This is a genomic window from Rhodococcus erythropolis NBRC 15567 (genome assembly GCF_001552595.1).
GTDB lineage: Bacteria > Actinomycetota > Actinomycetes > Mycobacteriales > Mycobacteriaceae > Rhodococcus_F > Rhodococcus_F erythropolis.
In genome coordinates, this window is sequence record NZ_BCRM01000003.1 from 115344 (window position 1) to 305789 (window position 190446).

178 protein-coding genes and 1 pseudogene (1 of these 179 cut by a window edge) are annotated in these 190446 nt (G+C 61.8%); 90 read left to right on the top strand and 89 right to left on the bottom strand.

The window, feature by feature from the left end; translation table 11 throughout:
• The 4 genes from RE4_RS08190 to RE4_RS31270 form a co-directional block, all read left to right on the top strand.
• Positions 1 to 1025, top strand: partial view of a dipeptide/oligopeptide/nickel ABC transporter permease/ATP-binding protein gene (locus RE4_RS08190; RefSeq protein WP_051636449.1) — the 3' portion only. 1054 nt of this gene lie to the left of the window's left edge; the window shows 1025 of its 2079 coding nt (coding positions 1055–2079); its start codon lies off the left edge, out of view; its stop codon occupies positions 1023 to 1025.
• A complete protein-coding gene (locus RE4_RS08195; protein ID WP_060938397.1) occupies positions 1022 to 1840 on the top strand; it encodes an ABC transporter ATP-binding protein in 819 nt (272 codons plus the stop codon). The genes RE4_RS08190 and RE4_RS08195 overlap by 4 nt, the downstream gene beginning before the upstream one ends.
• Before the next feature lie 60 nt (positions 1841 to 1900).
• A complete protein-coding gene (locus tag RE4_RS08200) occupies positions 1901 to 2638 on the top strand; it encodes a FadR/GntR family transcriptional regulator (RefSeq protein WP_024487763.1) in 738 nt (245 codons plus the stop codon).
• Between the two features lie 67 nt (positions 2639 to 2705).
• A complete protein-coding gene (locus tag RE4_RS31270) occupies positions 2706 to 2861 on the top strand; it encodes a hypothetical protein (RefSeq protein ID WP_019746984.1) in 156 nt (51 codons plus the stop codon).
• Between the two features lie 55 nt (positions 2862 to 2916).
• Here the strand turns inward: RE4_RS31270 and RE4_RS08205 are convergent, their stop codons facing one another.
• Positions 2917 to 4032: an NAD(P)H-dependent flavin oxidoreductase gene (locus RE4_RS08205; RefSeq protein WP_003945863.1), complete on the bottom strand. Its 1116-nt coding sequence runs from the start codon at positions 4030 to 4032 to the stop codon at positions 2917 to 2919.
• On the bottom strand, positions 4032 to 5705 hold the full coding sequence (locus RE4_RS08210; protein WP_060938398.1) for an acyl-CoA synthetase: 1674 nt from the start codon (positions 5703 to 5705) through the stop codon (positions 4032 to 4034). Before RE4_RS08210 ends, RE4_RS08205 begins: the two co-directional genes overlap by 1 nt.
• Positions 5706 to 5784: 79 nt before the next feature.
• On the opposite strand from RE4_RS08210, the gene RE4_RS08215 reads away from it, so the two are divergent.
• A complete protein-coding gene (locus RE4_RS08215) occupies positions 5785 to 6609 on the top strand; it encodes a crotonase/enoyl-CoA hydratase family protein (protein ID WP_007734275.1) in 825 nt (274 codons plus the stop codon).
• 164 nt (positions 6610 to 6773) lie between these two features.
• On the opposite strand, the gene RE4_RS08220 is transcribed toward RE4_RS08215, so the two are convergent.
• Together RE4_RS08220 and RE4_RS08225 are read right to left on the bottom strand one after the other, a co-directional pair.
• On the bottom strand, positions 6774 to 7733 hold the full coding sequence (locus tag RE4_RS08220) for a hypothetical protein (protein ID WP_019746981.1): 960 nt from the start codon (positions 7731 to 7733) through the stop codon (positions 6774 to 6776).
• Between the two features lie 216 nt (positions 7734 to 7949).
• On the bottom strand, positions 7950 to 8987 hold the full coding sequence (locus RE4_RS08225; protein ID WP_019746980.1) for an LLM class F420-dependent oxidoreductase: 1038 nt from the start codon (positions 8985 to 8987) through the stop codon (positions 7950 to 7952).
• Positions 8988 to 9060: 73 nt separating this feature from the next.
• Between RE4_RS08225 and RE4_RS08230 the strand changes: the two genes are divergently transcribed.
• The 6 genes from RE4_RS08230 (at position 9061) to RE4_RS08255 (ending at position 14173) form a co-directional block, all read left to right on the top strand.
• The gene (locus tag RE4_RS08230) at positions 9061 to 10038 is read left to right on the top strand and encodes a Zn-ribbon domain-containing OB-fold protein (protein WP_021342921.1); all 978 of its coding nucleotides are present in this window, start codon (positions 9061 to 9063) and stop codon (positions 10036 to 10038) included.
• Between the two features lie 10 nt (positions 10039 to 10048).
• Positions 10049 to 11119, top strand: a complete 1071-nt coding sequence (locus RE4_RS08235) for a thiolase family protein (RefSeq protein WP_047889541.1) — start codon at positions 10049 to 10051, stop codon at positions 11117 to 11119.
• Complete coding sequence (locus RE4_RS08240; protein ID WP_003945946.1) at positions 11119 to 12300, top strand: thiolase family protein; 1182 nt, start codon at positions 11119 to 11121, stop codon at positions 12298 to 12300. The genes RE4_RS08235 and RE4_RS08240 overlap by 1 nt, the downstream gene beginning before the upstream one ends.
• 35 nt (positions 12301 to 12335) lie before the next feature.
• Positions 12336 to 13199 (top strand): TIGR03619 family F420-dependent LLM class oxidoreductase, encoded by an 864-nt coding sequence (locus RE4_RS08245; RefSeq protein ID WP_019746978.1) that lies wholly within the window; start codon positions 12336 to 12338, stop codon positions 13197 to 13199.
• Positions 13200 to 13208: 9 nt separating this feature from the next.
• The gene (locus RE4_RS08250; RefSeq protein ID WP_019746977.1) at positions 13209 to 13619 is read left to right on the top strand and encodes a nuclear transport factor 2 family protein; all 411 of its coding nucleotides are present in this window, start codon (positions 13209 to 13211) and stop codon (positions 13617 to 13619) included.
• A gap of 173 nt (positions 13620 to 13792) precedes the next feature.
• On the top strand, positions 13793 to 14173 hold the full coding sequence (locus tag RE4_RS08255) for a VOC family protein (RefSeq protein ID WP_020906296.1): 381 nt from the start codon (positions 13793 to 13795) through the stop codon (positions 14171 to 14173).
• A 194-nt stretch (positions 14174 to 14367) separates the two neighbouring features.
• Here RE4_RS08255 and RE4_RS08260 read toward each other — a convergent pair whose 3' ends face one another.
• Positions 14368 to 15618 carry a cytochrome P450 gene (locus RE4_RS08260; RefSeq protein ID WP_003945573.1) on the bottom strand — a complete coding sequence of 417 codons (1251 nt, stop codon included), beginning with the start codon at positions 15616 to 15618 and terminating at the stop codon, positions 14368 to 14370.
• A 174-nt stretch (positions 15619 to 15792) separates the two neighbouring features.
• On the opposite strand from RE4_RS08260, the gene RE4_RS08265 reads away from it, so the two are divergent.
• The 4 genes from RE4_RS08265 (at position 15793) to RE4_RS08280 (ending at position 18683) form a co-directional block, all read left to right on the top strand.
• On the top strand, positions 15793 to 16956 hold the full coding sequence (locus RE4_RS08265; protein ID WP_060938399.1) for a steroid 3-ketoacyl-CoA thiolase: 1164 nt from the start codon (positions 15793 to 15795) through the stop codon (positions 16954 to 16956).
• Position 16957: 1 nt separating this feature from the next.
• Complete coding sequence (locus tag RE4_RS08270) at positions 16958 to 17446, top strand: nitroreductase family deazaflavin-dependent oxidoreductase (RefSeq protein ID WP_030534715.1); 489 nt, start codon at positions 16958 to 16960, stop codon at positions 17444 to 17446.
• A gap of 57 nt (positions 17447 to 17503) precedes the next feature.
• A complete protein-coding gene (locus tag RE4_RS08275; RefSeq protein WP_021342917.1) occupies positions 17504 to 17917 on the top strand; it encodes a hypothetical protein in 414 nt (137 codons plus the stop codon).
• Positions 17918 to 18011: 94 nt separating this feature from the next.
• On the top strand, positions 18012 to 18683 hold the full coding sequence (locus tag RE4_RS08280) for a GNAT family N-acetyltransferase (RefSeq protein ID WP_060938400.1): 672 nt from the start codon (positions 18012 to 18014) through the stop codon (positions 18681 to 18683).
• Positions 18684 to 18750: 67 nt separating this feature from the next.
• Here the strand turns inward: RE4_RS08280 and RE4_RS08285 are convergent, their stop codons facing one another.
• Positions 18751 to 19665 (bottom strand): SDR family oxidoreductase, encoded by a 915-nt coding sequence (locus RE4_RS08285; protein WP_020906294.1) that lies wholly within the window; start codon positions 19663 to 19665, stop codon positions 18751 to 18753.
• Positions 19666 to 19767: 102 nt separating this feature from the next.
• Here RE4_RS08285 and echA20 point away from each other — a divergent pair, with 102 nt between their 5' ends.
• From echA20 to RE4_RS08305, 4 genes are read left to right on the top strand one after another with little or no spacing between them, the layout of a single operon-like run.
• The gene (gene echA20 / locus RE4_RS08290; RefSeq protein WP_003945611.1) at positions 19768 to 20544 is read left to right on the top strand and encodes a (7aS)-7a-methyl-1,5-dioxo-2,3,5,6,7,7a-hexahydro-1H-indene-carboxyl-CoA hydrolase; all 777 of its coding nucleotides are present in this window, start codon (positions 19768 to 19770) and stop codon (positions 20542 to 20544) included.
• Between the two features lie 7 nt (positions 20545 to 20551).
• Complete coding sequence (gene ipdA, locus RE4_RS08295) at positions 20552 to 21460, top strand: cholesterol ring-cleaving hydrolase subunit IpdA (protein WP_019746969.1); 909 nt, start codon at positions 20552 to 20554, stop codon at positions 21458 to 21460.
• The gene (locus tag RE4_RS08300) at positions 21457 to 22212 is read left to right on the top strand and encodes a CoA-transferase subunit beta (RefSeq protein WP_019746968.1); all 756 of its coding nucleotides are present in this window, start codon (positions 21457 to 21459) and stop codon (positions 22210 to 22212) included. The genes ipdA and RE4_RS08300 overlap by 4 nt, the downstream gene beginning before the upstream one ends.
• Complete coding sequence (locus RE4_RS08305; RefSeq protein ID WP_019746967.1) at positions 22209 to 23270, top strand: NAD(P)H-dependent flavin oxidoreductase; 1062 nt, start codon at positions 22209 to 22211, stop codon at positions 23268 to 23270. Before RE4_RS08300 ends, RE4_RS08305 begins: the two co-directional genes overlap by 4 nt.
• Positions 23271 to 23347: 77 nt before the next feature.
• On the opposite strand, the gene RE4_RS08310 is transcribed toward RE4_RS08305, so the two are convergent.
• Complete coding sequence (locus tag RE4_RS08310; protein WP_223257971.1) at positions 23348 to 24028, bottom strand: IclR family transcriptional regulator; 681 nt, start codon at positions 24026 to 24028, stop codon at positions 23348 to 23350.
• A 323-nt stretch (positions 24029 to 24351) separates the two neighbouring features.
• On the opposite strand from RE4_RS08310, the gene RE4_RS08315 reads away from it, so the two are divergent.
• Positions 24352 to 25461 (top strand): 3-ketosteroid-9-alpha-monooxygenase, oxygenase component, encoded by a 1110-nt coding sequence (locus RE4_RS08315; RefSeq protein WP_060938457.1) that lies wholly within the window; start codon positions 24352 to 24354, stop codon positions 25459 to 25461.
• A 222-nt stretch (positions 25462 to 25683) separates the two neighbouring features.
• Here the strand turns inward: RE4_RS08315 and RE4_RS08320 are convergent, their stop codons facing one another.
• Both RE4_RS08320 and RE4_RS08325 read right to left on the bottom strand, forming a co-directional pair.
• Positions 25684 to 26919 carry a winged helix-turn-helix domain-containing protein gene (locus tag RE4_RS08320; RefSeq protein ID WP_060938401.1) on the bottom strand — a complete coding sequence of 412 codons (1236 nt, stop codon included), beginning with the start codon at positions 26917 to 26919 and terminating at the stop codon, positions 25684 to 25686.
• A gap of 68 nt (positions 26920 to 26987) precedes the next feature.
• Entirely contained in the window at positions 26988 to 28262 is a 1275-nt protein-coding gene (locus RE4_RS08325) for a TetR/AcrR family transcriptional regulator (protein WP_060938402.1), read from the bottom strand.
• Between the two features lie 543 nt (positions 28263 to 28805).
• Between RE4_RS08325 and RE4_RS08330 the strand changes: the two genes are divergently transcribed.
• From RE4_RS08330 to RE4_RS08380, 11 genes and pseudogenes are all read left to right on the top strand, one after another.
• On the top strand, positions 28806 to 29615 hold the full coding sequence (locus tag RE4_RS08330; protein ID WP_046377962.1) for an MlaE family ABC transporter permease: 810 nt from the start codon (positions 28806 to 28808) through the stop codon (positions 29613 to 29615).
• On the top strand, positions 29615 to 30472 hold the full coding sequence (locus RE4_RS08335; RefSeq protein ID WP_003945491.1) for an MlaE family ABC transporter permease: 858 nt from the start codon (positions 29615 to 29617) through the stop codon (positions 30470 to 30472). Before RE4_RS08330 ends, RE4_RS08335 begins: the two co-directional genes overlap by 1 nt.
• Before the next feature lie 33 nt (positions 30473 to 30505).
• Positions 30506 to 31699: an MCE family protein gene (locus RE4_RS08340; protein ID WP_238076902.1), complete on the top strand. Its 1194-nt coding sequence runs from the start codon at positions 30506 to 30508 to the stop codon at positions 31697 to 31699.
• On the top strand, positions 31696 to 32727 hold the full coding sequence (locus RE4_RS08345; protein ID WP_020968483.1) for an MCE family protein: 1032 nt from the start codon (positions 31696 to 31698) through the stop codon (positions 32725 to 32727). Before RE4_RS08340 ends, RE4_RS08345 begins: the two co-directional genes overlap by 4 nt.
• Positions 32727 to 33782 (top strand): MCE family protein, encoded by a 1056-nt coding sequence (locus RE4_RS08350; RefSeq protein ID WP_060938458.1) that lies wholly within the window; start codon positions 32727 to 32729, stop codon positions 33780 to 33782. The genes RE4_RS08345 and RE4_RS08350 overlap by 1 nt, the downstream gene beginning before the upstream one ends.
• Positions 33779 to 34876 (top strand): MCE family protein, encoded by a 1098-nt coding sequence (locus tag RE4_RS08355; protein WP_081098329.1) that lies wholly within the window; start codon positions 33779 to 33781, stop codon positions 34874 to 34876. The genes RE4_RS08350 and RE4_RS08355 overlap by 4 nt, the downstream gene beginning before the upstream one ends.
• The gene (locus tag RE4_RS08360) at positions 34873 to 35937 is read left to right on the top strand and encodes an MCE family protein (RefSeq protein WP_060938404.1); all 1065 of its coding nucleotides are present in this window, start codon (positions 34873 to 34875) and stop codon (positions 35935 to 35937) included. The genes RE4_RS08355 and RE4_RS08360 overlap by 4 nt, the downstream gene beginning before the upstream one ends.
• A complete protein-coding gene (locus RE4_RS08365; RefSeq protein ID WP_060938405.1) occupies positions 35934 to 37154 on the top strand; it encodes an MlaD family protein in 1221 nt (406 codons plus the stop codon). The genes RE4_RS08360 and RE4_RS08365 overlap by 4 nt, the downstream gene beginning before the upstream one ends.
• Entirely contained in the window at positions 37141 to 37698 is a 558-nt protein-coding gene (locus RE4_RS08370) for an Rv1363c family protein (protein WP_019746957.1), read from the top strand. The genes RE4_RS08365 and RE4_RS08370 overlap by 14 nt, the downstream gene beginning before the upstream one ends.
• 24 nt (positions 37699 to 37722) lie before the next feature.
• Positions 37723 to 38628 carry an oxygenase MpaB family protein gene (locus RE4_RS08375; RefSeq protein WP_060938406.1) on the top strand — a complete coding sequence of 302 codons (906 nt, stop codon included), beginning with the start codon at positions 37723 to 37725 and terminating at the stop codon, positions 38626 to 38628.
• A gap of 475 nt (positions 38629 to 39103) precedes the next feature.
• Positions 39104 to 39430: pseudogene (locus RE4_RS08380) on the top strand (transglycosylase family protein); the annotation flags it as partial.
• A gap of 367 nt (positions 39431 to 39797) precedes the next feature.
• Here RE4_RS08380 and RE4_RS08385 read toward each other — a convergent pair.
• The 3 genes from RE4_RS08385 to RE4_RS08395 are packed head-to-tail and all read right to left on the bottom strand — an operon-like array spanning position 39798 to position 42012.
• Positions 39798 to 40289 carry an NUDIX domain-containing protein gene (locus tag RE4_RS08385; RefSeq protein WP_081098334.1) on the bottom strand — a complete coding sequence of 164 codons (492 nt, stop codon included), beginning with the start codon at positions 40287 to 40289 and terminating at the stop codon, positions 39798 to 39800.
• A 23-nt stretch (positions 40290 to 40312) separates the two neighbouring features.
• A complete protein-coding gene (locus RE4_RS08390) occupies positions 40313 to 41734 on the bottom strand; it encodes an alpha/beta hydrolase (RefSeq protein WP_029254493.1) in 1422 nt (473 codons plus the stop codon).
• Positions 41735 to 41739: 5 nt separating this feature from the next.
• Entirely contained in the window at positions 41740 to 42012 is a 273-nt protein-coding gene (locus RE4_RS08395) for a DUF2277 domain-containing protein (RefSeq protein WP_003945457.1), read from the bottom strand.
• Between the two features lie 132 nt (positions 42013 to 42144).
• Here RE4_RS08395 and RE4_RS08400 point away from each other — a divergent pair, with 132 nt between their 5' ends.
• Together RE4_RS08400 and RE4_RS08405 are read left to right on the top strand one after the other, a co-directional pair.
• Complete coding sequence (locus RE4_RS08400) at positions 42145 to 43023, top strand: bile acid:sodium symporter family protein (RefSeq protein ID WP_029254492.1); 879 nt, start codon at positions 42145 to 42147, stop codon at positions 43021 to 43023.
• An 81-nt stretch (positions 43024 to 43104) separates the two neighbouring features.
• Positions 43105 to 44115: an ABC transporter substrate-binding protein gene (locus tag RE4_RS08405; RefSeq protein WP_060938407.1), complete on the top strand. Its 1011-nt coding sequence runs from the start codon at positions 43105 to 43107 to the stop codon at positions 44113 to 44115.
• 47 nt (positions 44116 to 44162) lie between these two features.
• On the opposite strand, the gene RE4_RS08410 is transcribed toward RE4_RS08405, so the two are convergent.
• Positions 44163 to 44750, bottom strand: coding sequence for a TetR/AcrR family transcriptional regulator (locus RE4_RS08410; RefSeq protein ID WP_020906279.1), 588 nt, complete (start codon positions 44748 to 44750; stop codon positions 44163 to 44165).
• A gap of 95 nt (positions 44751 to 44845) precedes the next feature.
• Here RE4_RS08410 and RE4_RS08415 point away from each other — a divergent pair, with 95 nt between their 5' ends.
• Entirely contained in the window at positions 44846 to 46246 is a 1401-nt protein-coding gene (locus RE4_RS08415; RefSeq protein ID WP_060938408.1) for a cytochrome P450, read from the top strand.
• A 98-nt stretch (positions 46247 to 46344) separates the two neighbouring features.
• Positions 46345 to 46662 carry a DUF4333 domain-containing protein gene (locus RE4_RS08420; RefSeq protein ID WP_020906277.1) on the top strand — a complete coding sequence of 106 codons (318 nt, stop codon included), beginning with the start codon at positions 46345 to 46347 and terminating at the stop codon, positions 46660 to 46662.
• A gap of 54 nt (positions 46663 to 46716) precedes the next feature.
• Here RE4_RS08420 and RE4_RS08425 read toward each other — a convergent pair whose 3' ends face one another.
• From RE4_RS08425 to RE4_RS08440, 4 genes are all read right to left on the bottom strand, one after another.
• On the bottom strand, positions 46717 to 47865 hold the full coding sequence (locus tag RE4_RS08425; protein WP_003945727.1) for an acetyl-CoA C-acetyltransferase: 1149 nt from the start codon (positions 47863 to 47865) through the stop codon (positions 46717 to 46719).
• A gap of 11 nt (positions 47866 to 47876) precedes the next feature.
• Entirely contained in the window at positions 47877 to 48548 is a 672-nt protein-coding gene (locus RE4_RS08430) for a TetR/AcrR family transcriptional regulator (RefSeq protein WP_060938409.1), read from the bottom strand.
• A gap of 76 nt (positions 48549 to 48624) precedes the next feature.
• The gene (locus tag RE4_RS08435; protein ID WP_003945582.1) at positions 48625 to 49437 is read right to left on the bottom strand and encodes an SDR family oxidoreductase; all 813 of its coding nucleotides are present in this window, start codon (positions 49435 to 49437) and stop codon (positions 48625 to 48627) included.
• Positions 49437 to 50666, bottom strand: coding sequence for an acyl-CoA dehydrogenase family protein (locus RE4_RS08440; protein WP_060938410.1), 1230 nt, complete (start codon positions 50664 to 50666; stop codon positions 49437 to 49439). The genes RE4_RS08435 and RE4_RS08440 overlap by 1 nt, the downstream gene beginning before the upstream one ends.
• Before the next feature lie 55 nt (positions 50667 to 50721).
• Between RE4_RS08440 and RE4_RS08445 the strand changes: the two genes are divergently transcribed.
• The 8 genes from RE4_RS08445 (at position 50722) to RE4_RS08480 (ending at position 59114) form a co-directional block, all read left to right on the top strand.
• A complete protein-coding gene (locus RE4_RS08445; protein WP_019746946.1) occupies positions 50722 to 52263 on the top strand; it encodes a FadD3 family acyl-CoA ligase in 1542 nt (513 codons plus the stop codon).
• Positions 52260 to 53132, top strand: a complete 873-nt coding sequence (locus tag RE4_RS08450) for an enoyl-CoA hydratase (protein WP_019746945.1) — start codon at positions 52260 to 52262, stop codon at positions 53130 to 53132. Before RE4_RS08445 ends, RE4_RS08450 begins: the two co-directional genes overlap by 4 nt.
• A complete protein-coding gene (locus RE4_RS08455; protein WP_007734181.1) occupies positions 53132 to 54292 on the top strand; it encodes an acyl-CoA dehydrogenase family protein in 1161 nt (386 codons plus the stop codon). Before RE4_RS08450 ends, RE4_RS08455 begins: the two co-directional genes overlap by 1 nt.
• Positions 54289 to 55254 carry an acyl-CoA dehydrogenase family protein gene (locus RE4_RS08460; protein WP_060938411.1) on the top strand — a complete coding sequence of 322 codons (966 nt, stop codon included), beginning with the start codon at positions 54289 to 54291 and terminating at the stop codon, positions 55252 to 55254. Before RE4_RS08455 ends, RE4_RS08460 begins: the two co-directional genes overlap by 4 nt.
• Positions 55251 to 56303, top strand: a complete 1053-nt coding sequence (locus RE4_RS08465) for an acyl-CoA dehydrogenase family protein (protein WP_003945931.1) — start codon at positions 55251 to 55253, stop codon at positions 56301 to 56303. Before RE4_RS08460 ends, RE4_RS08465 begins: the two co-directional genes overlap by 4 nt.
• A 146-nt stretch (positions 56304 to 56449) precedes the next feature.
• On the top strand, positions 56450 to 57214 hold the full coding sequence (locus RE4_RS08470) for an SDR family NAD(P)-dependent oxidoreductase (RefSeq protein WP_003945543.1): 765 nt from the start codon (positions 56450 to 56452) through the stop codon (positions 57212 to 57214).
• Positions 57215 to 57335: 121 nt separating this feature from the next.
• Positions 57336 to 58001 carry a hypothetical protein gene (locus RE4_RS08475; RefSeq protein WP_060938412.1) on the top strand — a complete coding sequence of 222 codons (666 nt, stop codon included), beginning with the start codon at positions 57336 to 57338 and terminating at the stop codon, positions 57999 to 58001.
• Positions 58002 to 58226: 225 nt separating this feature from the next.
• Positions 58227 to 59114 (top strand): alpha/beta fold hydrolase, encoded by an 888-nt coding sequence (locus RE4_RS08480; RefSeq protein WP_003945464.1) that lies wholly within the window; start codon positions 58227 to 58229, stop codon positions 59112 to 59114.
• A gap of 1 nt (position 59115) precedes the next feature.
• Here the strand turns inward: RE4_RS08480 and RE4_RS08485 are convergent, their stop codons facing one another.
• Positions 59116 to 59934: an HAD family hydrolase gene (locus RE4_RS08485; protein WP_060938413.1), complete on the bottom strand. Its 819-nt coding sequence runs from the start codon at positions 59932 to 59934 to the stop codon at positions 59116 to 59118.
• 62 nt (positions 59935 to 59996) lie between these two features.
• The gene (locus RE4_RS08490) at positions 59997 to 60467 is read right to left on the bottom strand and encodes a MarR family winged helix-turn-helix transcriptional regulator (RefSeq protein ID WP_021332410.1); all 471 of its coding nucleotides are present in this window, start codon (positions 60465 to 60467) and stop codon (positions 59997 to 59999) included.
• A gap of 110 nt (positions 60468 to 60577) precedes the next feature.
• On the opposite strand from RE4_RS08490, the gene RE4_RS08495 reads away from it, so the two are divergent.
• The 3 genes from RE4_RS08495 to RE4_RS08505 are packed head-to-tail and all read left to right on the top strand — an operon-like array spanning position 60578 to position 63004.
• On the top strand, positions 60578 to 61111 hold the full coding sequence (locus RE4_RS08495; protein ID WP_042950830.1) for a VOC family protein: 534 nt from the start codon (positions 60578 to 60580) through the stop codon (positions 61109 to 61111).
• 38 nt (positions 61112 to 61149) lie between these two features.
• Complete coding sequence (locus RE4_RS08500) at positions 61150 to 61938, top strand: pirin family protein (protein ID WP_020906267.1); 789 nt, start codon at positions 61150 to 61152, stop codon at positions 61936 to 61938.
• 1 nt (position 61939) lies between these two features.
• Positions 61940 to 63004 (top strand): maleylacetate reductase, encoded by a 1065-nt coding sequence (locus RE4_RS08505; protein WP_060938414.1) that lies wholly within the window; start codon positions 61940 to 61942, stop codon positions 63002 to 63004.
• A 7-nt stretch (positions 63005 to 63011) separates the two neighbouring features.
• Here the strand turns inward: RE4_RS08505 and RE4_RS08510 are convergent, their stop codons facing one another.
• Positions 63012 to 63533, bottom strand: coding sequence for an Lrp/AsnC family transcriptional regulator (locus RE4_RS08510; protein ID WP_060938415.1), 522 nt, complete (start codon positions 63531 to 63533; stop codon positions 63012 to 63014).
• Positions 63534 to 63642: 109 nt separating this feature from the next.
• On the opposite strand from RE4_RS08510, the gene ald reads away from it, so the two are divergent.
• Both ald and RE4_RS08520 read left to right on the top strand, forming a co-directional pair.
• The gene (gene ald / locus RE4_RS08515) at positions 63643 to 64743 is read left to right on the top strand and encodes an alanine dehydrogenase (RefSeq protein WP_020968460.1); all 1101 of its coding nucleotides are present in this window, start codon (positions 63643 to 63645) and stop codon (positions 64741 to 64743) included.
• A gap of 53 nt (positions 64744 to 64796) precedes the next feature.
• Positions 64797 to 65672, top strand: coding sequence for an aldo/keto reductase (locus RE4_RS08520; protein WP_019746934.1), 876 nt, complete (start codon positions 64797 to 64799; stop codon positions 65670 to 65672).
• Here the strand turns inward: RE4_RS08520 and RE4_RS08525 are convergent, their stop codons facing one another.
• The 3 genes from RE4_RS08525 to RE4_RS08535 all read right to left on the bottom strand — a co-directional run bounded on the left by RE4_RS08525 (position 65673) and on the right by RE4_RS08535 (position 68103).
• A complete protein-coding gene (locus RE4_RS08525; RefSeq protein ID WP_060938416.1) occupies positions 65673 to 66923 on the bottom strand; it encodes an NADH:flavin oxidoreductase/NADH oxidase family protein in 1251 nt (416 codons plus the stop codon).
• Between the two features lie 28 nt (positions 66924 to 66951).
• Positions 66952 to 67455: an SRPBCC family protein gene (locus RE4_RS08530; RefSeq protein WP_007734158.1), complete on the bottom strand. Its 504-nt coding sequence runs from the start codon at positions 67453 to 67455 to the stop codon at positions 66952 to 66954.
• Between the two features lie 72 nt (positions 67456 to 67527).
• Positions 67528 to 68103 carry a TetR/AcrR family transcriptional regulator gene (locus RE4_RS08535; protein WP_007734151.1) on the bottom strand — a complete coding sequence of 192 codons (576 nt, stop codon included), beginning with the start codon at positions 68101 to 68103 and terminating at the stop codon, positions 67528 to 67530.
• An 85-nt stretch (positions 68104 to 68188) separates the two neighbouring features.
• Between RE4_RS08535 and RE4_RS08540 the strand changes: the two genes are divergently transcribed.
• The 4 genes from RE4_RS08540 (at position 68189) to RE4_RS31000 (ending at position 72348) form a co-directional block, all read left to right on the top strand.
• On the top strand, positions 68189 to 68647 hold the full coding sequence (locus tag RE4_RS08540) for a PaaI family thioesterase (RefSeq protein WP_003945940.1): 459 nt from the start codon (positions 68189 to 68191) through the stop codon (positions 68645 to 68647).
• A 258-nt stretch (positions 68648 to 68905) separates the two neighbouring features.
• Positions 68906 to 70207, top strand: coding sequence for a TrpB-like pyridoxal phosphate-dependent enzyme (locus RE4_RS08545; RefSeq protein ID WP_003945451.1), 1302 nt, complete (start codon positions 68906 to 68908; stop codon positions 70205 to 70207).
• Positions 70208 to 70349: 142 nt separating this feature from the next.
• Positions 70350 to 71774, top strand: coding sequence for an outer membrane protein assembly factor BamB family protein (locus RE4_RS08550; RefSeq protein WP_060938461.1), 1425 nt, complete (start codon positions 70350 to 70352; stop codon positions 71772 to 71774).
• A 256-nt stretch (positions 71775 to 72030) separates the two neighbouring features.
• Entirely contained in the window at positions 72031 to 72348 is a 318-nt protein-coding gene (locus tag RE4_RS31000) for a hypothetical protein (protein WP_127159966.1), read from the top strand.
• Positions 72349 to 72414: 66 nt separating this feature from the next.
• On the opposite strand, the gene RE4_RS08555 is transcribed toward RE4_RS31000, so the two are convergent.
• Entirely contained in the window at positions 72415 to 73734 is a 1320-nt protein-coding gene (locus tag RE4_RS08555; RefSeq protein WP_238076906.1) for a PucR family transcriptional regulator, read from the bottom strand.
• 315 nt (positions 73735 to 74049) lie between these two features.
• Between RE4_RS08555 and RE4_RS08565 the strand changes: the two genes are divergently transcribed.
• Both RE4_RS08565 and RE4_RS08570 read left to right on the top strand, forming a co-directional pair.
• A complete protein-coding gene (locus RE4_RS08565) occupies positions 74050 to 75390 on the top strand; it encodes an MFS transporter (RefSeq protein WP_060938418.1) in 1341 nt (446 codons plus the stop codon).
• A 256-nt stretch (positions 75391 to 75646) separates the two neighbouring features.
• Positions 75647 to 76957: an NAD(P)/FAD-dependent oxidoreductase gene (locus tag RE4_RS08570; protein WP_060938419.1), complete on the top strand. Its 1311-nt coding sequence runs from the start codon at positions 75647 to 75649 to the stop codon at positions 76955 to 76957.
• A 163-nt stretch (positions 76958 to 77120) separates the two neighbouring features.
• On the opposite strand, the gene RE4_RS08575 is transcribed toward RE4_RS08570, so the two are convergent.
• Entirely contained in the window at positions 77121 to 77993 is an 873-nt protein-coding gene (locus tag RE4_RS08575) for an alpha/beta hydrolase (RefSeq protein WP_020968453.1), read from the bottom strand.
• Positions 77990 to 79216 carry a metal-dependent hydrolase family protein gene (locus RE4_RS08580; protein WP_238076908.1) on the bottom strand — a complete coding sequence of 409 codons (1227 nt, stop codon included), beginning with the start codon at positions 79214 to 79216 and terminating at the stop codon, positions 77990 to 77992. The genes RE4_RS08575 and RE4_RS08580 overlap by 4 nt, the downstream gene beginning before the upstream one ends.
• 99 nt (positions 79217 to 79315) lie before the next feature.
• Here RE4_RS08580 and RE4_RS08585 point away from each other — a divergent pair, with 99 nt between their 5' ends.
• Entirely contained in the window at positions 79316 to 79879 is a 564-nt protein-coding gene (locus RE4_RS08585; RefSeq protein ID WP_060938463.1) for a TetR/AcrR family transcriptional regulator, read from the top strand.
• Positions 79880 to 80124: 245 nt separating this feature from the next.
• The gene (locus RE4_RS08590) at positions 80125 to 80493 is read left to right on the top strand and encodes a cupin domain-containing protein (RefSeq protein ID WP_060938421.1); all 369 of its coding nucleotides are present in this window, start codon (positions 80125 to 80127) and stop codon (positions 80491 to 80493) included.
• Between the two features lie 26 nt (positions 80494 to 80519).
• On the opposite strand, the gene recD is transcribed toward RE4_RS08590, so the two are convergent.
• From recD to recC, 3 genes are read right to left on the bottom strand one after another with little or no spacing between them, the layout of a single operon-like run.
• The gene (recD, locus tag RE4_RS08595; protein WP_060938422.1) at positions 80520 to 82388 is read right to left on the bottom strand and encodes an exodeoxyribonuclease V subunit alpha; all 1869 of its coding nucleotides are present in this window, start codon (positions 82386 to 82388) and stop codon (positions 80520 to 80522) included.
• Complete coding sequence (locus RE4_RS08600; RefSeq protein ID WP_060938423.1) at positions 82385 to 85702, bottom strand: UvrD-helicase domain-containing protein; 3318 nt, start codon at positions 85700 to 85702, stop codon at positions 82385 to 82387. The genes recD and RE4_RS08600 overlap by 4 nt, the downstream gene beginning before the upstream one ends.
• A 3-nt stretch (positions 85703 to 85705) precedes the next feature.
• Positions 85706 to 88987: an exodeoxyribonuclease V subunit gamma gene (recC, locus tag RE4_RS08605; protein ID WP_060938424.1), complete on the bottom strand. Its 3282-nt coding sequence runs from the start codon at positions 88985 to 88987 to the stop codon at positions 85706 to 85708.
• A 97-nt stretch (positions 88988 to 89084) separates the two neighbouring features.
• On the opposite strand from recC, the gene RE4_RS08610 reads away from it, so the two are divergent.
• The 4 genes from RE4_RS08610 (at position 89085) to RE4_RS08625 (ending at position 92700) form a co-directional block, all read left to right on the top strand.
• Entirely contained in the window at positions 89085 to 89918 is an 834-nt protein-coding gene (locus tag RE4_RS08610; RefSeq protein WP_020906250.1) for an ABC transporter ATP-binding protein, read from the top strand.
• Positions 89915 to 90745: an ABC transporter permease gene (locus RE4_RS08615; RefSeq protein ID WP_060938425.1), complete on the top strand. Its 831-nt coding sequence runs from the start codon at positions 89915 to 89917 to the stop codon at positions 90743 to 90745. Before RE4_RS08610 ends, RE4_RS08615 begins: the two co-directional genes overlap by 4 nt.
• Positions 90742 to 91539: an ABC transporter permease gene (locus tag RE4_RS08620; protein WP_042950824.1), complete on the top strand. Its 798-nt coding sequence runs from the start codon at positions 90742 to 90744 to the stop codon at positions 91537 to 91539. The genes RE4_RS08615 and RE4_RS08620 overlap by 4 nt, the downstream gene beginning before the upstream one ends.
• A gap of 78 nt (positions 91540 to 91617) precedes the next feature.
• Positions 91618 to 92700: an ABC transporter substrate-binding protein gene (locus RE4_RS08625; protein ID WP_020968444.1), complete on the top strand. Its 1083-nt coding sequence runs from the start codon at positions 91618 to 91620 to the stop codon at positions 92698 to 92700.
• Between the two features lie 198 nt (positions 92701 to 92898).
• On the opposite strand, the gene RE4_RS08630 is transcribed toward RE4_RS08625, so the two are convergent.
• The 3 genes from RE4_RS08630 to RE4_RS08640 all read right to left on the bottom strand — a co-directional run bounded on the left by RE4_RS08630 (position 92899) and on the right by RE4_RS08640 (position 94915).
• Positions 92899 to 93480, bottom strand: coding sequence for a flavodoxin (locus RE4_RS08630; RefSeq protein ID WP_050768647.1), 582 nt, complete (start codon positions 93478 to 93480; stop codon positions 92899 to 92901).
• A 227-nt stretch (positions 93481 to 93707) separates the two neighbouring features.
• Entirely contained in the window at positions 93708 to 94520 is an 813-nt protein-coding gene (locus tag RE4_RS08635; protein WP_020906247.1) for an acyl-CoA thioesterase domain-containing protein, read from the bottom strand.
• On the bottom strand, positions 94517 to 94915 hold the full coding sequence (locus RE4_RS08640; RefSeq protein WP_020906246.1) for a (R)-mandelonitrile lyase: 399 nt from the start codon (positions 94913 to 94915) through the stop codon (positions 94517 to 94519). Before RE4_RS08640 ends, RE4_RS08635 begins: the two co-directional genes overlap by 4 nt.
• A 166-nt stretch (positions 94916 to 95081) precedes the next feature.
• Between RE4_RS08640 and RE4_RS08645 the strand changes: the two genes are divergently transcribed.
• The gene (locus tag RE4_RS08645) at positions 95082 to 95810 is read left to right on the top strand and encodes an SDR family oxidoreductase (RefSeq protein WP_020906245.1); all 729 of its coding nucleotides are present in this window, start codon (positions 95082 to 95084) and stop codon (positions 95808 to 95810) included.
• Positions 95811 to 95819: 9 nt separating this feature from the next.
• Here the strand turns inward: RE4_RS08645 and RE4_RS08650 are convergent, their stop codons facing one another.
• From RE4_RS08650 to RE4_RS08660, 3 genes are read right to left on the bottom strand one after another with little or no spacing between them, the layout of a single operon-like run.
• Positions 95820 to 96992: an iron-containing alcohol dehydrogenase family protein gene (locus RE4_RS08650; protein WP_020906244.1), complete on the bottom strand. Its 1173-nt coding sequence runs from the start codon at positions 96990 to 96992 to the stop codon at positions 95820 to 95822.
• A 51-nt stretch (positions 96993 to 97043) separates the two neighbouring features.
• On the bottom strand, positions 97044 to 98069 hold the full coding sequence (locus RE4_RS08655; protein ID WP_020906243.1) for a zinc-dependent alcohol dehydrogenase family protein: 1026 nt from the start codon (positions 98067 to 98069) through the stop codon (positions 97044 to 97046).
• Between the two features lie 35 nt (positions 98070 to 98104).
• Entirely contained in the window at positions 98105 to 99292 is a 1188-nt protein-coding gene (locus RE4_RS08660) for a CaiB/BaiF CoA transferase family protein (protein ID WP_020906242.1), read from the bottom strand.
• A gap of 324 nt (positions 99293 to 99616) precedes the next feature.
• Between RE4_RS08660 and RE4_RS08665 the strand changes: the two genes are divergently transcribed.
• The 5 genes from RE4_RS08665 (at position 99617) to RE4_RS08685 (ending at position 105547) form a co-directional block, all read left to right on the top strand.
• Positions 99617 to 101110, top strand: a complete 1494-nt coding sequence (locus RE4_RS08665) for an aldehyde dehydrogenase family protein (RefSeq protein ID WP_020906241.1) — start codon at positions 99617 to 99619, stop codon at positions 101108 to 101110.
• A gap of 76 nt (positions 101111 to 101186) precedes the next feature.
• On the top strand, positions 101187 to 102359 hold the full coding sequence (locus RE4_RS08670; protein ID WP_020906240.1) for an FAS1-like dehydratase domain-containing protein: 1173 nt from the start codon (positions 101187 to 101189) through the stop codon (positions 102357 to 102359).
• A complete protein-coding gene (locus tag RE4_RS08675; RefSeq protein WP_020906239.1) occupies positions 102356 to 103960 on the top strand; it encodes a class I adenylate-forming enzyme family protein in 1605 nt (534 codons plus the stop codon). Before RE4_RS08670 ends, RE4_RS08675 begins: the two co-directional genes overlap by 4 nt.
• On the top strand, positions 103957 to 104730 hold the full coding sequence (locus RE4_RS08680; protein WP_020906238.1) for an enoyl-CoA hydratase/isomerase family protein: 774 nt from the start codon (positions 103957 to 103959) through the stop codon (positions 104728 to 104730). Before RE4_RS08675 ends, RE4_RS08680 begins: the two co-directional genes overlap by 4 nt.
• Positions 104731 to 104776: 46 nt before the next feature.
• Positions 104777 to 105547 carry an IclR family transcriptional regulator gene (locus tag RE4_RS08685; RefSeq protein ID WP_020906237.1) on the top strand — a complete coding sequence of 257 codons (771 nt, stop codon included), beginning with the start codon at positions 104777 to 104779 and terminating at the stop codon, positions 105545 to 105547.
• A 25-nt stretch (positions 105548 to 105572) separates the two neighbouring features.
• Here RE4_RS08685 and RE4_RS08690 read toward each other — a convergent pair whose 3' ends face one another.
• From RE4_RS08690 to RE4_RS08715, 6 genes are all read right to left on the bottom strand, one after another.
• Complete coding sequence (locus tag RE4_RS08690; protein WP_020906236.1) at positions 105573 to 106247, bottom strand: 2,3-bisphosphoglycerate-dependent phosphoglycerate mutase; 675 nt, start codon at positions 106245 to 106247, stop codon at positions 105573 to 105575.
• A 79-nt stretch (positions 106248 to 106326) separates the two neighbouring features.
• Complete coding sequence (locus tag RE4_RS08695) at positions 106327 to 107697, bottom strand: MFS transporter (protein WP_020906235.1); 1371 nt, start codon at positions 107695 to 107697, stop codon at positions 106327 to 106329.
• 30 nt (positions 107698 to 107727) lie between these two features.
• Positions 107728 to 108108, bottom strand: coding sequence for a carboxymuconolactone decarboxylase family protein (locus RE4_RS08700; protein WP_020906234.1), 381 nt, complete (start codon positions 108106 to 108108; stop codon positions 107728 to 107730).
• Positions 108109 to 108143: 35 nt separating this feature from the next.
• Positions 108144 to 109070: an NAD(P)-dependent oxidoreductase gene (locus RE4_RS08705; RefSeq protein WP_020906233.1), complete on the bottom strand. Its 927-nt coding sequence runs from the start codon at positions 109068 to 109070 to the stop codon at positions 108144 to 108146.
• Between the two features lie 345 nt (positions 109071 to 109415).
• On the bottom strand, positions 109416 to 110468 hold the full coding sequence (locus tag RE4_RS08710) for an NAD(P)-dependent alcohol dehydrogenase (RefSeq protein WP_020906232.1): 1053 nt from the start codon (positions 110466 to 110468) through the stop codon (positions 109416 to 109418).
• A 31-nt stretch (positions 110469 to 110499) separates the two neighbouring features.
• Entirely contained in the window at positions 110500 to 111963 is a 1464-nt protein-coding gene (locus RE4_RS08715; RefSeq protein WP_169801338.1) for an aldehyde dehydrogenase family protein, read from the bottom strand.
• A 288-nt stretch (positions 111964 to 112251) separates the two neighbouring features.
• Between RE4_RS08715 and RE4_RS08720 the strand changes: the two genes are divergently transcribed.
• Positions 112252 to 113511 (top strand): MFS transporter, encoded by a 1260-nt coding sequence (locus RE4_RS08720; protein WP_020906230.1) that lies wholly within the window; start codon positions 112252 to 112254, stop codon positions 113509 to 113511.
• On the opposite strand, the gene RE4_RS08725 is transcribed toward RE4_RS08720, so the two are convergent.
• The 20 genes from RE4_RS08725 to RE4_RS08820 form a co-directional block, all read right to left on the bottom strand.
• Entirely contained in the window at positions 113464 to 114876 is a 1413-nt protein-coding gene (locus RE4_RS08725) for an MFS transporter (RefSeq protein ID WP_024488181.1), read from the bottom strand. The two genes, RE4_RS08720 and RE4_RS08725, sit on opposite strands and share 48 nt — an antisense overlap.
• 347 nt (positions 114877 to 115223) lie before the next feature.
• A complete protein-coding gene (locus RE4_RS08730; protein ID WP_020906228.1) occupies positions 115224 to 116642 on the bottom strand; it encodes an aldehyde dehydrogenase family protein in 1419 nt (472 codons plus the stop codon).
• A complete protein-coding gene (locus RE4_RS08735; RefSeq protein ID WP_020906227.1) occupies positions 116639 to 117787 on the bottom strand; it encodes a zinc-binding dehydrogenase in 1149 nt (382 codons plus the stop codon). Before RE4_RS08735 ends, RE4_RS08730 begins: the two co-directional genes overlap by 4 nt.
• Positions 117788 to 117851: 64 nt before the next feature.
• Positions 117852 to 118604 carry an N-acyl homoserine lactonase family protein gene (locus RE4_RS08740; protein ID WP_041814668.1) on the bottom strand — a complete coding sequence of 251 codons (753 nt, stop codon included), beginning with the start codon at positions 118602 to 118604 and terminating at the stop codon, positions 117852 to 117854.
• Between the two features lie 29 nt (positions 118605 to 118633).
• A complete protein-coding gene (locus RE4_RS08745) occupies positions 118634 to 119383 on the bottom strand; it encodes an N-acyl homoserine lactonase family protein (protein ID WP_020906225.1) in 750 nt (249 codons plus the stop codon).
• Between the two features lie 73 nt (positions 119384 to 119456).
• A complete protein-coding gene (locus RE4_RS08750; RefSeq protein WP_020906224.1) occupies positions 119457 to 120842 on the bottom strand; it encodes an MFS transporter in 1386 nt (461 codons plus the stop codon).
• A 232-nt stretch (positions 120843 to 121074) separates the two neighbouring features.
• Positions 121075 to 122427, bottom strand: a complete 1353-nt coding sequence (locus RE4_RS08755) for an MmgE/PrpD family protein (RefSeq protein ID WP_060938427.1) — start codon at positions 122425 to 122427, stop codon at positions 121075 to 121077.
• Positions 122428 to 122459: 32 nt separating this feature from the next.
• Positions 122460 to 123224, bottom strand: coding sequence for an alpha/beta fold hydrolase (locus tag RE4_RS08760; protein ID WP_060938428.1), 765 nt, complete (start codon positions 123222 to 123224; stop codon positions 122460 to 122462).
• Between the two features lie 115 nt (positions 123225 to 123339).
• Complete coding sequence (locus RE4_RS08765; protein WP_060938429.1) at positions 123340 to 124197, bottom strand: ABC transporter permease; 858 nt, start codon at positions 124195 to 124197, stop codon at positions 123340 to 123342.
• A complete protein-coding gene (locus RE4_RS08770) occupies positions 124194 to 125015 on the bottom strand; it encodes an ABC transporter ATP-binding protein (RefSeq protein WP_020906220.1) in 822 nt (273 codons plus the stop codon). The genes RE4_RS08765 and RE4_RS08770 overlap by 4 nt, the downstream gene beginning before the upstream one ends.
• Positions 124996 to 126078 (bottom strand): ABC transporter substrate-binding protein, encoded by a 1083-nt coding sequence (locus tag RE4_RS08775; RefSeq protein WP_020906219.1) that lies wholly within the window; start codon positions 126076 to 126078, stop codon positions 124996 to 124998. Before RE4_RS08775 ends, RE4_RS08770 begins: the two co-directional genes overlap by 20 nt.
• On the bottom strand, positions 126059 to 127096 hold the full coding sequence (locus tag RE4_RS08780) for an ABC transporter substrate-binding protein (RefSeq protein WP_020906218.1): 1038 nt from the start codon (positions 127094 to 127096) through the stop codon (positions 126059 to 126061). Before RE4_RS08780 ends, RE4_RS08775 begins: the two co-directional genes overlap by 20 nt.
• A 747-nt stretch (positions 127097 to 127843) precedes the next feature.
• Complete coding sequence (locus RE4_RS08785) at positions 127844 to 128512, bottom strand: DUF998 domain-containing protein (protein WP_020906217.1); 669 nt, start codon at positions 128510 to 128512, stop codon at positions 127844 to 127846.
• Between the two features lie 95 nt (positions 128513 to 128607).
• Positions 128608 to 129795 (bottom strand): aldo/keto reductase, encoded by a 1188-nt coding sequence (locus RE4_RS08790; protein ID WP_060938430.1) that lies wholly within the window; start codon positions 129793 to 129795, stop codon positions 128608 to 128610.
• A 218-nt stretch (positions 129796 to 130013) separates the two neighbouring features.
• A complete protein-coding gene (locus RE4_RS08795; protein WP_020906215.1) occupies positions 130014 to 130802 on the bottom strand; it encodes an SDR family oxidoreductase in 789 nt (262 codons plus the stop codon).
• A gap of 72 nt (positions 130803 to 130874) precedes the next feature.
• Positions 130875 to 131324, bottom strand: a complete 450-nt coding sequence (locus RE4_RS08800; protein ID WP_020906177.1) for an FMN-binding protein — start codon at positions 131322 to 131324, stop codon at positions 130875 to 130877.
• Positions 131325 to 131374: 50 nt separating this feature from the next.
• Complete coding sequence (locus RE4_RS08805) at positions 131375 to 132241, bottom strand: FAD:protein FMN transferase (protein ID WP_060938431.1); 867 nt, start codon at positions 132239 to 132241, stop codon at positions 131375 to 131377.
• 63 nt (positions 132242 to 132304) lie between these two features.
• On the bottom strand, positions 132305 to 133186 hold the full coding sequence (locus RE4_RS08810; RefSeq protein WP_020906175.1) for an aldo/keto reductase: 882 nt from the start codon (positions 133184 to 133186) through the stop codon (positions 132305 to 132307).
• Positions 133183 to 134052: a helix-turn-helix domain-containing protein gene (locus RE4_RS08815; protein WP_020906174.1), complete on the bottom strand. Its 870-nt coding sequence runs from the start codon at positions 134050 to 134052 to the stop codon at positions 133183 to 133185. The genes RE4_RS08810 and RE4_RS08815 overlap by 4 nt, the downstream gene beginning before the upstream one ends.
• A gap of 144 nt (positions 134053 to 134196) precedes the next feature.
• Complete coding sequence (locus tag RE4_RS08820) at positions 134197 to 134499, bottom strand: hypothetical protein (RefSeq protein ID WP_060938432.1); 303 nt, start codon at positions 134497 to 134499, stop codon at positions 134197 to 134199.
• A gap of 175 nt (positions 134500 to 134674) precedes the next feature.
• Between RE4_RS08820 and RE4_RS08825 the strand changes: the two genes are divergently transcribed.
• Positions 134675 to 135109 carry a cupin domain-containing protein gene (locus RE4_RS08825; protein ID WP_003945598.1) on the top strand — a complete coding sequence of 145 codons (435 nt, stop codon included), beginning with the start codon at positions 134675 to 134677 and terminating at the stop codon, positions 135107 to 135109.
• Here RE4_RS08825 and RE4_RS08830 read toward each other — a convergent pair.
• Positions 135098 to 136303 (bottom strand): cytochrome P450, encoded by a 1206-nt coding sequence (locus RE4_RS08830; protein WP_060938433.1) that lies wholly within the window; start codon positions 136301 to 136303, stop codon positions 135098 to 135100. The two genes, RE4_RS08825 and RE4_RS08830, sit on opposite strands and share 12 nt — an antisense overlap.
• Before the next feature lie 139 nt (positions 136304 to 136442).
• Between RE4_RS08830 and RE4_RS08835 the strand changes: the two genes are divergently transcribed.
• The 3 genes from RE4_RS08835 to RE4_RS08845 all read left to right on the top strand — a co-directional run bounded on the left by RE4_RS08835 (position 136443) and on the right by RE4_RS08845 (position 140178).
• Positions 136443 to 137303 (top strand): SDR family oxidoreductase, encoded by an 861-nt coding sequence (locus RE4_RS08835; RefSeq protein ID WP_042950821.1) that lies wholly within the window; start codon positions 136443 to 136445, stop codon positions 137301 to 137303.
• Positions 137300 to 138028, top strand: a complete 729-nt coding sequence (locus RE4_RS08840) for an acetoacetate decarboxylase family protein (protein ID WP_007734116.1) — start codon at positions 137300 to 137302, stop codon at positions 138026 to 138028. The genes RE4_RS08835 and RE4_RS08840 overlap by 4 nt, the downstream gene beginning before the upstream one ends.
• A 95-nt stretch (positions 138029 to 138123) precedes the next feature.
• A complete protein-coding gene (locus RE4_RS08845; protein ID WP_060938434.1) occupies positions 138124 to 140178 on the top strand; it encodes a neutral/alkaline ceramidase in 2055 nt (684 codons plus the stop codon).
• A gap of 81 nt (positions 140179 to 140259) precedes the next feature.
• On the opposite strand, the gene RE4_RS08850 is transcribed toward RE4_RS08845, so the two are convergent.
• Positions 140260 to 141456, bottom strand: coding sequence for an MFS transporter (locus RE4_RS08850; protein ID WP_019746910.1), 1197 nt, complete (start codon positions 141454 to 141456; stop codon positions 140260 to 140262).
• Positions 141457 to 141599: 143 nt separating this feature from the next.
• Here RE4_RS08850 and RE4_RS08855 point away from each other — a divergent pair, with 143 nt between their 5' ends.
• The gene (locus RE4_RS08855) at positions 141600 to 142046 is read left to right on the top strand and encodes a MarR family winged helix-turn-helix transcriptional regulator (protein ID WP_003945852.1); all 447 of its coding nucleotides are present in this window, start codon (positions 141600 to 141602) and stop codon (positions 142044 to 142046) included.
• Here the strand turns inward: RE4_RS08855 and thrS are convergent.
• Positions 142043 to 143263, bottom strand: coding sequence for a threonine--tRNA ligase (gene thrS, locus RE4_RS08860; RefSeq protein ID WP_060938435.1), 1221 nt, complete (start codon positions 143261 to 143263; stop codon positions 142043 to 142045). The genes RE4_RS08855 and thrS overlap by 4 nt on opposite strands.
• Before the next feature lie 330 nt (positions 143264 to 143593).
• Between thrS and RE4_RS08865 the strand changes: the two genes are divergently transcribed.
• Together RE4_RS08865 and RE4_RS31560 are read left to right on the top strand one after the other, a co-directional pair.
• Entirely contained in the window at positions 143594 to 144868 is a 1275-nt protein-coding gene (locus tag RE4_RS08865) for a DUF445 domain-containing protein (protein ID WP_019746908.1), read from the top strand.
• A 14-nt stretch (positions 144869 to 144882) separates the two neighbouring features.
• The gene (locus tag RE4_RS31560; RefSeq protein WP_019746907.1) at positions 144883 to 145707 is read left to right on the top strand and encodes an Abi-alpha family protein; all 825 of its coding nucleotides are present in this window, start codon (positions 144883 to 144885) and stop codon (positions 145705 to 145707) included.
• Between the two features lie 64 nt (positions 145708 to 145771).
• Here the strand turns inward: RE4_RS31560 and hsaB are convergent, their stop codons facing one another.
• From hsaB to hsaA, 4 genes are read right to left on the bottom strand one after another with little or no spacing between them, the layout of a single operon-like run.
• Positions 145772 to 146356 carry a 3-hydroxy-9,10-secoandrosta-1,3,5(10)-triene-9,17-dione monooxygenase reductase subunit gene (gene hsaB, locus RE4_RS08875; protein WP_003945677.1) on the bottom strand — a complete coding sequence of 195 codons (585 nt, stop codon included), beginning with the start codon at positions 146354 to 146356 and terminating at the stop codon, positions 145772 to 145774.
• On the bottom strand, positions 146353 to 147255 hold the full coding sequence (gene hsaC / locus RE4_RS08880; protein ID WP_060938436.1) for an iron-dependent extradiol dioxygenase HsaC: 903 nt from the start codon (positions 147253 to 147255) through the stop codon (positions 146353 to 146355). The genes hsaB and hsaC overlap by 4 nt, the downstream gene beginning before the upstream one ends.
• Complete coding sequence (hsaD, locus tag RE4_RS08885) at positions 147255 to 148133, bottom strand: 4,5:9,10-diseco-3-hydroxy-5,9,17-trioxoandrosta-1(10),2-diene-4-oate hydrolase (protein WP_019746906.1); 879 nt, start codon at positions 148131 to 148133, stop codon at positions 147255 to 147257. Before hsaD ends, hsaC begins: the two co-directional genes overlap by 1 nt.
• Positions 148134 to 148143: 10 nt before the next feature.
• Positions 148144 to 149319: a 3-hydroxy-9,10-secoandrosta-1,3,5(10)-triene-9,17-dione monooxygenase oxygenase subunit gene (gene hsaA, locus RE4_RS08890; protein WP_020968432.1), complete on the bottom strand. Its 1176-nt coding sequence runs from the start codon at positions 149317 to 149319 to the stop codon at positions 148144 to 148146.
• 195 nt (positions 149320 to 149514) lie between these two features.
• Here hsaA and RE4_RS08895 point away from each other — a divergent pair, with 195 nt between their 5' ends.
• Positions 149515 to 150675 (top strand): 3-ketosteroid-9-alpha-monooxygenase, oxygenase component, encoded by a 1161-nt coding sequence (locus RE4_RS08895; RefSeq protein WP_003945847.1) that lies wholly within the window; start codon positions 149515 to 149517, stop codon positions 150673 to 150675.
• A gap of 2 nt (positions 150676 to 150677) precedes the next feature.
• Positions 150678 to 151049 (top strand): hypothetical protein, encoded by a 372-nt coding sequence (locus RE4_RS08900; RefSeq protein WP_007734099.1) that lies wholly within the window; start codon positions 150678 to 150680, stop codon positions 151047 to 151049.
• Positions 151050 to 151122: 73 nt separating this feature from the next.
• Here the strand turns inward: RE4_RS08900 and RE4_RS08905 are convergent, their stop codons facing one another.
• The 6 genes from RE4_RS08905 to RE4_RS08925 form a co-directional block, all read right to left on the bottom strand.
• Positions 151123 to 151956 (bottom strand): hypothetical protein, encoded by an 834-nt coding sequence (locus RE4_RS08905; protein WP_020906154.1) that lies wholly within the window; start codon positions 151954 to 151956, stop codon positions 151123 to 151125.
• Positions 151957 to 152150: 194 nt separating this feature from the next.
• Positions 152151 to 152777, bottom strand: coding sequence for a TetR/AcrR family transcriptional regulator (locus RE4_RS08910; RefSeq protein ID WP_007734097.1), 627 nt, complete (start codon positions 152775 to 152777; stop codon positions 152151 to 152153).
• Positions 152778 to 152851: 74 nt separating this feature from the next.
• Entirely contained in the window at positions 152852 to 154108 is a 1257-nt protein-coding gene (locus tag RE4_RS08915) for an NAD(P)/FAD-dependent oxidoreductase (RefSeq protein ID WP_060938437.1), read from the bottom strand.
• Positions 154108 to 154299 carry a rubredoxin gene (locus RE4_RS08920; protein WP_060938438.1) on the bottom strand — a complete coding sequence of 64 codons (192 nt, stop codon included), beginning with the start codon at positions 154297 to 154299 and terminating at the stop codon, positions 154108 to 154110. The genes RE4_RS08915 and RE4_RS08920 overlap by 1 nt, the downstream gene beginning before the upstream one ends.
• Positions 154300 to 154329: 30 nt before the next feature.
• Positions 154330 to 154500 carry a rubredoxin gene (locus RE4_RS30645; RefSeq protein WP_081098331.1) on the bottom strand — a complete coding sequence of 57 codons (171 nt, stop codon included), beginning with the start codon at positions 154498 to 154500 and terminating at the stop codon, positions 154330 to 154332.
• Entirely contained in the window at positions 154497 to 155672 is a 1176-nt protein-coding gene (locus RE4_RS08925; RefSeq protein WP_003945652.1) for an alkane 1-monooxygenase, read from the bottom strand. The genes RE4_RS30645 and RE4_RS08925 overlap by 4 nt, the downstream gene beginning before the upstream one ends.
• A gap of 318 nt (positions 155673 to 155990) precedes the next feature.
• Between RE4_RS08925 and RE4_RS08930 the strand changes: the two genes are divergently transcribed.
• The gene (locus RE4_RS08930) at positions 155991 to 157424 is read left to right on the top strand and encodes a DUF1254 domain-containing protein (protein ID WP_020968429.1); all 1434 of its coding nucleotides are present in this window, start codon (positions 155991 to 155993) and stop codon (positions 157422 to 157424) included.
• A gap of 82 nt (positions 157425 to 157506) precedes the next feature.
• Here the strand turns inward: RE4_RS08930 and RE4_RS08935 are convergent, their stop codons facing one another.
• Positions 157507 to 157983, bottom strand: a complete 477-nt coding sequence (locus RE4_RS08935) for an HIT family protein (protein WP_060938464.1) — start codon at positions 157981 to 157983, stop codon at positions 157507 to 157509.
• Positions 157984 to 158124: 141 nt separating this feature from the next.
• On the opposite strand from RE4_RS08935, the gene RE4_RS08940 reads away from it, so the two are divergent.
• Entirely contained in the window at positions 158125 to 159732 is a 1608-nt protein-coding gene (locus RE4_RS08940; RefSeq protein WP_060938439.1) for an FAD-dependent monooxygenase, read from the top strand.
• Here the strand turns inward: RE4_RS08940 and RE4_RS08945 are convergent.
• The 6 genes from RE4_RS08945 to RE4_RS08970 are packed head-to-tail and all read right to left on the bottom strand — an operon-like array spanning position 159719 to position 165298.
• Positions 159719 to 160207 (bottom strand): VOC family protein, encoded by a 489-nt coding sequence (locus RE4_RS08945; RefSeq protein WP_020906146.1) that lies wholly within the window; start codon positions 160205 to 160207, stop codon positions 159719 to 159721. The genes RE4_RS08940 and RE4_RS08945 overlap by 14 nt on opposite strands.
• On the bottom strand, positions 160204 to 160956 hold the full coding sequence (locus RE4_RS08950) for an SDR family NAD(P)-dependent oxidoreductase (protein ID WP_060938440.1): 753 nt from the start codon (positions 160954 to 160956) through the stop codon (positions 160204 to 160206). Before RE4_RS08950 ends, RE4_RS08945 begins: the two co-directional genes overlap by 4 nt.
• A 3-nt stretch (positions 160957 to 160959) precedes the next feature.
• Positions 160960 to 162003, bottom strand: coding sequence for a 4-hydroxy-2-oxovalerate aldolase (gene dmpG, locus RE4_RS08955; protein ID WP_020906144.1), 1044 nt, complete (start codon positions 162001 to 162003; stop codon positions 160960 to 160962).
• The gene (locus tag RE4_RS08960; protein WP_060938441.1) at positions 162000 to 162902 is read right to left on the bottom strand and encodes an acetaldehyde dehydrogenase (acetylating); all 903 of its coding nucleotides are present in this window, start codon (positions 162900 to 162902) and stop codon (positions 162000 to 162002) included. Before RE4_RS08960 ends, dmpG begins: the two co-directional genes overlap by 4 nt.
• A gap of 8 nt (positions 162903 to 162910) precedes the next feature.
• The gene (locus tag RE4_RS08965) at positions 162911 to 163696 is read right to left on the bottom strand and encodes a 2-keto-4-pentenoate hydratase (protein WP_003945480.1); all 786 of its coding nucleotides are present in this window, start codon (positions 163694 to 163696) and stop codon (positions 162911 to 162913) included.
• Positions 163697 to 163699: 3 nt separating this feature from the next.
• On the bottom strand, positions 163700 to 165298 hold the full coding sequence (locus tag RE4_RS08970; RefSeq protein WP_020906142.1) for an FAD-binding protein: 1599 nt from the start codon (positions 165296 to 165298) through the stop codon (positions 163700 to 163702).
• A 115-nt stretch (positions 165299 to 165413) separates the two neighbouring features.
• Between RE4_RS08970 and kstD the strand changes: the two genes are divergently transcribed.
• From kstD to RE4_RS08985, 3 genes are all read left to right on the top strand, one after another.
• The gene (gene kstD / locus RE4_RS08975) at positions 165414 to 167138 is read left to right on the top strand and encodes a 3-oxosteroid 1-dehydrogenase (protein ID WP_172932259.1); all 1725 of its coding nucleotides are present in this window, start codon (positions 165414 to 165416) and stop codon (positions 167136 to 167138) included.
• Positions 167128 to 167985 carry an enoyl-CoA hydratase ChsH3 gene (chsH3, locus tag RE4_RS08980; RefSeq protein ID WP_003945880.1) on the top strand — a complete coding sequence of 286 codons (858 nt, stop codon included), beginning with the start codon at positions 167128 to 167130 and terminating at the stop codon, positions 167983 to 167985. The genes kstD and chsH3 overlap by 11 nt, the downstream gene beginning before the upstream one ends.
• Positions 167986 to 168054: 69 nt before the next feature.
• A complete protein-coding gene (locus tag RE4_RS08985; RefSeq protein WP_060938442.1) occupies positions 168055 to 169818 on the top strand; it encodes a cholesterol oxidase substrate-binding domain-containing protein in 1764 nt (587 codons plus the stop codon).
• A gap of 133 nt (positions 169819 to 169951) precedes the next feature.
• On the opposite strand, the gene RE4_RS31005 is transcribed toward RE4_RS08985, so the two are convergent.
• Positions 169952 to 170188 (bottom strand): hypothetical protein, encoded by a 237-nt coding sequence (locus RE4_RS31005; protein WP_127159965.1) that lies wholly within the window; start codon positions 170186 to 170188, stop codon positions 169952 to 169954.
• Positions 170189 to 170672: 484 nt separating this feature from the next.
• On the opposite strand from RE4_RS31005, the gene RE4_RS08990 reads away from it, so the two are divergent.
• From RE4_RS08990 to RE4_RS09000, 3 genes are all read left to right on the top strand, one after another.
• Positions 170673 to 170960 carry a MerR family transcriptional regulator gene (locus RE4_RS08990; protein WP_020906139.1) on the top strand — a complete coding sequence of 96 codons (288 nt, stop codon included), beginning with the start codon at positions 170673 to 170675 and terminating at the stop codon, positions 170958 to 170960.
• A gap of 144 nt (positions 170961 to 171104) precedes the next feature.
• A complete protein-coding gene (locus RE4_RS08995; protein ID WP_060938443.1) occupies positions 171105 to 172292 on the top strand; it encodes a serine hydrolase domain-containing protein in 1188 nt (395 codons plus the stop codon).
• Between the two features lie 188 nt (positions 172293 to 172480).
• Positions 172481 to 173290 (top strand): PE-PPE domain-containing protein, encoded by an 810-nt coding sequence (locus tag RE4_RS09000; protein WP_020968420.1) that lies wholly within the window; start codon positions 172481 to 172483, stop codon positions 173288 to 173290.
• A 230-nt stretch (positions 173291 to 173520) separates the two neighbouring features.
• Here the strand turns inward: RE4_RS09000 and RE4_RS09005 are convergent, their stop codons facing one another.
• The 5 genes from RE4_RS09005 to RE4_RS09025 all read right to left on the bottom strand — a co-directional run bounded on the left by RE4_RS09005 (position 173521) and on the right by RE4_RS09025 (position 180535).
• On the bottom strand, positions 173521 to 175155 hold the full coding sequence (locus RE4_RS09005) for an MFS transporter (protein ID WP_080572269.1): 1635 nt from the start codon (positions 175153 to 175155) through the stop codon (positions 173521 to 173523).
• Between the two features lie 117 nt (positions 175156 to 175272).
• A complete protein-coding gene (locus RE4_RS09010) occupies positions 175273 to 176262 on the bottom strand; it encodes a linear amide C-N hydrolase (RefSeq protein WP_021332382.1) in 990 nt (329 codons plus the stop codon).
• Positions 176263 to 176421: 159 nt separating this feature from the next.
• On the bottom strand, positions 176422 to 178188 hold the full coding sequence (locus RE4_RS09015; RefSeq protein ID WP_060938444.1) for an oleate hydratase: 1767 nt from the start codon (positions 178186 to 178188) through the stop codon (positions 176422 to 176424).
• A 440-nt stretch (positions 178189 to 178628) separates the two neighbouring features.
• On the bottom strand, positions 178629 to 178781 hold the full coding sequence (locus RE4_RS31010; RefSeq protein WP_225989417.1) for a DUF1049 domain-containing protein: 153 nt from the start codon (positions 178779 to 178781) through the stop codon (positions 178629 to 178631).
• 1112 nt (positions 178782 to 179893) lie between these two features.
• Positions 179894 to 180535: a hypothetical protein gene (locus RE4_RS09025; RefSeq protein WP_024488179.1), complete on the bottom strand. Its 642-nt coding sequence runs from the start codon at positions 180533 to 180535 to the stop codon at positions 179894 to 179896.
• Between the two features lie 170 nt (positions 180536 to 180705).
• On the opposite strand from RE4_RS09025, the gene RE4_RS09030 reads away from it, so the two are divergent.
• From RE4_RS09030 to RE4_RS09050, 5 genes are all read left to right on the top strand, one after another.
• Positions 180706 to 181986: a metal-dependent hydrolase family protein gene (locus RE4_RS09030; RefSeq protein ID WP_060938446.1), complete on the top strand. Its 1281-nt coding sequence runs from the start codon at positions 180706 to 180708 to the stop codon at positions 181984 to 181986.
• Between the two features lie 204 nt (positions 181987 to 182190).
• A complete protein-coding gene (locus RE4_RS09035; RefSeq protein ID WP_024488313.1) occupies positions 182191 to 182826 on the top strand; it encodes a P-loop NTPase family protein in 636 nt (211 codons plus the stop codon).
• 3 nt (positions 182827 to 182829) lie between these two features.
• Complete coding sequence (locus RE4_RS09040) at positions 182830 to 184815, top strand: YhgE/Pip domain-containing protein (protein ID WP_060938447.1); 1986 nt, start codon at positions 182830 to 182832, stop codon at positions 184813 to 184815.
• 90 nt (positions 184816 to 184905) lie between these two features.
• Positions 184906 to 186285: a glutamate decarboxylase gene (gad, locus tag RE4_RS09045; RefSeq protein ID WP_019746876.1), complete on the top strand. Its 1380-nt coding sequence runs from the start codon at positions 184906 to 184908 to the stop codon at positions 186283 to 186285.
• Between the two features lie 292 nt (positions 186286 to 186577).
• On the top strand, positions 186578 to 187426 hold the full coding sequence (locus tag RE4_RS09050) for a sterol desaturase family protein (RefSeq protein ID WP_060938448.1): 849 nt from the start codon (positions 186578 to 186580) through the stop codon (positions 187424 to 187426).
• An 18-nt stretch (positions 187427 to 187444) separates the two neighbouring features.
• Here RE4_RS09050 and RE4_RS09055 read toward each other — a convergent pair whose 3' ends face one another.
• Positions 187445 to 188752: an FtsX-like permease family protein gene (locus RE4_RS09055; RefSeq protein WP_020906135.1), complete on the bottom strand. Its 1308-nt coding sequence runs from the start codon at positions 188750 to 188752 to the stop codon at positions 187445 to 187447.
• Positions 188749 to 189594, bottom strand: a complete 846-nt coding sequence (locus tag RE4_RS09060) for an ABC transporter ATP-binding protein (protein ID WP_060938449.1) — start codon at positions 189592 to 189594, stop codon at positions 188749 to 188751. Before RE4_RS09060 ends, RE4_RS09055 begins: the two co-directional genes overlap by 4 nt.
• On the opposite strand from RE4_RS09060, the gene RE4_RS09065 reads away from it, so the two are divergent.
• Positions 189569 to 190318 (top strand): helix-turn-helix domain-containing protein, encoded by a 750-nt coding sequence (locus tag RE4_RS09065; RefSeq protein WP_060938465.1) that lies wholly within the window; start codon positions 189569 to 189571, stop codon positions 190316 to 190318. The two genes, RE4_RS09060 and RE4_RS09065, sit on opposite strands and share 26 nt — an antisense overlap.
• Positions 190319 to 190446 lie beyond the last annotated feature (128 nt).

Consider the following 190446-nt stretch of genomic DNA (forward strand, 5'->3'; position numbering starts at 1 on the left):
TCCTGGCGGAAACCGAGCGGTCTCGGTCCGATCGTCTTGTGTACGAGGGCGATGCAGCGCCCCTCCTCGAGGTCCGCAATCTCACGATCCGGTTCCCCGAACGCTACGGAGACACGGCGATCGTCGACAACGTGAGCTTCACCGTCCGCCCGAACGAGACGATGGCACTGGTCGGCGAGTCCGGTTGCGGAAAGTCGCTCACTTCGCTGGCGATCATGGGTCTACTGCCCAAGACGGCGGTGGTGACCGGCGAGATCCTGTTCGACGGCGTCAACGTCCTCGAGCTGAACAACCGGGAGCGAAACAAGCTGCGCGGGCACGACATGGCGATGATCTACCAGGATGCGCTGAGTTCTCTGAATCCGGCGATGCTGATCCGCGCGCAGTTCAAGCAGCTCACCAAGCGCGGCGGTACCCGCACAGCCGAGGAACTGCTCGAACTCGTCGGACTCGATCCGGTGCGCACTCTCTCCAGCTACCCACACGAGCTTTCCGGTGGTCAGCGTCAGCGCGTTCTGATCGCCATGTCGCTCACCCGCAGTCCGCGGTTGATCGTCGCGGACGAGCCCACCACCGCTCTCGACGTCACCGTCCAGGCCCAGGTCGTGGACTTGCTCAACGATCTTCGGGAAAAGCTCGGCTTTGCCATGGTTTTCGTGAGCCACGATCTTGCACTCGTTGCTTCACTCGCTCACAAGATCACGGTGATGTACGCCGGTCAGGTCGTCGAGTCTGCGCCCACCAGCGATCTACTCGTCGATCCGCGTCACGAATACACTCAGGGCCTCCTCGGCGCCGTTCTCTCCATCGAGGACGAGGCTCCGCGACTCCACCAGATCCAGGGAACCGTACCGTCGCCAGGCAGCTTCGCCGCCGGTGACCGTTTTGCCGAACGTTCCCTGCGTCCGGATTCCGATCCAAACCGAAAGCCCGAGATGGTTCGGATCGGCGAGACCGAGCATTTCTTCGCGAACCAGTCCGCGACTCCCGCACACGCAGAATCGGAATTGGAGAGCGTGCGATGACTACAGCTGAAGCACCCATCCTGGAACTGAAGAACATTCACGTCGTCCACAAGACCCGTTCGGGATCACTGTTCAAACCCGGCACGGTTCACGCGGTCAACGATGTCAGTATCGCCGTACGACGAGGGGCGACGATCGGCATCGTGGGCGAGTCGGGTTGCGGCAAGTCCACTCTGGCCAAAGTCATGGTCGGATTGCAGAAACCGACGTCGGGCGACGTGGTATTTCGCGGCCGAAGCGCTCTGACCCGGTCGGCGGGCGTGCGCAAGGAGTTCGGGCGGGCGATCTCGATCGTCTTCCAGGACCCGGCTACCGCGCTCAATCCGCGAATGACGGTGGCCGACATCCTCACCGATCCGCTCGACGTCCACGGCATCGGCAACCGCGCGGGCCGAACCGCCCGAGTTCGCGAGCTGGTCGGTTTGGTCGGACTCCCCCAATCTGCGCTCGAAGTCATCCCGAGCCAGATCTCCGGCGGTCAGCGTCAACGTGTCGCGATCGCGCGTGCGCTCGCGCTCGAGCCTGACGTCATCGTGGCCGACGAACCGACGTCGGCTCTCGATGTCTCGGTGCGAGCGCAGATCCTGAACCTGCTCAGCGACATCAAGGCTCGGTTGGGGCTCGGCATGGTGTTCATCTCGCACGACATCCAGACGGTGCGGTATGTCTCCGACACGATCGTCGTCATGAACGCCGGGCGGATCGTCGAGCAGGGGACGGCCCAGGAAGTATTCGACAACCCGTCGGATGCGTACACGGCCAAACTGCTGGGCGCGGCGCCCAGTCTCCTGCAACGCACCGTTGACGTGGGTTGACCAATGGAGCGGATGACCGGACATAGGATGAAGGACGTTCGTATCAGAAAAGGGGAATCGATGTCTGTCCGGAGTGGCACACAGGGCGCTCGTTTCAGCGCGCAAAACCGCATGCGCGCACTTCAGACGGACATCATGAACTTGATCCTCGAACGCAGACTCTCCCCCGGCGACCCGATGCCCACCGAGGCCGAACTGTCCGAAGAGTTGGGAATCGGCCGGAACACGCTCCGCGAGGCACTCAAGGTTCTGCAGGCCTTGGGCGTCGTCGAGATCCGTCACGGTTTCGGAATGTTCGTCGCCCCGAGCAACTTCGACGCTCTCGCCGACGGCCTGACCTTCCGTGGCCGGTTGTCGTTGCAGGGCACCGGGCACGAGGCGATGGAACTGGTCGACATTCGTCAGGCACTCGAGACCGGACTGATCGGTGCGGCGATGGCCGAGATGACGTCGGCCGACCACGCCGACCTCGACGAACTCGTCACCGGCATGGAGGTCCGTGCCGCCGCCGGGAAGAACTTCTCCGACATCGACGCGACCTTCCATTCCCGCCTGTACTCCCCGCTCGACAACCAGGTCCTCGCTCAGTTGATGGACGTCTTCTGGCAGGTGTACAGCGAGATCCAGCAGGCTATCGGGCATTCGGATACACCACTGATCGACATCGCGTCGAAGCATCGTGCGATTCTCGACGCGATCCGTACGGGTGATGCCGTCGAGGCGGCGCACACTCTCGATGTGCACTTCGGTGGCCTGCGCGAGCGGATCGCCGGCCTTCATGCTTCCGAAGCGCAGTAGTTTCGAAACGCGTGATTTTGCTCCGCTGTCTCACCATCGCGCCCGTTCTTCCGGCAAAATTACGGGTATGAAGAACCCGAACCTGACGCCTTCGCGCGTTCTCGCAGTTGTCCTCGCTGCCGCCCTGGTCATTTTCGTGATCGCACGTCGCCGCGACGACGGCGCCCTCAGCCGCGGAGAATGGTTGTCGGACAGCGTCGGACCGGACGACCTCGCCGGCTGAAACGACGTATGCCCTCGGCCGAAACTCGGCCGAGGGCATACGTACGTGTCATCTACTACTTCATCGAATCCAGTCGGGTTCGCGCGTCCTCGAACCCCGACACCAGCTCTGCCATGACCTCGGCGACCGGTCGGATCTCGTTCATCCGTCCCACGATCTGACCGACGGGCATTGCCACAACTTCCGGGTTCTCCGATGCAGCGATTCTCTGATGAGCGTCGCTGACCAGCAGGTTCTGCAGCGGCATCGGCAAGGGCGCCGGTGCTCCCGGGTTCGACCAGGCTTCCGTCCACTTGGTCTTGAGCAACCGAGCGGGCTTACCCGAGTAGATGCGCGAACGTACGGTGTCGGCCGACGTCGCGCCCAACAGTGCACGCTGAATAGCGGACGGGCCTTCGCCCGACGCACTGCCGAGTTTGTATTCGGATGTGGTGAGCCAGTACGAGCCCATCCACACTCCGGACGCACCGAGTGCAAGTGCAGCAGCTACCTGACGGCCGCTGCCGATACCGCCGGCAGCCAGTACAGCAGCTGAATCGCCCAGTGCATCAACGATTTCCGGAACGAGAACCATCGAGGCAATTTCGCCGGTGTGACCGCCGGCCTCGTAGCCCTGCGCGATCACGATGTCGACACCGTTCTCGACGTGACGACGTGCGTGCTCGACGGCGCCGGCCAGTGCTGCTACCGGAACGCCTTTCTCGTGTGCCTGATCGATGACGTCCTTCGGCGGCGATCCCAGTGCATTCGCAATCAACGCGATCCGGTGTCCCAGAGCAACATCGACGTGAGACCGCGCCACCGAGTGAAGCCATCCCAGTACGCCGGTCGCATGCTCGACGTCGTCGGAAAGCGGCGGCACACCGAGCTCGTCGAGCGTGCGGTTGACGAAGGCGCGGTGCTCCTCCGGAATCAGCTTGTCGAGATCGACGGCGCCGCCCTCTGTCGGCACCTTGGCCGGCATGACGATGTCGACGCCGTACGGCTTACCGTCTGTGTTCTCGTCCATCCACGTCAGTGCGGCTTCGAGTTCTTCCGGGTCGTTGAACCGGACACAACCGAGCACACCGAGACCACCCGCGCGACTGATGGCGGCCGCGACGTGCTCGGAAGGAGTGAATCCGAAGATCGGGTATTCGATGCCGAACTTGTCGGCGAGATCCGAACGCATCAGGCTTCCACGCTTTCGTTTGCGGACGACACAGGAGCGCCGTTTCCGTTGTGATCATCGGCCTCGCGCGATTCCGTTTCGGCCTTCGCCCAGCGGTAGTCGGGCTTGCCGGCCGGATTGCGCTTGATCTGGTCGACGAACCACACACTGCGCGGAACCTTGTATCCGGCAATCTCTTTGCGCGCTGCGGTGGCGATGTCGTGCAACGTCGGCGACGTGCCTTCACGTACCTGAACCACTGCGGCAACCCGCTGACCGAAGCGCTCGTCGGGGATACCGACCACCAGCACGTCGAAGATGTCCGGGTGCGCCTTCAAAGCGCCTTCGACCTCTTCCGGGTAAACCTTCTCACCGCCGCTGTTGATGGACACCGAACCGCGGCCGAGCATCGTGACCGTGCCGTCGGCTTCGACCTGCGCATAGTCGCCGGGGATCGAGTAGCGAACGCCATTGATGGTGCGGAAGGTTTCGGCCGTCTTGACCTCGTCCTTGTAGTAGCCGAGCGGGATGTTGCCCTTGCGCGCGAGCATGCCGCGCTTGCCCGATCCTGGTTCGACCTCGTTGCCGTCGTCGTCGAGAACCGTTGTGGAGGCGTCGATCTTGACCGTCGGACCGCCAGTGTGCTTCTGACCCTTGCTCAGCACGGCGAGTCCGCCGAAGCCGGTCTCGGATGCTCCGATGGAGTCGGTCAGCAGGCGGTTGGGCAACAGTTCGAGGAACTGCTCCTGGATGCTCGGCGAGAAGAGTGCAGCACTGCTGGCCATCACGTAGAGCGTCGAAAGATCGTACGGCTCACCCGTCTTTGGATTGCCGGCGATCAGTGCGTCGAGCATCGGACGGCCCATCGCGTCACCCGTGATGAAGATCAGGTTGACCTTGTGCTTGTCGATGTTCTGCCACACCTCGTGGGCGTCGAATTCCGGGTGCATCAAACAGGTTCCGCCTCCGAAGAGGCTGTGGAACACCGCAGACTGCGAACCACCGTGAATCATCGGGGGAATCGGGTAGCGGATCATGCTCGGGTTGGCTGCGCCGACCTTCGCCATCTCGTACTCGTCCTCGACCGGAACTCCGGTCACGAAGTTGATGCCGCCGCCGAGAACACGCCACCAGTCCTCGTGGCGCCACATGACGCCCTTGGGACTTCCGGTGGTGCCGCCGGTGTAGAGCATGAAGATGTCGTCGTTGCTGCGCTCTTCGAAATCACGCTCACCCGAACTCTGCGCGAGTGCGTCCTCGTAGCCGATGCCGAAAGCACTGAAGTCCAGATCGGTGCCGTCCTCGACCACGATGACGGACTTGACCTTGGGAGTATTCGGCAGGACGTTCGCGACCTTGTCCGAGTAGCGGCGCTCATGAATGAGCGCAACCATGTCGGAGTTGTCGAAGATGTACTGCAACTCGTTCTCGACGTACCGGTAGTTGATGTTGACCATCACGGCCCGGATTTTGAAAACGGCGACCATGGCCTCGATCGCCTCGATGACGTTCCGGCAGTAGATGCCGACCTTGTCACCCGGCTGAACGCCATGTTCACGCAGGTAGTGACCGAGGCGGTTTGCTCGGTCCTCCAACTGCGCATAAGTCATCTCGCGGTTGTCCGAGACCAGCGCAACGCGGTCCGGAACGAGGTCGATTGCGTGCTCTACGAAGTCTGCGATGTTAAGGGCCACGAGTTCAAAGTAGAACGTGTTACCGTTTCTGGCAAGACCCAATTTGAGAGCCAGCTCACAGACCCGCCAGGAGCCATCAGTGTCCACTTCGACGACCGAAAAATCAGACATTTCGGAAACCGCGCCGCATTGCCTCGTGGAGAAGCGTGGCCACGTTCTCATCGTGACCATGAATCGCCCCGAACGTAAGAACGCCATCACCGGCGAAATGATGGCGATCATGGTCGACGCCTGGGATCAGGTCGACAACGACCCCGAAATCCGCGTCGCGATCCTCACCGGAGCTGGCGGCGACTTCTGCGCCGGCGCCGACCTCAAGAACATGTCCGCCAAGCCTCCGGGAGATTCCTTCGCGGGCGGCGGCGTCGACATGTCCAAGATCGAAGGTCTACTCAAGGGTCGCCGGTTGACCAAGCCGCTGATCGCTGCGGTCGAGGGTGCAGCCATCGCCGGCGGAACCGAAATCCTGCAGGGCACCGACATCCGCGTCGCGGGCGAGAGCGCCAAGTTCGGCGTCTCCGAAGCCAAGTGGGGGCTCTTCCCGCTCGGCGGTTCCGCGGTGCGTCTCGTTCGACAGATTCCGTACACGATCGCAGCCGACATCCTGCTCACCGGTCGTCACATCAAGGCTCCGGAGGCCAAGGAGATCGGGCTCATCGGCCACGTCGTCCCGGACGGTCAGGCCCTCGACAAGGCGCTGGAGCTCGCGGACCTGATCAGTGCAAACGGCCCCCTCGCCGTGCAGGCGATTCTCAAGACCATCCGCGACACCGAGGGTATGCACGAGGAAGAGGCCTTCCAGATCGACGCGCAGCTGGGCATGAAGGTGTTCATGAGCGCGGACGCCAAGGAGGGCCCGCGAGCCTTCGGTGAGAAGCGGGCGCCCCAGTTCAAGGGTGTCTGAGTCAGGGTTGTCCGACCCACCCCCCTTTCCCCCTCTCGGTGCACCGGTGCCCTATCCCGTCCCACTCTGCACAGCACCGCTCCCCACACCACCGCTCTGCGCACCACCGCTCCCCGATCGCGTGAACGTATCGCTCCCCTTGTCTGACAAGGGGAGCGATACGTTCACCCTCCGGGTCTGGCACTGATTGACACCCTCGGACGCGGCCGTGACGCGGCCAGCGCAAAATGCGCACGCAGGTCGCTTATCACGCGCTCGGGCTCTGCGCGCAACGCGCTCGGCACAGTCGGAAGCACGATGATGCCCGCGTTCTGCATACGAGTCCGACGCTCGACCGTCGCCCGGTAGTCCCCAGGTGACAGATGCCAGTCCAGTGAATCGATGTCCCACGCAAAAGCCACAGAATCGATCCACCCGTCGGGCATTGCAATGAATTTCCCATTTGCGTCGCAGATCTCACGGTTGAATACCATTTCGGGCAGCCCGGTTCTCCTCCAGAGCTCGCGGGCCTCTGCCTCCGGCACCGAATGCACGTTGGCATCCACCTCCCGCAAAACTTTGCGGGGCAACGCGCTACCGCGAATACTTCCGGCTTCCAACTCTTTGGACAGATCACGAACCACAACGTCACCTCGTTGAACGACGTCTGCAATCAACGCGCGAGCACTATCCAAAGTCTTGCATCGCCGTGCAGCATCGAGTACCGCCCGAACCAGTGGCGCGCAATCAATTCCGCTACGTGTCAGTGGCGTCGGCAGCCTTACAGTCCTTTCGACCACGACGAATCCGGTCGATTGCACCCTGCGATGCATGGGCATCAAGATTTGAACCTCGCCGGAGTGCGGACGATAGCCATGCTGCGCCATAGCGGCTTTTCCAGTGACCATCGATCCGCGGCCGCAGAACATCAATGCAGCGATCGTGCGCTGTCGCGGCGTCGGATAACCGTTCCCCAGCAGAACTATGCCGGGAAGCATTCGCTGCCAAGTACCGCCCGTGCGGCATCGCCCGGCAATCGCTGTGTCCGACACACCCAATCTGGTCAGCTCTGCCACGCGAATTACGCCATCCGTGCTCGCAACGATCAGCACACTCGGATCGTCTCCCCATTCGCCCCTTCTCATGGAGACATCATGGGCTTTCCCGGCCGCGCAGGCCCTTGCCAATCAGGCATTTACACCGACCTGTGGATAACCCTCCGCCCTGTGAACGTATCGCTCCCCTTGTCAGAGAAGGGCAGCGATACGTTCACGCGATGTGGCAGGAGGCTGGCGGCGGCACTGAGGTTGGGAAATTAGTGCTCGAGCATTCCGTTCGCTCGAAAAAAGGGGGTGCCCCGCTCAACCACCGACCGCGGCCGCGAGCTCTCGCACATGGTCGGCGTCGCGGCAGGTCACCAGCAGCATCGTGACTCCGGCTTCCTCCCAACGCTTCACGTCTGCGCGCACCTCGTCGACGTTGCCGATGATCATGGTCTCGGTGACCATCTCGTCGGGGACGACGGCAGCAGCTTCGTCCTTGCGACCCGACATGAAGAGGCGACCGATCTCGTCGACCTCCTTCTCGTAGCCCATCCGCTTGTAGACCTGTGCGTGAAAGTTCAACTCCGGGGCGCCCATTCCGCCGACGTAGAGGGCGGTCATCGGCTTGAGAGCGGCGATGGCGGCGGCACGATCGTCGGTCACGATGACCTGGCACGTGGCGGCCACCTCGAAGTCTTCGCGACTACGACGGGCCCCGGCGCGAGCGAAGCCTTCGTCGAGCCACTTGTTGTACATCGGGGCCAGGCGCGGGGTGTAGTAGATCGCCAGCCACCCGTCGGCGATTTCACCGGCGAGCGCGACGTTCTTCGGCCCTTCGGCGCCGAGCCAGATCGGGATGTCCGCACGCAGCGGGTGCGTAATGGGCTTGAGCGGCTTGCCAAGTCCCGAACTGCCCGGCCCCGCATACGGCAGAGGGTAGTGGGGGCCGGGGCTGGTGACGGGCGCTTCACGGGCGAGGACCTGGCGCACGATCGAGACGTATTCGCGGGTGCGCGCGAGCGGCTTCTCGAATGGCTGGCCGTACCAACCTTCGACGACCTGCGGGCCGGATACGCCGAGCCCGAGGATCGTTCGCCCACCGTTGAGGTGATCGAGAGTGAGCGCGTGCATGGCACAGCTGGTCGGTGTTCGTGCCGAAATCTGTACGACGGACGTGCCGAGACGGACGTTCTCGGTCCGAGATCCCCACCAGGCAAGCGGGGTGAAGGCGTCCGAGCCCCACGACTCCGCCGCGAAGACCGCGTCGAATCCCGCGCCTTCCGCGGCCTCGATCAGTTCCGGGGCGTTTGCCGGCGGCTGTGCGCCCCAGTATCCGAGTTGCAACCCAAGCTTCATCGCAGGCCTCCACATTGCCGGTGATCAGAAGTGACTCTTGCCACAATCTCTAGAACCTGTTCTACTCGATCTTGTGACCATCGGAAAGAGCGGGGTGGCCGACAAGCCCCTGAGCGCACCATTGAATCTCCATTTCGACTACACCAGATCGACGGGACCGACCATCGGCGCGTTCGTGACTGCCCTGCGTGATCGCAAGGTGATCGGCGCACGTGGGTCGAACGGTCGTGTCTTCGTGCCGCCACCGGAATTCGATCCGGATACGGCCGAACCACTGACCGACTTCGTCGGAGTCTCCGACGGCGGAACGGTCGTGAGTTGGACGTGGATGCCCGAACCCATCGAGGGTCAACCCCTGACGAAGCCTTTCGCGTGGGCCCTGATCAAGCTCGACGGCGCGGACACGTCCATGCTCCACGCGGTCGACGTCGACTCCCCCGACGACATCAGCACCGGCCTGCGGGTTCGTGCTCGCTGGGCGTCGGAGCGGATCGGGCAGATCAAGGACATCGAGTGCTTCGAACCAGGTGAGAGCGAAAATGGAATCGCGACAGTCGATTCCACCGCCGATCCTGTCACCATGATCACGACGCCTGTCGACCTGCACTTCATGCATTCCGCTTCGGCCGAGGAGAGCTTCTACCTCCGTGGTCTCGCAGAAGGCAAGCTGATCGGTGGTCGCAGCGGACCCGAAGACAAGATCTACATCCCACCGCGCGGCGCGAATCCCACCAACGGGAAGCCGACGAGCGAGCAGATCGAACTGCCCGACAAGGGAATTGTCACCACCTTCTGCATCGTCAACGTCCCGTTCCTCGGGCAGCGAATCAAACCGCCCTACGTGGCCGCCTACGTGCTTCTCGACGGGGCTGACATTCCGTTCCTGCACTTGATCCTCGAATGTGATGCCGCGGACGTACGCATGGGCATGCGCGTCGAAGCCAAGTGGAAGCCTCGCGAAGAGTGGGGTTACACCCTCGAGAACATCGAATACTTCCGGCCGACAGGTGAACCCGACGCCGAGTACTCCACCTTCCAACACCACCTGTGAGGCTCCTGAAATGACTTCTGCAGACATCGCAGTCGTGGGCTTTGCTCAGGCACCCCACGTCCGCGAAACCAACGGCACCACCAACGGCGTCGAGATGCTCGTCCCGTGCTTCCAGCAGCTCTACAGCGATCTGGGAATCACCAAGTCCGACATCGGCTTCTGGTGCTCCGGATCTTCCGATTACCTGGCCGGTCGAGCGTTCTCCTTCATCTCGGCCATCGACTCCATCGGAGCGGTCCCGCCGATCAACGAATCTCACGTCGAGATGGATGCTGCGTGGGCCTTCTACGAAGCGTGGATCAAGATCTTGACCGGCGAGGTCGAGACCGCGCTGGTGTACGGCTTCGGCAAATCCTCCGCCGGGCACCTGCGCAAGATCCTGTCCATGCAGCTCGATCCGTACCTCGTCACTCCGCTGTGGCCGGACTCCGTCTCGATCGCCGGACTTCAAGCCCGACTCGGACTCGACGCGGGTAAGTGGACGCAAGAGGACATGGCGGAGGTTGCCGCTCGCAGCCGTCGTCACGCGCTGAGTAATCCGAAGGCTCAGCTCGCGGGCGAGGTCGACATCGAGGCACTACTCGCCAGCCCGTTCCTCGCAGATCCGTTGCGCGCACACGATTGTGCGCCCATCACCGATGGTGCGGCAGCAATCGTCCTGGCCTCGGGCAATCGCGCCCGCGATCTCTGCGATCGGCCGGCGTGGATCACCGGACTCGAGCATCGCATCGACTCCCCCAACCTGGGTGCACGTGACCTGACCACCTCACCGTCCACTACGTCGGCAGCCAAGGCGGCAACGGGCGGCGAGGTCGGCAACATCGACGTCGCCGAACTGCACGCACCGTTCACTCACCAGGAATTGATCTTGAAGGAAGCGATCGGCCTGACCGACGCCACCACGATCAATCCGTCCGGCGGTCCGCTCAGCGGCAACCCACTGTTCGCCGGTGGTCTGGAACGAATCGGCCACGCCGCCAAGGCAATCTTCGACGGCCAGGCGAATCGCGCTCTGGCCCATGCAACAAGCGGCCCTGTGCTGCAGCAGAACCTGGTAGCAGTCTTGGAGGGACGGAACTGATGGCCGGAACGCCTCAACTCGCGGCCGTGCTCGGCACCGGCCAAACTCACTACGTCGCAAAGCGTCATGATGTCTCGATGGCGGGCTTGGTTCGTGAAGCCATCGACGCCGCGATGCTCGACGCCAACGTCGGCTGGGACGACATCGACGCCGTCGTCATCGGAAAGGCCCCCGACCTGTTCGAGGGTTCGATGATGCCCGAACTCGCCATGTCGGATGCCCTTGGCGCCAACGGAAAGCCGTTGCTGCGTGTTCACACTGCCGGCTCGGTGGGTGGTTCGACGGCTATCGTCGCCTCCAGCCTGGTCAAATCCGGTGTCCACAAGCGCGTTCTGACGGTTTCCTGGGAGAAGCAGTCCGAGTCGAACGCCATGTGGGCGCTGTCCACACCGGTACCGTTCAACATGCCTGTTGGCGCCGGCGCCGGTGGATACTTCGCCCCGCACGTCCGTTCGTACATTCGTCGATCGGGCGCACCGGAGCACATCGGCTACCTCGTCGCGGTGAAAGATCGGCTCAACGGCAGCCTCAATCCGTATGCGCACCTGCGGCAGCCGGACATCACCTTCGAATCGGTGCAGGCATCTCAGATGCTCTGGGATCCGATCCGCTACGACGAGACCTGCCCGTCCTCGGACGGCGCGTGCGCTCTGGTGATCGGCAACGAGGAAGCGGCCGCACAGGTCGAGGCCGAGGGTCGTTCGGTCGCGTGGATCCACGCGACGGCGATGCGCACCGAGCCGACCTTCTATGCCGGACGCGATCAGGTCAATCCGCAGGCCGGCCGTGACGCCGCGGCCGCGCTGTGGAAGTCCGCGGGAATCACCGATCCGCTCAACGAAATCGACTGCGCCGAAATCTATGTCCCGTTCTCGTGGTTCGAGCCGATGTGGCTCGAGAACCTCGGTTTCGCGGAGGAAGGCCAGGGATGGAAGCTGACCGAGGCCGGCGAAACCGCGATCGGCGGCAAGCTCCCGGTCAATGCCTCGGGCGGTGTTCTCTCTTCCAACCCGATCGGCGCCTCGGGCATGATCCGTTTTGCCGAGTCGGCGATGCAGGTCATGCACCGCGCCGGCGATCACCAGGTGGCCGACGCGCGCAAGGCTCTCGGCCATGCCTACGGCGGTGGCTCGCAGTACTTCTCGATGTGGGTCGTCGGCTCCGAACGTCCCACCACGTAACAGCAGCACACACGCCGATCAGGAAGAGGCCGAAGATGAAGTACACCGTCGGGGTTGCCATGAACCCCTTGGACCAGTTAGCCGGTATCGCCAAAACGGCCGAAGAATGCGGCTTTTCGTCGATCGCTCTCCCCGATTCACTGTTCTTCATGGAAACGCAGGCGGCGGATTACCCATACACCCCGGACGGGTCTCGGATGTGGAATGCCGAGACCCCCTGGGTCGATCCGCTGATCGCCGCAGCTGCAATGGGCGCGGTGACCGAGAAGATCGAGTTCTACACCCAGGTGCTCAAGCTGGGTAGCCGCAATCCGGTCCTGCTCGCGCGGCAGGTCGGATCTGTAGCGGCATTGACGAACAACCGTTTCGGCTTCGGCGTCGGAATCGGTTGGGCTCCCGAAGAGTTCGAGTGGTGCGGCGCTCCGTACAAGCGTCGCGGCGCCCGAGTGGACGAGATGATCGACGTTCTCAAACTTATTCTCGGCGGCGGGATGGTCGAGTATCACGGCGAGTTCTTCGATTTCGATCGCCTGCAGATGAGTCCAGCTCCCACCAAGCCGGTTCCGTTCTACGTCGGCGGCCACACCGAGGTGGCACTCAAGCGTGCTGCGCGAGTCGGCGACGGTTGGACCTCGGCGATGATCAAGTTCGACGACCTGGTGGGTGTGATCGCACGACTACGCGAACTGCGCGCCGAGTACGGCCGCGAGAACGAGCCGTTCGAAATCCAGACGGTGTGCATCGACCGTTTCGGCAAGGACGGTTACGCAGAACTCGAAGATGCCGGCGTCACGGACATCATCACCGTACCTTGGGTTTTCGACGGAATCGGCTTCGATGCCCCGCTGGAGGCAAAGCAGGATTCGATGCGTAAGTTCGCCGAGCAGTACATCAACTGAGGAGTCGCGATGACTGACGAACACCCCGCCCGCGTCGCGGGTAACGCTTCGCGCGCCGCAGCGAGTGGCAAGAACAAGGAAGCCTGGCTGGACCTCTTCGCCGAGGACGGTTGGGTGGAGGATCCGGTCGGGCCGTCGGGATTCGATCCCGAAGGCAAAGGCCATCACGGACGCGAAGCGATCTCCAAGTTCTACGACATGACGATCGCGACCGCGGACAAGCTCGAGTTTCTGATCGACGATTCACTGGTGTGCGGCAACGAGAACGTCAACATCGGCAAGATCCGGACCACCATCGGCGGCTCGATCATCGACGCCGAGGGCGTGTTCGTCTATCGCGTGAACGACGCAGGCAAGATCGCGTCGCTTCGAGCATTCTGGGAAGTGGACCGTGCGATGAAGACGGCACGCAAAGCCTGAGAACCCACAGTACGAGAGCGGCCCCGGTCATCGACCGGGGCCGCTCTCGTCGTATTCGAATCAGCCTGTCGTACTTGCACCGAGAACCCTGAAATGGTTTCCTGGTTGCCAACGTCGCGTGTCGATGACGGACTGCGTCAGGCATGGAGGCGTCGTACTGCAAGGGGTCACTCATGACCATTTCGTTCAATCACACCATCATCGCCGCAAAAGACCGCCAAGAGTCTGCGTGGTTCTTCACTCACATGTTCGGTCTGCCAGGCCCGGTCGAAGCCGGTTACTTTCTCGGCGTCGAACTCGAGCACGGGGTGACACTGGACTTCGCACAGGTGGAAGAGGGCGCCGAGGTTGCGTCTCAGCACTACGCTTTCCTCGTCTCCGAAGATGACTTCGACGGCATCTACCAGCGGATACAGGCGTTGAAACTTGATCACTGGGCCGATCCGCGCCAGTCGAGTACCGGCTTCAACACCAACGACGGTGGGCGTGGGGTCTACTTCCTCGACCCGTCGGGGCATTTCCTGGAAGCGATCACCAAGCCATACGGCGGCTGAATTAGAGATTGAACTACAAACGGCGGCGCCTACGGGAGATGAGGGATCCCGCAGACGCCGCCGCAGTTCCAGGTTGCCAACTAGTGGCCCCCCGGAACGTCTACTGTAGTTCTGCGTGTTCGAGAGTGCAGAGGCAACTCCCGAAAACCTACACAGAACCTACTCGCCGGTTACCAGGTCAGTATATGTCCGGATCAGTGTTTGACCGGGCAGCCCGATGTCTTGTAATCAACCTGAAACTCTTTGATGCCGTTGAGCCAGCCCGAGCGCAGGCGACGGGGATCGCCGAGCCTGGTGATATCGGGTAGGTGATCGGCGATCGCATTGAAGATCAGATCGATTTCGAGACGAGCCAAGTTGGCGCCGATGCAGAAGTGCGCACCCGTGCCGCCGAATCCGAGGTGCGGATTGGGGTCACGCATGATGTCGAACTTCGTGGGGTTCTCGAAGACGTCTTCGTCGAAGTTGGCCGACGCGTACATCATCACGACGCGATCGCCCTTCTTGATCTTCTGTCCCCCGAGTTCGGTGTCTTCGAGCGCGGTCCGCTGGAAAGAGGTCACCGGGGTGGCCCAACGAACGATCTCGTCGGCCGCAGTCTTCGGGCGTTCCTTCTTGTACAGCTCCCACTGGTCGGGATTGTCGAGGAAGGCAACCATGCCGTGTGTGATGGCATTGCGAGTGGTCTCGTTACCCGCGACCGCAAGCAGAATCACGAAGAAGCCGAATTCCTCTGGGGAGAGCTCATTTCCGTCGATGTCAGCTTCGATGAGCTTGGTGACGATGTCATCGGCGGGACACTTCTTGCGCTGATCCGCCATCTGGTACGCGTATCCCAGAATCTCCATCGACGCTGCCTGCGGGTCGATGTCGAACTCGGGGTCGTCGTAGGACGTCATCTGGTTGGACCAGTCGAAGAGCTTCATTCGATCTTCCTGCGGCACACCGAGAAGCTCGGCGATTGCCTGCAGCGGAAGTTCGGACGCGACCTGAACCACGAAGTCTCCGGCACCACCGGCAGCCGCAGTCTTGACGATCTTTTCGGCGCGCTCGGTCAGTTCTTCGCGCAGGCTGTTGATGGCTCGCGGGGTGAATCCACGCGAAACCAGCTTGCGAAGCTTGGTGTGCTCCGGAGCGTCCTTGTTGATGAGGATGAATCGCTGCATCTCGACGTTCTCGCGCGGGATGTCGTCGGCGAAGCGAGGAATCGCAGTGTTCTCGTGGGTCGAGAAGATGTCGCTTCGCTGCGAGACCTCCTTGACCTCTTCATGACGGGTGACCACCCAGAAGCCCTCGTCCTGGAATCCACCGATTTCCGGGGGCTGCGGATTCCACCACACGGGGGCCGTCTTCCGGAGTTCGGCGAACTCCTCGAACGGCATGCGTTCCGCGTAGATGTCGGGGTCCGTGAAGTCGATTCCCTCGGGGAATGCGGGCTGTGCCACTGATGTCTCCTGCCCTAAGCCTTTTCATCACAGGGGTGATGGGGATCCGTGATGTGTAACACGTTCTACTCTCATTGAAACACAAGCCTGCTTACTAGGAAAGGAAACGTCGACAGGTCTTGCTTCCCGCAGAGAACCTGTTCTACTTTTTCATTACAAGGAAAGGAGCCCGCTGTGGGCACACCAGTAATCGTCGAGGCTGTCCGTACACCGATCGGCAAGCGCGGAGGTTGGCTCGCCGGTCTGCACGCCGCCGAGATCCTCGGAGCGGCACAAAAGGGCGTTCTCGACCGGTCGGGAATCGACCCGTTGCTGATCGAGCAGGTGATCGGCGGCTGCGTCACCCAGGCCGGCGCTCAGTCCAACAACATCACGCGCACGGCCTGGCTGCACGCCGGACTTCCGTGGCAGACCGGCGCAACCACCGTGGACTGCCAGTGTGGTTCGGCCCAGCAGGCGAACCATCTGATCGCCGGACTGATTGCCACCGGCGCCATCGACGCCGGCGTCGCCTGCGGCATCGAAGCCATGAGCCAGGTTCCCCTCGGCGCCAACGTCGGCGATCAGGCCGGACCGCGTCGGCCGGCGACGTGGGACATCGACATGCCCAACCAGTTCGAAGCTGCGGAACGCATCGCGCGTCGACGCGGACTGACCCGCGACGACATCGAAGCCCTCGGCGTCCGCTCGCAGGCGCTGGCCAAGCAGGCCTGGGAGGAAGGGCGTTTCGACCGCGAGGTTCTCGAACTTTCGGCGCCCCAGGTCGACAAGGAAGGAAACCTCACGGGCGAGACGAAGCTCGTCAATCGCGATCAGGGCCTGCGCGATACGACGGCCGAGTCCCTAGCCCGACTGAAGCCCGTCCTCGAAGGCGGGATTCACACGGCCGGAACGTCTTCCCAGATCTCCGACGGCGCGGCCGCAGTCCTGCTCATGGACGAGGACAAGGCCCGCGCACTCGGGTTGAAGCCGCGAGCCCGCATCATCGCCCAGGCGCTGGTCGGCTCGGAACCGGAATTCCACCTCGACGGACCGGTGCAGGCAACCAGCCGTGTCCTGGAGAAGAGCGGAATGAAGATCGGCGACCTCGATCTGTTCGAGATCAACGAAGCATTCGCGTCCGTCGCACTGTCCTGGGCTCAGGTACACGAACCTGACTTCGACAACGTCAATGTCAACGGCGGCGCGCTCGCTCTCGGCCATCCGGTTGGCAGCACGGGCTCTCGACTGATCACCACCGCACTGCACGAACTCGAGCGTCGCAACGGCTCGACGGCTCTGATCACGATGTGCGCCGGCGGCGCGCTGGCCACCGGAACCATCATCGAGCGTATCTGAGATGACTACTCCCCCAGCTAAACCCAAGGGACTCGACGCTCCGGCGACGGTCAAGATCATCAAGTGGATGTCGAAGGCAAACGTCGCCATGTATCGCGCCACCGACGGGCGGCTGGGTAGCAAGTGGCGGGTCGGCAGCGCGTTCCCACGCGGGCTGCCGATCTGCCTGCTCACCACCACCGGTCGCAAATCCGGCGAGGAGCGGATCAGTCCGTTGCTGTTCCTCGAGGACGGCGAGAACGTGATTCTGGTGGCGTCGCAAGGAGGTCTTCCGAAGAACCCGATGTGGTACCTCAACATCAAGGCGGACCCGGTGGTGACGGTGCAGATCAAGTCTCGGATCCGATCGATGAAAGCCCGCGTCTCCACCGAGGACGAGCGCGCTCGGCTTTGGCCGATGTTGACGGCGATGTATCCGGATTTCGACAACTATCAGGCCTGGACCGACCGGGTCATTCCCGTCATCGTGTGCGAGCCGCTGAAGAAATAAACGGACTGTTTACAACAAAACGTTTACATCGGCCCGGGTTCGTGCCAGCCTGGGTTCATGACCGATGACCAGTTCAGACCGATCGATTCCGGCCGCGAACGCGCACATCGCGAGTACGCCGGACTCTTTCGGATCAGCGAGCGCCACGGCGCGACCCAAAGCCAGCGCGCGCGGCAATCTCATCCGGAGATGCTCGAGCCCTACGGCGCGGTGCGCGTCGTGGCTCGTCTTGCCGGCGGCACCGACACACCGCAGCCGAACGAACCCGAGGTCGACGACGCCGATGTCATGGCTGCGTTGACTCTGATTCCCAAGGCCCGAGCCGAAATGGAACAGCTGGAAGCGCTGTTCCTCGGAATTGCCCGCGAACGGGGCATGACCTGGCAAGATATTGCCTTCGGACTCGGGCTCGGCAGCACTCAAGCTGCCCGCCAGCGCTACGAACGGCTCGTTCGCCGCACCGGAGGCTGAACACGTGCCATAACGAGCGAGTTGGAGCACTATTGACTCGTACGGTCCGCACGGCGTTTCGACAGAGCCTCGAACACAGCAAGGAGTCGCATATATGACGACGCATATTCAAGATCAAATCCTGGACCGACGCGAGATCACCTCAGCCCTCGTGCGTGCGCTGGAGCGTCGCCACGAGGTGCTGGACGCAGTGGTCGACAGCAAGGACCACCAGGAGGCACTAACCACCGTCGCGGAACTCCTCGGCACGTCGGAAGCAAATGCCGAAGCAGTTCTGAGCCTCAAGTTCAGTGCGCTCACCAAGGCTGCGCGCGATCGCATCCAGGGCGAGCTGGAGAATCTCGACGCCACTCTCGAATGGACGACGCTCGATCGTCCCGCGAGCAGCGGGCAGAACTTCACCCTGCGTCCGTTCAGCGACAGCGCAGAAGACAAGGCGCTGTTCACGATTCGTTCGGGCGAGCAGCTCGGCGAAGACGGCAAGCCGTGGAGCGAGGATCGGATCGAAGCTGAGCGCGTCGGTGGCCTCGGCCGGATCGACGACGAGACCGCTGCCTGGTTCGTCGCCGAGGACGTCTCCGGTGACGGCTCGAAGAGCGTCGGCCTGGTCTTCGGCGAACTCGACGGCCAAGAGGTCAACGTGGCGATCTGGATCGCGCCGGAATCTCGCAAGAAGGGCTACGGCACAGCCTGCGTGAAGCATTCGCGGCGCGAGCTCGCCGCAGAGTTCCCCGGCACCGTGTTGGTGGTTCGGGCGCCTGCGTAGGCGGCACACCACCTGTGAGTGGTTAAGGAGTCCCTGCACTCCTTAACCACTCACGGGGCCGGAGGCCCTACGCTCCGTACACCGGCGTCGGAATCTCCGCCTTCTCCAACAGCGTTGCCACGACGGGCCCGATCTCCTTCGGGTCCCAACGGTCACCCTTGTCCTCGCTCGGGCCGTGACGCCAGCCCTCCGCGACGGTGATCTTTCCGCCCTCGACCTCGAACACCCGCCCCGTGACGTCCTTGGACTCGGCGCTACCGAGCCAGACGACCAGCGGCGAGATGTTCTCGGGCGCCATGGCATCGAAGCCCTCTTCGGGAGCTGCCATCGACTCGGCCATCGCCCCACCCGCGCCGACGGTCATGCGCGTGCGCGCAGCAGGCGCGATCGCGTTGACACTGACGCCGTAATTCTTGAGCTCGGCTGCGGCCTGGATGGTCATCTCGGCGATACCGGCCTTCGCCGCAGCGTAGTTACCCTGGCCGATCGAACCTTGCAGTCCTGCACCCGAACTGGTGTTGATGATGCGTGCGTCGACGGTCTTGCCTGCCTTGGCCTCAGCGCGCCAGTAGGCAGCAGCGTGACGCAGCGGCGCGAAGTGCCCCTTGAGGTGCACGCGAATCACCGCGTCCCACTCGCCTTCGCTCATGCCGACCAGCATGCGGTCCCGCAGGAAGCCCGCGTTGTTCACGAGTACGTCCAGGCCACCGAAGGTGTCGATCGCGGTCTTGATCAGATTCTCGGCGCCCGCCCAGTCGGCGACGTCGTCTCCGTTGACCACTGCTTGGCCACCGGCGGCGATGATCTCCGCGACAACCTGCTCGGCCGGACTCTCACCGGTCTCGGAACCGTCGGCACCCGCACCGATGTCGTTGACGACGACCTTGGCGCCCTCGGCAGCAAACGCCAAGGCATGCGCACGTCCGATCCCGCGACCAGCCCCGGTGATGATGACTACGCGTCCGTCGACCAATCCACTCATATTTGTCTCCTAATGCACTCTGCTCGGGCTTGTCGGCTCCGCTTGTGTGCTAACTTACCAAGCAATCGCTTGGTTTGGTACACAGACGTAAGGAATCCCGATATGGGCATCAGCACCTCCTCCGACGGAACCGGCATCACCACGGTCACCATCGACTACGCGCCGGTCAATGCAATCCCGTCCAAGGGATGGTTCGAGCTTGCCGACGCCATCCTCGACGCGGGCAAGGATCTCAACACTCACGTGGTGATCCTGCGAGCCGAGGGACGCGGATTCAACGCCGGCGTCGACATCAAGGAGATGCAGGCGACCGAGGGATTCGACGCACTGGTCGCCGCCAACCGCGGTTGCGCCGCGGCCTTCGCAGCCGTCTACGACTGCGCTGTACCCGTCGTCGTGGCCGTCAACGGATTCTGTGTCGGCGGTGGCATCGGACTGGTCGGCAACGCGGACGTGATCGTCGCTTCCGACGACGCGATCTTCTCCCTCCCCGAGGTCGACCGCGGCGCACTCGGCGCTGCCACACACCTCTCACGGCTGGTGCCGCAGCACATGATGCGCACGCTCTACTACACCGCACAGAGCGTCGACGCCCACACACTCAAACAGTTCGGCAGCGTCTACGACGTGGTCCCGCGCGAGAAGCTCGACGAGTGCGCTCGCGAGATCGCCGCAAAGATCGCCGCGAAGGACACCCGCATCATCCGGTGCGCCAAGGAAGCCATCAACGGCATCGACCCGGTCGACGTCAAGGGCAGCTACCGCCTCGAGCAGGGCTACACCTTCGAACTCAACCTCCTCGGTGTGTCCGACGAACACCGCGACGAATTCGTCGCCACCGGCAAGCCGCGCGAGAACGCAACCCAGAAGGAAGGCTGAGACAAACATGGCTAGCAAGCGTGACAAGACGAAGTCGCTCGACGAGGTAGTCGGCGAGCTCCGCAGCGGAATGACGATCGGCTTGGGCGGCTGGGGATCTCGCCGCAAGCCGATGGCCTTCGTGCGTGCGATTCTGCGTTCGGACATCAAGGACCTGACCGTGGTCACTTACGGCGGACCGGATCTCGGGCTGCTGTGCTCGGCCGGCAAGGTCAAGAAGGCGTACTACGGTTTCGTGTCCCTGGACTCCGCTCCGTTCTACGATCCGTGGTTTGCCAAGGCACGCACCGCCGGTGAGATCGAAGTCCGCGAGATGGACGAGGGAATGGTCAAGTGCGGCCTCGAAGCCGCTGCCGCTCGCCTCCCTTTCCTCCCGATCCGCGCGGGCCTGGGTTCGGACGTTCGCAACTTCTGGGGCGACGAACTCAAGACCGTCACCTCCCCGTACCCAGAGGCCGACGGCCGTTCCGAGACCTTGATCGCGATGCCTGCACTCAACCTCGATGCGTCGTTCGTTCACCTCAATCTCGGTGACAAGCACGGCAATGCCGCGTACAACGGTGTCGACCCGTACTTCGACGACCTGTACTGCATGGCCGCCGAAAAGCGTTACGTCTCCGTCGAACGCATTGTCGAGACCGAGGAACTGGTCAAATCCGTTCCACTGCAGAATCTTCTGCTCAACCGCATGATGGTCGACGCCGTCGTCGAGGCCCCGAACGGTGCCCACTTCACGTTGGCCGGCGAAAGCTACGGCCGCGACGAGAAGTTCCAGCGTCACTACGCCGAGGCCGCCAAGACCCCCGAGTCGTGGCAGACGTTCGTCGACACCTTCCTCTCCGGCAGCGAAGAGGACTACCAAGCCGCAGTAAAGAAGTTTGCCGATTCATCAAAGGCAGGGGAGCAGGCAAAATGAGCGAATCCACCGTCACCCGCGCAGAGTACGTTGTTCTCGCGTGCGCTGAAATCTTCTCCGGTGCAGGCGAAATCATGGCCAGCCCGATGTCGACGTCGTCCACCATCGGCGCTCGCCTGGCTCGGCTCACCACCGAACCCGACCTGCTGATCACCGATGGTGAAGCCCTCATTCTCGAGGACACCCCGGCAGTCGGAACGAAGGGCCCCATCGAAGGATGGATGCCTTTCCGCAAGGTGTTCGACGTCGTCGCTTCGGGCCGTCGCCACGTAGTCATGGGCGCCAATCAGCTCGATCGCCACGGCAACCAGAACCTCTCCGCCTTCGGCCCGCTTCAGCAGCCGACGCGTCAGATGTTCGGTGTGCGCGGCGCCCCGGGCAACACCATCAACCACGCGACGAGCTACTTCGTCCCCAAGCACTCCAAGCGAGTGTTCGTCGACAAGGTCGACGTGGTGTGCGGTGTCGGCTACGACCAGATCGATCCCGAGAACCCGGCATACAAGTACCTGAACATCCCCCGCGTTGTCACCAACCTCGGTGTCTTCGACTTCGGTGGACCGGGAAACACCTTCCGCGCGCTGAGCCTCCATCCCGGCGTCACCGCCGAAGAGGTAGCCGAGAACACCTCGTTCGAGGTAGCCGGACTCGCCGAGGCCGGTATCACCCGTGACCCCACCGCCGAAGAGCTCCACCTCATTCGCGAGACCCTCGATCCGCGCAACCTTCGGGACCGTGAGGTCTCGGCATGACCCCTACTCTGAAGACAGCACTGACCGAACTGGTCGGTGTCGAGTACCCGATCGTGCAGACGGGCATGGGCTGGGTTTCCGGGCCAGCGCTGACGTCGGCGACGGCCAACGCGGGCGGTCTCGGCATCCTGGCTTCGGCCACGATGACCTACGACGAGCTCGAGCACGCGATCAAGAAGACGAAGCAGCTCACGGACAAGCCGTTCGGTGTCAACATGCGTGCCGACGCCACCGACGCGCCGCAGCGCGCGGACCTGCTGATCCGTGAGGGCGTCAAGGTCGCGTCGTTTGCCTTGGCTCCCAAGAAGGAACTGATCGCCAAGCTCAAGGACCACGGCATCGTCGTCGTACCGTCGATCGGTGCCGCGAAGCATGCGGTCAAGGTTGCATCTTGGGGCGCGGACGCCGTCATCGTCCAGGGCGGCGAAGGTGGTGGTCACACCGGCGGTGTGGCAACGACATTGCTTCTTCCCTCGGTTCTCGACGCGGTCGATATTCCGGTCATCGCCGGTGGCGGATTCTTCGACGGCCGCGGGCTGGCCGCAGCGTTGGCGTACGGCGCTGCCGGTGTCGCCATGGGGACGCGTTTCTTGCTCACCAGTGACTCTTCGGTGCCGGACTCCGTCAAGCAGGAATACCTCAAGCGAGGACTGACGGATACGACGGTCTCGCGCAAGGTCGACGGCATGCCTCATCGTGTGCTCAACACCGACCTGGTCAACAGCCTCGAAGGTTCCAGCTATGCAACCGGTTTGATCGCTGCTGCCAAGAACGCCACCAAGTTCAAGGCAATGACAGGTATGAAGTGGTCGACGCTCGCCAAGGACGGCCTCGCGATGAAGCGCTCGGGTGACCGCACGCTGATGCAAATCATCATGGCGGCGAATACCCCGATGTTGCTCAAGGCCGGTCTGGTCGAGGGCAATACGGAAGCCGGTGTGCTTGCCTCGGGTCAGGTTGTCGGAATGATCAACGATCTGCCCAGCTGCAAGGAACTGATCGAGAACATCATGGAGGACGCGGCCAAGCGTATCGACGCGCTTGCGGCTCTTCGCTGACGCAGATTCATCCGAGTGCGTCTCCCCCACTGCGCTTTACGCGGAGTCGGAGGAGGCGCACTCTGCGCATTGCCGAGCTAACCGGTCTGCTGGTGACGACCACCCGGCACCTCGAAATACTGGGAGATTGCCACCGCGGCCATCTGTACCGGTGCAACGTGTCGATCGTCGATCTTGCCTCGAACGAGTGGGCCGCTGATCGACAGACCGACTTCCGCTTCGCCCAGCGCACCCACCCTCACACCGATGCAGCCGAGACCCGAAGTACACGTACCGAATACGACGCCGTACCGATGGTTGGCTATTGCGGAATGTTGCGCGACCGTCGAACGGCGGCCCGCTGCCAAGAGTGCCTTGCCGATTGCCGAGGATCGCGCCGGGATGCGAGAGCCAACGCCTGTCTGGAGGTCAGGTATCGCCTGGCTGCCGATCTTCTGAAGGTATCGCACGTTGCTTCCCTCGAGGACCCCGAGATGTACGGCCTGATTGGTGACGAGGTGCAGGTTGTACAACAACGGCACCACCACCCTCTCGAACTTGTTTCGATACAACGAGATTGCCCCAAGATCGCCGAGTTTGTCGCCGATTTCGTACTCGAGTCCTTCTCTGCGAAGCCAATCCATCCTCACGAGCTTCAGAAGCATCCTGTGCACGGACGATCGCGGAATCCCGGTTCGACGGGCCACCTCGCCCAGCGTCAACCGCGGCGTGTCACGAAAGCAATCCACCACCATCGCCAACCTGTCGAGTGTTGACATAGGGATGGGCTCTTCTGTGATCGGTCCGACCGACATGGCGTCTCCGTTTCGGTGATCCGCCCGTCGAGAGGACAGCGCTGGGCGTGCTCTGCTGACTGCAAATCTGGGCCTTCACCGGACGAACCGCCAGGGCGTTTCCCACCGTGCGGGAGACAAACCTGCCTGGCCACTCCACCTGCAGCTATACCGATCACCGGTTACCCCCGTTGAACCTGGACCAACTCCTCACCACAGTGGCCAACACAGATCACTGAACAAAGGACGACGTGTTGACCACAGACGTGACGACCACAACGGACCTCGGCGAAGTCGACGAGATCCGCATGATCGACGAGGGCGCTGCGCCCGAACGTTTTGCCCGCGGATGGCACTGCCTCGGACTTGCAACGGATTTCCACGACGGGAACCCACATCCGATCGAGGCCTTCGGCACCAAGCTTGTCGTATTTGCCGACAGCCAGAGCGAATTGAAGGTCCTCGATGCCTACTGCCGTCACATGGGCGGCGACCTCAGTCAGGGCACGGTCAAGGGCGATTCAGTCGCCTGCCCCTTCCACGACTGGCGTTGGGGCGGCAACGGCAAATGCACCGCGATCCCCTATGCACGCCGCGTTCCACCGCTTGCCAAAACCCGCGCCTGGACCACCCTCGAACAAGACGGACTGCTTTTCGTCTGGCATGACCCCGAAGGCAATCCGCCTCCGGCCGAAGTCGCCATACCGGTAATCAAAACTCCGGACCACGAATGGACCGATTGGGTATGGAAGTCAATCGTCATCGACACCAACTGTCGAGAAATCGTCGACAACGTCGTGGACATGGCGCACTTCTTCTACGTGCACTTTTCGTTTCCCACTTACTTCAAGAACGTCTTCGAGGGGCATGTCGCCATCCAGGAGCAGAGCGGTATCAACCGCGACGACATCGTGACCTGGACGGATCCCGACGTGCCGCAGTTGGTCTCGAACTTCTCGGTGGCCGCCTATCACGGACCGTCGTTCATGATCGATGATCTGGTGTACCAGTACGAAACGTTCAAGGTGGATTCGGTTTTGATCAACTGCCACTATCCGGTCAGCCCGAACAAGTTTGTCCTGATGTACGGCATCACCGTCAAGAAGACCGAGGAACTTCCCGCCGGGATAGCGGACCAAACCGTTGACGCGATGATCGGTTACATCGGCGTCGGATTCGAGCAGGACATCGAGATCTGGAAGAACAAGACCCGCATCGACAACCCACTACTCTGCACCGAGGACGGTCCGGTCTACCAACTGAGGCGGTGGTACGAACAGTTCTACGTCGACGTCGCCGACGTCACGCCCGAGATGATCGATCGCTTCGAATTCGAGATGGATACAAGCAAACCCATCGAGGTGTGGAAACAGGAGGTTGCAGACAACCTCGCACGCCGTGCAGGAGCAGCGCAGTGACCATGGAACCAGTGGACTGCGAGCGGTGTGGAACATATGTCCTCGTCGAGAAGAACAGCTGGCAACATACCTCGACTCAATGGCGATCGGATCCGCACAACGTGTGTTCGGAGTATCGCGAAGACAAGGCGTCGCCGAAAATTCGCACCGGAACTTGTTCGGCATTAAGAGATTCCATCAACCGAGCTGCAGTCGACGGGAGACTCACCGTTCCAGATTGACCTAGCGCGCGCCCACCGCATCCACCTCGTCGCCGGCCATCAGAGCGGCCAGCTCTGATGCCAATGTTCCATTGTTCTCCACGACTACGGTGTCGCAGCCTTGCCACATTGCGGTTCTACGAAGGAGCTCAGCCAGACGCGGTGCAGTGTCGGCATCGGCGGTGGGCTCGGCCCAAGCAGCGCGCACGAGTAGCCGACGGCTCTGTCGGTCGTTCTTGAGATCGACTCGCGCGCAGATATTGTCGTCGATCAACACGGGGAGCACATAGTAGCCGTGAACCCGCTTGTGTGCGGGAGTATAGATCTCGATCCGGTAGTGAAAGTCGAAGAGCCGCAACGCTCGATCGCGCGCCCACACTACCGGATCGAAGGGCGACAACAGAGCCTCGGTTCGGATCGACCTTGGACGCTTTGCCTGTGGATCAATCCATACCTCGCGAGGCTTGCCACGACGCTCCCAGCCCTCGACGGAAATACTGCGTACATTGCCGGCGTCTTCGAGCTCACGCAAGGCAATTCGTGCCTCAGCGCTCGGCAGCCGAAAGTAGTCGGCGATATCGTCGAGCGTACCGAGTCCGTGCGCCTTCACACCACGCAGCACCAGCTCACGGATCGCGTCCGATCGATCGATCCTCGCATCGAGGATCTCGGGCGCGAGCATGTGTTCGGCAAGGCCGTATCGACGTTCGAATCCTGCGCGACCCGCCGATACCACTTCGCCCCAACGGAACAGAGTCTCCAGCCCGACTTTCACGTCCGACCACCCCCACCACGGGCCGCGGCGTGTATTCGCTTCATGCTCGACTTCGCTCGCCGCCATCGGACCGTTTTCATGCAGTTCGTTGCGCAACCAGTCGAGGAAGTCGCGCCGATCAGACGCCCATCCGTTCTTGTCGCTCAACGCTTTGTCACGAAACTGGTCCATGCGCCAACGAAAGAGCGGCCACATGTCCACCGGCAGGAACGTCGCTTCGTGTCCCCAGTATTCGAGGTACCCCGACTCCGGGGAGAAGGTCAGCTGATCAAGCCTGGACTTGTCGTACGCGCCCAGTCGCGCATAAACGGGCAGGTAGTGACTGCGTTCGAAAACGTTGACCGAGTCGATCTGCAAGACCTGCAGCCGGTCCATCACGCTGACCAGATTGCGCCGCGTCACCGTTGCCGGGTGTGATTTGCCGAACCCTTGAGCGGCGAGCGCTGTTCGGCGGGCAGCTGCCAGAGACAGGACTTCGCTCATAGCCGACCACACTACGCACGCCGTCCGACAAGTTTCAGGGCGGCGAGAAGTTCAGGGCGGCGCGAAGTTCAGGGCGGCGGAGCCGGGCGGCCGAAGAGAACTGCTGACATGAACGTCTGAAGTGTGGAGGCGTTTTCTGCTGCAACATCGAACTTGATCAAGCGTCCGATGTCGGGGACCAGGTTCAAAGCAGCGTGAACCAGGAACTTCGCCTCTATCGCCGAAAGGTCCGGACGAATTTCGCGAAGTATCCGCGCCCACTCGACCACGTACAGCTTCTGCCGATTCTTCAGATCGCTTCGATGTCCCGGCAGAAGGTTGTTCATCTCGGAAAAATAGACCGACATCAATTCATGTTGTGCAAACGACAACTCCACGTACATCGCCGACAGTGTGCGCAGCGCTTCCTCCGGCGACGTCGCAGACTCGAATACTGCTGCCGTCGCAAGGTCCAGACGGTCTGCCGCTCGATAGAACACCGCCCCGAGAAGTTCCGCTTTGCTCGGAAAGTAGCGGTACATCCCGGAAGCGTTCAAACCCGCAGCGGCTGCGATCTCTTCGATACTGACGTCGTGGTAACCGCGAGAATCGAAGAGCCGCACGGCTTCCTGTAGCAGACGTTCACGCTTGTTCGTCGTCACCGGTCGCGTCGACACAGTTTGCTCCGACCGCCGCGATGTAATTGCACTCCCTCCATGTTCGATCGACAGACAAGCGTCGAGAAGAACTTGCTCCATCCGACGTTGGGGCAGTATCAGATTGTGAGCGGTGATGCTGCCGATCACGCTGAACATCGCTGAGGTGAGGATGGTTTCGGCACGAGTACTCGCCGGCGGTTCGGAGCGTGAAAGATGCAGTGCAACTCGGCGATTGACAGCAGCTGCCTGAGCTCGGACCGATTTCCGATCGGCAGCGTCGAGAAACCGACTCTCCCACCGGTAGATCCCGGCTGTGCGCCGATTACGCACCGTCGTTCGGATCACAGCGAGCAAATCCTCGCGTAGGCGCTCCCGGTCAGTTGCATCGGCGGCGACGGAGACCGCATCGAGTGCACTCTCGAGCGCGTCGGTCAATTCCAGTGCCGCGTGGCGGAACATCGCATACTTGTTCGGAAAATGCCGATAGAGTGCCGAACCTGAAATACCAACGGACGACGCGATGTCCTCGACGCCTACGGCAGGATATCCCCGTTCACTGAACGCAATTGCAGCCGCAGCGGCGATCTTCGCCTTGCGGTCCTTCGGACGTCGCTTGACCGACTCCGATCCCGCCGCTCGAAGGATTACACGCGAGGTCTGTTCGTCAACTGTCTGCGCATCGACAGACTGCTGTCTCGGGCTCACTCGTGCACCCCTCTCTCTCAGCCTCGCTCAGCCCTACCGGTCACCAAACCGGTCCTTTTGCGAATGAGCATAATCATAATCTGTGCACGCCATCGGAAACTTTCGAGATTTCCACTGTATCAATGTTCCATATACGCTGCTAGCTGCCCTAACTCCAGGTTGCCATCAACTGCATCGCCCCGATCATCGATGCTGAAACTCGAGAGAATTCTCGTTAACAAAGCCTTGCCCTGTGGTCGAAACTAGGGGTAGGGTCACCGCTCGAAGCGGCCCCTCCCTCCCCGATCGGGACATCGGACGACGGCTTCCGGAATTTCGATGAACTTAAGCCGAGGACGCCACCCGACAGAACTCATATTGGCACGTCAACGCACTCACCGTCGCTGTTACACCAAAAATTCCCCCGAGAATTTTCGTTCACATAATGCTTGCCACGTCACATATATGTGTGAGATGCTTCACAAGCAGTTCGCTCGACCGCCAGCGTCCGAACAGTTCGACTTTCGTGCTGAACCATGTTGATCTGCAAAGGAATTCAATTAGATGACGTACGAGCTACCAGCCCCGAAAGGCCCGGTACGAGACGTAGCGTTGCAGGGGGGCTATCTGATCGGATTCTCGGTGCAGGCACTGTTCGGCCTGTTCACGGCAATCCTCCGCAGGCGACTCTCGTTGCACGAGACGATCACTCAGACGCTCTTCATCGGTCGCGTCAGCACTGGTCCGTCGCTGCTCCTCATGATTCCGATCGGCGTCTTCATCGCGGTGTCGGTCGGCGAACTGGCCGGCCGCATCGGTGCCGGTGGCTACTCGGGCGCCGTCGTGGCATTCATCATCGTCGGACAGGCCGCAGCACTGGTGTGCGCGTTGATGATGGCCGGTGTTGCCGGGTCGGCGATCTGCACCGATCTTGGTTCGCGAAAGATTCGCGAAGAGATCGATGCCATGGAAGTGATGGGCATCGATGTGATCGAACGCTTGGTAGCTCCGAGATTGGTTGCGGCAGTGATCGTCTCCCTCGCACTGTGCTCGATGGTGACCTTCGGCGGAGTGATCGCGTGCTATCTGTACCACATCTACGTGCAGCATCTTCCGGCCGGAACGTTCATGGCAACGTTCAGCCAATACGGTCGATCGTCCGACTTCGTCATGGCTTTGGTGAAAGCCGCGATCTTCGGCCTCGCTTCGACTTTGGTGGCCACTTTCAAAGGTCTCCATGCAAAAGGCGGCCCCCGCGGCGTTGCCGACGCAGTCAACGAGGCCGTCGTCATTGCGTTCGCGCTCGTCTTCATCGTGAACACAGTGTTGTCCGCGTTGTACACCGTAATCGTCCCGGCGGTCGGTGAATTCTGATGTCGCTCGTCGATCTCCGTGTTCGAGCCCGTCAAGCGAGCAGACCCCTGCGAACCGCCGGCGACGGCCTCGTCTCCCTCGGTCAGCACGTCACTTTCTACGTCCGCACCATCGCATCGATCCCTTTTGCGCTCACCAAGTACCGCAAGCACGTACTCGGTCAGATCAGCGAGGTCAGCTTCGGCACGAACTCCTTGCTGTCCGGCGGCGGCACCATCGGGATCGTCTTCGCGATGTCGCTCGCCGCGGCAATGATGTTGGGCGTCGAGACTCACCGGGGCCTCGAACTCGTCGGGATGACCTCGCTCTCGGGCATGCTGTCTGCGGTCGCGAACACCCGTGAGCTTGCCCCTGTTGTCGTCGCTATCGCGTTGGCCGCCAAGGTCGGAACGGGTTTCACTGCCCAGATCGGGGCTATGCGCATCTCGGACGAGATCGACGCCCTCGACTCGATGGCGATCAGATCCATCCCCTTCCTCGCGGGTACGCGGGTGATCGCTGCCATGATCTGCGTCATCCCGATCTACATGATCGGACTGCTCGCCAGCTACCTGTCGACCCGACTGGTCGTCGTGTTCTTCAACGGTGCATCGGCAGGTACTTACGACTACTTCTTCCATCTGGCGATCTCGCCGCAGGATCTCCTGTACTCGGGCCTCAAGGCCGTGGTGTTCGCCGCTGTTGTCGCGCTGGTTCACTGCGCGTACGGCTACTATGCCTCCGGTGGTCCGGCCGGCGTCGGGCAGGCTGCCGGGCGCGCTCTTCGGACTGCGATCCTCGCGATCGGAATCCTCGACGTACTGATGACTTTCGCGCTGTGGGGCCTCGTGCCCCAGATCCCGGGAATGGGGGTCTGAGCCGTGGACAGACTCACTACACACACAAAGATCGTGTACGCCCTTCGCGGCGCGATCGCCGTAGTGGTAGCCGTCGCCGCCGCTGTCACAATGGTTCTACGCGGTTCGGGAAACCTCGAGCAGAGCACCGATATCTTCGTCGCTGTTCCAGCCACAGCCGGTCTCATCAGCGGTGAAGCTCCGGTTCGGTACCACGGCGTCAACGTCGGCCGAATCGGCGAAATCGAATCAGGCACCGCCGAATCCGTTGTGCAGTTGCAGATTCAGACCGATGACGCGTCGAAGATTCCCGCCGACGTGGTGGCCCGCGTCGTTCCGCGCACGTTCTTCGGCGACATCTACATGCAGCTCGTGGACAGTCCGAATGAGCAGGGCCAGACGACTCTGTCGGACGGAGACGAGATCCACATGGACGACGGTCCCGAAGCCGTTGCGCTCTACGACGTGTACACCAAATTGGTGGGAGTCCTCACGGCGATGCAGCCCGAGAAGTTGCAGACAGCCCTGACTGCGCTGGGCCAGGCACTCGACGGAAACGGAGCCGAGATCGGTACCACGATAGACAATCTCAGTGCCGCGTCCGGCGTACTGACACCCGCCGCACACCAATTCCTCGAATCGACACCCGAATTCAAGTCGGTCGTCGACGCGTTGGACCGCGCGACCCCCGACATTCTCGATACCTTGGCAGCCGCCACAACCGTCTCGAACAACATGGTCGCCAACAGAGCGAATCTCGAGTCCTCGATCGGCGCGGCCGCAGTCTTCGCCGCTACCGTCGACGATTTTGTCGTGGAGAACAACCGAAACATCATCACTGTGATCGATTCCGCCGGAAAGATACTCGCAACCACCGCGGCCAATCCCGGAGGACTGCGTTCCACCCTCGCCAATGCCAGTACGTTCGGCGCCGCGGGCGCGCGGGTCTTCGCCACCGGTAAGTTCGACATCACAGCAGTTGCCACGTTCGCCGAACCGCTCCCATACACGGGCGATGATTGCCCGCAGTACGGGGACTCGCGCGGCGCGCAGTGTTCAGGCTCCAACCTGACGCCTGCACAACCCGTCAGTGCCCCGGTCGTGGGCGGCGAAGCCGAAGCGGCCACGCTGCGCTACCTCGAAGATCAGCTACTGGGCGGATCGCCGGAACGCTCGGACACCCCCAACCCGGCAACAACACTGATGTTGGGGCCGATGGTCAGAGGCAATGAGGTGACCGTCCCGTGAAGGTCCGTCCTGGCCAGGTAATTCGGTTGTCACTCTTCTGTCTCACCGGCGTCGCTTGTGCGTCGTTCGTGGCGAACACGTTGTCGGTCCCGGTTCGCGGAAGCACCGATTCGTATTCGTTCGAGTTCACCGATGTCGAAGGCCTCAACCCGGGTAACCCGGTCACGATGTCCGGTGTGCGTATCGGCCGCGTGGACTCGGTTGCGTTTGCCGACAACGGCGGCGGCACGAGCAAGGCGATCGTCGACGTCGAAATCGAGTCGCAATATTCCCTCGAGTCGGATGTCCGTGCCGCCGTGCGCTACGGCGACATGCTCGGTGCTCGATATCTGGCACTGACGCAGGACGACAGCGCGACAACGGTATCCGCAAGACAGCTCGAACCAGGTGACACGATACCGCTGGCGCAGACAACACCGCCGATCAACTTGACGGCACTGATGAACGGGTTCAAACCGTTGTTCGCCGCGCTGCAACCCGAGCAGGTGAACACGCTCACGCGAAGTTTTGTCGAAACCTTCAACGGCCAGGGCCAGGCGATGACCACCCTCCTCGACCAGATCGCGACCATGAGCTCCGGCCTTGTCGACCGTCAGGACGTCTTCGCACAACTACTCACGAACATGAACACTCTTCTCACCTCCGTCGACGAACGCCAACCCGAATTGGTCGGTCTGCTGGACGGTTTGAACGATCTGAGTACTTCCGTCGTCGGGCAGAACGATCAACTGGTCTCGCTCTTGGATCAGGGAAACCGAACTGTCTCGTCGTTGGCTCAGATCATGGCCGGGTCGAACGGCGCATTCGGTCAGACCGTGCAACAACTCGAAAGTGTCACCGGGAGTTGGATTGCGAGCACCGACGAGTTCAACAGACTTCTCGCCAACCTTCCCCAGTTCGCCGACGCCGCCAACCGGATCGGAAGTTACGGAAGTTTCATCAGCCTGTATCTGTGCAATTTCACTCTGAAGGCAGGCGACATGGAAGCCAACATCTTCGGTCCGACACATTCGCCGGTGTGCTCATGATGTTCCTGGTCAAGCTGATCGACGTGTTCGTCGGCATCATGCTCTTCCTGTTCAAAGGGGATCGCCGTCGCAGCGGTAGCGGCACCGCTCTCGCCCTGGGTAGTCTCGGAATCTTCGTTCTGGTGGTGGGACTCGGCGCCGCCTTGGGCATTCCGAAGCTCTGGTACAACGTACGCACGTCGGCATACACAGCGGAGTTGGCCAATGCCAGCGGGCTTTCCGACACCGATCCGGTTTACGTGGCCGGGGTTCCCGCGGGCCGAGTGGATTCGATCGACCTTGCCGGCGACCACGTCGTCGTCAACTTCCGCTTGGACAAGGACCAGCCTTTGGGAAACCAGAGCACGGCGACTGTCAGGCTCAAGACGGTCCTTGGCAAGCGCTACCTGGAGATCGTGCCGGCCGGAGTGGTCGACGACTCCGATGCGCGGGTCATCCCGCTCTCCCGCACAACCGTGCCGTACAGCCTCGACGACGTCAGCAGTGATGCCACCACTGCGGCCACCGGGATCGACCTACAGGCGATGGAGTCCATGATGAACACCCTTTCGCAGGTGATTCCAACTGATTCCGATCAGGTGGGCCGGGCTCTGGCCGGAATCAGCGGCGCCTCGGCGGCTTTCGCGCAGAACAGTGAACAGATCGACCAGATTCTCATCATGTCCCGCGAGCTGTCGGACATGGCTGCGGCACAAACCGATTCGATAGTCGGTACTGCGGCCAATGCTCAGACGATCGTTCGTACTCTTGCGATGCGCAAGGACGCACTGACTCAGTTGGTCGACAACCTGACAATCATCATCTCGAAGCTCTCCACCACTTTCGTCGATCGTCAGGACGAGTTCGGAGCCATGACCGACAACCTCGTCGAGGTCACCACCACGCTGAAGAACAACGCAGATCAGATCGACCTGCTGTTGACTCGTCTTCCTTCCGCGCTGCGTTCGGTCACCGATTCCACCGGCACCGGCAATTGGACCGACGTCAACGCGCCGGCCGCCGTGATCCCGGACAATCTGCTCTGCGCGCTCGGCATCATGGAGGGCTGCAAGTGAATACACGAAAAGCCGTCACGGCCATGCTGGTCGTGACCCTGGCGATTGCACTCCCCGGTTGGTACATCTTCGGACGAACGGATCAGTCCAAGACCGTCTACGCCGATTTCAGCTACGTCGGCGGAATCTACGAGGGAAGCAAGGTCACCGTCCTCGGAGTCGGCGTCGGGACGGTCACGTCGGTGGAACCTCGCGGAACTTCTGTTCGAGTAGCGATGTCGATGCCCAACTCCGTGGACCTGCCCGCCGACGCCTCGGCCTATGTCCTTAATCCATCGGTGATCAGCGATCGCCACATCGAACTCGGCCCGGCTTACACCGGCGGAGAGACGCTGAAAGACGGCGACCAGATTCCGATCGAACGTGCCCACTCCCCCATAGATTTCGACGGCTTGATGGGAAGCGTCAGCACTTTGGCCGACGCATTTGCCGGGGATGGGGGCAATCTCGGCGATCTCGTGAGCCGCGGCGCTGCCGGATGGCAGGGTCAGGGCGATCAATTCAACACCGCAATTCGCAACCTCAGCACGGCAACCGGAGTTGTCGGCGCTCGGTCGGAAGACATCGGTGCCCTTGTCGACAATCTCAACACCTTGATGAATGCTCTGGACGCACGGCAGGTCAGCCTCGACGAACTTGTCGGTGACCTCGGCACATTGGGCGATCAGTGGGCGAACCAGAGCATGGACATCTCACAGCCTCTGCAGGATCTGCAGGTGGTCTTCGACCAGTTGAACAGTTTCATGACAACTCACGGCGATGATGTCGGTGCCATAGCCGACAACGTGCGAGTTCTCGGTGACACTCTGGCTGCCAAAGAACCCGGCCTCGCCGAGTTCATGGACCTGGTGCCGTTGATGATGCAGAACCTCTCCCAGACAATCGGTCCTGATCAGCGCGGGCGCATTCGGCTCAACGTCTCGACTGCATTGACTCAGTTCGCGGTTGCGAAACCGCTGTGCGACACCTACAAGTTGCCGATCTGTACCGGAGCCGGGTTCACGAATCCGATTTCCTTCCCCCTCAGCACTTCTGATCCGCTCGGAATCGCCTCCGCGATTTCCGGCGGAGCCGTCCCCGGAGGTGGCAATTGACGCGGCAATCGGTTCGAATAGTCGCCGGTATCGTGATCATCGGTGTGGGTTCTGCGGCCGTGTTCGCCTTCGGCGGCTGTAGCGCAGGCATTCAAGACCTACCCCTGGGTCGTTCGGCCGACGGTGATGCGTACAACGTGGCGCTGCAGCTGGCCGGCGCCGACGGCCTGGTGTTGGGGGCAGACGTCCGCAGCGGCCAGAAAGTCATCGGTCGAGTATCCGCGCTGTCCGCCGACGTCGTCGGAGCCGATGTGACACTGAGTCTGGACGCCGCGACGCCGTTGCCGGACAACGTCGAAGCATCCGTCGAACTCCCGTCCGCACTGGGCAACCCGTTCATCAGACTATTGGTGCCGGAGGTTCCGTCCGGCTCGATGCTCAGCGACGGCGACACAATTCCGGAGTCTCGCACCGAGATCGGTCCGCAAGTCGAAAGTGCGCTTGCCACGCTCGGTACGGTTCTGACCGGAAGCGGCATCGATCAACTCGATACCGTGGTGCGCGAGCTGAACACCGCGTTTTCCGGGCGCTCCGGTGAAGTTCGTTCTCTGACCGACACCCTGACCTCGCTCATGGCAGAGGCAAGCAGTCACCGCAGCGAGTTCGACGAGGCCGTCGACCTCGCTGCCCGGGTCTCCTCCCAACTGGCCGGCCAACGCGACGTCGTCGACAACTACCTCGATTCCGTTCCACAGGTGGTGTCGATTCTCGTGGGACAGAAGGATCAGATTGCAGGCCTGTTGAACTCGACCGTTCAGCTCGCCACCAACGCAAACACCATCCTCGACTCGTCACCCGACGGCCTCGACGCGATGCTGCACGATGCGTCGACCGTTGTCGGGACTCTGGATTCGTTCAATTCGGAGATCGGTCAGACACTGGCGAATATGAACGGACTGCTCGAGAACTTCACCAGTGCAGTCCAAGGTGACTACCTCGTTTTCGACGGCGCCCTGGATATTCCGGGAACGATCGACAAGCTCTGGAGCGGCGGGATGGCCGGTCAATCGATCGCACCGGCGGGAACTCTCACCGATCTACTTCAGGGAGGTCTGCGTTGAGTCGCCTTGCGCTTGTTCAACTTGTCCTGTTCGCTCTGATCGCTGCTGTGGTAATCCCTTTCGGAATCGTCTACGTGGTCGGCCCTCAGGGTTTCGGTGGCCAAATCCGGCTGCACGCCAACATGTCCGACGCCTTCGGGCTGACCAAGGGCACGGTCGTCACGTATCGCGGCGTACAGGTGGGGAAAGTGAGTGAAGTCGAACTCGACGCAGGCACCCGCTCGGCTCGGGTGGAACTCTCACTCAACGACAACGCCGAGATACCTACCGACAGCGTCGCCAAGGTGACGATGGGGACCGCAGCCGGAATTCAGAATGTCGACATCTATCCCAACACAGACCACGGCCCGTATCTTCGGGACGGCGACGAAATCGCCATGCCCGCGGATCAGCAACCGGTCCAGATGAGCCAGTTGATGCTTCAGGCGTCCGGTGTCCTGGAAGGGATTGATCCGCAAGCGATCAGCGACATCGGGACCGAACTGGGAAATTCGTTCAACGGGCTCGGCCCGAGCTTGGCGACGATGATCGACAACGGTGGGACCATGTCCGCGCAGTTGAACGACCAGTCGACCGAACTCGCCGCGCTGCTGTCGCGAACCTCCACGTTGGTGGACTCCATGGCGACACAATCGGATTCGTTAGTCCGAGGAATGGCAGCTGCCAAGAACTTCACCGAACAACTCGAATCCAACGCTCCGGTGCTGATCTACCTCACCGATCATTCGCCCGCCGCCCTGAACAGCGCTCAACAGTTGTTCGACAAGTACCACAACACTTTCGGAGCGGTCCTGGCCAATCTCGTCACTGTCGCACCGATCATCTCCGACCGCACAGACGCCCTCGAAACCGGACTTGTCACGATTCCTGAAGGTCTCGCCAAACTGGCATCCATCGTCAAAGGCGATCGCGCCGACTTTGCCTTGGTTGCCACACAGGGGCCGGTCTGTAACTACGACACCCCTAGGCGTGAGGTCGGCGATCTGTCTCCCACCAGTCCAAGTCTGGCGATGTACTGTCCCCCCTCCGACGACCTCGTCCAACGCGGAGCACAGAATGCTCCCCGCCCGAACGACCTCGGATTGCAGAACTCGACGGTCCCCGGTACGCCGATCGGACCGCCCGTCGTCGCAGATCCGATTCTCGTCCCGACCGGAGTCGAAGCCCTGAACTACTGGAGATTGATGTTGGAAGGACTGGGAAATGGCACACGGTGACAACGCACTACTCGACGAGGCTGAAGCCGAGGTGGCCGAACATCCGACTTCTCCGTCGCTACTTCGCCGCCTCAAGGAGCCACGCAACGCACTGATCTCACTCATAGCGGTAGCGCTGGTCGCAGCATTGGTGGTGCTCGGATTCCAGATGTACTCGGCGAATCAGGAAGACACGCTGCGGCAGGAGGCTTTGGACACCGCGCGGGATTACTCGACCATCATGTCCTCCTTCGACTATCAGAACCTCGATGCCAACAAAGACAGCATCGCCTCGATGTCGACCGACGAGTTTGCCGGCACCTACCGAACGATGGTCGATTCACTGCGCGAAGTCGTCGCCGGGGGGCAAGGCCAGGCGAGCGCAACGGCGACAGACGTCGGCATCGAATCGCTGGACAATTCGTCGGCCAAGGTGCTCGTGTTCGTCGACCAACAAGCCAAGAATGTCGCAGCGCCAGAGGGAAACACACAGAAGTACCGCATGGTCGTGTCCCTGGTCCGCTCGGACGACCGGTGGCTCGTGAGCAACGTCGAGACCAAGTAACTCACCACGAGCGGAGGAAGATCCATGCCCACTCACTACCTGGATTCGGAAAAGTCCGAGTCGTCTCTTCGGACCGATCAGACACGCATCACCATCACGGCGGAGCGTAGGCGGTGGGCACGTAAACCCGCACACATCACCGACGCACTCGATTTCTGGTCGTTCGCCGGAGCCGCTGCCAACGTCATCCTGCAACTCGGTTGGCCCGAGGTGGCGTACGGCGTCATGGAGAGCAAGGTCGAATCTGGTGCTCTGACAGCGCATCCGTGGAAGCGCGCACGAACCACAACGCAGTACCTGACGGTCGCGATCCTGGGCAACGAGGAAGAGCGAAAGGCCTACCGCGAGGCTGTGAATTCGGTACACCGACATGTGAAGTCGGATGCGAACAGCCCGGTCAAGTACAACGCCTTCAATCGCGAACTCCAATTATGGGTTGCTGCTTGCCTGTTCATCGGTTTCGAAGACAGTCATCAGTTGTTGCACGGCAAGATGTCGGAAGAACAGGCGGAGTCGTTCTATCAGTCCGCATCAACTTTGGGAACGACACTGCAGGTCACCGAAGAGATGTGGCCGGCCACACGCGCAGACTTCGAGCGCTACTGGAACCTCGGTTGCGAACGCGTCGTCATCGACGAACGCACCAAGCAGTATCTGATCGACCTGGTCAATCTACAGATGATCGCTTGGCCGATACGCTTGGTGTTCCGAAACTTGTTGCGGTTCCTGACGGTCGGATTCCTTCCACCGGTCTACCGCGACCAACTCGACCTCGAGTGGACCGAAGACGACCGCCGCCGGTTCGAACACCTCTTCATTTTCGTGTCGTTCGTCAACAGGTTCATTCCACGCTCCGTTCGTCAGGCCGGCAACACCATTCAGATGCGCGACATCCGTCGTCGGATCAAGGCGAGCAAGAATCTCGTCTGAGCCAGCAGCGCGTAATTCGTTTTCAATTCTGCTGCCCCACAGGTAAATCGGGGCGGTCGGTCGACAACAAATCGCGGTTCGACACAGCTTCCTGTGTGACCAGAACTGGGGCCGGAAAATCGACAAAACCGGCCGATCGAGCGCCACATACCGACGCCATCAAGACGCTTTTTCAGTGACTTGCATCACACTTTATCTCGATTATGTAACGCCGAGCGAGGTGGCATATCGCCACGCGACCTGGGAAAACACTCTTTGATGCATTTCTGTTGCACAAACATGCGTCGACACGCCGACCCGTGACCAATCCGTAATCATCTCTTATGGTTGGTGACAGCCCGATCAACCGGGCATTACCGAATCGCCACCGCCCGTCCCACCCCGCGGTTCGGACTCGACAACATTCCTAGTGGTGGGAGCGGAGCTGAGACGGTCACCGTCCTCCGTCGGCGGGACTCGAGAGGATTTACCAAAAATGACCAAGACCACCGTTACCCGTGCCCTTGCCTCTGTCGCCGCAGCCGGAGCCCTCGCAGCCGGAGCCCTCGGACTGAGCGCCGGCACCGCATCCGCAGCCACCCACGACTGGTCGGGTGTCGCAGAATGCGAATCTTCGGGCAACTGGGCCGCGAACACCGGAAACGGCTACTACGGCGGGCTCCAGTTCAGCCAGAGCACGTGGGAAGCCTACGGCGGAGCCGGCAGTGCCGCCAACGCCAGCCAGGCAGAACAGGTCCGCGTCGCGGAAAACGTCCTTGCCGGTCAGGGCGCCGGCGCGTGGCCGGTTTGCGGACAGTACCTCCGCTGAGCCCAGCCCAAGTAGTGCGTCACTGCCCGGTGTTCGTCGAGAATTCGACGGCCGCCGGGCAGTGTTGTACACCGATACCTATTTCCCACCACCACTACTGTTGAAAGATGTTACAGCGGTGCGTGATCCGTCGGGATGACGCGGTGCGAGCGAGGTATATCGACTCGCCTTCCGATCCCCCATCATCCCGCGAAGAATTATCGACAACCTTTGGAGCATCCTTCTGAACCGGTTGCGAGAACTGACCGGCGCAGCCGTAGACGCGTACGGGATGGGCTCCTTGCGCACGTAGTGCTCCATAACCCCAGTTTAGCCGTCCATCGATGCCGAAATGCTCGAATACGGCGATGCCTCGCGGCCCTCATGGTGCCCGAACAAACTGTTCCAGCGAACTCGGTGATCCATCCTTGACCAGGCGTGCAAACCGGTCGGGTAAATCGCGTGGCCCGAACACTTCTCGACCATTGTGTGACAGAAGGCGGTCAACGCTCCACCACTCGAAGTGCTCGACCAGCTCGGCGGCCAGCGCTTCGCGCCCCAACGACCCACAGGGCTCGAATGCGGCCGCCACCGGCACGAGGAAGTAGTCGTTGATCGCACCGTCCCAACCCGGCAATATCGTCGGATCATGGATCTCCTCATGCCACACATGGGTGGCGGCGCCGCAGTCACGCAAGCCGATCTCCTCGTCCAATTCGCGCGCGAGCGCCTCGGGCGGGGTTTCGTCTCCTTCCAAGCCTCCGCCCGGAGGACACCAGACCGTCAGCCCGCCCCCGGGTGCGATGTATCGGTAGAGCAGAAGACGAGACTGGTCGTCAACGACCAACCCCCTGGCCGAATGCCTCAGACGCATGAGTGCCACTGTAAGTCAGCAGGTCAGGCCACAACGGCCAACTCCGGCAGTCCGGCAACCACAACCGCGAGGTTGTAACCCGACATCCGCAGTTCTCCGTTGTCCCCGGTTCTCGCGTACTCCGCATGACCGAAAGCCCGCTCGTGCTTGACACCGTCCGGGGTGATCCCCTCGGCCGTGGACAATCGGTGGAACTCGGTGCGCGTCGGATCGCCACCGAAACGGCCGAACCCCGCGATACTGTCGCCTTCCGCTTTCATGACGTAGACGTGGCGGTCGGCGATACCGAGGTCCGACTCCACCTTGGCCCGCACGCCGGGTGAACCGTAGAACACCACGTCGTCGACCGCTGCGCTTGCCCCGCGTTGCAGCGCAAGAGAAGTCGCAAGCGATCCGTAGGAGTGACCCAACGCGGTGATATGGACTCGGTCGTTGACCGACGCAGCACGAAGACCGTGAAAGAAGCTACCCAATGCGTCGGCGGCTATGCCTGCCTTGGACGATCGACTTACGTCGAAGCTGGCCCGACCGATGTCGAACTTTCCCGGCCCGATCACCTGTGGCGCGTCGTATCCGATCCAGGCGATGGTGGCCACGCTTTCCTTTCGGCCGGCCAGTTCGAGTTGGCGCATCGCCTCGGCTCGTAATCGTGTTGCCTCGCCGACCATTCCGCGCATCGAGTCCTTGACGTTGGTGTTCAATCCGGGAATCGTCACGGAGATGTGATCCGCTGTGTCCGGATCACCGATCGCGATTGCCGCGAAGCCGCGTTCACCCGAGCGCATGTCCATGAGCAGTAACCGTCGACAAGGTTCGGCGCGAAACAACTCGTCGAGCGCGTCCAGATCCTCGAGTTTGCGTTCGGCGTACCACTGGCCCGCCCCTGTGTTACTCAGTCTGCCGCCGAAGAACTCACGGTGGAGTTCTTGCGAGATTCGGACTGAATCATCTTGCAGCCGTGCTCGTTCCGATTGAATTCGATCGAGATTGGCAGGACTGCGAACCGCAGAAGGAATTCCATCGAGGTTGGCGATCAGGCCGGGTGCATGACGCAACATCTGACGCTGCCGATCAGGGCTGAACGCTCGCCACTCCTCCCCCACACGCACAGCTTTGTCACGGAGGTCGGTGCCGACCTGAGACCGCAGAGACAACGCATGATGAAGATCCGCGCTGACCAGCAGTGCCTCACCGATCAGTTCTCGCACCGCGACCTCGAGCAACTGGGCATGCACGTGGAGCGGGTGACCGTCGGCGATGGGCGCAACGGCAGAAACGGTTCCGTCCTGACGAATATGCAAGTCGTCGGCGACGGCCTCTTTGCGCAGCGTATCCAGCCGTCGCCGGATGTCGCGGACACGATGAGCGACCAGAACGCCCTCCAGCCCAGCTGACAGCTGATCCAACGGTTCGACGTCCCATACGTCGATATCTGTGAGATCCACTCGGGTCAGGACGAACGAGCAGCGATCCGCGCCTGTACTTCCGGACGACGCAACGGCGGGACGGTCTGAGGTGGCTGTCTGCGAGGCGGCAATGCGCTGAGCAGGCGCGTCGTCGTTTCGGTCACCTCACGCACCGCCTGTTCGAAGGCGTCTCGGTTCGCGTCGGACACCTTGGCTATTCCACTCACCTTACGTACGTATTGGCGAGAGGCGGCCTCGATCTCCTCGGGCGTAGCAGCGGGCTCGAGTCCACGAAGTTCAGTGATGTTTCGGCACATAATTCGACGATAACCCTGCTCACCGACGCCGTCACGGTTCGATACACCAATGTATCCAAACTGCCACGCAGATCCGGGCATCACGGTAGTTTCAGTGAAATTCCCCCAGTGACTGGAAGTAGCCACTAACTCATGGACTCTGCACTCACCTCCGTCGGCCTACCCGCCGCACTCGCCATCATCATGTTCGGCCTCGGGCTTTCCCTGACGGTCGGAGATTTCGCCCGCGTGGCAAAAGCGCCGAAGGCCGTTTCGATCGCCCTGATCTGTCAGTTGTTGTTGCTCCCGGCCGCGGCCTTCGGATTGGTCACGTTGTTCGACCTCGACCCACTGCTCGCGGTCGGCATGATGCTCCTCGCCGCATCACCGGGCGGCACGACGGCAAACCTGTTCAGCCATCTGTTCCGCGGCGATGTTGCTCTCAATGTGACACTGACTGCGGTCAATTCGGTGATAGCGGTGGTCACTCTCCCCCTGATCACCAACTTCGCGTTGGGTTACTTCGAACCCGAGGACGCGGACGGCACTCTCGGGCTTCAGTTCACGAAGGTGCTCCAGGTCTTTGCCGTCGTATTGATTCCTGTCGCCCTCGGAATGTGGGTTCGGTTGCGCTCGAGCGCCTTTGCCGAGCGGATGGACAAGCCCGTCCGCATCGGATCCGCGGTGGTTCTGGCACTGGTGATCGTCGGAACGGTTGTTTCCGAGCGCGAGAACATCGCGGACTATCTCGTCGACATCGGCGTCGTCGCTGCCTTGTTCTGCCTACTGAGCCTATCGATCGGTTACGTCGTTCCCCGGATATTCGGCATCGAGGATCGTCAGGCAATCGCCAGTTCCATGGAAATCGGCATCCACAACAGCACGTTGGCGATCACCATCGCCGTCAGTCTCCTCGGCAACGTGCAATTGGCAGTGCCGGCTGCGGTGTACGGCGTTCTCATGTTCCCGCTCGCCGCTGCCTTCGGCGCAACGATCACCCGCAAGTCACGGACAATGGCCGAAATCGACTAATATCAGGCGGTTTTCGATATAGGTGATCTGGTATCGCCGACCCTACGATCGATACGGACTCAGACCGAAGGGTATCGAAAAATGCTGACCACCACACCTACCGTGCTGGACGAACGCGCCTGGCAAGAGCTAGTCGACGCACTGACCCGTCGCCAATTCGGCATCGGAGCCGGGATGGCAGCAGTAGCAACAATTCTGTCGTCCTGCAGTTCCAGTGACGGTTCGGGTACATCTGACGACACTCAAATGCGCACCGTCACCACACCGTTGGGAACTTACGACATACCGACCAACCCCAAGCGGGTCTTGGCCGTCGACGCACGCACCGACCTCGAGCTCGCTATTGCCCTGGAGCTACAGGTCTTCGGATACAACATCTCGCCCGCCACCGAGTGGGTTCCCGTCGACAGCTCGGCCGAATACCTCAGCGACAAGCCCAATCTGGAGCAGATCCTCGGACTCGCACCCGATCTCATCATCTGCGTCAACGCCGACAACGAGTACTGGCCCGCTGCAAAACTCCAAGCCATCGCTCCTGTCCTGACAACCGAATCAAAGCAGACGTGGCGAGAAAATCTCACGCGACTCTCCGATTGGTTGGGCCGAACACCCACCATGGATCGCCTGATCACCGACTATGACGCTCTGATCACCGACATCCGCTCTCGACACGCTTCGGCGATCGCGGGAAAGACCGTCGCGAGTTTGTCCTACAGTCCGGACAAGGCCACGATCTACATCGACAGCCTGCCTGTGTCGGAGGAAACCGGTAAGAAGAATCGCCAACCCACCGACATGACGCTCGCTGACATCGGTGGAAGAACATTGAACACAACCGGTTTCGACAATCAGGGGCGGCTGAGCATCGAGGAGATGGATCGCCTTCGCGATTGCGACGCGTTCATGGTTTCCGTCACCGACAGCAGCGACACCACCTTCGATCAGCTCTCGGACAACAAGTTGTGGCAACGACTTCCGGCTGTGCAGGCCGGGAACGTCACCGTTCTGCGCGGCAGTACGTACTACGGATCCATCTACACCACCATGTACGTAGCCAAGGGCTGGGACGATCTCTATTCGACGCTCGACTGATCAGACTTGTCCGTGGAAATGCCGGCCGCTCCCACGCGGTCGGCATTTCACGTTTCGAGGTCGATGCCCAACGCTCCGGAGAGGGTCCGCAGACAAATCACTCTCAACTCTTCCTGCGGTATGGAAGGTTGATCGAGCCAGTCGAGGCAGACAGCCCGGACGAATGCGATCCATCCCCGAACTGCGACGGCAGCGATCTGTCTTCTTTCGCCCTCGAATTCCAGTGCGTCGAGGATTCGAATCTGCTGCTGTTCGAGTTCCCGTTCGACGATCGCTCGGATACCGGCCTCGGCGGAGAGCGTCCCCACGTTGATGGCGCGTACTCCCCTGCTGTGCGACTTCACGTACGCGAAGTAGGCGTCCAACCCGGCTGCCACCTGTTCGCGCACCGGTAGCGTCGCGTCCGGTGCGGTCACCTCGAGCAGGTGCTGCGATTCGCGCTCGACGATTGCGGCGAAGAAGTCTCGCTTGGTCGGGAAGTAGTGGTACATCAACCCGCGCGAGACGCCCGCAATCTCGGCGACCTCTTCGATCCAGACGTCCTCGTACGAACGATCGGCAAAAAGTTGCGCGCCGATGTCGAGCAACTGCGTGCGCCGCTGCTCTCGGTCCAGGCGTTTTCGTGGTGCGACCATAGACAAGTCAGATTACTACTTGACACCGATTCAGTAAGGCGTACTTTGCGTACTAGACACCAATTCAGTAAGCGATCTCACCCGGGGGACACACCATGAGCGTCGACACCACTCCAGAGGCGACGACCGATGCTCGGATTCCGCATCCGGCATGGCGCCTGCCAGTCCTCGGGGACGTCCTCGGGATCAATATCCGTACGCCGCTGCAGAACTCCGTGAGCATCGGGCGCGAACTCGGCCCGATCTTCGAGAGAAATGTCCTGGGAAATCGCTTCGTCTTCGCCTCGGGCGCGGACATGGTGGCAGAACTGTCCGACGAGTCCCGGTTCGCGAAGCACCTTGCGCCTGGAGTCAAAGCACTCCGCGGAATCGGCGGCGACGGACTGTTCACTGCGTACAACCACGAACCCAACTGGGGCAAGGCGCACAATCTCCTGGCCCCGGCGTTCAGCCAGACTGCGATGCGCTCGTACCACCGCACCATGCTCGACGTGGCCGGCGAGCTGGTCGATCATTGGGACAGTCGTGACAGCGACTCCCCCGTCGACATCTCCGCAGACATGACCAAGCTGACGTTGGAGACCATCGGACGCACTGGATTCAGCTACTCGTTCGACTCTTTCGAACGTGAAGAGCAGCACCCGTTCGTCAAGGCGATGGTCGGCGCTCTCTCCCATTCACAACGCACGACGTTCTTGAAGTCGACGGCCCTGGGGCGAGTCCTCGCACGTCGGGCCGATCAACGTGACGAGGTCCGCAAGGCGTACATGGCCGAGGTTGTGGACGAGGTGATCCGTGCCCGGCGGACAAGTACCGAACCGGGGCCCGAAGATCTTCTCGAACTGATGCTACGGGCGGCACGCGAAAACGATCCCAACCGTATCGACGAACTGAACATCCGCCATCAGGTCGTGACCTTCCTCGTCGCGGGACACGAAACCACCTCCGGCGCATTGTCGTTCGCGCTGTACTACCTGTCACGATACCCTGACGTGCTGGCCAAGGCGCAAGCCGAGGTCGACAAGGTCTGGGAGGGCGAAGAGCCCGCCTTCGAGAAGATCGCGAAACTTCGATACGTACGACGCGTCCTCGACGAATCGCTGCGTCTGTGGCCGACCGCTCCCGCCTACGGCCGTGCGGCGCTCGAAGACACCACGCTCGTCGGCAAGTATCCGATGAAAAAGGGCGATTGGATGCTCGTGCTCATCCCGTCACTTCATCGCGATCCCGTGTGGGGCAACGATCCCGAGGCTTTTGATCCGGATCGCTTCCTACCTGCCAACATCAAGGCCAGGCCGGCGCACGTGTACAAGCCATTCGGAACAGGTGAACGCGCCTGCATCGGAAGACAATTCGCCATTCACGAAGCGGTCCTCGTGTTGGGCACCATCTTGCAGAAGTATACGATCGAAGCCGATCCGGACTACGAGTTGAAGGTGGCCGAACGGCTCACCCTGATGCCCGAAGGCTTCAACTTGACGGTCCGCCGACGCTGAGCTCGGCAAACGGCGTCGAGTAAGTCGGGTTGAACAGTCCCGAATGCGGTAATCCCTGAGGTGGCAGCAGCGAGCACCGGCGCACCCTGGGAGTTCACATGACAAAGAGGCCTGCAGTTGGAATCGTCTTGCTCTCGGCGGCATTGGCCACGGGAGCTTGCTCGGCAAGCGTCGGGACGCCGCAAGTGGACAAGTCCGAAGTCGCAAGTCAGATCTCCACTCAACTCGCCGAGAAGATCGGCGAGCCACCTGACGACGTGACGTGTCCGGAGAACCTCGACGCAGAAGTCGGCGCATCGATCACGTGCATCCTGACCGAGCAGGGCACCGAATACGACGTCACAGCTACCGTGACCAGCGTTGACGGTGAAAGTGCGAACTTCGACATCAAGGTTGCGGATGTGCCGAACAACTAACTGCTGTGCGCCTTTATTAACCGTCGGCGGTTAATAAAGGCGCACAGCAAGGCGTCAGAGCCGCTCGATAATCGTCGCGTTTGCGGTGCCGCCACCTTCACAGATGGTCAGCAGGCCGTAACGACCGCCGGTGCGCTCGAGTTCGTTGAGCAGGGTCGCCATCAGCTTGGTGCCAGTCGCGCCGAGCGGGTGACCGAGTGCGATCGCGCCGCCGTTGACGTTGACCTTGGCCGGATCTGCGCCGATCTCCTTGATCCAGGCCAGGACGACCGGGGCAAAAGCTTCGTTGATCTCGACGATGTCGATGTCCTCGATGCTCAGACCGGCCTTCGCGAGAGCATGCTTCGTGGCCGGGATCGGCGCACTGAGCATGAAGATCGGGTCGTCGCCGCGAGCGCTGAGGTGATGAATCCGGGCGCGGGGCTTGAGGTTGTACTTCTCCACCGCTTCCGCCGACGCCAGCAGCAGCGCACTCGCACCGTCGGAGATCTGGCTGGCCACCGCTGCGGTCATGCGGCCGTCTTCGACGAGAACCTTGAGCGTCGCCATCTTTTCGAGGCTGGTCTCGCGGGGTCCTTCGTCGACGGTCGCGTCACCCATGGCGACGATCTCGTTGTCGAAGCGACCCGCGGCGATTGCAGCCTTGGCGCGCTCATGGCTCTGCAGGGCCCACTTCTCGAGCTCTTCGCGGCTGATGTCCCACTTCTCGGCGATCATTTCGGCGCCCTTGAACTGCGACACTTCCTGGTCACCGTAACGCTCGGTCCAACCGACCGAACCCGAAGTCGGCGTGTCGAATCCGTACTGCTGACCGACGATCATCGCTGCCGAGATCGGAATCTGGCTCATGTTCTGAACGCCGCCGGCAACGATCAGATCCGCGGTGCCCGACAGGATGGCCTGAGCGCCGAAGTGCACTGCCTGCTGGCTCGAACCACACTGACGGTCGACCGTCACACCGGGAACGTGCTCCGGGAATCCCGCTGCGAGCCAGGACATACGGGCGATGTTGCCGGCCTGGCCGCCGATGGCGTCGACGCAACCGAAGATCACGTCGTCGACGTCACTGGGGTCGATACCGGTGCGCTCGACCAGTGCCTTGACGACGTGCGCACCGAGATCGATGGGGTGCACGCCGGACAGCGCGCCACCCCTCTTGCCGATCGGTGTGCGAATGGCGTCGACGATGTAAACCTCGGACATAGCGTTAGCTCCTAGTTTCGTTGTGCAGCAATAGTTCTTGAAGTTGAGTCAGCAATAGCGTCTGAAGTTGTAGCCGGATCGGAGAGCCCGTCGAGCACGATCGCGAGATATTGAGCCGCGACGGCGTGAGCCGACAGGGATCCACCCGGGCGGTACCAGCGAACCGCGACCCACACGGTGTCTCGCATGAATCGGAAGACCAACTCGACGTCGATGTCGGAACGGAAGGTCCCGTCCGCGACGCCGGCTTCGAGGACGCCGACCCACAGGTCCCGGAATTCGGTGTTGCGCTCGGCCAGGTAAGCGAAGCGCTCGTTCCCGACGAGGTGCTTGACCTCGTCCTGGTAGATCGCCACAGCCGAATGTGAGGCGTCGATGGCCTCGTAGGAGGTCACCACCAGCGCTTCGAGCGTCGCGCGACTGTCCAACCCCGCCGCGACGATCTCGCGGTATTTTCCGAAGAGTTCGTCGAGGAACTGGTGCAGGATCTCGTCGACCATCGACTCTTTGGAATCGAAATGGTGATACAAGCTGCCGGACAGTATCCCGGCGGCGTCGGCGATGTCGCGGACGGTCGTCGCGCGCACTCCGCGATCGGCGAACAGCCCCGCCGCGATCTCGAGCAGCTCGTCGCGGCGCCCGGACTTGCCGTTTGATTCGTCGGAATTTCGAGGTGGCGTCATGTATTCAATCCTATCCAGGGCCTTCCCCTGTGCGCGGTCAGCGAGTCCGGGGACTCCTTAACCGCGCACGGGGACGCTAGGCCCTCTGCGAAGAAACGGAGACGATCTCGCCGGTCATGTAGGTGGAGTAATCGCTGGCGAGCATCGCGATGACCGTTGCGATCTCCCAGACCTCCGCGGCGCGGCCGTAGGCCTCACCGGAAGCCAACTGGTCGAGCAGTTCCTCACTGGTGACCTTCGCCAAAAACGCATGTCGCGCAATGGAGGGCGAGACCGCATTGATACGGACTCCGTACTCCGCGGCTTCGATAGCGCTGCACCGAGTCAGTGCCATGACGCCCGCCTTGGCTGCGGCGTAGTGAGCCTGGGAATGCTGCGCCCGCCAACCGAGAACGGACGCGTTGTTCACCAGAACACCGCCGTGCGGAACGCTCTTGAAGTACCGCAGCGCGGCACGCGTCGAACGGAAGGTGCTGTTGAGGGTGATGTCGAGAACGCGATCCCACTGATCGTCCGTCATGTCGACGACGGGTGTCTCGCCGCCCAGGCCCGCGTTGTTGACGACGATGTCGATGCGTCCCAACTTCTCGGCCGCGCCGACGAACAACGCGTCGACCTGCTCGGTGCTGGAGACGTCGCAGATGATGGACTCGACCTGCTGGCCGGGAAACTCGGCCTTCAGCTTCTCCACCGTCTCGCCGAGCCGACGCTCGTGGAAGTCGGAGACGAGAACGTCGCCGCCCTCGAGAAGCACCCGGCGCGCGGTAGAGAAGCCGATGCCGGTTCCGGCTGCGGCGGTGATGATCGCCTTCTTGCCCGCGAGCAGTCCGTGGCCCGGGGTTTCCTCGGGCGCAACGGAAAGCGGGGACGCGGCTTTGGTGTCAGACATTAACGAGCCTCTCGGGGAAGACCGAGCACGCGCTCGGAAATGATGTTGCGCTGAATTTCGTTGGAGCCGCCGTAAATCGTGTCGGCGCGGGTGAAGAGGAAGAGGCGCTGCCACTCGTCGAGTTCGAGATGCTCGGGGTCGGTGATGTCCGAGGCATTGTCTTCGGAATCCGCCCACGGTGCAACCAACGACGACGCACCCTGCACGTCCATCGCCAGCTGTCCCAGGTCACGATGCCAGTTGGCCCACAACAGTTTTGCGACGGACGCTTCGCCGCCACCGGTTCCGGCGTCGACCGCGTCGAGAGTACGCATCGCGTGGGCGCGCATCACGCGCAGTCCGACCCAGGCGCGAGCGATCTTTTCGCGAATGTGCGGATCCTGGTCACTGCCATTGGCCTTCGCCAGGTCGACGACGCCCTGGAGCTCGCGAGCGAATCCGATCTGCTGTCCGAGCGTCGATACCCCGCGCTCGAAGGTGAGCAGCCCCATCGCGATCTTCCAGCCCTCGCCAGGTTCCCCGACCACCAGATCGGCGTCGGTGACGGCGTCGTCGAAGAAGACCTCGTTGAACTCCGACGTACCGGTGAGCTGCTGGATGGGCCGAACTGTCACACCAGGCTGATCCAACGGGACCAGCAGGAAGCTCAAGCCCTGATGACGCTTGGAGCCCACCTCGGTGCGGCAGACCACGAAGCACCACTGCGCGACGTGAGCCAGTGAGGTCCACACCTTCTGGCCGTTGATGATCCACTTGCCGCCTTCGAGGCGTGCGGTGGTGGAGACGTTCGCGAGGTCTGAACCGGCGCCAGGCTCGGAGTAGCCCTGCGACCACAGTTCGCTGACCGTGTTGATGCCAGGAAGGAATCGGCGTTTCTGCTCGTCGGTTCCGTACGCGATCAGCGTCGGGCCGAGCAGCTCTTCACCGATGTGGCTGACGCGAGCGGGCGCACCGGCCTTCGCGTACTCCTGATGGAAGATGACCTGCTGAGAGATGCTTGCTCCCCGCCCGCCGAACTCCTTCGGCCACCCGAGGCACGTCCATCCTGCGGCTGCGAGGTGCTTGTCCCACTCGAGTCGTTGCTCGAAGAACTCGTGCTCACTGCCGGGGCCGCCCTTACCCTTGAGCTGGGCAAATTTGCCCGTCAAGTTCTCGGCCAACCACTGCGCGACCGTGGCCGCAAACTCGTCGTCCGTCATCTGCCCGTCCGGGCTCTCGCTCTGGTCCACATATGTAAGATAACCTACCAAGCACTTGCTAGGTAGCGTGTCAGGTAGGAGTCCAGTGACCGAACAACCAAGAACCATCCCATCAGCCCTCATCCGGGCCGCCGAGGAGTTCGGTGAGCGCGCGGCTATCGCCGATGGCGACACCCGACTGACCTTCGCACAGCTACATCAACGTGTCCGCGATTTCGCCGGCGCGCTGATCAACCGTGGGGTGAAGGCAGGCGATCGCGTCGTCATCTGGTCGCCCAACACGTACCACTGGGTGATCGCCCTGCTCGGCGCTCAATATGCCGGCGCGGCCATCATCCCGATCAACACTCGATACACCGGCACCGAAGCTCTCGACATCATCGAGCGCGTCGACGCCGCGGCCTTGGTGGTCGTCGGCACGTTCCTCAAGGCCGATCGCTATCAGCAGTTGCTCGACGCCAACCCGGACCTGTCGATCCCGACCGTCATCCAGGTACCGATCGACGGGGACGACGACCGTGACGGCGTCATCGAGTTCGAGGACTTCCTCGCGCTCGCCACCGACGCCGCCCGCACCGAAGCCGATGCGCGTGCTGCGAAGGTGCAGCCAGACGACGTCAGCGACATCCTCTTCACCTCCGGCACCACAGGACGCAGCAAGGGTGCGATCACCGCGCATCGTCAGTCCATCGCTGTCGCGAAGTCGTGGGGTGAATGCGCCGAGGTCACCGCCGACGACAACTTCCTCATCATCAGCCCGTTCTTCCACACTTTCGGGTACAAGGCCGGAATCCTGGTCTGCCTGCTGAATGGTGCGACGATCGTGCCGGTGTCCGTCTTCAACATCGACGACACTCTTGCCCTGGTCAACAGCGAAAAGATCAGCATCCTGCCTGGCGCCCCGACGATCTACCAGACCATCCTCGATCACCCCCGCCGCAGCGAATACGATCTGTCCTCGCTCCGCATCGCGATCACCGGCGCAGCACCCGTGCCGGTTGCTCTCGTCGAGCGCATGCAGGCAGAGCTTTTCGACGCCGTCCTCACGGCATACGGTCTGACCGAGGCAGTGGTCGCGACCATGTGCCGCACCGACGACGACCCGGTCACCGTCTCCACCAGTTCCGGCCGCGCGACAGCCGATTTCGAGGTCAAGATCGGTGACCAGGGTGAGATCCTGCTTCGTGGACCGAACGTCATGCTCGGATACCTCGACGACCCCGAATCCACCGCCAAGGCAATCGACGCCGACGGCTGGTTGCACACCGGAGACGTCGGAACCCTCGACGAGCGTGGCTATCTCGACATCACCGACCGTCTGAAAGACATGTACGTCAGCGGCGGATTCAACGTCTACCCCGCCGAGATCGAGGGCATGTTGGCTCGCCTGCCCGGCGTCCACGAGTCTGCTGCCATCGGCATCCCCGATCACCGGATGGGAGAGGTGGGCCGCGTCTACATCGCCCAACTCGACGGTGCCGGCCTCACCGAAGAGTCGGTGATCGCTTTCCTCAAGGAGAAGATCGCAGGCTTCAAGGTGCCCCGCGAGGTGCGCTTCGTAGATCACCTGCCCCGTAACCCTTCGGGCAAGGTCCTCAAAACGGTTCTGCGCGAGGAACAATCATGACCGTTCCCTTCGAAGCCGACGTCGTGACCTACGAGGTTCGTGACTCGGTCGCCGTCGTGACCTTGAATCGACCCGACTACCGCAACGCCCAGAACTCGGTCGTGACGTACGCCCTCGACGCGGCATTCCAGCGCGCCGTCGAGGACGACGACGTGAAGGTGATCGTCCTGGCAGGCAACGGACCTCACTTCAGCGCCGGACACGACCTGGGAACTCCGGGACGCGACCATCACGTCGAGTACGAGAACAAGGCCACCATGTGGTGGGATCACGTCGACAAGCCAGGCGGTGACCAGCGTTTCGCCCGCGAGATGGAGGTCTACCTGGGCATGTGCCGCCGCTGGCGGGAGATCCCCAAGCCCACCATCGCGATGGTCCAAGGCGCCTGCATTGCCGGTGGGCTCATGCTCGCCTGGGTCTGCGACATGATCGTCGCGGCCGACGACGCCTTCTTCTCCGATCCCGTTGTCCGCATGGGCATCCCCGGCGTCGAATACTTCGCGCACCCGTGGATGGTCGGTTCACGTTTCGCGAAGGAAATGCTCTTTACCGGCGATCGGTTCACCGCGCAACGCGCCTACGAAATCGGCATGGTCAATCGCGTCGTCGCCCGCAAGGATCTCGAGAAGGAGACGTTCGAGCTCGCCGGACGTATCGCCGAGATGCCGCGCTTCGGACTGGCTTTGACCAAGAAGGCCGTCAACCAGTGCGAGGATCAGATGGGGATGCGCAACGGCATCGATTCCGTCTTCGGTCTGCATCACTTCGCTCACGCTCACAACGCCGAGGTCGGCAAAGACTCGCTTGGTGGTCTCGACGCCAAAGCCATGGCTGCCAGTGCTCGCGCACCGCAGGAAGGAACAAACTAGTGGATCTCGTATTCGACGACGCCACAACCGCATTCCGTGACGAGGTCCGCTCGTTCCTGGAGGCGAATGTGCCCGCCACTCCCCTGAAGTCGATGGATACCGCCGAAGGCTTCGAAGAGCACCGTCAGTGGGAGCACACTCTCGCCGACGCCGGCTACGCCGTCGTCTCCTGGCCCAAGGAACTCGGCGGACGTGATGCGTCCCTGCTCGAATGGGTCATCTTCGAGGAGGAGTACTACCGCTCGGGCGCACCCGGGCGCGTAAGCCAGAACGGCATCTTCTTGTTGGCTCCCACACTGTTCGAGCATGCAAATGCCGAGCAGTTGGCTCGCATCATGCCGCGCATGGCTCGTGCCGACGACATCTGGGCCCAGGCCTGGTCCGAGCCCGAGTCCGGTTCCGACCTCGCAAGCCTGCGTTCGAGCGCCAAGAAGGTCGACGGCGGCTGGCTGCTCAACGGTCAGAAGACGTGGAGCTCACGCGCGAGCTACGCCGACTGGGGCTTCGGCTTGTTCCGCTCCGATCCGGATGCGCAGCGCCACAAGGGCATCACGTATTTCATGTTCGACCTCCGGTCGAAGGGTGTCACCGTTCGCCCGATCGATCAGCTCGACGGTGAGCCCGGCTTCGCCGAGATCTTCCTCGAAGACGTCTTCGTTCCGGACGACCCGGCCAACCCAGGTGAGTCGGGTGTGATCGGAAACGTCAACGAAGGTTGGCGGGTCGCGATGAGCACCGCGAGCAACGAGCGTGGTCTCTCGCTGCGCAGCCCCGGCCGCTTTCTCGCCACCGTCGACCGCCTGCTCGAGCTGTACAAGTCCAGCGGACGCACCGACGACAGCGCTCTGCGCAACCAGGTCGCCGACGCCTGGATCGGTGCTCGCGCCTACCAGCTCAACACATTCGGTACCGTCACCCGTCTCGCCGACGGTGGACAACTCGGCGCCGAGTCCTCGATCAACAAGGTCTTCTGGTCCGAGTGGGATATCGCCACCCACGAGACTGCTCTCGAACTGCAGGGCCCTGAAGCCGAGCTGGCCGACAACTGGATGGACGGATACCTGTTCTCCCTGTCCGGCCCGATCTACGCAGGCACCAACGAGATTCAGAAAAACGTCATCGCTGAGCGTCTGCTCGGCCTACCGAAGGCGGACCGATGAGATTCGCGCTCGACTCCTCCCACCAGGACTTCGCTGCAAGCATCGATGCACTGCTGACCAAGTCCGACATGCCCTCCGTCATCCGTTCGTGGAACGACGGTGACACCGAGCCGGGCAAGAAGCTCTGGCAGCGCCTTGCCGAGACCGGCGTCAACGGCCTCGTCATATCCGAAGAACACGACGGACTCGGCGCCGACGCCGTGGACCTGGTCGTTGCACTCGAACAGCTCGGTCGGCACGCAGTACCCGGACCGGTCGTCGAGACCATCGCAGTAGCACCGACGCTCCTGGCTTCCGTTGCACCGGAACGTCTCTCTGCTCTCGCCGAGGGTTCGCTGGCAACCGTCGCCGCTCCCCCGCGCACACCGTTCGCGCTCGACGCCAATGCGGTCGATCTGGTTCTACTCGCGCAGAACGGCACCGTCTCACTCGGCGTCCCTGGCGAAGCCAAGGCATCGGTGGATCTCTCCCGCAAGCTCTACGAGGTTTCCGCCGGCGAATCGCTGGGCTCCGCCGACTTCTCCGCAGCCTTCGACATGGGCGCTCTTGCCACTGCCGCGCAGTTGCAAGGTCTCGGCCAGACACTGCTCGAGGTCACCACCGAATACGCGAAGCAGCGCAAGCAGTTCGGCAAGGTCATCGGACAGTTCCAGGCAATGAAGCACCACCTGGCAGAAGTTGCCGTTTCGCTCGAAATGGCTCGCCCCCTGCTCCACGGTGCCGCTCTGTCGGTTCGCGATCAGTCGGCCGACGCCTCGCGTGACGTTTCTGCCGCCAAGGTCGCGTGCGGGGATGCTGCTTACAAGGCCGCCCGCGTCGGACTCCAGGTTCACGGCGCCATCGGCTACACGATGGAACACGATCTCTCACTGTGGCTCACCAAGGTACGAGCATTGCTCACCGCCTGGGGCACACCGTCCGAGCATCGTGCGCGCGTCGTCGAAGCGCTGGTTGCATCATGAGCATCGACACCGAAGACCAGGCAGCACTACGTGCGTCGGTACGCGATCTGCTGAGCAAGCATTCCGACTCCGCGGCCGTCCGCGCTGCCATCACCACCGAGATCGGCTACGACGCCGCGTTGTGGAGCAAGCTGTGCGAGCAGATCGGCGTCGCCGCGCTGGCGATTCCGGAGGAGTTCGACGGCGTCGGAGCAGGTTTGGGCGAGGTACATGTGGTCCAGGAGGAACTGGGCCGCACGCTGACCCCCTCACCGATGCTGGGTTCGGCGATTCTTGCCGCACAGGCACTGCTGCTTTCCGGTGACAACGACGCATGCTCGCGACTGCTGCCCGGTGTCGCGTCCGGCGAGAGCACGCTCGCCCTGTGCTGGGCAGGGGCTGCGGGTTGGAGCACCTTCGGCGTCGAGGCAACCGAGGATGCGTTGACCGGCACGGCGTCGTACGTCCTCGACGGACACGTCGCTGACACCCTGCTCGTTCTCACGGCCGACGGCTTCTACGAAGTAGATCCCGCGGCCGAGGGCGTCTCCCGCCGACGCGTCCCCACCATGGATCCGACGCGAACGCTGGCGGAGGTCACGTTCTCCGGTGTTCGTGGTCGGCCACTGGAGTGGTCCGAAGATCTGGTCGATCGCATCCGAACCGTCGTTCTGATCGCGTTGTCCGCTGAACAGGTCGGAGCGGCCGCAGCGATCGTCGAACAGACCGTGGAATACACCAAGTCGCGCAAGCAGTTCGGTCGCGCGATCGGTTCTTTCCAAGCCCTCAAGCACCGGATGGCCGACATGTACACGTTGGTCGAGACGGCGCGGTCGATGACGTACGCCGCCGTGGCGACGCAGTCGGCGGACGACGCGGCAGTGGCGAAGGTCTACTGCTCGGAAGCCTTGCAGCAGATCACCTCCGAAGCAGTTCAGTTGCACGGCGGAATCGCAATCACCTGGGAGCACGACGCTCAGCTGTACTTCAAGCGTGCACACGGCAGCGCTCAGCTCTTCGGACAGCCGAGCACCTACCTGCCGAGCCTCGCTCAGGCCGCGGGTCTCTAAGACACATCGGTGCTTGTTCGCTCGCAATCCCGGGCGAACAAGCACCGATGCTGCCCAGTCAGTGGAATGAACCGCAGATTTATGCGGCTGGATCACGCAGAATCGGTCACCAGACAGCTGTCCATCTCACAGACCGGAGTTTTCTCGTGAATCGATTCGACGACAAGCGCGTCCTCATCAGCGGCGCAGGGTCCGGAATCGGCCAGGCCACCGTTGCCCGCATCCTGGCAGAAGGAGGCACCGTCGTCGCCGCCGACATTTCCGAGACCGGCCTCGAACAGACGCTGAACGCCGCGAAGGACGCCGGCCACTCCGATCGCCTCACCACGGTGAAGGTCGACATCTCCAGCGAAGAGTCTGTTCGCGAACAGGTCGGCGCTGCGATCAAGGCTCTGGGCGGGCTCGACGTGCTGGTCAATGCGGCGGGCATTCTGCGCTCCGCGCACACCCACGAGATGACACTCGATTTCTGGAACACCGTCATCGGGGTCAACCTCACCGGAACATTCCTCATGACGAGGGAATCCCTCCCGGCACTGCTCGAAAGCGGAGCAGGTGTCGTGGTCAACTTCAGTTCCACTTCGGCGACCTTCGCCCACCCGTACATGACGGCATATGCGGCATCGAAGGGTGGAATCCAATCCTTTACGCACGCACTTGCACTCGAGTACAGCAAGCAGGGTCTTCGCGCCGTGGCCGTCGCACCCGGCAGCATCGCGTCGGGCATGACGTCCGATCCCGGTTTCCCGGCCGACATCGACTTCACGCTGCTCGGCAAGCTGGCCCCGGCAATCGGTGAGGGTTTCGCGCCCCCGTCCGCGGTCGCCGGTGTGATCGCGATGCTCGCTTCCGAGGACGGCTCGTTTGTCACCGGAACGGAAATCCGCATCGACGGCGGCACGCATATGTGATCCCTGCTGTGCGCCTTTATTAACCCCCGGCGGTTAATAAAGGCGCACAGCAGCGAGGCGGCATACTTGTCTAGCCGCCCGGAACCCGTCCGACGGTACGACGTGCGGTGGGGAGCCAGCGGTGAGCGAATCAACAGGCAGTACGAACCTCGAGCCTGTGTTGATCAGTCCTGTCGTCAGCGGAATGATTCGCACCTGGTCCGAGGACGAGACCCGCTTGTGGAGCGTCGACGATCCCGCCGCGCTCGGCGCACTGCTTGGACGCGGCCTCGTAGCTCGTACTTCTCTGCCGGACAACAAGTTCCGAGAAGTTGCGTTTCTGGATACCCAGACCCAGGCCCTCACTGTGCAGCCGCGCTTCGCCACCCCGGACAGCACTGCCCTCGCCGCACCGTTCAAGCTCACCGAGGCGTCGGCCCCGACCGGCGACGCTTGGGAAGATCTCGAATCGGTACTCGCGTCCATCGCGATCTCCGCTGCTGGACGCGGCGAATTCTGGCTCGCGGAACTCGGCGGGTGGGATTCTCCGCACGAGCCGAACTGCCTCTTCACGACCGTCGACGAATCGGGCCTGGCCAACGCAGTCATGGAGGCAAACCCCGCACCCGTGGGCACAGGCGTCTGGCCGGAGGTTCCGAGCGACCAAACCGGCGTTTCGGTGTCGGCACCAGCCTCACAGGACACCATCGAGGCTGCCGGAATCTTCGCGGTTTCAGCGATCGAGACGTGGGGCGTCACACCGTGGGACATCAACCTCACCTTCGGCAAACTGGTCGATTTCACCTGATCAACGGCACCGACACGCGGCGGTGAGTTGTACGTCTCCCCTCAGCCGACGGCTCACGGTTCGTCACAACACGCCCGATGGCCACGACATCGACCCCCTCGATGGGCATACTGAGGGAACTGGGGTTACTCCCGGTCACAAATACCCGTGGATCCGCGTCGGGGCGGGTGCGGTCCGACAACACGCGAGCAGCCACAGACACTGGCGGCTCCGAAAGGTTCAATCATGGCAACCGACCAATTACAGACGGTTGTATTGCACGGCGACCAGCTCAAATACGTCGACCAAGGCAGTGGCCCCGTCGTGGTGCTCATTCACGGCCTGCTGGGCGCGCACTCCAACTGGGAACCGCAGATCGAGACGCTCTCGCGTCATTACCGCGTGATCGCCCCTGATCTCTTCGGACACGGTGCGTCGGACAAGCCTGCCGGCGACTATTCACTCAGTGCTCACGCCGCCACTGTGCGTGACCTCCTCGAAGCCCTCGACATTCCGTCGGCCACCCTGGTCGGCCACTCCCTCGGTGGTGGGATCGCGATGCAGACGCTGTATCTGTTCCCCGACCGGGTGGAGCGGCTGTGCCTGGTAGCCAGCGGTGGACTCGGCCCCGAGGTGAGCCCACTCCTACGCGCGGCGACACTGCCCGGCAGCGAACTGGTACTTCCCGTCCTCGCGTCGAGGACGCTGACCGACGTGACCGACAAAGCGCTCGGACTTTTCAACAAGATCGGCCTGTTCAAGCTCGGTGCCAGCGCGAGCGAGGCTCGTAAGAGCTTCGCTTCGGTATCGGACGCGTCGACACGTCAGGCATTTCTGGCGACGGCACGATCGGTCATCAATTACAACGGTCAAACCGTCAATGCCACTCCGCATTTCGCCAACTTCAAGAATCTGCAGGCACTACTGGTGTGGGGTGAGGAGGACACCATCATCCCCAACGCCCACACCGAGAACGCTCGCGCCGAACTACCGCTGGGGCGGGTGGAGATCTTCAAGCGCGCCGGACATTTCCCGCACCTTGACTACCCGGATCGCTTCGACCGCGTCTTCTCCGAATTCATGACGGACTGCGGAGTCGGTATCGGCACCGGACCCAAGGCCGTCAGCAGCTGAACTAGCGCCCCGCAACCAACTCTTCGAGGTAGCTCGCCACGCCGTCCTCGTCGTTCGTGGGCAAAATTCGGTCGGCGAGCTCGATGACCTCGGTTCTGGCGTTGGCTGGCACCAGAGCCGTTCCAGCCCAGGTCAGCATGGCAACATCGTTGAAGGCGTCACCGGCTGCGGCGACTTCCAACGCGTCGATGCCGTCGATCGCGCACAACTGCGCGAGAGCGCTGGCCTTCGAGACGCCCGCCGCGGCCATTTCCATGTACGGGGCGCCGGAGTGGGTCAACTCCACGCCCTCGATGCCCGCAGCGACCGCTGTTCGGTACAGGTCGGCGCTGGGAACTTCCGCATGCCGGGCCACGATCTTGACCATCGGCTCCACGTCCAGCGGCAGGGTATCGGCGAGCACCATCTCGTGCAGGTGCCGGTGATGGTCCGCGAATTCGCACAGAGCGGCGTACTCCGGCTCGGCAAAGAATTGCGTGGGTCCGACATTCGCGAACACGACGCCCGGAACCAGCGCCCGAACTTGCTCCATAGCCGTTGCAGCCAAGGACATTTCGATCGAGACGGTGTCGACGATCTCCGGAGTCCCGTCGGCGAGGTCGAGAATCACAGCTCCGTTGGCACACACAGCTTTACCGCGAAATCCGCACGAGTTCGCCAAAGTGTGTACCGAATGCCGGGCGCGGGCCGTCGCCCACACAACTTCGATACCCGCCAGCCGCGCGTTCTCCATGGCCTGCGCGGTGCGCGCCGAAATCGTTCGGTCGGAGCGCAGCAGGGTGCCGTCGAGGTCGGTTGCGAACATACGAATGCGGGTCACCAGACCATGATGGCAGTCCGTTCGCAGCCCTCACCAACTACATGACATGGACAGTTGCTCTGTCAATTACCTGACTGGGCATCGAGAAGGTGCCGACGCATCTCGCCGAAGACCACACTCAGCCGCTCGACATCTCGCGGGCTCAGCAGATCGAACATGCTCTCCCGTACTGCGGCTACATGCGCCGGGCTTGCCGACGCCAATTTCTCGGCACCCTGGTCGGTCAGCTCCGCATTAGCGCCCCTCTTGTCGTCGACACACTCGACCCTGCGCACCCAACCGGCACCGACCAGCCGATTGACGGCCCTGGTCACACCACTTCGGGTCGCCATCACAGCATCGGCGAGCTCACTCATGCGCAGTTGCCGCCCAGGCGCTTCGGATAGAGCAACCAACAGTTCGAAGTCCGTGAACGAAATGTCGGAGTCTCGCACCAACTGCTGATCGAGAACACGCTGGAGCAGTCGGGTCGAGTCCAGGTAAGCCCGCCAGGCCGTTTGCTCCGTGTCGCTCAACCACCGCGTCGATTCCATGACACCACCATATCCGAAGTAGTTGACAACGAAATCAAATGATCTATTCTCAATGTAGTTGATCAGTCAACTACCTGTTCGAAGAGAAGGTTCAACCGAGAGGCGGCGCCATGAGCGACAACAACGCAGTGCAGTTCGACGACGCAGTGCAGTTCGACAACGCAGTGCAGTTCGAGGAACGCCGGACCGAGATCAGGGATCGACATCTGATCCCCGCCGACAAACGACCCGCATCGACCGCACGCGGCCTGCACCATACGGCCCTGATCAGCAGTGACGTCGAACGAACCGTGAAGTTCTATCAGGATCTCCTCGGATTCCCACTCACCGAGTTGATCGAGAACCGTGACTATCCCGGGTCGTCGCACTTCTTCTTCGACATCGGCAATGGCAACCTTCTGGCCTTCTTCGACTTCCCGGGTCTCGACGTGGGCCCGTACCAAGAAGTACTCGGCGGCCTCCACCACATCGCGATCAGCGTCGAACCTGCCAAGTGGGCGAAGCTGCGCACCCAACTGACCGAGGCCGGCGTCGAACTGATCGAGCACAGCGAGGTCTCGTTGTACTTCCGCGATCCCGACGGCGCTCGACTCGAGCTGATCGCCGACCCCCTCGGCGAGATGTACGGCAATCACGTCCTCTGAAAACTTGCTCTCCCCCCACACCATTCGGAAGGCACACCATGACCTCCACTCTGTCGCAGCCGAACCTCGATATCCGTCGATCCGGGGATCGCTTCAAGTCCAATGCCGGCTGGCTGGACTCGAAGCACTCGTTCTCGTTCAGCAATCACTACGACCCGAAGAACACTCACCACGGTCTTCTCCTGGTCAACAACGACGACATCGTCACGCCCGGAATGGGATTCGACACCCACCCGCACCAGGACATGGAGATCGTCACCTGGGTACTGAGAGGTTCTCTCGTACATCAGGATTCGATGGGGCATTCGGGCGTCATCTACCCCGGTCTCGCCCAGCGGATGAGCGCTGGAACGGGAATCCTGCATTCGGAGAAGAACGATTCGTGGCGACTCGGTGACGTGGCGGGTGCGCATTCCGACAAGCACAGCGACCCGGTTCACTTCATCCAGATGTGGGTCGTCCCCGACGAGGCCGGAATCACGCCCGGATACGAGCAGTTGGAGATCGACGCCGAATTGCTTGCCGGTGGACTGGTTCCCGTCGCGTCGGGCATGGACGCGTACGCCGATCACTCGGCAATCCGGATCAAGAACAAGTACGCCGCGATGCACGTTGCGCGTCTGCAACCCGGACAACCTGTGACCCTGCCGGACGCACCGTTCCTGCATGTTTTTGTCGCCGACGGTCAGGCCGCCATGGAAGGCGTCGGAGTGCTCGAACAAGGTGACGCGGTGCGAGTATCCGGCGGTGGAGGTCAGCAGCTCAGCTCCGATACCGGGGCAGAGGTCATCGTCTGGGAAATGCACGCCACCGTTTCGCAGGGATGACATGAAGCCCTTCTCGTACGACGCTTCACCGGCTCGAATTGTCTTCGGCCAAGGGATGATCGATACGATCGCCGAAGAAGTGCAGCGGCTCGGCCGTAGTCGAGTGATGGTGCTGGCAAGTCGTCGACTCGACGCGGTTGCCGCCGCCGTGACCGAATCTCTCGGCGACATGGCGGTGGTCCGCTTCGACGGCGCTGTGATGCATACTCCGATCGAAGTCACGACAGCCGCGCTGAGACTTGCCGAGAACCATCACGTCGACACGGTCGTCGCGATCGGCGGCGGTTCGGCAACCGGGTTGTCCAAGGCACTGGCACTACGAGCGGGGTTCGATCAGATCGTCGTTCCGACAACGTACGCGGGATCAGAAGTCACTCCGGTGTTGGGTGAAACAGAGAACGGACGCAAGACAACTCGCTCCTCTCCCCACATCAGACCGGAAACCGTCATCTACGACGTCGACCTCACTCTCGATCTGCGGCTGGATACCACCGTCACCAGCGCCGTCAACGCGATGGCGCATGCGGTTGAAGCGTTGTACTCCACCGAGTCCAACCCGATCACGGACTTGATGGCGATCGAGGCGATCGCCGGGATCGCCCGTGCGCTGCCGAGCATTGTCGATGATCCGAAAAATCTGGAAGGTAGGGCCGAACTACTGCAAGCGGCCTGGTTGGCCGGAACTTGCTTGGGCACAGCCGGTATGGGGCTTCATCACAAGTTGTGCCACACCCTCGGTGGCAGCTTCGGTTTGCCGCATGCCCCCACCCACACCGTTGTCCTCCCCCACGCAATGGCATTCAACGCGCCTGCTGTCCCGGATGTGATGTCGCGAATAGCGACTGCTCTGGGCGCATCCGATGCCGCTACCGGCGTTTTCGACCTCGTCACCGCGTGCGGCGGACCGACCACTCTGCAAGAACTGGGAATGAGTCACGATCAAATCGAAAATGCAGTCGAACTCGCCACCTCCGCCGCGTATCCGAACCCGCGTGAGATCACCCCGCCGGGCCTGAGCGAACTCCTCGAGAACGCCTGGTCCGGGCGTCGACCCGCCATCAGGTGAGAACTAATCAGGCAGTACCGCCTCGAGGCCTGACGTGTTCGAAGATCAGAATCGTCTCGGTCGCAGCAACCGCTGGATGTGCCGAGAGATTGTTGACGACGAAGTCACGCAACTGCGCCGAATCCGTCGTTGCGACGTGCAGCATGTAGTCGTCGACACCGGCAACGAAGTACACGTTGAGCACCGAGTCCAGCTTGGCGAAATCGTCGCCGAGCCGGTTGAGGTGCGACCGTGCGTTGGCCTGCAGTCGAACTGCGATCATCGCCTGCAGATCCATTCCGAGAGCGGCGGGGTCGATGTCCGCGTGAAATCCCCTGATCACGCCGTTGTCCACCAAGGCGCGCACACGGCCGAGGCATGTCGACGGCGCAATTCCCGCGATCGCGGCCAGCGCATTGTTCGGAATCCTCGCGTCTTTCGCCAGCTCTTCGAGCAGAACCCGGTCGACCTCGTCCAACTTCACGGCAGCCCGAACATGCTTCGGCGAGGCGGCCGTCTGAATACCGATTCTTGAACTTTCGCGCACCATGAATACAGCCTAGAGAATTATCTTCACTTCTCTTCACTATCTGACGACGAAACTTCATGCTTGGCACCTGCCATTCGAAGAAACAACAGACTCAGTTCGGAGCCGTGTCATGAAGGTCGGAATCCCCCGCGAAATCAAAAACCACGAGTACCGCGTGGCTATCAGCCCAGCAGGCGTCCACGAACTGGTCGGCCGAGGGCACGAGGTCGTCATCGAAACGGGCGCAGGCGTCGGCTCCTCGTTCAGTGACGAGGATTTCAAGGCCGCGGGCGCGCAGATCCTCGGGTCCGCCGATCAGGTCTGGACAGACGCAGATCTGCTCCTGAAGGTCAAAGAACCTATTGCAGAAGAGTATTCGCGACTCCGTCAGGATCAGGTGCTCTTCACCTACCTGCACCTGGCGGCGTCGAAGGAATGCACCGACGCACTCCTGGCCTCGAAGACCACTTCCATCGCCTACGAAACCGTTGTCGGTTCCGACGGTTCACTGCCCCTTCTCGCACCGATGAGCGAAGTAGCCGGACGCCTTGCGCCGCAGGCCGGCGCCTACCACTTGATGCGTCACGGCGGCGGACGCGGAGTGCTGATGGGCGGCGTCCCCGGAGTGCGCCCCGCCAAGGTCGTGGTGATCGGTGCTGGCGTCTCCGGCAAGAACGCCATCGCCGTGGCCTACGGCATGCAGGCCGACGTCACCGTTCTCGATCTGTCGATCGCGCGCCTGCGGGAAATCGACGAGCTGTACCACGGCCAGGTCAAGACCATCACGTCCAACAGCCTCGAACTGGAACAGGCAGTACTCGACGCCGACCTCGTCATCGGCGCAGTGCTGGTCCCCGGGGCGAAGGCGCCGACTCTCGTCTCCAACAGCCTGGTGGCGCGCATGAAGCCGGGTTCTGTCCTGGTCGACATCGCCATCGACCAGGGCGGCTGCTTCGAGGATTCACACGCGACCACGCACGCCGATCCGACGTACCAGGTTCACGGTTCCGTCTTCTACTGCGTTGCGAACATGCCCGGAGCCGTCCCCCGTACGTCGACGTACGCGCTCACCAACGCGACGCTTCCGTACGTCGTCGCATTGGCAGACAAGGGGTGGAAGGACGCGGTCGCGACAGTTCCCGGCCTGGGGTCAGGACTGAGCACACACGACGGCCTGCTCCTGTCCGACAGTGTTGCAGCGGCACACGGGTACTCGGCTACGACTCTCTGACCCAGGCGGCTCTGACCCCGGCAAGGAAAGCTCGAGATCGCTAGCCTTGATCCATGAGCAATCCTGACATCACGCTGAATTCCGGAACCACGATCCCGCAACTCGGCCTCGGAGTCTGGCAGGCCACCAACGACGAAACCGAGCATGCAGTGCGGTTCGCTCTCGACGACGCCGGCTACCGGCACATCGACACCGCTGCCGCATATGGGAACGAAGAGGGCGTCGGACGAGGTATCGCCAACTCGTCCGTCGCGCGAGAGGACATATTCCTCACCACGAAGCTGTGGAATGCAGATCAGGGCTACGAGCCGGCGTTGAAGGCTTTCGACAGCAGCATCGACAAGCTGGGCGTCGATTACGTCGATCTGTATCTGATCCACTGGCCACTGCAGGACAACGACCGACTCCTCCGCACTTGGGACGCGCTCGAAAAGATCGCGGAATCGGGCCGCGCCAAGGCAATCGGGGTGTGCAACTTCGAGCCGCATCATCTGCAGCTTCTCGTCGATCGCGGCGGATTGTTGCCGGCAGTCGATCAAGTGGAACTGCATCCGCACCTCACGCAGCACGCGATCCGCGACAAGGCCGCCGAGCACGGAATCAAGGTCGAATCGTGGAGCCCACTCGGCGGTACCAGCAACGCGGGTTGGGGTAAGGCATCGAAGCCCAACACGCTGCTCACCGATCCGATCATCACCCGAATCGGCGACCGCCACAGCAAGACTGCCGCGCAGGTCCTGATCCGTTGGCACCTGCAGAACGGCCTGATCGTCATCCCGAAATCAGTGCATGACGCCCGGATCGCTCAGAACATCGACGTATTCGACTTCGAACTCACTGATCTCGATCTGAGCGAAATCGACACTCTCGACGACGGTACCCGCGTCGGCGCGCATCCCGATGAACTCAACATCGGTGCACCGAACTGATCAAGCCGCTCGTTTGGTGGGGCGAAGCGCATCGATTCCGTTTCGCCTCACCATCGTTCCGAGGGTCTTCCACCACGGCCGAGCCGGATCCGGCTCGCTTCCGTCGCCCATTCGGTGCAATTGATCGGTGTGCCACTGCAGGTCGAGTGCACCGTCGAGCATCGAGATGTCGGCAACCTTCCCCAACAACTTCCGCGCTCCGAACTCCACAGTCGGGACGATCAATCGTTCCCGATTCGATTCCAGGAGAACGGTTGCCGCGTCGGGAATCGTGATCGTCGGCCGGCCGAGGCCGATCACGTCGCACGCGCCGGAAGCGAGTGCCTCGACCATCGCCGATCGCGAGCGGAAGCCGCCGGTGACCGCCAAGGGAATGTCGCCGGCAATCGCTCGAACCGTCTCGGCATACTCGAGGAAATATGCCTCTCGATCGCGAGTGCTCTGCTTCTGCGCTTTACCCATCATGGCCGGCGATTCATAACTGCCACCGCTGATCTCGATGAGGTCGACCGACTCTTCGGTCAGCGCGCGTACTACTTCTCGCGACTCGTCTTCCGAGAATCCGCCGCGCTGGAAATCAGCCGAGTTGAGTTTGACCGACACCGCAAATCCCGGAGCAACGGTCGAGCGTATGCGCCGAACGATTTCAATCAGAAAGCGTCGTCGACGCTCGGGATCTCCACCCCACTCGTCCGTCCGCTGATTGGACAACGGCGAAAGGAACTGCGCAACAAGATAACCGTGCGCGGCATGTATCTGCACGCCTCCGAATCCGGAGGACTCGGCGACGCGAGCGGTTTCCGCGAACTTGTCGATGATCTCTTCGATCTCAGCAGTCGAGAGTTCTCGCGGCGTCGCCATTCCCGGAATCTTCAGCGCAATCGCGCTCGGTGCGACCGGTCGACCTCTGCTGGCGATCGGGTTGGATTGCCGCCCTGGGTGGTTCAGCTGCATCCAGATCTCGGCGCCGCCGTTCTTGGCAGTCTTGGCCCAGGCAGTCAGCGCTTCGGCATCACGATCGTCGTCGACGACGACGTTGCCCGGTTCGGCGATCTGCGATCGATCGACCATGACATTGCCGGTGACGAGCAATCCGAACCCGCCACTGCCCCAACGGCCGTACAGCGTTTCCAAGCGGGTGGACGGTGCATGAGTCCGGTCCCCCAGAGCCTCACTGAGCGCAGCTTTCATCGTGCGATTCCGCAGTATCTGCCCACAGGGCAAAGTCAACGATTCTCCGAGTGTGGTCATGGATACCTCTCGTATGAAGGGAAGAAAGTCAATGGCGTGGCGCAGAACCGAAGTGCCGCTTGGTATCGCGCACGAAGCTCGAGAAGATCAGTGAGTTGACCGGTAGCCCGCCGCGCACCGCGAGCGACAGCTTCGGACGCGGCGAGAATGCAAAATTCCACTGCAGTCTCGAACCCACTGCGAGCTCGTCGACGCGGTAGTCCTCCGCGAAGGATTGGAACAGCGGGACATTGGACTGTTCGACGTAAAACGAGTGCCGACGCGTTTCGTCGTCCCAGGTGATGAACTTTTCGCGCATCTGCATCGCACCACCGCCCACCTCCGCGATTCGGCGCGTGCCGACGCCGTAGGGGCGCGGCGAGGTGTAGTGCACTTTTGTGAGCAGTCGGCACCACGACAAAGGCTCGTCGGCGGTCAGACCGGCCCAGACGACATCAGGTTCGGCGGCGAGGTCGATCGAGTACGTGAAGATATGCGGCGCCGTGTCGAAGAAATCCACACCGACCGGTTCGAGGTCGAACCAATGTGTCATCGCCTACTCCTGCCCAATTAGCCGTTACATGAAGTTACGGATACTTGGCGACCGAAGTCAACCCCCGAAGGCTCAGCGGGACCAAGCCTCAGAACGAGAGAGCCCCTGCAGTGAAGCGATGACCTGTTCGAGCGGCTCGATACTTCGAGTCGTCTGGCACACCGCCACTGCACCTTCGACCGACGTGATCGTCAGGTTTGCCATCGACTTTGCTTGCACTGCAGGATAACCCGCAGTTTCGAGTTGCGATTCGATCAACTTCTGCCATCCCAGCATGACCTCAGCCGATACTTCCGCGACTTCTGGCTCACTGGCGCGTGCCAACCCGCCGGCAATCACCGGGCAGCCGATCGCGAAGTCCGAGCGCGTGAGATTGAGTCGCCAGATGTCTCCGACCGCTTCGATCACGTCGGCAGTGGAACCGGTGGCCGCAGCCGAGCTGATTCGTCTGGTGATGATCGCACCGGCCGCGCGCACGGCTTCGACCATCAGCTCGGTCTTGCCGCCGGGGAAGTGATGGTAAATCGACCCACGGGGCGCGCCGCTGTGCTTGATGACGTCGCTGAAGGACGTCGCATCGACACCGTTGCGGCTGATCAGTTCGACCGCACTACGAATCATGCGATCACGTGAGCTCAGCTCTGCCATGTCACAGATCCTTCGGCCGTCGGTACACCTGTCGACTCATACGCTACGTTATGTATGACGACCTACATAGTGATGGGATGAAACAATGAGTGACGAGACAACCGCAACCGTCGATCCGGCGCAGATGACAGGCCTCGAACTTCTCCGCTGGATGGGAACGCAGGTCAACGACCGACCCAGCATCGGACGCCTCCTCGGCATGGAGATGCGCGAGGTCAACGAGGGATCGGTGAGCTTCGCCCTGACCCCGCGTGCCGATTTCAGCAACCCGCTCGGCACCGTGCACGGCGGCATCTGCGCAACGCTGCTCGACTCGGTCATGGGCTGCGCGGTACACACGATGCTTCCGGCCGGCGTCGGCTACACGACCCTCGAACTCAAGCTCAACTACATCCGCACGGTGCCTCTCGACGGTGACGAACTGACAGCCCACGGCAGTGTCATTCACGTGGGCGGGCGTACCGCGACCGCAGAGGGCAAGGTCTTGGACAAGAACGGCAAGTTGGTGGCGCACGGAACTACGACGTGCATGATTTTTCGCTGAGCCGACGGAGGATGGCGAAAATGTAGCCGCGCCCGACGTGAGCAGGGTGCGAGTACCGATGTACGATCGGCTCGTGACCCTGCTCACTGCGCACCTCTGGTGGCCCGACCGCTGACGGTCAGCCGCAACTGCGTGCTGCCCGGACCGACATCGGGTGGTCCAGCAGGCTCCTCTCCAGGATCCCCGATCCGGCAAATGCCGTACGCGTCGTCGCTACGACCGCCAAGATCAGGTACCGAATCCACGAAGGAGAGTTAGTTGACCACCACCCCACTCAACCGTTCGCTCGAGCCTTTGGGCGTCTCCATCCCGTCGAAAGTGCCGACGCACTGGTACAACCTGGCGGCTGACCTCCCCGAGCCTGTTCCCCCGCACCTGCATCCGGGCACTCGTGAGCCGCTCGGCCCTGAGGACTTGGCGCCGCTGTTCCCGATGAACCTCATCGCGCAGGAAGTCGCAACCGAGCGCTACATCGAGATCCCGGAGACGGTTCGCGAGATCTACGGCATGTGGAGGCCATCTCCCCTGTTCCGTGCGCATCGACTCGAGCGCGCTCTGGGCACGCCTGCCCGCATCTACTACAAGTACGAAGGCGTGAGCCCGGTCGGTTCACACAAGCCGAATACTGCTGTCGCGCAGGCGTACTACAACGCGATCGAAGGAACCACCAAGCTCACCACCGAAACCGGCGCAGGCCAGTGGGGTGCGTCGCTGTCGTTCGCGGGCGCACTGCTCGGACTCGACGTCGAGGTGTGGCAGGTTCGCTCCTCCTTCGATTCGAAGCCGTACCGACGCATCCAGATGGAGGCGTACGGCGGAATCTGTCACCCGTCGCCTTCCGACCTGACGGAAGCCGGACGCGCACTGTTGAAGTCGCATCCCGACACCACCGGCTCGCTTGGTATGGCGATCAGTGAGGCCGTCGAGGTCGCTGCGCAGGATCCGAACACGCACTACTCACTCGGTAGCGTGCTGAACCACGTCATGCTTCACCAGACCGTGATCGGTCAGGAAGCAATGGTCCAGCTCGAAGAGGCCGGCGACGCCGTCCCCGACACCGTGTTCGGTTGCGCCGGTGGCGGTTCCAACCTCGCCGGACTCACCTTCCCGTTCCTGGGACGAAACCTTCGCGAAGGCACCAAGACTCGTCTGGTCGCCTGCGAGCCTTCGGCATGCCCGTCCCTCACCCAGGGCGAGTACCGCTACGACTTCGGTGACGTCGCCGGGTTGACGCCGCTGCTCAAGATGCACACTCTGGGTAAGGACTTCGTTCCCCCGGCGATCCATGCGGGTGGCCTTCGCTACCACGGCATGTCGCCGATGGTCTCGCATGCGGTCAACCTCGGACTCATGGATGCGATTGCCGTCGATCAGGACGACGCGCTCCAGGCCGGTCTGATTTTCGCCCGCGCCGAAGGGATCATCCCGGCTCCGGAATCAACCCACGCGGTTGCCGGCGCCATCGCTCACGCTCGCGCCGTCACCGAACCCGAGGTGATTGTGATCGGACTGTCGGGCAACGGTCAGTTGGATCTCCCGGCGTACTCGCCTTACGTCTGACGCCGTCGGTGTGGTGGTCTCGTGTGTACGAGGCCACCACACTTCGTCACACCGAGCACGTGGGATCGATTTCGAGGTCGGCATCGAGCCGGCCGTCCGCGAAACGAACCGATCAGTTTGCTCGATCGGTTACGGTCTTTCGATGCAGCTTCGGTTGAAGGAACACTGGAAACTGGTCGCCCTCGGACTGGCGTTGATCGTGGCGATCGCGTTCATCGTCGTATCGGCACTCTCCGACTCCAGTGAGGCGGCCTCGCCGAAGCAGAAGATAGGCGGTCCGATCGTCGAGCAGGGGGTTGTCGACGTGGACCTCTCCGATCCTCCGCAACAAGCCTGGGAACTCGATGTTCGAACGCTCACGGACAACTCCGGCGACGTGCTGCTGTCGATGCCTTCCGGCCTCGATAGCTACTACGGCTACGGCAACACGTACCAAGTCGGTGACGTGCTGGTGGCCGCGACTGCTTATCCCCTTCCCAAGACCGACGAGTCTTCGTCGAGTCAGGGAGTCGGTGCCGTCACACTGGTCGGTGTGAATCCCGACGACGGAAGTCCGCTGTGGAAAACGCGAATCGGCGGAGTCATCGGCCAGTGCAGTCAGCAGAACGAATCCACGATCATCGCGTGCTGGGGCGATCGACGGATGATCTTTGTCGATACCGCGACCGGAACTCTTATGTCCGACCTCGGAACCGACTTCGATCTCAATGGCGCCGTCATCACCGGAGACACCGTGTACACGTCCGGCGAAAGGATGGACGGAACGATTCGAACACGAATTCTCGCCAGCGGCAACACAACCAACTTAACGGCCAACTTCGTTCGCACCTTCGAACCAAGTGAGAAGTTCGGGGCCGTCTACACGGTCCCTCACACCGACACTGTCATTGCGATGGAACAGGGCGATGGCGGGGACCCACAGTACCGCTATCGAATCTACGATCTGGATTCCGGCGCCGAACGATTCAGATTCGAGGGCGATTCGCTTGTCCCGGCCGGGAATGGATTGTTCCTGACTAGTGTCGGCGGCAGGTCAGGTTATGCAGGAACCCAAAACCTCTTGGCTTCCGATGGATCCACGATTCGTGCGATACCGATTCCCTCGTACTCATCGTCGTCCTACCCAAGTAAGTCCTCGACGGGCCTGCCGATGTTTCTCGGCGACGGCGCCTACGACCCGGATTCCGGTGACGAACTTTGGCGCAGTTCACAAATCGTCAATACCGAGATGGCCGGGACGGGAAGCGCCATCGCCGCAGTGGTAGGTAAAACAATCCTGGTCACGTCGCCGGAGACGCGCACAATCTCGGGTCTCGACATCGAGAGTGGCCGACAGCTGTGGCAAACACCCTGGCAAGACGCGTACTGGGTTCGCAACGGCGCGACCGACGGCGACTACTTCGTCTTCAGCGACTACACCGGAATGCATTCGATCAGGGCTCGCGACGGAAAGATGATGTGGTCGGTTCCCCTTCCCCCAGAAGTCGATCCGCGCGGAGTCGTCGTCTCGAATGCCGGCAAAAACGTGTCGTTCTCCTGGCAGAATCATTTCACCGTTTGGCGATAGGCCGGCAACATCACCGATACTGTGTCGCACTGACCAGCCAGTTCAGCAGCAAGCAAAGGGCTAGACGTGCAGCATGAATGGCCACAATCCAGTCTGGCGCGTTTGTTCAATTTCGGGGGAACGATCTCGAACAACTGCATATATCTCCGCGACTCCAATTTCGGAAAGATCAGACCAGACCTGCAGTGAAGGGGTGCGTAAAAATCGCACCGACTCAGGTATCTGATCCAATCCAACCGTAAAGGGAGCCAACGGGATGGACGCGAAATCCCCTATTTGCAGTCGGCAACAAATTGTCCAGTTTGCGCGCAAACATCTGCGTACCGGGGGACCGAACTCAGACCAAATTCGTCGTCATTTCGGTTTGCAAAAACGCGCGTTCTTCACGCAGCTCGACACCCATCTGGACGATTCTGCACTTTCAATGCCCGAAAAAGTTGCACTCCGCCGCATCTGCCGACAGGAGGATAGAAGGTGCCCGATCAAACGTATGAACGTCTCAGCAGGTCAAGCCAACCCACCCCGGCCGATGTACGACGCGCTTCCTTTCCCACCCCAGAACCATCATGCTTGACGATCGAAAGCCCCGAACTACGTTGAGCCGCTGGATTCTTCCGCAGTCCCCTCTTCTCGGTTGGGATCATCGGAGATCTAACAACCGCGCGACTTTCAGACTTAAATGCAATGCCAACCGGTCGTCGCCGTTTGCCAAGTCTGCGCGTGTTATCTCCTGAATTCGCCGCAAACGATAGTACAAGCTCCCTCGATGCACACAGAGCGCCTCGGACGTTCGCTTTACGTCACCGGCATTGTCCAAAAAGCTCTCCAGCGTCGCGAGAAGAGCCTCACTTTTTGAGTCCTCATGGCTGAGCAAGGACTGCAAACCTGAGTGAATACTGTTCTCGAGTCGATCCTCCGACAGTTCGGCCAGAAGTCCGTAGACGCCGAGATCCCGATAACGCACAACATTTCCGAGCACCTTGACGACCTGGGCCACATCTGCGGAACGTCTGGACTCTTCGTAGGATTCGCGCACGTCTGCAACCGAGGTTCGCGGTTCACCGATACCAACCCAACATTCGATGTTCTGGCGTCCACTTTCAGACAAGACTCGCTCCCGGGCTGCCACGATCAGCGAGTCCAGATGGGTTTGAGTCGAACGTTCGGCCACCGATACGATCAACAGACTGTGGTCGGGGCGGTCGAGTTGGATTGCACTGTTCCGCGGGAGCCTCCGCCGAAGCTGATCGACGCCGACGGCAACACTCAGACGATCTCTTTCGGTCAATGTCGACCGGTCCACGGGACGAAGCAACATAGTGACCGCGACTGCTGGACCCGCAGCCATCAAGCCCTCATCAGCCAATCTGCTTGCCGCGTCCTCGCGCAGCGACCGCTCGCCAGACAGTACGTCTCGAGTAAGTTCCCGCTCCCGACTTCGGGACAACTCGTCCAGCAACTGTTCGCGATGAAGGATCATCGCCGCCGCATCAGCCGTGCGCCTCAAGACCTCGGCTTGATCCTCGTCAACTTCGCCCTCTGAAGTCAACAGCCAGACGAAGCCCAGCAGCGCATTGCGGTACCGGATCGGCATCCCGACCCGGCCAAGGGTCAGCCCTAGTCCTTCGTTGACGGGAACAGTGAAGAGATCGAGGGCTTCACGGCCTCCACTCGCGTAGATGAAGTCTACAATCTCGCGTGAAACATTCCGCTGTAGAACGGAATTCATTCTGACTGAATCGACGGCACTGTCATGCGAGTTGTACGCGAGGAGACGGATCTGTGCATCATCGATCGCAACGGAACGGTCCAGTCGGCGCCCGGTAGTATCCACCAAATGCTGTAGTTCTCCGGCCATGGTCGAACTGTACGAGCCACGCTCGCCGTTTTGCAACATATGACTAAATTCGTCCGCGACAATTTGAACGAATGACAGTGATGCAACTAACTTTCGCGCCATAGGCTCGCTACATGCCGAAGCACATGAGACCCGGAACGTGTTCACTCGGCCAGCGACCAGGCATACCCAGCACCGACAGGTTGCACGACAGCGACGAGATTCGTTGCAGCCGTGAGATTTGCGTTGAGGGCCGAAGCCAGCCGACGCGCTCTCGCGCGAGAAAGCGTCGTCCCTGATCCGGAATCGATCGCAACCTCCGTTCGCCAGATCAACGTGGGTCCGGTCGGCCTCTTCAATTTCGCATGCCCCGAACGGCATCGGCCACCGTGACGTCGCAAAACCGTTGCCATTCAGCATATCCCGAGAGGAATCATCATGACCGGCACAGCAAATGCTCCTGTAGCGCATCAAATCGAGACTTCACCTGGACGTCGATCGGCGCGCCGTAGGGCCCTGATTGCCGGCGCGACAGGCAACATCGTCGAATGGTTCGATTTCACGATCTACGGTTTCACTGCCGCAGTTCTCGCGACAGTGTTCTTCCCTCCGGAGTTCGGCAGTGGCGCACTGCTTGCCACCTTCGCTCTTTACGGAGTCGCATTCTTGGCCAGACCTGCCGGCGGCATATTCTTCGGAAGACTGGGTGACCGCCTCGGCCGACGGAGGTCACTGTCCCTGGCAATTACCCTCATGGGTTGCTCGACAGCGGCTATCGGCCTCCTACCGACATATGCTTCGATCGGTGTTGCAGCACCGCTGTTGCTGCTGCTCTGTCGCTTGGTTCAAGGATTCTCAGCCGGTGGCGAATACACCGGAGCGGCAACCTTCGTCGTCGAGCATGCGCCGTCTCACCGCCGAGGCTTGTACGCAGGGATTATCAGCTCTTCGTCGTTCGTCGGCAGCATCTTGGCCACGGTCACAGTCTTGTCATTCAGCTTGGTCGGCACTGAGTCCTTTGCCGACGGGGGATGGCGTTGGCCGTTCATCATCGGAGGCGTTGTCGCCATGGTGGGACTGTTCATGAGGCTTGCGGTCGAGGAAACTCCGGCTTTCAAGGAAATGAAAGAAAACGATTCCCTTCCAACCCGCCCTCTCACAGATCTGTTCCGCAATCACTGGCGGACTCTGCTCACGTCATTCGTGTATTTCGCCTCGCTCGGTGTCGTTACTCATATGCTGCTCGGCTACATGCCGACATTTCTGATTCTTTCAGCCGACGTTTCGAGCACGGTGGCACTGCTGATGACAACCGGCGCTTTGGTTCTCGCAGTCCCGCTGTTCATCTTCTTCGGCGCCACGGTCGACCGAATCGGCCGGAGACCTCTCGTCAGAATCGGCATGGTGATGTCAGTTTTCGTTTCAGTGCCCAGCTACATGCTCATCGGCACCGGAAACATTTTCGCGATTGCCATTGCACTGGCTGCTCTGGTCATCGCGCTTTCCCTACTCGCGTCCGCTTTGCTCGTAATCCTCGAAATGATGCCGACGCATGCTCGATTCACCGGCACGGCAATCCCCTACAACATCGCATATGCGCTCTTTGCAGGAACTGCGCCGCTGGTGTGCGCAGCACTGGTCAACGCCACTGGAAGCGATCTGTCGCCTGCCTTCTACGCGACCGCCATCGCTTTGATCGCACTTCCCATTCTGTGGCGAGGGATTCCGGAATCGAAAGACTGGTCTGCCACGCGGGGCAGCTCGACGAAACATTTCTGACAACGGACGCGCCACGGCTGTGATTTTTTGAGCAGCTGTCGATAGCGTTCCGATGGCCGTCACGAGAGAGTTGAGGACGACGGACACCTCTGGACTTTCAGGTACCAAATCCATTAAGGCAGAGCCGAATCCGAGAAGTCGGGATGCGGGTCTCCAGAGGAAGTCGACGGCGTCGGAATTACCAGAACCCAAGCTCGCCGGATCGAATAGCTGCGCTTCGATCCGGCGAAGCCATCAGTAGAAAGAGGGGCCGAAAGTGCCTACCGACAAGACCGATGCAGTTGTGGTCGGAGCTGGAGTGATCGGCAGCTCCATCGCCTACGAACTGGCCGCTCGAGGCTACGAAGTCCTGGTCATCGACAAGTCTGGTGGTCCGGGCTACGGCTCGACCAGTGCATCCAGTGCGGTCATCCGGTTCAACTACTCCACATTCGACGGTATGGCTGCGGCTTGGGAGTCGCTGCATTGCTGGCAAAACTGGAACGAGCATCTCAACGCGACAGTCGACGGCGCGCTTGCGAAGTTTCGGCAATGCGGGATGGCACTGCTCGATGTCGACGTCGCACCCCACGCGCGCACGATTGGACTGTTCGAGAAGATCGGAATCGACTACCAACTTTGGGACGCAACGACACTCGTCGAAAAGATTCCCGGTATCGACGCAGGTAAATACTATCCACCGAAGCCAGTCGACTCGGAGTCCTTCTTCGCAGATGCGGAAACCACGCTCGGCGCGCTGTACACACCGCAGGCGGGGTTCGTCGACGACCCGCAACTGGCAGCCGCGAATCTTGCTGCGGCAGCACGTTCGCACGGTGCGGTTTTCGCATACAACACGCGTGTGGTGGCAGTCGAGCAGTTGCCTGACGGCACCTGGCAGCTAGGGCTCGACGACGGGGAAAGTGTGAAATCCAAGATTGTCGTCAACGCCGCCGGCCCCTGGTCAGGAGCGTTCAACAAGCTGTCGAATGTCGGGTCCGACTTCAAGGTTTCGGTTCGGCCCTTGCGTCAGGAAGTCCATCACATCACCGCACCCACTGAGTACAACGACGACGAGATCCTCGGCCCGATGATCGCCGATTTGGATCTCGGAACCTACATGCGAGCCGAACCTGGAAACGGTTTCCTCGTCGGCGGAACCGAACCGGATTGCGATCCGCTCGAGTGGATCGACGATCCTGATACCGCAAACCCGAATCGCACTGTTGCCCGATTCGAAGCGCAGGTTTTCCGCGCCGCCAGGCGTTTCCCCACCCTGGAGGTCCCTTCACAACCGAAAGGTATTGCCGGCGTGTACGACGCAGCGTCTGACTGGACCCCGATCTACGACAAGACAGACAGACAAGGTTTCTACGTCGCCATGGGCACCAGCGGGAACCAATTCAAAAATGCGCCCATCGCTGGGCGCCTCATGTCCAGGATCATCGACGAAGTGGAAGCTGGACACGATCACGACGCTGATCCCCTGACCTATGTCGGGATGCACACCGGGCTCGAAATCGACCTCGGCGCATTCTCCCGCCTTCGGGCACCCAATGCCGAGTCGACCGGGACGGTCATGGGTTAGAAGTCTTGTCCGGCTTGGAGAATCGACAGCCGCGACAACTGAATAGACACGGCTGTGGGTGTCCACCACGTGGTGGACACCCACAGCCGACTTCTCCTTCAACGGCGTCTACGGAAAATCGCCCTAGAACGTGTCAGCGGCACATCGCCTCCGGGACGGAGAGCTAACGTGCATGGCAGGTCTTCAAGTAGCTCAGGAACGATGCCTGCAGCCCGGTTACGTGCGTCTCGTGCAACAACGCGGTCGAAACATCCTGCGACCGTCCCTTGCCATGCAACTGCTCCACGACGGCGAGAACGTTGCGTGACAGTCCGCGATAGATCGGAATGGGTCCAGTCAGTTCGGCTTCGTTCAGCGTGACGTGCAGCTGCGGAACAACTGAGCCCACGCCACGCTCGGGCAGTGCCTCGACCAGTGTGTGGATCTGGCTGTCGGCGTTCACAACTCCGGGACTACCCGCACCGAAGGTCGCGAATGGGGGCGCGTCGCGCAGCCATGCGTAGAGGGCGAAAAGGCCTCCGTACGAGTACCCGAAGAGTCCGTGCCCGGACTCGCTGACACGTAGCTCCGACGAGTACAGGCGAGGGTGGAGTTCGTTGGTCAGGAAGTCGAGGAAGACGTCCCCGTGGGTGTCTGCCAGCTCCTCGAGGTAGGCGTCCACGTACTCCTGGGTCATTGCACCCGAGTCGCGAGCAGCGGCAAGAGTAGCCATCATTTCTTCGCCTACCGGTTCCCCAGGCGGCACGAGATCGCGGTTGCGGAGCCGTGCCCAGTTGGCGGCTTCCTCACCGGCATATCCGACACTGACCTGAATGTACGGGGCGACCGTCAGGTACGGGTCTGCCTGCGTGACGATGAGCGGGGCGGTAAGACCTACAGCCCAGTTGCCGTCCATCACGTAGATCAGCGGTAAGGGATCCGTGGAGTCCGCGTAGCCGGGGGGTGTGGTCACCCAGACGCCGTAGCTGTGCCCCGACTTCGCCGTTATTTCGAAGTACTCCGTGTCTGCAAAACATCCGTGCAGCATTGCGCTCATCGAACGCCTCCCTTGACGATATTGCCGGACTTCACGACGAGAGCAGCCATGTCCGGATCGGCGAACACCTTTGCGTCTCGGAGTGGGTCTTGCTGCCAGGCAACCATGTCCGCCTGCATACCGACGCGGATAGTCCCGACGGTTTCCCCGATACCGAGAATGTCGGCATTGACGCTGGTGGCCGAAACGAGTGCATGCATCGGCGACTCCAACTCCGCGCGCAAGCGCAACTCCTCACCTCGGCGCTTTTGGTGCGGCCCGATGAGGTCCGAGCCCAGGCCGATCCTCAGGCCTGCTGCGCGAGAGGCCTCGAGCGCTCTGGCCATGCGTTGACGCACTCCGGCTGCACGCTCTCGTATTGCCGGGTCCAGGTCCATGCTTTCGGTGTCCGTCAACTGCTCCACCACGGCGAAGGTGGGGACCAGAGCCACGTCGTGCTCGCGCATCAACTGGGCAGTCTCCGCGTCGATGTCGGTGCCGTGTTCCACGCACCGCACTCCCGCCCGCACTGCGTTGCGAATGCCCGCATTGTTGTGCGCGTGGACCGTGACGTAGGTGCCGCGCGACGCTGCTTCTTCCACTGCCACGGAGATTTCCTCGACGGTGAACTGTGTGTCGGTGAGGCGGTCATGGCCTCCGACGACACCGCCGGTGACGCACAGTTTCAGAAATGTTGCGCCTCGGCGGAACGATTCGCGCACGTTGCGTCGTAGCTCGTCGGCATTACCCGACATCAAGGACAAGGCGCAGAGCCCTGGAATGTGGTGCATGTTCCACAGCTCGGTCGGCTCCCATGCGGCCCCGTAGTAGCCGTGTCCACCGGTCTGGCACTGCACAGGACCACACGAGAGGACACGCGGACCACGCACCTTGCCGCTCGCAATAACGTCGACGACTCCGCCGTCGATGCCACCGACGTCTCGCACCGTGGTGAAGCCAGCGTCGAGGGCATCGCCCGCGGTGGCGAAGATGCCCGCAGCCAGTTCGGCTGCCGAGAGCTCAAACCCGAATTGCCTTCGGATCGGACTCGAAATACCCAGGTGGACATGAGCATCGATCAGCCCCGGAGTCACAAGCATGCCGTCCAAGTCAACTGTCGTCGAACCCGACGGCGCCTGTCCGATCGCGGTGACAATGCCGCCGCTCACGCACACGTCGACTTCGACCGGGTCGGTACCCGATCCATCCGCGACCATGCCGCCGGCAAACCATACGTCAGTCAAACGGACCTCCCGAGCATTAGAAAACCTCTTTCCTAAACACTGGTGAATTCGATATGCGGTACCGTACTCAACAGTGGTGAACCCGTCAATGGAGGTAGCGTGAGATCGCCGGTTGGGGAGGGTCGAGAGCGACTGTTACAGGCACTGTTCGACGAGTTCGGTGAAACCGGCCCAAGTCCGAAGCTGTCGATGCGCCAAGTAGCGGAGCGACTCGGAGTGCACCACACGCTTCTGACCTATCACTTCGGATCACGACCAGGTCTCCTCAGCGCCGTACTGTCGGAAGCGCGCCGCCGTGACAACCTCGTCATCGCCGCGATGGGCAAAGATCTCGGGTTCGCAGCCCTGTGCAGGGCGATCTGGAGCTTCTACTCGAACGCCGAGCATGAAGATCGAAGCCGCACCTTTTTTCACCTGGCCGGACTTGCGGTGTACGAGCACAAAGCATTTCAAGATTTCGCCGCCGACCTCGACGACTTGGCTCACCTCCTCGAAGTGGCAGCACTTCGCGAAGGATTCACAGTGGTGGATGCAAAGCAGCAGAGCATCATCGCAACCGCATGTCTGCGAGGACTGTTGCTGCAGAGGTTGCTCACCCCCGACGCCGAGGTCGACGCGGCAGCCGAGCGCTTCATCACCTCGTTGACAGCGTCCACCACGTAAGGCCGCACAACCGATCACCCTCGTTCGAAATCACCGACGCGGGGCCGTTTGCCATTGGCTCGGTCACGTTTCGGCGCGAGCCGGGTCTCTGAACCCCGGTTGAATGGTGGCCGATCGCACTTTCGACATCTGTACGAGCGAAGTGCCGAAAGATGCGACAAGTGAACCTATCCCGACCCAGCAGACACACGACATCATCGACAAGTCCGATGATTCACATGAGTTTCGAAAGTCAGGATTGAATTGTGACCATTACCTTCCGTGCCGCAGAGTTGAACAGCGCAAGTGGGATCTTCCAGCAAGCACTGCTCGGCCAACCCAGTGCAGAGCCACTCGGCGGAGACATCATCACTCGTGCAGATGTCGAGTTCACCAGTGACGACGGCCGCATTCAATCCGGAGTCTGGGAGAGCGAACCGGGAAAGTCGCGGTGGGAGTTCCTCACCCGCGGCGAGATCATCACTATCGTCTCCGGCGCCATGACCGTCGAGGAGGACGCCGGCGATCCCGTACATCTCGTTGCCGGTACGAGTGCAATCTTCCCAATCGGATGGAAGGGTACGTGGACGGTCACCGAGACCGTACGCAAGGTGTTCGTCGTATACAACGTATGACCAAGAGAATCCGCAACATCCGACTTTCACGGCCCGTCGTACGGACGGATCTCCCGACGCAGCCCACTTGCCCTGAGCACCTGTCGCTGAACTCCCGCCCTCACGGAATCCTCGGTGCCGATTACCCTCACATGGTTTCTGGCGCGAGTGATCGCCGTGTACAACAACTCCCGGGTGAGCAGTGACGAAGCCTCGGCCGGCAGCATCACCGATACCGTGTCGTACTGGCTGCCCTGGCTCCGGTGAATCGTCATCGCGTAAACGGTCTGCACCGACGAGAGTTGGCTCGGGTGAATCAGAAACGCATCACTCCCCCGCTGGAATGCAGCAATAGGAACGCCATCCTCACGCTGCACGATCACCCCGGCATCCCCGTTGTAGATCTTGGCCTCGTAGTCGTTGGCCGTCACCAACAGGGGTTGGCCCGGATACCACCTCGTCGGGTCCAGGAATTGCCCTGATGCCGTGCCGACCCACTCCATCGCCTGCTGCGCCCACCGCCCGACACCGTACGGTCCGTCACGGTGCGCGCACAAAAGACGGTGCGATTCCAGTCCTTTCAGGGCGCCGATCGCATCACCCTCCTCGGCCGACCTCGTCACCACCTCTGAACTCACAACGATATCGGCGCGCAATGCGTCAACATCCTCGGGAGAGTGGAAGGAGACGGCGGGATCGCCACTACGCAGGATACGCAGAACCTCAGCGGAATCTCCCGCTCGCACTGCCCTGGCCAACGACGCGATGGTTCCGTCGAAGCGGCGCCCGCGTGAGAGTTGAATAATCCCGCCCCGCAGACGATCCTGCTCGTCCACACTCAGGGACTCTTCGGAACCGGTGGCCGTGAGGTCGTCACCCACCAACTGTGTCAGCGCCGGATTTCCACTGACTTCTACCGGGCGGGCGACAAGATCAGCAAGAACAGCGCCGGCGTCGACTGAGGTCAACTGATCGGGATCGCCGACGAGCAGTAGCCGGGCATCGGGGCGAACCGCTTCGAGCAGGCGCGCCATCAAGGTGAGGGAGACCATCGACGTCTCGTCGACGACGACCACGTCGTATGGAAGTCTGTTGGTCGCATTGTATTTGAAACGGCTCGAACTCCCCCGCTGCCAACCGAGCAGCCGGTGCAGGGTCATGGCCGCGAGTTCTTCGGGAAGGCCAAGGCTCGCGGTCTGCTCACGTACGGACTCTTGCAGACGTGCTGCGGCTTTGCCCGTCGGTGCGGCCAGCCCGATGCGAGCATTCAAACCCAGCTCCTCCGACAGGAGAGCGAGAATACGTGCGACCGTATGGGTTTTGCCGGTTCCGGGCCCACCGGCGATGACCGTCGTCCACTGTGTCGCGGCAAGAGCAGCGGCTATCCGTTGACGATCAGGGCTGGTGGTCGGCCCGTTCTCGTCGACGAACAGCGAATCCAGGCGCGTTCGGACCGCTTTCAGGTCGGCGGGCGGCCACGTGGACGCACGCTCGTCGAGCACTCGCCGAATCGTCTGCTCCTGCAGAAAGTACCGATCGAGGTAGAGAAGCTCACCGTCGTCCGTGTCGACCAACCGGAGGGGCCTGAGCGGTCCGGCGTTGCCGCCGATCGCCAGAGGGCTCAGGCGAAGGGCGGCAACGATCTCCGACGGTTCGGGCCACGGCAACGACGTAAGTTCGTCTTCCGTCGCATTGTCGACGCTCACATCGCGCATCCGTCGTAGATCGAGGCACACCGAACCTGATCGCACGGCCCGAACTGCCAACGCCGCGGCCAGCATCACTTCTTCGGAAGTTTCACCGCCCAGGCTGCACACTCTCGTCGCGACATGAACGTCGGCGGCAACCAGAACCCCGGCTTCGTTGAAGATTCGCACGATCCCTTTGGCGCGCTGCGCCAATTGCGCCTCGGTCATCGAATCTTCTCCCCTACTGTGTGGGACGCATCAAGACCGGCCAGCAGATCCGATAGTTCAACCGTCAGCTGAGCAGGCGGTTTCCATTCGAATACACCACATTCCGGCGGACTGTCCGGGCCGAGCATCCCCCGCACGAATTGATACTGCGCGCCTCCGATATGGTGATGCGGATCGTAGTCGGGCAGTCGCCACCGCAGATATCGATGCAGCGCAACCGAATACAGCAGTGCCTGCAAGGGATAGTGCGAGCGCATCATCTCCGTCGCCATGAGTTCGCGCGTGTAGTTGGCAGCCGTCAGATCGCCGCGGCCCAGCCGATTTGTCTTGTAGTCGACGATCACGAACGACGGGCCCGGGATCCGCAAGACGGCGTCGATACTGCCCGTCAGGAACCCGCGCATCGGTGACGTCTCGACACGGTCAAGATGGTCGGCGTACGACGCCAGAATGTCGTCCGGGGGAAGGTGGCGCCTCAACAGTTCCGACACTCCGCGAAGTGTGACACTCATCGACACCGGATCGTCGCCACCGGCCAGTGGGAGTTCGAAATCGAGTTCGGGAAGACGATCTTTCGGCGCGATCGTGGCCAAGGTTCCGAATCCCAGTGGAGTCTGCATCACCAGCAACAATGCATCCGCGAGTGCTTCGGAGTCGACCTCGGCCGCCCGAACCGAGACCGCCTCGGCGCAGCGTATACGGAGTTCCGCTCTCAGGTCTGAAGCAGCCGTATCCACCACCTCGAGCACTTCATGCACCAGCGTGCCGAATGCGGCGCCCGCCGGAAGACCGTTCATCGGTGAAGGCAACGCCTCCAGCGGCGAGGGGGTGACGGTCCCGACGTCTACGGAATCCTCCGGCTCGTCGTCCTTTTCGGGATCCTCTACCTCACTGTCGGTGCTCGTGACCGCGTGGTGAGCTCCGGCGGTCAGTGCCGAGTACGACGTACGACGCCAGAGAGTGTCCAGGTCTCGATCGAAACGCGCCGCGGCCAGTTCGGTCACGTTCGCGGCTGCACCGGACCACTGGACGGGCGAGGGTGGATGTGGACCAACAGGTTCCACCGAGATCACATCGGAAGCTGCTGCCGGCCACGTCGCGAGTCGTGCTGCGGTTGTACCGTCGTCGAGCACCTTCACTACCCGAGCAGGTTCGGCGATGCCGGGTGTACGTCCGAGCATCAAGCGGTGCAGTGGCGAGCGGGAGGTCCCGTAGCTTGGCGCCCACCAGAGCACTAGTTGGCACTGCGCCCGGGTCAGCGCCACGTACAGCAGCCGCAGTTCTTCGCCCGCTTCTTCAGCCTCCGCAACAGTCTTTCTGGCGTTGTGCCCCGGGCCTTCCTGCCCGCCGACGTCGAGGATGCGGCGCCCATCCGGATCGTGCAACAACTGCGTCGGAGAGTTGAAGCCGCCTACGCTCTCCCAACTGAACGGGACGTAGACGATCGGGAATTCGAGCCCTTTGGTGGCGTGCACGGTTGCGATTTGTACAGCGGCAGCATCGCTGTCGAGGCGACGGCTTCTGTCGGTTGCGCTCCCGGACGTCGGGTCCTTGATCCGATCGGAGAGCCAGCGAACCAATGCGCTCAACCCGAACGCTTCCTCGGTGGCGACGCGGCCGAGAAGTTGTGCGACGTGCCGCAGATCGGTGAAATCTCGTTCGCCGGACGGGGCCGCGAGTACACGCTTCTCCAGATTCGTTTCGGCGGAGATCCTTTCGAACACGGCTGCGAACCCGACGCGTGCGAACAACCCGGAGTATGAGCGCAGTTGACCCGCGAGTTCCGCGACGACGTTGTCGCCGTCGAGGTCCAATTCTTCGGCGGTGCGCCCGAAAATCGGAGAGAGGGCGGTCAACCGGACGCGATCAGACCGGTGCGGCTGCTCGATCGCCTGCAGCAGCCATAGCCACTGTGTTGCGCTGGGTGTCGCGAAAACACTGGAACCGCCGGTCAACACGGACGGTACACCTACGGCATCGAGGGCATCGCGAATCATCGCCACCTGCTTGTGGGTGCGCACCAATACCGCGACGTCTCCCGGCTCGACCGGGCGCGGATCACCGTCGACTGCCAAGCGGGCATCGCTGCCCAGCAGTCCGACCACGTCTGCTGCGACGTCGTCGGCGACGCGACTGCGAAGTCTGCCTACGGCCGGAAATCCCGAACGATTGAGCGGTCCGGCTCCGGTACGCGCCAGATGGCGTACACGCATCGGCACCGGGCCGGACAACCGAGACTTCTTGTGCGAAGCCTCTACTGGATGCGCGACGATGCCCTCGTTACCCAGTGCGGCGCCGCCGTAGAGGTGTTCGAGTGCCGCCAACAACCCTGGATCGCTGCGCCAATTGGTGGTCAACTCCTGGTGCGCATCCGCCTGATTGACCGCATCGAGATAACTCAGGACTTCTGCCCCGCGGAACGCATAGATGGCTTGTTTGGGATCACCGACCAGGACCAGGGTGGTGTGACCGTGGAAGGCCAACCGCAGAATGTCCCACTGCAACGGATCGGTGTCCTGGAACTCGTCGATCAGCACGACCTTGAACTTCTCGCGCACCCGACGGCACGCGACGGGGCCGTATTCCGGATCCGTCAACACGCCGTGCAGCAGCGTCAGGAGATCGTTGAAGTCGCGAATTCCTTTGGTCCGCTTACGTCGTTCAACCTCGAGACGAGCAGCCGCCGCGAACAGGACTCGCTGACCGGGAGCGGTCTCCTCCTCGCCGTCGGGTTCGAGAATTGCCTGGCCATCGCCGACTGCGCTTCGGGCAATGGCCAGCGCGTCCTTCGTGGAAAACGGTGGAGACGAGTCCGTCCGGCTGTAGCGGCTGAGGTACAAATCCGAGACGACCTCACTGATCAGGTCGTCGACCGACTCCACAAAAGTTGTGTCGGGTTCGCGTTCCCCGGCGATGCCGAGTCCGTCGAGCATCCTCTGACAGAAACTGTGGGTGGTCGTGATGGTGCCGGCGTCGAACTCCGCGAGAGCGCGCAGGAGTCGACGACGCCGCACGCCGATCTCCTCGTCGTCAGCTGTGGCGAGGTACGACACCAGATCATCATCCGACCGCCTCGCCGCCTCCGGGTCGACCAGAGCGGCGGACACTCCGGCGAACCTCTCCCTGGCACGCTCACGAAGTTCCTGAGTGGCGGCCCGGCTGAATGTCACCAGCAGAACTTGCGAAATGTCAGCGAGACCTTCGGCAACACAACGGGTCGCGAGTCCGACGATCGCGTAGGTCTTGCCAGTTCCGGCGCTCGCTTCCAACACCGTGGTGCCGGTCGGTAGCGGCCCCAAAAGGTCGAAGTCCACGGGTTACTCCGCTCTTTCGTTGGTCAGCAACGGATCCCACAGTCGTCGGGCGAGAACTCCGAATCGAGTCGGTTCCTCGGCCCAGACGAATTCGTCGTCCGACGGCGGATCCGCAGCCAACTCCGCCAGTGTTCGAGCTTCTCCGAAAACGTAAGCGTTGCTCGGATCGATCATCTCGCCGTACTGCCCGGTCCACTGGGTGTCCGCACCGTTTGTCGCATCGTCGACCGACTCGCCACCAAAGCGTCGGCGCGCATATTCGGCTGAAGTAGCGGCCCACATCGGCAACGGACGCTGCAGCCCCCGCTCGCGTAGGTCCACCAGTTGCTGCAGGATCTCGACCGCATTGCCTGGCGCATCGAGCACCGACCGTGCCGCTGCTATCTTTCCCCGACCCCGTCCGATGGAGACTGCATCGAGCGCACCGGGTCGTCCGTGCGCTTTCAAGGCGAGCAGGTTTATCCAGGCCGTCATTCGATGTTTAGGCGCCAGTGAGGAATACGACGCTCGCACCACTGAATTGCCGTGCACACCGGTTACCGTTCCGGTGAGACGACGCCCGTCACCGAGGTCGATGTCGACGTCGACAGCCTCGGAGTCGCCCTCGAGGTGTGGCAATGCAAGACCGGCAAGTTGGTCTACCACCCACTCGACGTTGCCCAGAACCGAGGCGCCCAGGTTGTAGGGCGGCAAAGTACCGCGGCGCCACTCGGCTGCACGGAAATCCGCCGAGCTGCGTCCAGCCAAGCGCGAGAGAAGCATTCGGTCACCCAGAGCCCAGGTGGACAGTGGATCGAGCTCGGTTGCCAGCGAATCCGCGATGTCGTCGTCGAGTTCCGGTACCCGGACGCCGAGGCGTTGGCGCAGAAAACCACGGGCGGGGTGTACGAGGAAGTTCACCAGGTCGGCAAGGTTCACTTCCTTCGGATGCACCTCGAGTAGCTTGGCCGACAAGACTGTCGGCAATTCGATCGGTGTTCCGGCAGCAGCCCTGGCACCGGCCAGCGCTGCCGTGTCGAAGCTGAACGGCTGATCCGGCGAGAAGTTTCGATTGTCGAACGACTGCAACGGGTGTCGAGTCAGCACCCCGTTGATCGCTTCCGGGCCCACCGTCGCACTGAGTACGTCGAGGAGGCCACTGAGGGGGATCGCCGGCGGTCTGACGACACCGGTGACCGGATCGGCACCGGTATACAACAGAATCAGATGCTCACCCGCAGACATCACGGCATCGAGAAGCAGTTGCCGGTCTTCACTGCGCAGATCACGCTCCCCCACAACTGGATCACGGGACAAGATGTCGTCGCCGTCGACTCCACCGGTTCGAGGGAACACCTCGTCGTCGAGCCCGATCAGAACGACCACGCGATGCGGCACCGAACGCATCGGAACCATCGTGCACACCGTCAGTTCGCCGGTTCGGAAGTTGGCACGCGTAGGTCTGCCAGCGAGGCTGCGCGAGAGCATCGCGCGAACATCGGCCAGACGTAACACCGTCTCTCCGCCGAATTCGACAGCAGCTACAAGTTCGCGGTGGGCCCCCGCGCTCTGCCAGGAATCGGCGGGCGCAGTGTCGGTCAGTAGATCCAGGGCCCGCATCAGCACACGAAGCCATTCGGCCGGCGAATGTGGGCCGGCAAGATCGCGAAGCGAGACTGCCAGGCGATCGACGAACTCTGCGAAACGTCCACTCAGATCGATGTCTGTGCCGTCCACGTCATCGAGTGGCAGCGCGAGATCCAACCAGGCATTTTCCGATTCGTCCGCGCTGACCCCCAACAAGATTCGGTCCATGGCGGTGTTGAAGGTGTTCTGCGGAAATGCATCGAGACCGAACGTGGCACGCTGCCGACTACCGATTCCCCAGCGAGCACCCGCTTCCGTCGTCCATTCCCGCAGTCTTTCCAATTCGTCGTCGCCCCACGAAAAACGTGTGCGGACAGGCTCGGTCGCAACAAGGTCGAGAACCTCACTGGCTGTGGCCCGGCCGTCGGCCAATTCGAGGAGAGAGCCGAGAACGGCCAGGACAGGATTGGTCTGACGTAATCCGCGGTCTGCCAGCTTTACTCGAAGAAGATGCCCCGGGTGTCCATGGACACCTTGCCCGAATGCAGCACGAACCAAGGGTGCGTACGTTTCGACGTCCGGGCACATCACGAGTACGTCGCGTGGCTGCAATGTCGGGTCGTCCTCGAACAATCGGAGCAGACATTCGCGGAGCACCTCGACCTGCCGTGCCGGCCCGTGGCAAGCGTGGACCTGAACTGTCCCGTCCGGTTCCGCTGCAACGCTGGGAGCACGATCTGCGATGACATCGGCCTTGACCGTCGCCAGGAGGGATTTCGGGCCGGCTGGTTCGGGAAGATGCACCGACTCGAACTCGGCGGCACCGAGGCTGATCTGAAGTTCACGAACGTCGCGAGCAAGACTCGACAGCAACGGATTGGCAGATATCAGCGCTGACCCGTCTTCCGAACGTCGGATCGTGCTCTCACTTCGAGGCTGCATGCGCGAGCTCATCTTGGTCCACAGCGCGGGGCTGGGATGCGGGAGCCAGATGTGCACGTCCCGATTCGCACTGAGTGCGCTCAAGATCATTCGCTGATCGACCGGCAGCCGGGTCGGCCCGAAGACCGACAGACGTTCCGGTAGGTCGACCAAGGCCGGGTCCTCGACCAGCGCGCGGCTCACTTGCCCCAGTCGCTCTGCGGGCCCCGGAACGTCGATCTTGTCCGCGACGATGCACCACAGACGTGCCTGCCATTCGAAATCCTCCGACAGCGCCAATCCGTGTCCGTCGGTCAACCGCCCGGCGGCCCAGTCGATCAGCATCTGTGGGCGTTGCGCGGCATAACTGCGGAAGAGTTCGGTGACATGTGTGGCGGAGGCAAACCGTCGACCTTCACGATGGCCTTCGAGATGCTTCGCCAGGACTCCGCACCAGGGCTCGCCGAGGGACTCGTCGATCACGTCGAGAACCGTCCACACCAATCGCGTCGGCGACCATGGGTCGTCGTCAGCCGTGATTCCACTGACCGCAGCCACGGATTCCGCGACCAGGCGCGCGGGTGAAGGAAACGCGATGTTCGCAGAAATTCCGTCCACTGCTGACGGTCCGGACGTACCTAGCTGGGAGGACAGCCGCTGATTGAGCCAACGCTCGACGCCCTTGGCCGGCACCGCAACAGTTTCCTGGGCGAATGGATCCGACAGCGGTGTACGGAGGAGCGTGGCCAACGCCGAGACCAAGGTGTCCGAACGCTCGGCCCGGTACAACTTCAGCAATCTTCGCTCCCCTCACTCCGTCCAGACGTCCATCTCACCACGGCGCTGTGACAGGAGACGCCGAACCAGCCTCACGCAGCGGTGACGCGCAGGCAACATGACCGCAACCGGACGTTCGTACTGTGCGGGAATGACCAGTCCCGTCACCACACCTCGCCCCGCTGGAACCGGTCTCGACATCTCCGGCCTCGGCAAGACCTTCGAGATGGGTCGTCGGTCGGTGACCGCGCTGACCGACGTGTCCCTTCAAACCAGCGAAGGATCCTTTCTGTCTCTGCTCGGGCCGTCCGGATGCGGGAAGTCCACCGTTCTCCGCATCCTTGCGGGCCTCGACACTCCGACGTCGGGAACAGCACTTGTCAACGGACAGTCGCCCGCCGAGTTACGCAAGCGCCGCGAACTCGGAATCGCCTTCCAGGATTCGGCTTTGCTGCCGTGGCGGACGGTGACCTCCAACATCAAACTGCCGCTTCAGGTTGCCGGCATCGATCCCGACCCCGACCAGATCGCCGACCTGATCGCTCTCGTCGGCCTCGAAGGATTCGAGAAGGCCAAGCCCGCTCAATTGTCCGGCGGTATGCGTCAGCGTGTGTCGATCGCACGATCGCTCGTGGTCAAGCCGAGTGTCCTCCTACTCGACGAACCCTTCGGCGCGCTGGACGACATGACCCGACAACGACTTAATATCGAATTGCTCAGGATCTGGACCGAGAAACCGGCGACCACGTTGATGGTGACTCACGGAATCGCCGAAGCCGTGTTCCTCTCCGACGTCGTTGCCGTCATGACGCCGAGGCCCGGACGCGTCCTCGAAGTCGTGCCGATCGACCTGCCGCGCCCGCGTACTCCCGAGATGATGCGTACACCCGAGTTCCACGAGATCCACGACTACCTCTCCGGACTGCTCTTCGGAAAAGCAGGCGTCGCATGACAATTACCGATATCGAGAACGTCGCGACCGCGGCGGCGCAGCCATCTGTACCGCGCCGGATCCGATTGAAGCGTCCAACGTGGTTCGGCGGTGCAGTCGGCATCTGCGGACTGATCGCTCTCTGGTGGATTCTGGCGGCGGCCGGTGTTGCGGGAGGTACGATTCCGACGCCGTGGGTGGTTGTTTCAACGATGTTCGACGACGGTTGGTCGCTCTACGGACCCAATTTCACCGTCACGGCTTCCGGTGCGCTGCAGGGCTTTCTCTGGGGAAATCTGCTGGCGATCACGCTTGCCGTGCTTGTCGTCCTCATTCCGCCCATCGAGGGATTGGCCACACAATTGGCGATCCTGAGCTACTGCACACCGCTGTTGGCGCTTGGCCCAATCATCCTGGTCGTCTTCGGCGGCCGGACCCCCACAATCTTTCTCGCCGCGATGTACTGCTTCTTCACCACGATGGTCGGCACACTCGCAGGCCTGAGATCGGCAGACAAGACGAGCCTCGATCTCGTTGCCGCCTACGGTGGTGGGCGTTGGCAGAAGTTCACCAAAGTTCAATTGGTGAGCGCACTTCCGAGCACCTTTGCCGCCCTCAAGATTGCTGCACCCTCGGCCGTACTGGGTGCAATTCTCGGTGAGTATCTCGGCGGGGTGGACAGCGGGATCGGCGTCGCACTCACGGCCGCTCAGACGTCGTACAACGTCCCGCGAACGTGGGGAATGGCCATCGCCGCCGCCTTGCTGGCCGGCCTGGGATACGCCGTCGTCGCAGCGATCGCCCGGCTCGTCACCCCGTGGACGAACGCTCCGGGAGCACAGAAATGACCGCGGTACGAGGAACATTGAGATTCCTCGCTCCGATTGCCATCGCCTCGGCGCTGTTGCTTGTCATCTGGGTGGTCTTCCTCAACACCTTCCCCCAGGTCGGCCCGCGTGTGGGAAAGACGCCGGCCGACGTCTGGGAGTACCTGTTCTCCGGTCCTAAGTCCGCCGACGCTCGTTCGGGCATCATCGACAACCTGTTCATCACTCTGCGCGACGCCGGTGTCGGCTTTGCCGTCGGAATGACTGCCGCGCTCGTGGTGGCATCGATCTTCGTCGTTTCCCGCACTGTCGAACAGACTTTCATGCCCGTTGCAATGCTTCTACGATCTGTTCCTCTCGTTGCGATGACCCCGATCATCGTCCTGATATTCGGCCGCGGAATCGTGGGTGTGACGGTCATGGTTGCGATAGTGGTGTTCTTCCCAGCCCTCGTCATGATCATGGTCGGTCTACGTGCCGCTCCGGCTCAGGCACAAGACCTCATAGCTGCGTACGGTGGGAGTCGTTGGACCGCATTGCGAATGGTGTCCGTACCGTCCGCACTTCCGGCGGTGTTCGCCGCCGCTAGGGTGTCAGTGCCCGGCGCTTTGATCGGAGCACTCATCGGCGAATGGCTCGGTAGCGGTCAAGGCTTGGGTTCGAGCATGATCAAAGCCATTCCGCGCTACCAGTACAACGAATTGTGGGCATCTATCGTGGTGATCACCGTGGTGTCGATCGTCCTCTACGCCGTGGTCGGGATCTTCGAAAGCATCGCTCTGTCTCGCTTCGGTCCTTCGGCGGGCAAGTCGTGACATCTGTTAACACGACCTCAACAAACTCTCTCTCCCAAGCAAACTGAACGAAACCGACTGGCCCTAGTGTTCCGATTCATGACGCCATTCAAGCCCGTCCGCCAGCTGGACCGCAGGGCCTTCTTCCGCTACTCCGCGCTGACCGGCATCGCAGTCGCCGGTAGTGCGTCATTGCTCGCGTGTAGCAGTGACTCCAGCAGTTCGAGTGGCGGAACCACGGACGACGGTTCCGAATTCGGAACAGTTGCAGTGCAGTTGTCCTGGATCAAGAACATCGAGTTCGCCGGCGAGTACTTCGCTCTCGACAAGGGGTACTACAAGGATGCCGGGTTCGGGAATGTAGACCTGGTGGCAGGTGGCGCAGCCGGCACCGGCGTCGAAGCCGGCTTGGACACCGGCAAGGTGTGGATCGGAATGTCCGCACCGCAGCTCACAGCCCCCGCCGTACTCGACGGACTGGAGGCAAAAATCGTCGGGGCCACGTTCCAGAAGAATCCGTTTGCGATTGTCAGTTCCGCTGCGGCACCGATCAACTCACCGCAGGACATGATCGGCAAGAAGATCGGCGTCCAGGATTCCAATCAGCTCGTCTTCGGAGCTCTCCTGGCAGCAAACGGCCTGACCGAAAGCCAGATGACGATCGTGCCCGCGCAGTTCGATCCGAGCCCCCTGGCAAACGGCGAGGTGGACGGTTGGGTCTCCTACGTCACCAACGAGCCGATCACGCTGGCCGCCAAAGGTTTCCCCAACGCCCACTTCCTCTTCGCGGACTACAACCTGCCGTTGGTCGCCGAATCGTTCACGGTTCTCCAGTCCACCATCGACAACGAGAGGGACAAGCTCAAGGCATTCCTGAAGGCCGAGATCCAGGGATGGAAGGATGCGGTCGCTGATCCGGCAGAGTCGGCACGGCTTGCCGTCGAGGTCTACGGCAAGGACCAGAACCTGGAACTCGAAGAGCAGATCAAGGAAGCCACCGCACAGAACGATCTTGTGGTGTCGGCAGATACCAAAGCAAACGGGTTGTTCACGATGACACCCCAACTGATCGAACAGAACATCGCGGCACTGTCGAAAGCGGGGCTGGAGATTACGGCGGACCAACTGTTCGACATGTCGATCCTCGAAGAGGTGTACGCCGAGAATCCGGAGCTGATCTGACACCAGTGCCGAACGTTGATCCCAGATTTCTCGAGTTATCGAGTAGCTCCGACGCGGACGTCTGACGTCTGACATTAAGCACCAGATAATCAGTTCAGGCCTATGGGTTTTGACCTCAGGCCTCGGCGGTGCTGGTGTCGTCGACGGTTGCCCACGAAGTTCTGGGGGCACCACGGGTCGAGACCGTTCGCCCCAGCGTCAAACGAGCCCAACCTGGCGCAGCCAGTCGTCGAGTGCACCCCCTGCCTCGGCCACTGCCTCCCCCCGAGCTGTGAATCCGGCGCCAATGATCGCGTCGGGACACAGTTCTTCGTAGACACTCGGCACTCCGGACAGCCCACTGACCGCGTGAGTGGTGATCGGATAGATGGTCACGCCAGCTAAATCCAGGGATTCGACGAACGTGTGCATGATCATCGGTGCGCTGCTGTTCCACACCGGGCTTGCCAGTAGAACGATCGAATGTGTCCCGAAGGAGGACAGCTGGTTGGCAATGATGGGCCGCACGTCGTCGCGTTGCTCGTTCCTGTTCCTCTCGACCGTTTCCTCGTAGTCGAACGGGTACGGGTCGGCCGGTTCGATCTTGTGCACGTCGCATGAGAGGCGACTACGGATCATCCCGACCAGAACCTCGGTGTTGCCAATCTCGAGTTCGGTCCGATCTCCGTAGTAATAGTTCTCTCCGGATCGCGAGAAGTAGGCGAGTAACACCGACCCGGATGCTGCGCGTCGGGTCGGGTCGGTGGTCCGGCTAGGCGCAGTACTCGTTGGTACGTTCACGCCAGAATCGGGGGCGCATCCGGCTGCGATTCCGGCCAACCCGGCCACCCCGAGGGCGAGAGTGCCCCCGACGGCGGACCGTCGCGAAACTTGACGTGGTCGGTGGGATTGGCTGTGGGGTGTCTGCTGCATACGTCCAGTAAAGAGTGATTCGGCGGCCGAGGGGAGTTACTGGCGTACCAGGTACTGCCAGTGCCTGCCCGGAGGCTCGATGCTGTCTGCCACGTTCAGCGCATGCGCGGGTCGACGGAAGCGTGCACGTTGGCGAGAGCGCACACTACCGCGGTACCCAGAGTCCCGCTCCGATCGAAAACGGTGACGGTGCTCGTACTGATTCCGTCTGTTTCGACGCGATCCGTTGCGGCGAGGCCGATCTCGAGTCCCTGCGGTAGCCGGGCGAGCGCGAGGGTGACGTCGGCATTGATGAACTGCATGCCTGCAGTTCCCCAGTTACCGACCACGCTCGCCACATCGGCTGCGCTGGCAGCGAATTGAAAGGCTGAAAGCGCTTCGTCCTCCGCCACCCGAACTCCCAACACCCACATGATTTTTCGGGTGCCGTTGTGGTCGGATGCCGGAGTGGACACCCATCCTGTGTCATCGCTGTAATGCAGCCGCGGCTCTTCGGTACCCGGGCTCAGATCAGTCGGTGGACACTGCAGCTGGCTAGTCTGTGACCACACATCTGCGGTGGAGACATCCGGGTCGGGTTTGAGGAACAGTGCCCTGGCGGTGGCGACCTTGGTATCCCCTTGCAGCAGGTCTGCCTCGACAAGACTGATCCGTTTACCGGTGCGAATAATCCTGACGTCCGCGTGACATCTATCCATTGTCGCAACGCGGCAGAGTTCCAGTGTCCAACGCACCGGCCGGAATTCGGAGTCTGGCACGGCATGCTCGACGGCGCGCGCGAGCGCACCACTGACAGCCAGCCCTCGCATCCTGTTCGGGCCCCAGTTGCCCGCCGCAGTGGGCAGTGGAGTTAGAACATCGCCGTGCGGCGTCCTGTCGACCGAGAAGAACGCCGGTTCGCCGGTCATGCGCGATACTCGTCATCGGTGACGTGCTCGAACCAGGCGGTGGTGGTCGAAGGGTCTTCGGCGTTGTCGAGCATTGCAAGGTGTTCCATGAACGAGTCCGCGGAAGCTCCGTGCCAATGCTCCTCGTTCGGCGGGCAGTAGAGCGTCTGACCCTGATGTGCTTCCATTTTCGTACCACCTCGAGTGCCGACCCAGGCCACGCCCTGGGTAATGTGCAGCGTCTGCCCCACCGCGTGCGAATGCCACGCCGTGCGCGCTCCAGGAGCGAATCGCACCTTCGCGACGGTCATGCGCTGACCGTCCTCGCGGGGAAACGCGATCGGGTCGAGCCAGACGTCCCCGGCGAATCGTGCTGCGGGATTCTTGACTGTCGGCTTCTGCGGGTCGATCTCCATCGTCTGCCTTTCGAGTCGTTGTGCGTGTGCCCCCGGATCACACCGACGGTACGACCCGTCGTGCCAACCAGGGAGGCACTGCTGTTACCTGTATCGGCAAGCCCTCCCACCCGCACGAGAGGCCAGGTTGACTGGTCTCACCGAAGACCCGAACGAAAGGAACATCGTGACCTCTTCCATTGCAGGTGTAGCCGTTATCACCGGAGCGTCGTCCGGAATCGGTGAGGCGACGGCGCGCCATCTCCACGCCGCCGGTTTCAAGGTTGCACTCCTCGCACGTCGGCGCGATCGCATCGACGCGCTCGCAGCAGACCTCGGCGACGGCGCGCTTGCCATCGAGGCTGACGTCACCGACCGCGATGCCCTCGTTGCTGCGGCGGAGCAGGTCAAGAAGGAACTCGGTGGCGCCGACGTGCTCGTCAACAACGCCGGCGTGATGCTCCTCGGGCCGTTCTCGGCGGACCAGCGTGGGGACTATCGGCAGATGATCGAGGTGAACCTTCTCGGCGCCATAACCACCACCGAAGTCTTCCTCGACCAGCTCACCGCCAGCGGCCGCGCGGACATCATCAATATCTCGTCCGTGGCCGGCCGCACCGCTCGGTCCGGAAACGGCGTCTATGCGGCGACCAAGTGGGGGATCAACGGTTGGTCGGAAGCTCTTCGGCAGGAGCTGCTTCCGACTGTGCGCGTCACCTTGATCGAGCCCGGCGTCGTCGCTACCGAACTTCCGACCCATATCACCCACGAGTCGACCAACACTGCGGTCAACGAGATGTACAGCAAGGCCGAGGTGACTGCCGATGACATCGCTGAGGTCATTGCGTTCGCCATCGGTCGGCCTCGTCACCTGGCCATCAACGAAATTCTCCTGCGCCCGTCCACCCAGGTCTGATTCTGCGAGTTACCAAGCGGCCGTCAGTAATTCGATGAGTTGCTGACGGTCCACGGCGCGGGGTCCGGTCGTGATCGACCAGTCGTCCAGTGCGTGGTCCGCGACCTCGGCGATGTCGTCGTTCTCGACGCCGATATCACGCAGACGGGTGGGCACCCCGAATACCTCGAGCAGGCGCTCGATTTCAGCGATGACACCGTCGACACTTCGGTCGACGATCCCGAGGCCTGCCCCCATGCCTGCGATACGTTCGGCGGCTACGGGCACATTCCAGCGCGTGACATGTGGAAGCATCAGCGCTTCGACGACGCCGTTGGATGCCGAGGACCTGGGTCCGATCGCATGCGAAAGCGCCTGTGCAAGTCCGCCACCGGTGAAATCACTACCTTGACCACTCAGCAACGACGACAGCATCAGGTTCAGCCGCGGCTGTGCACCCTTGGGGTCGGACGCAAGCCGGGGCAGCCACTCGTTGACGCCACGAAGCGCTCCCATCAGCAGGGCGTCCGCGAGGGGGTCGGTTGTACTGGATTGCAGGCCCTCGATCGCCATGGAGAATACGTTCAGAGAGGCCGACCAGGCGAGCCGTTCCGGTGCCGTCACGGCCATGACCGGGTCGAGGATGACCCCCTGCGCGCGCGCCTTCGGGTCGAACAATGCCAGCCGTTCTCCGGTCTCCGGATCGCGCACCGCAGCACCAGCTTTCGCGTAGGCGCTCGTCGGAGTACTGGGGACGACCCACTGCGGTAGCTTCGGAGCCGACAGGCGCGGGCTCGTAAGTTTTCCGTCGGCTCCGCGCTGGGTGCACAGCTCGCGGATGTCCTTGTCCTCGGCCAGCAGAATGGACGATGCACGCGCGGTGACGACCGACGATCCACCGCCGACTGCGATGATCGCGTCCGCTTTCATGTCTTCGAGGTACTGACGCGCGTTGTTCACCGCCGGTAGCGGGCTGTGCTCGACGACGCCGTCGAACAGCCCGACGAGTTTCGATCCCAGGGCGTCGTACAACCGCTGCATCGCCTCGGGGTAGTCGAGGATGGGCTTGACCGTGATCACGACCGCTCGGCTCGCTCCGACGCGGTCGAGCTCACGGGGAAGCGCGGACATGGCCTTCTCGCCGGCAAACGTGCGGAAGGCAGGTGTCGCGTGGCGCAATTCGAGGTTCGGAGTGTCGGTCATGTGAGTGTTTCGCTTTCTCGAAGTTCTGGATTGTCAGTCAAAAGGTGACGGTCAGAAGGTGAAGACGCCCTTGCCGGACGTCTGCTTGTCGAATTCCGCGTATGCCTCCACGGCGTCGGCGAGGGTCCAGCGATGACTGAAGAGATCATCGACCGGCAGATGGTGCCGATCGACGAAATTCGCGCACTGAATCTGCTGAACGCTCGACAGCGACCACGACGTGGCAATGGTGACCTGACGCGAGAGGAACTTGCGGACGTCGACCTCGATGCGCCCGCCGAGACCGACGACGCCCAGTCGGCCCCACGGGGCGAGAGATTCCAGCGCGGCAGTCGCTGCGGCTGTCGCACCGGAAGTTTCGATCGCCACCGTGGCTCCGCCGCTGGTGAGTTGCTTGATCATCGAGACCGGGTCCACCGAGCCCGAGTTGATCGTCTCCGCGGCCCCGAAGGCACGGGCCTGTTCGAGTCGGCTGTCGGCGAGATCGACTGCGATGACTCGAGCGCCACGCGCAGTGGCCAACATCGTGGCGGATAAACCGACCGGCCCCTGGCCGAACACGACGAGGTCCGCCCCACCGACGTCGCCCACCCGATCGAGTGCGCCCCAGGCGGTGCCCGTACCGCAACCGATGGCGGCCGCCGCGATATCGGACAAGCTGTCGGACAGCGGCAGGACGGACTGCGTAGAGACCGTCATGAAGGGAGCGTGCGCACCGTGTGCCGACTTGCCGTACACCGTCGCCGGACCGGTAGTGCACATCTGTGTCCATCCCGACCTGCAGGCCTCACAACCGCCGCACCCGGCGTAGTGATGGACCATCACGCGTTGGCCGACGGCGAACCGCACGGGGTCGACGCCGGCACCGAGTTCCTCGATCACACCCGCCGGCTCGTGGCCGCCGATACACACCGGCGCGTCGGGCGCGCTCGCCTCTGCTCGGTAATAGTGGAGGTCGGACCCGCACATTCCGGAGGCAGTTACACGAAGCAACACCTCGCCCGGACCAGGATTCGGATCGGAGAAATCGCGCAACGAGATCTGCCGATCGCCTTCGAATACCAAGCCCTGCATCATGATCTACCTTTCGATTGCCTTCTTGGTTACAAAACTCAGATCGCGCCTTCGAAGTGGAGGGCTGCGACCTCGTCCTCCGTCATTCCGAGTTCGTCCCGCAGGATCGTGTCGGTGTCGGCACCGAGTCCGTGCGCACGATCCGGCTCGACCATCGGAGAGTCGGACAAAAACAACGGACTGCCCAGCGTCAACCACCTGCCCGACTCGTCGTCCATCCACCTCAGCACCCCACGCGCCTGAACGTGCGGATCATCCATCAGTTCGGCGAGGCTGAGCACCGGTGCGGTCGGGATTCCCGTCCTCGACAGAAGGTGTGCGACTTCCTGCTTGGTGTGCGCTGACGTCCACCGCTCCACCAGCACGTCCACCTCGTCCGAGTGCGCTGTACGACCCGACATGGTGCTGTACCGATCGTCCTTGGCATCCGGGTCGTCCATGACTCCGCACAACCTCTCCCAGTGAGATTGGGTGGGACACAGCACTGTCACCCAGCCGTCGGTGGTCCGGTACGCGTTGTAGGGCACCACGGCGAGCCCGCCGTGCCGGTTGCCCGTGCGCTCGGGCATGGCGCCGTTGCTGTTGATGTGACCGGCAATGTTCGACGACAGCGCCGGAAGGATCGCATCCTGCAGCGCGACCTCGACGTGTTGTCCGCGGCCGGTGTGTTCACGTTGATACAGCGCGGCCAGGACCCCGCTGAACATGTGGGTGCCTGCCATGAAGTCCACGACTGACGGTCCGGTGCGCACGGGTGCGCCTTCCATGAACCCCGTCGTGCTCATGATCGCGGTGCGGGCCTGAATTGTCAGATCCATCGCGGGTTCACCCGCATAGGGTCCGAACGATCCGAAGCCGGTTCCCGACGCCATGATCAGCCGTGGGTTGATCGCGCACAGAGCGTCGTATCCCAGCCCGAACCTGTCCATCGCGCCGGGCGAGAGGTTCTGGATGAGAACGTCGGCTTGCTCGACCAACTTGCGAACGATCTCTTGCCCCTTGGGATGCTTGAGGTCGACCTTCATCGCCCGTTTTCCGGAGTTCAGCATGGTGAACTGCACGGATGAGCCGTCGTGGTCGGCGCTCGGCAGCCGGCGGTAGGGATCGCCCTCGGGAGCCTCGATCTTGATCACGTCTGCGCCCAGACGAGCGAGCAACATGGAGCAGTAGGGGGCGAAGTAGAACTGACCTACACAGATGACCTTCACACCGCTGAGTGCCGGCATCGGCAGACCTCCAACTTCGTATTTACGGACAATGGTTTGTTATTAAGAACACTAGGACGGCCGCAACGTGCTGTCAATCACTGGGCGTCAAGTGGCCCACGCTGCAACATCAAGAGATCGTGAGCCTTGACACAGTCCGCAGGCGGTCGATACGTTCAAAGTATCCATAAATCAGGACTGATGTTTCTATATAAGAACACAGAATGGAGTGAGAACGAATCCCGTCATTCCTTCGGGGCCGACTCACCCCACCTGCACGAGACAACCGATTCGATCACTGCCCGCATAAGCGTGGACCGAAAGATCAATTCAAGAGGAGAAACGATGTCGCTCTCACCAGCAAATGCTTGGGCGTACCCGGAGAGCCTGAAGGAAGCGGACAGCGTGCCGATGCTCGTCGACGGCGCCTGGATCGAGGCCGCATCCGGCGAGACGTTCCCGACCTACGACCCGGGCACCGGTGAGGTGATCGCGAACGTGGCGCTCGCCGGGGAAAAGGACACCGATTTCGCAGTCGCTGCGGCGCGGCGCGCGTTCGACGAACAACGGTGGATGCGCCTGGCTCCTCAGCAGAGGGGCGCGATCCTCTGGCAGGCCGGGCAGATCATGCGGGACAACGTGGATGCTCTCGCCGCGCTGGAGAGCCGCAACATGGGAATTCCCGTTCCGCAGGCACGGTCGATGGTGCTCGAAGCGGCGGCTCAATATCAGTACTACGGCGGCTGGGCGGACAAGATCCACGGTCAGACCATCGATCTGGGACCCGGGGAGAAGCGCATCCAGGGTTACACGCTCCGCGAGCCGGTCGGCGTCGTCGCGATGATCGTCCCGTGGAACGCTCCCATCATCTCTGCGTCGAAGAAGCTCGCTCCCGCCCTTGCGGCCGGGTGCACGTGCGTGCTCAAGCCCGCCGACGAAACCCCACTGACTGCGCTGTGGCTGGGACAAATTCTCACCGAGGCCGGCGTGCCAGACGGCGTGGTGAACGTGATCACCGGCCCCGGTCCGACAGTGGGCGCTGCCCTGACTGCCCACCCGGATGTCGACGCCGTGGCGTTCACCGGTTCCACCGACGTCGGCCGAACCATTGTCCACGCGTCGACGGGCAACATGAAGAAGCTCTCGCTCGAGCTCGGCGGCAAGTCGCCGGTCATCGTGATGCCTGACGCCGACCTCGCCGCCGCAATTCCCGGAGTTGCGGGTGCGGTGTTCTGGAACACGGGCCAGGTGTGCGCTGCAGGAACGCGACTGTTCGTTCACGAGTCGGTCTACGACGAAGTGGTCAACGGTGTCGCGGCCGAGGGCCGCAAACTGCGCATCGGATACGGAACCCAGCCCGACGTGGATCTCGGACCGTTGATTTCCCGCAAACAGCTCGACCGGGTCACGTCCTACGTCGATGCCGGTGTCAACGCCGGCGCAACCGTCCTCTCCGGTGGCAACCGCGTAGGCGACGCAGGGTACTTCTTCGAACCGACCGTACTCGTCGACGTCGATCAGTCGATGAGCGTCATGCGCGAGGAGATCTTCGGACCGGTCCTCGGTGTGATGCCGTTCTCGGACATCGACGAAGCAGTGGCGCTCGCCAACGACAGCTCCTATGGGCTCGCTTCGAGTGTATGGACAGCGGACGGCTCGGTCGGCCACTCCATTGCCCGACGTCTACGTGCGGGCCGCGTGGGAATCAACGTCCATCGCGCCGGTGGTGTGTACATGCCTGCGGGCGGCTACCGGCAGTCGGGATGGGGCCGAGAGAACGGACTGGACGGCCTCGACAGCTACCTCGAGACGAAGTCCGTGGTGTCGACGCTGGCGTAATTCGCCATTGACCAGAGCAGATACGGCATATAAGTTCTTAAATACGAACTTTCTTTTCTAATTACGGACGGACACTATGACGCAGACTGCAGAACCTGAAATCGGCAAGAGCCTGGCAGAGGGCAAGTTCACGGACGAGATGCTCGAGAAGATGCGTGCGTTGATCGGCACCGAGCTACGCACGGCCGGTTCCGTGAACAACGAATACGCCACACGTTTGGCAATCCTTCGGTTCGCCGAGGGCATCGGCGACGACAACCCGCTGTGGACGGACGAGGCATACGCCGCCGGCACTGCGCACGGCGAACTCATCGCTCCCCCGAGTTTCATCTTCGCCTGCCTCGGCTCCGTCCAGGTCGGATGGCCCGGACTGGGCGGCTTCCACGCCGAGACCAACATGGAGTTCCACCACCCCATCAGGGTCGGGGACAAGATCACCGCGCGCGTGGTGTTCGACGGATTCGACGGGCCCATCGACGCCAGCAAGTTCGCCGGCCGCCGCATCAAGGATTACCTGCGGCAGGAATACCGGAACCAGAACGACGAACTTGTCGCCACGTTCATCTGCTCCCGCATGCGATTCGAGCGCACCGAGATGCAGGCCAAGCGAGAGTCACGCAAGATCGAATTGCCACACCCGTGGACCGATGCCGAACTGGCGAGGGTCGACGCCGATGTGCTGGCGGAGTCGCCACGCGGCGCCGAGAAGCGCTACTGGGACGACGTTCAGGTGGGCGACGACCTCGGCATCATCACCAAGGGCCCGATCGGTCTGACGGACGAGATCGCGTTCGTCGCCTCCGGTGCCGCACCGATCCCCCGGCTCGCCGCACACGGTGTCGCTCTGCGCCGATACAAGAAGCACCCCAAGTGGGCATTCCGAGACCCGAACACGCACGCACTCGAGCCCGTGTACTCGGTCCACTACAACGATTACGCCGCGAGCCTCCAGGGCGCACAGATGGCCTATGACGTGGGCATCCAACGCACCTGCTGGCAGATTCATCACCTGACCAACTGGATGGGCGACGACGGGTTCTTGAAATCGCTGCACGACCAGTACCGTTCGCACGTCTACCTCTCCGACGTGGTCAGGCTCGGGGGCAAGGTCACGGAAAAGCTTGTCGACGGCGACGGCGATCATGTGGTCAAGGTCGAGACCTGGGCGACCAACCAGCGCGAGCAGTCCGTGATGCCCGGTTCGGCGGTCATCCGTCTCCCCTACCGCGCCGAGGCGGCTGCGAAGTGACCACCACGCAAGCCGCGAGATCGGCCACGTCGAAGTCCGAAAGATGGGGCTCCGACATCGAACCCGTGACGGTCGGCGACCTGACATTCCGGATGTACTCCGAGCGTCCGCACCGGCTGGGATCGCTCCTCACGTTTGCGTCCCGGTGGGGGGACCGCGCGCACATCGTGCAGGGTGAGCGGGTGGTGACGTTCGAGCAGTTCCGCGCATCGGTCGATGCCCGCGCCCACGAGTTCACCTCTGCCGGAATCGGATCCGGCGATCGGGTCGTTCTGCTGGGGTTCAACAGCCCGGAGTGGATCGTCAACTTCTGGGCCACCGTAGCTGTGGGCGGCGTCGCCGTTCTCGCCAATGCGTGGTGGAGCGAGGAAGAGTTGGTCAGCTCCCTCGAACTCGTGGAACCTGTGTTGGTCCTCGCGGACGAGCGCATCGCTTCCCGCGTTCCGGACCGATACAAGGTCGCCACGTGGTCGCCCACGGCCGATCCGTCGCCGACCGCAGCCACTCCGTTCGTTGACCCAGGCACAGCCGAAGAGGACCCAGCGGTGGTGATTTTCACGTCGGGAACCTCGGGCAAGCCCAAAGGTGTTGTCCTGTCTCACCGTTCATTGCTCTCCGGACTGCAGATGCTGCTCGACATCACTCGGCGACTACCCCACCTGGTCGACGAGACGGCCGGCGAGTCCGCACTGCACACCGGTCCGATGTTCCACGTCGGCGGCGTCCAGACCCTGCTGCGGGCGATCTGCGTCGGAGACACGCTTGTCATGCCTGCCGGCCGATTCGACCCCGCCGAAGCCATCCGGCTCGTCGAGGACTGGAAGATCCGACGATGGAGTGCGGTGCCCACCATGGTCACCCGCGTGCTCGAACATCCCGACGTTCGGACTCGTGACCTGACAACGCTGCGAGCTGTCACCGTCGGCGGAGCCCCTGTTGGCGCAGAGTTTCTCGAACGACTGCGCACCGGGTTGCCCGGCGTCGAACCTCGCGTCGCCACCGGCTACGGACTGACCGAGAACGGTGGCCAGGGAGTGGCGGCGTCCGGCAAGGACACCGTCAAACACCCAGGGACGACCGGACGGGCTCTGCCGTGCGTCGAGATCTCCATCGCACCGCGACCCGAACTCCCCGACGGTGAGATCCTGCTGCGCAGCCCCACCCAGATGCTCGGTTATCTCGGCGAAATCGAATCCCCGATCGACAGCGACGGTTGGTTGCACACCGGCGACCTGGGACACCTCGACGACGAGGGGTACCTCTGGATCACCGGCCGATCCAAGGACATGATCATCCGGGGCGGCGAGAACATTGCCCCGGCTTCTGTCGAGGCCGCACTCGTACGCCTGCCCGAGGTCAAGGACGCGGTCGTCTTCGGGGTACCGCACTCGGATCTCGGTGAGGAAGTGGCGGCGGCTCTCGTACTCGAGTCCGATGTCGACCCGACGCAGTTCGGTGATCGACTGCGCGGCACCATCGCCTCGTTCGCCGTCCCCACGCGATGGATCGTCGTCACCGAGGATTTTCCGGTCAACCACGCAGGCAAGATCGACAAGAACGCCGTCGTTGCCGATGCACGCACGAAGGTGGAGTCCCGATGACGACTACAGCCGAGACCGTCACCACCGAGACGATCGCAGTCGATGTGCAAGGCAACGTCGGGATCGTCGAGATACGCCGCGGGCCACACAACTTCTTCGATGAGAACAGCCTGAAGGAGTTGGCGGACGCGCTCGTCAACCTCGACACAGATCCATCCGTGCGCGTCGTGGTTCTGTGCGCGGAGGGCAAGAGCTTCTGCGCGGGCGCCGATTTGCGCGGCGTCGATCAGCACATGCTGCGACGCGTCTATCGCGCGGCGTCGCAATTGTTCACCACTCGCAAACCGATCATCGCGGCCATTCAGGGCGCGGCGGTCGGCGGCGGACTCGGACTCGCGATGGCGGCGGATTTCCGCGTGGCCGGGCCCAGGGCACGGCTCACTGCGAACTTCGCTCGGCTGGGCTTTCATCACGGGTTCGGACTGTCGGTGACGTTGCCGGCGGCAATCGGCCAGCAATACGCACTCGACTTGCTGTATTCCGGCCGTAATGTCGACGCGGCGGAAGCGCTCGCGCTCGGGCTCGTCGACCGAATCACCGATGACGATCCCCGCACCACGGCTCTCGACTGGGCGACGGATATCGCCCGGTCGGCGCCGTTGTCCCTCACCGCAATCAGGTCCACCCTCCGGCGTGACCTGGCCTCGCGTGTGGTCGCAGCGCTGGACGAGGAAGCTACGGCGCAGACCGCACTTCTTCACTCTGCTGACTTCGCTGAAGGTGTAGCCGCATCCATCGGGAAGAGACCACCGGAATTCAGCGGATCATGATCGCCGACCTGCGGCGGACGAGGACCTACAGTGAGGATGAGGTTAAATGGTGGCTGTGACCGAGGAACCGAGTGCAGGCCAAGACCGCGAACCTCAGAACCATCGCACGATCGACCGTGTGACACGCATCCTCGAAGAGGTCGTCTACAACCCCGGCATGACCTTCGCCGAGCTGTCGCGCGCGATCGACGCGCCGAAGAGCTCCGTGTACGGCTTCATCCGTGGTCTCGTCGCCGCAGGTTGGTTGTATCAGGACAACACTCGTTTCTACATCGGACCCGCGTTGCACGGCTTGACCTTGGCCAGTGGACATCTGCGCGCCGGGTCCGTCACTGACGCCGATCTGCAGGCGCTACACGAGGCGGCCGGAGTCACCGTGTTCCTCGGAGTTCAGGCGGGAGACGATCTCATCTACGTCTCCGAGGTCGGTGCCGATCTCCTCGCGGGTTTCGCAGCTCGGTCCAACATCCGACGCGGGTTGCTCGAGACAGCCGGCGGCAAGGCGTTGCTCGCGGAACTGGCCCCCGAACATCGCGACGCCTATTTGCGTCGGCGTGGGCGCGAGGAGAACGATCTAGTCGACGAATTCCTCACCCAGTACGACGACATCAAACGCACCGGAATCGCCCAGAACACCTTGCACAACGGCACCCGCTACGCACTCGCCACCGTCGTGCGCGGCCCGAACGGGAAGGCGGCGGCCGAAGTCACTCTGGTCGGCCCCACGTCCCGCATGGAGCCTCGGGCGGACGAACTTCGCGCCCTGCTGCTCGAACATGTTCAGAAGTGGCAGAACCGCGCCACGAAGACCCGTTGAATCGTTGATTCAACGGGCGCCCGTTTCACATCGGGCGCAACGACTCGTCGAGCGTGAGCCATAGCGGCTCACCGGTGGATATCTGAATCTGATCCGCCTCGGACCTGGGTATGCCATGCAGGTGAATCAACAACGTGCGCAGCACATTCCCGTGAGCGACAACCAAAACTGTCTTTCCCGACCGTAAGTCGGGAACAACGGAGCCCGTCCAGTGCGGCAGCAGCCTGGTCGTAACGTCGTGGAGCGATTCCGTCTTCGGCACATCCACGCATGACGATTGGTAACGGATCTCACGGTCCTGCCCCCATGGCGATCCCGGTTCGAGGGGAGGCGGCGCCTCGTCGAACGATCGACGCCATCGCTTGAATTGATCCGCGCCGAACTTGTCTCGAATATCCCCACGGCTGCAACCCTGCAGCGCGCCGTAGTGTCGTTCGTTGAGCCGCCACGTGCGGCGTACCGGAATCCAGTGGCGATCCGTCGTGTCGAGAACGGTGTTTGCTGTCGAGATCGCCCGTCGCAGAAGCGAAGTGTGTACGACATCAGGAAGGACGGCTGCCTCTGTGATTGCGTGGCCGGCGCGGATCGCCTCTTCGCGACCGCCATCGGTCAGTGGAATGTCCACCCATCCAGCGAACCTGTCGTCGGCATTCCACGTGCTTTCGCCGTGGCGCAACAGGATCAGATGTGTGCCGGGCATACTGAATCTCCTCGTGTTCCACCGACGTCGATCGCCGCTGCGCCCGGTCGGGGCGCAGCGGCGATCGGGTCGGATTCTCTCAACTGGGGGTGGGGGCCGCGGATCGACGTGACACTTCATCCGAGTCGAGTTCGTACTGTTTGGTCTCACCGATCACGAGAACACAGATGATGGAGACCAAAGCGATGCCCGCCATAACACACCCGAATGCGAAGCTTCCCCAGGTGGAGATGATCGGTGTCGCGATCAGGGGCGGAATTGCTCCACCGAGCATTCCGGCCAGGCTGTAGCTCAATCCCGTTGCAGTATAACGGTATCGAGTCGCAAATTGCTCGGACAGGAATGCGCCGAGCGGCCCTGTCGCGAGCCCGGAGATGAACATCGTGACCGGCACGCCGAGGGCGAACGCAAGATGCGATCGGGTATCGAGAAGCGGGAACAGGGTCAGCGTCCAGATGACGGCTAGGACACCGGCGATCAAAATCATCCGGCGACGGCCGATACGGTCCGACAACACGGCACCGAGGAGAACGGCGACCGAAATCGCCACGCCGCCGAGAACGGCGATCGTCAACACGAACGGGCGTTCCAACTCCAGGGTGCCACTTCCGTAGCTGACCAGGTATGGACCACCCACGTAGGTGAGCGACAGGGTCATCGCGGTGGCGCCGGTGGCCAACAGGATCTGCAGAGGCTGATGCTTGAACGCGTCGAAGAACGGGGTGCGGGTGACGCCTACGACCTTGGCTTGCTTTGCGAACACCGGTGTTTCGTCGATCGAGAGCCGAACCCAGAGGCCGACACCGATCAGTAGGAAGCTGGCGAGGAACGGCACACGCCAACCCCAGTTCAGGAACGTCTCGTCGCTCATCGTCAGCGCCGTGATCAAGAATGTGGCATTGGACAGGATGATGGCGATGCCACCGCCGAACGACGGGAAGGATGACCAGAAGCCGCGTTTGGCTTTCGGTGAGTGTTCCGAGACGAACAGGACTGCGCCGCCCCACTCGCCACCGGCCGCGAGCCCCTGCAAGATGCGCAGGAACACAATGATGATCGGTGCTGCCACACCGATCGTGTTCGCCGTGGGCATGAGACCGACCAGAACGGTCGAGATGCCCATCAGGAGCATCGTGGCGATCAGCGTCTTCTTACGGCCGATCTTGTCACCGAAATGGCCGAACAGAATACTACCGAACGGCCGGGCGACGAATGCCACACCGAGTGTCGCGAACGAAGCCACAGTTCCAGCAGCGGTGCCGAGCGCAGGGAAGAACAACGTCGGGAACACCAGTGCCGCAGCGGTTCCGTATATACCGAAATCGTAGAACTCGATGACGGTGCCGACGAAGCTGGCTGCAGCCACCTTCTTCATCTTCGGTGGCGTGGTAGCGCCGGTCGACGGTGGCGGCACGGCGGGATCCGTGACTGCGTCCGATCTCTGTGTCATGGGGTGTAGCTCCTAGTTGGAGGGAATGAATCAGTCGAGATGCCCACCGGCGCGAAGAACTTCCTCGGCTACCCGGAAAGCCTCTCCGGCGGCGGGAAGTCCGCAGTACACCGCGGTCTGGAGCAGAATCTCCTTCAGTTCGTCGACGGTGCACCCATTGGTGAGAGCGCCCTCGATGTGGTGTGCCAGCTGAGCCGGCCGATTCAACGCCGTCAGCATTGCGATGTTGAGAATGCTCCGCTGCTTGCGGCTGATGCCGTCACGTGACCAGGTGCGCCCGAAGCACACCTCCTCCGAGTAGTCCTGAATGACGTCGTTGAAGGAGTTGCGCTTCTTGTCCTTCTTCTCGACGTAATCGGGGCCCATCAGTTCGCCCAAGATCTGACGGCCGGTTTCTCTGGTGGTGCTCAACGCGTGCTCCTATGGGGTAGAGGGTGGGGGAAAAATCAGCCGCGGTCGAGGACACTCTGGACCTCGTCGGCAGACAGCTTGATGGTGACGCCGGCGCGTTCGTTCTGGAGCTCCATCGGAGACTGCGAATCGCGTCCTCCCCATCCGCGCGAAAGCGCTTCCTTGAAGTCCGCCTGCGCGAGTTCGGCGAGTCGCATCGGAACGTCGTGCTCTTCGGCCAACTCGAGCGAGAGCCGAAGATCTTTGTCCGCCAACGCCAAAGCGAAGGAAGCCGGTTCGTACGCGCCCTGCAGGTACCGATCACCGATGCGGTCGAACGTGCGCGCGCGTCCGATGGCACCTTGACGCATCGCGTGCCAGAGCGACTCGGGCTCGACCCCGGCTTTCACACCCATTGTCATGACCTCGGCGATGGCCGCCCGGATGGTGATGCTGGCGCAGTTGTGGACGAGCTTGGCCACGTTGCCGGCTCCGACCTCTCCGACGTACAGGACCTTGTCTCCGATGGCATCGAGGATGCTGCCGTGCTGTTCGAACGAATCCTTGTCACCGCCGATGTAGATGGCGAGCTTGCCCGACTTGGCCCCTTTGGGTCCGCCACTGACCGGTGCATCGAAGAGTTCGATCCCGGCCGCGCGGCATGCGACGTCTACCTCTCGGACGACCGTCGGGGAGTTGGTGGTCAGGTCGTACCAGACGGCCCCGCGGTGCAGCGTGCTGATCAAACCGTTCTCGCCCAGCCCGACCTCTTTCATCTGGACCGGGCCAGGGAGGGAGGTGAAGACGATGTCGACCGACCTACCGAGGTCCGCGATCGACTCCGCCCACGTTGCGCCGGCGTCGACGAACTCTGTTCCACGGTCACGATCGAGATCGAAGACGATCAGGTCGTAGCCCGCCTTCAGGAGGTTGTGCGCCATCCCTGACCCCATACCTCCGAGGCCGATGAACCCTACCTTCATGAGCGATTTCCTCTCCTGCGTCAACCGAGTACGACACTGAACGGCTCTCCGTATTGTGCGTATATACGTATTTGTGTTCCTTATCAGGAACCAATGTGAACACTAATGTGGTCGCAGTCACTCGTCAAGGTGCACGGATCTCGCTGTCACATATGCGACCCCCAGGGAGCGCCCGACACGGAACAAGCAACGGAAACCAGATACGCGCCTTCGAGGACTGCGTGGATGAAACTCCATACAGGCGTGAGTGTTTCAGCGCACGCGCAGTGGAGCCACCTTCAGGTCAACCGACGAACGCAATGCGCCCCGCACCTCGAGGTGCGGGGCGCATCGGGCGACCGTTACTTACCGTTGCGTCGCAAGCGTTCCTACGTCGAGCACCATTCGGTACCGAACGTCTCCGGCGGCGACGCGGTCGTACGCGCTGTCGATCTCGTCGGCGCCCACTGTTTCGATTTCGGCGACGATCGAGTGCTCGGCGCAAAAGTCGAGCATCTCCTGCGTTTCTCCGATTCCGCCGACCAAAGTGCCCGCCAGCGAGCGGCGGTTGTAAAACAACGAGAACACGTCCAAGCTGACCGGATTGTGCGGAACCCCGAGCTGAACGAACGTCCCGTCGAGGGCCAGCATCTTCAGAAACAAGTCGTAGTCGAGGTTTGCCGGCACGGTGGACACGATCAGCTCGAAGGCGCCTTCGAATTCCTTGAAGATTCCGGCGTCGGTCGACAGACGATAGTCGTCGGCGCCAAGCCTGATCGCGTCGTCATGCTTGTCCATCGTCAGATCGAACACTGTGGTGTGGGCTCCGAGAGCCCGAGCGATCGCCACTCCGACATGGCCGAGGCCGCCGAATCCGACGATCGCTATCCGAGACCCCGGTCCCGCTTTCCAGTGTCGCAGTGGCGAATACATGGTGATCCCAGCGCACAGCAGTGGCGCTGCCTGGTCGAGCGGGATGGCATCGGGGATGCGCAGGACATATCCCTCGTCCACGACGATCTTCTCACTGTATCCGCCGAGAGTAATTCGCCCGTCTCGCCCCATGGAGTTGTAGGTGCGCACGTGATCTTTGCGGCAGTACGGTTCCAAACCCGCTCGGCAGTAATCACATTCGCGGCACGAGTCCACGATGCAACCGACGCCGACGCGGTCACCCACCGCAAACTTGGTGACATCGGAGCCGACCTTTGACACGACTCCGGCGATCTCATGTCCAGGAACGAGCGGATAGTGCGTGGTCCCGAACTCGCTCCGCGCCCGTGACACGTCGGTATGACAGATCCCCGAGAATGCAATGTCGATCACCACATCTCCGGGACCAGGATCGCGTCGCTCGATCACCACTGCTTCGAAGGGAGCTCCCGGGGCAGACGTGGAGCGGGCATTCACTGTGAACATCTCGTTGACCTCGTTTCGAAAAGTCTGCTGATCAGCCGACCGACTTGTACTCGAGGAACTCTTCGATACCGTACCGGCCGAATTCGCGTCCGATACCGGACAATTTGAACCCTCCGTGCGGAGCGTGCGGGTTGATCGGCGACCCGTTGATGCGTATACGTCCGGCACGCAGCCTTTTGGCGAGTGACTTCGCCCGCTCGGCGTCGCCCGCCCAAATCGCCCCTGCAAGACCGTAATCGGTGTCGTTGGCGATACGGAAGGCGTCGTCCTCGTCGTCGAACGGCACGATGACGATGACGGGACCGAAGATCTCTTCGCGAGCGATACGCGAGGTATTGTCACCCGAAAACACTGTCGGGCGGACGAAGAAACCCGTCTCCAGGCCCTCGGGGGCTTCGGGTCCACCGGTCAGCAGACGGACGCCTTCGGACAGGCCGGACTCGATGTAACCCCGGATACGATCTCGTTGATTCACGTTGGCAACCGGCCCGAGAGTAGTGGCGGGGTCGTACGGGTCGCCAAGAACGAAACTCTCGGCCTTGCGTACGGCGAGTTCTTCCGCCTCGGCGAGTCGCGCACGCGGAACCAGCATGCGCGAGAGACCACCACACACCTGGCCGGAGTTGCGGAACGCGTCGTCTATCCCGTCGTCGACGGCGGCAGCCAGATCGGCGTCCTCGAGAATGACATTGGCGGACTTACCTCCGAGCTCGAGGGCAACCTTCTTGACCGAGCGCGACGCCAATTCCATGACACGGCTACCAGCGCGGACTGATCCCGTCAGCGAGATCATGTCGACGAGCGGGTGCGTCACCAATGCTTCACCGACGACCGGTCCATCGCCGGAGACGAGGTTGAACACACCGTCCGGCAGTCCGGCCTCGGCAACCATCTCGGCGAAGATGAACGAACTCAGTGGCGCAACTTCGGTGCCCTTGAGAACCACGGTGCAACCGGCTGCAATAGCCGCTCCCGCCTTCATGCAGACCATGCGCATCGGTCCGTTCCAAGGCGTGATCGCGGCGACCACGCCGGCGGCGTCTCGCGTCACCGTCGTGTTCCCGATCTCCTCGTCCCAGACAATGGTCGGCAGGCTCTCTGCAATGCTCTCGAGGTCCTGCACTGCTCCTGCTGCCTGGGAAACCGCTGCGATGTGGGCGGGTTGTCCGATCTCGCTCACGATGGCCGCCGTGATCTCATCGGCCCGGTCGGCGGTGAGCTTCGCCAGCTTCTGCAGCACCGCAATGCGCTCCTCCACCGAAGTCCGGGACCAGGCGGGAAACGCGGCCGCAGCCGCTTTTACTGCCTTGTCTACGTCCTCCACCGTGCCCGCCGGAATCGTCGCAACGGGCTCCTCTGTCACCGGGTTGACGACGGTGAGGACATCGGTCCCCGTAGACGGCACCCACGCGCCGTTGATGTAGATCTGATCGCGTTCGATCACCAGACACACTCCTCGATCACCGAAATGGCGGTCGGTGGTCCGACCTTCCATTTGTTCAAATATGCGCACTGCAGTTCGTAATAAAGAACACCGCCGAGAGTAGCTGTGACCGGCGTCGCACGTCAAGGTTCGACGGACGGCTCCGATCACGGGGCAGGGTCGGTTCAGCTGCAGTCGAGCTTCGGGGATGCCACACCCGAACTTCTCGACGGTAATGTCTTCGGACGCACAGAAGGAGGCACTGCCAGTACCTGTATCGACAGACCCTTCTCCTCTTCGAACCCGCGAGGTTGGCTGGGACGCGTAGCGATTTCCAGGACAACGGAGTTTTCGAATGAAGTGCGTGACCGTACGATGATCAGCCCGTCGAGGGTCACCCTGCCACGCTCGGCTGCGTTCGTAGTCGCGTCGGCATCACTGATGCTGATCTTCCTTTCCTCCGGTACACCTATCCCGCTGTACAACACCTTTCGCGTCGAGGACGGGCTGACCGACGCAGATCTGGCCCTCACGACGGTCACCTACCTGTGCGTGACCGCGCTGTCGCTCCTCATGTTCGGTCGCCTGTCCAACCATCTGGGGCGGCGCCCGATGGCGATCATGGCCATGGTTTCCTCGATCGCGGGCACTGCGATTCTGACGCAGGTCCACACGCTGCCCATGCTCGTCGGTGGCCGTGCACTTCAAGGCCTGGCGTGTGGGATCGCATCGAGTGCAATCGGCGCCATGGTGATCGATCTCGCTCCGACCCGGCGGTATCCATGGTTGCCTGCGGTGATCACCAGTAGTGCACCGGCATTCGCGATTCCCCTCGGAGCGCTCATCTCCGGAGCGCTCATCGAGTTCGGTCCGGCACCGCGCCAACTGGGCTTCACATCCGTCGCCGTGGTGCTCTCGTTCTTCACCCTGCTGATGTTCGCGTGCCCCGAATCCGGTCGGCGCCGACCGGGCGCACTCCGATCGCTACTGCCCCGCGTGCACGTCCCCACGGGAGCCGGACGCGCAGTGCTCGCCGCCGGCGGCACCCTGGTCGCAACATGGTCGTTCAGCAGCTTCTACCAAGCGTTCGCGCCTGGTCTCACCGCGGACTACCTGGGTACCACCGACGCCCTGATGATCGCTGTAGTGTTCGCGTCGGTCGTCATCCTGTCGCCGCTCGGCGGGATCTGCACCGGACGGTGGCGCCCCTCCTCGGCTCAGCGAATGGGTCTCGCCTTGTTCGTTGCCGGTGCCATCGGCGCCGTCGTCTCGCTACACTATGCAGCAATCGCGCCTTTCCTCATCGCCAGTGCCACTGCGGGTTTCGCACAGGGAGCCGCAAACAGCGGTGGTATGCGCGGCGTTCTGGCCGGCCTGCCGGCAGAAGACCGCGCCGGCACTTTGTCCACTCTCTATCTCATCTCCTACACCGGAGGTGCAGTGCCCGGTCTCGTCGCCGGGCGGTTGACGAATACGATCGCGTTGCCCGACATCGGAACCGGGTACGTCGTGGTCGTGATCGTTGCCTCGATCGTCGCTGTGCTGGCCGGACTCACTTCGTATCGACCGCCCTCACGGACCGATGACTTCCGACCTGATCGCGTTGCCCATGTGTCGTGAGAAACCGATTCCGACGAGCAGCAGTGCAGAGACCCCGGCGATGAACCACCCGGTGCGGTGCAGTCCGGCGTCGTCCACCACATTGCCTGCGGTCATCTGCAGTGTGACCACAGCGAGGTTCGCACCGATGAACGCCGCAGTGCGGTACATTCCGATCGCGGTGCCCACCTCTTCGACCGTGGTCACCGAGTTAACCAGGCTCTGATTGCCGATGTTGTTGAACCCATTGGGTATTCCGAGGACCAACGCAACGAGAGCGAGCACCACCAGTGGTGCCGTACTGCTCTCCACGAGCGCGATCAGAACACCCCCGACGCACAGCGCGAACGTGCCGATCAGCAACGTAACCCGTGGGCCGTACCGTCGATAGGTCCGGGCTCCCAGTACGGTGGCGAAGACGCTCATGCCGGCCACGGGCAGCATCGTCAGGCCCGCTTCGATCGCGGTCATCCCCCGCGAGTATTGCAGCCACTGCGGAATGCCGAAGAAAATGAGGTAAAAGCACGAATAGGTGACGAGTGTTCGTGCGAGAGTCGCACTGAGAGCCCGGTTTCGGACCAGAGCCCGAACATCGATGAACGGTTCCGTTGCCCGCCGTTCCCACCACACGAACAGTGAGAGGAACACGACCGCCACGGGGAGCAACCACCACGTCGGCTGCGCGCGCATCGACACCAACCACAGCATCGTTGACGTGATGGCCACCAGGAAGAGAGCAATACCCGGAACGTCCAACGCGTGCAGAGCGTTTCGCGCGGTCAAGCGGCCACTCTGCACTCCCCCGAGATCGGCGCGCAGTACCGCGATCGCACTGAGAACGACGACCGGCAGGTTGACCCACAGGATTGACTGCCACCCGAACGTACCTACCAACAGTCCGCCCAAGGTCGGCCCCAATGCAGCGACCGACTGACCGCACATGACGAGGGTGGTGAGGGCAGTTCGCGACTGTCGCCGGTAGCGCTCGGCGTACGCGCGCACCATGGTCATCGCGTTCGGCATATGTACCGAAATTCCCATCGCAAGAACGACGTACGACGCGATCAGCATCGGCACACTTGGCGCGAACATGCCCGCCAGCGACCCGAGCGCCACGAGCACCAAGCCCGCAACGAACACCCTGCGGGCACCCAGCAACACACCCAGGCGGCCCGCCATCGGCGCGCACACCGCTGTGGTGATGTACATGGCCGAGATGATCCACGACACCCCCGCCGACGACCCGAATTGGGCAGCAATGCCAACTATTGCCACTGCGATCATCGACGAGTTCAAGGGCTGGAGAACAGTCCCCGACGCCGCAGCGAAGCGCACTCGTACCGGAATCGCGCCCAGATGTGCACCGGAGGATACGGATGCCGTCACGTTGAGACCAGCGGTTGATCGACGTCGCTGCATTCAGACTCGATCGCAGTAGCGAGCCATCCTCGTCGCTTGCCGCCGACCCGATCCAAGTGGGCCAGAGCCTGCAACTGGTCGATACGACCGTCCATATCGGACCCTCTCGTAGTAATTGATCAGCATTGCTGCCCACTCACCCCAGACGGTGCGGTTGCCCGAATGGCATATGCCTGTAAAAACCTTGCCTTCAAGACATCCCAGAGCCGACAGCGGTTGTTCGATGGTGGTGTGCAACTCGATCCGACGCCGGACGCCTACCTGAGAAACCGGTGGTGCCGGAGAACCGAACTGATCCACGACTGAGCGCGGGCTCAGCCGTGAACCGACTGATATTCCAGGTAATCCTCGATGCCGTGACGTCCCATCTCCCGGCCGATGCCGGACAGCTTGAGGCCGCCATGCGGTGCACGCATGTCGATGGGTGCTCCGTTGATGCGAACGCGTCCGGTCCTGATGCGGGTCGCGACCGAGCGTGCCTTGTCCAGATCCCCGGCCCACACGCCGCCCGCGAGTCCGTAGTCGGAGTCGTTGGCTATCCGCACCGCGTCGGCCTCGTCGTCGAACGGAATGATCACCACAACCGGTCCGAAGACCTCCTCGCGTGCGATTCGGTCCTGATTCGTTCCGGTGAAGACCGTCGGGCGAACATAGAAGCCCTTCTCGCCCAACCCGTCCGGCCGATCCAGTCCCCCGGTGACCAGCCGTACGCCCTCGTCGAGGGCTCGGCCGATGTGACTGCGGACCCGATCGTACTGAGCGCGGTTGGCGAGCGGACCGAGGTGGGTCGACGGGTCCACGGGATCTCCCACCACGAAGGACTCCGCCTTCGCCGCGGCGACTCGCTCGGCGTCGGCAACGCGGTCACGCGGCACCAGAATTCGTGTGAGTGCCCCGCACGCCTGGCCAGAGTTCCGGAATGCGTCCTCGATGCCGCCCGCAATTGCCTTCTCCAGATCGGCGTCGGCGAGGATGATGTTCGCGGACTTTCCGCCCAGCTCGAGCGCGACTCGCTTCACCGAGCGTGAAGCGAGCTCCATGACCCGGCTTCCCGCGCGCACCGAACCCGTCAGAGAGACCATGTCTATATCGGGATGCAGTGTGATCGCCTCTCCCACTTCGGGTCCCGTTCCCGTGACAATGTTGAGAACACCGGCCGGAAGACCCGCCTCCTCGGTGTACTTCGCCAGCAGAAAGGGCGTCAAAGGCGCCACCTCACTCGACTTGAGTACTACCGTGCAGCCGGCCGCGATGGCGGCGCCGGCTTTGAGGCATACCGATCGGATCGGGCCGTTCCAGGCGGTGATCGCTCCCACGACGCCGACGGGTAGTCGGCGGACGTTCGCGGTGCCCACTTGTTCTTCCCAGACGACGGTGGGCAGAGCGTCGGCGAAGTTACGTAAATCGTCGATCGTGGTCTGGGTCGACGCCTTCTGTGCCCAGGCGCGCGGCTGTCCGATCTCGGCCACGATCGAATCGGTGACTTCGTCACCGTTGCGCTCGATGATGTCCGCTAGAGATCTCAAGACGTCGACTCGATCGGCGACCGTGGACGTCGACCACTCGCCGAAGGCGCCGAAGGCTGCAGCGGCGGCAGTGTCGACGTCGGCGCTCGTTCCCCGCGCCACTTGGCCGATCAGTTCCTCAGTTGCCGGATTGACGATGTCGATGAACTCCGTGGCCGTCGAGTCGACCCATTTGCCGTTGGCGTAGAACTGCTCGTGACGAATCATTGCTGCCCACTTTCCGTGAGTGTCGGGTCGATGACGGGTTTGATTGCGCTGAGATCCTGCATTGCGCGCAACGCATTCGAAACTTGATGCAGGCCGTACCGGCCGGTCAGCATCTGATCGAAATCGAAACGGTCCTGCGTCGACGACAGGAATTTCATTGCCTGCCAGTAGTGCGATTCGGACGCCGACATGGAGCCGATGATGTCGAGGTGATTTCGCATGATCTTGGACGGTTGGATCTCGGCGAGCTGAGGACCGACCTGACCGCCGATCAGGAAACGCCCACCTCGCCGCACCATGTCGAGACCCTCGGCGAACGCTGTGCGTCCGCCCGACCACTCCTGGACGATCTCGGCACCGTGGCCGCCGGTCAGTTCTCGGACCGCCGCCACACGGTCCTCGGACGAGGATGCGTCCTCGACCGAAACGACGTCGTGAGCACCCCACGCCGTGGCCAGTTTCAGACGGGCGTCGGGTGCCCCGACTACGATGATGCGCTCGGCACCCGACTGCGCCGCGAGCGCCGTGGCGAACAATCCCAGTGGGCCCGCGCCCTGAATCACCACCGTCTGCCAGGGCTGGATTCGGCCGAGTCGCTCGTACGCGTTGAACACCGTTCGGAGAGCACAGCTTCCGGCCGAAGACCATTCGGACTTCACGTTGTCCGGAACCAACACTTTCCTCGACGAGGGATAGACGTACGTGTACTCGGAAAACGAACCGACAAGGTACGGATACTGCTCACAGTTGTCCCCGTAGTGCTTGCGATTGGCGCACAGGCTGGGCTGGTTCGCGACTGCACAGAAGTAGCACGAACCGCAGCGACCGGGCCCGAACACGATGCGGTCTCCCACGGCTACATCTCCACCACCGACCAGCGGTACTCGCCCCTCACCGAGCGCCACCACCCTGCCAGTCATCTCGTGCCCGGGAATGACCGGCGGCACGATAGGGCGAATTCCGCCCGCGCTCAGCGAGCCGTCCCAGACGTGAACATCACTGCCGCACACCGTGGCTGCTTCGATACGAACCAAGGCGCCGCCTGGCTCCAGCTCCGGTATCGGCACCTCGCGCACTTCGAGATCGCCGCCGAATTCGGTGATCACTGCGGCCCGGCTGTACTCCGGGATTTCGTATTTGGACATTGATTCTCCGTATTCAGGAATAACTGAAGCGCCTGCAAACGCCTTCAATGACGATGACCGAACTTCATTGCCCGAACTGGCCTTTCTCCAGCACCTTCGGGTCGTGGCTGGGCAGAGGTGTCCATCCTGTTTCCCTCAGGAACGCCAAGCTCGCTTTGTAGGCGTCAAGGTCGGAGAACCGGCCCGACGGCAGCGACTCGTCGAAGTTGCGGTAGGTGTCCACACAATCGCCGGTGATAACGAACGTGCCCGCGACGGTATCGACGCGGACTCCCTGCGAACCGGGCGAGTGGCCCGGCAGGGGCACGACGCCGAGGCCAGGCGCGAGTTCGCAACTGCCGTCGACGGTTCGGATCCGGTCTTCCGCCAACGAAAAGATGGGCGCTTCGTCAGCGTGAAAACCGTACGCAGGCATATGCGCCTCGCACGGAGCGTGTGCGTAAGCCAGTTCCTTCTCCTGCAACACGATTTCCGCGTTCGCGAACACGTTGTTGTTCGAGCAGTGGTCCCAGTGCAGGTGCGTGTTGATCACGAGATCGACGTCGGCGGGGTTCACACCGATCCTGTCGAGGACGTTGTCGATTCGATTCGATTCGGGCACCACGTATCCGAAGGGGGTCATGCGAAGGATTTTCTCCTCGTCGGCAGGGCCGCCGGTATCGACGATCACCGTCCGCCCACCCGATCGCAGGACGTACATGATGAGCGGCATGTTCAGCGTGCGGCCGGACGTGTCCTGGTAGTAAATGTGTTCGACCGGAATGTCTGGCAGTAATCCGAGTTCGACGGCGTCGATCGTCCATCCAGCCGAAGTCATTTTCACGCTTCCTTTGTCATGTAGTTGTTTCATTCGAAGATCGCCCGCTCCACGACCCGGAAGTCGTGACTGGGAATGACTTCACAGTCAAGCTTTTCGATTTTGCGCAGGCTTTCGTCGTAGGCGACGAGGTCGGTGAAGAGCCCTACCGGGATGTGGTCCGCTTCGGCGTCGCCATTCCAGTTGTCGTACAGGTAGATACAGTCGCCGGCGATCAGGTATCGCGTCGACTCTGCTTCGACGAGAACGCCTTGCGATCCGGGCGTGTGCCCCGGCAGCGTGACGAGAGTGACGCCGGGTGCGATCACGGTGTCACCGTTCACCGTATCGATCCGGTCCTCGGCTCGCTTCCACGAGGGTTCGATGTCGGCGGAGATCTCGAAGTGCTTGCAGTGCCACTGAAGTGGGTTCCGTGCGTAGTCGAGTTCGGACTGCTGAACCAGCACACGCGCGCGCGGGAACAAGTGGTTGTTCGAACTGTGGTCCCAATGCAGGTGGGTGTTGACGACCACCGCCACGTCCCGCACGTCGATTCCGGCGGCTCGCAACACTTCCTCCGGCCGCTCTTCAGTGGTCTGTTCCATATTGATCTTGTGGTCGTCCCACGCACGGGCGAGGTCTGCGCCGGTATCGACGACAATGGGCGAATCCCCTCCCTCGATCACGTACATGATGAGGGGAAGATCCTGGGTCTCCCCGTATCCACGCAGGTAGGTGAACGACGGTTTCGGCAGGCCGTACACTCGCCCGACGCAGAAGGCACGGATGGTCAATGACATTGATGGCTCCAACGAATCGATTGCTCGGAACGGTGCTCGACCGCTCGATGTCTCCGGGTGATTCGGTCCACGGTTACGAATCGCCTGCACGGTCCAACCCGACGCCCGGCGGGGCTTCGTCGAGCGCACGGCTGCGCGTCTCGCGCAGGACGTAGGTGCAGATCAAACCGACTGCGGCGTAGCACGCGAGGAACACTCCGAAGACCGCGCCACCGTACTTGCTGATCAGGGTTGCCGCGACGAGTGGCGGAACACCGCCTCCGAGAATCGCTGCGAGGCTGTAGGCAAGACCGGCGGCGGTTGCGCGGTATCGGGTCCGAAACAGCTCCGACAGGAACGATCCGCACACACCCCAGCCGTGTCCCGCGATAAAGAAGCTGACCGTGATCGCCAACCAGAACGCTGCCGGCGATCCGGTGTCCAGTAGCGGGAACAGAATCAGCGCCCAGGGGATGCCGATCAGGTTCACCACGAGCAGCACCGGTCGGCGACCGAATCGGTCCGACAGGATGGCCCCCGAGATCATCGACGCCCCGTTCACCACGTTGCCGAACACGCCCGCAGCGAGTACGCCCTGTTGGTTCAGATCGAGAGTCACTGTTCCGTAGTTGATCAAGTACGCGATGCCTATGTACCCGAACGCGAAGGACGACACGAAAGCTCCTGCGCCGAGCAGGATTTCCCGCCACTGGTGCGTCATCGCCTCCACGAACGGAAGGCTGCTTCGGCCCTGGCTCTCCATTTCGTCGGTGAATACGGGACTCTCCTCCAGCTTGAGCCGGACGTAGAGCCCCACCGAGACGAGCAGAATGCTGAGGAGGAAGGGCACTCGCCAGCCCCAGGCGATGAACGTCTCGTTGGACATGAGTAGGCCGGTCACGAAGAACGTCGACAGCGCGAGGATATTCGCCACCGCGCCGCCGAGATTGGTGAACATCGACCAGAAACCACGGCGCTCGCTCGGTGCGTTCTCCGATGTGAAGAGTGCTGCACCGGCCCATTCGCCGCCGGCTGCGAAGCCTTGAGCGATACGCAGGACGATCAGCACGATCGGCGCCACAACCCCGGCCGTAGCCGCGGTGGGTAACAGGCCGATGATGACCGTCGAGACACCCATCAACATCATCGTCGCGATCAACGTCTTCTTGCGCCCGAGGCGGTCTCCGAAGTGTCCGAACAGGACGCTACCGAACGGGCGAGCCACGAACGCGACGCCCAGGGTAGCGAAGGACACGATCGTGCCCGCATAGGTCCCCAATGCGGGGAAGAACGCGTCCGCGAACACCAATGCCGCTGCGGTTCCGAAGATTCCGAAGTCGTAGAACTCGATCACCGTGCCCATGAAGCTGGCGAACGCGACCCGCGACATCTTGTTCTTCTTCGGTGCGGACGCGTCCACCGTCGCCGTCGGTTCCGCAACGCCGCGTACGGCCGATGGGGGTGATGAATAATTCGTCAACAGAAAACTCCTCGTGAGCGAAAGGGCCTGAACGCAACCGCAGGCCTACCGAGTTACACACGATTCCGTATATACGAACTTTCAGTCCGAATTGGGAACGTAACGCAATGTAGCGCGCATCACATAGATGGTCAAGAGTGAAGTGAGCAGTACGGTGGGGTCGGCCCGAACGCATCGTCCCAAGCAGCCCCACCGCACGGTTGTCGGTTGGGTCGTCAGTTGTCTGCGACAGTCATCCGGCCAAGATGCCGGTCAGGCTTCGGACGTCATCCAGGCCCTCCAGCGCCATCGCAGACGTCACGAGCTCAGCAAACCGCTGTGCGCCCATGCGCGGTTCGAGCATCGACTGCCACTTCAGCTGCAGCAGGTCCCACGTGACATTGTTTTCGCGGAACCGATGCCCACGAGGATGTTCGATCAGCCGCGAGACTTCTCCGGAGTCGGTCCGGAGGGTGACCCGCGCCCCCCGGCCGTGCGGCTGCTCACGTTCCAGGTCGTCGTCGACATACACGGTGACCGCTTTGCGAAGCCGAGAGACCTGCGGGCTCGCGAGCAGCGCAGACGAGTGTGCTTCTTCGAAGCCCAGTCGGCCCGCCACCATGGCGACGGACAACATGTCCTGCATGCAGATGGTGGACATGTTGCGCGAGTCGACCACGCTGGCGGCGAACGAGGGCATGCCGACGGTGGCCGATCGCACCTGCTCTGCGGACAGACCGTTATCTGCGAGCAGACTCAATGCCGCTTCGACCGCCGAATGGATCGGATAACCCGCGGCGTAGAACTTGAAGTTCGCGCCGAACACGGCGTAGTCCTCACCGAGGCCGTCGGTCAGCGCGGATTCGCGACCGGGCTCACCCCACGTGTCGATGATGCCCCCGGGTGCGCCGAAGATGTCGTCGACGCCTTCGAGACCGGCAGCCGCTTGCAGTGCGCCTGCCACACCGGCCGTCGCCGGCTGCCCGCCTTTGGTGATGGATTTGCTGATATGACGGCGCTCACCGAAGAACGCGACTGGACTCACCGCCTGCCCCAGCGTGAGGGCGGCTGCGTGCCTGGTGGTGTCGGCGTCGAGCCCGAGTAGTTTGGCCGACGCGACCGCCGCTCCGATCGAATGCAGACACCCGGCGTACAAGCCGTGCTCCGACCGCATCCACGACAGGCCGCCGACCGCCGAGATAGTGCGACCCCCGGCCTCGAAGCCCGCCGCGACTGCGTCGACAAGGTCTGCACCGGAGGAACATTGGCGATCGGCCACAGCGACGGCGGCGGGGACGATGACGGTGGCCGGATGACCGGTGGCCCTGAAGTCCTCGGTCGCATGCGCGCAATCGAGCTCGGCCGCATGCCCGGCGGTGCCGTTGACGAACGCAGCCGTCACGGCCGCCATAGTGCGCGACGAATGAGCGATGCTGGACTCCCGTGACTCGCCGAGTGTGCCGGCGTACTGCAACGCAAGACGACCGGACGGAAGTTCCGCACCGACGTAAGCGCATCCCAGCTGGTCGAATATCAGCATCTTCGTGCGCTCCACCACGAGCGACGGTAGATCGGAATAGCGCTGCTCGACCAGATACTCGATCATCGTCGATTTTTCGCCGGTGCCGCCGTTGCGCGTCAATGGACGACCGCGGAAACTTCGCGCTCGGCCGCCGCAAGGAGCATTCCTGCCACATCCTCGGTGTGCGTCACCATCGCGTCGTGACTGGCAACCAGGGTCCACAACTCGAAGTTCGAATCGCCGGAGTGACTGCGCTCGAGCGCCCGCGCCGAGTCGATGTGTGCCACGCCATCTGCGTTCTGGCACAGTATGAACACGGTCGGCTTCTCCCACACGCGCCGCACCTCACCGAGTCGGTCGGTGTAGGTCTTAAACGGCTGAGCTGTGATTCTGGGATTGACCCACGCGAGGTCATCGGGATCGGTGATGCCCCAGTAGGACGCATCGGACGCGGGCACAAGCCATCCGTCCCCTTCCCGTTCGACGGTCCCCCTGATGCGCTCCTCTCGGCCTGGCGGTTGTAGGTCGAGGACCGACTCTCCCGACCTGGGCATGACCGCGTCCAAGAAGACGACCGACCGCACCCGGTCGCCGATCACCTCCATCGCGCCCGACCCGACCATTCCGCCATAGCTGTGCATGACCAGCACCACGTCGGTGAGGTCTTCGAACTCGAACACCGCCACCAGATCTTTCACGTGCGTGTCGAGTCCGACCTCCCGAGAAGCAAGATGCGCTCGGTCACCGAGGCCGGTCAGGGTCGGGGCGTACACCCCGTGACCTTCGGCTCGAAGCCTGTCTGCGACGCGCTGCCACGACCAGCCGCCGTGCCTTCCGCCGTGTACGAGGACGAAGGTCGGTTTCTTGCTCGTAGTATTCATTTCTTCTGTCTACCTTTCGATTCGACGCGCCTGCATCTGAAAAAGGAACAGACCGACTTTCTCGCCGACGCCTGTGCGTCGGCGAGAAAGCCAGTCTTGGGGAGGACTTTTGTCGTCAGCGCTCGGCTGTTTCTTTCCACATGAGCGCGCGGCGCGAGATCATGAAGACGATGCGGTCGAGGGCGAAGCTGATGGCTGCGAGCACTACCACCGAGGCGAAGGTGCCTGCGGCGTTGAACTGTGCTGCGTTGGACGAAAGCATGTACCCCAATCCCTCACTACCGGTGAGGAATTCCGCGACTACGACGCCAACGAGCGCGTGTGGCACGGCCAGCTTGAGGCTTGCCACCACCCACACGAGGGCCGACGGGAGTCGCACGCGCATCACAAGGTCCCATTGAGACGCACCGGCGATACGGACCTGGTCGATGAATTCTTGCTTGACGTCTTTGATACCGAAATACACGTTGTAGAAGATCAGGAAGAAGACCACGATCGCCGACACACCGACCGCGAGCGACCTCCCGATTCCGAGCCACAGGATCAGCAGCGGCACTAAAGCCACGACGGGAATGCCGTATGCCGCAGCGACGAACGGCTCGAGGACCATCGAGACGGTCTTCGACATCGCGAACAGGTAGCCGAGCACGAGGGCACTGATCCCACCGATGAGGAAACCCTGCGCGGCAGGCACCATCGTCGCCATGATGTTCGTCCACAGGCTGCCGTCGAGGATCCAATCCCAGATCTCTTCGGCCACCGCGGTCGGCTCGGGCAGATAGAACGTGTCAACGAGGGTGCCGGCCGCCACCGACCACAGAATCAGGAACACCACCACGGCGCCGAGCCGAGAGGACGTCTGAATCCACGACTTTCGCTGACGCTTCTTCTTTCCCAGCATGCTCGCTTTCGCCACTGCCGCGACGGCGTCGTCCCGGTCCGGGGTGACCACTTCTTCGATGTTCGTACTCATGGCGTAATTCCTCGCGCTCTCTGCAACGACCGGTGCAGCGTTTGGCCGATTTCGCGGAAGCCTTCGTCGAAACGTAGGGTGTCGGGATCTCGCTCCGGGCCGAGATCGATGGGAATGTCGTCGATGATGTGGCCGGGCGAGCCGCCGATCACGACGACCCGCTCGGACAGCAGCGCAGCCTCTTCGAGGTCGTGTGTGACGAACAGGACTGCGACACCGGTGTCGCGGACAGCGGCCCGCAGGTCACGCTGGAGTTGTGCACGCATCTGGGCGTCGAGCGCGGCGAACGGCTCGTCCATCAGCAGCAGTTCGGGCTTGTAGATCATTGCGCGAGCGAGCAGTCCGCGCTTCTTCATTCCGCCGGAGAGCTGCGCTGGGTAGCGGTGACCTGCGTGGTCCAACCCGAAATTCAGCAGCAGTTCGTCGACTCGGTCCTTTATCTCGCTCTTGGCGACCTTGCGCATCTTCAGCGGAAGACCGATGTTCGCGGCGAGTGTCAGCCACGGAAGCATGGTGTCTTCCTGTGTCACGTACCCGACCTGACGGTTGACGCTCGTGATCTTCTTCCCACCGAAGAATATCTCGCCGCGGTTCGGCTTCAGCGTTCCCGCAGTCATGTTCAGCAGCGTCGACTTCCCGCAGCCCGACGGGCCGAGGAGGGTGACGAACTCTCCTTTGTCGACGCGAAGGGAGGTGTCCGACAGGACATCCACATCGCCGGTAAAGCTGACGGCGACCTTCTCCACACGCAGCAGATCCGTGGTGTCGATCTCCCGGTCCGACACGGCGGGTGCGTTTCTAGTCTTGAGCAGCGCCATAAGTCACATCCTCGTAGTTGACATCGTCATATGCGGCTACTCCTTCGGGATCGTTCTCGACCCAGAAGTCGTAGGAAGAACGCGGGAAGGTCGGCGCGTCTGGGTAACCCCCCGCGGACTCCTCCCATGCCAGATCCCAGACACCTTGATCCAGTGCGGGGAAATACTCGGCCTTGAGGACAGGACCGAGGGCATCCCGTTCAGTCTTAAGTGCATCGAGCGCATCGGCCATCACGTCGCGGAACTTGTCGACGGACTCGGTGTTCTCGTTCACCCAATCGGTGCGTCCGACGATTGCGAGAACCGGAACGTCGGCCGTGGCTTCGATGTCACCGCGTGGACCCGAAATCCACACCACCGCACCGCTGTTGATGATGGCCTGCTCGACGATGCCGCTGGCCGTTGCGATCGCGTCGAACTGACCCTGAGCCAGCCCGGTCACCAGCGCGTTCGGATCCTGGATGCCAACCATCCTGACGTCCACGTCCGGGTTCATGCCGAACCTGCCCAACTCGTTCCTCAATAGGGTTTGGTAGGTCGAACCGGAGGGGTTGGTGCCGATGGTCAACCCACGAAGTGCCTCCATCCGTTCCGCAACGGGTGCATCAGGAGTGATACCCAGACGGGCGATGACGTCTGGACGGATCACCATGACCTGCTGATTGTTGGCGATCGAACCGAGGATCGTCAGCGGCGCCCCTTGGCGGATCGCCGCGAGAGCTGACGGTGGGCCCGCCAACGCCAGATCTGCATCTCGAGACAGCACCGCCTCGATGCTCAACGTGCTGGACACACCGGCCTGGTCGAGTTCGACGTCCAGGTCGTGAGCGGCGTCCAAGTCCTGCGCCGCCATCACGAGCGCAGTGGCATTCGTGAAGGTTGCGACGGACATCTTGATATCGACAGGCGTGACACCTTCGGCAGTGGTTCGTTTCTCGCTCCCGCATGCGCTGAGCGTCAAGATCAACGCCACTGCGGCAACGACGATACGCCTGGTTCGTGAGCCTGCCCCGGTAGCGCCGCAACTCGCCGCGGCGGTGTGTCTAGCCCTTCGCGGGTGCATAGGTCACATCCTCGTAGTTGGCATCTTCATACGCGGCAACACCTTTCGGATCGTTCTCGACCCAGAAGTCGTAGGAGGAGCGCGGGAAGGTGGGCTCGTCGGGGTACCCGCCTGCAGACTCCGCCCACGCCAGGTCCCAGACCCCTTGATCCGTCGCGGGAAAGTACTTTTCCTTGAGAATCGGGCCGAGGGTGTCGCGGTCGGACTCGAGCGAATCGAGCGACTCCCCCATGGCGGCGCGGAACTTGTCGACGACTTCGGCGTTCTCGTTGACCCAATCGGTGCGGCCGACCATGGCGAGAACCGGAACGTCGGCAGTCGCTTCGATGTCACCGCGCGGTCCCGAAATCCACACCACCGCACCACTGTTGATGATTGCCTGCTCGACGACACCGCTGGACGTCGCAACCGCGTCGAACTGCCCCTGAGCGAGACCCGTGACCAGAGCGTTGGAATCCTGGATGCCGATCAGCTTGACATCGTTGTCGGGGTTCAATCCGTACCGACCCAACTCGTTTCGTAGGAGAGTTTGATAGGTGGAACCGGACGGATTGGTTCCGATCGTCAGGCCGCGGAGGGCTTCCATGCGCTTCTCGATCGGCGCGTCGGGAGTGATACCCAACCTATCGATTACGTCCTGTCGAATCACCAGCACCTGCAGGTTGTTCGCAGTCGAACCGAGGATGGTCAGCGGAGCACCTTCGCGCATCGCGGCCAGAATCGACGGCGGGCCAGCCAGAGCGAGGTCTGCGTCGCGGGAAAGGACTGCCTCGATGCTCAACGTGCTGGAAGCGCCGGCCATGTCGAACTGAACATCGAGGCCGTGAGCTGCGTCGATGTCCTGTGCGTCCATCGCGAGCGCACCGGCGATCGTAATAGTCGGGATAGACGTGTTCACGCGCAGTGACGTGACACCGTCAACCGTGGCCGGTTTGTCGTTACCCCCGCAGGCTGCCAGCGCCAGAATCGAGGTCACGGCAATAGCGGCCGCGCGGCGGCTCTGCTTGGTGGGTCTCATAGGTACTCTGCTTCTCCTCGATGAGCCAGTTCGGGAAATCGCATCCCCAAAATGTTCGTATTTACGATCACATGGTTGTGATTACGGACATAGGAAAACTAGCATGTGATCGTCACCACGTCCAGAGTGAGCTTTGGGTCCGATTGGGCTAACCATTGACTCGACTTGCCGCAGCCGACGCACACACTCGAAGCAGGGAGAACGAGCGAATTGATGCAGTTCAGTCCGTAAGACGTAAGATGTGTACGCACTCATCAGGTGAGAAACACGACCGCGTTGCCGATGTTTGCGGGCACCCCGACGCGCTCGGCCGCATGCTGACCCCACGGGCGCTGAAATAGGTCGCAGGCCAAGTAACCCGCCAACTACGTCACGGGAGGTCAATGCCGAGATGTCGCGTAAAAGTCTCCGTGGTGACGAACCCTGAAGGTCAGTGTTTTCCGATTGTGGTCGGTAGCCGATCTCACGCCCATCGTGATGGACACGAGCACCACGAATAGGCGGTCAGGAAGAGAACTTTACAGCCCTTCCGGTGACCTGTTTCCGGGCCGGCGAATCGCAGATGAGATGGCGAGAACGATCAGGACCACCACCGCTTACTGCGACTTCACAGGAATATCCCTGTTGCGCATTCTCAAAGCGGTCGCGATTCCAAATATGTTGCAACACTGATTATCACAATGACAATTGCGAATATGACTACGTCTTTTCGAGTGATCCGAGGATCGAATTCGTCATCATTTCCGTCTAGGTCCGTGCGAGGGCCCATTTGCCGATCACCACCAGAGTTGCCGCTTCCGCTGCGGCGATCAGTCGTTCCGTGTAACCGAACGTGACGACGTCCCACCAGTCGACTCCAGTTGCCGCGTCAACACCCAGGGCATAGACGAGTGGTACAAAGGCCAGAATCGATATCACTCCGGCGATCAGCGTTCTCCGGGCACAGCGTGCATGATTTCGATCCCGAAGCCATGGCCGCGCAAGCAATATCGCTGCGACCGGAAGGCTGAGAAATGCCAGAGCGCTGGCCGCCCAGTGGATGATGCCACTGATGCTCACCGGCTGGGACCAGTCTTGCTTGGGAAATGCTGCAATGCAGATCAGCCCGATGATCCACATTGCCATGGCGGCAGCAACGCCCGATTTCCAGACGGTGAGTTGTCGGCCGATGAGGGCGATCAGAAATCCGGCTGATCCGGCCGCCAGAAGGACTACCGCAGCGGTGAAGATCCAGCGACCGCCACCGAGACCGTGTGCGCTGATAGTTGGTTCGAGCCTGCTGCCGGTTGTCACGATCGCGTGGACATCGAGTGACAGGAACAGCACAATGGACACGATGACGATGCCGAATCCTCCTTCGGCAATTCGCCTCGCTGGCCTCGATGTGGCCAGTTCTCGTTCTGCTGAATCTGTCACAGGTCGATCTGCCTTCGTGGGAACAGCAATGCTGTTGTGTCGGTGATCATTTGCCGAACATGCTCTGCGCCAGCGAGGCCAGCACTGTGACTGAATCAGGGAAGCGGCGCTTCGATACCGGTAGCAACCAACGCGCCGGCCGGCAGCCGATCTCCCTGAATCGGAATCGACGCGATTGCAGTGTTCAGTTCTCGGAGTTCGTCAGGACTGAACGAGACTTCTTCAGATCCAAGGTTTTCGATGAGATGCGGCGTCCTAGTCGTGCTCGGAATAGGCACAATCCACGGCTGTTGCGCCATCAACCACGCCAGCGAGATTTGCGCAGGTGTGGAACCCTTACGTACTGCCCAATCTTGAAGCAACTGGATCAACGGCATATTCGCGGCCATCGCGTCGGGGGCGTTGCGAGGCACAGCTCCACGGAAATCGTCGGCAGCAAATCGAGTGAAGGGACTGATCGTCCCCGTTGTGAATCCCGCTCCCAGCGGAGACCACGGCACGAAGCCGATTCCCAATTCTGCACACAGAGGCAGGATCTCGGCTTCAGGCCCGCGCCACAGTACGGAATATTCATTTTGGATCGCCGTCAGCGGTTGAACGGCGTGTGCCCGGCGAATAGTTTGCGGGCCCGCTTCCGAGAGTCCGAAGTGGAGCACCTTTCCCTCGTCGATGAGGTCCCGCACAGTACCGGCGACGTCTTCGATCGGAACCGCCGGATCGACTCGGTGCTGGTAGAGCAGGTCGATGCGATCAGTTTTCAGTCGCGCCAGCATCCCTTCGACAGCCCCGCGAATATTGTCCGGGCGGCTGTTCACACCACCAAGACGCTCACCCGTCGCGAGGTCGATATTCCATCCGAACTTCGATGCCACTACAACTTGGTCACGGATGGGTTCGAGCGCTTCTCCCACGATTCGTTCCGATTCGAACGGACCATAGGCTTCGGCCGTATCGAAAAACGTGACGCCTTGATCAGCGGCGGTTCGGATCAACGTGACCATATCCTCGCGGCTGGTGACCGGGCCGTAGAGCGTGCCGACCATGGTCTGGCAACCCAGTCCGATACTCGAAACCTCCAAGGATCCGAGCCTCCGGCGATCGGTGAGCGTGGTCGCCGCTGCGACGGCTCCTGCTCCGCTAGTGGCGGGAGATGTCGACTGGTCCGATGCCGTTTGGTCGCTCACGCAGGCAGTTGCCATCCCGGCAACGATCGGCACTGTGGCCAGACCGGCAGCTCCCAGCAGGAATTTACGACGGCTGGCACCGGCGGGGGCGTTTCTCACAGAAACTCCATTTCTGTTTGATGTCAAAGTCCTTGAAGGACTTAGGGCTAAAGAAATGGCCTTATTCAGGTGGCACCACCATCAGCTGCGCAGTTAATAAGGCCGATACTCGGCACCTCGACGCGCCTCGCAGCGTGGACAGGCCTTTCTTCCGCACCGAAGACATCCACGGCATGGCAGACGTCATCGCCGGCATCTACTCGAGAGCACTCTAGGTACTACGCCGGTCCGGACAGTTGGAAACGTCCACGAATGGCGTCGAGGTCACTGAGCACGCGTGGAGACTCGACGGCCAGTGGCAAGTTGTCGCGATCAAGTGGCCCGTCGAGAGTTGTTTCCGAATCCGGTTGAAGTGCGGCAAAAAGCGGAGTGAGGTCGCTCTGAGCCTCTCCCTGCTCAGCGACGAGTTCGAACGTCTTGTGGTCGGCCGTGTCCGCGTTCAGAGCGGCGATGAGGACTTCTGCGATCTGCTGGCGGGAGATCACGCCGTCAGAGGGATCACTTGCCCACCGTCGGTCACCCTGCAGCATGCCGACGTGATGTTCGTCTGGTTTGTTGTAGTCGAACCACCCCGGCCGCACGATCGTGTACGGCAAGCCACTTGCCCGTACCAGGCGTTCACCGCGGCGCTTCCAATCGTGGCCGGGCGTGGGTTTGGTGACGCCGATCGTCGTCATCAGGGCAATCCGGGCCGGATGCTTCAAAGCGTCGAGCACGTTGCGGACAGCTCCGTAGTTGATCTGCTCAGCTTCACCGGCGCCGCCGTAGGTGCCATGTGTGAAGACGATCCCGTTGACTCCGTCGGAGACTTCCCCGAGCGTGTCGGGTCGAGTGAAATCGCCGACAGCGATTCGGGTGCCTTCTGGGAACAGGGAGGACTGGGCCGGGTCGCGAACGAGCGCCGTCGTGTCCAATCCGACGCGCATGGCTTCGGCCACGACAAGCTGGCCGATACTGCCTGATGCTCCGACAATGAGTACCGAGTCCACCGAAAATCGTTGATCCATATTTTCGACGCTACGGCTGAGAGGGCCGAAGTGGGAGGAACCGTTGATACACCGATACGCAGTCACCCCTTCCTACTCGGGCACGCGCGCCTGTTCACGAATCTTCGCGATGGCGTCGTTGAAACCATCGGCGCAACCGCTGGCGCCGGCCAGAACGCCGACCTCCGCCTCATCGAGGCTCTTACCGATCACCGCTTCCGGTACAGCGGCAGCGAACCGCTCCTGGTAGCCGCGAGAAGTGTCGTTGTTCTCCGGCATCGGTTCGACGGCGACATCGCTGATCGTGTCGTCACTGAGCGTGACCGTGATGGTCATGTACGACGGCGCGCCACCGTAAATACCCCTCTCGGTAAAAGTGCCGTCTTCGTATTCGTTACTGCGCGAGTCCGTTTCGGCGATGCGAGAGCCCGTACCGTTCGACGGCGTGGTGGTGCCGGGATTGCTGCACCCGACAACATGCAACAACACGGTCAGCGATGCGGCCGCGACAAAGGTCGCGCGAACAAAGTTGTGAGACTTCATAGTTCCCCTTTCTGATGACTGTGAGCTGAGTTTCGGTACACGCCGGTATGTCAGAGGAAGAGCTCTCCGGCGAAGTCGTTCGACCATTGCACTCTGCCGTCGGCAAGCATGCGCACCCAGCTGAACTCGAAGGAACGCAAGGACTCTGGGGCACTGACAAACAATGCGGTCGCCAGCCCGTCGGCGGTCGCAGCGTCAGCGGCCATCACCCAGGTTGCGATAACGTCGGTAACAGGTTGCCGAGTCCGTCCGTCGAGGACGTGGTGCAGCCCCTTCCCCCAGGCACGCCGGGTGGTGGCCGAGGCACACAGTGCTGCGTTCCGAAGGGGAACGGTGCCAATGACTCTCCCTGGCAAAGAAGGATGTGCCAGGCCGACGGTGAGCGGTTCCGGTCCGCAGTGTCGCAGATCGCCACTCCCGTCGACGAGGAATGCTCCGATACCGACATCCAGCAGCGTCTGGGCGATGAGATCGACCAAGTGTCCCTTGCCCGCCGCACCGACGTCGATCACCACCGGACGAACGGTGGTAATCGTGGACTCAGTCCGGTCGATATCCGAAAGCCAATACTCCCTGCGCTGGCGTCGAGCGATCCCGACCTCGTCAGGCGCCAGTGTGTAATCGGCGTCATAACCGAGCAGTTCGAGATCGCGTCCGACGAGCGGATCCACCGCGCCGCCCGTCGCGGCAACCAGCCGGTCGTACAGTTCGAATAGCGCTACGTCACACTCAGGGAACTCGTACTGTCCGCCGTTTTCGGCGTGCGCAATCCGGGTGATAAGCGAGTCCGCGCGGAATCGGGACCAGACGTGGTCGAAGTCTTCGGTGAGCGCGCCGATCCTTTGTCGCAACCCATCCAGCACCGGGTTCTCGGTTGTGATCGCCCAGTCGGTGCCGATTGCTTTGAACCGAAACACCGATCGAGCGTCCGCCCTTTTCACTTCTGGCCCCGAGACCTGGGGTCCATCCGTCTCGTCCGTTCAGGCCTCAGGGATGTCCCGGTGGAACGCCTCGAGGGTCACCGAAACCGGGTCGGGACCGCCGCGCACGCCAGTGTTGAGCGCGTCGATTGCACCGAGTTGGGCGGTGCTGAGTTCGAAGTCGAACACATCGAAGTTCGACGCGATCCGCTCCGGGTTGACGGACTTGGGGATGGCCGACCGCCCCTCCTGCACATGCCAGCGCAACATGACCTGCGCGGGAGTCTTGCCATGAACGTCTGCAATCTCGCCGATCACCGGATCATTGAACGTCGACCTGTCGCTGTCGCCTCGGTAGCTGGTGATCCCTCCCATCGGTGACCAAGCTTGGGTAAGCACGCCGTGCTCCGCATTCGCCTTCTGCACCTCTGGCTGAGTGAAGTAGGGATGCACCTCGACTTGATTCACCGCAGGCACCACATCGGTCTGTTCGAGAAGCACTGCGAGGTCGCCTGGCATGAAATTACTGACACCGATCGCGCGAACCCTTCCATCCGTCAGCAGCGTCTCGAGCGCCTTGTAGGCGCCGACCGTCCTCCCGAAATCGGTGGTGAGGGGCTGATGCAGCAAGAGCAGGTCGATTTGTTCGACACCAAGCTTGCCCGCGCTCTTGTCGAACGCATGCAGAGCCTCGTCATAGCCGTAGTCACTGATCCAGAGCTTCGTCTCGATGAACACTTCCGACCGATCCAACCCACTGCGACGGATTCCTTCACCCACCTCTCGTTCGTTGAAGTAGGAAGCCGCGGTGTCGATCAGTCGGTAACCGACGCGCAGCGCCGCGGCTACGGACGACGATGTGGTCTCCGGCGGGGTCTGGAAGACTCCGAAACCCAGAGCGGGCATTTCGATTCCGTTGTTCAAAGTGAGATTCATGCTCATTTCCTTACGTCTGTTTTCGGTGGTGTCGTGGCAGCGAGACTGCCGAGGAGCTTGAGACGGTCTTCGGAGGCGCTGCCAGGTTCAGCGGTGTAGGCGAACATGAACCACTCCGGATTCGCCGGAAGGCCCATCGCTTCGTAGGACAATTCGAGATCGCCGACCGCAGGATGGTGGATACGTTTGATCCCCGCCCGATGGTGGCGAACATTGTGAGCTGCCCACCTGCGCCGGAAAGTCTCACTGCGCGTGACGAGTTCGCCAATCAGATCGGTCAACCGCCGATCGAGCGGATTCTGCCCGGCGTAGATGCGGAGCGTCGCGACGATGTCGTCGGCATTGCGCTCCCAGTCGGGGAAGAAGGTTTGCGCCGCAGGATCGAGAAAGGTGAATCGGGCGGAGTTTCCCTGGTTGGCCGGGTCATCGAAGAGGGGCGCGTACAGCGCCCGCCCAAGTGAGTTTGCGGCAACGAAGTCCATGCGCTGATCCCGCACCCACATCGGCGCGCCCGTCACCGAATCCAGGAAACGCTGCAAGGTGGGTTTTACGGTCTGCTCTCCGGGCCGGGTGCGTCGGCGCGGCGGTGGGGGTCCAGCGGCACGAGCAAGGTCAGCCAGATGGTCGATCTCGGCGTCGTCGAGCTGAAGGGCTTTGGCGATGCTGTCGAGAACTTCCGAAGAAACACCGGCCAGGTCGCCGCGCTCCATCCGGGCGTAGTACTCCACGCTTACACCAGCAAGAAAAGCGACTTCTTCTCGGCGCAGTCCGGACACCCGGCGACGACCGCCTCCGATAATCCCCGCCTGTTCCGGCTTGATCCGGTCCCTGCGAGTGCGCAGGAACTCAGATACTTGTGCACGATGGTCCATACCGTCGACGGTAGAGGCAGTGTTCCCGTTGTGGGAGGAACTGCCAATACACGGATGAATTTGAGCTTCCTTGCAGCTTCACAGTGCGATGAACGGGCCCGACATGGTTTCTTCTTCCGGTGGTCTGACGATCTGACCGCCACGTCAGCCGAAGATCGACCTCAGATTCGCATTGATCAATGTATTGAGCCGCTTTCGCATCCTGACAACCTCTGCCTCGGACGGTATGGGATCTTCGAGGAAGAGCGTCCAACGCAGCATCATGCTGTTTCCGACCGCCTCGATGTCGAATCGGATGACGGCGTCGGGGCGGTCCGGCCAGATCGACGACCAGATCACCAGCCCCGGTTCTTCCGCCCTGACGATCTCCGGTGCGATCTCGCTCTCGAGCAGTTCCAGCCAGTGCCGGGCGGGCTGGCGATACGGATCGATCAATGCCTCGAACATGAAGTGCGCAGGCGGCGGCTGGCTCCGGCGCCTCGTCGCGACTGCTGCATGGCACGAGCGTAACCGCCTCTCAAGGGCATACCTCTGCCTTCGCAGTGCTGGATCCACGAAAACTGGGATAAACCGGGCATCGACGGAGGACACTCAGGAGCACATCCGTCTGGGAGGGCCGCTCATGCGTAAACGCCATCAGGTTCTGCTTGCAGTGTCCGCAGCGATCGGGCTGTCTCTGACGCCGATCAATGCGTCGGCGACACCGAGCACGGGAGTACACGGTGAAATCCTCGGGCAGGTGACTTTCGACGGCAAGGACTACATCCTGCGCCAGATCACCATCGACCCCGGCGGTTCCACCGGTTGGCACTTCCACGACGGGACGCTCTACGCACTGATCGCGCAGGGCACGTTGAGCCACTACCGATCCGATTGCTCCGTCGACGGGATCTACAGCGCCGGAAATACTTTGATCGAACCGAGCGGTTCAGATCATGTGCACATCGGAAACAACTCGCAGACAACACCATTGGTACTCGAGGTCGTCTACGTCAATCCGGCGGGCAGCCCCCTCTCCGAAGATGCTGCGCCGCCCAACTGCCAGCTACCCGGCTGACGACGCCGAAGCGGTAAACCTCACCGGCATCGATTCGAGACCGGACACGAAGTTGGCGGCACGCCGCTGCAACGGCGCGTCGGTGGCGAGTTCCATTCCCGGCAGCCTGGCGAAGAGTTGCTCGAACATGATCCGTCCCTCGAGCCTGGCCAGCTGATTACCCAGACAGAAATGCGTTCCGAAGCCGAAGGCCACGTGTGGATTCGGTGTGCGGCCGATATCGAACCGTTCGGCGTTCAGGAACACGGACTCGTCGAAATTCGCCGATTCGAAGAGCAGTAGCATCTTCTCGCCCGCCTTCAGCTGCGCACCGAAGAAATCGGTATCACGGGTCAGAGTGCGAGCCATGTTCTTGATCGGCGAGGACCACCGCAACAGCTCCTCCATCGCCAACGGAATGGCATCGGGATCGTCGACCAGCGCTCGATGCTGGTCCGGATGGCGCAGCAGTTGCTCCATGCCGCCGCTCAGGACGTGCCGTGTGGTCTCGTCACCGCCGATGAGGATCAGTAGGGACTCGTTGACGATTTCCTGATCGGAGAGGGCCTCGCCGTCAACCGCGCTGTGAATCAATGTGCTCACCAAATCGTCGGCCGGCTCGCTCCTCCGCTCGGCAATGGTTCGCATCATGTACGCGGTGAAGTCGACATACGCAGCCATCATGGCCTGCAGTTGCTCCTGGGAAGCGTTGCTTCCCAATGCCTTCACCAGATCATCCGACCACCGCAGAAACAACGCGCGTTCCTCGGGACGGACACCCAACATGTCGCCGATGACGGCCATGGGAAGTGGTGCGGCCAGGTCTGCGACGAAGTCGGCTTCTCCTTTCTCACAGACGGCGTCGATCAGTTGATCGCAGATCTCCCGGATACGGCCGGCCTTGGCTTCGACCTTCTTACGTGTGAAACCCGCGTTGACCAAGCGTCGACGCGTGACGTGCTGCGGGTCGTCCATGTCGATCATCTGCGGCAACGGACCCGTTTCGGGGCGGATGCCGCCGGCGTTGGAGAACAGTTCGGGATCCCGCTCGGCTGCGACGACGGCGTCGTAGCTCGCGGCCGCGGTGATTCCGTTGGCGTCGTCTCGGTACACGGGCTCGTGATCACGCATCCAGGCGTACGCGTCGCGCACATTCCCGAGGTCTCCGCTGTAGAAGCGTCCGTCGATCAAATCGAAGGTCGGTCTGGTAGCCATCACTCCACCTCTCGCACAACCCTTGCCTCAATAAGTAGAACCTGTTCCTATATAGCGTGGGGCGTTTTCACCGAAGCCGGACCGGAAAACCTCCAGAAGCAGCACGCGAGCCCGCCGGAGCAACGACCAGGAGACACGCATGGACGACGACACCGCCTCAGCGGGCATACCCACTTTCACCGGCACATCGATACTGGTGACCGGCGGCGGTAGTGGCATCGGCCTGGGCATCGCTCGTTCGCTCGTTGCGGCCGGCGCTCACGTCACGATCTGCGGACGCAACAAGGAGAAACTCGAAGCTGCCGCCGAATCGATCCGTCAGTCGAGTCCGGAAGGATCTGTCAGCGTCTCCCCTACCGACGTCACGATCGAGGCAGACGTCGTCGCCGCTGTCGCCGCGGCGGTCTCCGTCACCGGAAAGCTCGACGGAGTGGTGGCCTGCGCCGGCGGGAACGAAACCATCGCCCCGGTCACGCAACTCGACGTCGACGCGTGGCGCCGCACTGTCGACCTCAACGTCACGGGGACCATGCTGACGATCAAGCACGGCGCGCGGGCACTGGTGGCAGGAGGCGGTGGATCCATCGTCGCGATCTCGTCGATCGCCAGCAGCAACACACATCGCTGGTTCGGCGCGTACGGCGTCTCGAAATCCGGCGTCGACCACCTGGTGCAATTGGCGGCAGACGAACTGGGCGCCAGCAACATTCGTGTCAACGCGATCCGCCCAGGGCTGACCCGAACAGATCTGGTCGCGCTCATCACCGACGGTGGCCCGATCCTGGACGACTACCTGGCCAACACGCCGCTCGAACGCGTCGGCGAGGTCGAGGACGTCGCCGGACTCGCTTCCTTCCTCCTCGGACCGCAGTCCACCTGGATCACCGGGCAGATCATCAACGTCGACGGAGGCCAAATGCTGCGCCGCGGACCGGATTTCCGCTCGATGCTCGAACCCGTCTACGGATCCGACGGACTCCGCGGGGTGGTCGCGCCATGAGCTACACGATTCTGGGCAAGAAGGTCGAGATGCCCGTCGAAGTTCGCACCGCGTCAGCCTTCATGGCGTTGTACTCGGTACCCAGCGCAACGGCGCAGTCGATCATCGATTACACCGGCTTGACCGTGCTCCAGTACCGTCCCGGCCGGGCGCTGTGCGGCCTGGTTTTTGTCGACTACATCGATGGGGATCTGGGGCCGTACAACGAATTCGGGGTGACGTACATGGTGCGTAGCCACACTGCGCCTCCCGAAACCTCGGTGCTGGGAGATCTACGTTCGCTCGCTGCCGGAACTGCAGGGGCACTCATTCACGAGTTGCCGGTGGACGGAGAGTTCACCAAGGCCGCCGGCCGGGAAATCTGGGGATTCCCGAAGGTGCTCGCCGAGTTCGACACCGAGCACGTCGGCTCGGTCAAGCGCGGATCCGTCTCGCGCGACGGCAAACTCATCACACAGTTGAGTGTGAAGTCCGGCGTCAGCGTGCCTGGCGGCGGAGCCAACATGTCGTTGGCCGCGTACTCGCATCTCGACGGCGCAACCAGGTGCACGTCGTGGGACATGGCGCCGACCGGCGTCAAATCGCGCCCTGGTGGAGCAGAGGTTCAGCTGGGTAGTCACCCGATGGCGGCGGAGCTTCGGAAACTGGGACTCCCCCGCCGGGCCCTGATGACCACGACCATCAAAAATCTGGCGATGACGTTCGGGGAGGCGACAACGATCTGAGTGTCAGCCGACGGCACCCCTTTCGGTCACGTGTGACTCGGGCTACACTCCTGGACGGTTGACCAACTCGCGTCAGACCGCCCGAAAGGACACTCGTGCAGATCACCCGACGCACCGTACTGGCAGGCGCTGCCGCCGCACCTGCGCTCGCCGCTCTGTCGACGAACCAGGCCGTCGCAGCTTCGCCGGCACGCACCGTTTCACCCGCACGTACCGACAAGTCGTCGTCGTTGCAGGTGGGCGTCGGGATCTCCGATGTGACCGGACCGGTCGCCGAGGTCGGCATGATGGGCTACTCGAGCTTCGACCAACGCGCCGAAGGCCTGCACCAGCGAATGCGCGCACGCGCCTTCATCTTCGAGTCCGGCGGGTCACGGGTCGCCTACGTGTGCGTCGACAACTGCATGATCTTCCAGTCCGTTCACGACGAGGTCCTACGCCGGCTGGCTGGGAAATTCGGCGATATCTACACCGAACGCAACGTCATGTTGACGGCCATCCATTCACACGCGGCATGTGGTGGGGCCTCGCACAACTACGCGTACAACCTCGCAGTTCTCGGCTTCGAACTGCAGGTGTTCGAAGCCGAGGTCAACGGCATGGTCGAGGCGATCAGCGCTGCCCACGAGAACCTGGCGCCGGGCTCCGTCCGTTTCGGGCGGTCCGATCTCACCGATGCCAGCGTCAACCGATCGCGAGTGGCGTTCGACCTCAATCCCGAAGAGGACAAGGCCTACTACCCCGGTGGCAACGATCACCACATGCGTGTCATGCGGATCAGTCGGGGCAGCAAGGACATCGGGGCGATCAACTGGTTCGCTACCCACTGCGCCTCGCTCACGAACGAGAACCATCTCATCTCCGGGGACAACAAGGGCGCCGCGGCGTACTTCTGGGAGCACGACGACCGGGGTGTGCGTTACCTCGACGGCGACACCAGCTTCATTGCCGCTTTTCCGCAGACCAACAGCGGCGACATGTCACCGAACCTCTTCCTCGAGCCCGGACGCGGACCGACCGAGGACGAATTCGAGAATGCACGCATCATCGGGCTGCGCCAGGTTGCGGCGGCTCGAACTGCCTTCGGCTCGGCCTCCGAAACCGTCACTGGTGGTGTCGACAGTCGGATCATGTACCTGGACATGGCAAATCAGGTGGTGAGCGGAAGATTCACCCCGGACGGGCGCGAGCACCGCACTGCACCGGCAGCGATCGGTGCGGCAATGAGCGCCGGAAGCGTCGAGGACGGGCCGGCAATTCCGATCTTCCCCGAGGGCACCCGAAACCCCATGATCGACGCCTTGGGCGGCATGGATGCTCCTGTGCCTCAATGGCTTCAGGATGCACAGGCCCCCAAGCTCGTAGTCGTTCCGGTCGGCCTGTTGCCACCGGGCGGATGGGTGCCGAACGTACTGAAGATCCAGATCCTGCGGATCGGCCAGTTCTACATCGTCGGTGGCCCTGCGGAATTCACCATCGTCTCCGGATTACGAGTGCGTCGAACCGTCGCCGAGGAGCTTGGAGTTCCGCTCGAGAACGTCATCTTCCAGGGCTACGCGAACTCGTACTCGAGCTACTGCACCACGCCACAGGAATACGATTCGCAGCAGTACGAGGGCGGCTCGACGATGTTCGGCCGTTACACACTGCCGGCCTATCAACAGGGGTACGCCGCTCTCGCAGCCGCGATGCGCGACGGCACCGAACCTCCTCGCGGCCCCGCGCCGGCCGACCTGTCCGGGTTCCAACCCAGCTTCGGACCTGGCGTCGACTTCGACGAGCCCTTGCCGGGAACACAATTCGGCGATGCGACCGTCCAGCCCGGCAACGGCTCACCGGGTGCGCAGGTTGCCGTCGAGTTCGTCACCGGCCACCCCAAGAACGACACTCACCGAAACGGGACCTTCTACGAGATCCAGCGCAATACCGGCGGATCCTGGACACGGGTCGCCGACGACAACGACTGGTCCACCAAACTGCACTGGCGCCGGGTCGGGAGCAACGGTTCCGTCGTTCGCATCACGTGGGATGTTCCGGCCGATACTCCGGCGGGTACGTATCGAGTCCAACACTTCGGTGCGTCGAAGGCTCGGGGTAGCGGCGCGATTTCGCCGTTCTCCGGGGTGACGTCCGAATTCCGCCTCACCTGACCCGCGTGAACGTATCGCTCCCCTTGTTGGACAAGGGGAGCGATACGTTCACGCGATGGGGTCAGAGCGCAGTGGTCAGGTTCAGGCGGCGGTCGGGTGCAGCGAGGTGCTCGTCGTCGACTGCTCTGACGCTGCCGGGCGGTCGATCTTCGCCGCGACGATCAGGACCAGCAGACCTGCGACGGTGACCGCCGCCCCCATCCAGATCGGGGAGGTGAAGCCGAGTCCCGCGGCGATGGTGATTCCGCCCAACCATGCCCCGAGCGCGTTGCCGACGTTGAAGGCGGCAATATTTGCACCCGACGCCATGGTCGGTGCGGCCGACGCGTAGTTCATGATCCGCATCTGCAACCCGGGTACCGTCGCAAAACCGAAGGCGCCCATGAAGAACAGTGAGATCACGGTCATGACCTTGCTCTCGGCGGTGGCGGCGAACACGATCAGAACGACGGTCAGGATCGCGAGAATCCAGACCAGCGCCTTCGTGAGCGAGCGGTCGGCCGCCTTGGCGCCCAGGAAGTTACCGACGAACAGGCCCGAGCCGAAGAGGATGAGCAGCCACGGAACGCTGGACGTCGCGAAGCCGGTGACCTCGGTGAGGGTGAAGGCGATGTAGGTGAAGGCTCCGAACATTCCGCCGTAGCCGAGGATGGTGATGGCGATCGAGAGCCATACCTGCTTGTTGCGGAATGCCCCCAACTCTCCGCGCAATCCGCCACCGGTCGTGCTGGCGGGCGTCGTCGGGACGAGTGCTGCAATTCCGATGAGCGCGATGACGCCGATGACGGTGATGGCCCAGAACGTCGAGCGCCATCCGAGTTGCTGGCCCAGCAGAGTGCCGAACGGAACGCCGAGAACGTTGGCGATGGTCAGGCCCGCGAACATCATCGCGATGGCGCCGGCACGCTTGTTGGGTGCGACCATGTCGGCGGCAACCACCGAACCGATCCCGAAGAACGCACCGTGGCACAGTGCCGCGACGATGCGTCCGCCCATCATGACCTCGTACGAGGGCGCGAGCGCGGACATCAGGTTGCCGATGATGAACAGCACCATGAGCGAGAGAAGGACCTTCTTGCGCTCGAAGCGGGTGACGGCAGCGGTCAGGAGGATCGCGCCGATCGCCACCGACAGTGCGTAGCCCGAGATCAGGTAGCCCGCGACGGACTCGGTGACCTCGAAATCAGCCGAGACCTCGGGCAGGAGGCCCATGATGACAAATTCGGTGAGGCCGATCCCGAACCCGCCCATAGCGAGGGCAATGAGACCCAATGGCATCTCGATGTTCCTTTCACAGATTTACGCGTAAGCCGTTAGCGGGCGTGTGCAGTAGTTGCAGGCGCGCTATAAATAGTTGCACGCGCGCGCTACATGCGCAAGCTGGTAACCTGGAGTCGCAGGAAACGGACAAGGAGAATCACATGGGGATCGCCGACGACGCCGTCGAAATCCGTTCGCAAGGGTGGCGCACGCTCGCAGCACTGCACGGCGCCCTCGACACCGAACTGGAACGCGCGCTCCAGCGTGAGCACAAACTGTCCGTCGTCGAATACACCGTGCTCGACGCTTTGAGCCGCCAGGACGGCTGGCACATGCGTATGGCCCAGTTGGCTCGCGCTGCCGCACTGAGCAGCAGCGCCACGACGCGCTTGGTCAATCGACTCGAAGATCGAGGACTACTGACGCGCATCCTGTGCGCCGACGACCGTCGAGGCATCTACACCGAACTGACGCCGGCCGGCCGCGAGCTGCTCGAAAGCGCACGGCCGACGCACGACGCCACCCTAGAGGCCGCACTCGACGAGGCATGCAAAACACCCGAACTCGCGCCACTGGTGCGCGCGCTCCACGAACTACCCGTCGGCTAGAAGTCTGCCGGAAGCAGGGCACGCTCCTCGATTCCCGAGACCACCTGAGCGACAAACACACTCGCATCGACGACCGCCCGCCCACCACGCGCAGGGACCAGAACGTCGACGGTGCCGCCGTGCACCTCGTTGTCCCCGATCACCGCGATGTACGGGTCACGGTGAGTGCGTGCCTCGCGGATGCGACGTCCCAAGGATCCGTCAGGCGCGATCGCCACTCGAACATCGCGAGCCTCGAGATCGGCCCGCAAACGCTCGGCCTCAACCTGGTGCCGGTCGCCGACGGGCAGAATCGAGACTTGGTTGGGTGCCAGCCACGGCGGCATCCGCCCTTCGAACCTTTCGATCAAAAGCGCAGTCATGCGTTCCATCGACCCGAGCAAGCCCCGATGGATCATGACGGGGCGAGCCTTGGATCCGTCCTCAGCGGTGTACTCGAGGTCGAACCGCGCCGGTTGATTGAAGTCGAGTTGCACGGTCGAAAGTGTTTCCTCGCGGCCGTGCGCATCTCGCACCTGGACGTCGATCTTGGGACCGTAGAACGCTGCCTCCCCCTTCGCCTCCACGTACTCGATCGAGCGTGCATTCAGCGCCCCGCGAAGGTGATCCTCGGCGTCCGCCCACTGCTCGTCGGTGCCGAGGTACTGCCCCTCTCCCCCTCTGATCGAGAGTCGGTACCCCCGTTCGGCAATCCCCAGAGTCGAGTAGCAGCGCTCGATCGCGTCGAGCGCGACGATCACTTCCGCTTGCACTTGTTCACGACTACAGAAGACATGTGCGTCGTCGAGATTGATCTGTCGGACTCGACTCAATCCGCTGAGAACTCCGGAGAGTTCGCTACGGAACATCGAGCCGAGTTCACGAACGCGGAAAGGTAGCTCGCGATAACTACGACCGCGAGCGGCGAATACCTGAGCGTGATGAGGACAGTTAGCCGGACGAAGGAGAAATGACTCTCCGCCTATCTTCATTTCGGGGAACATGTCTTCCGAGAACTTGGACCAATGACCAGATCTCTCGTACAACTCTTTCTTCGCCATAACCGGGGTATAGACACCCCGACAACCGGAGCGCGCTGCTTGTTCGGCGGCGAACTTTTCGAGTTCGTTCCTGATGACGGCGCCGTCCGGCAACCAGAGTGGAAGGCCGGCTCCGACTATGGGGGTGGTAGCGAAAAACTCCAGGTCGCGCCCGAGTTCGCGGTGGTCAACGCTCATGAGAGCTCTCCAAATCGTTCAAGGGGAGACGCACACGGAGCGACGAAACAGGAAAGCCCCGGGGCGATAACTCCCGGGGCTGAAAGGGTTCGGTCAGCAGTTGCTAAACGATGCGCCGGAAGAGAACCGGCGTCGTCGTGTTGTGCGCAATACTGACCATGTACGTGAGGTTACATCAACTTCCTACCCACCTACAGCCCGAATTGTCGGGCCTCTATGCTGACGCAACTGGGAAGGCGCAGCAGTAGCCAACGAAACACCCACGAAGAGCGAAGTTTCGGCAATCATGTCCGAACGTGAGGTTCTCGGATATGAGGAGGATGTGCGACGGTGCCGGACCACTTGCTCGAACAGTTGATCACCATTCCTTTGTTCACCGGAATCATCGGGTACATCACCAATTGGTCGGGCGTCCTGATGCTGTTTGCGCCGATCAACTTCCACGGGATCAAAGTGCCCGGCCTCAAACTGCTCTTCCCGTTCCTCCCCCGACGCGTCCAGGTGATCCCCGCGATCACCAGCGACGGCAGATTCGGTTGGCAAGGCATCGTCCCCTCGCGGGCGGAGAAGATGGCGTCGATCGCCGTCGACAAATCCCTCGCGAAAGTCGGCAGCATCGCCGATTTCTATCGCGTCCTGGACCCGGACAGCATCGCCGAGCACTTGGTGAACATCTCCCGCAGTGAAGTGCGCGGCGTGGTCACCAGAATCATGACGGCCGAGAATCCTCAGCTCTGGCACAACCTTCCGACGTCGGTGAAGGAGGCCGTCTTCCGCAAGGTGGAGGACGATCTGCCGGCCAGCGTGCGCATGATCACCGACCGCATCGAAGAGGACATCGACGAGTTCATCGACGCGAAGCTGATGGTGATCCGCTACCTCTCCTCGCACCCCAAACTGCTCAACGACATCTTCCGCACGATGGGCAACAAAGAGCTCAGGTTCATGCAGAACTTCGGCTTCTACTTCGGGTTCCCGATGGGCTTCGTGCTCGTCGGAATCCTCCATCTGGTTCCGCAGTGGTGGGTGCTTCCCATCGGTGGCGTGATCATCGGGTACATCGTGAACTACCTCGGCATCACGATGATCTTCGAACCGATCACCCCCAGCCGTTGGGTGCCGTGGCGGCAGGGACTTTTCCTCAAACGCCGCACCGAGATCATCGCCGGGTACGCAAAAACCCTGGCCGATCACGTCGTGACGCTCGAGAACATCGGCACCGAACTCCTCGAAGGTCCCCGCTCGGACCGAACGCGGCGGATGCTCGATCAGGTACTGCGCGAATCCGTCGACGACGCCGCCGGCTGGGCAAAGTCGGTGGTCAAGATGACCGTCGGTTCGCAGAGCTACAAGCGTCTGCCCGGCCTGGCCACCACCGAAGTGCTCGATCTGTACCCAAGGGTCTTCGAGGACGCGGAGTTCGCCGAGAGCCAGTCGGAGAAGATTCGTGTCTTCGTCACCGAACGCATGAGCATCCTTTCACCGGAAGATTTCAGTGAACTACTACGCTCAGCCGTCAAACAGGACGAGTGGCTGTTGTTCGTACACGGGGCCGTACTGGGCTCGTTTGCCGGTTTCCTGCACCTCGCAATATTCGGAGTATGAGTCGGAGTATGAGTATGAGTGAGCACGACCATCGCCTGATCGTCGAAGCGGAATCGTACGACTGGGCTGCGGACATCGCGCCGGTCGAATCAGTCGAAAAGCGTCTGATCCGCAGCCTTGTCGGGCTGACTGCCACGACGACGCTCACGTCGATCAAGCTGACGGGTTGGGCTTTCGGAACGGCGAAGGAGGCGACGCGGCAGATCGTTCAGGCTGCCGCCGAAGCCGCGGCAGAGGCCGCTGAATCGGCCAATGTTCAATCCGAACGTCGGGCCGAGAACTCCAACGGAGACGGCTCGCGGACCGAAAACCTACGGGCGGCAATGGCAACTCGTACCAATCGCAAACAGAGCGTCGAAGCCACTCTCGCGGCGCTGCGGGCACGCGGCGACAGGTTGCTGGACCGTTCCGCGGACGTGACCGATCGCGACGATCTGCACCCGGCCTACGACCGGATCCTCGACGAGATCGCGCCGGACGAAGCTCGAATTCTTCGGTTGCTGGCCACTTCAGGTGCGCAACCGAGCGTGGACGTACGTACGGCGCGGCCGTTCGGCGTCGGCTCGGAGATGATCGACGAGGGTCTGTCGATGATCGGAGAACTGGCGGGATGTCGTCATCTGGACCGCATCAGCGCGTACCTGAACAACCTGCATCGGCTCGGTTTGGTGGCGTTCTCACGCGAACCCGTCGAGGCCGACCGGTACCAGGTGGTCGAGGTACAGCCGTCGGTGATCGAGGCGGTCAAGCGAGCCGGACGATCTAACAAGATAGTGCGTCGTAGCATCCTGCTGACGCCGTTCGGTGACGACTTCTGTCATACCTGTTTTTCTCTTTAGGGCCTCCGGCCCTGTGCGCCTTTTTGGTAGTTACCACTACCAAAAAGGCGCACAGGGGGTGCCCCTACAGCCAGGTATCTTCTGTCGTGGTCGTCAGGAACGCTTCCAGATCGTCACGCCAGGTAGCCGGCACAGTCTTGTCCGGCTCGATGCCTGTGTACTGCCCGCGGTAGAAGAGCAGCGGGCGTTCGGTCTTGATCTCACTCATCGACGACACACGGCCGAAGACGACGTAGTGATCGCCGCCGTCGTGGACGGTTTCCACCGTGCAGTCGATGTGGGCAAGCGACTTGTCGATGATCGGTGACCCCAACGGTGATGGCGTCCAATCGATACCCGCGAACTTGTCCGGCTCACGCGACCCGAAACGAGCACACACCGCCTGCTGTTCCTCCGCCAACACGTTGACGGCGAACTTCCCGGTCCGCTCGATTGCCGCCCACGACCGAGAACCCTTGGTGGGGCAGAACAACACCAAAGGCGGGTCGAGTGACAGGGCGGCAAAAGACTGGCACGCGAACCCGACCGGCTCGCCGTCGTCGACTGTCGTGATGATGGTGATACCCGTGCAGAACTGCCCGAGAACCGTGCGGAACTGGCGTGGATCGATAGCCTGCTCCGCACTCACCGACGCGTCGGGCGAACTCACGGCTTCATTCCCACCGTGAAGTCGTGACCCCACAGGCTCACGGCCGTGCTTTCCCTCGCGATCCAGTTTTCGTCCTCGACCTCTAGCCCCTCACAACCGAATTCGATGTCGAACCCGCCCGGAGTCTTCATGTAGAACGAGAGCATCTCGTCGTTGACGTGGCGGCCGAGAGTCGCCGACATCTTGACCTTCTTGCGCAGTGCCCGGTCGAGGCACAGTCCGACGTCGTCGGAGTTCTCCACCTCGAGCATCAAATGCACGATGCCCGTCGGGTTGGGCAACGGCAGGAACGCCAAGCTGTGGTGACGCGGGTTGCAGCCGAGGAACCTCAGCCACGCCGGGTCGCCGTCCGCGGGCCGGCCGACCATCTGCGGAGGCAGACGCATCGAATCGCGAAGCTTGAATCCGAGTACGTCGCGGTAGAACCGCAGCGAAGCATCGTCGTCGTCGGTGGTGAGCACAACGTGGCCGAGGCCCTGCTCGCCCGTCACGAACCTGTGCCCGTACGGGCTCACGATCCGGCGGTGTTCGAGAGCAGCTCCGTGGAACACCTCGAGGGAGTTGCCCGAGGTGTCCTCGAACGCGATCATCTCGACGACGCGACGGTCCTTGAGCTGCTCCGCCGTGCCTTCCTTGAACGGAACACCGGCTGCCGACAACCTGTCACGGATATCTTGCAGCTCAGCGGCATTCGCGGTTTCCCAACCCGAGACGAGCAGACGATCCGTGCCGTTCGGAACGATGACAAGACGCGCCGGGAAGTCGTCCATACGCAGATACAGCGATTCCGCGTCGACGCCCTTGCCCTCGATCATTCCGAGGATCTTGAGTCCGTATTCGCGCCACGCGGCCATATCGGTGGCCCCGATGCGCATGTACGCCAGAGATCGAATACCCATCATTTACCTCCGTCGAGCAGGAAGTCGGTTGCGAGCCGGTTAAATTCGTCGAACTTCTCGAGCTGCGCCCAGTGACCGCAACCGCCGAAGACGTGGAGTTGCGCGCGCGGGATCATCTTGAGCGCAACCAGTGCGCCGTCGAGGGGGTTGACCCGATCCTCACGGCCCCAGATCAGCAACACACGCTGTCGAAGCTTGTACGCCTCGCGCCAGAGCATGCCAAGCTCGAAGTCACCGCTGGAGAAGGACTTACCCATCGCCTTGGCCGCAGCCAGCGACTCGGGAGTGCTGGCGGCAGCAAAGCGTTCGTCGACGAGTTCCGGCGTGATCAGCTTCTGATCGAAGACCATGATCCGCAGGAACGCTTCGAGGTTCTCCCGTGTGGGCTGGTAGCTGAACTTCCCGAGGTTCTTGACGCCCTCGGTGGGGTCCGGCGCAAACAGGTTGACACTGAGACCGCCGGGGCCCATCAGAACGAGGCGACCCGCACGGTCCGGGTAGTCGAGCGCAAAGCGAACAGCAGCGCCACCACCGAGCGAATTACCCAGCAGGTCAACGCGACCGGTGATCTCGAGCGTATCCAGAAGATCATTGAGCGCCGACGCACTGTGCACGAAGTACTGCGGATGCTCCGTCGGCTTGTCGGACTGCCCGTAACCGGGCTGATCGACGGCGATGACGTGAAAGTTCTTCGCCAACACCGGAATGTTGCGGGCGAAGTTCGACCACGACGACGCGCCTGGGCCACCGCCGTGCAGCAGCACGATGGTCTTGTCGTTTCCGACGCCTGCCTCGTGGAAGTGCAGTTTCAGATCGGGGCGCACTTGCGCGAACCGCGAAGTGGACTCGTAGGTGAGAGCTTCTTCGGTAGTTGTCACTGAGCCTCCTCTAGACCATCGTGTCGGTGATCGGCAGACCGAATTCGCCGGTTCCGAACATGACGTATGCGCGTTCGGGATCGTTCGCGGCGTGGACGCGACCAGCGTGAGCGTCGCGCCAGAAACGCTGAATCGGAGTGCCGTTCTGCAGTGCGGTGGCACCGGAGTTCTCGAAAAGCTTGTCGATCGAGGCGATCGCACGGCCAGTGGCGCGCACCTGGTCACGTCGAGCGCGCAGACGCAATTCCATCGGAACCTCTTCGCCCGCAAGGATCAACGCGTACTCGTCGGCGACGTTGCCGGAGAGCTGACGCCACGCGGCGTCGATGTCACTGGACGCCTCGGCGATACGCACCTTGGCGAACGGATCGTCCTTCGACTTCTCGCCGGCGAACGCAGCACGAACACGCTTGCCTTGATGCTCGACGTGCGCTTCGTAAGCGCCGTAAGCCATTCCGACGATCGGCGCCGAGATCGTTGTGGGGTGAATGGTTCCCCACGGCATCTTGTAGACCGGTGCAGTGTTCTTCTCGAGGCCCGGGGCGGTCAATTCGCTCATCGCCCGGAAGCTCAGCACGCGATGCGTGGGAACAAAAACATCCTTGACCACAACGGTATTGGAGCCGGTTCCACGCAGGCCGACCACATTCCACACGTCGTCGATCTGGTAGTCCTCGCGAGGAATCAGGTAGCTCACGAAATCGACTGCGCGGCCGTCCTTGAACACCGGACCACCGAGAACGGCCCAGCTGGCATGGTCACAACCCGAGGACCACGCCCACGCACCGTTGACCTTGTATCCGCCCTCGACTACTTCACCCATACCCATCGGAGCGTAAGAGGACGAGATGCGCACGTCAGTGTCGTTGCCCCACACGTCTTCCTGCGCCTGCTGAGAGAAGAGGGCGAGGTGCCAGTTGTGTACGCCGATGATCGAGGAGACCCACCCGGTGGAACCGCACGCGCTGGCGATCTTCTTGACTGCGGAGTAGAACAGCACCGGATCGGCTTCGTACCCGCCCCACTGCTTCGGCTGCAGCAAGCGGAAGAAGCCTGTTTCCTGGAGTCCCTTGATGGACTCGTCGGGGATACGACGCAGATCCTCGGTCTCCTGTGCGCGCTCGCGCAGTGCCGGCAGTAGTGCGTCGAGCCTCTGCATCACCTCGTGGCTGTCATGGTTACCCACTTCGACGCTCCCGTCTTCCTCGATCGGTTGGTTCACTTACACTTGAGACTAGAACACGTTCTCTTTTCTGTCGAGACGCTGACAAAGGTCCCGTTTGTGGCCGCAATGCTGTAACAAGTGCCCCCAAAATCTGGCGGAACCGGATCGAGTTCTATAACGTGTTCTACTAACAGCTAGAAGGGATGTGAGGTCACAATGGCGCAGATTCGCGAGATCGACGTCGGAACGGTGCAAACTCGTTTCGCCCGCGGTTGGCACTGCCTGGGTCTACTGAAGACCTTCAAGGACGGCAAACCGCACGCGATCGAGGCTTTCGGTACGAAGCTCGTGGTGTTCGCCGACAGCAAGGGCGACATCAAAGTTCTCGACGGATACTGCCGTCACATGGGCGGTGACCTCACACAAGGCGAGGTCAAGGGCGATTCCATCGCCTGCCCCTTCCACGACTGGCGCTGGGGCGGCAACGGAAAGTGCACCGGCATTCCTTATGCCCGCCGCGTGCCTCCGCTCGCACGCACCCGCGCGTGGACGACCCTCGAGCAGAACGGTCAGCTCTTCGTCTGGAACGACCCCGAGGGCAATCCGCCGCCCGAAGAGATCGTGATTCCTCGAATCGAGGGTGCGTACAGCGACGAATGGACCGACTGGACCTGGAACTCCATGGTCATCGAGGGATCCAACTGCCGCGAGATCATCGACAACGTGGTCGACATGGCGCACTTCTACTACATCCACTACGCCTTCCCGACGTACTTCAAGAACGTCTTCGAAGGTGAGATCGCCACTCAGTACCTCAACACCACTGGCCGTCCCGACATCGGAATGGCCTCCCAGTACGGCGGCGACACGCTGCTTCGCTCCGAAGCTGCGTATTACGGACCGTCGTACATGGTCAATCCCCTGTGGAACAGCTACAGCGGATACGAGGTCGAGAGTGTTCTGATCAACTGCCACTACCCGATCAGCCCGGACTCGTTCGTGCTGCAGTGGGGCGTGACGGTCAAGAAGCCGACGGGTGTCTCCGACGAGATGGCCGACAAGTTGGCCGGCAAGTTCACCGAGGGCATCAGCGAGGGCTTCCTGCAGGACGTCGCGATCTGGAAGAACAAGACCAAGATCGAGAATCCCCTTCTCTGCGAAGAAGACGGCCCCGTCTACCAGCTACGACGCTGGTACGAGCAGTTCTACGTGGACAAGGCCGACGTCACCGAGAAGATGACGCAGCGCTTCGAGTTCGAGGTGGACACCACCAAGGCAAACGAAGCCTGGCACGCCGAGGTCGAGGAAAACCTCGCACGCCAGAAGGCCGAGAAGGAAGCTGCAGCAGAAGCGGCAAAGAAAGAAGCAGAGGTCTAATCGTGAGCGCCTCGATCGGAACCGACGCACGGTGGGCTCGCTGGGCCAAGGCACCGGACTTTGCCGGGCAAACGGAACGGCTCGAGGCGATCGCGGCCCAGACGATCGAGGACAAGCACGAATACCTCGACTCGGGTCTGCAGGAAGTCGACTGCAAGGCATGCGGTGCCTGCGTACTTGTTCGCAAGAACACGTACAAGCACACCAGTGTTCAGTGGACTTCCGACCCGGCGCTGCGTTGCCACACCTTCAAAGAGGCCATTGCTTCCGGACAGTCGACGGCATTGAAAGACGGTTGCCCGAAACTGCACGACAGCATCGCCGACGCAGTAAGGGACGGCACCATCACGGTCCGTGATCCCGAGGTCAGCTGACCTGATTGTGTAGAACGAGGGCCGACCCACCACGGGTCGGCCCTCGTCCTACGTTCCAGCGACTGTGCGTCCGTCAGGCAGGCGGTCGCACCTTTCGTGCGGCCACCGCGTAGACGTCGCTCGACGTGGTGAGAGAGTTCTTTCCGCTGGCCGCCGGCACTCCCCCGCGTAGATTCACCGCCCAGTTGAGCGCACCGAGCGGTCCACATCCGCTCGCTCCCGGCGCCGCAAACACAGCATCCGAATGTGGGACTGCCGGGAACACTGCACCGGGGAACTCACCGATAGGTTCCGACGGAGGGTTTCCGGTTGTGGTCAGGTGAAGGTTGATCGGATTCGAAACCGAACCGATGTAGCAATCGTCACCGAGCAACGGATTAGACAGTTTCAATCGAACAGGCATGGTGAGTTCCTGCTCGAGAACCTTCAGATCCGGGACTCCCACCGATTCCACCGTCGCGCTGATCTGAGTCAGTCCCAGCGGAGTATCGATCCCGAGAGCACCTCCGGGTACCGAAATCGGATTGGAATAGACCCCGTTGGACCCGTCCTGCTTGGCGACGAACGTCTCGATGAAACTGTTGTCCGGCTGGGTCGCGTATTTCACGCCACCCGCAACCTTGAGACTTCCGTCCGGGATCGGCACCGAGAGCGCGCCCAATTTCATGGTCCCTCCGCGAACTACGACGCTGGCGCACGTCGTCACCTCGAGATCCTCGATCGGGCACGTGCCCCAACCGTCGAAGGTCAACGGATCAACCTCTGCCGCACCGGAGGAACCGAGCGATCCGCTGCCGGAAGACCCTGACGATGATTCGTCGGCAATTGCCACACCTGCACCGGCCATGACAAATGTTGCAACTAGCGCGACTGTCGACATAACTCGAAACTTATTGCGGCTCTTCATCTTCGAAACCCTCCACCGTTGACGGAATCTGACGAGAGCCGCCCACGGGCTGCACCTCGACGCACGTCCGGCACGCTACCGAGAAGCGGGACTTGGATTCACACATATCGGCGAAACTTCCCACCAAAGAACTACGGCGATCAGTCTCGATCGAACTTCCGTCCTAGCTCGGAAACCGTATCGATCCTGTCGGCTCAGTTCGGTTCGACTGTGCCCGAACCGATGACCTGATCGAGGAACGGCCCGAACATCTCCCCCAGGTTCTCGGCGATCTGATCTGGAGTACCGAAGGACAACGTCACGTGACTGATCGCCAGACGCACTATCGTGCTGCCGAACATCTCGGCATGGATGCGGTCGACGTTCGCCCAACTGGTCATGAAGATCTCGGCCAACCTCGCGCTCGCATGTTCGAGCAGTGGAGTCCCGTCGGTGGTGACCAAGCTCAGCAGGTCGTGCTGCGGCCGGGGACCGACAATGCTGACCACCATCGGGTCCCGGGCACCGGCGTCGAAGAAGGCACGGAAGGCTGCCGAGACCGCGCCCCGCGGATCCGAATGATGCAGCGTTACTTCGCGTTCCACTTCTTCGAGAAACTCGTCGACGAAACGGATGAGGTATCCGGACGCCAATCCCTGGCGGGACGTGAACTCCTTGTACAACGTCTGCCGGCTCATACCAGCAGCTTCGGCGATATGCGCCATCGTGATGTCGTTCCACGATTTCTCGGTCAAGAGTTCGCGTGTGGCGTCGAGCGCTGACGCACGGAGGAGTTGACGAGCTGCCTCGTGGTACGGGACACGGGCACGAGCGGTGGACATATCGGGAAGATTTCCATCGCCCGTGCTCGGTGTCAAAACGGTGGACACGCAAGCCACAGAAGTCACGAGAACACTCAGAGCACCGGTGAGGCGACAAGACCCGCCGCAAGTTCGGTCAGATCCCTATTTGTATCAGCGAGTACGTCGACGCTGATGTCCGGAGAGCGTTCGATAAGGGTTCGGACGGCGCGAATGTCCTTCGGCCGGCCCACGCTCACAGCGCCGACGACATTTCCGTCGCGCATGCAGATCGCAGTGAAGTCATAGGAGTCCAAGTCTCCTCGGACGATCACGGTGTCGTCGGCACCTGGCCAACCGGCTACCTGGATGTTGCGGCCGAATTGGTTCGACCAACTCCACGGCACGGATTCGAAAGGTTCCGCCTTCCCGACGATGCTCTTGGCAACTGCGACGGCGTGGTCCTGCGCAGTGTTCCAGTGCTCGCCGCGGTGCATGCCGCCGAGAAAACCGTTGGGCACGTTGGCCACATCGCCGATCGCGTACACATCAATGACGGAGGTCCGGAGGTATCGGTCGACCGAAATCCCGTTGTCCACCGCAATACCCGCAGCAGCAGCCACATCGGTATCGGGCAAGGATCCGATTGCGACGACGGCCAAGTCCGCAGTCCACTCACGCCCGTCACGCGCACGTGCGGTGACACCGTCGACACCTGTCGTCAGCGTCTCGAGGTCGACCCCCGTCTGCAAGGCGACGCCGGCCAAGTTGTGCAGCGCGGCGATCTTCTCCGCTATCGACGGTGGAAGCAGCCTGGACAGGGGCAACGGTTGCGCTTCGAGAACCTGCACACTGCAACCCAAGTCACGTGCCGTTGATGCCACCTCCGATCCGATCAAGCCACCGCCGACCACCAGTAGCGAGGATCCTTCGATCAGCTGGGATTGCAAGCGTCGCATGTCTGCGATATCCCGAAGATAGTGAACGCGCTCGGAATCTTCCGCGGTCAACCGTCGGGACCGTCCACCCGTGGCAAGAATCAGAACGTCGTAGTCGACGCCGTCACCGTCGGCTAAATGTATGGTGCGGGAATCTGTGTCGATTCTCGTGACAGTCACGCCGATCCGAAGGTCGATACCCTGCTCGTTCCAGAAAGTCGACGGCCGCAACCGAACCCGATCGATCGACGCTTTCCCGGACAGTAGTTCCTTCGACAGCGCCGGACGTCGGTACGGCTCCTCCGGTTCGCTGCCGATCAGAATGATGCTGCCGCCGAACCCTTCCTTGCGCAGGGCCTGCGCCGCACCGGAACCGGCGATGCCCGTGCCCACGATCACGACGGTGCGTGTGTCGGGCTCGCTGACCGCTGTCATCAGCGGTCCACCTCCACCATTTCGAAATCGACTTTGGCAGCACCACAATCAGGGCAGGACCAGTCTTCGGGAATCTCGTCCCAGCGAGTACCCGGCTCGATACCGTCATCGGGCCAGCCGATCGCTTCGTCGTATTCGAACCCGCACTGGAGGCAGCGGAACAATTTGTATGTAGTGGCAGTCTCGGACATCGGTTTTCCCTTCGCCGGTGGGTATTTCGATCAGGATTGTGTGACGAGAGTGAAGTCGATCTTCTCGCGGACGCCGCAGTCGGGACAACACCAATCGTCCGGGATACTCGACCACGGCGTGCCAGGCGGAAAGCCCTCTCGCGCAGCGCCTGTCGATTCGGTGTACGTGTAGTCGCAGATCGGGCAGATATAGGCGTTCATGCATTCACCCCGTAGGCCGCGAGGATCTTGGCGCGCTTCTTCGGCGCGATGTTGACCTGAGTGATGTCACCTCGGTAGTGCTCGAGAACGCGGTGGTCCATCACCTTGCGCCACAGGGGCGGGACTGTTGCGAGCATGATCATGCTGGCGTAGCCGCTCGGGAGCTGAGGGGCCTCTTCCATACTGCGAAGCGCCTGGTAGCGACGTGTCGGATTCGCATGATGATCGCTGTGTCGCTGCAGGTGATAGAGAAAGACGTTGGTGCAGATGCGATCACTGTTCCAGCTGTGTGCCGGCGTGCATCGCTCGTACCGTCCGCTTGCGGTTTTCTGACGCAGGAGTCCGTAGTGCTCGAGGTAGTTGATCGCTTCGAGTAACGAGAACCCGATGAAGGCCTGGATCACGAGGTACGGCGCAATGCCGATCCCGAATACTGCAAGCGCGACACCGAACAGGACTACAGACATGAGCCAGGCGTTGAGCACGTCGTTCTTGATGCTCCAGTGCGTGGTGCCCAAACGCTCGAAGCGGGTCTTCTCGAGATGCCACGCCGACTTCAATCCCCCGCCGACGCTGCGCGGCCAGAAACCGTAGAGGGTCTCACCGAAGCGCGAGGTCGCCGGATCTTCCGGAGTCGACACTCGCACATGGTGGCCACGGTTGTGCTCGAGGTAGAAGTGACCGTAAGCACTTTGTGCGAGAACGATTTTGGACAACCAGCGCTCGACGCTCTCCTTCTTGTGCCCGAGTTCATGGGCTGTGTTGATGCCGATTCCGGCCGTCACACCGATCGTCACTGCGAGTCCGATATTGGAGAGAACGCTCAAATCCCAACGTGCCCAGATGTAGCAGGACAGGAAGAAGGCCGTGTACTGCAGCGGCAGATAGGCGTAGGTGCACCACCGGTAGAAGCGGTCGTTCTCGAGTTCGTCGATCACCTCGTCGGGCGGATTCTTCCCGTCCTCACCCGCCAGGATGTCGATGACGGGAATGAGAGCGAACGCAATCAGTGGGCCGGTCCACCAGAAGACATTCCATCCGGTGGCGGTAACAAGCCCCACGGCGATGAAAGTTGCCGATGACGGAATCAGCGCCAACAGCCACAAGTAGCGTTTCCGGTCTCTCCAAGTTGCGAGCCGACCATCTGGCTCGGTGTACACCAACGCCGCCATCGAATTCTCCAGTTCTCGTTCGGATCAGTGAGTGCGTCCTGCGCGGCAACCCGCGACACGAACAACATCTATGTATAGAGAGTGGACAAATTGCGGTCTTTTGTCAACGATTTTGAAGGTAAAAGTTTTACAAACATGCTGATTTGTACACGCTGGAAGCTCGGGGAGGGCCAGGTGTCGCCTTCGGAATCCCCGGTCGATCCGCTCGCCAGAGCGCAGTTCTCATCCTTGACGGGCGATCCCCCAGCGCTCCAACCGTGATTGTGTGGTCGAAGTCGGCGCGCACTGCCACGCCGCGACCGAGCGAGAGGATCGACGATGGGGCACTACGACGACTTGGCGGACTCGAAGTTCGAGACCGGATTCCCGACTCGCGAGACTTCGATCTCGTTGCGAAACGAGTTGGTGTTCCAACGAGCCGTACAGAGCTATCTGTGGTCATTGCCGGCGATCAACATCTGGGCGATGAAAGAGGGTTCGGAATCGACGTTCGGTGCCGGATACAATGTCCTCCCGATATGGCAAAACCGAATCGATGCAAAGACTCTCGTGACAACCCCGAACTTCGACGTCGTTTATGCCATGGGATATCTCGATCTCGACAAATACGGCCCTTTGGTCGTCGAGGCCCCGGCGGGAGTCCAGGGGATTTTCGACGACTTCTGGCAACGTCCCATCGTCGGCCCCACTATCGAGGGACACACTTGGAAAGGTGATGTCGGCTTGGCGGGGCCCGACGCCGGATCCGGTGCGACATACGTGCTGTTGCCACCCGGGTACTCCGGGCCGGAACCGGCCGAGGGATACATCTACCGCTCACGCACGAACAACGTATTCCTTTTCTGGCGTGCGTTCTTCGCCGATCCCGCCGATTTGTCTCCCGCTGTCAACCGGATCGAGAGCACCGTCATCTATCCCCTCGGACAGAAGGACGGCGCGTTACCCATGCAGTTCCCACGCGCTTCAGGGGTGGAATGCAACATGCTCTTTCCACAGGACGGCACTTACTTCGAGATGCTCGACAGGTTCATCCAGAGTGAGGCCGTGGACCCCTATGACCTTGACCTGCGCGGCTTTCTCCACACACTCGGAATCGAAAAGGGAAAAGCATTCGATCCCACTCCTGACGACCGAGAACTTCTCGACAAGGCCGCTCGCACAGCGTTCAAGATGTCCAAGGTGACCGTGACCAGCTTGCTGGCACTCGAACCGGGGGGCACTTACTATCCAAATCAACCGTGGGTCAACACTTTTGCCGGTGAGAATACCGAGTTCCAATCGAGCGGCACATTCACGAATCTCGAGCAGCGCGGTGCGTTCTTCACTGCGGCGTACTCCAACTCACCTGGCATGGTCGTGAACATCGTCGACAAGGGCGCAAAGTACCCGGCGACTATGAAAGATTCCGAAGGAAACTGGTTGGACGGGGGGAACTCGTACTCACTTCATCTACCTCCGGACTTGCCCGCGGCGCTTTTCTGGTCAGTTGCTCTCTACGACAGCGTCACCGCGTCCGGCCTCGACAACGGACAACCCTTCCCCTCGGTCAACACGATGGACAAACCAACGATCAACCCCGACGGGTCACACGACATCTACTTCGGGCCGACCAAGCCGAACGCTGCAGACGAGACGAACTGGCTCCGAACTCTGCCGGGAAAGGGCTACTTCGTGATCCTTCGTCTCTACGGCCCTGGCAAGCCATTCTTCGACCAGACATGGACGCCAGGTGATCTCGAGCCGATACGCTGACGCCTACGCGGAAATGGCCATTTCGCGAATTCACTACCCGGTTCCTCCGCCTGCCCCAGCACTCGGCCGAGCGCGTATTGGCTCAGCATTCAGAAAATCGAGCGCGCAGCAGTGCGCCGTAAGGCGCTCGCGCTTGGGGTGAAACGTATGCAGCCTCGCCATGCCGGGAGTACAGGCGATCGTCCTCGTAGCGCGGAAATACGTGGACGTGGTGGTGCCAGACGTCCTGGTTGCCCGCCGGTTCGTTGTGCTGCCTGGTCGAGACACCGTCACAGCCGTATTCTTCACGAATTGCAACAGCCACAGCCTGAACCAGGTCGAACACCGAGTGCCCGACGCTCGTGGGCAAAGTGTAGAGATTCTCGAAGTGTTCGATCGGTGACACAAGTACGTGGCCAGGGTTGCCCGGCCACCACTTCGGGGAAATCCGAGCAATTACGTTGTCGGTTCGGGCGACGAGGTCGGTCGACGCGTTGTGCTCGTCGAACTCGCCGAGCGCGTAGCGACAGAACGGGCAGCGGTACCCCGGCGGCTCATGATGCAACTCGTCTGCCCTCACCTCGCGATCTTCCCACGATCCCAACGTCTTCGATCCATGCAGAAAACCCCCCAGATCTCCGATTTGGGTCAATTTCCCCAAAACAAAAGTTCGCTTACCCATACTGAAATGACCGACTGTCCCCGACGTGAGTGGGTCCTCATGGATACCGACGTATTGGTAGCGGGCGCCGGCCCGATCGGTTTGACCACCGCGATCGAGCTGCGCAGACGCGGCATCTCCTGTCGAATAGTCGACCCCCTCGACGAACCGCGGCAATACGCGAAAGCCGTCGGGATTCAGCCACGCACTCTCGAACTTTTCGAGAACATGGGGGTGCTCCGCCATGCACTCGACGCCTCGACACTGATGCGCGGTCAGATCATGTACACGAACGGCGTCGAGGTCGCCCGCGTCGACCTCACGCTCCCCGAGGACGTTCCTTACTGGTTCCTCTGCCTCCCCCAGTACTCGACGGAGCGCATCCTCACCGAGCGCCTCGCCGAGCTGGGGACAACCGTCGAACGCGGAGTCGGTCTCACCGCATTCGAACAATCCGACGGCGCCGTCACCTGCACACTCAGCGACGGCAGCACCGTGAATGTCCAGTATCTGGTGGGTTCCGACGGCGCTCACAGCGTGGTCCGCAAAGGGCTTGGCCTGAGCTTCGAGGGCGGCGCGTTTGCGGAAAGCTACATGCTCGGTGACGTCGAAGTCGACTGGTCGATCCCCAGCGGCTACTCCGTCCGCGCCAACCACACCACCGACGACGGAACCACCGACGACCTACTCGTCTGCATCCCACTTCCCGGACACAAGCGGTACCGCATGTCGATGCTCGTTCCGGACGATTTGATGCCGGACGAATCGTCGAACAAAGCCTCTGTACAACACGGTTTTTCAACCGGCAAGACACCTGAACTCCATCACATCCAGGCTGTGCTCGACAGACTGTCCCCAGAACCGACAACCGCCTCGATGCTGCGATGGTCCTCGGTCTTCCGCATCAGCCACCGCATCGTCGACGCTTACGGTCGCGGACGGGTTTTTGTCGCCGGCGACGCCGCGCACATCCATCCCCCGACTGGCGCGCAGGGCATGAACACCGGCATCCAGGACGCCCACAATCTCGCATGGAAGGTAGCGCTCGCCGTCAAAGGCGTTGCAACAACAGATCTTCTCCGGACCTACGATGCCGAAAGACGTCCGGTCGGTGAAGAAGTCGTCGGGATGACCGTCCGAAATGCTCGAGAAGGAATCGGTTCGGGAGAGTCTTCCATCGACACGGCAATGCGGCGCCAGGCTCAATTGTTGATCGACTACTCGGAGAGTCCGCTGAACACCGGGCGTGATTCTTCGAGTCCACACGTTCAACCGGGCGAGCGTGCACCCGATGCCCGCGGAATGCGCCGAGACGGTGTGCAGTATCCAATTCGGTTGTTCGACTTGCTGTCCGGAGTCGACCACACGCTACTGCTGACTTCGGACGGATCCGCAGAGAGCATCAACAGCCTCGAGAAGGTCGCCGACGCCGCCATTCGATCAGCGCACCGCATGTTGGACGTCTACGCGATAGTGCCACCGGGAACCGTGACCGTCGATTCGTTGGTGCCGATCATCGAGGACAACGACTCGCAGCTATGCGCCGCGTATGGGGTCGAAGGTACGGCGGCGCTGGTCATTCGCCCCGACGGCTACCTCGGATTCCGCGGTCACCCGGAGAACGTTTCCGACTACTTCGCGAAAGTGTTTGCCGTCAATCAGGAATGAGCGAAGCGAACATCAACCGGATCTCGGGTGAGAGCTTCATCAGCTCGACGTATCCACCCAATGGCCCGGCATCGAGGTAGGAGAACTCCATGCCGGCGCCCTCTACCCGACCTTGTTGCACCACCGACATTCCGCGACGCTCGGCCTCTAGCAACGTCGCCTCGTAATCGTCTGGAACCCAAGCCATGTGATGAACTCCGACGCCGTGAGTCTCCAGGAACTCCGTGTACAGGTTGCGTCCGGATACTGGTTGGATCAGCTCGAGCTGTTGGCTGCCCGCATATCCGATCGACACGTGCACGACATAGTCCGCGGGCTCCCCGCGATACGTTGTGGTCTCGGGGCCAAAGACGATGCCTGGCATACGCAGCCACCGCTCCACTCCCCACTGCCGAGTGAACTCCTGTTCGGCAGCCTCGATGTCCTCGACCACCCAGCAGATCTGGAAGATCGGTCCCGAGACCAACGGGTTCATGCCATTTTTCCGTTGTCGACCGAGTAAACGGCCCCGTGTATCGCCGAGGCGTCGTCGGAGGCCACGAAAGCCACCATCTTCGCAACGTCCTCGGCTTCCATCAAGCCACGCGGCGACGCAACCTTCATGACGAGATCGAAGTCGACTCCGTCGGGGAAGGTGAATCCGGTGACTTGAGGAGTCATCATGCCGCCGGGGCAGATTGCGTTGACACGCAGAGACTTTCCGGTGAACTCCATCGCCATCGCTCGGGTCAGTCCGATGAGTCCGTGCTTGGCAGCGCAGTATCCAGCCGAGTACGCCTGCCCTTCCAGCCCCGCGATCGAGGAGACGTTGACGATGTTGCCGCCCCGTTCCAGCAAGTGCGGCAGTGCTGCGCGGGAAAGGAAGAACGGTCCGTTCAGATTGACCGCAAGGTCATGTGCCCATTCGGAATCCGCAATATCCGCCGTATGACGAAGCGAGTGCGATCCCGCCACGTTGACGAGGATGTCGATACCACCGAGCGCGTCGACACACGCTTGCACGGCCACATCACACTGAGCAGAATCCGAGACGTCCGTCGCCGCGTAACGACGCTCACCGTCCGCGCCGACCACCTCGACCATCGACTGCCGCAGCTTCTCCTTGTCGCGGGCGATACCGAAAACCTGTGCGCCCCTGCTGTGGAGTATCTCGGTGACGGCGCGCCCCAGCCCTGAGGACGCGCCGGTCACCAAGGCCACTTTCCCGGCCAGTACGTCTGCCATGGGCTAGGAAGCCGCTGCTTCGCGCTGGAGTTCCAGCGCGATGTCGATCAACTGATCTTCCTGGCCGCCGACCAACTTGCGCTTGCCTGCGCGCACCAACAGTTCCGCGGACGACACTCCGTACCGCTCGGCCTGACGCTCGGCATGCTTGAGGAAGCTCGAGTACACGCCGGCGTAGCCCATCATCAGCGCTTGACGATCGAGCAGGCATTCCTGCGGCATTGCCGGGCGCACAACATCTTCGGCTGCATCGGCGATGGCGAAGAAGTCGATACCGGTCTTGACGCCGATCTTGTCGCAAACACCGACGAAGGCCTCGACCGGGGCGTTGCCGGCGCCGGCACCGAACCGACGGGTACTACCGTCGATCTGCTTGGCTCCCGCACGAACTGCCGCAATGGAATTGGCGACGCCCAGGCCCAGGTTCTCGTGGCCGTGGAAGCCGACCTGAGCGTCATTGCCGAGTTCCTGAACCAGCGCCTCGACGCGATCGGATACCTGCTCGAGTACCAGCGCGCCGGCCGAGTCGACCACGTACACACACTGGCAACCCGCGTCGGCCATGATGCGAGCCTGCTTGGCCAGCTTCTCCGGCGGAATCGAGTGAGCCATCATGAGGAATCCGACTGTTTCGAGTCCGCGCTCACGCGCGAGGCCGAAATGCTGGATGGATACGTCGGCCTCGGTGCAGTGAGTTGCGATGCGGCAGATGGACGCACCGTTGTCCTGCGCGATGACGATGTCGTCCTTGATGCCCAACCCGGGCAGCATCAGGAAGGCGATCTTCGCGTTGGTCGCCGTCTCGACTGCAGCTTTGATCAGTTCCTGCTCGGGAGTCTTCGAGAAGCCGTAGTTGAAGGAGGACCCGCCGAGGCCGTCGCCGTGAGTGACCTCGATGACCGGCACTCCGGCTCCGTCGAGGGCACCGACGATGGCTCGTACTTCTTCGACGGTGAACTGATGACGCTTGTGGTGGGAGCCGTCGCGCAGTGACGTGTCGGTGACGCGGATGTCCCAGCTCGAATCGAAATGAATCATGTCGCTCATGCCTTCACACTCAGAAGCTTCTGGGCGATTTCCTCGCCCACCTTGGTGGCTGCTGCCGTCATGATGTCGAGGTTGCCCGCGTACGGCGGCAGGAAATCGCCTGCGCCTTCGACCTCGACGAACGTGGTGACCGTTGCATAGCCACCGGAAACGACGCTCGGTTTGTCGAACTGCGGTTCGTTGAGCAACCGGTAGCCGGGCACGTACTGCTGGATGTCCTTGACGACACGGTGAATGGAGTCGGTGATCGCGGCCTGATCGGCGTCTTCGGGGACAGCGCAGAAGATTGTGTCGCGCATGATCATCGGCGGGTCTGCGGGGTTGAGGATGATGATCGCCTTACCGCGCTGTGCGCCGCCGATGGTCTCGATACCGCGGCTGGTGGTCTTGGTGAACTCGTCGATGTTCGCGCGAGTTCCCGGGCCGGCGGACAACGATGCAACGGAGGCGACGATCTCGGCGTACGCCACGTCGACGACACGCGATACCGCGTAGACGATCGGAATGGTTGCCTGCCCACCGCAGGTGATCATGTTGACGTTGGGTGCGTCCAGGTGCTCACGCAGGTTCGCGGGCGGAACCACAGCCGGGCCGACCGCGGCCGGAGTCAGGTCGATGGCACGGATACCGGCGGCCTCGTAGCGTGGTGCTGCCTCGCGGTGCACGTATGCCGACGTCGCCTCGAAGACCAGGTCCGGTTTCTCCGCCTGGTTCAGCAACCAGTCGACACCCTCGGCGGAGGTCTCGAGTCCCATCTTGCGGGCGCGCGCCAATCCTTCACTCTCGGGATCGATTCCGATCATCCATCGCGGTTCGAGCCACTCGGAACGCTGCAGTTTGTACAACAGATCGGTACTGATGTTTCCCGATCCGACGATCGCCACACTTGCCTTGGTCATGACTACTCCTACGTGAACTGAAGAGAGACGGAACCGAGGCCGCTGAACTCGGCTCGGAAGTTGTCGCCTGGATGAGCGTCGATCGCTCGCGTGCACGAACCCGGCAGAACGATGTCGCCGGCCTTGAGCCGAACTCCGAACGTGTCGACCTTCTGCGCCAACCATGCGACAGCGGTGACCGGGTTCCCGAGAACCGCATCGCTGCGCCCCTCCGCAATCCGCTCGCCGTTGCAGGTCAGCACCGCATCGATCGCCTTGATGTCGATGTCCGACGGGCGAACTCGTTCCTTGCCGAGAATGAACCCGGCGGAGGACGCGTTGTCCGCGATGGTGTCCGAGAGGCCGATCTTCCAGTCCTTGATCCGGCTGTCGATCAACTCGATGGACGGCGCATAGGCGACAGTGGCGTCGATGACGTCTTGTTCGGTGCACCCGGCGCCCGGCAGATCTGCTCCCAGAATGAAGGCGACCTCCACCTCGACGCGTGGGAAGCAGAAGCGCGACGTGTCGACCGGACGGTCCTCGAACTCTTCCATCTCGGCGAGCAGGTGACCGTAATCTGGCTCGTCGACGCCCATCATCTGCTGCATCGCCAGTGACGAGAGCCCGACCTTGTGTCCGACCACCTTTGCGCCACCGGCAACACGACGCCTGATGTTGATGAGCTGGATCTCGTAGGCGTCGACGACGTCGATGTCCGGATACGTGGCGATCAGCGGGCTGATCGGAGCGCGATCCCGTTCCGCCGAATCAAGATGGTCGGCAAGTTCGCCGCGGATCTGCGTCGAGAGCATCGTTCAGGCCTTTCCGACTGTGGAGAATGCGGCTGCATGCTGACCGGCTCGTCGTCCGGAGAACACGCAGTCGGCGAGCGACAAGCCGCTCACATACGAGTTGGAACAGATACCGACGGCGGTACGGCCGGCGGCATACAGGCCAGGGATACCCTCCCCGGCCTCGTTTTTCACCATGCCGGACGATTCGTCGACCACCAATCCACCGAGCGTGAGCATCGGGCACGGATTCATCATGTTGGGCTTGATCGAGACGTCGTACATCGTGAACGGCGCAGACAGTATCGGCCTGACGAAGTCCGACGGTTTGCCCATCGGATCAGGTTGTCCGGCAGCGGCAGCGGAGTTGTGCGCGTCGACGGTGGCTTGAAGGCCGGCGACGTCTATCCCCGCTTTACGGGCGACCTCGGCAATGGTGTTGCCACGCACTGCGGTACGCATCATGCCAGTGGTCTGTACCCGCTGGAACCACATCGACTGGTCACTGATCTGCGATTTCGCTTCGCGAACGAGTTCGGAATCTGCCAGCAGCCAACCGATTCCGTTGCTCTTCTCTGCCATCGCCTGACCGAGAGCGGCACCGTAACGTGACTCGTCGACGATTCGCGCACCGGATTCACCCACCAGGATGGAACCGAGAAAAGCACTCGGCGGGACGATGAATCGCCAGGCGGAAACATTGCCGAGCTTGTCGGTGGTTCCCCCGGCTTCGATACCGAGGTTGATGCCTTTGCCGTCGTCCCCGGAGGTGCCGAGCGGGATACCGCCCTTGTAGGCGGGGGCATGGGTGCGCATCATCTCGCGATTGGACACGAAGCCGCCGGCGCTGAGGATCACGCCGCCGCGCGCCTGGATGCGAATCCGCTTGGCGTGCTTCTTCTCGATCTTCGCGATGAGTGCGTCGAGAATCGTGCGCAACTGCGGTGCGTAGACGCCGGGCTTGGAGGACAGGGACCCGAGCGTCGCGTGACGCCGACGAACTCCGGCAGGTGCGTCACGAAGAGTCAGTACTTCGACGCCGATCACCCGGCCGTCCTCGATGATCAGCCGGTCCGCTCTCGTCTGGCCGAGCAACTGGACGCCCTTGGCCTCCGCGGACTTCGCGAGCGGGCCGTAGAGCATCTTTCCCGACGTGCCACGCCCCTTGGCGCGATGGCCGCGAGGAGCAGGTTTTGCGATGTCACGGAACCCGCCGGCAGATTCGCTACCCGAGAAGTAGAGGTAGTGCTTGTTGCTCGGGTACGACGTCTTGTACGGACAGAGTGAGGCCTCGAACGGCACACCGTGACTGCGCAGCCAGTCGATCGACGCCGGGCTCTCGTCGACGAACCGGCGCAGGGTCTGCGGCGTCACCGCGTCACCGACCTCGCGGTTCAGGTAGGCGAGCATGGCTTCGGGACTGTCCTCGACACCGGCTTCCTTTTGAATCACGGTGCCGCCGCCGGCGTAGTAGATTCCTCCGGAAATCGTGCTGGCCCCACCACCGAGTGCTCGGTCGATTGCCAAAACCGACGAACCGGCCGCTACCGCTTCGAGCGCCGCACTGGCGCCCGCCACACCGAACCCGACCACAAGGACGTCAACCGAAGTATCCCAGGTCACACCGCACCATCCTCAATCTCACTGCAACGTGTTTCGTTATCAATGACAACGTCCGGAAATACTTCCTGGCAGAAAGCATGGACTGACACCCCCATCATTCTATAACGTGTTCTACATGAGCAAGCAGGAATACGACATCGTCGTCGTCGGCAGTGGTGCCGCAGGTATGACAGCGGCCTTGACCGCAGCCCACCAGGGCTTGAGTGTGGTCATCGTGGAGAAAGCCGCCCACTACGGCGGATCGACCGCCCGTTCCGGTGGTGGGGTCTGGATCCCCAACAACGAGGCACTTCAGGCGGACGGTGTCACCGATACCCCGGAGGCCGCACGTTCCTACCTGCACAGCATCATCGGCGACGTCGTCGCTCCCGAACGCATCGACACCTATCTCGAGCGCGGTCCCGAGATGCTCTCGTTCGTGTTGAAGAACAGCCCTCTCGAACTGCAGTGGGTGCCCGGCTACTCCGACTACTACCCGGAAGCTCCCGGCGGACGCCTCGGTGGCCGCAGTGTCGAGCCCACCCCGTTCGACGGCAACAAGTTGGGCGCCGACCGCAAGAACCTCGAGCCCGACTACGTCAAGGCCCCCAAGAACTTCGTCATCACCCAGGCCGACTACAAGTGGCTCAACCTGCTGATGCGCAATCCTCGCGGACCCCTGCGCGCCATGAAGGTCGGCATGCGATTCCTCGCAGCCAAGGCCACAAAGAAGGATCTGCTGGTTCGCGGCCAGGCACTGGTCGCCGGTATTCGACTCGGACTTCAGTCCGCCGGAGTACCCATCCTGCTGAACACCCCGCTGACCTCCCTGTACACCGAAGACGGCGCAGTTCGCGGCGTCAACGTCCTAATCGACGGCGAGGAGCAGGTCATCCGCGCTCGCCACGGAGTTGTGTTGGGATCCGGCGGATTCGAGCACAACAAGGAAATGCGTGAGAAGTACCAGCGCGCACCCATCGGCACCGAATGGACCGTCGGCGCGAAGGCAAACACCGGCGACGGTATCCGCGCAGGCCAAGAAGTCGGCGCTGCAGTCGATTTCATGGACGACGCCTGGTGGGGCCCGTCCATTCCGCTGACCGGCGGACCGTGGTTCGCTCTCTCCGAGCGCACCCTCCCGGGCTGCATGATGGTCAACATGTCGGGCAAGCGCTTCGGCAACGAGGCTGCTCCGTACGTCGAGGCAACCCATGCGATGTACGGCGGTGAGTACGGTCAGGGCGAAGGCGCCGGCGAGAACATCCCGACGTGGATGATCCTCGATCAGCGCTACCGCAACCGCTACACGTTTGCCGGTATCACTCCCCGCTCCCCCTTCCCCGGCCGCTGGCTCAAGGCCGGCATCGTGGTCAAGGCGGGAACAATCGCCGAATTGGCCGAGAAGACAGGGCTTCCCGTCGCATCGCTGACCGAAACCGTCGACCGGTTCAACGGCTTCGCACGCAACGGCAAGGACGAGGACTTCGGACGCGGTGACAGTGGTTACGACGCGTACTACGGCGATCCCCGACTGAAGAACCCCAGCCTCGCCGAAATCAGCAAGGCTCCGTTCTACGCCATCAAGATGGTTCCGGGTGACCTCGGCACCAAGGGTGGTATCTGCACCGACGTCAACGGCCGAGCACTACGCGAAGACGGAAGCGTCATCGACGGCCTCTACGCCGCTGGCAACGCGAGCGCTCCGGTCATGGGCCACACCTACGCCGGACCAGGCGCGACCATCGGTCCCGCAATGACTTTCGGTTACCTGGCAGTACTCGACATCGTCGAGCGTGCGAAGAAGGCTGAGAGCACCGAGGCACCGGCAGCTGAAAAGACGGCGGTCGACCATGCCAATTGATCCGAAGATCGCACTCGGCGCCGAGCTTGCGCCACAAGAGTTCTCATGGACACCGTCGGACGTGCAGCACTACCACCTGGCACTAGGGGCAGGTGCTCGGCCGCTCGATCCGAACGAGCTTCGATACCTCGACGACGAAAAGCCTCAGGTACTACCCACCTTTGCCACCGTCGCCGCCAACTTCCACGCCACCGAAGCGCCGAAGGTCTCGTTCCCCGGCGTCGAAATCGATCTGGCGAAGGTAGTCCACGGGAGCCAGGAAGTCACTGTCCATCAGCCGATCCCGGCAAGTGGAAGTGGCCGCACCACAACTCGAATCGCCGAGGTCTGGGACAAGGGCAAGGCCGCGGTGATCGTGCAGGAATCCGTCACGGTCGACGCCGAGGGCAACCCGCTGTGGACAGCTCGCTCGTCCATTTTCGCCCGCGGCGAGGGTGGTTTCGGGGGTGAACGTGGTCCGTCGGAGTCGATTACGCTTCCGGATCGCGAAGCAGATGAGACAGTGGTGACGCCTGTGCTTCCACAGCAGGCTTTGCTGTACCGGATGTGTGGTGATCGGAATCCGTTGCACTCGGATCCGCAATTCGCCTCCGCGGCAGGCTTTCCAGCGCCTATCCTGCATGGACTGTGTACTTACGGAATGGTCTGCAAGACCGCAGTGGATACCATGCTCGACGGCGACAGCAGTCGGGTAGCCGGATTTCGGGCCCGCTTTGCCGGGGTCGTATTTCCCGGCGAGAACTTGAGTATCCAGATCTGGAAAGACAATGGGCGACTCCTGATCTCAGCTTCCGTACTGGAGCGCGAAGCTCCTGCCCTGGCTGACGTAGTTCTCACTCTTGTCTGATACCAACCTGTCTGATACCCACCTGTTAGAACTCACCGTAGTTCTCGAACCCGATGGAGTAGCCCGAAGATGACGGCACAAGACGAAAAGTTCCGACTGTCCCGACGAGGTTTCATGGCCGCTGGAGCCGGCGCCGTGGCAGCGACCGCATTCGCCGGCTGGACGCCGGCCTATGCCGTCCCCGCCGGCTCCTCCGGCTCCGCGGGTGGTCCTGTCTCCACCCTCACGCCGCCGCCTGCCTTCCCCGAAGGCATCGCGCTGTACCAGCAGGCGTATCAGAACTGGTCCAAAGAGATCATGCTCGACGCGATCTGGACCTGTTCGCCCAAGACGCCCGAAGACGTAGTCCGCCTCGCCAACTGGGGTCATGCCAACGGCTACACCATTCGTCCCCGCGGTGCCATGCACGGCTGGACGCCGCTGACCATCGTCAACGGTGCGCCGGTCGACAAGGTCATCCTCGCCGACACCACGGTCCACCTCACCGGCGTCTCCGTCAACGCCGGGGGCAGCCCGGCTACCGTCACCGCAGGACCCGGCGCGACCCTCGACGCCATCACCACCGCACTGCAGGCACAGGGCCTCGGGTTCGCGAACCTGCCGGCGCCCGGTGTGTTGACCATCGCCGGCTGCCTCGCCGTCGACGCTCACGGTGCAGCGCTCCCCGCCGAAGGCGAAGCACACGTTCCCGGACAGACTTTCGGCTCGCTCTCCAACCTCGTCACCTCCCTGACCGCAGTGGTCTGGAACGGCAGTGAGTACGCGCTCGAGACGTACGCGCGTAGCGATGCAGCGATCAAGCCGCTGCTGACTCACCTCGGACGCACCTTCCTCACCTCCGTGACCTTGCAGGCCGCTCCCAACTACCGCATGCGCTGCGTCAGCCACACCGACATCGGTTGGCAGGAACTCTTCGGTGCCCGCGGAGCGTCCGGACGCACCTTCGAGAAGTTCGTCCGCGAAAACGGTCGCGCAGAAGCAATCTGGTACCCCTTCACCGAACGCCCGTGGATGAAGGTGTGGTCACTTGCCCCCACCAAGCCGCCGTTCTCGCGTGAGGTGACCGGGCCCTACAACTACATCTTCTCCGACAACCTCCCGGAGCCGGTCACCGACATGATCGGGCAGATCAACGCCGGAAACCCGGGCATCGCACCGGCATTCGGGCAGATCATGTACGCCACCACCGTTGCCGGACTCGCCGCGACCTTCTCCAACGACCTGTGGGGATGGTCCAAGGACGTCCAGTTCTACATCCGGGCCACCACCCTTCGTCTGACCGAGGGCGGCGGAGCCGTCATCACCTCGCGCGCCAACATCGGCCAGGTCATCCACGACTTCACCCAGTGGTTCAACGGCCGCATGGAGTACTACCGCTCTATCGGACAGTTCCCCCTCAACGGCCCCGTCGAAATCCGTTGCTGCGGCCTCGATCAACCCTCGGACGTCGAGGTCGACTCGGCAGGCGCCCCCACCATCTCGGCCATGCGCCCGCGCCCAGACCATCCGGAATGGGACACCGCCATCTGGCTCAACGTCCTCGGCGTCCCCGGAACCCCCGGCATGTTCGCGTTCTACCGCGAAATGGAACAGTGGATGCGTAATCACTACAACAACAACGACGCCACCTTCCGCCCCGAGTGGTCCAAGGGCTGGGCGTTCGGCCCCGACAAGCCGTACACCGACGCCCCGATCATCACCCAGGGCCTCCCCCAGACCTACCGCGACGGCGTCCCATCGAGCGACAACTGGGACACCGCCAACGCCGCATTCAACGCGTTGGATCCGCACAAGGTCTTCAGCAACACGTTCCTGGACCAGTTGTTGCCCTGAGGTTCACGAACCACCTACACGCTCTGACAACTCGACGGTCGTCGCCACTCCCCTACTTTCGGGAGTGCGGCGGCCGTCGTGCGTTGCAGTGAGCGGGATGAAGTAGTCCCCCCATCCCGACCAGGCAACTGCCTCAATCGCGATCAGGATGGATCGCCTCGTGCATACTTTCCACTGCCCTGGCATGAGTTGAGAGCTCGGATCTAGCCGACCGAATCGTGGCGCTGTCGCTGCGTGCCCCCGGCTCGGACGACGACGAGTCCTCTCCGGGGTTCGACGCGCCACCTCCGGGCTGCTCGGAGGAGCCGGTGCGCTCTTCCCTCTCCGCGCGGGCACGCAACAACGACTCGGACTTCGGGGTATTTCGCATCGGAGCATTGTCCCAGATTCATCTCCCATGACTCACATGGAGCGCTCTCACCCCCGGTGACCAGGCCGTTCCTGAACTCCGATACCTAGAAAGTTCGCAACAAAATATCTACAGCGGTCAGGGTAGACATTCTCGCGAGGCTGTTGTATCTTTTTTCTCGTAGCAAGGAACGAGTCAAGAGATGCGGGAGAGATGAACTACCCGCAAGCAGTACCGCAGGGCAGGGACGTGCCGGGGCCGAATTCGTGTGTGAGTGTGTAGTCGGACCCGGCACCCCCCTTCAAAGCGGCTACCGGATGTCTTGTGCGAGTCCGGAAGTTCGAAAGAATGCAGTTATGTAAGTAAGTTCAACCCCATCCGGCCCCCGGCGCACCTCGCGCCGGGGGCCCCGTCCGTTCAGCGAAAGAAGCGAGCCATTCCGGCAGATACACCACCGGGGGACCCCTCCGGCAGATTCGACGACGAGAACTATCCTGCGTACAGCATGGGACATGCGGCCGAGATCCTCGGTGTCAGGCAAGCTTTCCTTCGTAGCCTCGATGCCGCGAAACTGCTTACCCCACAACGCTCTGAGGGCGGACATCGCCGCTACTCCCGGTACCAGCTGCGCATCGCGGCCCGCGCGCACGAACTCGTAGCCAACGGCACGGCGCTCGACGCGGCTTGCCGCATCATCATCCTCGAAGACCAACTCACCGAGGCTCGTCGCATCAACGCCGAGCTCCAGCAAGCGCAGGACCGACGAGCGGAATCGGACGCAACGCCGGACTGAGGACTGACGTGATCAGGCACTGGGAGTAGCAGTCACCCCTAACCGTCAATCTGTTCCCTCCCCCTTCGAACTGCGCTAAATTCAGTCAATTGGGACATTGCTAGGCGTCGGTTGCTCGATTTCCACATCGAAGGGATCGCAGGCATGAATTCCTCCCACCACCGCACTCGGGTGCGGCTAGCTGCTCTGTCGATCACCTTGACCGTTGCCATTGCAACCGCTGCGTGCAGTTCCGACGAGGACTCGGCAACAAACACGAGCAGCGCATCTCCCAGCACCGCGAGCAGTCAGGAATCCACCGAGATCGCGGACCTCGTCCGCCGTCAGGTGGCCGACTTGGGCCTCAGTGCCGCCGTGTTCGGAGTGTGGCGGGGCGACGACGAGATTGCTCTCGGTGCCGTCGGAGAGTCCCCTATCGGAGTTCCGGCGACAACCGACATGCAGTTGCGCGTCGGTCAGCCGATGGAACCGATGCTCTCGACAGTCCTGCTGCAACTCGACGAAGAGGGAACGCTTCCCCTCGATCAACCGATCGCGAAGTGGGAACCGAACTTTCCACGCGCAGACACCATCACTCCACGAATGCTGGCAAACAGCACGTCGGGCATCTCCGACTACGTGACCGATCCACAGTTCCTCAAACTCTTCACGGACAACCCGATGAAGGGCTGGACTTCTCAGGAGATCCTGAATCTTGCCAACTCCCGCCCACCGCTGTTCGAACCCGGCACCAGTTGGGCGTACGCGCACAGCGACCTGACGCTGCTCGGCGACGTCATGGAGAAAGCGACTGGAAAACCGCTGGGCGACCTACTTCAGCAGCGCGTCTTCGATCCGCTCGGGATGGATCACAGCAGCGTTGTGCTCACGTCGCAGATGGACGAGCCGATCCTGCACGGCTACACCAATGAACGCGGAGTATTCGAAGACTCCACTTTCTGGAATCCGACGGCTTTCCTGCACAGCGGAAACATGAACGCGCCTGTCGCCGACGTCGGAAAATGGGTGCGCGCGCTCGGAACGGGAGAGTTGCTCTCCGACAAGGCTTTCGAGCAGCAGATGACGCCGACGACGGCGGGCTTGGGAAGTATGACGGCGGACAAGTTCTTTTCCTTCGGGACCGGGCACCTCGACGGTTGGCTGGTGATGAACCCGTCGTACGGCGGCTACAACGGGCTTGCGCTCTATTACCCCGACTCGAAGACGACGATCGTCGTCTACGCCACGCTCGGGCCGACAACCAACGCGGACCTCAACAACGCCGTGCCGATGGGCAAGGCGATCGGAACCCTCCTCGAACCGGATCACCCACCGCAGGTCCCGACGCCGTGACGCGCCACACACGCTGGTAGCAAACAGCGTCGGTCGGCAACTTCCTGTTTACGCACGGATTACCTCCAGGACTTATCGCCCCATCACCATTCTCTTCAGTACCGAACGAAACGCGTCGGACCGCGGGTTGTCTCGCCAGTGAACGAGAACGTAGATAGATGGGGACAGGCCCGATGAGGAAATACGCGATGTCAGTGGCATGCACGGTTGCAGTCACAGCGGGGGTGACTCTTGTGATGTCGGTGCCTGCCGGAGCGGACCCGAATGACAGTGGGTCGTGCCCTGCCGGTGCGGTATTCGCGGTCGGCGGAACGTGGGATCCGACGGGACAAACGACGCAACCCGTCACCGATCGCTACGTGGCCCAGGGTTACGCCTCCAAGCCGGTGACCTACCCCGCCAGCTTCTGGCCGCTCGGCGATCAGACGTACGACCAGAGCGTTGCCGCCGGCGCCCAGACGCTTCGCACTGAAGTCAACGCTTTCCACGCTCAGTGCCCGGGCAGCGAGATCGTCGTCACCGGATACTCACAGGGAGCGCGTATTGCCGGTGACGTTCTCGGTGACATCGCACGCGACGGATCCATTCCGCAGTCGCAAGTCGAAGGCGTCCTCTACGCCGACCCTCGCAACTCGGCCGGGGGCATCGAAACCGTAGTGCCCAATGTCGTTCCGGGAGCGACGATGTCCGGAGCACGGGGCGGATTCGGAGACATCGCAGTGCAGGAAGTCTGCATCGAGGGTGACGGCATCTGCAACATGCCCAAGCCGCGTGATGCGCCCGAGGTGTTCGTGGATTCGGTCTTCGGCTACTTCACGAAGCACAACACCTATACGCCGATGATGTCCGAGCCCGCTCCGCCTGCTCCCCCGGCACTGCCGCAGACGCCGTCGGTGCCACTGCAACCCGCCGACGTTGCCACTGCGATCGTGACGCGGGTCGTCGAGAACATCACTCCGTATCTGAGCGCTGCACTCGCGACCGTACTAACGAAGTAGCCGGACGGCTGGCTAGGGCACCATCGCTTCATCTCCACCACCTCCGCAGGAACCACCCGGCTGGAACGCCCTCTACACGCCGACGATGCAGACGTCGAGAAGTTGAGTGCATCCTGCCGCAGGTCGGGATGCACTACTCCGCGTTACGTCTATTGCTCTACAAAACTATTCAAGATCGTGACGCGCAGTCGCTCTCCACCGGCATGGCGCCGCAGGCGGCCGAAGTCGCATCAGTCCGCTTCCTGGCGGCGAGTCGGCAGGTGGCGGAACGTCACGATCGGGAGGAGCGCCGCTAACCCGAGCACAGAGAGGCTCGCCCGCAGCGCAATCAGCCTGGATTCGACGTTGATCTCCACCGCCTGATCGAGTTGCGCCGAGGTCAGTTCCAGCCCAGTGAGACTGGCGCGGAGGTCATCGTTGGCGACGAAACTGACCGAACTGGCCGTTACCTCGATACTGCCGCTGGACAGTAGATCTGGGCTGTTCGTGATACGGACCGAGGCAGACTGCGCGAGCACGGACATCAGGACCGCCCCGGCAACGGCGGTGCCGGTGCACAGGCCGAGAAAGTTCGCCATTCCTCGAGCGCTGCCGATCTCACCCGCGATAGCAGGAGGGTTGGTCTCCATGAGAAGCGCACTGCCCGCACTCAATCCGACTCCGATGCCGAGACCCAAGCACACTTCGCTGATCAATGTCCATGCACCGGACCATTGGTTCGAGATGGTCAGTGCCAACAGAATCGCCGACGCGGCGGCCAGTACATGCGCCCCTGTCAGGAGCCATCGGCACGCAAGCAGTCGCATCAGTGCAGGTGTTGCAGCCGCGGAGACGAGTGCGGCCAAAGAGATAGGTATCAGTATCATTGCCGTGCCCAGAGGGCTCTTGCCCAATACCATCTGGGTGTACAGCGGTAGCAGGTAGCTCACACCGGCCATCAACAGGTTTATCGCAACCAACCCACTCAAACACGCTCGGTTGAGACCAGACTCGAACACCGAAGGTTCGAGTAGCGGTGTTCTTTCTCCCCGGAGCAACAAGTGCTGGCGGGCGGCGAACGTGTGCAGGACGAGGCCGCCGATCACCAGCAATGCGAGCACAGGCGAGAGTCCGAGCACACTCACCGGTGCGGACTCGGCGGCGAGAACGAGCCCCCATGATCCGATCTGATTGATGGCTGCGACCAACAACAGCACCCCGACGGCAGACAGCGCGATACTCGTCTTGTCGACGGACCCACGGAATGGAATCCGGATAAGGGCCACACGTGATGCGATGACGATTGTTCCTGCCGTGATGGCGAGCAAGAGCGCGAAGGGCGCCCTCCATCCCCAGGCTTGGACGAGCAGACCACCAACCAACAAAGCAAACGCGGCACCGATACCGGTCGTACCCGCCAGGACCGATACCGCAACGGTTCGTTGTGGACCGGAATACGCCTGCCCCAGAATCGCCAACGCGTTGGGCACGAGAAGCGCGCCCCCGAGTCCAGCGATCGCCTCGCCGGCAATCAGCATTGAAATATTCTGTGCCAGAAAGCAACACAGCATACCGAACGCATAGATGCCCAGCCCGAGCAGCTGAGCATTCTTGGCACCGAGCACGCCGCTGATCTTGCCGCCCGTGATCGTGAAGGCTGCGACGAATACCCCGTAAGCGACGATCGCCAATTGCACGTTCGAGATGGTGGTGTCCAGGCCGTCGACGATGCCGCTGATCGCCATCGGCAGCGCCGTCACGTTGAACACAGATACCAACCCTGTGAAACACACTAGTACCAGCGGTAGCCAACTCACCCTCGGGTGGGCGTCACTCGTAAGCGCTTTTGTAACGGGAGAGGAAGGCAACGGGTCCGCGGTATCCATGATGCGCCCCTAGGAGGATCTGAGTTGTCTCGACGGTGGCATATCGGTCACGAGCAGCGACGCCGAGGGCGGCCACCTGACTGGGTGGCCCCCCTCCCTGCGAACTGCTGGCTTCGATCAGGTCGGCAGGGTCAGGAATTTCATCGCGGCTGTCTTCTCGAATCGGCGAGAGACGTTGCCGGCAAGCCCTCCTTCGAGGGATGTATCGCCCATCAGATCGAGTTTGCCCGCAGGCGCACCTTCATTGAAGTTCAACTTGTCCAGATCCACCCAGACGACATTAGGTCGCGTGGTCGAGTCGAAGACGTACCGCTTGTTGGTCAAGTCTGCCACCGTCTGCCAGATCGTCTGCGATGCATAGGGTTTGTCCGGGTCGGGGATGCGGAAAGGTTGCGCCGCATTGCGGATCACACTGAACATTCCCGCGACAGCCTCGACTTCACTCTTAGGTTGAGGCAGTCGGCCTACGTAGTATGCGGCGCGGGCGAACCGGTCGGCTGCGAGTGTGGTGCCTGGCAGAGGATTGGCGCCCCCGAAGCCGTCGACCTCTTTGAGAAGTTCGATCTGCTTGTCGTAGGCCGGGGAATTGGTCATCACTAGGTGTTCGCGGCTGTGCCAGACGGTGGCCTTGCCATCCAGGTACTCGATGATCGCCGAATCACCGGTCGCATCGTCCAACGCGAGATGAACTGCAGGCACTTCGCCGGTCGCCGGATCGCCCAGTGGGACAACCTGAACGTCGACGTCGCTGATCCACGCGGCGGCATCGGCAACGGTGGAGAAGTTGTCCAGGAAGTACTGCAGCCAGACCGCCATGCTCAGAGCCGGTCTCGACGTGTCGTGAGTACCGTAATCCGATTCCGCTAGCCACAGAACATGACCTGCTAATCCCGCTTCGTTCATACCGTCGACCGACATCATGTCGAAAGCGCCGGCCACGACACTGCCGTATTCGGCAGTCCAACTCAGAGAACCGCCTACGCCGTCGTCGCGTTTGATCCCACGCGGAAGCGACCACAGGTTCGTACCGGTGTCCCGATGGTAATCCATATTTCGTCCGACAAGAACAGATCCGGCCGCATCAGGCCACATCACCCTGGTACACATTGATTTTGCCTTCCGTAGTTCTTCGCGAACTTCATAATTGCCCGATGTTCAGCCCCGAGGTCCAGACCGAGATTCAGCTACGAGACGCCCCTTCGACCACAGCCGAACGGGCATTTTCTCTCAGAAGCCCTCATTGACAAAGACATTCAGAAACCAGCGTCATTCTCGGGGAAGAATGTGGTATTCGTGCAGCAGCTGTCCGATCTCGTTCTCGTCGAGCTTCTTGTCCAGTCTGCGGCGAAGTAGCTTCGGCAACGGCACGCTCTCCTCCTTCTTGTCATTGAGGAAGTAGGTTGCTTGGAGAAGTTTGCGGATGTCGTAGGTGGAGCCGAAAACTTCCGGCACTCCGCGTTCGATCCCGAGCAGGCTGTACGCGGCCTCCATCCCGGTGCGGACCGAGTACTCCGTCGTGAAGATGCAGTCGCGTGTTGTTTCCGCGAACTGGCCGAGGAAGGCGAAGTTGACGGCACCATCCGGTACAACCGCAGGCCGGTCACCGGCCTGACGGGGCATGAAAAAGGAAGTGACATAGGGCATCATCACTGGAACGGTCTTCGCCGCATTGGCCGCGAGTTCCGGGATGTCCTCGACTGGAACGCCCATGTGATAGAGCCACTCTTGGGTGATTTCCTCGCCGGTGCATTCCTGCATCGGCTTGTCGACGTAGTCACCGGGGACGTCGACGAATAGTGAGTAGACCCAGACGACGATCTGATCCTTGGGTTGTTGTTTGAAGTGCGGTTGCCGGTTTACGGTCCAGCTCATCAACCACTTCGAATCTCGTGCTGTCACGATGCCGCCGGTGACTACGCGTCCGCTGAATGGGTCACGCTTGCATATCTTTTCGATGTATTCTGGGATTCGGGCATCCAACGTGGTCACTGTCGCTGATTCCCACTTGGTTTCTGCGACGTGCCCACCGAAGACGTCTGGTCGTCCGAATGCGGGGTCTTTTGTTGCTATACGACGCCACAAATCCCACGCCGGAGCGGGGCCCTCGTCGAGTTTCGCCGGCGTGTGATGGTCTCCGTTGTTCGAGTTCTCGGTGAGCGAGCCGATGGTAGTCAACACCAGGTCGCCGTCATCGAGGTCGACCCCACCCAAAACACCCTCGGATTTCCAGTGAATGCGTTTGGCCCGCTTGACTTCACCCGTGATATCGAAGTCAATGTCGGTGACTTCGGTATCGAACCGAAAATTCACTCCCTGATCGAGCAGCCACGTGTACAGCGGCAGCACGAGAGACTCGTACTGGTTGTATTTGGTGAACTTGAGGGTACTCAGGTCCGGCAGGCCTTTGATGTGATGGATGAATCGATGCAGGTACAGCTTGATTTCGAGAGCACTGTGCCATTCCTCGAACGCGAACATTGTGCGCCAGTACAGCCAGAAATTGCTTGCGAGGAATTCCTTGCCGAACACCTCGTTGATGCGCTTGTTCTCGAGTTCGCTACGCGGAGTGAGAAAGACCTTCATGATGTCCTTCTGCGCCTTCGAGTTCAGATTGAACTTGAAGTCTGTGTGCGCGTCCTCACCCTGACGTTCGGTGACGCGCTGCAGCGAATAGTTCGGGTCGTCTTTGTTGAGCCAGTAGAATTCGTCGAGCACGCTGGCGTCTTCGACCTCGATCGAGGGGACAGAGCGGAACAGGTCCCAGAGACATTCGAAGTGATCTTCCATCTCGCGGCCACCGCGAATGACGAAGCCCTTCTCCGGTTCCTTGATTCCGTCGAGTGCACCGCCGGGCAATTTCAACCGCTCCAGGACGGTGATGTTGTTTCCTGCCATCTGGCCGTCGCGGATCATGAATGCCGCACCGGCAAGCGATGCAAGCCCCGAACCGACGAACCATGCAGTCTTGCCGTCCACCCCGTCAGGCTTGCGTGGCCGCGCGAACGCTTCGTAGTTTCCACTGCTGTAATACATTGTTCCCCATCTCATTTAGAGGTTTGGCGACAGGACCCTTCACGGAATGGATTCCGAGTTTTCTCTTGGTGATGTAGTTTTCCTTCGGCCACGCCGAAAGTATTTGCATTACAGCGACACCGGGAGCCAAGATGTTGTAGGGAATACAGCGGCCGCCTCGACGACAGGAGAACGTCGCGACAGCGACAGCGAGATCTGCTGTAAACTAGAATCTTTCGGATACGACGGCGACCGAGCTGTCAGCCGCTCGGAGACGTCGCGTTTGGACGTCTCCGATGACTCGAAATCCCGTCTACATGCGGCGAATGGCGTCTCGCTGATGCCGTACGCCGTGACGTCGAACCCCTTGAAGGCCGTCTCGAACGCGATCGGTGATCCCCGAACGCATGTACCGAGGACTTTGGTTTTCCGGATTGCGATCATTATTTCGTCCTCGAGGTTCAGTCGGCAGTTTTCGCACGGCGGTTGGTCAGCAAGCCGGCGATCCATCCGAGGACGAGTATCACGACGAGGGTGAGCCAGAGTGGGGACTGCACTGAGACCCAAAACAGTTGGATCGTGGTCGCGGCCCGGTTCTGGAGGATAAAGGTCACCGCCTGCACCACCAACAGCAAAGGCGAGGGTGTTACGTGATGCGAGTACTGATCGGGCGGATGCCTGCCGGGTTTCCGAACTCATGGGAGGTACCCCATTCTATGTCGAGTGATATCGATCGAATGCTTTTTCGAAGGAGATACCGGACTCTCCCGTACCGATCCAGTTCTGTTCACGTCTGGCGGCGAGGATCTGAGATTTTGTGTCTCGGCGTGCCGAGGTTTCCTACCCGCGATCCCGGTAATGGCTGAAATCTGGAGCGGAACCAACTGGGATTACGTGGCTAATCGAAACATAACACGAGTGGCGCCGAAATGTCGGCTTTAGATTGCGTAAGCAATTCGCCTTCACACACTGTCTCTCTGGCATTTCGCTTGAACCTGAGGCTTTCTATTCAGTCCAGATGCGTTACTGTGCGTGCGGAACCTGCCTAGAGTAGACACCGGCATCTGCCTCGTCACCGGATATGGACTCGACGTTCTCATCGCCTGAGCCATACGGAAGGTCGGGAGATCCGTGCGCTGGTCAGCGATGGAAAGCGGATCGACTGGTAGTTGCCGGCGGCTACCGCGCTCATCGTTGCCCTGCTCCTGACTCTCGGATCGTGGTGTCAATGAGGTGCAGTTCGCGCGCTGTTGAAGCGGCGTACGACCGGTGAAATCGACTCCCGGCGAACGCTTGCCCGAAATAGATTCCTGACGCATCGACAGCATGTTCGAAACACGGACTCCCCAGAGCGGCGAATGACCGCTTGTCACCTCGTCAAATACGATAAAGCAAGTGAAAATAGCAATTTAGTATCCGATCGTTGACCCTTTCATCAGAGGATAATCTCGCCGGGAAACTATCATCGAACGGTTCGGCTCTTGTCCTGAAATACGGGTCTGCTTCCCTCTCGAAAACGAACTGTTCACGACGGCTACGCGCGCTTCACAGAAGGATGGAAGCAAAACATCGATCCCAGAGTGAACACATCCCATACCGTTGCCGAACTTTTACGAAACCATCCCGCAATAGTTTGAGAACTTGATCGAGTGGGCGTAGCAGCGCAGGTCGGCGATCTCCCCCACCTCAGCGAATTCCTCGATATTGCGGGCGCGACGTGGCGCGTTCAGACTGCTTCGGCCATAGAAGCAGCCGGACGGCTGCTCCTTCCGAGGAATACTGCGGATGCCAGCAGGAAGAATATTGCGCCGACAAAGGTTCCGATATTGGCCATGTTCGGGTCCAACGTGTTCCCGTCTCGCAAGACGAACGATCCGATCGCGGAGACTCCGAATGCGATGGATCCCAAGGTATTCAGCCACACGCTTTGCCATTCCTTCGATTGCGGTGCCCAGTAAGCGCCTTCCCTCAGCAGGATGAGGACAGCCAGTCCGCTCGAGACGAGGAAGGCTATCGAGCCCTCCGCGTTCGGATTCCAGACCAAGTGCATCTCGCCTCGTAGCGTAAGCGCGTGCAGCGCAGCCCCGGTGCTGACGTTGAACAAAATCGTCCCGAGTAACTGCACGGCAGCAGACAGCCAGACGGCCCGGATCGCGGGACGCCCCGAGTCGGTTGTGGTTGCTGGCCCGGCCAGCACCAACTGAACGAAAGCCGCGCAGGTAAAGAACCAGGAGCCCGCGAAGAAGAAGCTGTTGGCGAGTGCGGCACCGAAGAAGACCGACAGGAAGGGTGCCGACCCGAGCGCGAAGAGTGCGGATCCGATCACGAATCCCCACGACTGCATTCGAATGGTCGGGTGAATCAGCATGCGCTGCAGTGTACTTGGACTCGATATGAAAAGTCCTCCATTCGGGACCTTGGTCATCAGGCACTGATTTCGATCCGCCCGCCGCGGGTACGCGGAAACAAATTAAAACCATCTGCTTGTTTTTTACTTTACCGAAGCATGACTCCACTTTGGGTGCTAATGTCCGATTTATGACAGCCACTCCTCCAGCTGGAAATCGTTTGCTGTTTCGCAATGTCCGTGTTTTCGACGGCACCTCCTCGACCCTTGTTGCCGGGGACGTTCTGATCGACGGCACCACGATCGCCGCGGTGTCGGAGTCGCCTGTCGGGGATGATCCGAGCCGCGAGACCACTGTCGTGGACGGTGGTAATCGAGTACTCATGCCCGGCATGAGCGATGCCCACGTTCACCTGGTCGGTAACGCGAATTCATACGTCGACATGGTGACCGGCAGTGAAGCGCACATCGCACTCAACGGCCTCGCTGAAGCAAAGAACATGCTGCACCGCGGGTTCACAGCGGTCCGGGACATGGCGGGTGACACAAGCAGCATCAAGTCCGTGATCGATCGAGGCCTGTTCGAGGGGCCGCGCATCTACCCTTCCCAGGCTGCCATCTCCCAAACCAGCGGACACGGCGACTTCGGGTTTGTCTACGAATGCCCGACCGCGTTGGGAGGCAAGCAGTCTCGCGCCGAAGAAATTGGTTTCATGCGCGTCGCAGATGGCCCTGACCGGGTACTGGCAGCTGTTCGCGAACAGCTGAAGAAGGGCGCATCTCAGATCAAGATGATGGTCGGCGGCGGCGCTGCGTCGATGTACGACCCGCTCTACACGGTCCAGTTCACCGATCCCGAGCTTCGTGCAGCAGTGCACGCGGCCACCGACTACGGCACCTACGTCGCCACCCACGTTTACAACGTCACCGGCATTCGCCGCGCCATCGAAGCTGGCGTGAAATCCATCGAGCACGGTCATCTCGCTGACGAGGCGACGATCGCTCTGATGGCTGAGAAGGACATCTGGCTTTCGATGCAGCCCTTCGCGCTGGGCGATCACCACTATCCGGATCCGGGCCGCGCAGAAAAGGATCGCGAAATCTGCACCGGCACTGACGATGTGTACAGCTGGGCACGCAAGCACGGTGTCAAAACAGCGTGGGGTACGGATCTTTTGCTCGAGCCGCAGCTTGCGCCGCGGCAGAGTGAAATGGCGGCGCGACTCGGTGATCACTACAGCAATGCCGAAGCACTTCGGATGCTCACGTCGGGAAATGCCGAACTCTTCCGTCTTGCCGGCGAACGCGATCCGTACCGGCAAGCACCACTCGGAGTGATCGCCAAGGATGCGTGGGCAGATGTTCTTCTCGTCGACGGCAATCCACTCGAGGATCTGAGCCTGCTCGCCGATCCGGCCAAACATCTCTCCGTCATTGTCAAAAATGGTCAGGTCGTCAAAAACATACTGTGACAACGTCTTCATCGCGTTGATCCGTCTGACGTGCAGCCAATTCAAGCTGAACACCTGAGCGGGTCGATGTGTCCTCGTGCTCCACCGAGTCGGGAGTCCAAGTTGGTTGAAACACGTTTCGAGCGTTGGGAATTACCTGAGGACCGAGTCGAAGGGTCGTTGGTGTCCACCCGCGGTATCGAGCTCCACGGGCCGTGGGGGCATGTGTTCGGTCCACTCGACATCGACATCGAGGCTGGCGGTGTGACCGTCCTGGCCGCGCAATCGGGTGCCGCGCGCACAGCCCTGCTGATGGCACTATGCGGACGGATGCGATTGTCGTCCGGGTCATTGACTGTGCTGGGCTACGAGAAACCCTCGAGAATTCTGGCTGTCTCGGCGATCGCATGTCTGAACGAACTCGACGAAGTTCGCCCATCGGTGACGGTGCGGGACATGGTGACCGAACAGTTGCGATGGAATTCACCGTGGTACAAGTTCGTGCCCCGGGTGAGCGAAGATCAAGTAGCAGATATGTGTGCGTACACATTTGGCGGCGTAGACCTCCCCCCGCTCAATGCCTTCGTCGACGATCTCCCGGAGATCCAACAACTGTTGCTGCGGATCGCCGTCGCGAACACCAAAAGACCACCGCTACTGGTGGTGGGTCGAGTCGACAAGATCGCCGACGACGACGAGCGGACAATGTTGTTACGCCGACTGGTCGCATTGGGAGAGCACCAGTCGGTGATCACCGCCGATGTCAACGACCTTCCGCCGGACAGCGGCGTCCATGCCGTGGTGAACATGCACGGCCTGCTGGGCGCCGGTGACATCGGCGTCATGACCGAAGGACGGTGAGCGATGCTCGCAGGTATATCTCTGGGCAGTGATATCAAACGCTACTCCCGCGGCACCCTGCCACGAATCGCGATCGTCACCATCATCTTGTTGCCGTTGCTCTACGGCGCCATGTACTTGTGGGCTTTCTGGAACCCGTTCGGCGAGGTGAACAAGATCCCCGCAGCGATTGTCAATAACGACTCGGGGCGAACATCGACAGGCCAACAAGTCGATGCCGGCGATCAGGTCGTCAAATCGCTCATCGCCTCCGGGCAACTTGATTTGGCGGAGGTCTCGGATCAAGAAGCCCAAGCCGGACTCTCGAGCGGCAAGTACTATTTCACCATCACCTTGCCGGAGAACTTCAGCGACGCTGTCGAGTCACCCAACGGTGACAACCCCGAGAAGGCCGATCTCACCTTCACCTTCAACGACGCCAATAATTATCTAGCCACCATCATCGGGCAGGACGCGTCCGAACAGGTCATCAATCAGGTCAACTCGACCATCGGCGCCCAAGGCGTCGGCCAAGTCCTGACGGGCCTACAGACCGCCGGTTCGGGCCTGGGCCAGGCTGCCGACGGAGCGAAGACCCTCGCGGCCGGGATCGACACCGCCAAAGGTGGGGCCGATCAACTGAGCTCCGGTGCAGGCGAACTCGCCACCAACATGGTCACCGCACGCGATGGTTCCGCGCAGCTCGCAGCCGGCGCCGGGCAACTCGCCACAGCCATCGACGGCGTCGCCGACCCACTGCTCAACGCCCTCGACTCCACTGCCGTCTCCGACGTCGGTGCGCAAGCTGCGCAACTGCGGCAATCCCTCACCACCCTCGGGGATCGCCTCCCCAAGCCGCCGCAGGTTACCGTCTCCCCGGCAATCCAGCGGGTGCTCGACCTTCTCGGACCCAGCACCGATCCGCTCGCACAACAGGCCGTTGCAGCTCTCACACCTCTCGTGGCAGCACAACCCCAAAGTGACACTGCCGCAATACAAGCGGAGATAGCGCGCCTCAGCGGTGATGCGCGCGCGCTCGAATACCAGTTGACGGATCCATCCAGTCCCCTGCAATCCGGACTCGCGCTGCTGCAAAACGGCGGGCTCGCCTCCGACGTCCGGCAACTACGCGACGGCGCCGACCAGCTCAGTTCCGGAGCCACGACTTTGAACTCCGGACTGATCCAGTTGACCGACGGCAGCACCCAGCTCGCGAGCGGAGCCGATCAGTTAGCTTCGGGGATGGTCGAGCTGCAATCAGGCTCAGGCGAACTGGCAGACGCACTCGCACAGGGCGCTGGGCAAGTACCCAGCTGGACCGACGCGCAACGCAACGCTACCGCGGACACCCTGTCCACCCCAGTCGCACTCAAGCAGGACTACACCAACGAGGCACCCACATTCGGTACCGGATTCGCGCCGTTCTTCCTCTCCTTGGCCCTGTTCGTCGGCTGCATCATCACCTGGATGCTGCTGACCCCGCTACAATCCCGCGCAACTGTCAGTAACCTCGGCCTCTATCGCACAGTTCTGGCTTCCTACTGGCCGGCACTGCTCATCGGCATCCTCCAAGTGATCACGATGTACGCCGTGGTCCACATCGGGGTCGGCCTGGACGTCAAACACGTTCCCGGAACTATCCTGTTCCTGATGCTGGTCTCGGCGACGTATTTGGCGATGATCCAGATGTTCAATGCTCTCTTCGGCGTCGCAGTCGGCCGAGTGGTGACATTGGCCTTCCTGATGCTGCAACTGGTCTCCGCCGGCGGCATCTACCCAGTGCCCACGACAGCGACGCCCTTCCAATACATTCATCCGTTCGACCCGATGACATACACCGTCAATGGCCTCCGGCAACTCATCACCGCCGAACACGTCGACTCTCGACTCTGGACAGCAATCGCCGTCCTGACCGGCATTCTGCTCGTCTCGATGACTATCAGCGCACTCTCCGTGCGCCGCAACCGGCGTTACACCATGGAACGCCTGTACCCGTCCATCGAGGTGTAAAGCACTGCACAGCAACATCTTCACAGTCGACCACATTTGAATCACCGTCCAAGTCGTACCCCGCACGCTCGCATACTGGAGGAGAAAAAAATGTCAGACAGCTTCGCAGCTCCCACCGAAACCCTCGCACCGGCGTACACAGGACGGCTCGGCACCGATCCGATTCCAGCTCTGAAAATGCCCAAGGCCGAGTCGGATCCCGAAGCGGCGTACCGATTCATCCACGACGAACTGATGCTCGACGGCAGTTCCCGACTGAACCTGGCAACCTTCGTCACCACTTGGATGGATCCTCAGGCAGACAAGCTGATGGCCGAGACATTCGACAAGAACATGATCGACAAAGACGAGTATCCCGCGACAGCGGAGATCGAAACTCGTTGCGTCAACATGGTTGCCGACCTCTTCCACGCAGAAGGGCTGACCTCCGACCCTGCGTCCGCAACGGGGGTCTCAACGGTAGGGTCCTCCGAAGCTGTGATGCTCGGCGGCCTCGCACTCAAATGGCGCTGGCGCCAGCGCCGCGAACAAGAAGGTAAAGACACCACGAAGCCCAATCTCATCCTCGGCAGCAACGTCCAGGTCGTCTGGGAAAAGTTCTGCCGCTACTTCGACGTCGAACCAAAATACCTCCCCATGGAAAGGGGCCGCTACGTCATCACTCCCGAACAGGTCCGTGACGCCGTCGACGAGAACACCATCGGCGTGGTCGCCATCCTGGGCACTACATTCACCGGCGAGCTCGAACCCGTCGCCGAGATCGCCGAAGCCCTCGACGAGATCGCCTCAAACGGTGGTCCCGACGTCCCCCTCCACGTCGACGCTGCCAGTGGAGGTTTCGTCGTCCCGTTCCTGCACCCCGAGCTGATGTGGGACTTCAAGGTTCCGCGTGTGGTCTCGATCAACGTCAGTGGCCACAAGTACGGCATGACATATCCTGGCATCGGTTTCGTCGTCTGGCGCTCGAAAGAACACCTACCGGAAGACTTGGTGTTCCGGGTCAACTATCTCGGCGGCGACATGCCGACCTTCACCCTCAACTTCTCTCGATCTGGCAACCAGGTCGTCGGGCAGTACTACAACTTCATCCGCCTCGGCGTCGCCGGATACACCCAGATCATGGAATCGCTGCGCGACACCGCGCTTATGCTTTCCGCCGCAATCTCCAAGATCGACAACATGGCGATCATCACCGACGGCACCGCTATACCGGTCTTGTCCTTCGAAGTCGTCGACGACCCAGGCTTCACTGTCTTCGACATCTCCCACGAACTCCGGGCACGCGGATTCCAAGTGCCCGCGTACACCATGCCCGCCGACGCCGAAGATGTCGCCGTCCTGCGGATCGTGCTACGAGAAGGTTTCAGCCAAGATCTCGCGTACAAACTCGCCACCGCCCTCAACGAAGTCGTCGAGCAACTTCGTAAGAGCAACGCCGATCGACCCCAAAGGACTGCTTTCGCCCACTAACTGCTGTTGAGGGGCAGCCTCAGAACCGCTTCCCCTCAACAAGCTTCTAATTCTGGACGACCAGCTGCACCAACGAACACTTTGCAACAGGCAAAGATCGACTCCGCCTGCTAGCCCGGTCAGTGCACGCCGTTCGTACGGATCGACCGGAACCACGGTGCGTGTGCGCTCACCGCGAAGAACGCACTGCGGCAGATGTGCATGTCAAACGTACGTCTGGCAGTTTCGACTGACTGAAAGTCGACCGATTCGTACAAGTCGAGAGCAACCGCTATCAAGCACCATCGATCACATGCTCACCTTCATCGTCAGATACGGGTACGTCCCGTTCATGCTCTTGGGAATCAACGGAGCCGCAATCGCGCTGGCGGCATCCGGCGCGCCGAAATGGTCACTGGTGGCATTGATTCTCTTCGCAGTGGTCTGCTCTTTCGCGGCCGAACGGGCGCTTCCCTACGAATCCGCGTGGAATGCCCCGGGACCGGACAGGTTTCGCGACGCTGTCCATGCGTTTGTCAACGAATCCCTCATCTTGGTCAGCGTCGCGGTCATCCCGTTGATGGCCGCAGTGATTCCGTTCGACGGGCTGTGGCCGAGCGGTCTTCCGTTTGTCCTTCAGGTCGTCTTCGCAGTGTTGGTTGCCGATTTCGGCATCACCGTGGTGCATTTGATCAGCCACAAGGTTGGATGGTTGTGGCGTTTCCACGCGGTTCATCACAGCCTCGAACGGTTCTACGGTATGAACGGACTGATGAAGCACCCCGTGCATCAGACTTTCGAAACCGCCGGCGGCGTCCTGCCACTGATCCTCCTCGGGATGCCCGTTCCAGTTGCCTCGGCGCTCGCGGTTTGTGTCGCTGTCCAACTCCTGCTTCAGCATTCGAATGCCGATTACCGCATCGGCCCCCTGCGTCCGATACTCGCCCTCAACGCCGGCCACCGATTCCATCACCTGAAGTGGGCTGGAATCGGTGACGTCAACTTCGGCTTGTTCACTCTGATCTGGGATCACCTGTTCCGCACTTATTCTTTCGATCCGGAAAAGCGCTTCAGCAGTGACGATCTCGGAATGGCGGCCAAGCCCGACTACCCGGACGACTACATCGGCCAGTTGACCGAACCGTTCCGGAGACAGAACTGAGGGACGATCGGTGGAGATTCAGCCCGCGAGTACCCGTCGCATGACGGGCTTGGCTGCAAACGCACTGGCCAACACCAACGCGATCCCCACAGCCAGGGTGACACCCAACTGAACCAGCGCCATCGGAGTGGTCAATACGGCTGCCCCTGCCAGCGGGAAGAGGAACAGCAGTGCAGCGCCGGCGCCGGCCAGTGCCATCACCACCACGGGAGTGCGAACGTGCCTCATGCGGGCGCTGTCCATCACCTCGACAGGTGTGCCGGCCAAAGTCAGACTCCGATACAGCTCACGGTTGTCGAGGATCCCGGATACCTGGGTGAGCGCAGACGAGATGGCAGCCAACGTGAATGTTGCTCCGAGAGTGAACAACACCCCGGTTCTCATGTCCGCGAACAGGAACTCCTGCCCTGGCTGCAAATCCTGCCCCTCCCCGTTGCCTATCGCGGCGAGGAGAGATGTGCCTGCGGCAACGAAGCTGGCCATCGTCACACCGCTGACCGTGCGCCACACAGCCTTCGGATTATCCAGGACCCGACGCGCCGCAATCAGCGAAGCACCGTCTTTGGCGCATTTGAGCATGATCCGTCCAAGCAGCGAAATGACGAACGGACCGACCAACGCAACAACGCCGAAGCAGAGACCAAGGCCCACCAGGATTGCCGCGATGCTTGCCGCGGAGCCCCCGAATGCACTCCATCCCACAAGAACCCCCACCCCAGCCACAGCGAAGATCATCTTCGGTGCGGCGCTGGGATTGCCCGCCGTGACGCCCAACGGGCTCACGAACACCTGGCGCATCCCGAGCATCGACGTCAAAGCAGCCAGGATGGTCATTCCGAATACGATGCCCACCAGCGGAAGTGCGCCTACCCAAAGCTCACTCCACTCGAATGTCCGACCTTGAAATCTCAAGAGAGCTACGAGCGGCAACGCGAGGAGGTATCCCACCACACCGATCAACGCACCGGCCAAGCCCTGGATACCCGATTCCGCAGCGCACAGCGCAACGATCTGGCGAGGGGTGGATCCGATGAGTCGCAGCGAGGCAAGTCGTTCGTCGCGACGGCGCGCGCCCAAGCGGGCCGCCGCCAGACCGAGAGTGACGGCTGGAACGATCATCAACACCGAAGCAACCCCTGCGAGCGCTAGGTACGCCTCGGCTTCGGGTTCGCTCGATCTGCCCGCGAATGCACCGTAGCCGCCGAGCACCGTCAGCAACAACGTCGTCGAGGCGGCAAATGCGGACACTGGGAGCGCGAAGGTACTCAAGGCCTTTCGCCCTTCACCTCGCACCGTCATCAATGCAACGCGCGCTGTGGCCTTCATGCCGCCACCTGTGTCCCGACGAGCGAACCGGCCTGCATCATCATCGTGCGATCACACCACCGAGCGACTTCGGCATCGTGAGTGACGACGACCAACGCAGAACCGATCTGTTGAGCCGAATCACGCAACACCCTCATCACTTCCCAACTCGTCTGCGCGTCGAGGGCACCGGTCGGCTCGTCCGCGAAGAGAACGGCGGGTTTGGTCACCAACGCTCGCGCAATCGCGACACGTTGCGACTGCCCACCCGACATCTGACCCGGGCGACGATCCTGCAACCCGTCCAGCCCCAAGGGCGCGAAGAAGCCGTGCGCCGTCCGCTTGGCTTCTGCGATGGACAACCCGTTGAGTACCAAGGGCAAAGCGACGTTCTCGATCGCCGGAAGCTCCGGCAACAGTTGGCCCGATTGAAAAACGAACCCGTACGACTCCCGTCGGAGCCGGCTGCGGTCGTTCTCACCGAGGTTCTCGATATGCCGGCCGCTCAGCAAGATTGCTCCCGAGTCGGGCTTGACGATTCCTGACATGCAATGCAGCAGTGTCGACTTCCCCGATCCTGAAGGACCCATGATGGCCGTAGCAGTACCGGCGCGCACTTCCAGCGATACACCTCGGAGCACCGGAACTTCGCCGTACGACTTGCCCAGCGCGTGGACCGACAGGACTGCGGGTGCTTGTGCGTTGTTCATGATTCCACCTTCTCGTGAACCCTTCGCGAACACATCGGCCCAGCGCACGATCTTCGGACTGAGCTCGGTCCTACCGGAGGATGACCGGACCCCGAGCTCTGTCAGGGTCGTCACTATGATTTCCGACATGACCTGGTCCGGCGCCGTCCACATGCAGCCCGGAATTCTCATGTTCACCGGCGCAGTGGGATCCGCGCACATGCATTCGCACGCCGCTGTTCAGATCATGATCATCGACGACGGGGACGTCACGGTCACGGACGGGGACGGCCACAGTGAAGTCGTGCGGTCCGTGGTCATTCCATCCGGGGCGGTCCACGCGTTGTCCGCCTCCGAGGATGCGCGGGGACGGGCGATCTACATTGACTCCACCACCGGGATGGGTCTGCGCATCAGGCCACCGGAGCCGGGCCGCGGTGGTGTGGCCGACTGGTCGGACCGTGGGCAGACCGCAGTAGCGATGACGGACCGCGGCGCTGATTCGGATCTGGAATACGCAGCGAGGCTGATCGATTCACTATCCGAACGCGAAAAGGCGTCGAACTTAGGCGCTCTTCACCCGGCCCTCGAGCATGCCCTGACGCTACTTCCCGAGAGAATCTCGGGGCAGGTCACACTGACGGACATCGCCGCCCTGGTCTCCATCTCGCCCGGACGGCTGGGAAGAATCTTCAACGATCAACTGCAGATGAACTTTTCGACCTACATCCGCTGGTTACGGTTACGACGTGCCATGGAAGTGATGAGCAGTGGCGCAACCCTGACAACCAGTGCACACGAGGCCGGTTTCACCGACAGCGCCCATCTCAACCGTATCTGCCACAGTATGTTCGGGCTCACGCCCAGCGCCGCGACCGGCGGCCTCACCTGGAATTGACGCTGCCCCTCAGCTGACGCTGTCCATCTCCGTCCTCGCGAGCAACGACAGACGACTGTAGAGGCGCGCCAATCCGGGAACGTCCCGAAGACTGCCCGCAACGTCCTCCACACCGGCAGCGGCATACA

Excerpts from the sequence above, each read along its gene's own strand:
- RE4_RS08195 (WP_060938397.1), top strand. The coding sequence starts at position 1,022 with ATGACTACAGCTGAAGCACCCATCCTGGAACTGAAGAACATTCACGTC.
- RE4_RS08200 (WP_024487763.1), top strand. The coding sequence starts at position 1,901 with ATGTCTGTCCGGAGTGGCACACAGGGCGCTCGTTTCAGCGCGCAAAAC.
- RE4_RS31270 (WP_019746984.1), top strand. The coding sequence starts at position 2,706 with ATGAAGAACCCGAACCTGACGCCTTCGCGCGTTCTCGCAGTTGTCCTC.
- RE4_RS08205 (WP_003945863.1), bottom strand. The coding sequence starts at position 4,032 with ATGCGTTCGGATCTCGCCGACAAGTTCGGCATCGAATACCCGATCTTC.
- RE4_RS08220 (WP_019746981.1), bottom strand. The coding sequence starts at position 7,733 with ATGAGAAGGGGCGAATGGGGAGACGATCCGAGTGTGCTGATCGTTGCG.
- RE4_RS08225 (WP_019746980.1), bottom strand. The coding sequence starts at position 8,987 with ATGAAGCTTGGGTTGCAACTCGGATACTGGGGCGCACAGCCGCCGGCA.
- RE4_RS08235 (WP_047889541.1), top strand. The coding sequence starts at position 10,049 with ATGACTTCTGCAGACATCGCAGTCGTGGGCTTTGCTCAGGCACCCCAC.
- RE4_RS08240 (WP_003945946.1), top strand. The coding sequence starts at position 11,119 with ATGGCCGGAACGCCTCAACTCGCGGCCGTGCTCGGCACCGGCCAAACT.
- RE4_RS08245 (WP_019746978.1), top strand. The coding sequence starts at position 12,336 with ATGAAGTACACCGTCGGGGTTGCCATGAACCCCTTGGACCAGTTAGCC.
- RE4_RS08250 (WP_019746977.1), top strand. The coding sequence starts at position 13,209 with ATGACTGACGAACACCCCGCCCGCGTCGCGGGTAACGCTTCGCGCGCC.
- RE4_RS08255 (WP_020906296.1), top strand. The coding sequence starts at position 13,793 with ATGACCATTTCGTTCAATCACACCATCATCGCCGCAAAAGACCGCCAA.
- RE4_RS08270 (WP_030534715.1), top strand. The coding sequence starts at position 16,958 with ATGACTACTCCCCCAGCTAAACCCAAGGGACTCGACGCTCCGGCGACG.
- RE4_RS08275 (WP_021342917.1), top strand. The coding sequence starts at position 17,504 with ATGACCGATGACCAGTTCAGACCGATCGATTCCGGCCGCGAACGCGCA.
- RE4_RS08280 (WP_060938400.1), top strand. The coding sequence starts at position 18,012 with ATGACGACGCATATTCAAGATCAAATCCTGGACCGACGCGAGATCACC.
- RE4_RS08285 (WP_020906294.1), bottom strand. The coding sequence starts at position 19,665 with ATGAGTGGATTGGTCGACGGACGCGTAGTCATCATCACCGGGGCTGGT.
- echA20 (WP_003945611.1), top strand. The coding sequence starts at position 19,768 with ATGGGCATCAGCACCTCCTCCGACGGAACCGGCATCACCACGGTCACC.
- ipdA (WP_019746969.1), top strand. The coding sequence starts at position 20,552 with ATGGCTAGCAAGCGTGACAAGACGAAGTCGCTCGACGAGGTAGTCGGC.
- RE4_RS08300 (WP_019746968.1), top strand. The coding sequence starts at position 21,457 with ATGAGCGAATCCACCGTCACCCGCGCAGAGTACGTTGTTCTCGCGTGC.
- RE4_RS08305 (WP_019746967.1), top strand. The coding sequence starts at position 22,209 with ATGACCCCTACTCTGAAGACAGCACTGACCGAACTGGTCGGTGTCGAG.
- RE4_RS08310 (WP_223257971.1), bottom strand. The coding sequence starts at position 24,028 with ATGTCAACACTCGACAGGTTGGCGATGGTGGTGGATTGCTTTCGTGAC.
- RE4_RS08315 (WP_060938457.1), top strand. The coding sequence starts at position 24,352 with ATGATCGACGAGGGCGCTGCGCCCGAACGTTTTGCCCGCGGATGGCAC.
- RE4_RS08320 (WP_060938401.1), bottom strand. The coding sequence starts at position 26,919 with ATGAGCGAAGTCCTGTCTCTGGCAGCTGCCCGCCGAACAGCGCTCGCC.
- RE4_RS08330 (WP_046377962.1), top strand. The coding sequence starts at position 28,806 with ATGACGTACGAGCTACCAGCCCCGAAAGGCCCGGTACGAGACGTAGCG.
- RE4_RS08335 (WP_003945491.1), top strand. The coding sequence starts at position 29,615 with ATGTCGCTCGTCGATCTCCGTGTTCGAGCCCGTCAAGCGAGCAGACCC.
- RE4_RS08350 (WP_060938458.1), top strand. The coding sequence starts at position 32,727 with ATGTTCCTGGTCAAGCTGATCGACGTGTTCGTCGGCATCATGCTCTTC.
- RE4_RS08370 (WP_019746957.1), top strand. The coding sequence starts at position 37,141 with ATGGCACACGGTGACAACGCACTACTCGACGAGGCTGAAGCCGAGGTG.
- RE4_RS08375 (WP_060938406.1), top strand. The coding sequence starts at position 37,723 with ATGCCCACTCACTACCTGGATTCGGAAAAGTCCGAGTCGTCTCTTCGG.
- RE4_RS08385 (WP_081098334.1), bottom strand. The coding sequence starts at position 40,289 with ATGCGTCTGAGGCATTCGGCCAGGGGGTTGGTCGTTGACGACCAGTCT.
- RE4_RS08395 (WP_003945457.1), bottom strand. The coding sequence starts at position 42,012 with ATGTGCCGAAACATCACTGAACTTCGTGGACTCGAGCCCGCTGCTACG.
- RE4_RS08400 (WP_029254492.1), top strand. The coding sequence starts at position 42,145 with ATGGACTCTGCACTCACCTCCGTCGGCCTACCCGCCGCACTCGCCATC.
- RE4_RS08405 (WP_060938407.1), top strand. The coding sequence starts at position 43,105 with ATGCTGACCACCACACCTACCGTGCTGGACGAACGCGCCTGGCAAGAG.
- RE4_RS08410 (WP_020906279.1), bottom strand. The coding sequence starts at position 44,750 with ATGGTCGCACCACGAAAACGCCTGGACCGAGAGCAGCGGCGCACGCAG.
- RE4_RS08415 (WP_060938408.1), top strand. The coding sequence starts at position 44,846 with ATGAGCGTCGACACCACTCCAGAGGCGACGACCGATGCTCGGATTCCG.
- RE4_RS08420 (WP_020906277.1), top strand. The coding sequence starts at position 46,345 with ATGACAAAGAGGCCTGCAGTTGGAATCGTCTTGCTCTCGGCGGCATTG.
- RE4_RS08425 (WP_003945727.1), bottom strand. The coding sequence starts at position 47,865 with ATGTCCGAGGTTTACATCGTCGACGCCATTCGCACACCGATCGGCAAG.
- RE4_RS08430 (WP_060938409.1), bottom strand. The coding sequence starts at position 48,548 with ATGACGCCACCTCGAAATTCCGACGAATCAAACGGCAAGTCCGGGCGC.
- RE4_RS08435 (WP_003945582.1), bottom strand. The coding sequence starts at position 49,437 with ATGTCTGACACCAAAGCCGCGTCCCCGCTTTCCGTTGCGCCCGAGGAA.
- RE4_RS08450 (WP_019746945.1), top strand. The coding sequence starts at position 52,260 with ATGACCGTTCCCTTCGAAGCCGACGTCGTGACCTACGAGGTTCGTGAC.
- RE4_RS08460 (WP_060938411.1), top strand. The coding sequence starts at position 54,289 with ATGAGATTCGCGCTCGACTCCTCCCACCAGGACTTCGCTGCAAGCATC.
- RE4_RS08465 (WP_003945931.1), top strand. The coding sequence starts at position 55,251 with ATGAGCATCGACACCGAAGACCAGGCAGCACTACGTGCGTCGGTACGC.
- RE4_RS08480 (WP_003945464.1), top strand. The coding sequence starts at position 58,227 with ATGGCAACCGACCAATTACAGACGGTTGTATTGCACGGCGACCAGCTC.
- RE4_RS08490 (WP_021332410.1), bottom strand. The coding sequence starts at position 60,467 with ATGGAATCGACGCGGTGGTTGAGCGACACGGAGCAAACGGCCTGGCGG.
- RE4_RS08495 (WP_042950830.1), top strand. The coding sequence starts at position 60,578 with ATGAGCGACAACAACGCAGTGCAGTTCGACGACGCAGTGCAGTTCGAC.
- RE4_RS08500 (WP_020906267.1), top strand. The coding sequence starts at position 61,150 with ATGACCTCCACTCTGTCGCAGCCGAACCTCGATATCCGTCGATCCGGG.
- RE4_RS08505 (WP_060938414.1), top strand. The coding sequence starts at position 61,940 with ATGAAGCCCTTCTCGTACGACGCTTCACCGGCTCGAATTGTCTTCGGC.
- RE4_RS08510 (WP_060938415.1), bottom strand. The coding sequence starts at position 63,533 with ATGGTGCGCGAAAGTTCAAGAATCGGTATTCAGACGGCCGCCTCGCCG.
- ald (WP_020968460.1), top strand. The coding sequence starts at position 63,643 with ATGAAGGTCGGAATCCCCCGCGAAATCAAAAACCACGAGTACCGCGTG.
- RE4_RS08520 (WP_019746934.1), top strand. The coding sequence starts at position 64,797 with ATGAGCAATCCTGACATCACGCTGAATTCCGGAACCACGATCCCGCAA.
- RE4_RS08525 (WP_060938416.1), bottom strand. The coding sequence starts at position 66,923 with ATGACCACACTCGGAGAATCGTTGACTTTGCCCTGTGGGCAGATACTG.
- RE4_RS08530 (WP_007734158.1), bottom strand. The coding sequence starts at position 67,455 with ATGACACATTGGTTCGACCTCGAACCGGTCGGTGTGGATTTCTTCGAC.
- RE4_RS08535 (WP_007734151.1), bottom strand. The coding sequence starts at position 68,103 with ATGGCAGAGCTGAGCTCACGTGATCGCATGATTCGTAGTGCGGTCGAA.
- RE4_RS08540 (WP_003945940.1), top strand. The coding sequence starts at position 68,189 with ATGAGTGACGAGACAACCGCAACCGTCGATCCGGCGCAGATGACAGGC.
- RE4_RS08550 (WP_060938461.1), top strand. The coding sequence starts at position 70,350 with ATGCAGCTTCGGTTGAAGGAACACTGGAAACTGGTCGCCCTCGGACTG.
- RE4_RS31000 (WP_127159966.1), top strand. The coding sequence starts at position 72,031 with ATGGACGCGAAATCCCCTATTTGCAGTCGGCAACAAATTGTCCAGTTT.
- RE4_RS08555 (WP_238076906.1), bottom strand. The coding sequence starts at position 73,734 with ATGGCGCGAAAGTTAGTTGCATCACTGTCATTCGTTCAAATTGTCGCG.
- RE4_RS08565 (WP_060938418.1), top strand. The coding sequence starts at position 74,050 with ATGACCGGCACAGCAAATGCTCCTGTAGCGCATCAAATCGAGACTTCA.
- RE4_RS08575 (WP_020968453.1), bottom strand. The coding sequence starts at position 77,993 with ATGAGCGCAATGCTGCACGGATGTTTTGCAGACACGGAGTACTTCGAA.
- recD (WP_060938422.1), bottom strand. The coding sequence starts at position 82,388 with ATGACCGAGGCGCAATTGGCGCAGCGCGCCAAAGGGATCGTGCGAATC.
- RE4_RS08610 (WP_020906250.1), top strand. The coding sequence starts at position 89,085 with ATGACCGCAACCGGACGTTCGTACTGTGCGGGAATGACCAGTCCCGTC.
- RE4_RS08615 (WP_060938425.1), top strand. The coding sequence starts at position 89,915 with ATGACAATTACCGATATCGAGAACGTCGCGACCGCGGCGGCGCAGCCA.
- RE4_RS08620 (WP_042950824.1), top strand. The coding sequence starts at position 90,742 with ATGACCGCGGTACGAGGAACATTGAGATTCCTCGCTCCGATTGCCATC.
- RE4_RS08625 (WP_020968444.1), top strand. The coding sequence starts at position 91,618 with ATGACGCCATTCAAGCCCGTCCGCCAGCTGGACCGCAGGGCCTTCTTC.
- RE4_RS08635 (WP_020906247.1), bottom strand. The coding sequence starts at position 94,520 with ATGACCGGCGAACCGGCGTTCTTCTCGGTCGACAGGACGCCGCACGGC.
- RE4_RS08640 (WP_020906246.1), bottom strand. The coding sequence starts at position 94,915 with ATGGAGATCGACCCGCAGAAGCCGACAGTCAAGAATCCCGCAGCACGA.
- RE4_RS08650 (WP_020906244.1), bottom strand. The coding sequence starts at position 96,992 with ATGACCGACACTCCGAACCTCGAATTGCGCCACGCGACACCTGCCTTC.
- RE4_RS08655 (WP_020906243.1), bottom strand. The coding sequence starts at position 98,069 with ATGATGCAGGGCTTGGTATTCGAAGGCGATCGGCAGATCTCGTTGCGC.
- RE4_RS08660 (WP_020906242.1), bottom strand. The coding sequence starts at position 99,292 with ATGCCGGCACTCAGCGGTGTGAAGGTCATCTGTGTAGGTCAGTTCTAC.
- RE4_RS08665 (WP_020906241.1), top strand. The coding sequence starts at position 99,617 with ATGTCGCTCTCACCAGCAAATGCTTGGGCGTACCCGGAGAGCCTGAAG.
- RE4_RS08670 (WP_020906240.1), top strand. The coding sequence starts at position 101,187 with ATGACGCAGACTGCAGAACCTGAAATCGGCAAGAGCCTGGCAGAGGGC.
- RE4_RS08680 (WP_020906238.1), top strand. The coding sequence starts at position 103,957 with ATGACGACTACAGCCGAGACCGTCACCACCGAGACGATCGCAGTCGAT.
- RE4_RS08685 (WP_020906237.1), top strand. The coding sequence starts at position 104,777 with ATGGTGGCTGTGACCGAGGAACCGAGTGCAGGCCAAGACCGCGAACCT.
- RE4_RS08690 (WP_020906236.1), bottom strand. The coding sequence starts at position 106,247 with ATGCCCGGCACACATCTGATCCTGTTGCGCCACGGCGAAAGCACGTGG.
- RE4_RS08695 (WP_020906235.1), bottom strand. The coding sequence starts at position 107,697 with ATGACACAGAGATCGGACGCAGTCACGGATCCCGCCGTGCCGCCACCG.
- RE4_RS08705 (WP_020906233.1), bottom strand. The coding sequence starts at position 109,070 with ATGAAGGTAGGGTTCATCGGCCTCGGAGGTATGGGGTCAGGGATGGCG.
- RE4_RS08710 (WP_020906232.1), bottom strand. The coding sequence starts at position 110,468 with ATGTTCACAGTGAATGCCCGCTCCACGTCTGCCCCGGGAGCTCCCTTC.
- RE4_RS08715 (WP_169801338.1), bottom strand. The coding sequence starts at position 111,963 with ATGGAAGGTCGGACCACCGACCGCCATTTCGGTGATCGAGGAGTGTGT.
- RE4_RS08730 (WP_020906228.1), bottom strand. The coding sequence starts at position 116,642 with ATGATTCGTCACGAGCAGTTCTACGCCAACGGCAAATGGGTCGACTCG.
- RE4_RS08735 (WP_020906227.1), bottom strand. The coding sequence starts at position 117,787 with ATGTCCAAATACGAAATCCCGGAGTACAGCCGGGCCGCAGTGATCACC.
- RE4_RS08740 (WP_041814668.1), bottom strand. The coding sequence starts at position 118,604 with ATGACTTCGGCTGGATGGACGATCGACGCCGTCGAACTCGGATTACTG.
- RE4_RS08745 (WP_020906225.1), bottom strand. The coding sequence starts at position 119,383 with ATGTCATTGACCATCCGTGCCTTCTGCGTCGGGCGAGTGTACGGCCTG.
- RE4_RS08755 (WP_060938427.1), bottom strand. The coding sequence starts at position 122,427 with ATGATCGAGTATCTGGTCGAGCAGCGCTATTCCGATCTACCGTCGCTC.
- RE4_RS08760 (WP_060938428.1), bottom strand. The coding sequence starts at position 123,224 with ATGAATACTACGAGCAAGAAACCGACCTTCGTCCTCGTACACGGCGGA.
- RE4_RS08765 (WP_060938429.1), bottom strand. The coding sequence starts at position 124,197 with ATGAGTACGAACATCGAAGAAGTGGTCACCCCGGACCGGGACGACGCC.
- RE4_RS08770 (WP_020906220.1), bottom strand. The coding sequence starts at position 125,015 with ATGGCGCTGCTCAAGACTAGAAACGCACCCGCCGTGTCGGACCGGGAG.
- RE4_RS08775 (WP_020906219.1), bottom strand. The coding sequence starts at position 126,078 with ATGCACCCGCGAAGGGCTAGACACACCGCCGCGGCGAGTTGCGGCGCT.
- RE4_RS08780 (WP_020906218.1), bottom strand. The coding sequence starts at position 127,096 with ATGAGACCCACCAAGCAGAGCCGCCGCGCGGCCGCTATTGCCGTGACC.
- RE4_RS08795 (WP_020906215.1), bottom strand. The coding sequence starts at position 130,802 with ATGGATCAACGATTTTCGGTGGACTCGGTACTCATTGTCGGAGCATCA.
- RE4_RS08800 (WP_020906177.1), bottom strand. The coding sequence starts at position 131,324 with ATGAAGTCTCACAACTTTGTTCGCGCGACCTTTGTCGCGGCCGCATCG.
- RE4_RS08810 (WP_020906175.1), bottom strand. The coding sequence starts at position 133,186 with ATGAGCATGAATCTCACTTTGAACAACGGAATCGAAATGCCCGCTCTG.
- RE4_RS08815 (WP_020906174.1), bottom strand. The coding sequence starts at position 134,052 with ATGGACCATCGTGCACAAGTATCTGAGTTCCTGCGCACTCGCAGGGAC.
- RE4_RS08820 (WP_060938432.1), bottom strand. The coding sequence starts at position 134,499 with ATGTTCGAGGCATTGATCGATCCGTATCGCCAGCCCGCCCGGCACTGG.
- RE4_RS08825 (WP_003945598.1), top strand. The coding sequence starts at position 134,675 with ATGCGTAAACGCCATCAGGTTCTGCTTGCAGTGTCCGCAGCGATCGGG.
- RE4_RS08830 (WP_060938433.1), bottom strand. The coding sequence starts at position 136,303 with ATGGCTACCAGACCGACCTTCGATTTGATCGACGGACGCTTCTACAGC.
- RE4_RS08835 (WP_042950821.1), top strand. The coding sequence starts at position 136,443 with ATGGACGACGACACCGCCTCAGCGGGCATACCCACTTTCACCGGCACA.
- RE4_RS08840 (WP_007734116.1), top strand. The coding sequence starts at position 137,300 with ATGAGCTACACGATTCTGGGCAAGAAGGTCGAGATGCCCGTCGAAGTT.
- RE4_RS08850 (WP_019746910.1), bottom strand. The coding sequence starts at position 141,456 with ATGCCATTGGGTCTCATTGCCCTCGCTATGGGCGGGTTCGGGATCGGC.
- RE4_RS08855 (WP_003945852.1), top strand. The coding sequence starts at position 141,600 with ATGGGGATCGCCGACGACGCCGTCGAAATCCGTTCGCAAGGGTGGCGC.
- thrS (WP_060938435.1), bottom strand. The coding sequence starts at position 143,263 with ATGAGCGTTGACCACCGCGAACTCGGGCGCGACCTGGAGTTTTTCGCT.
- RE4_RS31560 (WP_019746907.1), top strand. The coding sequence starts at position 144,883 with ATGAGTGAGCACGACCATCGCCTGATCGTCGAAGCGGAATCGTACGAC.
- hsaC (WP_060938436.1), bottom strand. The coding sequence starts at position 147,255 with ATGGGTATTCGATCTCTGGCGTACATGCGCATCGGGGCCACCGATATG.
- RE4_RS08895 (WP_003945847.1), top strand. The coding sequence starts at position 149,515 with ATGGCGCAGATTCGCGAGATCGACGTCGGAACGGTGCAAACTCGTTTC.
- RE4_RS08905 (WP_020906154.1), bottom strand. The coding sequence starts at position 151,956 with ATGAAGAGCCGCAATAAGTTTCGAGTTATGTCGACAGTCGCGCTAGTT.
- RE4_RS08910 (WP_007734097.1), bottom strand. The coding sequence starts at position 152,777 with ATGTCCACCGCTCGTGCCCGTGTCCCGTACCACGAGGCAGCTCGTCAA.
- RE4_RS08915 (WP_060938437.1), bottom strand. The coding sequence starts at position 154,108 with ATGACAGCGGTCAGCGAGCCCGACACACGCACCGTCGTGATCGTGGGC.
- RE4_RS08920 (WP_060938438.1), bottom strand. The coding sequence starts at position 154,299 with ATGTCCGAGACTGCCACTACATACAAATTGTTCCGCTGCCTCCAGTGC.
- RE4_RS30645 (WP_081098331.1), bottom strand. The coding sequence starts at position 154,500 with ATGAACGCCTATATCTGCCCGATCTGCGACTACACGTACACCGAATCG.
- RE4_RS08925 (WP_003945652.1), bottom strand. The coding sequence starts at position 155,672 with ATGGCGGCGTTGGTGTACACCGAGCCAGATGGTCGGCTCGCAACTTGG.
- RE4_RS08930 (WP_020968429.1), top strand. The coding sequence starts at position 155,991 with ATGGGGCACTACGACGACTTGGCGGACTCGAAGTTCGAGACCGGATTC.
- RE4_RS08940 (WP_060938439.1), top strand. The coding sequence starts at position 158,125 with ATGGATACCGACGTATTGGTAGCGGGCGCCGGCCCGATCGGTTTGACC.
- RE4_RS08945 (WP_020906146.1), bottom strand. The coding sequence starts at position 160,207 with ATGAACCCGTTGGTCTCGGGACCGATCTTCCAGATCTGCTGGGTGGTC.
- RE4_RS08950 (WP_060938440.1), bottom strand. The coding sequence starts at position 160,956 with ATGGCAGACGTACTGGCCGGGAAAGTGGCCTTGGTGACCGGCGCGTCC.
- dmpG (WP_020906144.1), bottom strand. The coding sequence starts at position 162,003 with ATGAGCGACATGATTCATTTCGATTCGAGCTGGGACATCCGCGTCACC.
- RE4_RS08960 (WP_060938441.1), bottom strand. The coding sequence starts at position 162,902 with ATGACCAAGGCAAGTGTGGCGATCGTCGGATCGGGAAACATCAGTACC.
- RE4_RS08965 (WP_003945480.1), bottom strand. The coding sequence starts at position 163,696 with ATGCTCTCGACGCAGATCCGCGGCGAACTTGCCGACCATCTTGATTCG.
- kstD (WP_172932259.1), top strand. The coding sequence starts at position 165,414 with ATGAGCAAGCAGGAATACGACATCGTCGTCGTCGGCAGTGGTGCCGCA.
- chsH3 (WP_003945880.1), top strand. The coding sequence starts at position 167,128 with ATGCCAATTGATCCGAAGATCGCACTCGGCGCCGAGCTTGCGCCACAA.
- RE4_RS08985 (WP_060938442.1), top strand. The coding sequence starts at position 168,055 with ATGACGGCACAAGACGAAAAGTTCCGACTGTCCCGACGAGGTTTCATG.
- RE4_RS31005 (WP_127159965.1), bottom strand. The coding sequence starts at position 170,188 with ATGCGAAATACCCCGAAGTCCGAGTCGTTGTTGCGTGCCCGCGCGGAG.
- RE4_RS08990 (WP_020906139.1), top strand. The coding sequence starts at position 170,673 with ATGGGACATGCGGCCGAGATCCTCGGTGTCAGGCAAGCTTTCCTTCGT.
- RE4_RS08995 (WP_060938443.1), top strand. The coding sequence starts at position 171,105 with ATGAATTCCTCCCACCACCGCACTCGGGTGCGGCTAGCTGCTCTGTCG.
- RE4_RS09000 (WP_020968420.1), top strand. The coding sequence starts at position 172,481 with ATGTCAGTGGCATGCACGGTTGCAGTCACAGCGGGGGTGACTCTTGTG.
- RE4_RS09005 (WP_080572269.1), bottom strand. The coding sequence starts at position 175,155 with ATGGATACCGCGGACCCGTTGCCTTCCTCTCCCGTTACAAAAGCGCTT.
- RE4_RS09010 (WP_021332382.1), bottom strand. The coding sequence starts at position 176,262 with ATGTGTACCAGGGTGATGTGGCCTGATGCGGCCGGATCTGTTCTTGTC.
- RE4_RS09015 (WP_060938444.1), bottom strand. The coding sequence starts at position 178,188 with ATGTATTACAGCAGTGGAAACTACGAAGCGTTCGCGCGGCCACGCAAG.
- RE4_RS09025 (WP_024488179.1), bottom strand. The coding sequence starts at position 180,535 with ATGCTGATTCACCCGACCATTCGAATGCAGTCGTGGGGATTCGTGATC.
- RE4_RS09030 (WP_060938446.1), top strand. The coding sequence starts at position 180,706 with ATGACAGCCACTCCTCCAGCTGGAAATCGTTTGCTGTTTCGCAATGTC.
- RE4_RS09040 (WP_060938447.1), top strand. The coding sequence starts at position 182,830 with ATGCTCGCAGGTATATCTCTGGGCAGTGATATCAAACGCTACTCCCGC.
- gad (WP_019746876.1), top strand. The coding sequence starts at position 184,906 with ATGTCAGACAGCTTCGCAGCTCCCACCGAAACCCTCGCACCGGCGTAC.
- RE4_RS09050 (WP_060938448.1), top strand. The coding sequence starts at position 186,578 with ATGCTCACCTTCATCGTCAGATACGGGTACGTCCCGTTCATGCTCTTG.
- RE4_RS09055 (WP_020906135.1), bottom strand. The coding sequence starts at position 188,752 with ATGAAGGCCACAGCGCGCGTTGCATTGATGACGGTGCGAGGTGAAGGG.
- RE4_RS09065 (WP_060938465.1), top strand. The coding sequence starts at position 189,569 with ATGACCTGGTCCGGCGCCGTCCACATGCAGCCCGGAATTCTCATGTTC.
- RE4_RS09060 (WP_060938449.1), bottom strand. The coding sequence starts at position 189,594 with ATGTGGACGGCGCCGGACCAGGTCATGTCGGAAATCATAGTGACGACC.